Origin of the sequence: Shewanella sp. SP2S2-6 (assembly GCF_031931965.1) — a bacterium.
Taxonomy (GTDB): domain Bacteria; phylum Pseudomonadota; class Gammaproteobacteria; order Enterobacterales; family Shewanellaceae; genus Shewanella; species Shewanella baltica.
This window is the reverse complement of sequence record NZ_JAUOEQ010000005.1, coordinates 57,672-231,278: the sequence shown is the minus strand read 5'-3', so window position 1 is coordinate 231,278 and position 173,607 is coordinate 57,672. Positions and strand designations below refer to the sequence as shown.

Below are 173,607 nucleotides of genomic sequence, written 5' to 3'. Positions count from 1 at the left end.
CAGCAATCGCGGCAATCGTGTCGTTAAACTCGCTGTAACACATGTGAGTGTGGATTTGAGTCTCATCAGTCACGCCAGCAGCGCTGAGTTTAAAGGCATTCACCGCCCAATCTAAATAGGTTTGCCACTCACTTTGCTTCAATGGCAAACCTTCACGAAAGGCGGGCTCATCGATTTGAATAATGCCAATCCCCGCATTTTGTAAATCGACCACTTCATCACGAATCGCCAGCGCCAGTTGTGTCGCAATCGCATCGCGGCTGATATCTTCACGGGCGAATGACCAATGCAGAATTGTCACAGGCCCCGTCAACATGCCTTTTACGGGCTTGTCGGTAAGACTCTGGGCAAACTCAGCCCACTCGACTGTCATAGCTTTTGGACGACTCACATCGCCGTAAATCAAGGGTGGCTTAACACAACGTGAGCCATAACTTTGTACCCAGCCATTTTTACTAAAACCAACGCCAGCTAACTGCTCGCCAAAGTATTCCACCATGTCGTTACGTTCGGCTTCACCGTGCACGAGTACGTCGATACCCAGTTTTAGTTGGCGTTCGATAGTATCGCGGGTCACTTGCTGTAACTGCTCAGTATACTGAGCATCACTTATCTCGCCCTTACGCCAGCGGCTGCGTAATCCTCGAATAGCGGGTGTTTGCGGGAACGAACCTATGGTCGTAGTGGGTAACAGGGGTAAACGGTATTTTTGCTGCTGCACGCTTTGGCGTACGCTGAAATCACTGACACGCTCGTAATCCGCAGTGGTTAATGCCGCAACACGCTCAATCACTTGCTTATCCGCAGCCTGTGCTTTGGCTTGACGACGAGCGATACAAAAAGCACTGATTTTTTGTGCTTCATCCGAATTAGGCGCCAACAATAATTGGCGAATTTTGCTCAATTCCAACAGTTTCTGCTTAGCAAAGGCTAACTGTTTACGCAGCACAGGTAATAGTTTGACTTCAACATCTAAATCGACTGGGCTGTGCAGCAATGAACATGATGTGCCAATCCACAGACGATCGCCTAAATCACGCGCCACTGCGCCAATACGCTCGGCAATCAAATCGATTTCTGCCGCCCACACGTTACGGCCATTAACCACGCCCACCGACAAAATTTGCTCACTGCGCAACGCATTTGCAAACACAACCAGTTGTTCTGGCGCCGTAACTAAATCCAAGTGCAAACCAGCAACAGGCAAGGCAGATACGAGGGCTTGATGATGCGCAATACCGCCATAATAACTCGCTAAGAGAACCTTAACGTTAGCAGTGCTTAATGCTTGATAAGTCTTAGTCATCGCCGCTTGCCAATGCAGGTCTAATTCTAATGCCAGCACAGGCTCATCTAACTGTACCCATTCCACACCTTGGGCGGCGAAACGCGCCAGAATATCAGCATAAGCCGTTAATAAATTCGGTAATAAACTTAACTTATCGAACTCTTGGCCGACGGTTTTAGCAAGGTATAAGTAACTGACTGGACCGAGTAGAACAGGTTTGGCTTTATAGCCTAGCGCTTGCGCTTCGCTGACTTCATCAAAAAACTGCTCGTAAGCAATCGAAAACTCTTGGTTTTGCGTCAGCTCTGGCACCAAATAATGATAATTAGTATTGAAATACTTGGTCATTTCAGAGGCTGGCGCATCTTGGCCTGTCGGCGCTCTGCCGCGGGCAACACGGAATAAGGTATCGAGATCGATAGCGCCTTCGCCGCGGTGGCGATCAGGGATGGCATTCAAGGTCGCACTCAGGGTTAATACTTGATCGTAAAAGGCAAAATCCCCCACGGGTACTTGCTCGATGCCCGCTGCGGTTTGCCACTGCCAATGGGTACGGCGCAGTTCACTCGCTACTTCACATAATTCGGCTTGAGTACTCTCACCACGCCAGTATTTTTCTAAAGCAAATTTCAATTCACGTCGACGCCCGATACGGGGAAACCCAAGACTATTTAATTGCATACCCTATCTTCCTTTATTTGAGATAAGCCAAATTCGGCACTTGCACCCACCAGATTGTGTTCTCTTGGCACTTTTCAGTATTTCCGCCTTGATAAATAACAATGGGCGTCTGGACGTCTAGAAGTTTATTGTGTTAGTCTCTATTCCAGCAACCGAATTGATTTCAAGCACAACATGAGCGAATTTCACCTGGAGTGAACATGATCGAACTAAGACATCTGCGAACCTTAATGGCCCTGAAGGAAAGTGGCAGTTTGGCGGGCGCAGCCAAAAAACGTTTTGTCACTCAATCCGCCCTCTCCCACCAAATAAAGGAGTTGGAGCAAAGGATTAACTCGCCTATTTTTGTGCGTAAAAGTAAGCCGCTGTCATTCACCCAAGAAGGTGCGCGTCTGCTTCATCTCGCGGAAGAAATTTTGCCTAAGGTGCTAGAAACCGAGACAGATCTTAAGAATGGCCTTGAAACCGAAACCAATCAGTTACGTGTCGGCATTGAGTGTCACAGCTGTTTTCGCTGGTTAATGCCTGTGATGGAGCAATTTAGACAAGAACATCCCCAAGCCGAGTTAGACTTGTCGAGCCGTCACTTGTTTGACTCGCTCAATGCCCTAGAAATGGGCGAACTGGATATAGTGCTGACCTCAGATCCTGTGCCTGGGCATTCACTTGCTTATCAGCATTTGTTTGATTTTGAAGTAAAGTTAGTGGTTGCTAAAGATCATCCGCTAGCGAAAGAGCCCTATGTCAGCCCTAAGCAATTAGCGCGTTTACCGATAATTAGCTATCCCGTACCGCTGACGCGTTTAGACATTTATCGCCACTTTTTAGAACCTGCGGGCATAGAAGCGGGTGAGCAAAAAACCTGTGATTTGACCATGATGTTATTGCAACGTATCGCCTGCAAAGATGGTATCGCTGCCCTGCCGAACTGGTCGATAAATGAAGGTCACGGCTTAAGCCTTACTACGGTAAAGCTAGGACAAGAAGGCTTAAAACGGCCTCTATTTGGCGCCTATCGCCGCCATAGTGGTAACTCAACATTGATCCAAAATTGGTTACAACTGGTGGCGAGTGAAGGTTTATCTCGCCAGCAGAAGACTAATTAATGCGGGTGAAATCTAATAAAGAAGCCTGCGAATGCAGGCTTTTTTTATTGAATTAAATAGTTATTTTATTCGTTCAAACCGTTATTTGTCGCATCTAAATATTACAGCGGATTCATCAATAGACCACGCATAGACAATACGCGGCGCAGGATTAAACCAGGGGAATTCGAATTACGGGTCTGACGCAAATTATGGGCAATCATAAACTCTTGACGCAAATCCTGATCGAGATCTAACGCTTCGAATGATTCTATCGTCAATGTCTGCTGTTGATTATCAATCAATGACTTAATCACGCTTAAAGGGAATGATTGTTCGGCATTAGCATTTAAATACGCAAAGGCCGTGAGCGCGATAATTTGGCCGAACACACTGAACAGGGCCAAGGTTTGCACTTCATCAGCATCAACCTCGACGCCTTCCATATCCGCTAAACTGTCCACCGCATCCGTTGCAATATCTTCAGTCAACTTCCAATAACCTTGGACCAACTTTTTATAGGGCTGTGGCAGCTCATCGAGACGCTCTTGCAGATAAAACGTAAAGGCATAGCGATAGATATTCACTTGACCTAAGCGGACTAAAGCTTCTTTCAAGGAGCGAGTCTTAGGGTTAATCACCCCTGATGCCTGTGCGGAATTGCTGCGCATTAGCATGTGCGCCGCCAATGCGGGGTCACTCGAGATGATGTCGATCACGTTACGAATGTCGCCTTCAGCAAGGATCGCTTTTTTGAGTGGAATTAAAATCCCTCGGCGGCCAATCACTTGCTCTTCATTCGCTATAATAGCTCTAACTTGAGTAAAAACCTGTTGCTCAAGATCAGTCATAAGACACTTTGCACCTGTTTATTAACAATAAGATGATTCGGTTACTCTTCACATCATACCCAAAATTTAAAGAATTTCAGTACTAAGTCGCACAATAGCCTAACGAAAAGAATAAAAAATGACTACCTTATATGTAACATCAAATGGTGAAGCAAATAAGGTGCTGGAGGTGGAGATATAATCCCATGTTTTAAAACAATTTTAACATTTCCATTCTTCAAGTCGTCACGAGCCTGTCCGTCTAATAATTTATCTCTATTTCTACAACGAGGGTAAGCGACACCCATTCGCATTTCATTGCAATATGCCTCTCACTTACAATGACCAATTCAACATCAGTGTTGAAGCATAGCATTCCCGCTACATAGTCGACTTTTAGCTCATTACTACTCATCACTCTAGTGCCACAGTTTTCAGCAACAATTGTTCTGTAATGAGCATCATTTAGTATCATGGTCATGAGAATCTTGCCAATATAAGATGACTCAATCAAAGGATACAATTGAGCCTCAAACTGATATCAAAGTGGAAATGTCTTTATTTGGAATTGGCAAACAAACAATCCATTTGAAAAGAAAAATCAACTTAAGTATCATGGCCCAAACGTAGAGTTTTTTGCTCAAAGCACTGAAATAGTAAGCTGTTTTGACTGTTTCAGATAAAATATCGGAGAGAAACGTGAGATACAGTAAATTTACCATTGCTTTGTTGTGCTTGTGTGCAAGTAACTCGTACGCCTTAGAGTTGATAACTGCAACTGAAAACCAATCAGTAAACCAAATCGAACAAAAGTTTGATATTGATAACTTGTTAATATCTATTAATGACCGCTTATCTAATCATAAGAAAAGTGAATATGATTATGAATCACTATTAACAAACATCAAAAACGAGAAAGAGCATTATAACAAGGCAATATTGGCATTACCCAATGCCATTTTAACAGAAAGTGACCCGAGTAATTACTTCAAAGAAATCGAAACCTTAGTAAAGAACATTGATTCACTTGAAAAGAAATCGGTCGAAGACGAAGTTAAAAACAAAGAAAACTATCAAGATATATTAAAACAGTACGAAATTGTTAATAGTCAACGAACTCAAAGAAGCGCACAACTTTTTGCATTAAAAAAAGAAATAGTTAATCGTATTGTTGCTGAGTTATCCAGTGCTGATAGTGTTAAGTCAATTGACCTAGAAAGCTCTATGACTTGTTCTAAATTTCAATCTATAAATGATTGTTTAAAAGATACCGAAAAGTATACAGTTAAAAATACGATTAATTCAAATCCATTCCTTAGCGATAAAAGTGTACTACTATCATACAAGGTTATTGATGCTAGTATGAATATGAATGGAGAACTGCATTATAGAGTTAACATGACGTTTAAGCCGTCATATAACAACAAAATAGAATCATTACTCAATGAAAAACTGGGCCTTAAGTCCACAGTGATTACCCTAACGAGCAACGTTGATGCAGACTGGTATGTCGATGGTGCAAAGGTTGGTACAGGTAAGAAAATTTATCCCGAAGTTACCTTAGGTAAGCATGGTATTGTCGCATCATACAAAACCATGAAAAAATCAACCATTGAAACAGTAGAAACCAATGCTATTTTTAACTATAAATTTGGCAAGATAGAAGACAAACCCGCTACTGACAATGAAGAGATTAAAAGTATAGCGAATAAGTCAGCTGCAGAGGAGACCAAGTCTAAACAGACTAAGCCTAAATTAACTATGTATGCAAAAAAAGAAGACAATACATCGAAAGAAGTTAATAATAAAAATGAGATGTCTGCCGATAATAATGATAAAAATAGCTATGAATATTATCTTGGTATTAAACCGCTAAATAAAGAAGAACAAGATAAACAATTTAAGAATAGATAATAGCAAAAGCAGCCTTTATATTCATTTAAAGGCTGCAAAATAGCTTATATAATCAGATATTAAAAACGATAACCAAGGGTTAAACGAATATCACGGCCTCGACCAGAGTAATAACTATCACCCCAAAGGCCACCGTAATAACCTGCGCTAACATAGTCTTTATCGAATAGGTTATCGATACGCAGACTGGCAAGCCAAGCATCACGATTGTAGTTCAAGGCTAAATTACCAAGCACGTAACTAGATAACTTATCGCCTTCGTTACCGTTATCGCCTTCGATAAAGCGGTTACCAGTATAAATTGCTTCGGCAAATACTTGGAAATGCTCAGCAAAATCCATGCTGACATAACCGCGTCCTGTGTGTTTTGCCACCCAAGACAGCTCCTTGCCATCATTGTTACCGTCAGTAAATTCAGCATCGATATAGTTATACTCTAGCCCGAGCTGCAGCGCTTTAGTCACCTGCCAATCCCAATCGGCACTGGCGCCATAACGACGAGAAGCGTCGGCATTGACGTTAGCGCCTTGGAAATCTCCATTTGGAGGTGTCTCCGCGCTAGGATCAAACACGATTTCATCTTCCAAATCGAGACGGTATAGGCTCACTCGTAGAGTTTGGCTCGCAAGAGTCCAATCCCAACCCGCTTCGTAGGAGCGGCCCGTCTGCGGCTTTAAGCCAAACACATCTTTAGGGGTATAAGCTTGCTCATCCACTTTGGCAAAACGGAAGTTTTCATCGCCACGCAGATAGAATCTGTGCTCCGTACTAGGACGGTAGTTTAGGCCAAACTCAAATGCTGTCGCATCTTCATCTAAATCGATACCATTAGGATAAACTTTGCGATCGACTAACTCGTCGGTCACCCGCGCATATCGCCCACCCACAACATAACTTAGGGTATGGCTTAATGGAACAGTGGCTTGTAAGTAAGCACTTTGTGTTTGCTGCACATTACTGCGCGCCATAGTGTCAAAATCAGCCTTACCACGGCTGATGTCTAAACCTGTGACTAGGTTTAGCTCACCTTGACGGGTACTGTAGTTCGCTAACGCTTTAGGACTAAACATCAACAGTGAGCGCGTGTTATGGCTGTTCGCCCCCCAATTAAAAGAAGACACTAAGGTATCGCTATAATCTAAATCCGCTGCTAAAGCCCAATTTTGATTAAGCTGATGCTGATAACCCGTGCGCGCCGCAGTGGTCATCTCGTGAGAATATTGCTTATCGTTCCCAGAGTCACGTGGGTTGTCTTTAAATTGATCTTTTGTAAGCGAGCCAGGATTTTCACGGTCATCATCGTAATAGCTGGTTTCAACGAAGAACGAGTCTGTGGCCGTTTTATATTGAATGCGGCCAAGAATAGAGCCGGTTTCGTTAGCATTATGTTTGCGATAGTTGTCACCTTGGTTATAGCTACCAGTGAAAAAGTAACGCCAATCTTTGTTGATCGCGCCAGAGACATCACCACGACCTTCATAGGTATCAAAGCTGCCGCCGGATAACTGCACGCTGCCGCCAGTATTTTCAGGAGATTTAGTGACAATATTAATCACCCCGCCCACGGCTTGGTCACCATAAAGCACACCCGCACTACCCGATAAAATTTCGATGCGCTCGACTTGATTAAGCGGAATGGCATTAAGACTAGGGGCAGCGATATCGATATTATTGAGGCGACGACCATCAAGTAAAATCAGCGTGTTATTCACAGCAGTGCTGGCGCTAAAGCCACGCATCGCAAAACTAGTACCGATGTTATTATCTGAAATTTGAATACCACTTTGACCGCGTAAAACTTCAGTCACACTAGTGGCACCGCTCATTTCAATCGCCGCAGCGTCAATCACATTCACATTCGCGGCAATATTTAACGGGGTATTGTCAGAGCGGCCGATCACGACAAGATGCTCGTCGACTTTCGCTGTGCTGCTAGCGTCAGCCGCCATAACGGGCGCGATAACGGAAAAACTGCAAAGGCTACCGATCAGCAGCGCGATTTTTGTTGGATTTGTTCCCATTTTACCTTTAACTCCTGCAAGGAAAACGGGGCATTAGCGCCACGATACTGTTCATTCAGTAAAAGATACTGACAGTGACTATCGCATTTTGAGATCTGCCCACCGAAATCTCAAAAACACCTTTAGGGCCGGTCTCCGGACTTAGGCTATGTTAATCCGTAAAAATAGAATTAACGCTAGACTGACCTTTAACATTCTGACTATCGGGTTCTGTCTTGAACACACCAATCAAACGCGGTCTTCTCTCACCTTTTACCGTTGCGGGGGCAGTGCCAGAATTTCACTGGCTTCCCGATTATCTCGCGGCTTTCGCACGCAAGCACCTCAGAAGGTTGACTAAAAATTTGATTCATAGGGCACAGCCATCAATAAAACAGCGATACTCCCTTAAGGCTCAGCACATTATAGAGCCTGAGCGCGCGCATTATAGACGTCTATACGGATGAAAGTCCATCAAACTCAAGCGAGCGTCTACAGCCTACTTCAAGGAGAATGGGACTAAAGTGGAGATAAAATCTTGGCTATTATCTGCCTGCAGTGGTGGTTTATCGGCAGAAAAAACGGCACCTCGCATCGACTTATGCAGTAGATACAAATCTTTATTGCCACTAACAACCGTATAGTAGCCAATTTCCCCTTGAGGAATCGAAGCATAGGCTTTGGGATTCACTTGCGTGGCATTGTGGATATTGGGCATGGCTGTACAGCCTAAAATAGCCTTAAATCCCTCGTGTCCATCAACTTCAGTCTCGCCGAGCTTCTGGTACACCACTTCGCCGTCACAGGTCGATTTATAGGTCTGGGCCATCGCATCTAAAAAACGCTCAGGGCTAATACTCTCGGCCATATCCTTAAAGCCCTGCACGCAAAATAGTGCACTCCACTGGGTTAATGCTTCCTGCTCTGGCACAAACTCTGCCATAAACATGCCTGCTTGCTCCTCATGATAAGCCTGCTTCCAGCCCGCAGGCAGATTGAACCCTAATTGCTGACCAAATACGGGCAATACATGGGTATGAGCAACGCCGCTTTCGCTCCGGGGCATATCTAATGTGGCTTGAACAGGCTCTGAGCCAATTAAGCTGCAGAGTAACAACACACTGGCACCTTGAAATAATCCAATAGGTGAACACAATGCTAATTTCATACTTATCATCCTTGTATCGCACTTATAACTAATACTAATTAATACGACATCATGAAATTGAACAGAAAACACCCAGCATTCTAGCGAAGAACCCAGATTGAAAACAGTCAAAAGCTTAGATTAACTGCCACTTTGAAAGAAATAATCACTGTCACGGCTTGAATAACAGAGAAATACTCCGTTTATCTGCGCCGTGATGGTAAAAAAGGTTAGTGCTATTCGCTAAACAACCACATTTTGACTTCAGGTTTAGGCCTTTCCTGACTCAGAATCGCCTGCCGTTGCTCTGGCGTTTCGCATTGGATAACAGGGGTAAAATCCAGCGGCTTAATCACCAACGAATCGGCAGGCGGTAGCGGAGATTTGGCGAACATCTCGTTATTCATCGACCAAGAGACCCATTCCCCCTTTTCACTGATCCCGACATAACCCTCACCCGCTCTCGCTAACCAAGTTAATCGCGGGATGCGTTCTATGAGCTTCTCGACATTTTCTAGGTTAGCCCTATAGCCTACTGGCACGACTTTGCCGTCAGGACGGGTGAATACAAATGATGCTGAACCTATGGTGATTTTGCTTCCCTCCTGCCAATACCGATTGAGAATGTCTTGGGCATAGTGAAAACCATATAGATAGGCGTAGTCACTATCATCGACAAGGATTTGCGGTACGGCATTGTCACGCAGCAACAAAAATCCCGTGCCAACACTGACAATACTGTTCACGCCTTTAATATCCGTTTGTTTGAGCCAATCGATACCACAGTTCGTTTCATTGCCCCAAAAGTGCGCCTCACCCGTTGGACTTAAGATTGCAAAAGCACAGCTATTTGACGTAATACTCGCGACATCCAGTAGCGCACTGCGAATAGAATAAACATCACTACTCTGCCCCCAAGTTACGACGCTGCCATCCTTTTTTAGAGCTGCATAAGTTCCTTGGGTATATTCAACACTCACAACATCCATTAACTGTGGCAGCAGCTTTTTCATATTGGTTGACCGTTCAACTTGCCCCCAAATCACAGTGCTTCCGTCTTTTTTAAGAGCAGTAAAACTTCGTCCTTCAGCAAAAATATCCACGACATCAAACAGTTTATCCTGCACATGTTGGCTATTGCCGCCTTCGGGCCCATAACCCCAAGTGTGCACTTTTCCACTAGCATCGAGTGCGGCTACCGCCTCACGATTAGCATAGAGTTTAGTGATGTTTGTCATTCGACTTTGCAGGGCTTTGTCGAGGCTCAGTTTCCCTGCACGTCCCCAGTACACCACAGTGCCATCTTCACGTAGTGCGGCAAAACCTTCCTTTATAGGCACGACTTGTTTGACGTGTTTAAGCTCCGCAGCAACTTCACGACTATCGCCTCCACTAAAACTATTACCCCAAGTGACCACATCACCATTGGGGGTGATAGCAGCCACTGCCATATCATTTGTTACAACGGTATTTACTGCGGGTAAATCACAGGGAATATGACGATACTGCGGACTCGGTTTTTCCTTAAATTGGATGAGTTTACCGTTATCAAACTGCAGCAATGACTCGTTATTACTTTCCACTATGGCCATAGGTTGAGGCTCGCTACAGCCAGAGATCTGCATGGCAACCATGCCCGCGAGTAAAGCCTTAGGCCAAGTGATTCGATGAGTGAGCATTACTTATTTCCTTGTATTTGCTTGGAGATGTCATTCAATGTTGTGCAGCAGACAGAGCGAAGATGAAATAACCTAACATCGCCTAATGTCAAAAATGGGCAGAATTCTAGCAGCTTGTTGATAAAAAGACGAAAATGCTCACAGTTTACTCTGCAAGTGCCCTCCACAGGCTAGCGCCTAACTTATGGCATGCTATTCTAAGCATCCAGTACCGCTGTTTAAAGGAGTAACAGTATGACTCGTCACATCATTCTTGATTGCGATCCCGGCCATGACGATGCTATCGCGCTGATCTTAGCCTTAGCTCACCCAGACCTCGTTCCCCTTGCCGTCACGACTAGCGCTGGCAATCAAACCCCAGATAAAACCCTCAACAACGCCCTGCGGATCTTAACCCTGTTAAACCGAGGTGATATCCCAGTCGCAGGCGGTGCCACTAAACCGCTAACACGTGAACTGATTATCGCCGACAATGTTCACGGCGAGACTGGCCTCGATGGCCCAGCATTACCCGAACCGAGCTTCAGTCCACAAGCCATAACAGCCGTTGAACTGATGGCGCAGCAAATCCGCCAAAGCACTCAGCCAGTGACTTTAGTGCCTACTGGGCCGCTGACTAACATCGCCCTTTTACTGGCGAGTCACAGCGAGCTACACCCTAAAATCGAGCGTATTGTGCTAATGGGCGGCGCAGCCGGTGTCGGCAATTGGACGCCTGCCGCCGAGTTTAATATTTTTGTCGATCCCGAAGCCGCCGATATTGTCTTTAAGTCAGGCATTCCCATCACTATGTGCGGGCTCGATGTGACTCATCAAGCGCAAATCATGGATGCAGACATAGAACGGATTCGCGCCATCCCAAATCCAATTGCTCAGTGCGTCGCCGAGTTATTGGATTTCTTTATGATTTACCACAGAGATCCTAAATGGGGCTTTATTGGTGCACCTCTGCACGACCCCTGCACTATCGCTTGGTTGCTCAAACCTGAACTGTTTGAAGCACAAGATTGTTGGGTCGGGATTGAAACCCAAAGCGAGCTGACCTTAGGCATGACAGTGGTTGATCGCTATCAACTCACTGGCAAACCCGCCAATGCGACTGTGCTGTTTGGGCTCGACAGACTCGGTTTTGTCGATTTACTGGTAGACAGTTTACGTGTCTATGATCCAACTTATCTCAATCGCAGATGAAAATAACAGTGAGTTTTCTATGAGCCAGATACTCGTTATCGGCAGTGCGAATGCCGACCATGTGATGAAATTTGAGTACCTGCCCGCAGCAGGGCAAACCTTGATGAGCCGAGACTATCGACTCGAACAGGGAGGTAAAGGAGCCAACCAAGCCGTCGCCTGCGCGCGTTTAGCTAAATCAGGCACCCGCACTGACTTTATCTGCCACCTCGGCCAAGACAGTATCGGCGATGATATGCGTCAAAGCTGGATCAAAGATGGCATCAGTACAGAAGGTATTAGCCAGATAGCGGAGCAGAGTACAGGCACAGCGATGATTTTTATCGGTGACAACGGTGAAAACACCATAGGTGTTGCTGCGGGAGCCAACGCCACTCTTTCACCCGATGACTTAGAAAATCACTATGCTCTGTTTTCCCGTGCTCAATTCCTTTTAATTCAACTAGAAACGCCTGCTGCCACAGTGGCAAAGGCATTACAAATGGCAAAAACCTTTGGCGTGACTACGGTATTAAATCCCGCCCCAGCGACCGCCCTTGGGCACGATGTACTCAAATGGGTCGATGTTATTACGCCTAATGAGACAGAAGCAGAAGCCTTAACAGGGGTTGAAATAAATCATCTCGATGATGCCCAAATGGCTGCGCAGCTCCTCCACCAGCAAGGTGTAGGGATTGTGGTGATCACTTTAGGCAGTCGCGGCGCATATATCAGCAGCCCAGGTTTTACTGGGCTAGTACCCGCGCTTGAAGTGCAAGCCATAGACACAGTCGCCGCAGGAGATACTTTCAACGGCGCCTTAGTCGTTGGCTTGAGCGAAGGCATGTCGATTGCCGCCGCCGTGGGATTTGCCAATGCGGCCAGTGCCATTACTGTGACTCGCCAAGGCGCACAGCGTGCTATCCCCTATCGACAGGAGCTTTCGTACTAAAAAAAGTAAGCGACTTTGAGTTAGACGCCCTGAGTCATACTTTCTAAATTATCATTTATAAATCAAAGCTATAAATCAAAGCCATTAATGATAATCCGCGAGTATTTAGTTGGTTCCAGCTAAGTACTCGCTCGTCTATGTGTACCGCTAGCGATTTTGCCGTTACAGAATTTTGCAGTCACTGAGAATGCAGCACTCAAACGAAAGTTGCATATACATAATTTACACGCTGATTTCATTCCCATTTAATGAAGATTGCTTATTCTGGTAGGCGCATGTCCGAGTCAAAAGGACTCGGCTACCCTTGTTCAACTAAGGAAGTACCAGATGAAAGCAAAAAGCACAGCTTTACGTAACGTGACCAGCACTAGCCTAATCGGCCTAGGATTATTATTCGCTAGCCAAGCGAGTGCCAACGAATGTGAACTGAAAATTGCCGCCACTGATGCAATGCAATTTGACACTAAAGAGCTGTCAGTACCTGCAAGCTGTAAAGAAGTGACCTTAACCTTAACCCACACAGGCACTTTGCCAAAAGCAGCTATGGGCCATAACTGGGTATTAACTAAGGCAGCCGATATGTCAGCCGTCGCAACTGAAGGTATGAGTGCCGGTCCTGATGCAGCCTATGTCAAAGCCGGTGATACGCGCGTTATCGCACACACAGATTTAGTGGGCGGTGGCGAATCAACGTCTATCACCTTTAGCACTGCAGGCATGAGCGCTACTGAAGCTTACCAATTCTTCTGCAGCTTCCCTGGTCACTGGGCGATTATGCAAGGTAGTTTCAAGCTAAAAGCTTAAGGTGAATGGCTTAGCCTAACGTTAAGTGATAAAAACAAAAAAGCGGATCTTAGGATCCGCTTTTACATTCCAGCTATTGCATTTAGCCGCAATAATTCATCAGGGTCTTGATTGGATGACTAATGGCGCAAAGCTCGTCATCGCATTACCGTTAGCCCCGTTCAAGTTAGGATATTCAACCCCTTCCTGTAAGGTGTAATACACGTCGACAAAGTCATCGTCATTGGTGAACCAAGCATCCGGCATCACACTTAAAATACCATTGGTGATTTGCGGGATCAACGCATAACCCTGAGCTTCAGGATCGGGGATCGACTTTAAGATCTGCTCTGCCGCTTCCAACAACTTAGAGGCCAACACTTTATAGTTAGTGCCATCGTCATGCTCCATTAGGATCATGTCCGCAGCCGCCCAACGATAACGCTCCCAATGGATGATGATTTGATTTGGATAATAGGTCGTATCCGCATAATCTAAATAGGGCATTTCGACGATATCGAGCACAGGTTCTTCACGGCTCGGGTCAATCCCTGTCACTATGCCGTAAATCTCGGCACGACCAGAAATCCACGGCTCATGATCATCCTTCAAGGATATTTGTTTGATCACTGTGGTTGAAATAGGCTTGTCTGCCACCGCCTGTGTTTGCGCACGGCTCAGTAGCGCGCCCTCTTTTTTCGCCGATTGTGCTTCGGCAAATGTCGCCCGCATCACCTCTAAGCCAGCCACAAAGGCTTTTTTACTATCGATACCGACCACAAACACCGGCTGCTGCGGTAGGTTATACACGTCTAATTGATGAACTTGCCCATGAATATCAAAGGCTTCAATATAATCCCACTGACTCTCGTCACCATCGGGCTCATAGGCAAATAAAGGTGACTCACCTTGCTGCCATGGGGTTAACATGGTTTCATCTGCTAGACGCACTTGCACCAGAGAATCTGCTTTGGCACTTAAGCCCTTCACTCGGCGAATCGACGCATCGGCTTTGGTGATCACATTATCATTGAGCCTATGCTGAGACAGAATGTCATCGGCATTTACTGCCAACTGATACTGATTTATTTCAGTCTGTAAGATAGGCGCAAGCTGCGCATATTGATGGCTCAAATCTAACGCCAATGCCCGCTTAGTATTGGTTAACTGAGCTTGTGCATCCAAACTCGAATCCTTTAGCGAAGCCTGTAGCAAGCGTAACGCCTCTCCATCTAAGGCTTGGCCATAACTCATGGTTGCCGAAGCCGACAAACACAGCAATAAACTGGATTGAAGTAGTTTCATAGGAGTTCCCTTACCTTAATAAAATTAAACGTGTGTTCGAATTCTCTACATATGAGCACAGACCCGAATCCAAGTAAACCAAACGATAATAATTATCGTTATTTATTAATGGTATAGAATACGCAATAGCGCTGAAACTCTCTAAAAACAAGACTATAGCGATAACGGCTCTCAATTGACCAAAACGTGCGGAGTGAACAGGAAAAAATGAGTTGATAAGCTCAAAGAGGTTGAGCGACAAAAACACAAAAGGCGGTTCCTAAGATCCGCCTTTTGTTATTCATAGCCAGAGTGACGTTTCAGAACACGTCATGCGCGCCCTAACAGTCACACTAGCTTGATAAGACAAGTTTAAACGAATGAGTGTTACTCTTCGTCGAAATCATCTTCATCAAGATCTTCGGCATCGGTTGCCGCTTCAGCCGCTAATGCTGCCGCTAATTTTGCTTTAGCTTGTTTCTCTGAACGACGTTTGTTGCGCTCAGTTAACGTACCTAAAAACACTTGTAATTCAGTTAAGCCCCAAGCTTGCGCTTCGGCTTCGGTCGCAAAACCATCATGGCTTTTAGACACAACCGTTTTAGTTGATGTCATGCGACGAGTGATTTCAGTTTTCCAACCTTTGTCGCCCTGTGTCACGCGAAAATCGTATTTTTTGCCCTTGCTCATTCTGCTCTATTTCCTAAATGATGCTTGTCACGTTTGTCTTATCAAGCGAACCAAACGCTCATCATAAAACAAAAGGAGCGCAGTGTACTTGATTTCGGCCCAGAAAGATCGCCCAGATGAAAATATTCATGCCAGTTTCATCGACTCGCCCAGTGGAGTCAATTCTCAAGTCTAAAACAACACTGCGCATATATCCCGCTCATCCTCTGTCTATGGCTGTTCATCGCAAGCTAGCATGCTTTAGATAATCGTCGTGCAAACGGTATATATTCTTGTTTATGTCATAAAAATAGGCTTTTTCAGTCACATTAACACTTTAGAGTTTCTGATTAATATTAATAATTTACATCATTACTCATAGGTAAATCTGATGAAACTACGCCCTATTTCGTCGCTCTCACTCGGCCTGTTAATTGCCACCAGCGCTTTATTAGCTGGTTGCAATAGTGACGATAACAACACAGAAGTCACGCCACCCGCTAGCAAACCTGTTCCAGCTCAAGTGGGAGAAAGACCTTTATTTCTCGTGCGTCAAATGCAAGACAGCGCACTTAAAACCCGCTTAGAGCAATGCACCACTGACAATTTTTATCGCAGCGAGTTTTCCATCGGTCACCGTGGCGCTGCGATGCAATTTCCTGAGCATACAAAGGAATCCTACCAAGCGGCTATCGATTCGGGCGCGGGGATCGTCGAGTGTGATGTCACTTTTACCGCTGATAAAGCCTTAGTTTGCCGCCACTCACAGTGCGATCTTGCCAGCACGACCAACATTTTAGCCGTGCCTGAACTGGCTAATAAATGCTCGACCCCATTCACTCCTGCTGATGCCGCCAATGGCGTCAGCGCATCGGCGACCTGTTGCACTAGCGATATCACCCTCGCCGAATTTAAAACCCTCAAGGGTAAAATGGAAGGCAGCAATCCCAAAGCGACCACTGCGGCCGAATTCATCAATGGCACCCCAAGCTGGCGCACCGATCTCTACGCTGGCAATGGCACCTTGATGACCCATGCTGAAAGTATTGAAATGTTTAAAAAAGCCGGCGTGAAAATGACGCCAGAGCTCAAAGCCGCCAGCGTATCTATGCCTTTCGATGGTTTTACTCAGCAGGATTACGCGCAAAAAATGTTAGATGAATATACGGCGGCCGGCGTCGATGCTTCGCAAGTATTCCCTCAATCATTTATCTTAGATGACATCAAATATTGGGTTGCCAATGCACCTGAGTTTGCGAAACAAGCCGTATTTCTCGATGACAGATACGATTATAACAGCGCTTTCGATCCGCAAAACTCTGCCACTTGGTCACCATCAATGGCAGATTTGAAGACCCAAGGCGTCGAAATTATCGCACCGCCACTCTGGGTTTTAGTCGCCTTAGATGCGGACAAAAAGATCATCCCTTCGGAATACGCTAAGGCCGCCAAAGGCGCTGGGCTTAAGATCATCACTTGGTCGCTGGAACGTTCTGGTTTATTAAAAAATGGCGGCGGCTTTTATTATCAAAGCATTACCGAAGCCATAGATAATGAAGGCGATACCTTTGAATTACTCGATGTGTTAGCTAAAGATGTCGGTGTGATTGGGGTATTCTCCGACTGGCCCGCCACTGTGACTTACTATGCTAACTGTATGGATTTATAAGTCATCGATATAGAAAACAAAAAATGCGTTAACGATTAATCGTTAACGCATTTTTTTATTGCGAAAATAGTCTATATCTCGCCGCGAGCTATTTAAACAGGTGCTGGATATTCTTTAAATCGCCCTTACCTTCGGCAATTTCTTCCGGCGTTAAACCTGTGACTTCATGCGGGAACACTAACCAGTCTTCAGAGGCATGGATGTAATAGTCAGGCTTTAAAGGCACTGCGGTATTTTTTGGCTTGTAGTAAGGGCAAGCGATACGGATATCAGTTGGCATATTCAGGCGCATCAGTTGGCTGAGTTTTTCTTTTAATGCATGGATACTACGGCCAGAGTCAAACACGTCATCCACAATCAATAAACCATCGCTCGCGTTCGCATTTTCAACGATGTAATGCAGGCCATGAACTTTGATTTCTTTGCTTTGTTTGTCGGTGCCAATCCCATAATAGGAAGAAGTACGCACGGCAATGTGATCGGTTTCAACTTGTTTAAAGTCGAAAAATTCCTGTACCGCGATCCCGATTGGAGCGCCGCCACGCCAAATACCCACGATAAACTGCGGACGAAAGCCACTCTCATACACTTGCGAAGCTAATAAAAATGAATCTTCCAGCAATTGCTGCGCGGTAACAAAATACTTTTCTGACATGACACAGTCCCCATCACATTGATTTTATTCTTAGGTCGTTAAAGCTTATGACCCCTGTAAGGTCTGTTCGGCGGGTAAAGGTTCCCAAAACACTAAAACAGCTTTGCCTTAGCAAGTGTAGGCAGCCGCCGAATTTTGGGAGCGAATTTTATACCAAAAAAATGCGATGTGCTGCAGTAATAGTAAGAACTTGCGTGACAACAGACATTTATTTTGTCTTTTAAAGCCAAAAGCAACAAAAAGGCCACCCTAAGGTGGCCTAAAAACAGCAAATAAATACCTGCGTTAAACGATAGGGATAATCACATGCTCGCCCACTTTTGCCTTGGCGCTATAACCACGTGCCGTTGCCGCTTGGAAATCCTTCGACAGAATGGTATCCACATAATGCCAGTCGCTGCGCACCTCATCAGCAGTGAAAGTGAGCGTCATAAAGCCGCGATCTCTTAAGTTAGCGTACTTAAGATCTGGCACTAACTCGACGATCGCCGCCTCAGTCGCAGGGATCTGCTCAGCTGGCAGATTCAAATAATACTCAAGACCTGGTGAAGACACTGAGCTGGTCGCAAACTCCACCCCAACGGTATCGCCATTCACATCTTTAAGCTCGTTAGCCCAGGCATTATGGGTATCACCCGCGATCACGACTAGATTGAGGTTTTTCGATTTAGCCGTACCTAAAATCACCTCACGCTCGTAGGCGTAACCGTCCCAGGCATCTAAGTTGTATGGAATGGCAGGTAATTGCAGCAGTGCGATAACTTCTGGGGTTAATAAGGCTTGATTAGCCTGAAGATATTGCAACTCTTGGGCGGTCAGCGTGGGATCATTTGCCGCAGCACGCGCCGCTAACTTAGCTAACGCGCCTAACATAGCATATTGGGGAATGCTCATCTGCTGAGTCGCAATCGCCGCCGGCAATGACATCTTGCCCATCAAAATCTGTTGCCCTAACACCTGCCACTTGCCCGTTGCTTGCAGTAAAGTGCCCTGCAGCCATAACAATTGCGTCAGACCCAGCATAGTGCGAGTGGTCGAAGTCACATCGGCAAGGAAAGGCTCGCCCGCAAACGAACCCGTTGTCGGATCCATATAGTCGGCATAATCGAGCTGTTTATCACGGGCCAATACACGGGTATCGAGCATGTGCAGATCGACGAGATTGCCGTAACTGAAGCTGCGGTAAATCTCTTCATGGTTCCCTTCGCGCCATGGACGAATAGGCAACCATTCGAAATAAGCTTGCAGTGCCGCTTCTTTGCGGACGGCAAAATCGCCTTCGCCTTCGTTATGATTCTCGGCGCCATCACGCCAAGTATCGTTGGCTACTTCGTGGTCATCCCAAACTGTGATAAAAGGCACTTTCGCGTGTAACTTTTGCAGACTCGCATCGGTATGATACTGGCCATAACGGGTGCGATAATCGCCCAATGTCAGCAACTCAGTGGCCGGTAAGACTTCACGGCCAAGCTCTACAGCATGCTCACTGGCATAACCGCCACGGGCATATTCATAGATGTAATCGCCTAAATGCACCACGGCATCTAAGTCATCCTGCGCCGCCGCTAATTCATATACGTTAAAATATCCGGCTGGAAAGTTCGCACAGGACATCACCGCCAGTTTGACAGAACTCACATCGCCCTCAGGCAGCGTGCGGGTTTTACCCACGGCTGAGGTTTTGTCACCAGTCATAAAGCGGTAAAAGTAGTTTTGGCCAGCACGTAAGCCGCGGGCATCAATCTTAACCGTGTAGTCACGGCTCGCATTAGTGACCATCTCACCCGTGGTCACTAATTGACTAAAGGCCGCATCGCTTGCCACTTGCCAGCTCACTTTTACATCGCCCTCAGACTCAGGCGTGACACGGGTCCAAAGGATCACAGCATCAATCGCAGGATCGCCACTGGCAATCCCATGTAAAAATTGTGCAGGTACAGAATTATCATCATTACTATCACTACAGCCCATCAAGCCGTAAGAGATCACAGCAACGCCAACACCTTTGGCCGACATAGCCAAAAAGTCACGACGAGTTACGGTACGATTCATTATTATTATTCCTTGTTAGATAAGGCTTCACTGGTATGAGGTCTAATGAGACCCCGATTGTGAGATATCACTGTTACACATTTGTGACATCTTTGTCAGCCTTTTATGATTTCTATCAATTCAAACACTTATACTGAATGGCGTACTTTATTTATGCAGGACTGGCGCAGCGAACAAGGAAGCTGCTAACATCGGTGCAGGCTAACGCAGCGTGTTAAATGCACGCCTAAGAATGGCAAAAAAGGAATTTAACAATGAAAGTCAGCGATATTATGAGTGATCAAGTCATCTGCATCAGCGATGGCGCAAGTTTGAAAGATGCCCACCATCTGATGCAAACCCGTGGCGTACGCCACTTACCTGTGATTTCTGAAATTGATGGCACCCTCGTTGGCGTACTCACCCATAAAAAGATGATCGCCAGCGTGATGACTATGTTGAACAAGTACGGCCAAGGCGCGCTCGAGCGCAAAGAACGATACACGCCGATCACAACCGTGATGGACCAAGACTTTCAGCATCTTACTGCAGACGAGCCCTTAACTGTGGTGGTGGAATATTTTATCGAAAACAAACTCGGCTGCTTGCCCGTTGTCGATGTTGATAAAAAGGTACTCGGTATCGTCACGTCATCGGACTTTATCAAGCTGTGTCGTACCCTGCTGCAAGAGCAAGCGTAACGTTTTACGCTCCTTTTCTTCTATGTCAGCCTTTTACTACGTAAAGGCTGACGCTGTCTTTTTTATAAACTGTGTTTTCTATAAAAAGAAAGGATTCCCTTGGCTAAATTACTCTCACAAGAACAATTTATTCGCGCCTATGAATGCGCAGAATTTGGCTGTTTTGCCAATCAACAACAACTCGCCAAATTACTCGCCGATCCCGATTACGACTTTTTACATCAAGACAGTACCTACTTTGGCAAAGCGGCGACACAAATCACCTGTATCAGTGACTTACAAAGTATGGAGGAATTGCATTTTGTCGCGGGGAACTTGAATTGGGACGATCATGACCCAAACATGGTCAGGGCGATTATCGAACATCCACTCTGCGATGCAGGTACCGCCTTATTACTTTACTGGTACGGGCAAGGCTTTTATTACTCCACGCCGGAAACGCTCGACACACCTTTTGGACAGCTATTCAAAACCATAACCGATAGATTTGTTACGCGCGGCTATGCAAGTTATAAAATCCATTTTGACCCGATTAAAGAATGTTTTATGCCCTCATTAGAAGACGTTCTTACTAGAGGATGCCAAATTCCAGGGGCTATTTTTGCCCCCTACAGCACCATGGAAATCGAAACCGATGAAGGGCACCCAAGGTATCTACAATTTAAAAATGAACTACTGAAATCGGGCAAATGGGGCAACCAATAAGCGTTGACCTTTTGATATCAGAACAGTTTAAGCTGAGGTTACTGGCGGAATACGCGTAAAACGCTGCCAGCGACCCGAGCGCCAACGGTGTACCATAATCAATCCACGCACCCACTCATCTGCCGCAACGGCAAGCCAAGCGGCGAGTACGCCATAGCCTAAGTGAAGGCCAAAGAACCAAGCCAATAATACCCCTATGCCCCACATGCTAAAGAGGCCAACCCGCACGGGGAACGCCACATCACCCGCGCCCTTGAGCGCCGAAATAATCACCAGATTAAACACCCGCCCCGTTTCAAGCGCGATAGAACCTGCCAGTAATAACGCCGTCAGTTGGATGACTTCCTCGTTCTCACTAAGCCAGCCAACGATAGTGAATCGCTGCCAGTAGAATACTAAGACGATACCAAGGGAAACCATAAAGCCCACTAGACAGTAACGCTGCACCCGAGTGGTGATTTCATCGAACCATTGTTTGCCGACATAGTATCCGGTCTGAATTTGCGTCGCCTGACCGAGCGCCACCGCAAAACAATAAATAAACCGGCTGATGTTTAGGCCATAGGTATAAGCCGTGAGCGATAACGTCCCCATCTGACTGATAAAATAGATGATGGTCATCTGCGCCACATTGTAAGACAACATCTCACCGGCATTGAGTAGGCCGATACGCATCACGCTCCAATAGGTGCTGCGCGGTAATAATTTAAGCCGTTGCAGTGGCAGCGGGATCTTTTTATAGCGGATCACCATCAGCATGATCGCAGCGCCGATGATCTGGCTGGTGACGGTGGAAATTGCCACCCCTGTTACCCCATAAACAGGCAAGTCAAAGGGAGAATACAGGGCAATATAGTTACCGATGACGTTCATCAAGCCTGTGCTTGAAGTAACTAACATGGCCGAGCGGGTAAAGCCGTAACTCCTTAGAATCGCGGCAAAAGCGATGTTCATGACCAAGCCTATACTCAAGCTGCCGCAAATCACTAAGTAGTCATATCCAAAGCCTGCCACATCGTGTTCAAGCACAAACAGGCCAATAATCCCCTTGGCGCCGAAGAACATAGAGGCGCCCATGATCAAGGCGAGTCCTAAGCTCAATGCGACACTTGCCACCCCGATATCAACCGCCTGTTGCGACTGGCCTGCGCCATTATTCTGGCTAATCAAAATGCTCGCACCTGTGCTCACCATCATGGACATAACCATCATGAAGAACATCAGCTGAGTCGTGAGTCCCACTGCCGCTACCGCGTTATCGGAATAATGGCTGAGCATAAAAATGTCGCTAATCCCAAGCAGTGATTGCAGCAAGGTCTCGATAAAAATCGGCCAAGTGAGGGCGACTATGCTCATGCGTTGTTGCAATGTTTTGGGTGCTTTAGCCACGGAGAGTTCCTGCAAATAGAGTACGGATAACGATGTGAGCGCTGGCTCAATGTGTCGCTCAAACGGCATCTTGGCAACCTATATTTTAGCCAAGATACTGAAAGCAACTTTCACAAATAGACAACCTAGTGCTAACTAACACACAATCAGGCGGAAATTTAAGCGTATCAAGCCTAATGGTCAATTAAGTTGGTAATTTTCTTACAAGTCGCCATACAACTCAATCTGTAATATTGAAAATATGCCGACTGCAACCGTATTCATTAATGAGTTGATGGCAGAGCTAAAAACAGGACTCATCACTGCGGCTACCATTTCAATTAAACTGCCGATAAACTCAGCCCATTGCAGAACTGCTAAGCACACTGAAAAATGAGGGAAGATTAAATGAGCCAACTCTATTTAGAAGATGGAATTAAACAATTGGTTAGCGAGTTTATCGCGGCGGGTTGCCCATCGGTGCGAGAGCAAACCATTGAGCAACGTAGGCAAGGTTATATCGCCAGCACGGTACTCGCAGGTGAAGCGGAAGACGTGTTCGAGGTGCGCGCAGTTTCCATCGATGGCGCAGACTTGACCCTGTTCAAACCTTCGGCGGCAAACGATTTACCCGTTGTCATTTACTACCATGGCGGCTGTTTTGTCAGTGGCGGCGTTGAAACCCACAATCAACAACTGCGTAAACTCGCTAATGATGCTGGCGCACTGGTGATTGCCGTTAGCTATCGTCTCGCCCCTGAACATGTTTACCCCGCCGCCCACGATGATGCCTGCCATGCAGCAGAAGTCATCTATCAACATTGCCACCAATGGGGCGGTGATAACACCAAGATCACCCTAATGGGCGACAGCGCCGGCGGCCATTTAGCCCTAGTCACTTGCCTGCGTTTAAAAGCCAAAGGGCAATGGTTGCCACAAAAACAAGTACTTATCTATCCTATGCTCGATGCCACCGCGAAGAGCCAAAGCTATAGCGACAATGGCGAGAAATACATCATCACCCGCGACACCTTGCTAACAGGTTTCGATCTGTATTTAGATTGGCACCCCAGAACCGATGCCGAAGCCAGTCCACTACGCCGTGATGACTTAGCAGGCTTACCCGAAACCCATATCATCACCGCCGAATTCGATCCACTCGTCGATGAAGGTGAACAGCTATTTAGGAATCTATTAGAGGCTGGCGTCAATGCCCACTGCCGCCGCTATCTTGGCGTCATCCATGGTTTCTTCCAACTCTCGGGCGTGAGCCGTTCCGCTCGGGATGCCATGGTGCAGGTGACCAATATAGTGAAGACAGCCTAACGTCATACTTGATGATTAATTCATAAAAAAGGCTTTCTATCTAGATAGAAAGCCTTTTTTAACCGTTTGATATTTAAATTTAAACGGTTTTCTTTCGATACGCCAAGAACAACAAGACTATACCTACGGCTAAAAACGGTAAGCTCAGAAGTTGTCCCGCACTTAGCACTGATTCAGAGTAAGCCGCTTGGCTGACTTTAATCGATTCAATCGCAATTCGCGCACTAAATACCGACACCAGAAACAGGCCGAAAATCGCGCCATGCCGTTGTTTAATCTGCGTAAATTGATACAGAGCATAAAGCGCAATAAAAATAGCCAAATAGGCAAAAGCCTCATAAAGCTGCGCCGGATGCCTTGGCAACATATCAACACGGGCAAATATAATGCCCCAAGGTTTTGTCGTTGGATCGCCTAAAATCTCTGAGTTGGCAAAGTTCGCCATACGCACAAAAAAGCCAAAAATGGCGGTGGCGATCGCGAGTCTATCCAACAAAAACAGGAATGGCAGCTTCACTTTGCGTTGGTAATAATACAGCGCCAGAATCGCCCCTAAACCCCCACCGTGGCTGGCGAGTCCACCTTCCCAAATCGCCAAAATCTTAAGCGGATGGGCAAAGTAATAAGCCGGATCGTAAAAAATACAATGGGCTAAACGCGCGCCCACTATGATGCCAACCACACAATAAATCAGTAGATTATCAAGGGACTCGACATCGAGGTTTTCCTTGATATAAATCCGCTTCATCACCTGAAAACCGGCAGTGATAGCAACAGCAAACAAGACTCCATACCAATGTATTTTTAGTCCCATAAACGAGATTAATACAGGATCGAGCTCCCACACTAAGTGTTCCAAATTCAATTACTCCTAACACTTGGTACATAGAGGTACGCCAAAAAGCCTGTTTTACGTGGTTAAACGCCAATAGACAAGCCTTGTCGCGGGGATATCTTACTATTGAGCCAAATTTAACGACACTGAATAGCGCCGAATTAGCAGAATGATGCAATTTCGACCGAATCGAACTCTCACTCATTAATGGGTTAATTCACGCACTAATGGACGCGCTTTTTTACACCACTAGCGGCTCAGACGTTTGATGATTTCGCTGTGCTGTGGATAGTGGGCTAGTAACGTTTTTTGGCTAAATAGCTTGAAATCATCGAAGGTAAAACCGGGGGACACCATGCAGCCCACGAGCGAAAAACCGGGTTGATTCATGGCTGAACCAAAGATACAGCCCTTAGGCACCAAAAATTGTGGTCGCTCGCCCGCCGCTAAATCGAGTCCCAATTGCGCCGTGGTTAACACGCCATCAGGGGCAATCATATAAATGGTGAGCGATTGTCCTGCATGGAAGTACCACATTTCATCGGCGGTTAGACGGTGAAAGTGGGAAACTTCCCCCGTGCGCAGTAAAAAATAGATGCTGCTCCATAATGCCCGAGTCTGATCAAACGGCGTTTCAGAACGATGGGATGAGCGGTAATAGCCGCCTTCAACATGCTGTTCTAGTGCTAAATGTTCAATAAAATCATCGGCTGTATGCATTATAAATCCCTGGATAAAATTAAAACCGCAATTCAGGTTCTAGAGTCTACTCGAAAAACATCTGCTCACTAAGCATTGCGGTTTAGCTTTTTGAACATAAGCACACACGCCAAAGTTCAAAATATCACTATTAACTCGTTACAATAGGCAAAGAGAGAGTTATGGCTTGTGGCATCAATCGCGCTGGAGACTTGGCAAAATCGTGACGACAAATAAATTGTACGGCGTGTCGTTATGGTTTGTTGTTCGCACCAAAAGCGGCTAGATTATTATGAGTTAGCGGGATTCATTGGCGGCTAAAGCTCCAAAGAGCGGCTCGTAATGATGACTTGGACACGCAGACATAAAGTTAAGTGATTTTCCACAGGGATCTTAATTGATGATCAATATTGAACAGATGGCGTTAATCCTCGATGCACTGCCAGATCCTGCCTTAATATTGTCAAAAAGTGGTCGGTACGTGGCTGTATTCGGCGGTAAAGATGGGCGTTATTACCACGATGGCAGTGGCTTAGTCGGCTTGTACCTTACCGATGTATTAAACCCCAATAAAACAAATTACTTCTTAGGCATTATTGAGCAAGCTTTGGCTAGCCGAACATTACTGATTGAGGAATATGAACTTAGCAATAAAGATGTCAAAGGCTTGCCCGATGCGGGCCCAGATAAACCCATTTGGTTTGAGGGGCGAATTCAGGCGTTAGATTTTCTCGTCAATGATGAACCTGTGGTGCTCTGGGTCGCCAGTAATATTTCAAAGCGGCATGAGCTTGAACTACAACTGCGTCAGCTCAGCGACACCGATCAGCTCACAGGGTTATATAATCGCCGCCGATTAGAACGTGACTTAATCGTTCAATTCGACACTTTTCAGCGCCACCGTACGCCCACCTCAATCTTGATCCTCGATTTAGACCACTTAAAGTCCATCAATGATCAGCTAGGTCACTATGCTGGCGATCAAATTATCATCGCAGTTGCCGAAACCTGTCGTACACAATTTAGAAAAACTGACAGTGCGTATCGTTTTGGTGGTGATGAATTTGTGATTGCCCTGCCCGGTGTCGAGCATTCGCAAGCGGTTGAATTTGCAGAATACCTCTGCGATTGCTTTTACACTGAACTGCAAAAATATGCGGTTAAAGACTTATTTGCCACAGTAAGTATCGGGGTCGCCAGCATAGAAGCATTGGATACTTCCTATGAAGACACGCTTAAGCGGGCCGATGCCGCCTTGTATCAAGCTAAACGTAACGGTAAAAATCGAGTTATATCAAATACCGCCTGAGCTGGGTTGAACATTTCAAACCACACATAGCAATAACAAGCGCCCTTAATAAGTGATAGCCACAAGTGCTCATAAGCAGCACGCATCAAAAGGCAGCCAACAAAAAAGCGAACCCTAAGGTTCGCTTTTAAACACATTAAGCTAATGCTAAATAACAGAATTAATTCGCGTCTTTCGCAGCTTTACGGGCTTGATGCAGTTTTTTATAGCTTTCAATCAATCTTAAATGCGGCTCAATACCTTCGAGCTGCATGCTGGTTTTAGTTAAACCATAAAAACGCACTTTACCTGTGACTGAGCCAACGACGTTGTCCATCACTTCTTTACCGAACATACGGTTGAAGTTATGGATAAAATCATCAAGTTCTAACTCGTCATCTAAAGTCACTTCCAATACAGCATTCATGGCTTGGTAGAACAGGCCGCGTTTAACGGTATTGTCGTTAAACTGCAGGAACTCACCGACCAACTCAATCGCGTCTTCGTGTGCACCGAGCGCCAAATAAATCAGGATCTTAAGCTCGATAATGGTGAGTTGACCCCAGACGGTATTTTCATCGAATACAATACCGATTAAGGTGCGGATATCCGTGTAGTTATCGAGTTGGCTTTCTTCTAAACGATTAACCAAATTAACCAGCTGTTTAGTGCTTAACGAATGCAGATTTAGAATATCTTCACGGTATGCCAGCGCCTTGTTGGTATTATCCCAAATCAAGTCATCAACTGGATAAATTTCCGAGTAATCTGGAACTAAAATACGGCACGCCGATGCACCTAAATCGATAAATTCAGCGATGTACACCTCTTTACCTAACGCTTCTAAGATACCAAACAGACCGCTGGCCTCTTCTTCACTGGTGCCAGAGAAATCCCATTCGCAGAATTCATAATCAAATTTACTGCTAAAGAAGCGCCATGAAATTACCCCTGTTGAATCAATAAAGTGCTCAACAAAGTTTTCTGGCTCACTGACCGCCATGCTATTAAAAGTCGGTTTTGGCACGTCGTTTAAGCCTTCGAAACTGCGACCTTGCAACAGCTCAGTTAAGCTGCGCTCTAATGCCACTTCAAAGCTTGGGTGCGCGCCAAATGAGGCAAACACGCCGCCGGTTTTCGGGTTCATTAAGGTCACGCACATCACAGGGAATTGACCGCCGAGTGAAGCGTCTTTGACCACAACCGGGAAACCTTGCTCTTCTAAGCCGTTAATGCCCGCGAGGATACTTGGATATTTTTCAAGTACCTGCATTGGCACATCTGGTAGAACAATTTCTTGCTCAATGATTTGGCGTTTAACGGCACGCTCAAAAATCTCTGACAAACACTGCACATGCGCTTCTTGCAGGTTATTGCCCGCGCTCATGCCATTACTTAAAAACAGGTTTTCAATCAGGTTCGATGGGAAATAAACCGTTTCACCGTCAGATTTACGGGTGTAAGGTATCGCACAAATGCCGCGCTTAATATTGCCCGAGTTAGTATCAATCAAGTGCGAACCGCACAGCTCGTCGTCTGGGTTGTAAATATCTAAACAATAGTCATCCAGAATACCCGCTGGCAACGCATCGTCTTCCTCTAACGCAAACCACTTTTCATTGGGATAATGTACAAATTCGCTATTAGCGATTTCAGTACCAAAGAATTGATCATTATAGAAAAAGTTGTTATTCAAACGCTCAATAAACTCGCCGAGCGCTGAACACAGCGCACTTTCTTTGGTCGCGCCTTTACCATTGGTAAAACACATTGGCGAAGCGGCGTCACGAATATGCAGTGACCACACGTTCGGCACGATATTGCGCCATGATGAGATCTCAATCTTCATTCCAAGATCGGCAAGCATTCCCGTCATATTGGCAATGGTCTGCTCCAGCGGCAGATCTTTACCCAGAATAAAGGTGCTCGATGCGCCATTAGGCTGGCCCATCAGCATGGCATTGGCGTCTGCATCTAGGTTTTCAACGGTTTCAATCTTAAATTCTGGCCCCGTTTGCACCACTTTTTTAACGGTACAACGGTCAATTGAACGCAAAATACCTTCGCGATCTTTATCGGAAATATCTTCTGGCAATTCAACCTGAATTTGGAAAATCTGGTTGTAACGATCTTCAGGATCGACAATATTGTTCTGCGACAGTCTGATGTTATCCGTTGGAATATCGCGGGCTTTGCAATACACCTTCACGAAATAGGCCGCACACAGGGCTGACGACGCTAAGAAATAATCAAACGGACTAGGAGCAGAACCATCACCTTTGTAGCGGATCGGCTGATCGGCGGTAACGGTAAAATCATCAAACTTGGCTTCAAGTCTAAGATTGTCGAGAAAATTAACTTTGATTTCCATTGAATATGATTTCCACTAAATATACGAGTCTGTAGCAGCCCATTGACCAAGTCGCGTCATTGGTAATGAGTCATTAAGGGGGAATTATCGGTGTTTTTAGCCCATTAGTCTTGGGTTAATTATGTTAAAAACCACAATCGGGGCATTTGCGGCTTAGCTTAGTGGGTTGAATAGCAGGTTTGACTTTGAACTGAGGTTGAATAACAGGAAGACCAAGTAAGCCAATTGATCGCAGAGTAAAACCAAGTACAAGAATAAATTATTGATGTTTTTCAGTCTCTCGCTTAACCAACAGAAAGGTTAAATACATCTTAGTCGGTAATGACAACGCCATGCCAAAGGCGACACACATAGCGCTGATAATAATCCCCTGCACGCCCATTGCTTCAACAGTGTCATTAAAGTTATGCAGATAAATACCCAGCGCAATAAGACAAATACCCACACTAATGCAAATTTTCAGCGTTAAAATCAGCTTTTCATTCGTCACTGTTCCACCCTTCCCCTTTGCCGCTATGTCGCTTTGCTACTGGTCCGCTGCAAGTTTAGATACCTGCTCAAGGTTTGCAAAATTCTAGCCGCCATTTGCATCAAGTTTAACTAATATAGTGAACGCATTTCCCCCAGAGAGCCTTGATTAAGATCAACGAAAGTAGCCCAATTTAAGGTGCACCCACCCCATGAGGCATAAGAAAAAAGCGTGCTTTTTGTCATTTACATTGTATTTTTGTTAACTTAAGCACTTAAGAATATGGGAAATTAGCTATACTGCCCTGCAATAAAAAGGATGTTCATCATGGAGTCGTCAAGCATGTCTAATTTCAGTTTACGTAATAAATTACTACTGTTATCGCTATTCCCGTTAATCCTGACCCTGTGCATTCTCATGACAGTTTCTTACTATGTCGAACAAAGCGCCCTTGCAGATGAAGTCACGACCTTTAGAACTAAGCTTATCGGTGAACGTAAAACCCAAATAAAAGAAGCCACCGAAATTGCGGCCGGCATAGTGCAATATCAGTTGTCTTTAAAAGAAAATGGCAATGTGAACCAAGCGCTCCGTGATATCCGTTTTGGCAGTTCTGGTTACTTCTTTATTTACGACTCCCAAGGCAAAAACCTGTTCCATGCCGTCATGCCCAACCTCGAAGGGCAAAATAAAATTGATATGACAGATCCCCGCGGCACAAAAATCATTGTTGGTTTACTCGATGCTGCTAAAAGGGGCGACGGTAACTTCTCCTTCTATTTCCAAAAACCCAATACCAATGAGCAAATTGAAAAAATCGGTTACTCAATGATGATCCCTGGCACTGACTGGATGCTAGGCACGGGCGCTTATATTGATGATATCGATGCTGTCGTTGAGGATTATCGTGCAACTGTCACTGAGCAGATGATCGAAAAATCCTATGCCATTCTGTTAATTGCGCTGTTACTCGCCGCGATTACTGCCGCTGTTATTCTGATCACCGCCCAACGTATGGTCGCGCCAATTAAAAATATGGCAGACAATTTAAACGACATAGCCAAAGGCGAAGGCGATTTAACCAAACGTCTTATTGTGAAAGGTGAAGATGAAATTGCACAACTAGGCCAATCCTTTAACCTGTTTGTCGATAAACTCCAAACCATCATAGGCGATGTGGCAAACGCGACGGCTAAAGTTAAAACCGCAGCCAACGCGATTCACGATCAAACCAAAGTGATGTCGAGCCAACTCATCAACCATAACAATGAAACCGATCAAGTAGTTACTGCTATTACTGAAATGTCAGCTACCGCCAGCGAAGTGGCGCAAAATACCACGCAAGTGGCAGAAGCGACTCACGCTGCCACTGGCGATGTAGCCAATGCTCAGCGCTGCGTCGATGCGTCTTTAGAAGAAATTTCGGCACTCATGGCGCAAATCAATAATGCGGCGGGCAGCATTCAATCCTTGAGCGAACAATCTAAAAAAATCAACAATGTGCTGTCAGTGATTGGCGGTATTGCTGAGCAAACTAACCTATTGGCATTAAATGCCGCCATCGAAGCTGCCCGCGCCGGAGAACAGGGCCGAGGCTTTGCCGTGGTGGCCGATGAAGTGCGTAACTTAGCGAGCCGAACGCAATCAAGCACGCTAGAAATCAATGAAATGCTGTCAGAACTGCACAAGCTTGTGGCGCTAGCGGTGAAAACGATGGAAGAAAGTCAGCAAAGCTGCGTGCGCTCGGTAGACTCTTCCCGTGCAATTTCTGAAAGCCTTGGTTCAGTGACATCGGCGGTCACGGCAATTAACGACATGAGCACCCAAATTGCGACAGCGGCCACGGAACAAAGCTCTGTGACCGAAGAAATTAACCGCAACGTGTTCGCCATCCAAGAGATTGTGAATGAGTTACTCCATTCCAGCGAAGATGCTGCCAGAGTCAGCCAAACCGTATCACAAGAAGGCATTAACTTAGGTAAACTCGTCGGCCAGTTTAAGATTTAAAATATTTTCAATGGGTTGCAAGCTAAATAAGACATAGTAACCCATTGGTTTGCTGAAAATGTAAGATAAAGTCTCTGCCTTGCTGAGGCCGGATGGCAGTGGAATTGAAGGATTGTGGATTAGAAGTTGAAGGCGCTGCTTTTAATTTAAAAAAGTAAAACTTAAATCCCGTTACCTACGTATATAACCCAAATACTAAACTCAGTAGAAGTGACCATGTTTTCAATATTTAAGAAAAATCCCTTAAAAAAGTTAACTCAGCAATACAATGCCAAGCTTGAACAAGCGATGCTTGCACAGAGAAAAGGCGATATTCGATCCTACTCAATGCTGACCGCTGAAGCCGAGCAAATCGAAAATCAAATAAAAGTGTTAGAAAAAGCAACCCAGCAATAGAGGCGCATAGTGAGAACGCGAAGCAAGCAAACTACCAAGAGTCGGCTTGAAAACGTGCCAATCTGGCCTCTGTGATAGTGCATTGCGTCAGTTGCATCAACTCACCTAAAGTGATCGCGGGATTGTCTGTGATAAGCCGAATCAACTTAGCGTCTAAGGGCTCTAGCTTGTCCGTATGTTGCAGCAAGGCTGACTCCAACTTTTTGATAAGATAGCCAAACTGGCCATCTTTAGCGATTAACTGCTGCGCCAGCAATGGCTCACTTTGTAAATGCGCACTGCAGGATTGGATCTTAATCGCCGCGCCAACTATGCACCAATTCCTTGAACGCCTCACACGCTTAAGCTCACAATCATATAGGGTTGCAATCGCTTGAGCTTGTTTAACCGCCTCCCGCCCAATTCGATGAATCAGCGAGGGCAGCGAGATACTAATGTCGTCGTTCATAACGCTTGGTTCATCGCCGCTCTATTATGCCTGCATGGATAAAGGGAAAAGCCTGCTCGACTTTAGATTCAAATACAAAATTCAATGCGCGGCAGTGTACTCTGCCTCACTTTATTCTAAAAGCTCCGCCCTCTGCCGGATAAGATTTGATGCGATGACGCTTTGACTCATTAACCCACATATTTTGAGTGAGTTTCGCACCAAGTTTGTAGCTTATTTTGTAAATCGCGCAGCTTCTTTGGGTAATGGCTCTGCTTGGCATAAACCATATACAACTCATGTGGATAGCATTGCCATTGGGGAACGAGCAAAGTGAGTTTATGCTGAGCGATATCCTCCTCTACCAAATAATAAGGCAGGCTAGCGATACCTGTACCACTCAAAGTAAGCAAATGTGTAGTGGCATAGTTTGAACTACACAGTGCCGGCTCAAAAGTGAGCGTGAGACTGTCCCCCGCGAGCGGTTCAAACACCCACTGAGTTTCGCCCGAAGACAATAGACGATAATGGCGTAAATCATCAGGGTGACGAACTTCTGCGGCTGCGGGATGCGCGGGCGCAACCACTAAAACATGGCGAATTCTGCCAAGATATCTGGCGACCAGATTATCGCTGTGCGCAATGCTTGTTCTTAAGGCGAGATCAAACTTGCCGAACTCAACATCTTGAATATTCTGCTCAAAACACAGTTCGAGTTTCACTTGAGGATACGCAGCAATAAACTGGAGCAGCATAGGACTCAGCAATTTTTTGCCCAGTTCCGTTGGAGCGGTGAATTTTAAAGTGCCGCAGGAGTCCTGCGTTAAATCCTGCACTAAACGTCCAGCTTCATTGGCCAGCCTCTCGATTTCGCAGGCTTTACCAAATAACGCTTGCCCTGCTTCGGTCATTGATACTCGCCGAGTGGTTCGGTGGAGTAATTGACAACCCATTTCATCTTCAAGGGATTTAACATGGCGCGACACTAAGCCTTTAGAAGCGCCGAGTTGTTCAGACGCAGCGCTAAAACTGTGCATTTTGGCAACCAGCATAAATGACTGCAGATGGGTGAGATTCATCAATTAAATCCATTAACGAAACAATGTGGTGATTATATGCGCTTTTTCTATGTAATTAACCAGACTATCCTCAATTCGTATTCAATTTAGGAGCATGTCATGAAAATAGTCGTTGTGGGTGCATCAGGCACAATCGGACAAGCCATAGTCCGCTTATTTCATTCAACTCAGCATGAAGTGATTCAGGTAGGGCGAACAACGGGGGATGTCCTGATAGACATTCGGGATGAACATTCACTTAAACAAGGGCTAGAAAAAATCGGTAAAGTCGATGCAATGATTTCGGCCATGGGTGACGTCGTGTTTAAACCCTTCAACGCTATGACTCAAGCAGACTGGTATACAGGGCTCCAAAGTAAGTTATTGGGGCAGATACAGTTAGTGCAAATAGGTAGCCAATACCTCAACGCTGGGGGGAGTTTTACACTGACCAGTGGCATTATTGCCGATGTCCCAGTAAAAGATGGCATCAGTGCAGCCACAATCAATGGCGCACTTGAGCATTTTGTTACCGCCGTCGCGGGAGAATTACCTGCGCAGCAGCGAATAAACATTGTCAGCCCAACGGTATTAAGCGAGTCGTTAGCGAGCTATCAGGACTATTTCCCCGGTTTTAGTGCAATCAATGCCGACACATTAGCCAAGGTTTATTTGCGCTCAGTCATGGGCAGAGAAAACGGCCGAGTGCTGAAAGCCTTTTCCTGCTGCGGTGCAGTCTTGCCCTAACAGCAGTGTCCTAACTGCAATGCCCTAACAGCTGTGCCCTAACAGGACAACCTAACCTTGTAACGCAAGGCGCGTAATCAGTCACAGTTAAAGTCTTGAGCGTTGCGCTGGGATTGCCTACAATAGCGCACGCTTTTTCACTATAGACAACGACAGATCACGACCATGACCGACACAACATCATTACCTGCTTTACCGGATCGCCTTTCCGTTAACCCACGCAGCCCACACCATGTGGCAGAAATTTTCGAGCACGATATCGGTATTAAGCTCAACGGCAAAGAGCGTTTTGATGTCGAAGAATATTGCATCAGTGAAGGTTGGGTAAAAGTACCAAGCAAATCCTTAGACCGTCGCGGCCAACCACTTTTACTCACAGTAAAAGGCACAGTAGAAGCGTTTTATCGTTAAGCTTTAGCGCAAAGAGCAGGATCATAAAATGAGTAAAGGCTAGCCGTGGGAACCCTAGCTAGCCTTAAATAGCAAACACCATTCCCCTTATATTATTGTTTTCGAACTAGTTTATCCGCAAGATAGTCAGCTAATTCAGCAAGAGGGATGTGAGTCATAACACCATCTTTGCGGCACTTAACTGACACACACTTCTCGGCTTCTTCCTTATCCCCAACCGTTAAGATGTAAGGCACTTTTTGCTTGTGAAAGCGTTTCATTTTGCGGGCAACTGAGTTTTGACTGATATCAACCAACACTCGCATGTCTCGTGCTAAACATAGTGCGGCTAACTGACGGACAAATTGGCTGTTTGACTCATTCACTGAAGCGATAGCAACAGGCACGGGATGCAACCAATCCGGCAGGTTACCCTGTGAGACTTCCAAGAGAATCCCCAGCCAACGCTCGATAGAGCCATACATAGCTTGGTGCATAATCACTGGCCGTTCGAATTCACCTTGCTCGTTTGTGTACTGAACATCGAATCTTTCAGGCAAATTAAAATCAAACTGGATAGTGCCACACTGCCAGCGTCTTCCCATAGAATCTGTCAGTGACAGTTCAATTTTGGGGCCATAGAAAGCCCCTTCACCAGCTTGATACTCAGCATCAAAGCCCTCACTATGGCAGGCTGAATCCAATAGCTTTTGTGCTCGGCACCATTGCTCATCGCTGCCTAATGCCTTCTCAGGTTTAGTCGATATTTTTACGTCTAAATTATGGTAGCCGTAATCACCATAAACCTGCTTTGCACGTTGGAGAAAACCACGTATCTCCTCCTCTGCCTGAGACCAACAGCAAAAAACATGGGCATCATCCTGAGTGAACTGGCGTGCGCGCAGGCAACCATTTAACGAGCCAGAGGATTCATTACGGTGCACCAAGCCAAACTCAAATAGTCGCAGAGGCAAATCTCTATGGCTATGTACTCCGCGCTTAAACAGCAAAATATGGGCAGGACAAGACATGGGTTTTAACACATATTCATCGATGTTTTCCTTTCCGCCACCGAAAAACATGTTGTCTACAAACATGTCCATATGCCCAGATGTTTGCCATAACTCCTTCTTCATAAAAACAGGCGTGTTCACTTCCTCAAAACCATTTCGGCGATACACGCGCCTCATGTGCTCTTGAATATCTCGGAATAACGCCCAGCCATTCGGGTGCCAAAAAATCATACCCGGCGCCTGTGGTTCAGAGTGAAATAGGTCAAGTTGTTCTGCAATTTCGCGATGTGTTTTCATCATTCTCTCCTGAGTAAAATCTGAGTAAAACCTGAGCGAAATACAAAACAAAGGTACAAAAAAACCCTCTGGCGATTTCGCTCAGAGGGTTTTTTTAAAGACGCAAAAAACTACCCCCCGAGAATTCTCGTGGTGGTAGTGGTGGTGTTAATTGCGCTTACGTATATTTTTTTCATGCGCCAGTAATAACAAATCATCCCTATCGCAGCAAGCATTTTGTTTATAAAAAAATAAATGACAGACAAAATAAAGACAAAATAAAGACAAAATAAATGGCCATCCATAATGAATTATTGGACCGTCGCGGCCAACCTCTTTTGCTCACAGTAAAAGGCACAGTTGAAGCCTTTTATCGTTAAGCTTTAGCGCAAAGAGCGGGATCATAACAACGGCCAATTAATATTGGCCGTTTTTGTTTGCCTATTCTACTTCTGCGGCTAAACCATAGGCCTGGTAAATCTGTTTTACACGGCCCGATGCAGCCATATCAAGCAGCGCCCGATTAAGTTCATCGAAAATAGCAGCATGGGTAGAGTTACGGGACATACCAAAATAATGTTCGATCCGATTCGACTGACGGTAATCGGCATAGCTAAAACGATCGTAACCGAGCTGCTTGAAGGCATTCTCAATGGCGGCACGATCGAGCACCACCATAGTGTCAAAACGCCCCATGATAAACATGCGAGCCATGTTTTCATCATCGGTAGACTCAATTTTACGTAGCGCGGGATCTGTATTAAAACGCTCAAAATAAACTGTGCCCCGTTTAACCCCTACAGTAACCTGATACAAATCCTCATAGGACTTAATCCGTCCTTCCTCGCCGGCTTTTACGAGAAACAAAATATCACGAGTTTGCGTGGCGATAGGACCAAGAAACCGTACAAATGCCTCTCGTTCATCGTCTCGTATGGTGCGCGGCACAATATCGACCGTTCCGACCCGCAACTCATGAATGCTGCGTGCAAAAGGACGCGCGCTCCATTCGACGCGATAACCGACCTTAGCCGCCGCTTCCTCAAGAATATCCTTTAATGGACTCGTCATAGTATTAGTCTGCTCATCAAGCACCATCTCAGGAGGACGATGCCGAAAATCGGCACGCAGCACTTTAGAAAAAGGAGCCGATTGCAGCTCAGCGGCGACAATGATGTCCGCGAAAAAACCACAACCAAGCACACACAAAATTGCGTAAACAGAAGGCAACGAAACAAGGATACTTTTAAAATACATAGAGATGCCCGCGAATTTATATGTTGCATTTAGCATAACTCAAAAAATCGAAAACTAAAGTGCATAAAACATAGGCCCAGCCTGTAATTGTGATAAAGCGCATTGATTAAACTGCACAGAGCGGGTTAAAGTGTGACCACAAAGTAAAAAGTGTGACCACTTAAGGAAAATGCAGGGCAAACTCGAACTCAATCATCGAGCACGCCATTTAGGGAAGAAGAAGCAAATCAGCAATGTGCGCCCAAACTCTAAGCAGACAAGTCTGCCACCACTTTCCAAAATAATAAGTACATTTTATTAGCGGGTTATGTCATCGGGTTAACTATTGACTCGCATTACTTCAGGGACGTAAATGACCGATTTCAGCAGCATTCTTTTATCCTACGGGATACTTCTGTCTGGCCTTCTTGTCACAGTGGGTGTGATGTATGTATTGCTCAAACATCGCGATGCAACCGTCAAGCTGCCCGTTGATCGTGAGCAACTGACCCGTATCCCCGCCTATGGCTTACAAGAGCAAATCCATGATCTGCAATTAGATTTAATCGGCTGCATGATGATGGGACTATTGATTGTTTGCCTTCCATTTGCCGCCAGCAGCATCCAAGCGGATATCACAGTCGGAAAATTCCCTTGGTTGTTCGCCTTAACAGGTTTAATAGGAGTAATTTACTTCGGTATTAAAACCTGGAAACTCTTTTCAAAGCTCACCAAATTACGCCTAGGTCATACAGCAGAAATTGCCACAGCCAATGAGCTTATCGGCTTACAAGCATTGGGTTATCAAGTGTTTCACGATGTCCAAGCCGACGGCTTTAACATCGACCACCTCGTAATCGGCAAAAATGGCGTATTCGCAATTGAAACCAAAGGCCGCCATAAGCGCAATAAAGACCTACGCCAAACCAATGGCAATGGCGGAGGCTCTAGCAAAAAAGGCTATGAAGTATTTTACAAAGACGGGCGCTTAAATTTCCCCTCGTGGACAGAAACCAAACCCATAGAACAAGCCGAGCGTCAGGCCAAGTGGGTCAGCCAATGGTTAACCAAGGCAACAGGGGCACCAGTATCATCAACCCCAGTCCTAGTATTCCCCGGCTGGTATGTCACCAGTCAGTCAAAACCGCCGCTGCCGATCCTCAACCACAAACAATTAGTCGGCACGATCCCAAAACTGAAAACCCAAGATCTTACCCAACAACAAGTCGACTCCATCATCTACCAAGTCGCCCAAAGATGCCTAAGTAAAAGCGAGGCGGGAAAATGAGAAAGCCAAAAGGTCATTTTTCATCAACCCTAAACTATGTGTTAAATATTTCCCGAAATCCTACAGGAGGCACTAATGCAAATCGATGGACACCACACTTTAACTTATATAGTTGCTCGCTACGCAGGTATTGCTCATGATCTAGCTGAGAAAGTCGCTTATTCTGCGCAATATGTTGATGAGGCAACAAATGATGAACCAATCCACTTTGATAATGGTGCAATGTATGATCGCATAGTATCCGCCCACAAAATGCTGGATTATAGAAACACTCAAGAACTTGCAAATCACCTAGTTTGGATACCATTCCATTTTCTACCTGGCAACCAAGGGAATCCTTCAGATGTGACACCTGAGGGCCGGTTTATATATCGATTAATCTGCAAACCCGATAGCCCTGTAGCAAGAGATATGCTGAGAATGGTAGCGACACATTGGAACAAGCCATATGCAGCACAACTGATGGGAGTAGCAATGCACGTTTATGCGGACACTTTTGCCCACCAAGGTTTTGCAGGAGTTATCCACGACTATAACAAAGTGAATAACCTAAAATCTCCTATTAGTTCGTTATTACAACGAATCAAAGATGATTTGTTAAGTGATGGAATTTCAGCCTCTTCTCCTCTTGGACATGGTGCAGCACTATCTTTTCCAGATCGACCTTATGCTTCTTGGACATACTCAAATGGCGATGGGGAAACGGTAGAAAGAGACAATACTAAAATATTCCTACAAGCTGCTAACGCGATGTGTAAAGCACTACAGTGTTGGAAAAGTAACGACCTAAATATGAATATCGAAAACCAACCAGGATTGTCACTTGAACAGCTTGAAAATATAGAAAAAGCCCTTTCAGCAATTGACAATGAAGATGGCGAGATTCGCCATCAAGAATGGATTAAATGTTTACGAGAAGGAAAGTTTGGATTTGCACCAGTTGACTTACCTTTTGATAAAAACGGGAAGAATAGCTGGAAAGAACTGGCAAGGGGACCAGGTTTCATGCAGGGTGATAAATTGGTATATCAATACTCTGAATCATTCCTTAATTCAGATTGGAAGCTCTTTCACGACGCCCTAAAAACATATCGCTTAGAAGTCATCAGAGATGTGCTACCAAAATATGGCATCTGTATCGCTTAGTGCAAAATCTCACAGAAAATCAGAAGGTTTAAAATATGGATACATGGTTTGATATTTTAAAAGTTTCAAAATTACGAATTGATATATTAGTTTCACTTGCTGTAATTTGCTTAGCTGGCTGTACCTCGAACGAATCAATTACCATGATCAGCGAATATGCCAAGCAATCAACTCAGGTTCAAGAAGCTCTGATGGGTGTATATGAATCTGCCGATGAAGCGCGAATAAATGCTGAGCTGGCAAAAGCTACAAGGGATGGAATAACAGAAACAGGGTTAAACATCTCTACAATTGAAAATACAGGTCAAGAAGCTCTACTTCAAAATTTACAGATTTTTTCTCAGAGTATTTACCTGCTAGCGACGGAAGATCGAAATGAGGAGTTGGACAAATACTCGGAAAAATTAAACTCATCGTTGATTTCTTTATCAAAAATACCTCAATCCAATAATATTGATTCCAAAGATATTGAATTACTATCAACAAGTGCGAATGCTCTCGCTCGAGCTTACACAGAGAAAATACGGTATGACTTACTCAAGAAAGTTATAATTGATTCAGAAACTATTATTCAAATTTCATTCAAATCATTAAGGGATGAGTTAGGGTCTTGGAAAGAAGCAACTAAAGTTTCATTGGAAAAAGAGTTAAGGATCCGCTTGTATCTACTAAATAATCCTAACCGTTGTGATGAAAGTGAAGATAAGCGATGTGTTACCTTCTATCATTCTTTAGAAGAAAGGATAAATGCCTACAAAAAAGCCTATGAAATCAAAGCTAAATTAAATGGCCTAAATGCAAAATTTTTAAAGCTCGAATCTGCATTGAATGCTATTCAAACTTTAAACCAATCCATAGTCATATCTTTAAAAAGCGATGACGATCTAACTAAAGATGCGTTCAAGAAAGCTCTCAAATCAACTAAGACCCAGATCGATGATATCAAAGAATTTCGCGATAGAATTAAGGATTAATAAATGGACAACAACCACGATACCGCATACTTAGAGTTGAAAAGCATGTACGAGGAGCTTCAAAGCTATCTCAGTTCAGTTATAGTCGATCCAGAGGAAGAAGTGCTATTATTGAAATGTGAACAACTGGGGGATAAAATCTATGCCTATCATGCTGCAATAATTAAACAAAACTCACACCTTCATGCTATTGGTCAAGAAAGTATCAAAAAACTTATTAATCAAGCAAAAGATGCAAGAGAATCTTTAAAAAATGCTGAAAATAAAGTCAAATGTTTTGCTCAAGTTGCTAATGCAATTGACAAAATATTTGAATTATTGGGTAAGTTTTTATAAGCTATTTTACTGTCACTCAATTATTTGAGTTTAAAGTAAAAGTCAATATAGAATAGCTTATCACGCAACAGTTGCACCAGACACAGCATTTTTGCAGCAGTGTCCTACTAAAACATGGATGTTTTAGTAGAGCCTACAAGGATAGGCTTCATAGCATGTCACAGGTGTAACATTGTAAAATATCTGCAAAATATACTGTAGTTATATGTGGTAAAAACCTGATTTTACCACATATATTTATACATAAATTTCATAAAACTTTTAAAGAAATTTATATTTAACTCAATACTTATACTCTCTTGCAAATATATACAACAATCACCTTAACAAAACCAATCTAAAAATCACTCCACATAAGTCTTGAAAATTATTTAACCTACAGAAGATCAAACAATAGAAAAAGCCATAAAATTTTGAAATTTTATGAAGGATTAGAACGATAATCAAAACTCCACAATATCTTTTCATCAGGATTAATAAGCATATCCAACTCTGTCAATCTTTCACTTACACGCTTTAAAATACGATATGTCCTGAAGTCTCTACCTACTATCGCTGCGACCATCACAAAAATTACCATGATAAATAGACCTGTAGTGGACTCTGCCCCTCCACCTATAACAAAGTAAGGAAAACCAATCAACATGCCTGCTATCATTAAAAAAATTGCTGCAATGAACGAATAAGTGAATAGCAATTTATCTATCCAGTTAACATCAACCAAAATCTTCGTATTTTCAGGTTTAAGGAAAGGCGATACTCTTTTAAGTTCAAAATTACTTGCAACTCCCAGAATATAAATATCCATTAAAACTTTGGCTTTCTCTGGAGCCACTCTAATACCTGATGCTAATCTAAAAACTTCATATTCTCTTAATGAGTTTAAATACTTACTAATCGTAGAATCAACTTCAACATGCTCCTTTAGAGAATTTAGTCTTTTAAAATATCTTTTAATGAGCACATCTTCATAAAAATCAATTAGACCTCTCACTATCTTGATTGCGACACCTATCAGTGCAGCAGTTAAGAAAATACCAAAAGTAATTGCATTTTCTTTCGCGATCTCAGGGATTACAATATCCATATATCCTCTAAACATTTAATATTGACACTTGATAAATACCATAAATCCAATCACAAAAACAGATACATTACATTTATCATTCAACTGATAAAAACTGGACAGGCATAACTCTTCACTCAATGGTTACACCAAATACAGCATTGTTGCACCAGTGACCTTCTAAAACATGGATGTTTCAGTATAGCCTTCAGAGCGATTTTATTTAAACATAAGCACGGCGTGTCACTGGTGTAACTTATATAAAAGAATGCAAAAGCCTGCGGCAGGCAATTGGGAAGTACAGTTGCCAGAAGCTACAAAATAGGCCATTCGCACGACTAAACTCGTCAGAGATAATACACATAAAACATAAATGCGGACTTTTACTTGCTTTAAAATTGAGCAAAAATAATCTTCGTCTAATAATAATATATTTAGAATATCCGACATATTTGTCGATCTATTGAGATCTGGCGAATTAAAACTCAAACCCACCCAATAAGCCATTTTCTTTGTTTTAAATCAAATAGCTACATTTAAACTGACGATAGAATCCCGTACCGTTTATTATGGAGTCTTTTGTTTTGTATCGAATTAGGATCTTAGTTGTTGGGATTGCTCTCGCACTTGCTGTTTCAGGATGTACTACCAGTCGCAACTTTTATACTGGCGAGGAGGACCTTGCTTACAACGAAGAATTCAGTATCTTCAATACGATTATGCTCCCGGTAGTTGTATTAGGAGTAGTTGCAATCGCTTATGATGCATCGCAAGGTGGTTCAAACTACTCTGTCGCTTCTCAAAGCAGGTCAAATTACTCGGACGTTTCATGCAAGGGGTATTATTGCGACTATGATACTGCGTGGGATTTTCTCCCTGGCAGTGGAGAGTATCGCTGCAGAGACACAAGGAATGGGCAATTCGTTCAAAGCAATTTTTGTTCTAACCAAGCACAACAAGACAATTGGTATTAATTCGCTTCTTCTAAATAGCTCAGTAAGCGAAAAACAGGGCAGATATAACTCTTCACTCAATGGTTACACCAAATACAGCATTGTTGCACCAGTGACCTTCTAAAACATGGATGTTTTAGTAGAGCTTACAGGGATGTATTTACAGCGAGTCACTGGTGTAACAGTGCGAGAGCCTGCGGCAAGCAATTAGCAGCACAGTGCTATCAGCAACTTAAAAGTTAATTAGCACCTTATGACAATTCGCAACAAGATTTTAGGTAATAAAAAAGCGACCGAAAGGTCGCTTTTTAACGTTCATAATTGCGTCGTAGCCGAAGCTAACTCTTAGCAAGGGCTTGCTGTCGCAAGCCCAAACCAGCAATTACTCGTAGTCTGATAATGGTGCACACGAACACATTAGGTTACGGTCGCCGTAAACGTCATCAATACGATTCACAGTTGGCCAGAACTTGTTAGTACGTACTGCTGCACTTGGGAACACGGCCACTTCGCGGCTGTATGGACGCGTATCAAACTCTGGGTCCATGATATCAGCCATAGTGTGCGGTGCGTTGTGCAGCGGGTTGTTGTCCACTGGCCATTCACCTGATTCCACTTTGGCGATTTCAGCGCGGATTGACACCATAGCGTCGATGAAACGATCGAGTTCCACCTTAGACTCAGATTCCGTCGGCTCAATCATCAGGGTTCCCGCAACAGGGAAGCTCATGGTTGGTGCGTGGAAACCGTAGTCATTCAAACGCTTAGCGATATCCATTTCGGTCACGCCAGAGGCTTCTTTCAGTGGGCGTAGGTCGATAATACATTCGTGCGCCACGCGATCGTTACGGCCACGGAACAATACTGGGTAGTGTTCAGACAGCTTCTTCATCACGTAGTTAGCGTTTAACAGTGCAGTTTGGGTCGACTTTTTCAGGCCTTGAGAACCTAACAGCTTAATGTACATCCAGCTGATGGGCAGAATACCAGCGCTACCGTAAGGTGCAGCAGATACTGCACCGTTGTGATCACTTTCACGGCCCGGTTTAACCACAACGTGACCAGCAACAAATGGAGCTAAGTGCGATTTCACGCCGATTGGGCCCATACCTGGGCCACCGCCGCCGTGTGGAATAGCGAAGGTTTTATGCAAGTTAAGGTGTGATACGTCGGCACCAATAAAGCCAGGAGACGTTAAGCCAACCTGCGCGTTCATGTTGGCGCCGTCTAAGTACACTTGACCGCCGTGCTGATGCACTATGTCGCAGATTTCGCGGATAGATTCTTCATACACACCGTGGGTCGATGGGTAAGTGATCATGATGCAAGACAGGTTTTCAGCCACTTCGGCGGCTTTGGTCTTTAGATCTTCTAAATCGACGTTACCTTGCTTGTCACACGCCGTCACCACCACTTGCATACCGGCTAATTGCGCCGATGCAGGGTTAGTACCGTGGGCAGATTGCGGGATCAAACAGATGTTTCTGTGCGCATCGCCACGTGACTCATGGTATTTCTTGATGGCTAACAAGCCTGCGTATTCACCTTGAGCGCCTGAGTTAGGTTGGATACACACGGCGTCGTAGCCTGTGATGTTCACTAACCAAGTCGACAACTCTTCAATCAACTGGGTGTAGCCTTTAGCTTGGTCCAGTGGGCTGAATGGGTGCATGTTGGCAAATTCTGGCCAGCTCACAGGGAGCATTTCAACCGCTGCGTTTAACTTCATGGTGCATGAGCCCAGTGAAATCATCGAGTAGTTAAGTGCTAAGTCTTTGCTTTCGAGACGTTTGATATAACGCATCATCTCGGTTTCGCTTTGATAGCGATTGAACGTCGGGTGGCTTAAAATCGCATCTTGGCGCACGAGTGCAGCAGGAATCGATTGGCTACCTTGGCTCACGATTTGCGCGTCTAACGCGGCAACATCTAAACCATGGCCAGCACCTAAGATCACATCAAACAAGGCGTCGATATCTGTGCGCAATGTGGTTTCATCTAAACTCACGCCCACAGTGCCGTCGGTATCGAAACGTAGGTTCATTTCAGCAGCCAGTGCGCGTGCATTAACGGCAGCAACATCTAAGCCTTTGATGCTGATGGTATCAAACCAAGTGCTGTTGACTAAGCTCACGCCCTTCGCTTGTAAACCTGCCGCTAAAATATCGGCAAAACGGTTAATGCGTGACGCGATGGTTTTCAGGCCATCTGGGCCGTGGAATACGGCGTAGAAAGACGCCATGTTCGCTAATAAAATTTGTGCAGTACAAATGTTTGAGTTGGCTTTTTCGCGGCGGATATGTTGTTCGCGAGTTTGCATCGCCATACGCAGTGCGCGGTTACCACGGGCGTCTTTTGACACGCCAATGATACGGCCAGGCATAGAACGTTTGTGTTCGTCACGGGCAACGAAGAAAGCCGCGTGTGGACCACCAAAGCCCATTGGCACGCCAAAACGCTGTGCACTACCAAATACCACATCGGCGCCCATAGAGCCCGGTGATTTCAGTAATACCAAAGACATAATGTCGGCGGCGACAGTCACAATCACATTCTTCGCACGCAGAGTTGCGAATAATTCGGTGAAGTCAGTGATTTGACCGAAACGGTTAGTATATTGGAACAAAGCACCAAACAGCTCGTAGTTAACGGCTTCGCTTGCAGGGCCAACCACCACTTCAAAACCAAAACACTCAGCGCGAGTTTTTACTACGTCTAAGGTTTGCGGGAACACATCATCGGCAACGAAGAAGATATTGGCTTTTTTCGCTTTAGAAACACGCTTTGCCAGCGCCATCGCTTCGGCAGCAGCGGTTGCTTCATCTAGTAAAGAAGCAGAAGCCAAATCTAAACCCGTTAAGTCCATCGACACTTGTTGGAAGTTTAGAATGGCTTCTAAACGGCCTTGGGCGATTTCTGGCTGATATGGCGTGTAAGCCGTGTACCAACCTGGGTTTTCAAATACGTTACGCAGGATCACGTTTGGCACTTGAGTGCCGTAGTAACCCATACCTATGTAGCTCTTAAATACTTGGTTTTGGTCCGCTAAACCACGAATGTAGGCAATGCCTTCGGCTTCGCCGCAGGAATCACCAATGCTCAGGTCTTGGCTTAAACGGATCGACTCAGGCACGATTTGCGCGGTCAGATCTTCCAGTGACTCAGCACCAACAAAATTCAGCATCGCTTGCTGTTGGTTACTATCTGGGCCGATATGACGACGTAAGAATAAATCGTGCTGTTCTAACTGAGTAAGGGTTTGCTTGGTCATGATAAACCTTGTTCCAGATTTGCCGAAATTCAGAACTGTAGGGTACTGATTAACGGGCTGTTGTTATGTCAATCTTGCGCTAAAACAAACGAAGCCCCTCAGGGCTTCGTTAGCGTCGACGATTAATCTTCGTCGATTACAGCTTGGTAGCCTTCGGCATCCAGCAGGGCGTCGACTTCTGATTCGTCAGAAGGCATTACGCGGAAGAACCAGCCTTCGCCGTAAGCGCTGCTGTTAACGAGTTCTGGAGAATCTTCCAGCGCTTCGTTCACGGCAATCACTTCGCCAGAAATTGGGGCATAAATGTCAGACGCCGCTTTTACTGATTCAGCTACAGCACAGTCTTCACCAGCTGTTACAGTGTCGCCAACTTCTGGAAGTTCAACGAAAACCATGTCACCTAACAGCTCTTGGGCGTGCTCAGTGATACCTACTGTGTAGCTGCCGTCTTCTTCCTTGCGGATCCATTCGTGTGAAGAGGCGTATTTCAGTTCTGTCGGAATATTGCTCATTGTTCTTGTTCCTTGTTCCGTTTTTTTAAAATGCTTGTTTACCGTTGCGCACAAAGTTTGGCGCCACTACTCTAACAGCCACACGTTTTTTACGCATTTCGACTTCCGCAGTATCCCCAATCGAGCTAGGAACACGTGCCATCGCAATAGAATAGCCCAATGTTGGCGAGAAAGTACCGCTGGTAATCACGCCTTGTTGCTCTACACCGACTGCGTCAGTGAAAAATACTGGCATATCATGGCGTAACACGCCCTTTTCTTCCATCACTAGACCAACAAGTTTGCTGGTTCCGGCATCGCGCAGGGCTTCTAGGGCTTTACGGCCGATGAAGTCACGATCGCTCGGTTCCCATGCTATGGTCCAGCCCATGTTGGCGGCCAATGGGTTGATGGTTTCGTCCATGTCTAAGCCGTAGAGATTCATACCGGCTTCGAGACGCAGAGTGTCACGGGCACCGAGACCACAAGGTTTAACCCCTTGCTCTAACAATGCTTGCCACATGGCTTGGGCTTCATCTTCTGGGACGATAATTTCGTAGCCCGCTTCGCCTGTGTAACCCGTTGTCGCAATAAACAGAGAACCGGCTTGCTTGCCGAAGAAAGGTTTCATGCCTTCGATGGCGGCGTTTTGCTCGACACTGAGCACGGCAGCGGCTTTCGCTTTAGCGTTAGGACCTTGAACGGCGATCATCGCCAGTTCTGGACGCTCAGTCACAGTGACATCAAAACCTTGGGATTGCTTGGCGATCCAAGCGAGATCTTTTTCGCGGGTCGCTGAGTTCACTACCACGCGGTAGTTAGTGTCAGTGAGGTAGTAAGTGATGAGGTCGTCGATGACGCCAGCATTTTCGTCTAACATGCCGCCGTATAAGGCTTTACCTGGAACTTTAAGCTTAGCCACATCGTTTGCCAGCAACTTACGCAGAAATGCACAAGCGTCGTTACCTATCACATCAACCACAGTCATGTGGGAAACGTCGAACATACCCGCGTCTTGACGCACGGCATTGTGTTCTTCGATTTGTGAACCATAGTTGAGAGGCATGTCCCAACCGTGGAAGTCGACCATCTTAGCGTTTGATTCTAAGTGCTTGTTAAACAGAATAGTTTTGTTAGCCATTGTTATCCCTTTTTTGCGGCCTTTTTCAGGTCTCTGCCTAGTGTAGGGTGTAGATACTAGGGTCTAAAATGCGGCGAAATTATACCTTGCGTCACAAATTTGTATACAGGAGATTTTTCTAATCCGAAGTCAGTGTCATTAGATTTTCTCATCTTTAACATGTAATTTTTTTACATGCGAAGACCAGATTTGCGCAGCTTGCAGTCAATATGCTGATATTAGCGGCAATTCTGATCACATTAGCGCAACCGAGGCTAACGACATAACTTAGGCAGCGCCGACTTATTGCCCATGGCCTGTTGTATGAACACTGTTTTCAGCCCAGCGACATTATCAACCAGATTTAAGCCCAGATCGCGGATCGCTTTTTTCAGCGGATTCGTCCCTTCGAATAAGCGTTTAAAGCCTTCCATCGCCGCAATCATCTCCATTGCATCGGCTTTACGCCAACGCTCTAGGGCGCGCAGCTCGGCATAATCACCGATATCCTTACCCGCTTGCTGTAATTCACTGATGACTTCGATGATGCTGGCCGCATCTAAAAAGCCGAGGTTAACCCCTTGGCCCGCCAGTGGATGGATAGTGTGGGCGGCGTCGCCTGCCAACACTAAACGGTGGCGGGCAAAATGGCGGGCGTAGCGCATCCGTAATGGGAAGGCTTGGCGCTCGCTTTCCAGCTGGCAAATCCCTAAACGACCATCGAACGCCGCGGTTAAGTTGCGCTCAAATTGCACTTTATCCATTGCCAATAATTCATTGGCGCGCTCAGGCGGCACCGACCAAACGATGGAGCAGAGATTGTCTTCATACAAAGGTAAAAATGCTAACGGGCCGTCCTTTAAAAACACTTGGCGGGCGGTGGCAAGGTGCGGCATTTCGGTGCGGATCGTCGCGACGATTGCGTGGTGGCCGTAATCCCAAAAGGTCAGCGGGATCTTACATTGCTCACGCACCCAAGAATTAGCGCCATCGGCAGCGATTACCAAGGCAGCACTCACGTTGTCGCCATTGGCGAGGGTCAGCCAAGCTTCGCGCTCGCCAAAGGCAATGCGTTCTAAGCGTTGGTTTTCAATATGAGTGATATTGTCAAACTCAGCGACGCGTTTGGCCAGCGCAAAGCTAATGGCATCGTTTTCGATAATCGCGCCGAGACTGGTTTCGCTGATGCTGTTGGCGTCAAAGGCAATTTTGCCGAAACCGTCTTTATCCCACACCGCCATTTTTTGATAAGGCGTGGCGCGGGAAGTGTCTAAATAAGTCCATGCACCTAAGTTTTCTAACAAGCGCTGACTCGCCTTATTGATGGCGCTCACCCGTAAACGCGGCTCGCCGACAACGGCATCCGTGTGGCCCGCATCGATAACGACGATATTAAGATTGGCCTGCGCCAATCCAATCGCGGTGGCGAGTCCCACCATGCCGCCACCCACAATGGCGATGTCATAGGCTTGTGAACTTAACATGGGTACATCCTTTTCGCGTTGCGATACCAGTAATGAAAAGCGAGTTATTTCCAGCCCATCGCCTTTTGAGCAACGGGGGTTTTAAGTGGCGGAAACCAAGATAATAAGCGCAAGCCTAAGTTACGACCCAGCGCCATCGGCCAGTATTGGTTTGAAAAGCCACGGACTAAAAATTCGATATTGCGGATAGTGCTGTTTCTGTCGTGCTCACGGGCATTGAGATAAGCATGGGTCACGGCGGCGGAGCCAATATCATCACCCTGATCTAGCGCCGTTTTGAGCACCTCAAGTAAGCTCACTACATCCCGCAGGCCTAAATTAAAGCCTTGCCCCGCAATAGGATGCAGTGTCTGCGCGGCATTGCCGATAAATACACATCTGTGATGGATTGGCCTTGGCATATAGGACAAATTAAGCGGATACGCATGGCGCGCGCTGACATCGATAAACGTGCCTGCTCGATAACCAAAGGCCTGTTGCAGCGCCGCTAAAAATTCCGCTTTAGGCGCGGTTTGCATCTGTTTAGCCCGTGCATCATCGAGCGCCCACACCAGTGATAAGCGAGGTTGACCTTGGCTATCGCCCATAGGCAATAACGCTAAGGGACCCGTTTGGGTAAAACGCTCATAGGCCCAATGTTGATGCGGCTTGTCGGTTTGAATATTGGCAATAATCGCGGTTTGCTCGAAGGCCACTTGGGTCACGGGCAAAGCAAAACTGCTGCGCACTTTGGATTGCAGTCCATCGGCGGCGACCACGAGTTTTGCTTGAAGGCGATCGCCCGTGTCGAGCACTAAGGTGTGGCCTTCTATGGCGGGTTCCACTTGGGCAAGCTTGGCGGGGCAATAGAGTTTTACCTCGCTCTTGTTCAACTCGTTAAACAGCACTTGGCCAACTCGTTCAAGCTCAACCACTTGGCCTAGGGCATCTAAATGAAACTGCGCCGCATTGAGTTCTGTCATGCCAAAGTGGCCGCGATCCGACACATGGATATTTTCAATCGCAGTGCCCAAATGGGCGAGCTTTGGCCAGAGACCTAGACGGGATAATTCGAAAATAGAACCATGAGCGATAGCGATGGAGCGAGCATCGAATCCGGGATGTTGTTTATCGGGAAGGTGCGCCTCGATTAAGGCGATAGAAAGCGGCCTAGCTGCGGATAAAGAAAGACGCGCGAGAGCCAACGCGAGAGTCGCCCCCGCCATCGCACCGCCTACAATCGCGATGTCGACGTGTTGAACTGAAGTATCCATGTGATTTGTGGCCGTCATGGGGATCTCATTCAAGCTTTGGCATGGCACTGAGGCATGTAAACATAAAAGATGTAAACATCAGTGCTATGCACTCAAAAACACCAGTGCTATAGATTCAAAGGCAGGTTTGCCCGCCTTTGATATCAAATGAAGCCACTACTGCGTTAACTTATTAAGCATTAAACCTAAGCGCTAAACTTAAGCGCTAAACAATCGCGGTAAATTAATGCACCACCGCTGTATCGTCAGTCTCGCCAAGCGGGATCTCAGGACCAAACTCCGAGTAACACATAATGGCGGCGATGCGCACAAACTCGAGTAGTTCAGTGTAAGCAGCTTCAGATTCTTCATCGTCGGCGACATCAAATTCCACTTGAGCAATTTCCGCCAAGTCTTTGATCACTTCACGCACTTCTGCCGAGGCTTGATTCAGTTTCGGCTGAATAATCGCCATGCCAGTCAAAAAGCTTTGGGTCCAAAGGGACAAGGCTTCAACACGTTGGCTGAGCGGCTCTTCTTCTTCAGGCAATAGCGGCATGAAACCAAATTCAAAATCCACTAAACGCGCGACAGAATCATTAAACAAATCACACACTAATTGGTGCAACTGCGCAGGTAAAGGTTGACCATCGTTCATCAGGTCGAATAGAGGCTTGATCCAAGTGTCGCCAGTTTGTTCTACACCACCGCAGATTAAACCGACTAAAGCACCGTGAACTTCTACCGGATGTTGGCCGATTTCAGCCGCATCTAAGGCGAGTTTTAAGCTGTCGATACGTAACGAAGGAGGGGTTGCCATATCAGATCCCAATAAGATTTTTCCAGCAGCAATGCTAGCAGAGATAAAGACTTGAACCAATACTGAATCCCAATAATGGCGAAATCGGCCACACCCTGATAAAAAATTATCCAACTGCTCACACAAACAGCAAACAAAGCCGTCAAAGACCAATCCAATTGCGGCTTACCTTGCACTTTTAATATCAGCCCTATATAGTCCGCCCTAAGAGGCTAACGAAAGGATCACCCGCGACATGAGTAACAGTGCTGTTGAAATTACCCTACTTGGGCGCACCTACTCTATCGCTTGCCCGAAAGGTCAAGAGGATGCCTTACGTACGGTAGCATTGGGAGTTGAACAACAACTCACAGCGTTAAAAACCCGAACCAATAGCCTAAGCCGCGAAGAAATTGCCATTATGGCGGCGCTGAATATTGGACACGAGTTGTTCCAAGAAAAGCAAAAAAATAAGCATTACATGCAACAGATGGACGACAGGATCAGCTTGCTGCAGTCGACCCTCGAAAATGCCTTAGTTGAGCGTTCAACTAAATAGATTTAAACTGTGCGCCTTGGTGATTTAACACCATTTGAGTTAAACCGACTGACGCACAGTGAATGGCTAAACTGGCTTATCAACATAAACCAATGTTTTAGCGATTCAATACCGTTTTGCTCCCTGGGATGCATGCCAACTGGTAATGTCCCTGTGCCGATAATTTTTATCTCAGGGTGAATGCTTTACTGACATTGTGCATGCTCGGCTTGTACCGAGAAGCCTTAGGAGGTAATCATTTACCCGCCTTGAACCTACGGTTCAAGGGCTACACCGGTAGCGGCATTCTGGGGAGCATCTTAATTTATGTCTATATCCTCCAAACTTTCTCATTTGAACACCCAAAGCGACACGGCGCACCTTGCCGTAGAGGTTGCTGCTGTTGGTGAAATGACTGATGTCGCCAGCCATGCGGCAAATATCGCCATTCATACGCAAGAAAGCCGCAATCAGTTACGCAAAAGCATTCGCACCGCCCGCAAATCCCTTTCAAAAACCGAGCAAACCCAAGCAAGCTTAAGTGCCTGCCAACGAATGCTCGATGCATTGCAGGCCCAAAATGCGCAACATGTGGCGCTTTATCTCACCCACGATGGCGAACTCGCCACGCCGCCGCTGATCGCTGCGCTGTGGCAATTGGGTATTCACACCTATCTGCCAAGGTTGCATCCCTTCAATGCTGGGCAACTGTTATTCCTGCATTACAGTGCTGACACACCTATGCAAGCGAATCAATTCGGTATCTTAGAACCTAAGTTAGATGTGCGTGCCATTATCCCAGTAACTGAGCTAGATGTGGTTATCACGCCCTTGGTGGCGTTTGATTTAATGGGGAATCGCATGGGCATGGGCGGCGGTTATTACGATAGGACGCTGGCAAACTGGCAGCTTAAAGGTAAACCTTTGCCTATGGGTTACGCCCACGACTGCCAGCAAGTGGTGAGTTTACCCTGCGAGCATTGGGATGTGCCTTTGCCATTCATCATCACCCCAAGTCGCGTACTGACGTTTTAAGCCATTAGCTGTTGCTCGAAAAATCAAATAACTATTTTAACTGGCGACCGCCGTCGACATTATGGCAACGACCTGTGACGTAGCGGCTATTAAGCAGGTAGTCCACGAGTTCGATAATCTCCTCATTTCCCGCCTCTTTCGGCAACAGCGCTTTGGCTAAGGTTTTTTGCTGATAGGCAGCGTCATCACCCACATTAAATAGGATCATCGCCGGCGCAATCGAATTCACTTTCACCTCGGGCGCAAATTTGGCGGCAAAGGATAACGTCAAATTGTGCAGCGCGGCTTTACTGGCGGCGTAAGCTATGTGCTTCTGACTGCCCTTCTCTGCCACGTAGTCGGTAATATGAATCACATCACTGCCGCCGATTTCATCGCCAGCAGCGGCACGTAGCTGCGCCTCTAAGGCCAAGTTCAACTGATAGGGCACGCTCACATGCACTTGCATCATCCGCTGCAGCACTTGGCTCGGTGCAAAAGTGGTACTCTTTAAAGGCTCATTCTTTGTAAGAACAGGATCAGGCAGCCAGTCCGAAGCATTGTGAATAATGGCGCGAATTTGCGGCAATTTAGCTAACTCATCAATTAAGGATTGCACTTGGGCATCGTCATAAAAATCGCAGGGATACAGAGTCGCACCTAAAGCGTTCAGCTCATCAATGCTATCGTAATGGCTGCGATAAGTACCAATCACCTGCTGACCTTGGGCTAGAAAATGTTTGGCTAAGGCGTAACCTATGCGTTTACCCACGCCTGTGATTATGATGGGAGATGTCATACCTATCCTTTTGATTCGTCATTGCTCAGGCTTTACCTTGTTCACTTAAAGGTAAGCTGATGAATAACCAAGATGTTACTGTACTCATTTGAATTTAACCTAACAAAAAGCCAAATGAGGCGCGGATTCAATTTAAAATCAGCGTTGATTTAAAATCAGCTGCGATCTAAAACCCTTTATTCTGCGTATAGGCTAGAAGAAAACCAAGCTTAAGTGCGCAAGCCAAGAGCTTAGAGTAAGTATTGTGATCAAGTCATCAGAGGTGGACCCGATGGAACTGCGGATTTTTTATGATGGTAACTGTCCATTATGTAGCGCCGAAATGCGTCAACTGAAAGCACGCGATCCCAACAACTTGATTGCGCTTGAGGATTTAAATGCACCCGACTTTAGTGAACGTTTCAGCCATATCGATAAAGACTACGCCAATACTATTCTTCACGGTGAAACCGCAACGGGCGAAGTGTTACTCGGGTTAGATGTCACCTGTAAAGCGTGGGCACTGACAGGCACACGTGCTTGGATCCAACTGTTACGCCTGCCCGTGATAAAAACTGTCGCCGATTGGACTTACCTGCGCTTTGCTAAACACAGATACCGCATCTCCTATTTACTGACGGGCAAAGCCCGCTGCGACGATAACTGCCAAATTCCCACCAAACGCCGCTGAATGAGCTTTAGAAAGTGTAAAACGCAGGCATAAAAAAACGGAGCTCAATGGCTCCGTTTTTAATTCGTCATAATCTAAAAAGATTATCCGAAAGATTATTTAACGAAATCAACGCCTAGTTTGATATCGCCTTTCAGCGTATCTAACATAGAATCACGAGCGTTAGCTTCGAATGCACTCACTTCACCGTAAGGCAGTACTTTTTCAATACCGTTTTTGCCTAACAGCACAGGTTGTGCGAAGAACTCTGCGTGCTCGCTGCCGCCGTCAACATAGGCGCATTCAACGATGTTAGCTTCGCCTTGCAGACCACGAACCAAAGACAGACCGAAACGGCAAGCAGCTTGACCCATAGACAGAGTCGCGCTACCGCCACCGGCTTTAGCTTCAACCACTTCTGTACCCGCGTTTTGGATGCGAGTAGTCAGACTTGCCACTTCTTCATCAGTGAAAGTCGCGCCTTCAACTTGAGACAGTAATGGCAGAATGGTCACGCCGCTGTGGCCGCCGATCACATTGACTTTAACGTCAGCAACGTTCAGGCCTTTTAATTCGGCGATGAAGGTTTCAGAACGGATCACGTCTAATGTCGTGATACCGAACAGACGGTTCTTATCGTAAACACCCGCTTTCTTCATCACTTCTGCAGCGATAGCGACAGTAGTGTTGACTGGGTTAGTGATAATGCCAACCAAAGCCGTAGGGCAAGTTGCCGCTACTTTTTCGATCAGGTTGCGAACGATACCAGCATTGATATTGAACAGATCTGAACGATCCATACCAGGCTTACGCGCAACACCAGCAGAAATTAGAACAACGTCAGCACCCACTAGGGCAGGCGTTGGATCTTCACCAGCAAAACCTTTGATTTCAACAGCAGTCGGGATGTGGCTCAAGTCAACCGCAACACCCGGAGTAACCGGTGCGATATCATATAGAGACAAATGTGAACCCGCAGGCAGTTGAGTTTTTAACAGTAGGGCAAGAGCCTGGCCGATACCACCAGCAGCACCAAGTACAGCAACTTTCATAGTTATCTCCGTTATTTCTCGGATATGTGTGACATGGATCTAATTTACGTTGGCGTCACATTACTGGAATGTCACAACAATTTCAATTATCCCTTAGTCGTGGGACAAAAGAATTCCGGAATAAGTTAGAAGCAATGTAGAACAATTACTCAAATTGGTATTTTTACGCCCCCAGCAAACGCTTAACCACAGGGGGTTAGTGAATTTTTATTCAACCAATCTGGTTATTTGTTGACAATTTTTCTAAAAATATTCAAAATGGGCCTGTTTTTTTGAATAACGAATAATAATATTATGCAAACGACCAAGAATCAGGATGACCTTGTTAGAATTTTTAAGTCGATTTTAAAAGAAGAGCGCTTTGGCTCTCAAAGTGAAATCGTCACCGCCTTGCAAGCTGAAGGCTTTGGTAATATTAACCAATCAAAAGTATCACGCATGCTCAGCAAGTTCGGCGCAGTGCGGACTCGCAACGCTAAGCAAGAGATGGTGTATTGCTTACCGGCCGAATTAGGCGTACCCACCGCGGGTAGCCCGCTGAAGAATTTGGTACTCGACGTCGATCATAACCAAGCAATGATTGTCGTGCGAACTAGCCCAGGTGCTGCGCAGCTGATTGCCCGTTTATTGGATTCTATCGGTAAACCAGAAGGCATTTTGGGCACAATTGCCGGTGATGACACTATCTTTATTTGTCCATCGAGCATCCAAGATATCGCCGATACCTTAGAAACCATCAAATCTTTATTCAATTACGCAGAATAAAAAAACAGGTCAGCTTGCTGACCTGTTCTATTTCATCCGTACGCATTTCTGTCCAATCTTGCGCTGATTATTTGGCCATTGTCCCGATTACGTTACACATTTAAGCCAATCTCTCGCGCACTGATGTTTATACGCTAAGGTCAGTAAGCCACACTGATGCGCTGATTTGCGTGAGTGCCCTGTTCGGCCTCATCTAACATGGCTTTAGCGTAATCCGTAACAGAAATGCGGCTGCGACCATTGGCATCGGTAAAGAAGCTGTCGCCACCAAGACGATATGGACCTTCACTCTCGCCAGGATAAATCTCAGCGGCTGGGCTCACAAAGGTCCAATTGATTGCAGTTTTCGCCGCACGGAATACCTGCAAAGCTTCACCCTGAGCTAACGCCTCATCTTTATATGCAGCGGGGAAATCGGGGCTAGAAACCAGAGTCACGCCCGGTGCCACTTCTAAGCTCCCTGCACCACCAACCCACAATAAACGTGGCACCTTAGCATTAGGCAGCACATTCAGTAAATGCTGAACTGTACTCGCCACTAGGCCATGATTTTGTTGTGCGCGGCCACCAACAGAGGCAATGACAACATCTACGCCAGCAAAGGTTTGCGCAACTAATGGCTGCTCTAAATCCACAGCATGCACAGCCACATCAGTAGCGGATAACTTACTCGGATCACGCACTAGCGCTGTTACTTGGTGCCCACGGCTCAATGCTTCTTTTAAAATTGCACCACCAATCCAACCTGTTGCACCTAAAATTGCGATTTTCATTTCGTTAACTCTCTCTGATGATTTACATTGAAGCCAGTTTACTTGCAGTGTTTCCCGTGATAAACATCAATAAATGAGCATGATTGTTTCAGTTTGAGGTACTAATGTGGATAAAATTGCCGCAATACGCAGTTTCGTCGAAGTGGCAAACTGTGGCAGCTTTACCAAAGCTGCCGAGCATTTAGACCTCAGCCGCCTACAGGTGTCCCGCCATATTCAAGAAGTAGAGCAGTGGTTGAGTTTACGCTTACTACACCGTACCACCCGCAGCGTCAGCCTGACCTTGCAAGGCGAAGAAGCGCTGCAATTTTGCCAGCGGATCTTAAGTGAAGTAGCCGCCATGGAAAGCCGTGCCCACAGCCATAACAGTGAACTGGTGGGCAGTATTCGTATCGCCACACCGATTGGCCTTGGACAGCACAGTCTGTTTGATGTCGTCGACCGCTTTATTAAAATTCACCCTAAGGTCAGCATTCAGCTGGTGATGTCAGACAGTTTTGCCCAATTGGTGGATGAGCGAGTCGATGTGGCGCTGCGCTACACCGAGCAGCCCGATGAGAATTTGATTGCCCGCCGTTTAATGACCATAGATGCCGTGATCTGCGCTGCGCCGAGTTACCTTGATAGCAACACACCACTTGTCGAGCCCATAGATCTACTGGCTCACAACTGCCTGATACACTCGGCGCAACAAAATTGGCCTTTCCTGAAAGAGCTGCAAGCCGAGCATGTAAAAGTCACCGGCAATCTTAAAGCTAACGACATGGGCGTATTGGTCAGTGCGGCGCTGCGAGGACATGGCATAGTGCGCTTGCCCTGCGACTTAGCTAATCAATACCTTGCCAGCGGCCAGCTCAAAGAAGTGTTACCCGACTTTACGACGCCAGGTCAAACCCTGTGGGCTGTGTACTTGTCCCGCAGTTATCAGCAAAATCTGGTGCGCGCCTTTATCGATTTCACTGCCCAGCAATGGCAACTCGATATCAAAAAATGGCTCCCTGCGCATTAGCATAAAAAACGCACTTAGCCGTTAGCGTAAGTGCGTTTAATTGATGCTGAATCTGCGCAGATATCGAAAGCTTATTCGTCGAATTGCAGCATAAAATCCAATGCGGGGGCAAAGAAGGATGAGCCTGTCATCGCCTTAGTAAAATGCATCAAATGATCATGGTTACCTTCGCCATCACCAAACATCATGCTATGCAGCATCTTTTCAAAATGCTCCGGCGTACGGCAGTTAGAGATAAACATCAATCCCTGCTCCTTCAGCGAACCATAAGGCATGCTCTGGCGCAGGATTTCCATCGACTGACCGTTCTCATCTTTAAGATTCACCCGCTTGATATGGCTAGTCAGTGGCTTATCTTCTGACTCATACTCGATATTATCTTGCTTAGTTCGGCCGATAATATCTTCTTGTTTTTTAACCGGTAATCTATGCCATTTACTCAGGTTATGGGCATACTTTTGCACGTGAATATAGCTGCCGCCCCTAAACTCAGGATCTTCATCGCCAACCAGAGCGACTTCCTGACGGTGACGCCCCTTAGGGTTTTCGGTGCCATCGACAAAGCCGGTTAAATCGCGGCTATCCATAAATCGAAAGCCACGTTCTTCATCGACTAGTTCCACTAAGTCTTCAAACATTTGGCTGATTTCATTAGCGACTAAATGCAGAATATCGTAACGATCGCAGCGGATATGCACGAACAAATCATATTCAATGGCCGGTGCTTCACGGCTGCCGACTTGCATCGCAGGGAAAGGCTTAAGCATTTCAGGACGCGCATTAGGATAGAGGCTATCCCAATAGTTAGCGCCAATCCCTACAAAACCATTGAATGCACTGTCAGAATACTGATCTGTCAGCTCATAAATATACTGCGCAACGTTGGCAAGACAGGGACGTAATTGTGACTCTACATTGTCATTGGCATTAAACATCAAATAGACACTGTGTAAGTTCCCCTCTGCACACACACCCAACTGTTCACGCGGCATATTTTGTATATCCATTTGGTTATCACCCTTTTTCTAAATTCATTTTCGGCAATATTATCCGCAACTTTACCTGAAAATGACATTAACTAACGCACAGTTTGTTCTGGTTTATCATGATAATGCTCATTACGCTGCGTTATCGCGCCCAAGATCTCTAAATATAAAAATTGACGAGACTGTAAAAGTCTCGTCAATCAGTTTAATCGAATAAATGAAGCAGAGCTTACTCTGCCTCAAGCTTACCTTAGCGTGGCGCTGAAGTTAATAACCCGCGGCATGACCATCTTTACGACTCTCAGAAGCCGCACGATACACGCCCGTTTCAGCATTAAATCCAATAGCTTGATAGCCGCCAAAATCGCCAAGGCCGTCACGCAGCACATGACCTTTCTTGATAAGCTCGCGGCGTGTTTCCACAGGGAAGCCCGATTCCAGACTGACATAGCCGCCATCATTCATCACTTCGCCGGTGGGCTCGGTTGAACCCATATGCAAAATTCTGGGGGCATCGCCCGCTTCTTGCAAGTTCATTTTAAAATCAATCAGGTTTATTACAATCTGCGCGTGCATTTGTGGTTGAGTCGCGCCGCCCATCACCCCAAAGCTAAGCCAAGGTTTACCGTCTTTGGTCACAAAAGCGGGAATGATAGTATGGAATGGACGCTTGCCCGGTGCGTAGGTATTAAAACGCCCCTCAGTTAAATCAAACATTTGCCCACGGTCTTGCAGCACAAAACCGAGATCCGGCGGCGTCATTCCTGAACCCATACCACGGTAGTTACTTTGAATGAGTGACACCATGTTGCCGTCTTTGTCGGCGGTGGTCAGGTACACAGTATCGCCATGTTGCAACGCTGGATTACCCGCATCAACACTCTTGGCCGCTTTATTGGGATCGATTAACTTAGCGCGATCATAATTGTATTGTTTCGAAATCAACTCGTTAACCGGCACTTTATTAAAGGCCATGTCGGCATAGAACTTAGCTCTGTCGGCAAAGGCGAGTTTTTTCGCTTCGACAAATAAATGCACATATTCGGGGCTATTAAAGCCCATAGCAGCCACATTAAAGGGTTCCATAGTTTTTAGGATTTGCAGCGCTGCAATACCTTGACCATTGGGCGGCAGTTCCCATACATCGTAACCACGGTAGTTCACCGAAACGGGATCTATCCATTCGCTAGTATGGCTCGCTAAGTCATCATAACTTAAATAACCACCTTGAGATTTCATGTACTTATCGATACTTTTGGCGATATCGCCTTTATAGAAAGCATCGCGGCCGCCCTTGGCAATCTTCTCATAGGTATAAGCAAGCGCTGGGTTTTTAAAGATTTCGCCCACCGCTGGCATCTTGCCATTGGGCATATAGGTTTCTTTAAAACCGGGGAATTTAGCGAGTTTTTTACCACTCCCCTCAAGGTAATAGGCGATGAGTTCGGACACAGGGAAACCATCACGGGCGTAATGGATTGCGGGCGCAAGATTATCTGCCATCGCTAATTTGCCGAACTTATTATGCAGTTCATACCAGCCATCCACAGCGCCGGGCACAGAAACAGGCAAGGGTCCAAGCGGCGGTAAATAGTCTAAGCCGAGGGATTTAAGCTTTTCTAAACTTAAGGATTTTGGACTGCGACCCGAAGCGTTAATGCCATAGAGGCGTTGATCTTTCGCGCTCCAGACGATGGCAAATAAGTCACCACCAACACCCGAACCCGTTGGTTCGACTAAGCCTAGCATGGCATTGGCGGCAATCGCCGCATCGACCGCACTGCCGCCCTGCTTGAGTATATCAATAGCGACTTGCGTGGCGAGTGGCTGACTGGTCGCCGCCATTCCATGGGTGGCATACACTTCTGAGCGCGTCGCAAAGGCTTTACCCGTGATCCTATCCATGGCCATCACTCCTGAAGACGATATTGCCGTCGCCACTGTCACTAAGGTACAAATTGATTTTATTGTTTTTATCATAATTCCTCCCACTCTGGAGAAATTAAGGTAACAAGGATGGTCGAAAATATCACCAACCAATACCGCATAGGCCCAAGTTAAACGTAAGCAAAAATGTCGTACTTTCGTTGGTGATAGCTTATCGCCGTGGCATAAATACCTGACCGCTTAGATTTGCTCTGCACAATATTAATATGCCTAAGATTCAAATAGCACCAGCGAGTGCGGCTCTGTCGTTACCCCGACTTTTTGGCCGATAGTGAGCTGCATCATTTGGCTTCGCACTTCGACATAATATGCATGGGAAGCGGCTTCAATTTTGACCCAGTAATGACAAAAAGCGCCTAAGAAACGCCGCTCTGTGATCGTGCCCACACCTTGCTCATCGGCGCTGAGCGTCAATTGCTGCGGGCGCAAGAATACCGTACCGCTGAACTCGCTCGGCAACCCTAATGGTGTGAGGCTGATTAAGTGGCCGATTGGAGTGGCAACCCTGTGTCCATCGAGCACTGCGGCGGGTAAGTAATTACCGCTACCTAAAAAGTCCGCCACATAACGGCTATTGGGCGCGGCGTATAAGGCTTCGGCGCTGCCATACTGCACTATAATGCCTTGATTAAAAATCGCCAAAGTATCAGCAAATACAAAGGCTTCATCCTTACTGTGGGTAACAAATACCGCGCTGACATTACGCTGTTTTAAAATACTGCGAATTTCCGCCATCATCTCATAGCGCACTTGGGCATCGATATTAGAAAAAGGCTCATCGAGCAGTAATAACTGCGGCTCATAGGCAAGTGCCCGCGCAATCGAGACGCGCTGCTGCTGACCGCCAGATAACTCATGGGGATAACGCTGAGCTAAGCCTTCGAGTTTGACTAAGGTTAGCATGTCATCCAACCGTGCCTGGCGCTCGGCGGCCGACAATTTAGCCACGCCAAAAAGGATATTCTCCGCCACAGTTAAATGGGGGAAAAGCGCATAGTCTTGGAAAATCATGCCGATTCCGCGCTGTTCGCTAGGCACAAACTGGCTATCGCCACTCACTACGCGGCCATTGATCTGGATTTCACCTTGGCTAATCGCCTGTAAGCCCGCAACCGCACGCAACAGTGTGGTCTTGCCGCAACCGCTGGGACCTAATAGCGCAAGGATTTCCCCTTGGCCGAGGGTCAAACTCAAACCCTTGAGTACTTGCTGGCCCTGATAATCACTATGAACTTGCATAAGCTTGAGCGTGTTTGTCATCAGCTGTGGTGCTCCAATGAACGGTTTAAATAAATCAGCGGTACTAAGCCCACCAGCACAATCACAATCGCGGCTAAGGCGCCGTGCTCAAGTTTTTCATCGGACACAAACTGGAAAACATAGGTTGCGAGGTTTTCAAAGCCGATAGGTCGCAGTAATAATGCCGCAGGCAGTTCCTTCATGCTTTCGATAAACACCAATAACGCGCCCGTAAACAATCCCTTACCAAGTAGAGGTAAATGCACTCTTTGCAGCAACTGCCGTGGGCCTTGGCCCATAGTCAGACTCACCATATCTAGCGATGGCGAGATGCGTTTATAGCTGCTTTCAACGCTGCCGATAGCAATTGCCACAAAACGTACGCAAAAGGCAAAAATCAACGCTACTACGCTGCCCGTCAGGATAAGTCCTGGGCCGTCTAAACCAAGCAGATCCGCCAGATCATTAATCGCAAAATCGAGCATAGTGAGCGGCACTAATACGCCGATAGCGAGCACAGTGCCGGGCAAGGCATAACCCGTCGAGGCTAAACGTGAGGGCAAGGCATCACTGGGTCTTGGGCTTATCCGGCGTACAAACATGAGCAGCAAAGCGATTAAGCAACAAATTAAGCTAGTGATCAGCGCAAGGCTGAGACTGTTAAGGCTTAACTGCCAAAAGCTCTCATCCCAGCTTTGTTCAAAATAACCAATGGCATAGGACAATAGAATCCCAAAGGGAAACAAAAAGGCTAATAGCAGCAGAGTGGCACAAAAGCTCAGTGCAACTGCGGTTTGCACTGTCGAGAGTCGATACAAATCACTGGCTTGGATGCGCGATTGCTTTTGGAATAACTGCTGTTTGCGGCGGGCGAAACGCTCAAATCCAATCAGGCTAAACACCACCAGCAAGATAATCGCCGACAACTTAGCAGCGGCGGTCAGATTGCCATAACCCAACCAAGTGTCGTATACGGCCGTGGTTAAGGTTGGCACGGCAAAATAGTTAACCGTCGCAAAATCGGCGGCGGTTTCCATCGCCACCAAAGCCACGCCAACCGCGAGTGCAGGCCTTGCCATAGGCAAAGAAAGCCGCCAAAAACTCTGCCAGGGTGAACAGCCCATAATGCGTGAAGCATGGGCCAAACTTAAGGATTGCTCCATAAACGCGGTACGCGCCAAGAGATAAATATAGGGAAATAACACCAGCGACAACATGCACGCCGCGCCGCCTAAGGTGCGAATATCGGGGAAGAAATAATCCTGCGGTGAACTCCAGCCAAATATCGATCTCAAGCTACGCTGCACTGGCCCCGCATAATCGAGCAAATCGGTGTAAACGTAGGCAACAATGTACCCCGGCATAGCGAGGGGCAATAATAGTGCCCATTGCAAATAACGCCTGCCGACAAATTCACAGCGAGCCATCAACCAAGCACAAGGTAACGCGAGTAATAACGCGCCCAAACTCACCCAAAAGATCAACAATAAACTGTTGATGATATAAGTCGGCAGAACCGTTGCCATCAGGTGGCCAAACACGGCTTCGTCAGGCTGCAAAGCCTGCAATATCAGCGCAATCAGTGGCAATACCAGTATGGTGGCGACCGCATAACCAGCAAGCGACCAGCTTCTGGCTAATCCTAAAATCATGTCAATCCTTAAAAAGTCACAGCACCAATCAATGGCGCTGATAACCTAATCTGCAATTTGTCACTCGCACTTAAAGCAAAATGCTAGAGATCAAACTGCACTTCATCTAATAACTTAACCGCCGCTTGGTGATATTCGGCCAGTTTGAAAATAGGCAATTGATCCGACTTAAACTCGCCCCATGAAGCCACTAAGGTTGAAGGTACCACATCGGCTTTCACTGGATATTCCATATTCACATCAGCATAAGCCTTTTGAGCCACATCGGCGGATAAGAATTCCATCAATTTAATCGCATTGGCTTTATTCGGTGCATGACGGGTTAATACCATACCAGACACGTTCACATGGGCACCGCGATCGGCTTGGTTCGGGAAGTTAATCGTCACCGCTTCAGCCCAGCTTTTTTGCTCTGGGTCTTGCATCATGTTGCCGTAATAATAGCTGTTGCCGATGGCGATATCACATAAGCCTTCTTTTACCGCTTTCACTTGGGCTCTATCGTTACCCTGTGGCTTGCGCGCTAAGTTACTCTTCACGCCTGCCAGCCAAGTTTTCGCCTCAGCTTCGCCGTGGTGGGCAATCATAGATGCCACTAACGCTATGTTGTATGGATGCTTACCGCTGCGGGTACAGATTTTGCCTTTGTATTTAGGATCGGCGAGTTCTTCATAGGTAATTTGCTGCGGCCCTAAACGATCTTTCGCCGTGTAGAGATTTCGCACTCGCATAGTCAGGGCATACCACTCGCCATCGGGGTCGCGATACTGAGCAGGAATATTGCTTTCGAGTTGGGTATTTTTAACCGGTGAAGTCAGATCTTTATCGACTAATTCAACCAGACGTGAGAAATCAGAGGTCAGCACCAGATCTGCTGGGGATAAACGACCTTCACGGGCGAGACGCTCGGCAATGCCGTCTTTTGCAAAAACCAAATTCACACCTATGCCGGTTTCTTCGGTGAAACGCGTCAGGATAGGCTCCACCAAGAAGGCTTGGCGATAAGAATAAACTGTTAATTTATCATCAGCATTCGCCGAATGCCCAACCGACATTAACCCAACGACTGCTGCGCAAGTTACCCATTTCATTACCGATTTCTCCCCAAAGTGATGACGTGTTCAGCGAGTGTGAACATGGCTGCATTAATGATAATGCTTATCAGTTGCGCAAGAGTAATAGATAGATAAGTGGAGGGCAATAGTCTATTTAAATTTTTGTTTTTAATGAGTTTAAACTCAAAACTGGTGATTATCTCAAATCAAACTAAACTGAACCTTAATTTGCTTAAAATGCTTTTAGGAGGCGTTATGTTAACTGTTTTGCTGCTAGGCGTAGTCGCAGTGGCGCTATTTGGCTTATTTAAACTCAACACTGGCCACAAGCGGCATAAACACTATGCGAAAGCTGTCAATCAACACGCCGACGGGACTAAGCCGCATGCATCACAAGCCCATCATTTTCACAGCGTAAGCATAGTGAATGACGGCAGTTGCTGTAAACAGGTTGAAACATTCTCTGGAAAACGTTTTTTATCGAAGGATGCACCGGAAATCCCGATGGAAGAATGCACTATGACCCACTGCCAATGCCGCTATCAACACCATGAAGATAGACGCCAAATAGGGAATGATCGCAGAGTCGAATACGGGGTCACGCGGGATTTATTCGGCGCTTTTGGAGAACAAAACCGCCGTGACAGACCAAAGGGAAGACGCGCAACCGACGGCTGAGCATCTTCATCCAGTTACTGGGGACGTGTTTGAATAAATGCGGGTAGATCACGCATCTCACTAAACCAAAGTGCCGTCGCAGGGGCAACCTTGCGCCAATCTAACTCTGGATGTCTAAAGTCCACATAATCAAGCAAGCAAATCAAGGCTAATTGCGGTGCCTGAATCGTGGCTTGGGTGATCACGGTTTGCAGCTCAACCTGCATAAGTCCACGCAGCAATGCTTGTTCAAAACGGGCCGTCCAAAAAGCCGATCTCACACCTTCATCTTCACGCATCTGCTCTTGGCGCAATTTTACCGCGCTATCGATTAAGCCTTTTATCAAGGAATACTGACACTCCAACACCCAGTTATTACTTGAGATGCCAAACATCTTACGATCGCCAAGCTCAGCATCTAGGTAACGCATAATCACTTCGCTATCGAATAGTGCCACGCCATCGTTAGTGATAAGACAAGGGATCTGTCCTAACGGGTTAGCATCGAGTAATTCAGCGCTGTTTTCAAAGGGATTGACTAGCAGCTCTTCGATATTGTTAATCCCTAAATACTGGATTAAGGCTCTAACACAACGGGCATAGGGTGAAGCTTGAGAACTTAACAACTTCATCAAAAAATTTCCTTTTATTTGCACTAAACGCTAAGGCTATTAAGGGGTGAGAACAGTTTGCTCTCACCGCCTATAAAATGGGATCACCAATATTTCTCTACGGTAATTTGTCCGGGAGCACGACGTAAATTCTTCACTAATCCCTTATCGAGTAAGGCGCTTTGCGCGCCATTGATCATTCCGGGATTGCCACAAATCATAACTTGGGAATCAGCAGCGCTTAAAGTTACTCCTGCCTTTTTTTCAATCTCACCCGAGACCAGGCCCTCGGGTATACGACACTGCAACGCATCGGCAAAGGGTTCACGGGTCACACTCAAGACTAATGTAAACTGTGCTGGGTATGTGCGCTCTAACTCACGCAGCTTATCAAGATACGCCAAATCCTGCGCCTCGCGCACGCCATACACAAGTACGACTTTTTCGAAACGCTCCCAAGGCTCATGGGTATCGAGCATAGACAAAAATGGTCCTACTGCAGTACCTGTAGCCAAAAACCATAAGTGCTTGCCTTGGAGTTCACCCTTAGGAATTTCCGCTAAGGTCATAAAACCAGTCGCGGTTGAGGTAATTTCAATTTCATCGCCTATGCCAAGGTTTTGCAATTGCGGCGATAACAGGCCGTCCTCTACCGCGACTGCGAGCACTTCGGCATAGGGTTTGTCGGGAGAATTGACTAAGGAGTATGCTCTGGCAACACGCTTATCATCTTGCATTTGACTTAACTTGATAAACTGGCCAGGAATAAATGGGGCTAACTCGGCGGCGATGCGCAATGAAAATAACTTATCGCTCCAATCAATACGTTCTATAACTTGTCCCCTAGTCCACATAGCTTACCCTCAAGCGAAACGTTAAATAGGCTTCCAGCATAGACTTTTTTCCGCATAACAAAAACCCCTTATGTAAGGGGCTTATGATGATAGAACCGAAAACAATAAAGCATTAAGTGGCACTCGATTGTGTCTCATCTGTCTTCTTGTTAAAACTATCTCTAAAGGCCTGTAGTCCCTCTTGCACTAAACCATAGGTTTTATCGACACCATCGGCAATATCCCCCTGCAACACTTTAAGGCCAGACAGAATGTCTTTCGCTTCTTTAAAACCGTTGTCAATGGCACCACCAATAATCCCCATAAAACTATCGAGTTGCTCATCTAAGCTCATACCCGAATTTTGTTGCTGGTGAATGCTAAAGAATTGCGTCGCAAAACTCACGATACGATCGGCTGTAGCCTCTGGAGAAGTATCAACACCATTATCGTAAGCGGTTTGAATCGCGTTCTCGCCCATAGTGGGTGCTAACTCTTTATTAATTGACTCTATCGCAGCGCGATAAAGCAAAGCCATAGACTGATCGCCTGACTTGATATTCACATCTTGCTGTGCCGATAAAATCGCTTGATTCATCAGCTGCTTACTCGTTTGCTGCGCGGTTTGTTTCGAGGTCACTTCGGTGGTTTTCGCGTCCTTCGAATCACTCACTTCGGTACCCTTAGGCGCCGTATTTTCAGCATATTTTTTCTGCGGCAAAGGGGTACTTTGCACTTGAGAGGGTTTATTGATTTCCATGATGACTATCCATTCAATTCGGGTCGACTTTATTATCGACCAAAATTTAACCAGCTTTAGTAATTTTTAGAATTGAAGTACCATCGTGACCACAAGGTCATGATAAGGCCCGCATAAATTGAGTGGGTTTATTCTGTATAAAGTGCATAAAGCGCCATCCACCCGCATGCAGATCATTACTATCGTCGAGCTTAGAGATAAGCCAATAGAAAAGGATGTTACACCATGGCAGCAGGCCGCAATTTGAGTCATTTCCGCTTTCACGTGTTTACACAAATGCTTAAGTGCACTATTGAGCACTATACGAGCATCAATATCAAACGCCTTAGTTTGCTCACCGGTCTTATTATCTTAACTTGCCTCAGCCTCGCCCCGATTAGCCAAGCCCATGCTGAAAACAGGCTGATTATTTTAGTCAGACATGCCGAAAAAGCCGACACGCCAGCCAATGACCCACAGTTATCGCCCAAGGGGGAAATGCGCGCAACGTCACTGATCACCGCCTTGAACCGCACGCCATTGTCGCAACTCATCGCGACTCAATACCTGCGAACCCAGCAAACACTCGCGCCTATCGCCGAGGCTCGCCATTTGCCCGTGACGATAGTCGAGGCAGCCAAACCTATCGAAGAACATATTCAGCTGATTGTCGAACAAGTGCATGCGGTACGAGGTAATACGCTCATCGCTGGTCATTCAAACACAGTGCCATTAATCATCAAAGCCCTTGGTGGACCTGAGGTCCAAACAATCGGCGAAGAGGACTACAGCCAGCTGTTTTTGCTCTCTCTCAATGATGGCCAACCCGCGAGCTTGATCGCCACCCGTTACGGACAAGAATAAGGATAAATGACATGAGTGAACTCAATTGGTTTATGTGGGGACTCGATCTATTTTCAGGACTATTTTTGATCGTCATCGGCTTCGCAGTACTCGCCGTTATTTACATGTATATCGCAGATAAAATGCAGACTAAACAAGCAGTAAGGCATAACTATCCCGTGATTGGTCGTTTTCGATATCTGTTCGAAAAACAAGGTGAGTTTTTCAGGCAATACTTTTTCGCCCAAGACAGGGAAGAATTGCCCTTCAACCGTGCTGAACGCAGCTGGGTTTACCGCGCCGCTAAAAATGTTGATAGAACCATAGCCTTTGGTTCGACTCGCCCCTTGGATACTGCCGGTACTATCATGTTTATGAATACCGCCTTCCCGACCCAAGATGAAGATATTACTCCTATTCATCCGCTGACGATTGGCACTCACTGTCGTCAACCTTATACCACTCAAGCCATTTGCCATATTTCAGCCATGAGTTTTGGCGCCCTATCGCGCCCAGCTATCACCGCCCTTTCCCATGGCGCAGCGCAGGCGGGTTGCTGGCTTAATACGGGTGAAGGTGGCTTGAGTCCTTATCATCTCAAAGGCGGTTGCGATCTCGTCTTTCAAATTGGAACGGCCAAATACGGCGTTCGCAATGAACAAGGGCATTTAGATGATGAAAAACTGAAAGCGATAGCGATTCATCCAGAAGTCAAAATGTTCGAAATCAAAATGAGCCAAGGGGCAAAACCAGGCAAAGGTGGCATTTTACCCGGTATTAAAGTGAATGCTGAAATTGCCCATATTCGCGGCATTCCTGAGGGACACGACTCAATCAGCCCCAATGGCCATATCGAATTTAAGTCAGTGAACGACATTTTGGATATGGTCGAACGAGTACGTGAAGTTACAGGTAAACCTACTGGCATTAAAGCCGTACTCGGTGATGTACAATGGCTGGAAGATTTATGTGATGAAATTGAACGCCGCGGCGAAGACTCAGCCCCCGACTTTTTCACCTTAGACAGCGCCGATGGCGGCACGGGCGCAGCGCCGCAACCGTTAATGGATTATGTCGGATTACCGCTGAAAGAAAGCTTACCTATCCTAGTCAATATCTTGATCCAACGAGGCTTGCGTAAACGTATCAAAGTCATCGCCTCGGGCAAACTTATCGTCCCATCTAGAGTCGCTTGGGCTTTGGCATTAGGTGCTGACTTTATCGCATCGGCCCGTGGCAACATGTTCGCCCTCGGCTGTATTCAAGCCTTGCAATGTAATAAAGATACCTGTCCAACGGGTATCACTACGCACAATCCAAAACTTCAACAAGGGCTAAATCCTAGGGATAAATCGACGCGGGTCGCTAACTATAATCATAATTTACACCATGACTTAGGGCTAATCGCGCACTCTTGCGGTGTGACAGAGCCAAGACAACTTAAGCCTTCACATGTACGAATTGTGCTCGATAGCGGTTTATCTATCTCACTCGACAAATTCTATTCGCACATGGATAAATAGCCGCAAACCCTTGCGGTGATTAGCCAGTACAACTTTTGTCTATATGAGTTTTACATAAGGTATATTTGAATGCGTATCACAAAAGAGGTAAGATCCGTGAGGTGAGGCGTTATTCAAATACCTTACCCACAATTGAACTTAAGGAAACACTTTGAAATCTAGCTTCGTAAGCCAACTGCCCGCCAGTAAAACTGTAAGCACGAGCTGTAAGAGCTGTAATCGCCTGACTGAGATCGAAGGCGAGCTTGTGTGTTTTCGTGAAGGACAGATCATTCGACTCACCTTGATCGATGAGTCAGCGCCTAAATTGAATCTTTTATGCGAAGGTTGGAAAGCTGGCAAGCTAAACGGCGTAGCTTAATTCGGTAATATTTATCGAGAGTCGCATTTATCTAGAGTAGCTCTAGAGCAAATAACTCTTCCTTGAGCATCGAGAATAGAAGCTCACCTCTATCCTCCCACATTCTCATCTAACGCGTGCTTTCTAACGCATTTTCTAGCGTATGGTCTATGATCTCTAGCGCATGCTCATCATATAATCACTTGTCGGCACGTTCATATCGCGGATCACACCCGCAAGTACCATCTCTGGATTGACCTTAGCCAAAGTAAGGCACCGAGTCGTCACCAGTAGACCCGCATTCAATTCAGCATGAATACGTTGCAGCGAATCATAATCAACACCACGTTTTTTCAATGTCGCCATGATGGCATCCCAATCAGTGGCGACTTTTTCTTCTTTGCCTTCAATGTTAACTCTCAGTGCAATATTTTCCATGCCAGATCTCTTCCGATTGATGTGTTGGCATTTGAGTATAGAGAGCCAAAGCTGAATAAAGACTGAACTGTATTGCGCTATTAACTGCTCAGAGGAGTATGTTGTTGCTCATTTTGTATTCGCCATAATTTGGCATATAGACCATCTGCCAACAGTAAAGTTTGGTGATTGCCTTGCTCAACAATTTCACCTTGGCTCAAGACGACGATTTGGTCAGCATCGACAATAGTAGATAATCTATGAGCCACCACAAGGCTAGTGTGCCCTTTAGCAACTTCCCGCAGTGCCGACAAAATCGCTTGCTCGGAGCGACTATCGAGCGAGGATGTCGCCTCATCAAATACCAGCACGGGTGAGCCCTTCAAAATGGCCCTCGCTATTGCGACCCGCTGTTTTTCTCCACCAGAGAGTTTTAAGCCGCGCTCACCCACCTTTGTATCCCAACCAAGGGCAAGCGATGCAATAAATTGCTCTAAGTGCGCCAGTTTAATCGCGTTGCGCACCTCTTCATCCGTCGCGCCCGGGCGACCATAACGTATGTTCTCAACTAATGAATCGTTAAACAGCACTGTATCTTGCGGCACGATAGCTATGGCCCGTCGCAACGCATCTTGCGTAAGATGACGGATATCTTGTCCATCGATTTTAATCGCGCCTTGGTCCACATCGTAAAATCGAAACAGCAATTTAATCAGTGTCGATTTACCTGCGCCGCTATCGCCCACTACAGCAACCTTTTTACCGGCAGCGACCTTAAAACTCACGTCCCGCAGAATTTGCCGCTCGTCGTAGCTGAAATTCACATTTTCAAATACCAGCTCACCCTTAGTAGGCTGAAAATCGAGCGCTTGGGGTGAGTCGACTATCATGGGATGTTTATCGAGCAGGCTAAACATACGCTCAATATTGGCTAAGGCGCCGCGAATTTCGCGATACACGAAACCTAAAAAGTTAAGGGGTAAAAAGAGCTGCATCATAAACGCATTAATCAACACAAAATCACCTAAGGTCATATCGCCATAGGTGACTCGGTAAGCCGCCAGCGCCATCATAGCTGTCATCGCCAGAGCGATAATCACAGCTTGTCCGCCATTAAGCGCAAACAAAGATAAGCGGTTTTTACGTTTAGCGACTTCCCACTGTTCTAGCGCTTGATCGTAGCGCTGCGACTCATACTTCTCATTATTGAAATACTTAACGGTTTCGTAGTTCAGCAAACTATCAATCGCCCGCGTATTTGATAAAGAGTCAGCCTTGGCGGCATCACGTACGTACTCAGTGCGCCATTCAGTCGCAACCACAGAGAATATGATGTAGGCCAACACAGCAATAAAGGTGATTGCCGCAAACGCAATGCCGTAGTTATAGAAGAAAATGCCAATCACCATGACAATTTCGAGCAAGGTCGGCACTATGTTGAACACCATAAACCGCATGAGGAAACTCACGCCACTGGTGCCGCGCTCAATATCACGGGATAGACCGCCAGTTTTGCGCTCTAGATGAAAATCGAGATCAAGTCGGTGTAAATGGTCGAATACCGCTAAGCCTAAACGGCGGATCGCCCGCTCAGTCACCCGACCAAACAAGGTATCGCGGATCTCCCCCGTAATAGCCGTCAGTAAACGAATCGCACCATAGGCCAACACTAATCCCACGGGCACACTAAGGGCTTGCGCGGTTTTATCGGCATCTAAGGTGTCGACCAAATGCTTCAGAATAAAAGGCAAAGCCACGCTGGTCAGCTTAGCGATGATGAGGCATGACATCGCCAGCACAATACGGCCTTTGTATTCCAATAAGTAAGGCCAAAGCAGCTTCATGACGTGCCAGTTTAACTTATCGACTGGACCTTCAAAATATAACGTTGGGCGCATAGGAGATAACCTTGGATTAGTTATGCTAATTGTAACAGTACAAACCAGACATAAGCTAAACGAAACGAGCAAAGCTTGAATAAAATCAATCAGATTTTCCTGACAGACAAATAGACTTATTCACGACACAATCCGTTGCTATTCTGATCCTATTAAAAGCTAAAACGTCATACTTACGCATTACACTGGCATATTCACAAGAAATGAATTTATACTGATTTCTGTGCTGACATAAGTACCCATAGCTTGCGTTTGACTTGACCTCTGCGCCGTATAACAGAAGACAAGTTGGCTATGGGGGAAGGCTTGGCTCAACCTTACTGCTGTTGATTATTTTTGCAGTTTTGCCCAAAATGCCATGGAGGCGGTTATACAAATCGATAGAATTTGTTAACCTCTACGCGCTAGATTTTGCGATTCATACGCCCAAGCTCTAGCGAGAACATTAAGACAAACAAATTAAATAAGATCAAAGGAAGCTTTATGTTGGATTCCGCTAAAGTTCAATACCCGCCATTACCACTGATCCAAACTTGGGTGTGGATGATGATCGAATCAGGCAATCCAGAGATACAAGATAAAGGTAGAGACAACCTTATTGCCGCCTTTGGTAGCTTAGCCAAAGCAAATGAATACATTGTTGAAATAAGCAATAAATAGATAAAACAAAGGCGCCGGGATAGCGCCTTTGTTTTTACTTTACCCGCGAACGTTAACGACTAACTCAGGTATAGTTGCGGTTTATGTTCGCACGAGCAGACAATTAAACCTGACGGCGTTCGATAATACTCTGATTAAGAATGGCCAACAGGCGCTCGGTATCATCCCAACCGATACACGCATCGGTAATACTCTGGCCATAACACAACTCTTGACCTTCAATTAAATCCTGACGACCTTCCACTAAATGGCTTTCTACCATAACACCAAAAATAGCAGTATTGCCCGTCGCCACTTGGCCAGCCACATCCTCAGCCACCACTAACTGTCGTTGATACTGTTTACTACTATTGGCGTGGCTAAAGTCGATCATGATGTTGTCGGCAAGCTGAGCTTTTAATAACTGTTGGCTAATTTCAGCGACATGCGGCGCACTGTAATTAGGCTCGCGGCCGCCACGTAAAATAATGTGGCAATCAGGATTCCCTTTCGTCGAAACGATCGCCGAATGACCCAACTTAGTCACAGATAAAAAATGGTGCGGTGCATTGGCAGCACCTATCGCATCGATAGCGACTTTAATGGTGCCATCGGTCCCATTTTTAAAACCGACCGGACAAGAAAGACCCGAGGCTAACTCTCTGTGCACTTGTGATTCAGTAGTACGGGCACCAATGGCTCCCCAGCACATTAAATCTGCCATATATTGTGGGGTGATCATATCAAGAAACTCACCCGCGGTTGGCATGCCGCTGTCGTTCAAATCCACCAATAACTTACGCGCAGTGCGTAAACCATCGTTGAGTTTAAAGCTGTTATCCATGTAAGGATCGTTGATAAGCCCCTTCCAACCCACTGTGGTTCTTGGCTTTTCAAAATACACTCGCATCACGATTTCGAGTTGATCCTTATAACGCTCACGCAGCGCAACCAGACGTTGACCATATTCCAACGCCGCTTTGGGATCGTGGATAGAACAAGGCCCAATCACCACTAAGAGGCGATCATCAGATTTAGCCAGAATATTGTGGATACTATTTCGCGCATTAAACACAGTCGCAGAGGCTTTTTCGGAAGCAGGAAATCGTTCTAGAATCGCGATAGGAGGAAGTAACTCTTTTACTTCTTTAATGCGAACGTCATCATTTTGGTAATACATAATTTTACTGCTCCAACTCTGGTGTTTTAGGCTATTTCTATCGCTGCGATAAGGGATCTCAACTGCAATACTGAGTTCAATTTATCGAGTCTCAAGCGCCAATGCAACCAAGTTGTCTCCATTTCAAAAAATCAAATATAACTTATTGTTTTAATATATTTTAAAAAAATCAAAATTCAAATATGCCAGCTAACTCACAGCCTTAATGAACAAAATCGAATATGGCGGATAAAAAGCAAGCGGGGAATGATTGCGGCAAGTACGAGTGAGCTATCCATGCCTGTCAGCTAAGGTGTTAACGACTAAACGCTTGAGTGAGTGCAATTGATGCCAGCTCTCTATGCAAGAGAACTGGACGCTAAAGAGCTAGCCAATACTAATGGTGCAGCATGACTTGTAACTTGTTCTGATAACGATGACGCTCTGAATCATCGCGACTCAAAGCCAGCGCTTTTTCCATATTCAGTTTGGCACGCTTTTCGTCCCCCAGCGCCCAATAGGTTTTTGATAAACCGAAGAAGAATTCATGCCGATAATCGGCCTTAGCCAACGCCCTTTGATACCAAGCCAAAGCCTCATCGTATTGATGCTCCTCAAAGGCTTGCTGCGCCATATCATAGTAATAATAAGGATTACGTATCCTTGCTAATTCAAGCACTTTATTGATTTCAGCCCATTCATCAAGCCTGCCCTGATCCCCTAAAATCAAAGCTAAGTTATAAAGCGTGGTTAAATTTTTCGCCTCAAACTTAAGCGCATAGCGATACACTTGTTCGGCCCGTTTCTCATCCCCTTTATGCCGATAAATAATGGCGAGCGTATTGAGTGAGGGGACAAACTGGCCGACATTTAAACCCGCTTTGATGAGGGCATAGGCCCTATCTAAATCGCCATTCACTAAAGACTCTGCCGCCATGTTATTGTAAAACATGCTGATCAAGGTTTGCTTATTCACTCGGGTCTTACCATACCCTCGTAGGGCGCGCTCGGGCATGAAGTCCACTAAGATTGCTGCGGATGACACATAGACTGAATGTAAATTCTCGGGCGGAAGTAAGCGTAAGTTCACATGACCATTGATTAAATAGAAATCCCCTTGCTTGTCCCATACGGGTTCAATAGCGATATCTTGATACTCAGCGCCCACATTCAATATATCCGCCAACGCAGAAGTCATGACCACTAAGGACATGCAATTCCCTGCCCTTTGGGCGTAGGTTTCACGGGCAATTTGGGTCAGGTTATCTTGGTAGCGAAAATCAATTTTAGCACTATTGGTTTGGCTGGCATTGATATAACTGGCTAACCATTCGTTGGCTAACATGGCGTTATTATGGGAAAAAGTATATTTGTCATAGCTACGCTTTACATCTGTTACCACCTCAGGCGGCAGATAAAAAATATCCGCAACGGAAGGAATATCGGCAACAGGGGTAAACAGTGAATCGGCAAGTAGCGATTCAAGATCAGACGGATCAGGCTCGATGGTCGTCGAGCTACAGGCAAACAACTGACTGAGTGCAGTGCCCATGATGGCACTCAGGTATACGGCTCGGAATAGTTTCGACATATGTCCTCCCACACCATTAGCTCCTATTTGAGCTTATTACAAATGGCGAAAAAGACGACATAAAATGGTTACAAAAAATGACAATCGTATCGTTAAAAAATAACTGTAAGTGATTTAGCAAGTTAGCTACTGCGAAGGTCGATCAACCTCTATGTATAACTCGCGCTGCTGGTAATTGTATGGCCGATAGTTATGTTCCCCACAGGTGAAATAGCGATAGGGCTTCATCACAGTAATACAACCTAAGGGTAAAGCCTGCAGAATTTGGATCTGCTGCTGACGACGCAGCGACTCCTGCCACTCAAAATCCTTGAGCACTTGATCGCGCACAGCAAAGGCATCGACTGACTCACTCGAGCGGTTAACGATGACTTCTCCTGCTAAGGTAGATACTGATATCAAGCCAGAAATGACGATAAGACTGAGTCGCGTAAATTGACCGACAGCTGTGGCATTTAAACTCATAGTTCACTCCTTTATTCGTGCGATAAATGGTGTAGGTAAATAATGCTGCAAGGTAACAGTAATACTCGGCAACCGACTTATGCCTTCCCCCTTAAACTAATTGAGCTTCAACCATTGCGATGATCCATAAAAAAAGCAGAGCCTAAGCTCTGCTTTACTATCCCTCGTTCCACGCTAGGCATCAAGTTGAATCACCATTCATTCGCCAGTTTACTTAGCCAGCATTTTTAACCGTAACAAACTCTGGGTAGGCATCGATACCGCAATCAGACGCATCCATACCATTGTATTCTTCTTCCTCTGTCACACGGATCCCCATGGTTTTCTTAATCACATACCAGACCACAAAGGATGAACAGAATACCCAAGTAAAGATGAAGGCTGCACCGGTCAACTGCCCAGTAATAGTCGCATCAGCGTTGGATAATGGCACACACATTAACCCAAGAAAACCCGCCACGCCGTGTACTGAAATCGCGCCCACTGGATCATCGATCTTAATGCGATCTAAGCCTACAATAGAGAACACCACTAAACCACCAGCAACCACACCAATCACGCCCGCCATTAACAGTGAAGGTGATAGCGGATCTGCCGTAATCGCCACTAAGCCCGCTAGGATCCCGTTGAGGATCATAGTTAAATCCGCTTTACCCCAAATCATCTTACACACGATAAGCGCAGAGATAGCACCAAATGCAGCCGCAGTATTAGTATTTACGAACACTTTTGCCACTGAGCTCGCATTCGCCGCATCCGACACCATTAATTGCGAGCCACCGTTGAAGCCAAACCAGCCCATCCACAGAATAAACATACCTAAGGTTGCCATCGGCAAATTAGAGCCTGGGATAGGATTCACTTGACCGTTAGGGCCATATTTACCCTTACGTGCACCAAGCAATAATACCCCCGCAATCGCTGCAGTCGCACCAGTCATGTGCACAATACCGCTACCGGCAAAGTCCACAAAGCCCAGTTTTGCGATAAAACCTTGGCCCCAAGTCCAATACCCTTCCACTGGATAGATAACTGCAGTCATTACCACAGAGAAGAATAGGAAAGCCCATAACTTCATCCGTTCCGCCACAGCGCCAGAGACAATTGACATCGCCGTTGCCACAAACACCACTTGGAAGAAAAAGTCAGATTCTAATGCATGGCTCGCATCCGATGATTGAGAACCGATTAAGGTACCAATCGATGGTAGCCAGCCTCCTTCAGTGTTATCGACATACATAATGTTGTAGCCAACCAATAGGTACATCACACAGGCAATCGCGTACAAAACCACGTTCTTAGTTAAAATTTCAGTGGTGTTTTTAGAGCGAACTAAGCCCGCTTCTAACATGGCAAATCCCGCTGCCATCCACATTACCAAAGCACCTGAGATCAAAAAGTAAAAGGTATCGAGTGCAAAGCGTAGTTCAGTGACTGTGCCACCTAGTTTTGTTAATTCTTCCATTATCAGCCCCTTATAGCGCTTCTGTATCGAGTTCACCCGTACGGATACGGATAGCATGTTCTAAGTCGACGACGAAGATCTTACCGTCGCCAATTTTCCCCGTATGAGCCGCCGTGGTGATGGCCTCAATCAACATGTCGAGATTTTCAGCCTTAGTGGCAATTTCTAGTTTTACTTTTGGCAAAAAATCCACCTGATACTCGGCGCCACGATACAGCTCTGTGTGCCCTTTTTGACGGCCAAAACCTTTAACTTCGGTCACCGTCATGCCTTCAATACCTATTCCGGCGATAGCTTCACGGACATCATCCAACTTAAATGGCTTGATGATAGCGCTGACTAGTTTCATCCTGACCTCCAAAAAAACGCGATTGTTATTAATTTGTATCAAAGGTAATTCAATCATTAGGCCAACAATTTAACTTACTGATTATTTTAAACTTTAACTAAACAAGGTTATTTTTAAAGGTTAAAAATGCACCATGATCGAGCACAAACAAGTGCAACGCACTCTTTTAGTGAGCAGTTTAAGTGCAACAGCTATTCGACCTTAGGCCTATTGGTAACAAGGTTAAATTGGGGTCTACTGGGGAAGCGTAAATCGAGATGAAATCTGAGCATCACAGCACAAGCTCTTAGACAAAAGCGAAGATCATCACTAAGACAATCATCAAGCGCAGAAGGAAGGCCCGATGTTAAAACCCGAAGAATGTGTTCTCGTTATCGTCGATGTGCAGGGAAAACTTGCACAAATCATGGATAACAGTGACAAGCTGCACCAACAACTACAGACCTTAATCCAAGGTGCACAATTATTTGAAATACCTATACTATGGTTAGAACAGCTACCCGATAAGCTCGGAGCAACCAGTCCTGAGCTTCAAACCTTGCTAGAGAAAACCGGCTCCCCCATTGCCAAGCAACATTTTAGCGGCTGGCACTGTGAAGAGTTTGCGCAGGCACTCACTAAGACGGATCGCAAACACGTCATACTGGCGGGCATTGAGACCCATGTGTGTGTTTATCAAACCTGTTGTGACCTTATAGAACAGCAATATTTGGTGCATCTCGTCGCAGACGGCGTTTCGTCACGCAGTGCCGAGAATAAACAACTGGGTATTCAGATGATGACGACCAGAGGCGCCTTATTAACTAACGTGGAATCGCTATTATTTGAATTACAACATCAAGCCCAAGGCGAGCGCTTTAGGGCATTATTAAAACTGATAAAATAGCAATTCACTCCTTGGCTCTAATGAAGTAAACAGCCCTTGGTTCAGGCATGACGTTGACATTCAAAGCCCTCGCGGAGTCAGCGAGGGCTTTTGCTTACATGAGGGGTTAGCTCAGGTTAAAAACAAGTTGTTAAACACTATTTATAAGTGGCTTCGCGTTTTTTCGCTTCTTCATCCCACTTAGGTAACATGTCTTTCTTAAATGCTTCTTTCTCTGCATTCATTTTTTCCATGTCCATACCTAAAGCGGCTTGTGCCTTGGCTTTAGTAGAAATATCAGGGATCGCGATAGGATCTGTGATGCCTTTTTTCGCTAACAATTGCGCTAATTTAACCCGCGCATCTGCCGCTTTATCTACCGCTGTGCCTAGGATACGTAAGACTTCTTCAGGGGCATGCGCAGCAGCGCCGTGTGAAGCAATCGCATAGTCCCAACGCCATTGTGAATGACGGATATCGGTTAGAATAGGCTTCATTTCCGCTTCAGTTGCACCGGCTTTCCAAGCGGCTGCGGCTTCAAAGTGCGCTTTCACCAGTTGTGCTTCGGCGCGGCCTTTAAGCTCTTTTACTTTCGCTTTACGTTCGTTGGTCAAGCCGACTAAGAACTCTTTACTTTGGCTGTGGCACGTCGCGCAGGTTTCTTCAAAACGATCAAATGGGTTACCCACTTTATGATCTGTGTACTTACGACCCTTGTCGTTAGTCACTTTTGGCATGTGACAATCAACACAGCTCACATCGTTCTTACCATGAACACCGAGTTTCCAAGTTTCATAACCAGGGTGCTGCGCTTTTAACATAGGGGTTTTAGACAGCGCATGCGTCCAGTCGGAGAACTCAATACCGTCGTAATAGGTTTCCATTTGCTCAACGGTTGTGCCCATATCCCAAGGGAATTTAACGAAACCTTTTCTGCCTTCTTTTTTCTCGAAGTAGTATTCAACGTGGCACTGACCACAGACCATTGATTGCTTGTCTTTTTTAGACGCTTTGGCAAAGGGTGTGCCTAATGCTTCCATACCGCGTTCAGCAAAGGGACGGGATATACGCAGTTTTGGCGTGCCTTTTTCATGGCAGTCACCGCAGCCTATGGTGTTCACCACTTCTGGGCCGCCTTTTGCCCATTTGCCTTTGAAGTAACCATCTTCGCCTTGTTCTTCAATCAAACGCGGCACATCTGGGCTCTTACAGCTCCAACAAGCCATCGGCATTGGACCATCTTCCGCGTTGGTAGGTGCGCCAGTACGCAGAGTGTTACGCACATCCGTAATGGCATACATGTGGCCACGTGGTGCGTTGTAATCTTTCGCAAAACCATAACCTGCCCACAGCACGACTAAGCTCGGGTCCGAGGCTAACACATCGGTATTCTCAGTGCTTTTATCTGTGTCATGCCAGCTAGCGTATTGATTAGCAAATTTGTCTTTATAAACTTCGTTGCGAGGCTCAGTTTTATCACTCGCCATTGCGCCCGCCGCCATGAAGCTGGCGGCAACCAGTGCACTTAGTGCAAAGGACTTACCTGTCATCTTCTTCATCATCTCATCTCCGTGTTGCATTATTGTTGTAAATCACGACATCTCCATGGTCAAACTTAGTGACTTAATCCCGCTAAACATATACCTCTTAGGGGGTATCTAGGTCGAAGTTTGCGCTAGATCAAAATGTAAAGGTGTTGTTGTTCACACTTCTATACTTTTGTTAATGTATTACATTATTTTCTAATGTAAAAACCACTGCAAAGTGCCATAACAGCGGCCATTAAAATGAATAGCGGATTAATGAAACGAGGCAGTCTAACCTCAAAAATCTTAGGATTAATGTTAGTACTCATTCTGCTTTCTAGCAGTTTATCGACCTTTGCTATCATCAATTTGTCTTACAGCTTGGGCGACGCTAAGGCGATTAACGCCTCGGGTTCTTTGCGGATGCAAAGCTATCGATTGATGTTTTACGCCAACTCTGGCAGTGATGCTGCGCTCGATAAAATCATCGAATTCGAAAACACCCTCTATTCCGATACCTTAAAGCCTTCAGATAGTTGGTTTAGTCCACGTAAGATTGCCGATCAATATCAGCTCGTGATCGATAAATGGCTGGTGATGAAATACTACATAGAGCAAGAAAACTCCCGCGACTATGTGGCGTCACTCAAGGACTTTGTCGACACCATAGATTTACTGGTATTGGAGATGGAGCACCACGCCGCCTTTAAACTCAGGCTCCTCGCCGCCAGCCAAATATTAGGCTTGAGCGTCATGCTCATTATCGCCTTTGTGGCGGTGCGTTTTACTAAGAAGAAAGTGGTAATCCCACTGCAAAAGCTTATGGAATCGGCGAATACTATTTCTAAAGGCAATTTTGAAATCGAAATGCCCGAAACCGAATATATCGAACTTACAGCGCTCACCCATGCCCTGCAAAAAACCGCCAAGGAACTCGCTATGCTTTATGGCGATTTAGAGTCGCAGGTGGCAGAGAAAACCTTAGCACTCACTCGGGCCAACAATGAGCTGGCATTTTTATACGATAACCTACTGACATTAAACGCAAATAAGCTCGATTACAAAGCGCTCAAAGCGGCACTAAATCAGTTAAAAGGCTATGAGTCACTCGACTACCTTAGGCTCATTATCCAGTATCCAGAGCAAGAGCTTGAAGTGATTGAGGCCGATGGCGGCTGGCCAGATATGACTCAAGAGAGTACCCGTTTCCCACTGCAATTTGAGCAGGCTAATTTAGGCTATTTAGAGTTAATTGCCGACCAAACACCGAATATCGCGCTATTTAATAATTTCGCGATTATGTTGACCCGCTCAATTGTGATCCACAACGCCACTGAGCAAAGACAACAACTGGCGCTAATGGAGGAACGCGGCGTGATCGCACGGGAGCTACACGACTCCTTAGGGCAAGTGCTGTCCTTCCTCAAAATCCAAATTAGCTTATTACGCAAAAACTTAGATTGCAGTTGCCGCAGCCCGATCGTTGAGGCGCAATTAACCGAAATCAACGAAGGCGTGAGCACTGCCTATGTGCAGCTCAGGGAATTGCTGTCTACCTTTAGACTCACAATTAAAGAACCCGATCTAAAAAGTGCCCTAGAGGCTATGCTCGAGCAGCTCAGAGCCAAGACGAATATCAAGATCACCTTAGACTATAAACTTGCACCACAATGGTTAGAGGCAAAGCAGCATATTCACATACTGCAGATCACGCGAGAAGCGACTCTAAACGCCATCAAACACGCCGAGGCCAGCCTCATCAATATCCATTGCTATAAAGATGATAAAGGCATGGTCAATATCGATGTTTGTGATAACGGCATAGGTATTGGACACTTAAAAGAACGAGATCAACACTTTGGCATAGGGATTATGCATGAGCGAGCCAGCAAACTTTCAGGTAAAGTCGTATTTAGCAACAATGAAATAAGCCGATTTAACGCAGCGACGACCACCACGATTGAGCAAGGATGCAATAAACAAGACGATGCACTCAAGCCTAACCATTCATTCGACCTTGCGCAGCAAAGCAAAGGTTCAAGTGGCACTCGAGTAACACTTATTTTCCCCTCTCAACAGGAGCCTTCAAATGGGTAAACCTTATTCCGTACTTGTGGTCGATGACCATCCCCTGTTACGCAAAGGCATCTGCCAGCTCATTGCCTCAGATCCTGATTTCAGCCTTTTTGGTGAAGCTGGTGGCGGTTTAGACGCATTAACCGCCGTCGCCACCGATGAACCCGACATTATTTTGCTCGATCTGAATATGAAAGGCATGACAGGCCTAGATACCCTCAATGCCATGCGCCAAGAGGGCGTCACCTCGCGCATAGTGATACTCACAGTTTCCGATGCCAAACAGGATGTGATCCGCTTATTACGCGCAGGAGCCGACGGCTATTTGCTCAAAGATACTGAGCCCGATTTACTGCTCGAAAAACTCAAAAATGCCATGCTTGGCCACAGAGTTATCAGTGATGAAGTGGAGGAATACCTCTACGAGCTAAAAGATGCGACCGATGAGCAAGAATGGATTTCGAGCTTGACGCCAAGGGAGCTCCAAATTCTAGAGCAACTGGCGGAAGGCTTAAGTAATCGGATGATTTCAGAGCATTTACACATTAGTGAAGGCACAGTCAAAGTGCATGTGAAAAACCTACTGCGTAAAGCTAATGCCAAGTCGAGAACCGAAATGGCGGTACGCTACCTTAATCACTAATCCCTGAGTTTAGCGAGGTATAGCGCAAACAATAAAGGCAATCCCATGATTGCCTTTATGTTTTTAATCGAACTGGACTTAAATGGATGATTACAGACCTTTCTCGATAAATGTCTGCCAACTCAGTAACGCCTGCTCAAAATCCTCAAGGCCACAATAGGCTTCAGATTCAGCATCATAGAGTGACATCGCCTCTTCTAATTCATACTCTTGCTCGAAACCTAACGTATTCGCAAACACCCGCGCCTGCTCACGCTCTAACTCTAAGGTAAAATCATTACCAACGAGACGCCATGCACCGCGTTTATCGGTTTGAATGTCTTTAATCATGCCCAACACTTGCTGAATTTTGGCTAAGTCTGGCCCTAATTCTTCTGTAAACCACTGCCCCAGCACTTCATGATCCATGCTAAAGCTGGCCAGAAAAGTGCCGGTTAAACTGTTGCGCCGAAATTCGTATTCCATTTTATTGTCTCTTTGCTCTAAGCCTACTAATGCTAATTTTAACCTATCCTTGGCGAAGTTGCTCGCCCCACGCAGCACAGCCGATTTAACTCTATTGGCGTTGGCCTCTTATCCGTTAAGCACAAGTACTGACTTCATTTTCATGACAAAATCAGTTAGCTTGTTTATATGATTTTGAAAGAGATATGGAATGCGATATGCACGAAGGATTTATCTACAGCTTAGTGCTGAGTGGCGCCCAAGCGGGTTCTACCTTAAGCCTAGAGCAAATTGAAAAATGGAACCCGCAGGATGGCCTACTCTGGTTGCATCTTCGCTATCGCAATAAAAAGGCGCGCCACTGGATACTCAATAGCGGCCTGCCGAAGGTCGAGAGTGATGCCCTACTCGCCCAAGATACTCGCCCCCGCGCCGTTATCGCCGGCGAAGGCATATTGCTCGCGTTACGCGGCGTCAACCTCAACCCCAATTCGGCTCCCGAAGACATGGTGGCCGTGCGTATTTATGCCGATAAACAGCGGATCATATCCACCTGCGATCGCGAGTTACAGTCGGTCAAAGATGTCGCCGAGTTGATCCTTGAGGGCAATGGGCCTGCAACTACGGGTGACTTTATCGTCGCTGTCTGCGAGCGACTCACTAACCGTAAAGTCGAGTTCATCGATAAGTTAGAAGAACAACTCTCTGATTTAGAAGAGCTCGTTGTCTCTGGCAATGTAAAAGACTTACGCACCGATATCGCCGAACTGCGCCGCCAAACTGTCGCCATTCGCCGTTATTTAGCGCCCCAGCGTGAAGCCTTTTCAAAAATGATTTCCGAGCAAGTTAGTCTGTTTAACGATTCGGAGCGACTTAAACTCAGGGAAACAAACGATAAGCTTATCCGCACCATTGAAGATCTCGATGCCCTGCGCGACAGGGCAAATGTGACTCAGGAAGAATTACTCAGCCAACAATCGGAACAGCTCAATAAACGCTTATATTTCTTATCCTTAGTGTCGGCAATTTTCTTACCATTAGGCTTTTTAACCGGCTTACTCGGGGTCAATATTGGCGGCATACCGGGCGCCGACAACACTTGGGCCTTCGCCACCTTCTGCGGCATATTAATCTCACTCGTCGCCCTACAAATGGCGCTGTTTTATCGATTTAAGTGGTTATAGCTACCTTAAAAACAACAATGCCAATCGATTAGGATTGGCGTTGTTTTCTCTCAGTCCGATAAGCTAATTGTTATGAGCTAATGCTTATGCTCTAAGCGGGCGATTATGTCGTCGGCAACTCAAACACATGAGTCATGACTTTATAAAGCTCTGTCCCTTGGTGCACTGATGCCGAAGCAAAGTGCAAAATCGGCACGCAGTCCTGGGGCAAACTGACCGTTTTTAGCTCATCCGCCGTACCGTATAAATCCATACGCAGTAAATTGACTAAGGGCTGTCCCGCAGCCAGTGGTTCACCCACTGGCGCGCGGTACTCCACTAACCCTGAACTTGGCGCGTGATACTTTTTATAGTCCTTAAGGTAACAACCAAAGCGCTGCATTTTAGCGGGCGCAACGGTTTCAGCGATCACACCTCTGTGGCTTAAATACGCCAAAATCCCTTGGGCATCAACCAACGCATCCTCAAGACAGACGCGCTCTTGGCTCGCCAATTCTAAGGTTAACGCTGACACAGCAACGGCTAAATCTCGCCCCTGCGCTTTTGCAAAATCACTTAATTGCCACCAAGGACAAAACGCCGCCTCATCCATGGCACCACCAAAGGTGTTGGGGATAACAAGCGTATAAGGGATCGACAAAAACTGCGCAGCAGCTAAGTCATATTCAGGACAATACAAGTGCTTACAAGACTTAGGACCTGTGTGCAGATCGAGCACTATATCCGCGCTGTGGGCCATAATCTGCAGATTAACCGCGAGTCTATGGCCAGTAGTAATGCCCCACTCATGCCGCAACTTTTGCTGACAGGCTTCAACCAAAGTACTGCGATAAGCTTGGATCAGCTCGTTATCACTGAGCTTGGCATGTTCGCTATACCAAGTCGGCAAATCGATTGCATGATTCAAATACTCACGATTCCAATTCGCGCCTGTAATAGGGTCAAATCGGCCGAGGGTAAACTCACCACTTTTTTGGTTGATCCCGAGTGGATTCGCCAATGGCACTAAGGTGATTTCACCGCGGATGTCACAGAGTTCAAGCTGCTTCATCAACTGATAAATCACCGCATTACCTTGCACTTCAGCGCCGTGGACATTGGCCTGAATATACACTTTGGGGCCAGTCGCCTTATCGTCGCTCGGCTTAAAATGGTAAATAGGCAAGGTAAGCGCTTGCCCTGCGGCAAGCTCGCCAATTTGCAGAGACGATGTTGTCGGCAGCATATTAAGCGCCTTCGAACAGATTTTGATGCAGCGATTTCACCACTTGCGCCGCTTCCGATTCTGCCACTAACACACACAGATTATGTGGGCTGGCGCCTTGGCAAATCATCCGCACATTGTGTGGTTCTAACACTTCAAACACACGGCGACAAATACCCGGCGTGGTCGCAATGCGGTTACCGATAATCGCCACTAAGGCTAATCCATCTTCGACGCGCACCCGGCAATGCTGTGATAATTCTTGCAACAATGCCTCACTCAACAGACCTTGACCGCTAGAATCTGAACCGGTTTTATCGAGGGTTAGAGACACGTTCACTTCTGAGGTGGTAATTAAATCCACACTGATCTTATGTCGCGCCAATGTCGCAAAGGTTTCCGCTAAAAAGCCCTGCGCATGCAACATTTGCAAGCTGTGAAGATTTAACAGGGTTTGATCGCGGCGCAAAGCCACAGCGCGGAATACGGGCGCATCTTCCACTTGATGACGGATCCAAGTCCCGCCCTTTTCAGGCTCTTTACTTGAACCAACAAACACTTGAATTTGTTGACGAACAGCAGGAAGAATGGTCGCAGGATGCAATACCTTGGCACCAAAGGTCGCCATCTCGGCGGCTTCATTAAAGCTGATCTCGGCAATCGGAAAAGCATTGGGCGCAAGACGCGGATCGGTTGTATAAATCCCCGCTACATCGGTCCAAATCTCGACCGCTGAGGCGCGTAACGCTTCGGCTAACAGGGCTGCAGAATAATCACTACCACCGCGGCCTAATGTGGTCGTTTGACCTGCTTCATCGGCACCGATAAAGCCTTGTGTGACAATCACTTGTTCCGCTAACTGTGGCTGTAGATAATCACGAGCTAAAGTCGCAATCTGCTCAACTTGGGGTTCGGCGCGGCCAAAATGGCTGTCGGTACGTAATACTCGACGCACATCGAAGGCACTAGAGTTAACACCTTTCTCGCGGATCACCGCCGAAAACAACGCCGAAGAACATTGCTCACCGAGGGACAACAACTCATCCATGGTCGCTTTGCTGCGTTGTGATGCGAGCGCGTCACTCAATACTGACATGCGACTCAATAATTTATCTAATGCGGCGGCCACATCGTTAGGGCGACCGAGCTTATCTAAAATCGCATATTGAATTTGGGCAATTTGTTTTAATCGCTGTAATCGACCATCGTCGTTAATCGATTCTTGGGTCAATTCAACTAACAGATTGGTCACGCCACTCGATGCGCTGACCACGACTAAACGGCAATGAGGATTAGCTAACACTATGTCGGCACAGCGATTCATAGCGTTATAGTCGGCGACTGAGGTGCCACCAAATTTTGCGACAACGAGGGACATTAGCGCACCTCCGTGAAACACGTAGGGCAAGAAATAAACGCAGATTGAATAAAATATTGATTAACTAACATGATCACACTCCGAACTAACTTCGTTCGAAGAGCCTGGTGCTCAATGATAACGCACCCCAAAAGAAGGGAAACAGCAATCGTCACCAGAAGCTCTCCACCAATTACAGGTGACAATCGTCAGGATTCAGCCTGAGCGACCGACATAAACATGCAACAACCATATCTATGCCTCGGCGTTAATCTCCCTCATCAGTCATCGCTGGAGTTTGTGCTCCTCTGACCGACTACCTAGTTAACGCTCCTCTTCTGTTCCTTTCCTAGGGAAAGGGACGAAAAAAGTAGCAATAAACCCCTAATGAAGTCAATGCTAATTTCATAACAAATGAATAATTTAAATAAAATATTTTGAAAACAACTAAGTGCTTAAATCGGGCAACTCGTATACCAGCTGCACATAATCACTAAATTTGCCTAAACACACTTCATCATGTCCGGCCAAAGTGCATGGCACTAAGCTCACCTCCCCTTGTTCGACCACATAAATCGCGTATTGATTAAATTTCTTCCCCAATTGCAGCGCCATCGTTCTATCGATAAACACGGCCCAGCTTTTTTCCATGTGGGATAAATCCGGCGCCGCGCCCACTAAAGCACGATAGGGACTGCCGAGTAATTCAATTTCACGGAGAAGTTGGCGATCGAGTAAACGGTTTTGACTGGGAGAAAGCAGCTTTGAAGCGGGATTATGAGCGGTAATAACAGCAAAGGAAAAATCACAGGATAATGCTTGAGTCAGCAAAAATAACGGCGCTTGGTAACATTGCCACAAATCTTGAGTCGTATTGTCCATTGGTAGTCTAATCGAAAAATGAACCCAAGCTAGTGTAGCAGAGTGATTGTAAAATCCAAAGAGGCGTGAACTGGCTCACAGGAATGGCAAATACATTAGTTATACTAATCAATAGCTAAAGTAAATATCATGGTAAAAACCCCGACTCACCTAAAATTTGTTAACATTTCATTTGTTAACAAATGACTAAAACGAGTACAATGTACGTACTGGTGAGTTGAAACAGATTGAGCAAGATGCTTATCGTTCAATACAGTTTGTTACATATATCGCTTTAAGTAACGTGAACTGACCGGGCATCTGTTTAAAATGTGTTCTACATTTGATTTGTCTTTTAAACATTTAAAAAAAACAATAGTTAAGGAACTTATTCTAACTATTGCTTATCGAAGTTGGTACTGATTACGTTTTCTCGTATTACACTTAAACGTGCACTTAATCTACATCCAGATATAGATGTCACCGTAAAGATTTTCCTTTTGAGCACAAAGCAGTTCAAGGAAGTATCAACGCTTTTATGAATATAAGAGCCCGAAGTAAGTTGCTCTTATTGGTTAGTATAAACTGATTAAAATTTAGGTAAATAATATGCAAAATCCGCACATTCTGATCGTTGAAGATGAAGCCGTTACCCGTAACACGCTGAGAAGTATTTTCGAGGCAGAAGGGTATGTGGTAACTGAGGCCAATGATGGCGCAGAAATGCATAAGGCTATGCAGGAAAACAAAATTAACTTGGTCGTTATGGACATTAACTTGCCAGGCAAGAATGGCCTGTTGTTGGCACGTGAACTACGTGAAATCAACAACATCGGTCTGATCTTCCTGACAGGTCGTGACAACGAAGTCGACAAAATCCTTGGACTTGAAATTGGCGCGGACGATTATATTACCAAGCCGTTCAACCCACGTGAATTGACGATTCGTGCTCGTAACCTTCTGACTCGCGTCAACAGCGCTGGTGCCGAAGTCGAAGAAAAGAGCTCAGTAGAATACTATCGCTTCAACGATTGGAGCTTAGAGATCAACAGCCGTTCATTAGTGAGCCCACAGGGTGAATCCTACAAACTGCCACGTAGCGAATTCCGCGCTATGCTGCACTTTGTTGAAAACCCAGGCAAAATTTTGACTCGTGCCGATCTACTGATGAAAATGACTGGCCGTGAACTTAAGCCACACGATCGTACTGTAGACGTGACTATCCGTCGTATCCGCAAGCATTTCGAAAGCTTGCCAGATACGCCAGAAATCATCGCGACTATTCACGGTGAAGGCTATCGCTTTTGCGGTAACTTAGAAGGCTAATTGCCCGCTAAGCGACACCCGCATTAGCAACAGGATTGATTCGATAAGCATCGATTCACAAAAAAAACCAGATCCTAGGATCTGGTTTTTTTATGTCTGTTACTTAGCGCTTTTCAGCTGTCTATCGAGGAAATCCGCTAATGAGCGGTATAAGTGATTACGCACTTTCTCGCCGCGCATCGAATGTTTAGATCCCGGATAGTCGATCATCTGGAATAACTTGCCTTCATCCTGCAACGCCTTATACACCCGAGTGCTGTTTTCAAACAAGACGTTATCGTCGGCCATACCGTGATACATCAACAAACCTGCGTGATAGTTTTTCACGTAAGGGAACACGCTGCTGGCTTCATAACCCTTTTCATTTGCTTCAGGATGACCTAAGTAACGCTCAGTATAATGCGTGTCATACAAGCGCCAGTCGGTCACAGGTGCGCCCGAAATCGCGGCTTTAAAGTAATCCGGCGCCTTAAATAAACTCATCAAGGCCATATAACCACCGTAACTGTGGCCGTAAATCGCCACATTATCGGCATCGACAAAGGGCAGACTCCGTAAATAATCCACCCCCACTTTTTGATCATTCACTTCAGCTTCGCCCAAATGACGGTAAATCACCTGCTCAAACCGAGTGCCTCTGTGCGCACTGCCACGGTTATCCAACTGGAATACTACATAGCCTTGCTGCACCAGATACTGGGTAAAATAGTCCTGCTCACTCCAGCTATTGGTCACTAACTGTGCGTGCGGCCCACCGTAAACCCGCACAACGACAGGGTATTTCTTGCTGACATCAAACGGCACAGGTTTGAATAAACGAGTTTGCAGCACTTGGCCATCTTCGGCTTTCAGTTCACCGAATTCAGGGATTTGCCATAGTCCCGCATAGTCATATAAAGGATGACCTTGCTTGACCGCATTTTGCTCGACCCAAGCCAGTTGCTGGCCCTCGTCACCGTGTAAACTGATTTGCGGTGGCTGAGATAAGCTGTTGAAATAATCCAGATATACGCTCTGATTATCGGCGAAAACAGGATTGTGCATCCCCGCTTGCTTGCTCACGCGCTCAACCTTGCCGCCCGCTAAAGGCACGCGATAAAGCTGTTTTTCAATTGGCGTGTCTTTACGGCCGGTGAAATACACCCAGCCTGCGGTTTCATCTATGTATTCCAACTCATCGACAGCCCACTCGCCCTTAGTCAATTGCGTTTTGAGTTTGCCTTTTAAGTCAAAAAGATATAGATGATTAAAGCCGTCACGCTCAGACGCCCAAATAAAGGCAGACTGCTGTTTTAAGAAATGCAGATCGTTATTGAGGTTTACCCAAGCATCACTGCGTTCTTTCACTAAGGTTTTTGGCTTAGTCAGTGCATCTAACGCCACTAACTGCAAATCGAGCTGATGTTGATCGCGGCTCTGCCACTGGAACGACAAGTGTTTGCTATCGGGCAACCAATCGACACGCGGCAGGTAAATGTCTTTGCTCTTGTCTTTGCTATTCTCTTCGCGCAGGCTCACCCAATTGATGGACTTATCTTTTAGCGTGACCACACCTAATGCGATGTCGACGTTGTTTTTACCTGCGGCTGGGTAACGCTGCTCGGTAAGTTCAATGCCATCGGCATAGATCTCATTGCGCGTCACTTGCTCGACCGCAGATTCGTCGATACGGGTGAAGGCGATAGCCGATTCATCGGGCGCCCACCAGTAACCGGTCATGCGATCCATTTCTTCTTGAGCGACAAACTCAGCCATGGCATTTTTAATTGCCCCGCCGCCATCGGTCGTCATAGCTTGGAGTTTTTTCGTCGTCAGATCTAACACATACAAATTTTGATCCCGCACGAAAGACACAAAATGCCCCTTGGGCGATAAGCGTGCATCTGTGGCAAACCCTTCGCCAATCAGCAATTGGGTCACGCTATTATCGACGAGGGAAAAATAATACAGATTGCCAGAGGCCGGAATTAATAGCGCTTGGCTATCATCGGCCCAGAAGTACTCCATAATGCCTTCGCCATAAATACGTTGGCGCTCGCGGCGGGCTTTTTCTTCATCGGATAATTCATTTGTCGCGAGTTTATCGGCGTTTAATAGCAGGCTCGACTCACCAGTTTTAACATCCATCTGCCAGAGATCATAAAAACTTTGATTATCTTTACGGCCAGCAAGATAGGTAACCCGCAGCCCATCGGGTGACAATTTTAAGCCACGGGGACTGGTGCCCGCTAAGGCAGGTGAGGCATTCATTCGCTCAATCGTCAGTGGCAGTTTGCCACCTTCCATTGCCAAAGCTGGGGTGGTTGTTGAAATCATAGCAGTCGAAATCATGGCCATTTGGCTCGCTATCAGTAGGGGAACGGCGCGCACCTTAAGTGAGCACGCAGGGAACCAAGTTAACCTATTTTTAATCATTATTATTCCTTGGAAACATAATCGCCTAAGATGTCAGCGATTAAAAACAAGCCGACATTGTGCCAGAGGCAAACCCTAAATAGAAATAGCATGCAATATGCCGATACAAATTAGGCCCTTGCGCCAAGCTCAATCCAAATAATCCCTAAAAGCCTTAATATTCGCTAAAAGCATCAGCAACATCGCTGAAATTGTCGACTAACTGAGTTATCATTCGCGGCAAATAACGAAATTGACCTCATTGTTGAACCTCTAAAGGACATAACATGCAGACTCTGGCCCAGCACTTGACCTCACAGGCAGTGAACGACTCCCTCTCCCAGCTAATTTTAACCTTAGCCGACACCTCAAAAGCCATTAGCCATGCCGTTCGCCACGGTGCGCTTGCAGGCGTGTTAGGCGCGACTGAGCAAGAAAACGTCCAAGGTGAGACCCAGAAAAAACTGGATATCATCACCAACGACCTGCTCAAAGATGCATTAAAAGCTGACGGTACAGTGCGCGGTTTGGCATCGGAAGAAGAAGATCATGTGGTTGAAGTCAGCCCAAATGGCCAATATCTAGTGTGTTTCGACCCGCTCGATGGCTCATCTAACATTGATATCAACTCGTTAGTCGGCACCATTTTCTCCATATTACCAGCAACAAAGGGGCCCGCCCCTGCTGGCGAGTTAACTGAAACAAGCTTTTTGCAATCGGGCCGCAATCAGTTAGCCGCAGGTTATGTGCTCTACGGCCCATCAACCATGCTCGCCCTCACGACAGGCCAAGGCGTGCAACTCTTTACCCTACACCCAGAAACCAACGAATTTTTACTGACCAACGCGGCCATGAGCATTAGCCCAGATACCCAAGAGTTTGCCATTAACATGTCGAACCAACGTTTTTGGGAAGCGCCAATGCAGACCTATATTGCCGATTTACTGCTCGGTAAAATAGGCCCACGCGAAAAATCCTTTAACATGCGCTGGATTGCTGCCATGGTCGGCGATGTACACCGCGTGCTATCCCGTGGCGGTATTTTCACTTACCCAACCGACAATAAAGATCCGAAAAAGCCTTACAAACTGCGCTTGATGTACGAAGCCAACCCAATGGCTTTTTTAGTCGAACAAGCCGGCGGTAAAGCCTCAACGGGTTATGAAACCATTCTGGATATTCAACCAACGCAAATTCACCAACGTGTTGCGGTGATTTTAGGCAGCAGCAACGAAGTCGACGCTTGCCTAAGCTACCATGGATTAGATTACAGCGAAGAGCCAAATATAGAGTAAGCTCAATCGCTTAAGCTTTGATTTTTATGACAAAAGCCACTGACCACAGTGGCTTTTTTGCTGTCGCGTAATGCGACATTTGAGTTTTATACGGCTTTACCGCCGGAGTAATTGCGGCCTTACGGCCGAGGTGAATCAAAGTCGTGGTTCTTCAACCCACACCCGACCAAGGAGGACTGCTCGTCCTGTCCTCCTTGGATTCTCCAAGACGCCCCTAGCGAAGTTACATGCATTGAATACTGGCTTCGTGCTTATTCGAAAATAGCTAACGCTTCCGATGGTACATCCTGTACCCCGAAAGCTACGCAGACATCCTTTCAATAAAGAGTCTTCAACGCCCTTCAGCAACTTCGCAGGGGAAAGTGAACTTCTGTAACTTCTGTGTTGGATGTAACTCCCCAAAGATTTGTACTTTCCCATCTTTGAGCTACGTTAACGTTTAGCGATTTTTGTCTTTATCTTTCAATGGCAAAGTGGGTATTATGAGGCTGATTATTATCAAGTTATGAATGGACGCTGTTGATAAATGATTCTAAAAACCAAAACACTTCAAAATACCCAAACACCACAGGCTATCGCGGGTCAAAAACAAGAACAGGATGTTGCCTTCTATTTGCGTCGCGCCTTCAAAGATCATCCAGAAGTGTTGGTCATCAATGATTTTCGATTCACCTTTAACAACGAAACCGCGCAAATTGATCACCTAATTATTTATCCCTATGGTTTTGTTTTAATTGAGTCTAAAAGCATAAAAGGTCAAGTGGATGTAAACCAACATGGCGAATGGACTCGCAGTCACGGCAATAACTGGTTTGGTATGCCATCACCAATCAAGCAAGTTGAACTGCAACAATCGCTGCTTAAAGAAATGCTAAAACAGCATCGAAGTGAAATACTCGGTAAGTTACTCGGGATAAAACAACAAGGTTTCGGTATGCGCTGCTGGGATCATTTATGCGCGGTCTCAAGCGACGCGGTAATCAACAGAGAAACTATGCCTACGGCAGTTTCAGAGCAATTAGTTAAAACCGAATTTTTAGTCGAGAAGCTTGAAAAGATCATGAATCTTAAAAGCAAATTCTTCCGACTGATAAATATGAGTGATACCCGCCCAGATTTTAATCAAGAAGAACTTAATTCAATTGCTAAATTCTTAATCGATCGACATATAGACCCATATCAAGCAACAACTGAAATACCTCCCACTGAAACACGACAAGTCAAAGAGCCTGTTGCCTCCTTTGACGTTAACAAAGTGGCAGAAGCAAAGAACCAAGCAATAACGCAACCAACAACAAACAGCATTCTTTGCTGCAAACATTGCGGAGAATCAACAAACTACACTCCAATGTACGGTAAGTTTGGTTACTACATAAAATGCAATCAATGCACCAAAAACACGCCAATGAAACAAGCATGCCCACAGTGTCAAAGTACACAAACGAAAATAACTAAAGCTAAAGAGACCTACACATTACATTGTAATGATTGTGATAACCATTATAGGGTTATCTAAACGAAATCAATTAGGATACTCATAATTTTGTCTACTACAGCGAACATGAAGCCCTATAAAATTAAGTTGAGGTACTTTTTATTACCAGTACTACTGCATATGAGCGGTATTACGCTATTATTTTTCTTATCATCTATATTCTTTACAAAGTATCTATCCGAGTTAATTGGTCACAATCACTTTTATCAAACCTATCTAACTAGCATTGAATGGAATGGGATTATAAGCCTATTCTGCATTTCTGGATTTGTGTCATACCTCTCAACTCGATTAATAAAAAAGCCATTTTCATTTATTGAATTTAAAAAGCCAAGATATAAAGATTCAATGTGGTTATCACTTTTCTCACTGCAGTTACTTTTATTAATATCTGCTTTTTTATTAAGTTCATTTGGTTTATCAAGGTTATCAGAACTAGATAGTCCAACCGAATGGAAAGAAAAAGGAATGCCTGTATATTTCACTGTCAAAACGGCTGATTTATCAGGGCAAAAATCAGTACACATCCAATTAAGTCCATCACAAAGATACAGCAAGGCGATAGATGTCTTCTGCGTTATTAGCCTTGATAGCAGTGGCAATTTTTGGGCAGGTTTCAACTACCCATTTTCGGTTGAAAAAACAGAAAAATACCCAAGTGAAAAAATAGACAAGCTAATCAGTGATAGTGTTAATAAGTGTAAAAACACATCAAATAGTGATATCAAATACTTCAAAAAAAGTAGTTTCGCCTTTGAAAACAGCGGTTATTTAAATGCTTTAAAACGGATAGTTAGCAGCGATATGCTAGAGAATAATAACATCACTTTATTTGTAGCATCACAACATCTCGAATTTAATAGCTTCAAAACAGACCTATTAAAAGGTTTATTAATGATGTTCGCTACTATTATGACATTTTTGGCCTATGAGCTATGGCAAGCTAAAATACATTGGGAAACTTATTGGGCCATTAAGAAAATAGAATCTGGGCAGGCATAACTCTTTTGGGATTTAGAGCCAACACCGATATCACAGAAGTTCACCTTCCCCTGCGAAGTTGCTGAAGGGCGTTGGAATAAATTGCGTGAGTCCGGTCAGGGATGACCGGCTAGCTTTCGTAGGTATAGGGACGTTGCCTTCGGAAGCGATAGCAATTTATCCATAAGACCAAGGCTAGTGACCAATGCATGTAACTTCGCTAGGGGCGGCAAAGGAGATCCAAGAGGGAATTGCTGTTGATCCCCTCTTGGTCGGGTGTGGGGTGAAGCCCCACGACTTTGACCTATCTCGGCCGTAAGGCCGCAATAATTCACATACTCACAGCGATAACCTTGCCAATTCAAACGCCAAACAAACCAGCATTATTATCGGGTGTGGGGTGAAGCCCCACGACTTTAACCGACCTCGGCCGAAGGCCGCAATTACTCACAGTAAAAACCACTAACTCGCAACACAAAGATTTTGCTGAATCTTCCAACGACGTTCCATTAGTGGAATCGAAAACCCATAACATATCACCACAATCAAAGGTTGAAGCTGAAAACTCAACTCAGGCCACAACATAAAAGCAGCCGCGCAAGCCACAGTGCGCACAATCGCATGTACAATCGCCACCTTTTGCGCCGCTAAAACACCGTGGACTAACCACATTAAACCTGTTTGCACCGCAAGGGCGAAAGGCAATGCCAGATAATTTTCCATAAAGAATGGAATGCTGATTGCAAAGGTCAGGATACTCATGCCCACTGCGGCCAAAAATACGTTATCAAACCAATTACGCTCATGCTTTTTCTTGAACGACATGTTCTCACCGGTTAGCCGAGAAATGCCCATGGCTAAATAGACAATAGAACCAGTACCGATAAATACCGCCATCACCAACTGTGAAGGAGGTAATACAAAACTTAGTGCAAACAGCAAGATCCACACTATCATGCCAGATAAGGGCATAGCCAAAGCACGTTGTTGACGGTATTCGATTAACTGTTGATCCAATGATATGTGTTGCATGGTTAAGCCTCCTTGTTTAGATGGCTTAAGTATCTACGCTAACAATCCAGCACGGCAGTGTGTGTTGTCAGCAATAGACGATGACAAATGTCACCTCTTTCAGCAAAGTCCTAGAAAGTGTAAAAACGTGGTCCTCTGTTGCTGAATTTACTTTGGTATCAGCTTGAAAAAAGCGACAATCAAACATATCAAAGGCATAAGTAAGTTAATCCCTGTGGCGCAGCTAATACCCAAAATCGGGATTAGATGACTACAATGGTGACGCAAACACAATAACAGCATATAACTCACGCTTTACCCTAGGGCTATCGCGCGCCTAAAATGCGCTATGTTACTGTTTTAGTCATTGGCAACTCGATTTTTTACCGCATTTTTAGATTAAGGGTTAAATGGAATATGGAACAAATATTTGAAAAATTGATGTATGCATCTCGCTGGATTATGGCGCCGATTTACTTGGGATTAAGCCTAGTCCTAATCGGTTTAGGCATTAAATTCTTCCAAGAGATCTTCCATATTCTACCGATTATTTTTGAGATAACCGAAGTCGATCTGGTGCTGGTCACCCTGTCCTTAATTGATATCACTCTAGTCGGCGGCCTGATTGTGATGGTGATGTTTTCTGGCTATGAAAACTTCGTTTCACAGTTAGATGTGGGCGAAGACAGTGAGAAGCTAAGCTGGCTTGGCAAACTGGATTCTGGCTCACTGAAAAACAAAGTCGCCGCTTCTATCGTGGCGATTTCATCCATTCATCTACTAAAAATCTTTATGGATGTGAAGAATATCGATAACGACAAAATCATGTGGTATCTGTTAATCCACATCACCTTCGTGTTGTCAGCCTTTGCCATGGGCTATTTAGATAAAATGACCCGCGCTGGTAAGTAGTTGCTTCACGCTGAATAAGTTAAGCGTTAACGGTTTTAACACTGTGGAAAGTTTAAAAGTAAAACCTAGGCAAATATAAAGTTTATTCGCTTCTACTAAATTGCAATGCCACTCTTTTGAGTGGCATTTTTAATGACAAAACCCAAAAAATTAAAGCAATCCACTAACACTAGTTATTCCACACACATCAACTTAATTTCACCTTGTTGACTCATTAATCTGCACTCATTTAAATCTTAATGCAGCGATTTGTAATATCTATTTTTCAACTTGTTGCATTAAATATTTAGATATCAGTCATACGGTTTAAATCCATTAAAAATACTTACCCAAAGGCGTCAAAAAAATCTATAATCGCCACCTTTTTGACAAACTTGTCACTAATGCATCTATCCGTAAATAACCATCCCTGTAATCGCAAGGTAGTAAAGTGAAAACACAGTTACTGGCTCTCATGCTCGTCAGCCATATTGGCTACGCCCATGCCAAGGAAGATTTGGCCTCAACTCTAAACGCAGAAGGAATACCACTGAAGAGTCATAGCATCGATTTTATCGATAAAAATCTCAAATTAACCTTGGCCTGCTCCGTTGGCGATCTGCAACCTAGCATTAATGTCACTATGTCGGAGTCCTTTGCATTTAATGGTGATCCTAGCGTACTCATCATTACCAGTGGCGAACAGACTAAGCTGAAATTGCATGGTACTGGCTCACTGATGAATTTTAGTAGTGGGGGCGCTGCCAACCCAGATCTATGGGCAAGTTTAGGTGAACTGCAGGCTCAACAAATACACCTTGAAGCAGTATCTTTTCGCTCTAGCAAATACACTAGTGCAGACCTAGTTGCCGTAGGCTTTGCCGATGCAGTGGTCAGACTGAAACAAGATTGTGCCAAGTAGTCACCTCAATCAGCATTTAATCAAATCGTAAAAACAAAAAGCCACTGATGACAGTGGCTTTTGCATTTATAGCATATGACTTAACGTCCAGATTAGCTCTTCGCTAGTTCAACCTGATGCACTTTCTCGGTTTGGTCCACTATGGTCAATACCGCAGCATCACCTACCACGTTACAAGAGGTCAGCACCATATCGATAATGCGGTCTAATGCTGCAACTATGGCGAAGGCTTCTATCGGTAAACCCATTTGATGGATTAACACGCCTATCATCACCATGCCGCCGCCAGGCACACCGCCGGCACCGACAGAGAGCAGGAATATACTAAATAGCAGCGAAGGCAATTGATCAGAGGTGATAGGCATACCAAAGGCGTTAGCGACAAAGAAGATGGCAATAGTGATATAAATCGCTACACCGCCCATATTCATGGTCGCGCCGAGTGGCACACCAAAGCCTGCTACCGCGCGATTCACACCTAACTTTTCGGTTAAGGTGCGCATAGTCACAGGGATAGTCGCATTCGAGCTTGCGGTCGACAGTGAAAATAGTACTTGCTCTTGGGTCTTCTCGCGGAAAGTTTTGGCCGAAATTGGGGTAAATATGCCCACAGCCATTGGGTAAACCACAAAAATCCACAGCAGTAGCAGCGCGAGGATCAGCACCATGTACTCAACTACGCTCATAAACACGCCAGCATCTAAAGTCGCGCCGAGCTTGAACATCAAGGCAAACACACCGTAGGGCGCTAGGCTCATGACCACAGAAATCAGCTTCATCATGATTTTATTCGCGGTTTGAAAACCTTGCACTGCGCCAACTACATGCTCACCGAGTGACTTGATCACGCCGCCAAGCATTAAAGCCATAAAGATCACTTGCAGCATATTGCCCGACATAAAGGCCGCCACAGGGTTACGTGGGACTATGTCGATCACCAGTGCCATCAAACTTGGCAGCTCAGTCGCAGTAATCGCCACGCCGTCTGTGCTGCTCATATCGACGCCTTTACCAGGGTCGAGTAACAGCACGACTAATAATGCCGTCGCGATCGCGACAAAGGTATTGATGATGTAAAAACCGAAGGTCTTACCGCCTAAACGGCCAAAACTTTTGAGATCTTGCAGCTCACAGACACCACAAACAATACTCACAAACACTAATGGCACGACTAGCATCATGATCATATTGACGAACATAGTGCCAACGCCGCCGGCAAGCTCGACCAAATTGTCCGAGAAGAAGCCGATATCGTTTAAGAAGTACTGCACTATTGTGCCGAAAATAAGACCCGCAAACAGACCTATAAAGATCCGCGTCGAAAGTGATTTCATCATGCTTGTGGTTTCCCCAGAAATGTAGTTTTTTTGTTATTCATCTTCCATGATGAGCACAATTGCCAATCCATTTTTGGCTTAGGCAGGGGATAGTGAAACATGCTAGCCGTTAATTCAATGAATAAATTTCACTTTTTCATCTTAAATTAAGCTAACCGCATCACGGAAAATTAGTAATAAATTGATTTTAAATGACAAATAATAATTATGCTCAATCAATGAGCAGACTAAAGACTTATTTAAAACTGCATATTTAAACAGAATGAAAACCAATAAATCACAATGCAAACATATTAAAAACAATTAGAAAATCAACCTCAGTCTTAATGACTAAAATTCAACTTATAAAAGAATTTAAAACTAGATAATTACACTAACGCAGAGAGATGGCATGCGTGATAGCTAAATATATGGCACTAACACTAGTTCAAGCCCATGAGCTAGCAGGTGTTGCTGTTTGATGCTAATACTGTGTTGAGTTAACCAAAAAGCTAATTCTTGCCAACGCTTTAAATCGGCATGCTGAAGATATTTGGTCTGTTTCGCTTGCTTGTCGAAATCATAGGTTGAATTAATTTGCCCAATGCACAACAACTCGGCAGCAGCCGTCAGCGCAAGTTGCGGCACAAGGCAATGGGTCACCCCCATTAAGGTATGGGCGATTTGCAGCCCTGCGGGATCTAAGTCGGTAAAGGCGATAATCGGCAGCTCGCCTGCCATAGCTTGCAAAAAATGCCGCACACCAATCGGTGAATGATGACCGCTGCCACGGTAGATAATCATCACATGGGTTAAATCCTGTGGTAAACGCGCTTGATGGATAACATCAAACACATCCAAGTTTTCAACCACTAAGATGGCTGCGGCATCAAATTCACGACAGTGCTTTTGTGCTTCATCCAAAGGAATACGCAGCGAGGATAAAGCGGAGATTGCAACAGGTGGCGATTGAAAGCCCAGAAACTTGAGTAACACATACTCGGCTTCTGGGCGGATCTTAGCGAGCTTCTCATTATGACTTTTGGCGGACATCGCCATGCGATCGACATTGAAATCCAGATCCCTGAGATCAAGTCCCATTAGCGCCAACACGCCTTGCCTTAACAGATCAAAGTCTTTGGGTGCGAAGCACAAATATTTTTCAGACTCATCTAACTCGCCCACTTCTAACTCGCGGTAAATCGCGCGCCAGTTAGCCGTGAGCTTAACCTTGGGAGAACGCTTAATAAAAGCCTTCTCCAACAGCTGCAGTTGTCGCTGGCCTAGGCTAACCATAACTCAACATCGCGAATGATAAAGTTACCGCTATAAATGGGATGCGGCTCACCCAAAGGCTCAAGCTCAAAGTAAGCTTTATGTTCATCGGGTAGGCCTTCATAACCGCCAATGACTTGATAAATCCAGCTCTCGGCTTCCCAAGGCAATGCCTTATCCACCAGATATTCCAGCGCAGATTGGCGCAGGCCAGACTCAATCACATCGACGAAATACTCATCCACCGCTTGTTTGAGTGGATTATCTGGTACATCGAAGTCTTCACTTTGGGTGAGTGACACGGACGCATCTCGCTCACGCACCGCTTCAATCACGGGATGACGACTAATAGCTTTAATGTGCGCGACTATGCCCATCAACTCCAGTTCTTGGCTGGCGTTGTGCACGTCTACTGCAGCAGGCGCGAGCAAGATTTCGGCGCGATTGAATAGACTTGGGATTTCCTTGTGGGACACATGGTCCGCAGGACGATAATCCGGATGCAAGTCAGTGTAGAGTAACCAGCCCTTAAGCAAACGGGTACGGCCACGGATTTGCCTGAAGCGACCTAAGAGTTCGAGTAAACGCCCCTGCACAACGCTCAGTTCCTGGGCGCAGTCGCTCATGGTTTCTTGCAAAGTCGTCACTAAGAGTTTGCGCAGCTCTCGGATATCGCCGGCGATTTCGCCAAGCTCACTAAACTGGAACATCTCTAAGCCATTAAGCAATTCAGAGACTTGGCTTTGGGCTAATTCATTTTCACGTATCTTTGCGTTGATCGTACCGACATAACCGAACTCGTTGTTGATCCTGCCCCAGAGCACACGAATCGAATAACGCAGACTGTCGGCGAAGCTATAAACATGCTCGCTCAAATCCGACAAATAGGCTTCGGCAGCGCTGTAATCTGAGCTGTGACGCGCTTCTTTGTAATGGTCGGCCAAGGTTTTAATGGTTGCTAAAGCCGAACCGACATTAGAGTCGATTTGGCGATTGCGCTCGTCACTTAAGCCTTCTTCGAGCAAGGCTCGCACAGAACGCTTAAGCCGCAGCTCCTGATCTGGCTCTGGCCGCCATAAAATCCCTGCCTGTTTAAGCTTTTCGACCACGCTTGGATCGTGCGCATCCTCGTTAAGAGAGCCCGCTAAATAGGTGTCCATAATGATGTCAGCATGGCGACCTAACTGCTTGAGCAGTTTCACACCCGCCTGATGTAAGTTACTGCTCATCATGGCCTCCTTGGTCGCAGCTTTTACCTAGGTTTAACAGTGCCAACATTATATTAGATCCCGCTGGGTCGCCGTTTCTGCCTGCGCTTCTAGGCTTAAACCTTCGGTTTCATCGATAAAACGAATGACTTCATACAGGTAATCCAGCTTGCCCGTGGCGATATAGATTTGCTTCTCCGCATTGGGTCGTACTAAATAGCCGAGTTCGACTAAGCGTTTGAAGACTAATTTGATTTGCGCATCGCTGTTAGTGCTGGTTGAGCCAAATAAACGATATTGGCTGAGCTTGGCTAACTGCTCACGGAACGCCGGCGTGTCTTCGATACGGCTTTGCAGCTCGGTTAAACGCACGGGCGCACCTTCGCTCAGCGGCGCATCTTGGCCACTGGCTTCTTGCACTAATACCAACCATTCCACCAGCGGGATCAATGCCTGACAGATATCTTTAAACTGCGATGAAATCACTTTACGTTCGGCATCGCCTAACTGTAAGTAACCGCAGAAGAACACATCACCTTCGGCGGCAGACGCCACGGTACGGTTGATCTGGTTTAAGTAGGCTTCAACCCGCTCGCGGGTGCTGCTATTTTTAAGGGCGCGCCAGCCTTCTTCATTGGTGGTGCGGCAAATAAACTCGCCCTTGAGTAACAACTCAATCAAAGCGCCAGTGCCAACTAATACGGTTTGGGTTGCATCACTCATTAGATGGCCTCCTTCGACAAACGCTTATTCAACATGTCGGCAATTGGGTTCACCTTAGGCTTCACCACCTGCAACTTCTTGGTTTGTTTGTTGATAATGTAACGATTGGCGAACAAGTTCAGCACCTCAGACTCTGGGTTCGGGAAGGCGCCCAGCACACAAATATTGTTGTTTTCGCAGGCATCGAAAATCTTCTTCACGTTGGTATGGTGCAAAGTGCCCAGCTCATCAATTGGCCAGTGAATGGTCACATCGGCGCGGCCACGCAGCAAACGCGTGAATGCCAGCAGGAACTTACACAAAATCAGATACGCCATGCCGTGGCTTGAGGATTCGTTAAGCTGTCTGTCGGTGCGGATAATTAAGTCGCTGTTACCTTCTTTAAGGCGCAGCTCGATTTCCAGCAACTTAGAGATGCCCCCCGTTAACGCGGCGCGGCCGATAATGTCTAAGGCCCGGCGCATACTGTTGGTGTAATCCTCATCGGGCAAGCCATTAAAACCGTCGTTTTTCCAGTGTTGATATGCTTTGACGAACTGCTCAAGTTCGGGCCAGAACTCCAACTCGCTGATGCGCGAACGAATACGCACAGCCGATTCAGACACGCCTTCGAGGAATAACTCTTCGCCCACTTCGCGGGTAATGCGTGCACTTTGGGACGCGATGCGACGGTCGATATCGGCTAATACATCGTAGAACGCGGTTAAATCAACACCAAAACTTCGACCATTATCACGCAATCCTGTTATAGCTTGAGGCACTATCACGTTCAGCAATTGCCCAAGTTGTGGCACTAACTTGCGGTAATCCAGCAGACGAATACCTTTATCGTTGATAAAGCTCGATTCTTCGCGGGCATGCTCCCAAAACTCAGCTAAACTAGAACCCGATTTACTGGCGATTACTGAGTCGAAATGCTCCACATATTGCTTCACTGACCCCATCAGATAATCGCGTTTCAGCAGCAAGTCTTCACCTTGGCGCAGACGCTCGCCTAGGCTGCCTTGGGCTTCTTCGTTATTGGTCGGCAACTTAAGCTCGGCGAGTTTACGCATTACTGCACGTAACTTCGTTAAGTTTTCGGAGGCTTCAACCTGCGCAGCATCGGACGCTTTACGCTCGGTTTCGAGTTGTTGACGGCGAGTCTTAACATCTTGAGTTTTCGCCTTAAGCTGTTGATCGATTTCCGAGACCGCGCGCTTCACATCGGCAAGCTGAGTTTGCAGTTTAGGTTTGCGCATCAGCCAAGTATGTTGATACCAATCATCGAAACGCAGTACGTCACTACGACGCTGCTCAGCGCGGCTGATTTTGGTTTCTAACTCACGAATTTGTTGCTTGAGTTTGAGGATATTATCCTCATCCACACCGCGGGATTTAAGCTCGTTTTTGTACCACGTCTCGCAGGCTTTCTGCTCAATTTTGGCGCTTTCGCGGCGGCCTTCAATGGTCGCTTTAATTTGGCCGAGTTGATTGTCGAGCGCGCCGATCACTTCCTGCCAATAGGCTTGTTTTTCCATGCGCGCTTCGAGCGCTTGCTCTTTTTGCTCTTCGAGCCAGAGTTCGTGCTGATGTTTAAGCTGTTTCAGCTCGCCATCCAGCTGAGTCAGTCTTTGTCCCGCATGGGCTTTGCGCTCGCTCAATGCTTTGTTGATTTTATCTTGCTCACTGCGCTTTTCATCGAACAGACGACGCAGATCGTCACGGCTATTTTTGTAAGCCGTGCGGGCAAAGGTCAGTTCACGGCTAAGATTATCCAACTCGCCATTAATGGCCACCAGCTGAGATTCGGCCTCGGCCTGCATTTCTTGGGCGCTAGTGTGGGATTCTTCGGCTTTGCTTAACCGAATCCGCAGCTCTTGCTCGGAGGCGGCATATTCAGGCACATCGATCGCTTTAAGATCTAAATGTACGCCAAAGAAAGCTTCGCTCGACTCGCTAACTAAACTGGGATGTAAATCAGTGCGATGCAGTAGTTCAGGCGCGATCACTTTACCTAAACTTTGCTCCCAACCTTGGGCTTCCTTACGCAGAAACTCCAATAGGGTGTGGGATTGCGGGAACAGCATGTGGTGCAATTCATCGAGCGCAGTTTGACGCTCGTTCACCCTTAAGGTGGCGATACGCAAGGCTTCGTTGGCTTGGTCACGTTTGGCTCTGAGCTTGCGCTCATCGCTGCTTAAGCGCTCTACCTTGGCATTGCAGCTTTCTTGTTCTTCGTCGGCGCGGTGAATACGTTCGTCGAAAATCGCTAGGCTTAACTTTTCTTCTTCGGTGTAAGTCACGCCATCGACACGTAATTTAAGCTCGGCGGCAGTGAGTTTGAATTGGTATTCCTGCTCGCTAAAGCTAGCCTTGCCCGCATCCATTTGGTTACGCCATTGCAGCTCTAGGGCATCAATATCGGTGCGCGCCACTTCACGTTGTTTATCGCGGGCTTCGCGCTGCTTATCTTGATCGCTATGCAAACCTTCAAGCTCGCGGTTTAACTGCTCGCCAATCTTACTGCGACGGGCATTGTACGCCGCCTCAATATCTTGGTGCTTCTCGGTTTGCAGCTTATGGCGTTCACTTAGGTTTTCAACATCAGTGCGCCAGTTCGGCAGCATCTCGAGATCGGCCTTAGCTTGCTCTATGTTGGCATCTAAAAAGGCGCTGTGCTGATCTTCAATGGCATCGAGTTCATACTCGCACTTGGCCACATCACCTTTGGCGGCAGATAAATCGAGGTTGAGCTCATCGCGCTGCTCTTTCCATTCATCATCAAGCAATCTGAGCTTTAAATTCAGCTCTTTAGATAAGGTTTGCTGAATATCTTGGCGATCGGCTTCTAAGGTTTCATCGTTACGATAACCACGGGACAAGCTTGATAAGCGCAGTTCGGCGCTGAGCAGTTGGTTAAATTCTTGCTCGAGTTTTTCAAACTCAGGGCGAATGACTTCAAAGCCTTGGATAAGTTGGCTCTCACGGATCCATGCTTCAACGCGCTGCGGATTCAAACGTGAGCTGGGCGGATTAACCCCATCTTCCTCTAAAATGGCGGCGATCATGGATTTGACCGTCTCCATCTTGCCTTCTTTGGAGTGCACCGCTTTAGCGAGTTTTTCGATGTGGCGCAGGGAATGCTCGCCCTCACACAGGGCAAATTGGCGTGCATAACCGCGTAGTTCGCTGCGGTTGCTGCCCGTGCTTAATAGGGTGCGATCATTTTGAATAATGGCGCGATATTCACGGGTATTAAGCAAATTAGTGGTGGCGATACCGGCACGTTTTAAATCACGGCCTAATTCCGCCATGGTGTGGCACAGAATAGTGTCGCCATTTTGCGATTTAATATAATCGCTTAGCTCAAAACCTTTGGCGATAAAACGATAGTTAACGCCCTTACCATCACCCGCCGAGGCCAACACGGCTTGATACAGTAAGCCATCGGCCTTTTGATATTCGTAAATGATGTAGCTTGAATCGTGTGGCAAATACCAACGCTCGAAACTGTCGCGGGTCGAAGGCACCACGCGGCTTGGGTATTCACCATAAAAAACAGGGACTAGACGTTGTAATGTCGTTTTACCCGAGGCGTTAGTACCACAAATGTTGGTATGACCATTGAGGGCGAGTTCCACCACGCCCGGAAGGTGCGTATCAATCAGCACAATACGAATCAAGCTTGCCATTTCATTCCTTATGCAAACAGGAGAGTCTTATCTAAGTTGCAGAAGCTTCTACACAAATAAGAGAAAACAATCCAAGAGGGCCACTGACATTAAAATCGTCACTGTAAATAAACACTTTAAAAAAGTGACTAAAAAGTGATGTTAAAAATCGTGGCCTAAAAATAGTGCCCCTAAAATAAGGCAATCGCGGTGTATTGGCAATTAAGCGGCGCTGCACTAATGCCTTGGCTCACATCTCAGCCCATTGCTCAGCAAAAACATAACCCTATAGCTAGGCTCAAATCAAACGGTCAATGATACGACAACTTAACCAAAATAGGCGGCTAACAAAGCGGCAATTAGCGCGATAAAAGGTAAATTCCAGCGGATTTATTCGAGACGCAGGCGTTCGGCAATCCGACTGTAGATCAGCATCATTTCCGCCAGCGATCCCACTTGCATGCCTTTCATCAAATTTGCACGGTGGATCTCAACCGTGCGCATGGCAATACAGAGACTATCGGCGATCTCTTGGTTTTTCAGGCCTTGGGCAATCAGGTTGAGTATTTCCCGCTCTCTTGGCGTGAGCGCTTGATAAGTCTCAAGATACTGATTGTCTTGATGATGCGCCTTGGTATATTCCAACGCTTTGACGACCGCTTCGGCTAACTTAGCGCCATCGGCGGGCTTTTGGAAAAAATCCACCGCACCTAATTTAAGCGCATCTACCGCCATTGGCACATCGCCATGGCCAGTGAGATAAATCACCGCTAGCGGACTATTTTTTGCCACTAATTCAAGGTGCAACTGTGGGCCACTCAAACCCGGCATTCGCACATCGACCAGCGCACAACCCGGTAGTGTTAAGTCTACGGCGGTAAAAAAGGCTTCGGCACTATCAAAGTCGGTGATCTTAAGGCCATAACTTTCAAGCATAAAACGCAAAGAACGACGCACTGAGTCATCGTCATCGATTAAATACACAGGTAAGGCAAGACTCATTATTGTGCTCCATTGGGTTCAGGTTTACGCGGTATAGCCACCTGCGCTTGGCAACCGCCACCCATAGCACTTTCTAAGCTAAACGTACCACCATGGCTCTCGGCAATATCACGGCAAATCACTAAGCCTAAACCTAACCCCTCTGATTTAGTGGAATAAAATGCTTGCATCAGCAGACTGGTCTCTTCGGTTAACCCTGTGCCATTATCTGTGACTGTCAGCAAGAGCGTACATTCTTGATAGCGAAGATCGATATCGATCGTGGGTGTGTATGGCTTTTGCGTGATGCTCTGTTCGGTGCCACTGGATTCAAGCTCTAACCGCTGAACGCAGGCGTCAAAGGCATTTTTCAGCAAGTTAAGCAACAACTGCTGCATGCCAACTTCATCGAGGGACTGTAAATAGGGTTCACCATTCACATTGACGGCAAGGTTTATCTGATGTTGTTCAAACTCATAGGCGAGCAGCGGCACAGTATCATTGACCAGCTCATGCAAATACAAAGGTTGTTTCGATACAGGCCGTTTCTTCAACAGGTTGCGTAAGCGGCTGATAATGCTGTCGGCTCGCGTGACTTCCTGCTGGATCAGCGTCAATACCGATTGCAGTTCCTCAGGGCTAGTACCCCGCTGTAATCGCACTTCGGCGCCATGACAATAATGGCCAATCGCCGCCAAAGGTTGATTCAGTTCGTGGGAGAGACTCGCGCCAAGTTCGCCAGCAATCGCAATGCGCTGGGCATGTTCCAGTAGCGCGCGGTTTTCATTGAGCTGGCGCTGAGTGTTAATTAACTCCCGACCGCGACGACTAAAGCGATACTCCAACCAGAAATGGTACGCATTGAGCAGCACCAGAATCGCCAGCACAAACCAAGCCCATTGTTGATGTAACTTGACCCACTGCCACGCCCTTTGCCACCAAGGTGTTTGTAAGGGATGCATGTCGAGATCTTTGAGCAGTTGATCGATCGCCAGCTGACTCACTGCCGTGGTCCAACCCGCAGAATCGGAAGACTTAGCGGCGAGGTGATCTTCGGGCAGCGCCAACAGCGCTTGAGTCACGCTTTTAGCTAGAGATTGCGAGGCGCGATTGGTCTTCGCCATGGACCAGTTGGGATAGAGACGAGTCGAGACTTGGCAATGAAATCCCACCGGAGTTTGGTTATCCAGCACCCGATAATGGCCGATATTAATCAGCCCTTCCGTTTGCATCTGCTCAAGCTGACACACAGGCACCACAGCTGCATCCAGTCGATTGTCTTTCGCCGCATCATTACCACTTTTTTGATCCTCTAACTGATACAACAGATTATCTAGCGGGAACCCCAGCGGAATGATCTCACCCACAAAGCGAGGCAAATCTATGCCTTTTAGCTGCGCTTCGTACACTAAGGTCAAGTAACCACCAAAGGCATTTTTCGACACTATCCCGAGTCGACGTCCCTTGAGATCACTTAAGGTGTGATAGGGTGAATCGGCGCGCACCACCAGCGCCGAACCCACTTGCATTGCCGCACCATTATTTAACGGACTGCGCAGGGTCGCCAACCAAGTGAGGGAATATTGCCGCGCCAGCATCACGGATTGCCCAGGGTTGGTGATCACAAAATCGAACCCTTGGGTTTCAACGCCCTTAGCGAGCTCATCGAGGGTGAGAGGATGCAACCTAAAGTAAATGTTGGGAATTTGGGTTTCAAGCCAACCCATTAACGGCTGCCAGCGGTTGATGGTCGCCTTATAACCGCGGATGGCTAACACGCCCACATCGACCACTTGATAACCGGGCTCTTCGGTAGCGACTGGCGCAACAATCTCAGCGTCCATTACATCCGAAGGCGCACTTTGATTCTGCGGATCTACGGCAAACACGTTTGCCGAAGCGAACAAACACGCTAATAACGTGATGAACACCTTAGTCCTAAGTGCCATCCTGAAAATTATTCGAGGTGTCATCTTAGGCTCGATTGAACCTTGAATTGATAACGGCCACTTGAGTGACATCCCTGAGCTAAACACTGTTTTCATCATCCTAAATAACGTGAAGTGCAATCCTTTATCCCCAATCACTCAAATTCAACTCAACTTCAACTCAAGCTCAGATCGAGTTAAAAGCAGATCCAATTCAAATTGCAAGCAGGCCAAACTTAAGTTTAAAAGCCGTAAAAATAAAACCCTATCATTTTGAAGGCTATTCTAACGGATATTTGTTGCGCTAGATCAAATCCACACCCGATATGTGGAAAACCACTATAGTTATGCCGCCTCGCCTTTTACAGAATGCCTGTAAACCTCGCCATAAACCTTAACTCAAGGTCTATGAGCCAGTTTATTCGCCATCTGCAAGAGTGAAGGAAATCTGTATGGACAAGAGTAAACGTCAGTTTCTCGGCAAAATGGCCAGCGTCAGTGTTGGCGCCGCACTGATCCCTGTGGTGCAAGTGTATGCACAGGATGATAAGCGCAGCCCTCAAATGCACAGTGCCAGCGAAGGCCAAGCGGGTAAACGTTACGGCATGGTGATCGACCTACGCCGCTGTGTGGGCTGCCAAGCCTGTACCGTCGCTTGCACTATCGAGAATCAACCGCCCCTAGGGCAATTTCGCACCACAGTGCAGCAGTATGAAGTCTCGCAGCAGGAAGATACCACCCCGCCCGCCTTTTTGATGCTACCAAGACTTTGTAATCACTGCGAAAACCCGCCATGCATTCCCGTTTGTCCTACAGGCGCGACCTTCCAGCGCAAAGACGGCATAGTGGTCGTCAATAATGAATGGTGCGTTGGCTGTGGCTATTGCGTGCAAGCCTGCCCCTATGATGCCCGCTTTATCAACCACGACACTAATACCGCCGACAAATGTACCTTCTGCGCCCATAGGTTGGATGCGGGATTACTGCCCGCCTGCGTCGAAACCTGCGTTGGAGAAGCCCGTGTGATTGGCGATCTTAACGATCCCCACAGCCAAATAAGCCAACTGCTCGCCACCAATAAAACCGATATCAAGGTGCTCAAACCCACGGCCAATACTTCACCGCGCGTATTCTACATCGGCATGAGCAGCGCTTTTGAGCACAAGATTAGCGGCCAAGCCCCCGTAAGAACCTTACTTACCGATACTGGCGAGGAGATCCACCATGGCCATTAAAGAAATCTTTACCCCAGATATCGCCATTACTTGGCTACCTTGGGCGGTGCAATACTTTTTTATGATGGGTTTGGCCTATGCCAGTGTGTGGGTCGCGACAATACACTTGTTTAGTCACGCGAAACCCGATGACAGACTGCTGAAACTCTGCGCCTGTTTAATGCTGACCGCAGGCATAGTCGCGCCTATTGCCTTGCTCGCCGATTTACACCAACCGCTGCGGGCTTGGCATTTTTATGCGCAAGTGCGCCCCGATTCGTGGATGTGGTATGGCGCCTTTTTACTGCCGGTATTCTCGGGCACCAGCGCGCTATTTGCTTGGCTATTACTGCGTCAATATCTGCCTAAGCACACCGCGCATCAAGACTCAGATTGGCTGAATAAAATAGGCCAATTACTGAGATTCGGTGATTGGAACAGTGACAAATTCATCAAGCCGATCGCACTGATCACGGCACTGAGTGCCTGCAGTATCGCCCTCTACACTGGTATGGAAACCATGGCCATTAAGGCGCGGCCACTGTGGCATACCTATTGGCTACCACCTTTAATGGCGATGAGCGCCCTGCTCGCCGCCTGCGGCACTTTGGCGGTATTGAATCGATTATTAAAAGGCTACCAACAAAGTACCCAAGACAAGCTATTACTCTGGGTAAGGGCCAGCTTTGGTCTGTTCGCCCTGTGCATTATCGGCTGGGCATTATTCGATAAGGGCTCGGCCCCTGAAGCCGCGTTATTGCTTGAAACTAGTCCAAGTTGGCAACTGGCCGCGATTTGGGTGCTAGTCACACTCGCCGTGCTGGCACTGATGCTCGCCATTCGTCACTTACCCAATGTGGCTATGATCGTCGTCAGCCTCACGGCCATTCATCTCGCGTGGGGATTTCGCTGGATAGTGCTCATCCAAGCGCAAACCGATCCTAAATACGGCGCAGGGACTTACCTCTATCAACTGCCTTGGGGACCCGAAGGACTATTAGGCATAGCCGGCACCTTCGGTCTCTGGCTGGCATTAATGGCGCTGGTCTCCGAACTTATTCGCCACACGCCTGCGGCAAAGCTTGCTCGCTGAGCACCCAATTAGTTTACAGAATTAAGGAGTCCATCATGGATAAGAGTAAACGTCGTTTTATCAAAGGGGCCGCTGTCACGGGTGGTGTGGGATTATTTGCCGCGGGTTATAGTCATACGTTAGCGCAAATGGGCAAAGGTGTCGTCAATGGCACCTCAGGAAAACCGACCCAAGATCCGCTGCATGGCAATTCCTTAGCGCCTGAATACAAAGTCGATTTACAGTCAGGTCAGCTAATCAGCAATGACGATCAGCGCGTCGCCAATACTATGTGCTTAGGTTGCTGGACCAAATGCGGCGTGCGCGCTCGTATCGATCAAAAAACCGATAAGATCATCCGTATCAGCGGTAATCCTTATCATCCGTTGTCATCGCGGGAACATATCGATTTCGATACGCCAATCAAAACCGCATTTGTCGGACTAAGCGCCTTTCAAGAACAAGGTCTACAGGGGCGTTCCACCGCCTGCGCTCGTGGTAATGCCATGCTAGAACAATTGGATAGCCCGCATCGTGTTACCCAATGTCTTAAGCGCGTGGGTAAGCGCGGCAGTGGCCAATGGCAGAGCATTAGCTTTGAGCAGTTGCTGAATGAAGTCGTCGAAGGCGGTGATTTATTTGGTGAAGGCCAAGTTGAAGGCTTAAGGACGATTCGAGATATCGCCACGCCGCTCGATGCCAATAATCCGGAATACGGCCCTAAGGCCAACCAGTTACTGGTCTCGAACGCCTCCGATGAAGGCCGCGATGCCATTATCAAACGTTTTACCTTCAACAGCTTTGGCACGCGAAACTTTGCCAACCACGGTGCTTATTGCGGGTTTACCTACCGCGCTGGTGCAGGCGCTTTATTGGATGATTTGAAAAAATACGCCCACTTGAAGCCCGATTGGGACCATAGCCAATTTTTACTCTTTATCGGCACCTCGCCGCAGCAATCGGGCAATCCCTTTAAACGCCAAGCGAGACAACTGGCTAACGCGCGGGTGAATAACAGCAATTTCAGTTATGTGGTGGTGTCGCCCATGCTGCCCAATACTTCGAATCAACCTTGTGCGGGCAACAACACTTGGCTGCCGATCCGCCCCGCCACCGACTCGGCCCTCGCCATGGGCATGTTGCGCTGGATTATCGATAAACAGCGCTATGCCGCCGATTTTTTGAGTGCGCCCAATGTCGATGCTGCAAAAGCATCAGGTTACCGTGGCTTTAGTAATGCAGGCTTCTTGATAATCAGCGAGCCCACCCATCCAAGATATGGCCAATATCTCTTTGCCAGCGATCTTGGCTTACCTTTCGACGGCAAAGCCTACGGCGAGCAGGACTCGCAGTTGGTTGTCGATGCAACGAGTGGCGAGGTAGTTTTGGCTACCCAAAGCCAGAAAGCCAAGCTCGAAGTAGACCAAAGCGTCGACACACCTAAGGGAGTGATTGCGGTTAAATCTAGCTTCCAGCTGTTAAGTGAAGCGGCGCACAGCTTCGAAATGGCACACTATGCCAAGGAGTGCGATATCAGCGAGGCGCAGATTATTGCCCTCGCGGATAAATTTACCAGCCATGGCACTAAGGCCGCAGTAATCTCCCACGGCGGCACAATGAGCGCCAATGGTTTCTATAGCGCGTGGGCGATCATGATGCTCAACGCCATGATAGGTAACATCAATTTAAAGGGCGGTGCATTAGCCTCCGGCGGTTCCTTCCCCGCCTTTGGTAAAGGCCCAAGGTATAATCTGCAGGAGTTTGACGGCATGGTCGAACCTAAGGGCGTATTCCTATCGCGCTCTAAATTCCCCTACGAGAAAACCTCAGAGTATCGCCGTAAAGTCGAAGCCGGCGAATCGCCTTATCCCGCTAAAGAGCCTTGGTTTCCGATTTCATCGCCCTTATTGGGCGAACATTTAACCGCGGCGGTGCACGGTTATCCCTATCGACTCAAAGCATGGATTAACCACATGGGTAATCCGATTTATGGTCAAGCGGGTTTAGGGGAAGCTATTGGTGAACAACTGAAAGATCCTAAGGTGCTACCGCTGTTTATCAGCATCGACAGCTTTATTAACGAAACCTCGGCGCTGTCGGACTACATTGTTCCCGACACCTTAACGTACGAGTCTTGGGGCTGGACCTCAGTATGGCAAGGCACATTAACCAAAGTTGCCACAGGTCGTTGGCCGATTGTCGAGCCTAGGGTCGCGAAAATGGCCAGTGGTGACGTGGTGTGCATGGAGTCTTTCTTGAGCCAAGTGGCGATGAAGCTGCAATTACCAGGCTTTGGCGAAAATGCCGTTAAGGCCGCCGATGGCAGCCTACATCCGTTAACGCGCGCAGCGGATTACTCACTTTACGGCGCCGCCAACGTAGCCTATTTGGGTAAAGCCGTCGCCGATATCAACGCCGAGGACATGTATCTTAGCGGTGTAAGCCGCATTCAAAGTGAGCTCAACGCTAGACTCAAGCCAGATGAAGTCAAAAAAGTCAGTTACTTATTTGCTCGCGGCGGCCGTTTTGAAGAAATGCGCGGCGCACGCGATGACGCGGGGAATCCGAGTAAAGTCTGGCCTAAACCTATGATGCTGTGGAATCCCGACGTCGGAAGTCGTCGTAATAGCTTAACGGGGGAATTTATGAGTGGTTGTCCACGCTTATATCAACCCGCCTTGGCCGATGGTACGCCGCTCGATAAGGCGTTTGATAAATCACAGTGGCCTTTGCTGATCAGCAGTTACAAGTCCCATACCATGAGTTCTATGAGTATTGGCTCGGATCGTTTGCGCCAAGTGCACCCTAATAATCCGGTGCGACTGAACGAGAAAACCGCCGCTCGCCTTGGGATCAGCACGGGCGACACAGTAAAAATCAGCACGCCTAACGGCAGTGTAATCGCCTTAGTGGAATGTGTTGCCGGAGTGCACCCAGACTGCATCGCCATCGAACACGGTTATGGTCATAAGGAACTCGGTGCGCGGGACACTGTGATTGACGAAATTAACATCGCCGCCAATCCGCTGATCCGAGTCGGCATCAATATGAACGACTTGAATCTGTTCGATCCCAGTCGTCACGGCCGCTATCCGCTGGTAGACTGGGCAAGTGGCGCCTCGGCAAGACAAGGCCTACCCGCTAAGATTGAAAAACTAAGCTAACCGCCGAGCATAGATAACGCTTAAGAAGCTGCCCTTTGGCAGCTTTTTCTATGGCATTCATTCAACCTAGATTACTCGAATAGCATGCTAAAATTCGTTATCCACTCTGCCGCTACGTCTGGTCGGGCTAAAACCAAAGCCTAGTCGAGCTAAAACCAAAAAAAGTGATCTTCTTTTGCTCAATTTAGGTATATAGATCCCGATCACGTGTTTCATAGAAATAAACCACATATTAAAATCACAGCTATATTTATCTGTATATCCAGCTCGTTATATCGAGCTTTCAATAAAGACCAGCGGTTTTTGAGTCAGTTAAGCTCATCAGGAGTATCTCAGTGTTCAATTCTTCATTACGTAAAAGCCTAGAAGTGAGCGAAAACAAGCGCCAAGAAGCGGAGTCGGTCATCGACGCCATTAAGCAAAGTATTGCCACAGTAGAATTTACGCCTGATGGGAAGATTCTCGATGCGAATGCCTTGTTTTTAAAAGTAGTCGGTTATTCACTTAATGAAGTTGTTGGTCAACACCATAAGCTGTTTTGCTCAGCGACCTATGCTAATTCTCCTGCATACCAACAATTTTGGAGTAATTTAAAAGCCGGTCATCCACAGGAGGGACATTTCGCGCGAGTGAATAAAAATGGCCAAGAAATCTGGCTAAGAGCGACTTACTTTCCTGTAAAACAGGCGGGCAAAGTCGTGAAGATAATGAAAACGGCTTCTGAAATTACCCAATATAAGCAACAGCTTGACGATCAACCTGCCATCTTTGATGCCCTAAATCGCTCCCAAGCTATTATTGAATTTACCCCAGATGGCACTATCCTGAAGGCAAATGCCAACTTTTTAAAAACAATGGGATACAGCAAAGAACAGATCTTGGGTAAGCATCATAGAATTTTCTGTTTTGATGAATTTTATCGACAAAATCCACACTTTTGGGACGAGCTTAAGCAAGGTCGCTATAGCAAAGGGCTATTTGAGCGCAAAAATGCCTATGGGGACTCAATTTGGCTGGAGGCGGCTTACAATCCCATTATGGATGAGCATGGAAAGGTCGTTAAAGTTGTTAAGTTCGCCAGTGATATCAGCAAGCGGATCGAGCAAAGCCACGCTGTGCGTGAAGCCGCAAATATTGCACTCACCACATCGCAACGCACCGTTGAGCAAGCGGAACAAGGTGTTAAGTTGCTTAATGCGACCGTCAATACCTCCAATGCCATTGCTGAACAAACCCATAAAACGACTCAGGCGATTACTCAACTGAATGAGCAATCCCAAAGTATTCAAGCCATAGTCGCGACCATTAGCTCGATTGCCGATCAAACCAATTTGCTGGCATTAAATGCCGCGATTGAGGCCGCGCGTGCGGGTGAACAAGGCCGAGGTTTTGCGGTTGTCGCCGATGAAGTGAGGCAGCTCGCTTCCAGAACCAGTAAATCAACCAGTGAAATTGCCGCCGTCGTCACTAAAAATACCCAGCTCACCACAAGTGCAACGAGTATGATGAACGAAGTTGAAGGTATCGCACAGGAAGGGAAACAACAATTAGCCGAGGTCACTTTGGTGATGGGAGAAATACGCAACGGAGCAGAAAACGTTTCAAAAACAGTCTCTCAACTATCGATTGATTAACTGTAATATGTAAGCTAGTTCATCGCGCTATCAAGGATCACATGGCGCTTTATCTACCGATAAAACGCCATGTGATTGTTACGTCAATCAATAATCAGTTTTACTACCTTCATAGGTGGCGCACATTTGCTGCGCCAGCGCCTCGTCGTAAGGGCGTAAACCACTCATTACTAAGGTTTTGATACCTGTGCCGACTAAAGTATCGCCACTGTGTAATTCAAAGTGCAGTGTCACATCGCCACGTTTACCATCGATTTTTAAATCTTGGTCAACGAGTGATAAGGTCACTTGCACAAAATCGAGGGTGGTTAAATCAAACGACATGCTTTCGTAAATCACTAAAGGTCGGTCTGGGTTGATCATCACTTGATGTTGTTTCATCAAAGGGATCAGGATATCGATAAAATTATGCCCAGAGAAAGCAACATATTGACGAATAAAGGATTCTGTCTGCGCATCGCAACAACTTACATCGCCTTGACGGCTCACATTAAGATAGGTTTTTTCGCGGCCATCGCGAATTGAAAAACTCTCGCTCACTTGTTCCGGAAATTGCAGTTCGACACTCGCGCCCACCATACCCGCAAAGCTAAATTTCATGCTCTGACTCAGGCCATATTGAGTCAATACTATGGCAAACAGTAAATCTCCCGGCACGCAAAAGCGTTTTGCGCCCACATTGTGTATGGGATTAAAGTCCTGCGCAATTTTCTTCGCGAAGTCGCTGGCTTGTTGTGCTGAAACGGAAATGGCTTGATTTTGCTCGGAAAAATAAGGCGCTAGAAACATATAAACTCTATTTGTAATAACTCAATACAGGGATGGATAACAAAATTATCACGAGTCTACCTTAAATTAGGTATTTAACTCACCCGATGACTTGATCCCACGGAAGATGTACAAAGTAACACCATGCCCACATTTGTAAAGCCAAACAAATTACAAGGGTATTAACTTAGGTTAACAGGCTAGCGCCTTCCATTGGACAAGGAACAAATAGTTAGACTTGTTTAAATTCACGCTTCAATTGAAAACTATCGTCAGTGACCAGCTGTTCTAGCACTTCGACACGCTGACGCAGTGTAGCTAACTCGGCCCGCAAGGCTTGATTTTCGGCCTCTTGCTCACGGCTCGACACTCCTTGCTTGTCGCGGATTTTCATAATCGCCACCACATATCCGCCAACAATGGCGAGTATCGGGATAAGTAAAGCGAGGGCTCCGGTATTCATAGTCATTTCCTTTATCTATTGGCGTTATCGTTATCAGGCTAAAAACTCAGGCTTATTTCGACTCTAGACATTAATCAAAGTCAGAGTATGGGAATAAGTATGCGCAAAATAACCCTAATCCACCAGTGACAAAAGTCATGAGGTTTGGCTAAGGTGCATCATTCCTTATCGAAGCTATCCACAACAATGGCGCCCATAGAGGCTGGCATAGTGATGACGATGATCCGTTTTATCGAGGTCAGCGGATCTTCAAAAAAAGGCACTTTATCGAGGCACAGCAGGACGAGGAAAACCACCAGCGCGGTGAGCAAATACGCCACCACGATGCGGAAAATAAACACAGGGACTCGGGCACTAATATTTTGCTGGAACACACTGTGGTAAGTAAAAACGCCCAGAAATAACAGCGATAAACTAAAGAGCATGGCGAGATTGAGCACAGGCAAGGTTTCGCCGAGATGCCAGGCTTCCTCTGAAAACGCCACGGGCACCGCCAGCGCAAATGCCCCCACGCAAACTTGGCTCGCATCTTCGGTATTAAAACTAAAGGTCATGCTCATCGCTCCTTAATATTCCAATCCATTTGATTAGCCGAAAATGACGTGCGACTAAGACGCGCTACATAAGGGCTTAATCCTGCAGTATTAAGTGCGATACAGCACTTTAACCACATGCCAGCCAAATTTAGTTTTAACTATGTGCGGCACTAATAACTCGCCCGAAAATGCGACTTTATCAAACTGTGGCACCATTTGGCCTTTTTTAAACTCGCCTAAATCACCGCCTTTTTTGGCCGAAGGGCAAGAGGAAAAACGCTTGGCGAGTACCGCAAAATTAGCGCCATTATTCAGCTGCTTAACAATATCTTCAGCCTGCTCTTTGTGTTTCACTAAAATATGCACGGCGGCAGCGGTTTTAAACATGTTATTTCTCACTTTGGGTTAACGACCTAGGCTAAGGGAAGATGGCGTCACGCCTGTACTCTCGATAACGCCATTTCCATTCGCATAGGTTCTACTACTTAAGATTTTATATTCAACGTACAAGTACGTGATTGGCCGATTATCAAGCCTATTGGCCGAGTATTTTCTGCCACCATTGCAAAGGCTCGCCGCAATTATTCACAGGACGATAAGTCGCGGTTAATGCCGGAAGCGCATCAACATTGCTGCAATCAGACTCCTTCGCCACGCCGGTATCTCGGTCAAAAAAGCCCTTCACGACGCCATTCACTTGGATAGAACGCAAACTAATAGGTGGACGTTCCTTTAAGAAGGCAAGGTACACGGCCATGGCGCCACTGCTGCCATACAAGCTGGTTTTGCCGTTATCATCACGCCCCACCCAAATAGCAGCGACGTTACGCTCATCAAAGCCCGCAAACCAAGAGTCGCGGCTGTCGTTACTTGTGCCTGTTTTACCCGCCAGCCCAACGCCGGGGAAGGCATTGCCTAAGCGCGTCGCGGTGCCCGTATTGACCACTTGCTGCATAGCGTACTGGATCAAAAAGTCAGTATCGGGTGAGATGGCTTGCTCTTTAGGTAATCGCGTCACGGGCAATGGATTTTTATCAGCATCCAATACAGCCGTCACTGTGGTTAATTTACGGTAAACCCCGCTATCGGCTAAGGTTTGGTACACCTGCGCCACCATTAATGGCGAGCCATTGACGGCGCCAAGTAACATAGAAGGATACTCGTTTAACGGCTCCTGCCAGCCCGACTTAGCCAAAGTTGTCGCGACGGCATCCACGCCCACCGCAATCCCAAGATTTACTGTCGGGACGTTCATCGACTTTTTCAGCGCCGTTAACAAAGGCACTTGGCCGCTGAACTTCTTATCGAAGTTTTGCGGTGACCATGTCTTACCTTGCTCACTCTTTAAGGTAATAGGCTGATCTTTAAGGGGAGTCGCTAAGGTAAATTGGCTATTGGGTGCCAGTGCAGTGGCGTACACAAAGGGCTTAATTAACGAGCCAATCGGGCGACGAATTTCAACCGCGCGGTTAAAACCATCAAATCCAGGGGTTTTATCGCCGACCATTGCCGCGATACCGCCCGTGTATTTGTCGGTAACCACCATGCCTACCTGCAATGACTTGTTGCTCTTATCTAAGCTTTTAAGGGTTTGTGTCACCGCAATTTCGGCGGCTTCTTGAGCCATAGGATCGAGCGTGGTATAGATTTTTACCCCAGATTGCTTCAGTAACGCATCGCCATAACGCTCGTTCACTTCCTGTTTTACCAGGGCGAAGAAAGAAGGTAATTTCTGGTGTGCTGGCTTATTAAGATTACGGATCGCCAGAGGTGACTCTACCGCCGCCTTGTACTCGGCCGTGGTTAAATCGCCTGCATCCATGAGTAAACGCAGTACCAGATCGCGACGCTCTTGAATGCGCTCCGGATATCGCCATGGATTGTAGTAAGACGGTCCCTTAATCGCAGCCACTAAAAATGCCTGCTGGGCGATAGTCAACTCACTGATAGGACGGCCGAAATAGAAACGCGAGGCCAAACCCATACCATGAACGGCGCGGGATTTATCCTGTCCCATATACACTTCGTTAAGATAGGCTTCGAGGATTTCGTCCTTGCTGTAACGAAAATCGATAATCACTGCCATCAAGGCTTCGCGCACCTTACGCAGCAAAGAACGCTCACTGGATAGGAAAAAGTTTTTCGCTAACTGCTGGGTTAACGTCGAGCCACCTTGCACTGTGCGACCGGCGCTAATGTTCACAAACGCGGCGCGCGCAATCGCGAAGGGATTCACCCCATGATGTTCGTAAAAGCTACGGTCTTCCACCAGCAATAACGCCTGCACAATCGACTTAGGCATTTCTTCAGTCGGCACAAACAGCCTGTCTTCACCGTCGCCAGTAATAATGCGATCGAGCAACACAGGCTCAAGATGGAATACGGCAAGCTGGCGTTTGTCCGACACTCGGGAGACTGAACTGACGCCATTGCTGTCGAAGCTGATCATGACTCTTTGTTCGACTTGATCGCCTTCTGGATGTAAAAATGGTCGACGCCACAATTCGATACGGGTGCTCGATGCCGAAAACTCTCCCACTTGGCGTGGATTCGCGACTTTGCGATAGCCGAGCAACTTAAGCTCAGCCATCATTTGCGGATGACTGACCGCCGCGCCGGGATACAGCGCCATAGAGCGGCTAAACACCTGCGCGGGCAAGTGCCATTTTTGGCCTTCAAATTTTTGCGCAATAATTTGATCGAGATAAATGCTGTAGAACGTCACTACAGCTAGTCCGGCTAAGGCTAATTTCCAAGTGATTGACCACATTCGTCGAAATAAACCGCGGCCATTGTTGGCCCTACGGGAAGCGGGTGTTTTTTTTGTCGTCTTAGTCGTCATATCTACTTCATCATTCATGCATTTAAAGACATCAGCCACAGGCACAACAGTGAGCGAGGTGCGAATCAAGGCGTGTTTTCACGCGATTAAAAAACCAGTGTCACTGCTATGGCTGAGCTAAACCCAAGGTTTTCTTCTTGGTAAATTTTGTCGGTAGTGTATTCACAGGATCGTCCGGCCACAGATGCTTTGGATATCGGCCGCGCATTTCCTTTTTCACTTCCACATAAGGCCCCTGCCAGAAACTGGCTAAATCCGCCGTCAAAGCCAATGGACGCTGGGCGGGAGAAAGTAATTCCATCGTCACCTTTAGCTTGCCCTGCGCCAGCATAGGGCTTTGTGCCATGCCAAAGGTTTCTTGCAGACGCACCCGCAGCAGCGCACGCCCAGACTCATCATATACGATTGGCGCAGAGGTACCGGTGACTAACGGCCAAGAGGTTGGCAATAACTCGCCCAGTCGCTGTTTCTGCTGCCAGCTCAAACAGTTTGCCACAAAACCAAAGCAATCGAGCTTAACTAATTGCGGCAGATTATTCACATTTTCGAGGTAAGGCGCCAGCCAAGTTTCTAGGTTCGCTAATAACGCCCCATCATCGACCTTAGGCCAGTCGCTGCCCGCGTCGAACTCTGTCGCAAGTTTAAGCCTGTATTGAAACTGCTCTAAGTTATTGTTCCAATTTAGAATTTGCAATCCTTTCTGGCGAATACAACCCAGTAAGGCCGCGACAATTTGCTTGCGCTCAGGCTTAGCAATCGTCTCGGTTTTCACTAAAATTTGTCCGACCTTGTATTGGCGCTCGGCAATGACTCGGCCTTTGCCTTCATCCCAGCCACAGATCTCGTGGATTTCCAGCAAGTCTTTTAGCTCGCTATCGAACAAGCTCGGCTGAAACGGACTCGCCAAGTAAATCCGTCCGGCGTTTCGGCCTTCAGTTTCTTGGAAATCCGCCACCACCATCCAAGGCGTTTGCGACAAGGCATCTTCGGCCATCAGCACCACGCCAGTACCATTGGCTAATTGATAGCCCTCAACGCCGCGCGCTTTAGCGATACGGTCCGGATACGCCAGCGCCAGCAATAATCCCACATCACTGTGGTGAGCATGGGTCGCGACCTTCGCTAAGTCGGCAGTTAATCCGAGCTTTTTCTGCCACTGTTTCGCCTGCTGTCCCGCTTGCCCCTGACAGGCAAAGTGCAGGTAATTCATGATATCGGCGCCCTTTTTAGGCAAACCGCGCGCCTCTACAATCCCCGAAAGTAAACAGGCCAAACTGCCCAATTGCCCAGTTTGCTCATTAACATTGTTTGCGCCTAAACTTTTCGTACTTAAGCTTTTCGCGCCCAATAGCATATGGGCCAGCCTGGGGTGACACCCTAGCTCGTAGGCCGCTTTGCCGTGGGAAGTGAGTTTATTGTCACCATCGACCATGCCTAAGCGCTGCAGTAATTGCCACGCCAGCGCCTCATTCACACTTGGTGGCGGCGTTAACAACATCAAGTCGCTGAAGGATTTTGCGCCCCAGTAAGCACAATCGTGGGCCATAGCCACCAGATCCGCTTGGCTGATCTCGGGTTCATCGGCCCTGAGCATACGGCCATGTTCTTCTTGGCTCCACAAACGCACGCATACGCCCGCAGATAAACGTCCGGCGCGGCCACTGCGCTGAGTTGCCGAGGCTTGGCTAATACGTTTCAAACCTAAGCGGGTGACGCCGGTTTTAGGGTTAAAACTGGCCTGACGTTTATAGCCGCTGTCGATGACAAAACCTATACCTTCAATGGTTAAGCTCGATTCCGCCACGTTAGTCGCTAGCACGATTTTGCGCCTGCCATCTGTAGTTGCCGCAATCGCGCTATCTTGGTCAGCACCCGAAAGCTCACCATAAAGGGGGCAAATCAGAAAGGCATCTTGGGCTAAGCGCTCACGCAGAAACTGCTGCAGTCGTGAGATTTCGCCTTTTCCCGGTAAGAAGACGAGCACGGCGTTATTGCTAGCCGTTTTATTAACGTTGGCACTACTGGCCGAGACCAGATCGAGTACGCAGCGGCCAAGATGATCGATCCAATGCTGCTGCGTCGGCACAGGGCGATATTCAACCTCAACGGGAAAACTGCGGCCTTCACTGTGTAAGGTCACTGCCTCTGGCATAAGTTCGCCCAAGGCAAGGCCAGATAAGGTTGCCGACATGGCCAATATTTTTAAATCGTCCCGTAGTGAAGCTTGCACTTCGAGCGCTAAGGCGAGGCCTAAATCGGTAGTGAGGTGGCGTTCATGGATCTCATCGAAGATGATCATTCCAATCCCAGTTAATTCGGGATCTTGCTGGATCATCCGCGTGAGTATGCCTTCGGTGACAATCTCTAAGCGGGTATTGGCGCTGACTTTAGCTTCACCGCGCACACGATAGCCCACTTCTTGCCCCACCTTTTGCTGGCGACAATGGGCAATATAGTGCGCCACACTGCGCGCAGCGACACGCCGCGGTTCGAGCATTAAAATGCGTCCGCTGATTTCTGGCCAATCCAGCATAGCCAAAGGTAACGCGGTAGATTTACCCGCACCTGTCGGTGCCTCGAGGATCACTTGAGCGTGACGAGAAAAAGCCGCACGCAGCGGTGCTAACAAGCTATGAATAGGTAGAGAGTTCAAGAAAAAGACATCAGCGGCCAACACAGGCCGTCAGTGTACTAACAATCGACGGTGAGTACCATTTCACTGCAACATAATCCGGCTCGGTAGATAAGTGTACCAAACACTAGAGTTGTGGATAGGCCGCAAAGGTCTCACGTTTTTCGAGCCAAGGCTGACTGAGTCCAGACTGTAATTCAGCTAACCGTATCGGTTTATTGATGGCGTAACCTTGGGCATAGTCGACGCCAAGGGTTTGCAGTTTTCGGCCAATATCTTGGGATTCGACAAATTCGGCAACCACATCGAAGCCCATATCTTGGCCGAGTTGGCAAATCGATTTAACGATCGCCTGATCCGCACTGTCTTCGCAGATGTTCACCACAAACTGACCATCCACCTTCACAAAGTCCACATTAAGGCGCTTAAGGTAGGCGAAGCTAGAAAAGCCAGCCCCAAAGTCATCGAGGGCTAACTTACAATTAAGCGGGCGCAGTATATCGAGTAACTTTGTCGCTTGATCGAGCTGACTCACGGCCGCGGTTTCAGTGATCTCGATGCAAAGCTTGTCCACCAGCTCAGGTTCGGCCATCAAACGCATTTCTAGCCAGTTCATAAACTCAAAGTCACCCAAAGAAGTCGCCGACAAATTCACCGACACGAGATCCAATTGCTGCCAGATATCTAAATGGCAACCGCCCCACTTTAGCAAGTTATCGATCACCCACAAGTCGACCTTAGAAGCTAAGTTATATCGCTCGGCGGCGGGCAAGAAAATGGCTGGAGACACAATAGTGCCGTTGGCCTGCACCATACGCAGTAAGATCTCTAAATGCAGACCTGACTCCTCGCGGTTTAATGGCACTATGCTTTGAAAATAAAGCTCAAATTGGTTTAACGCCAGTGCGCCGACTATGTCCACCGACGCCATCATCTCAGTATAGAGACGGTTCATTTTAGGATCGCTCGCACTGTATAAATGCCAGCCATTACGGCCTTGATCCTTCGCCAAGCGACAAGCAGCATCGGCCTGACTCATGACGGTATAAATGTCGGCGGCTTTTTTATCGAGTTTAGCAATCCCCATGCTGACACTGACATTGTGGCTGCGACCTTCCCAAATAAATTCATGGTTCGCCAATTGGGTACAGATACGTTTTGCGATTTGTTTCGCCGAGTCCACATTGCAATAATGCATCAAGATACCAAACTCATCGCCACCTAAACGGGCGACGATATCGCCCTTACGCACGAGCTGTTTTAAGCGTAATGCCACTTGGCAAAGCAGCTTATCGCCCGCCTGATGGCCACTGATATTGTTGATGACTTGGAATTGGTCTAAATCGAGAAACGCCACACAAATAGGCATATCGTCGTGGGCGTGCAGCAGGTTTTCTAATAGGGCTTCGAAATGCAACCGATTAGGCAATCCAGTGAGCGCATCATAATTGGCATGGAACGACAGCTCATCGGCTAGGCGATACTTCTCGCTGACATCTTCGGCAATCATGACTAAGGTATCTTTATCGCCACTGATCTGGCTAAAACTGAGTTTCAACCAAGCCAACTGATGGATAGATTTTAACGGTAACTCACACCAAGCCTGACCAAGCACACCTTCACGTACCACATGCAAGGTATCAGTTAACATGGCATGTTCTTCCTCACGCACCATGTCGAATAAATCATAACCATGTTGGATTGGCAGCGTTTGCAGGGCGACTTTATTGAGCATAGTCAATTGATTATATTTATCTAACAAGGCGCAGGCTAAGGGTAACTGATTGAAGACTTCACAGTATTTATGCTCACTGGCGAGCATGCTCAGAGCGATACGCGTCAGTTCCATCGCCGAGCCAATCATCACAGCGGCGTGGTTGAATTCCTGAATAAACTCTTCGCTCCATTCGCAACACTCGGAGCAATTCACCGCGCCCAGCGCGATACGCGTTTCGCCAAATACCACAGGTGGCAATACCAATAGACTCTTCACGTCCCAGTCCCTTAATAGGGCTCGCTCGGCCTGCGCATCGGCAGGCAAGGTATTCACATCGGGCAGATTTAATAGTCGCGGGGTGCGGACAAGGGAGCGAAAAAATGGCATGCGTGCTAAGGGCCAGACTCGGGTTTGTTGGCCTTTGGCAAATTGGGGTTTTAGATACAAATTACGCGTGCGTAAACGATCCAGAGACTGGCTGCCGGTTAATACAAATACCCCGTCACAATGCAGCTGCAATGTAATGGTTTCAAGTGCTCGGTCAACATTTTGCTCTAAGGTTTCTAGCGGAGACTCACTAAAAATACTCACCAAGGCCTGTTGGAGTGGATTTGCTAAACCTACTAACATGAAAAGTGACTTCCTTACCTAAAAATCCATTTAAGGTATTATCGACGTATATTGAGTATAGGCCCACAGTGAATTAAACGTCTGCTTGAGTCGTAAATTAGCCGATAAATTCAACAATTAGATTAACGCTCAAAGACGCTAAACGTCAAAGTGTTCCCAGAGATAATCCGTGTTGAACGCCACAAAGGACGATAAACCGATGCAACAAAGGCTATTTCTCGGCTTCGCGCCTACCGCTGCACAAATGACAAGGCTGAGTGATTTACAGCAGCAACTGATTTGCCACCTCAATCCGGAGGCGAAAGCGGTTAGCGTCAGTAATATGCATTTAACGCTCTGCTTTTTAGGACAAGTGGACGACGGGCAACGCATCGCCCTCCTTGATGCAATTGACCGCTTAGCTAAGCCTAGATTCAACACTCAGCTTAACCAGCTCGACTTATGGCCCAATGCCCAAGTTTGTTGCTTGAAAGGCGATGACGTTGAGCCGCCGTTAGCGCAATTAGCTAAGCAGACGCAAGCAATCGCAGGCCGCCTGCAATTGCATAGCAGTGAACACCACTTTTGCCCGCACATCAGTTTATTTAGGAAGGCTAAAGAATGGACGCTAAATGAGTCGGCGTTATTGCAACTCAAGGACATGAATACGCTAACGTTAACGCCCGAATGTTTGCATTTATATCATTCAAAAAGCACAAGCACGGGTGTGGAATATCACATCCTACATTCTTGGACGCTCGATTAGCGTGGATCAAAAACAAAAAAGCCCGAGTATTAACTCAGGCTTTATTTTCAACTTATAAATCTATGCATCAATTAACACATGAATAAACCAATAGAGCTTAATTAAAGGGCTCCTATAACCAATGCCTTATTCGAGTAAACGTAAGGTTTCGCGATACGCACGCTTTTGCTCGTAAGTTTGTAAACGCTGCATAAATTCATCTGTCTTAGTCATTTCGGCGCTCATCTTTAACGCTTCAATTGCTTTTTGCTGCGTAGAAATTGCCGCACCAAAATCGCCGACTTCGGCATAAGCCGCAGCCAGATTATCTAAATTTGTCGGGTCGTTTTCATTCACTTTGAGCAACTTTAAGGATAACTCGACCGCTTTATAGCCATCGCGATACTCAGCTTCTGGGCAAGTCGCTAAAATCCACGCCACATTACCTAAGGCAACATCATCACCCACTTGGGAAAATTGCTCGACCGCTTTACCACAATTACGTTGCACACCATCGCCGCCAGAAGCATAAATAAAACCTAAACGGAATTGTGCCCAACGACTGCCCTGCTCACTCAAGGCTCGATACCAATGCTCGGCCACGGATAAGTCTCGCTTGATTAATTGGCCTTCAAAAGACAGGTCGGCTAAGGTTTGCTGGGCTTTTTCATGTTGCTGCTCGGCGGCAAGAGATATCCAGTGCAAACCAGAGGGCACTTCTTGCGCCACAAAACGGCCAGAAAGGTACATTAATCCCAGCAAAAATTGGGCATCGGCGTCGCCTTGCTCTGCCGTCACCTGTATATGCACAAACTTACTGGCTGCGAGCTCGGCAGCAGGCTGCGGGATAGAAAATGCGTGCGCCGCAGAGCTAAGCCCAATCGTTAAGCTTAAACCTGCACCTAAAACCCATAATCTGTATTTCACTTGCTTACCTCTCTTAAAAGCGACTGCCCACAAAGTTAGCCAGAATTAACCCAATAAGTCGAGCCTAAATACGCACAAACCTCAGGATAATGGGGGACGTTGAAGCAAATAAGCGCCGAATTTAAAAAGTGAAACATCTTATACTGTAATTTAGGGGCCTGTTTTATCCATAATCTATAATAAAACGGCTTAATTAGACTGGTAAGATGTGATTAACTCGACAGAGTTAAGTGAATCCAGCGAGTTTCACGCCGATTTAGTTGACTTAAATCACTAAAGTAGCAAAATAAGCTCTAATTTTAGATGGTTAATTGCATTTATTCACTTATTCTAAAGTAAGACTTCCATCAAGTTTTTGTTAGTTTAATTGACGTAAAATGCTTATTTAGAATACTCTTACTTTCGTTTTAATCAATCGAGGAACACCAACATGGCTCTGATTGGTAAGCCAAAACCTGATCCAACTTTGGAATGGTTTTTATCACACTGTCACATTCATAAGTACCCTGCAAAGAGCACTCTTATTCATGCTGGTGAAGATTCAGATACTCTTTATTACATAGTAAAAGGTTCTGTAGCGGTATTGATTAAAGATGAAGAAGGTAAGGAGATGATCCTTTCTTATCTGAATCAAGGTGACTTTATCGGTGAACTAGGTTTGTTTGAAGAGCAAGCCGAACGTACTGCATGGGTTCGTGCTAAGCAAGCTTGTGAAATCGCTGAGATTTCATATAAGAAATTCAGACAGTTAATTCAAGTTAACCCTGAAATTCTGATGAAGCTGTCTGCGCAAATGGCCTATCGCCTTCAAAGCACCAGCCAGAAAGTGGGTAATCTCGCATTCTTAGACGTGGCTGGCCGCATTGCCCAAACGCTGTTACATCTGGCGAAACAGCCTGATGCTATGACGCATCCTGATGGCATGCAGATTAAGATCACTCGTCAAGAGATAGGCCAAATCGTTGGCTGTTCACGGGAAACTGTGGGTCGTATCTTGAAGATGTTAGAAGAACAGAATTTGATCCAAGCTCATGGTAAGACCATCGTGGTATACGGTACCCGTTAAGTTAGTCTTCAGCTTGATTTAAGCCTGCCTTATTAAAGTGGCCTAGAATAAATTCTAGGCCATTTTTTATTGGAGAGCTCAAATGAAACGGCTGTTTTTAATCTGTTTTTTCAGCCTGTTCACGCTGGCGCATCCAATGCAATTGAATGCCGAACCTATTGAATTAGAACACTATCAAGCCAAGGCACTCGTCAACTCTGGGCAAATACTGTCCTTAAACGGTACACTCGCCGTAGTTAATCAGTTTTGCCAAGGTGAACTAATTGATGCTCATCTCTATCAAGAAGATCATAAATGGCGCTATGATTTGCAAATCAAAGTTCAGCGTGGCCAAATCGTCAATCTCAGTATTGATGCAACCAATGGCCAAGCCGATCACTCAATAGCATTACCGAGCGAATGTCGAAAACATGAAACTGTTACTCGTTGAAGATAACCCAATGCTAGTCACCGAGCTGGAGAAACAACTCAAACTCGCTGGCTATGTGACCGATATTACAGACAAAGCGCTTGAAGCCGATTATCTGATCAAAGAAACCCAATACGATTGCGTGATCTTAGATATCGGCTTGCCCGACGGCAACGGCCTCGAACTACTCGAAGGCTGGCGTAATCAAGGGATCAGCACTCCTGTCATCATGCTGACCGCACGCAGCCAATGGCATGAAAAAGTCGAAGGCTTTAATGCTGGCGCCGACGATTACTTAGGCAAGCCTTTCCACGCACAGGAATTACTGGCCCGTATTCAAGCCCTTATCCACCGTGCCCATGGCCGTTTAAATACTTCTAGCAAGCAATTGAGCTATGGCGGCGTGATTTTAGATGAAGCCGAGCAAACGGTAAAAGTGGCAGACCAATTGTTTGAGCTAACGGCGATGGAATTCAGACTGTTAAAAATCTTCCTGATGTCGCCTAAGAAGCTGTTATCTAAGACACAGCTCACCGATAAGCTGTATCAGTTTGACGATGAGAAAGAGAGTAATGTGGTCGAAGTTTATGTGACCCACTTACGTAAAAAATTAGGCAAAACCGCTATTGAAACCCGTCGCGGCCAAGGTTATATTTTCCACGGCATTATTGAATGATCTCGATCCGCACTAAGCTCAGTTTATGGTTAACGGGCTTACTGGTAATAGGCACAGTCATTGGGCTCATATTATTTGAGTCCATGCTGCGTCAGGCCTTCCATGACTCTATTATCAATCGCTTAGAAGAAGATCTCGAACATATTATGTTGGCAACCCATATCCACGATGGGGATATCAGCATAGATCAAAGCCAGCTTTCCAGTTTCTACAAGCCCGCCTATTCAGGCCGTTATTTCCAGCTTAACCTGCCCAATGAAGTCATTCGCTCGCGCTCCCTGTGGGATATGCAGTTAGATATCGAGCCACTCGCGCCAAATAAAACCCGTGTCTGGCAAGCTAAAGGGCCAAAAAATAACGATATGCAGCTGTTATCACTGGGATTAAATTCCAGTAGCGCCAATGTCAGTGCCACCTTAACCGTTGCCCAAGATTTGAGTATCGGCAGACGCGTGTTTAGCGAAGTCTATGGCACTAAGCTTGGGATCAATCTGGCGATGTTGGTTGCTATGATCGCGGGGATCTTCCTGATCCTGCGCCAATCCTTTAAGCCAGTTAAACATATTCAGCACGCGCTTTCGCGGCTAAGAGAAGGCGAAATTAACGCGCTGGAGCTGAATAACATTCCCCCCGAAGTGCAACCATTAGCGAAGACTTACAACGAGTTACTCGAGTACACAGCCAAGCAAATTGAGCGTAGCCGCAATAACTTAGGTAACTTAAGCCATGGGCTTAAAACCCCGCTGGCCGTGATGCAGCAACAGGTCGAAGCCCTTGGTCTTAAAGATCCTGAAACCGCCATTGCCTTGCAGCAACAGCTGGATTCTATCCACAAGATGGTCGAGCGCAAACTGGCGGCGGCAAGGATCACAGGCGATATGCTTCCTGCGGCGCAATTGGTGATCCCAAGGGATTTACACAGCCTAGCCAACACCTTAAACAAGGTTCACCGCAATAAAACCATCGAATGTGATTTCGAACTCGACCCTAATATTCTCAGGCTGCCGATCCACAGGGAAGATGGCATGGAGCTCCTAGGCAATCTGCTGGACAACGCCTTTAAATGGGCCCAGAGCCGAGTCAGCATTCAGTTATCACGCCAACAGGAGCGTCTCTGCCTTTGTATCGATGATGATGGTCCTGGGGTTGCCGATGATGAACTCGATAAGCTCACCCAAAGGGGCACTCGATTAGATGAGTCTGTCATGGGTCACGGCTTAGGCTTGTCGATAGTGAAGGAAATTGCCGAACAATATGAGATTGGGCTTAAGTTTAACCACAGCACTCGCTTAGGTGGACTGAGGATCGAACTGACCTTCAGTTAGTCTCGCTTAACATGCTCAGCGTTAAATGCTCTCTTTAAAATACTCATAAAAAAACGCCATCGAATTGATGGCGTTTTTTATGCTTAATGTCTGATGACGTTAGGCTTTATTCACGTTCGTACTTTCAAAAATCTTGTCGGCAGACGCAGCCACAAAGCCAGTATAAAGCTCACCATTGGCCATAGGATAACGCAGCGCAAACTCATAGAAACAACTTGGGATTTCCACTGTCGCATCGGTGAATTCAAGGCCAATCTTATCGGCCATAGTCGACGATTGCTCTAATAACACTTCTGGCGAACCTTTGATCTCGCCACCTGAACCATTAAGCACAAAGCCCGCTTGCTTCAGGGCATCATTCACTGACTCTAAAGTTTCAAAACCGTCGAGGTGATTGATAGACACAGTGAAATGGTTAGCGCGATAGCCAAAAGCCGCTACCCAAGCCGCATATTCGCTCTCAGTTAATAAATCCTGATAGGTTTTAGAATCTAAAGACCAATGGCGACCCGAGTAAATAAAGTTGTCCGCCGTTGTCGCCGCTACATCCACTTGGGCGATTAAGCCTTGAATGGTGTCTTGTAGCGCTGGGCTAAATTCTTCAACTAACAGTTCAGAGATAAACACTTTAGGCTGAGTCGAATCTGGGTGTTCAAAATGCTTAGCGATCAGTTTTTTCTGTTCAAACTTATAATCACCGCAAGCGACATAACCAAGTGAAGTGAAATGCTTAGCAAGCACATCCAAATTCACCTTAGCGATGTTGAAAGTACGCAGGGCGATATGATCGTTGATGATTGGCTTACCATGGCCCAGCAACTCGTGCACTTTTGCCGCAGATGGGGTCATTTGAATATAGTCTTGCCACAGGGCGGCAAATAACGCGTTGATGTCGGTATGCATAAAAACTCCTTTTATTGTGCTGCGGTTATTGCTGTTATTTTGCCGCGAACACTAAATGTAACGACCTAAATGCCACTGTTGCAGCGTCATACATACCCACAGTAGAAGCTCAAGTTACGTTACTGCTTGTTATTAAAAAGGAAGAACATTCGTCCTTCCTCCTCTTTACCACGTACTCTTTACCACATAAAAGACAAATCTTTACCCGCTTATAAGCTCAAACCTGGGCTTAATGTCGCAGGTAAGCTCACAGCATCGGCCTCGACCGAAGCGACGGGATAAGCACAGTAATCGGCGGCATAGAAAGCGCTCGCTCTGTGATTACCTGATGCACCTACGCCACCAAAAGGTGCCGCGCCCGATGCGCCAGTGATTTGTTTATTCCAGTTAACAATCCCAGCACGAATGCGCGCGAGGAAATAGTCATAATCTTCACGGCTATCGGCCAGTAAACCCGCTGACAAACCATAACGCGTTTGGTTAGCCAGTTTAATCGCTTGATCGAAATCGCTATAACGCACTAGCTGTAGCAGAGGTCCGAAGTATTCTTCATCCGGCAAGACATCGATAGCCGTCACATCGATAAGGCCAGGAGAGACTAAGCCCGTACCCGCTTCTAAATGGGTTAACTCGACTAACGATACGCCGCCTAAGTTCAGCAAATTCGTCTGCGCCGCAACCATACCTTTGGCGGCAGTTTCAGAAATCATTGAGCCCATAAAAGGTTGTGGCTGCGCGTTCCAAGGGCCAACTTTAATCTGTTTGACCGCAGCGGCTAACATGGCAATCAAGGCATCGCCCTGCTCGCCTTGATCTACATATAGACGGCGCGCACAAGTACAACGTTGGCCAGATGAGATATAAGCCGACTGCAAAATATCGTGCACGGCAGCTTTGATATCCTGCACACCTTTAATGATCAGTGGGTTATTGCCACCCATCTCAAGCGCTAAAATCTTGCCCGGATGACCGGCATATTGTTGATGTAAAAAATGCCCCGTGCGTGAGCTGCCGGTAAAGAACAGACCATCGAGCTGCGGGTGAGAAGCCAGTGCTTTACCCGTATCCACTTCACCTTGGACTAAGTTGAGCACGCCAGCAGGCAGACCCGCTTTATCCCATAGGCTAACCATCAGCTCAGCAACTTTAGGCGTCAATTCAGAAGGTTTAAAAATCACAGTATTCCCCGCCAGCAGCGCAGGCACTATGTGACCGTTCGGCAAATGACCGGGGAAGTTGTAAGGACCGAACACCGCCACAACACCGTGGGGTTTGTGACGGATAACCGCGCGTCCCGCTGGTGTATCGTTAGCTTCAGTGCCCGTACGTTTATTGTAAGCCGCGGCTGATAGTGCAATTTTGCCTATCATAGCGCCGACTTCGGTCGCCGTTTCCCACTGAGGTTTACCCGTTTCTTGGGCAATCGTTTCAGCCAGTTCCGCTTTGTTGGCTTCGAGTTGGCTGCGATACGCTTCGACTATGGCTAAACGCGCATCGAAACCTAACATAAACCAATCAAACTGTGCGGCGCGCGCGGCATCAACGGCGGCGTTAACTTGTTCTGCGGTGGCCGTTTTACCGGTCCAAATAGTTTGAGCATTGGCTGGGTTAATTGAGGCCACGTCATGACCTTTGCCTGCATGCCACTGACCTTGAATATAATGTGTCATTTGTTATTCCTACATTGCCAAAATACGAATTTGATCGCCTTTTGCGAGCAACAAACCCGCAGCCAGCTCAGGGCTGATAATGATGTGTTCGGATTTGTCGTCCACGGCCAGTGCGGCAGACGTCGCTCGATAATTGGCTAATTGAGTATTTGAGATAATAAATTGAGTGTCGGCTTCGACCATGTCACCAATATCAACGGTTAATAAACGGCTTTCACGCACGCCGCGAATGTCCGATAAACGACACTCAACCGTTGGACCACCATCAAAAATATCCACATAACCGCGGCATCTAAAACCTTCGGCCTGCAGCAGACTTAATGCGGGACGGGTATTGGTATGCACTTCACCAATCACTTTCTGTGCCTCTTCCGGCAACAGACAAACATAGACAGGGTTTCGTGGCATCATCTCGGCCATAAATGCCTTTTTGCCCAAACCAGAAAGATAATCCGCCTGAATAAAATCAATGCCTAAAAAGTGTTTTTGCAGCCAGCCATAGAAAGGTGAATGACCATCGGCATCGCTCACACCGCGCATTTCGGCAATTACAGTTTCACCAAAACGCTTTGCATGTTGCGCTAAAAACAGAAAGCGACTGCGGGATAACATGCGGCCATTGTTGCCCTTGCGATACGCTTCACGCAAAAACAGGGTGCACATCTCGGCGGCGCCAGTGTAATCATGGCAAAGGGTGAGGGTTTCGACCTCGTTACGCACGTCAATTTGTTCGGAATGATAGACTTCAGTACCGAGTCGATAATGGTAGAAAGCATCTTCCATTCCCACGGCTGCTTCGATAGCGCACGTCCCCACCACTTCACGGGTGTCGGTATCTTCCAGCACCATCAGATAACCTTCATCGAAGGGCGCATCGACGGTTTTGACGAATGAGGCTTCTGCTCGCGCAATTTTATGTCTGAGCAAATCGGCATTCACGGGTAATGACGTAAAACCATGACCAGACTCTTCGGCAATTTGATATAAGGCTTCAAAATCGCCAGCCTGAATAGGACGTATGATTAACATCTTAGTGTCTCCTCACTTTGGCTTGCCGTGCATCAAGGCACCTCTCTTCGAAAAGACAGGTAGTGATGCACGTAAGTATTCCCTGACAAAAAAGGAGTGCGAATAAATTCAGCACTCCTTTGGTCATTTAGGCGGCAGCTATGCTCGCCACAGCACGTTCAAAACGAGCTAGACCTTCAGCAATATCTGCCTCAGGGATCACCAGAGAAGGAGCAAAACGTACCACGTTAGCACCCGCCATCAGGCTCATTAAGCCTTCAGCGACAGAGGCTACCAAGAAGTCGCGTGAACGGCCTTGGTATTGTTCATTAAGAACTGCCCCTAACAGCAAACCTTTACCGCGTACTTCTGAAAATACATGATATTTTTCATTAATTTTGTTCAAACCATCGCGCAATAACTGCTCGCGATGTTTAACGCCGTCTAACACTTCAGGGGTGTTCACTACGTCTAACACAGCATTACCGATAGCGCAGGCTAATGGGTTACCGCCATAGGTAGAACCGTGAGTGCCCACTTTTAGATGTTCAGCAATCTCAGCCGTTGTCAGCATAGCTGCGATAGGGAAACCACCGCCGAGTGCTTTAGCTGTGGTTAAAATGTCAGGCACGATTTCAGTACCCATGTAAGCGTACAGTTCGCCAGTACGACCCACACCTGTTTGCACTTCATCAAAAATCACTAGCGCATTGTGCTTGTTAGCCAGTTCACGCACGGCTTTTAGGAATGCAGGATCGGCATCGATAATACCGCCCTCGCCCTGCAGCGGCTCAAGCATGATGGCACAGGTTCTGTCCGTTACTGCAGCTTCTAATGCAGCAACATCGTTAAATGGCAGGTGAGTAATGCTCTGTGGCTTAGGACCAAAACCATCGGAATAGGCAGCTTGTCCACCAACGCTAACGGTGAAGAAGGTACGGCCGTGGAAGGCTTTATCGAATGCTATGATTTCGTCTTTTTCAACGCCGTGTTTTTCTAAGGCGTAACGACGGGCAAGTTTCAATGCGGCTTCGTTGGCTTCGGCGCCAGAGTTGGCAAAATACACTTTGTCGGCAAACGTGCTGTTAACTAATTTAGTCGCTAATTCTAAGGCAGGCTCGTTCGTCATTACATTTGACAGATGCCATAATTTTTCGCCTTGTGTTTTAAGGGCATTCACAAGAGCAGGATGACAGTGACCTAAGCAATTTACCGCAATACCGCCAGCAAAATCGATAAACTCATTACCCTCTTGGTCCCAAACTCGGCTTCCTTCGCCACGAACAGGGATCACAGCAGCAGGCGCATAATTAGGCACCATCACTGCGTCAAACTGGGCACGGTCTAACTTCATATCAACGCTCATTCTTCTTCGTCCTTTGTGTTTGTTTAACGGCGCCTTGCACCGTCAGAGTCCCATAGGTATCTTTATCTAGAGTTAGTGATACTGGGATTGCTTGTGTCTATTAATAACCATTATTAGCGAAAATGTGATCAAAATACCAGTTTTTCACAAACATCAATCCTCGCACTTCCACCCAAAGTGCATAAAGATTGCAGTTTAAGAACTATACAAGCGGTTATGCCCGTGGCTTTCAGCATAATTAGTCAGAAAAAAAGTTATTTACCCCTCATTTTGCTAGCTATTCACTGAATGTGAATAACTACACCATTTTAACGAATCAAGTGTGAAAGCACAAAATGGCTAATTTTCGACCTCACTTCAAGGGCTTCAGGCAATAAATTGAACAAGGGAAACACATGGGGCATGTTAGGGTAAAAACAGCCCGTTATCTCGCCACCGCTGGCTTTGACTTGAGCGACTAGGCGCTCAGAATCCTGCAATAACAGCTCCCGCGTACCCGCAATCACTAAGATGGGCGGCAGATCTGCCAAGTCCCCCTGCAAGGGCGAAACTTTTGCTGACATGGGGTCGGCCCCCCCAAGATAAGCACCACGTAAACGCAGCAAAGCTTCGATGGTGAAGAAGGGATCGTCAGCTGCGAGTATCAGCTCAGTATCTCCTGTTAGTGCTAAATCCAACGCGGGCGATAACAAGATACAGGCCGTCGGTAATGGCAGGGCTAAACGCTTTAATTCCAGCAACAAACTCAGGGCTAAATTGCCGCCGGCAGAGTCGCCCATGAGGATCACATTCTCATCGCCCTTAAGCGCGATTAATCGCTTATAGGCTTCAAGCACATCATCAAATGGCGCAGGAAAAGGATGCTCAGGTGCGAGACGATAATCAGGAATATAGGCATCCAATTGACAACGTTGGCTAATATCCGCGATTAATCTTGCGTGGGCATGGGGCGTTTTAAAACAAAAACCTCCGCCTCGGATATAAAACAGATTGCCAAGGCGAGTTTGCTCATTGAGAAGCACATAGTGCAGCAAGCTAGAGTGTTGCAAAGGGATGGTGGCACTAACTAACTTATCCGGCCAAGGAAGCCAACGTTTATCGAGATCAAGCAACTTTTTACGCACTTGCGCTAGGGGGACTTTGGCCTTGCCGCGACTGATGGATGGCCTAGCGACATAAGATAAAATAGTATTCAGTACAGATGCTTGCCAGCTTGGCATATCACTTCCTCTACTTAAACGCCGCCATCCCGACGCTCAAGTCGCAGGTCGTGGACTACAGCAGATCTAACTTCCTATAATTCTGTGCTTTTAAGCGCAGCACTTCTTGCTCAGTTAACTCGTAATAATCGAACATTAAACGCTTTTCTTGGGGATCGATTTGACGCATCTCTTCGAGTAACACCACCTTAGCATAACAGTTTGCCCGCGCGACTAATGCCGCCTGCGGTGACAATTCTCGATAGCTTAAGGTCAGGTCTAACTCCTTCAATAACCCAGTCAAAGGGCTTGCTTCAAACTTAAGTAACTCTAATAGCTGCCAGTTAAGTTTATGACCATGGCTTAACACTTGTTCAAACACCGCTTTGGCCGGAAACTCAGTGGCAATCACAGCATCATACACTTCCTTGTCACGGCTGCTGCTGGCTTCCCTTATCCACGCTCCCCAGGTTTGATCGAATAAGCGGGCACTCAAACTCAGCACAACCGAGGTGCCTAATTGATTGAGTAAGGCACTACTGTAAACCAAGGCTGAGTCAGTATTATGAAGCTGAGCCAACGCATTGGCCGCGATACCACTGACTATGCTGTAGCGCCATAATTTACGGGTAGTCCACAGCAACTTAGCATTGGCGCTCGGCAGCCAATTGCGCAGGCAAAAGTAAGGGATAATCGTTCGCAGGTTTTCGATGCCGATGTAATTCATCACCAATTTGATATCAGTGACTCGCACATCTGAGCTCTGAGGCCGGCGAGCACGAAAAGACGGGCTGTTGACCATGTTGGTTAAGTCGCGGCACAACCAACTTAAGTTACTGATCAGCGGTCTTAATCGCGTCGCATCAAGATTTTTTGCCAGCAGTAATTCCAACAACAGAATTTGCGATTCATTGATCTCTGACTTAGCCAGAACCAGTTCGGGGGACGCGAGTTGATGCTCGATGGCATTATTGACCGTTTCATGCAGCTGGCTCGATACGGCTTCGAACACTTCTTTGGCTTTAATTTGTTTCATCAAACGCGCCAAAATCGCTTCGCGCTCAACATCTAACTTATTCGCATCGGCCTCTAATTCAAGGTCGAGATCATCCAAAAGAGTCGGGCTCGCTTTATGCTTTCCGAGGATCAATTGCTGATAGAGTCTGTGCTCTATCTCTATAATTTTGCCGGGTCTTACACCGCCCGCAACCGAAATCGCCACTATAAATCTTTCCTATATCGCTAATGCCCGAGTGACGTCAAAACAATCAAACTCTCAAAATCATTACAATTTCAGCACATACACTTAATCTTAGCAATAACGCAAAGTCGCAGAACACAAACATAGTGTTATATCGGATATTTCCTACTCAGTTGCCCAATAAAAAGGCCTCACATAGAGGCCTTGGCAGGAAATAGAGCGAAGTTATTTGAGTTCTTGTTCGAATAACTTATAGATGCGGCGGTATTCGTCTAACCAGCTAGAAGGCTGACGGAAACCATGGGGCTCGACAGGATAAATCGCCGTTTCAAAGGTCGGTTTTTCCAGTTCGATCAAATGCTGCACCATGCGCACGCTGTCTTGGAAGAAAACGTTGTCGTCCATAACGCCACTCATAATAAGCAGTGGTTTCGTTAATCCTTGGGCATGCTCAATCGGAGAGCTGCGCTCATAGGCGATAGGATCGACATCAGGCGTATTTAAGATGTTGGAGGTATAAGGCGCATTATAATGTGCCCAGTCAGCCACAGGACGCAGTGCGGCTCCTGCTTGGAACAAGTCAGGTGCAGTGAACAATGACATAAAGGTTAAGAATCCGCCGTAGGAACCACCATAAGTCCCGACACGCTCCGTATCAACATTCGTATTGGTTCCCATCCAGCTAACGCCATCCTTTAAGTCTTCCACTTCTGGATGACCCATATTGCGATAAATCGCGGTGCGCCAATCTCGGCCATAACCTTTAGAGCCACGGTAATCCATGTCCATCACCACATAGCCTTGCTGAGTCAGCAGGTTGTGAAACATAAACTCGCGGAAGTAACCGCTAAAGCCATAGTCAGCATTTTGCAGATAACCAGCGCCGTGGTTGAAAATCACCGCAGGGTATTTCTCAGCGCGGGATTTATCATAGCCTTGTGGCAAATAAACGCGGGCGTACACTTTGCCAGCACCATGGCTTGAAGGTACAGCGACCACTTCTGGTGCCTGCCATGGATAATTTTTAAAGGCATCGCTGATGTAAGACGTCAGCTGCTTTAACTCACCGCCAATGGATTGAACATAGAGCTCATTTGGCTGAGTGCGGCGTGAGGCATTAAGTAGTAGCTGAGTACCATCAGGACTTAGGCTGTAATCTAAGTTGCCATCCCACTGCGTTAATTGCTCATTTTTACCTGTGGCTAAGTTCACCCGGTGAACGTTATAAATGCCAGGGTGAGTTTGGTTAGCTTTGTAGTAGATATAATTCGCGTCCGGTGACAGCTGGATGTCGCTCACAACAAACTTGCCTTGGGTTAAGGCGCGCGGCTTTTCACCGAGTCCTTTCACATAGAGCTGCGAATAACCTGATTCTTCCGACAAATAGTACAGAGAATCCGTCCCCGGCAACCAACCGAATTGGTTGTAGTCGTAATTCACCCAAGCGTCATCATGCAAACGATGTTCGGTGGTGAATTTACCTTTAGCTAAATCGACACTGGCGATCCAGCGATCTTTGTTATCGGTGGCTTCTAGCATCAGGGCTAATTTATCTTCCGATTCATGCCACTGAATCGCGCTCTGGGTCCAGCCCCAATCCTGAATTAGCTGAATTTTGCGTGGCGCTTTAGTGCTTTGGTAAGTTTCGCCTTTCGCTTTAGCATTCTCAGCTTTCACTTTGGCGAGTACATCTTCATCAAAACCAGTAAGGCCCTCGATAGTGATATCGACTTGTTTATGCTGGTTTAAATCAAGCACTACAAAGCGTTGTCCTGGCGGCGTATCTTCAGCCACACGTGCACGCACGGGTACGGGATCAATATAACCATCGCTGCCTAAGTAGTTAGGCATGATGTCGTGTTCACTGCTGCCGGTGTAATTCTTGTCGGTCAGAGCAAGTAAAATATAGCGGCCATCCGGTGACAGGCTAAGCTCTGACACGACTTCGCTATCGCCTAAATACCAAGTGCTGGCGGCGAGCGTCGGGTCGCTTTTTTGCAATTCATCTTTGTACTGTGCTTTGGCTTTAGCATTCTCTTGCTGCAGCGCCACATACTTAATCAATCTGTGCTGTTGCTTAGCAATATAAGACGTTGGAGCTTTTACACCTTCTGGGGCTTTCGCCATTTTAATTTCAGCAAGCTGCTCGACTAAGCCTGAGTCTTGATGAATTTGGAAAACATTGTCGCCCTGCCAATAGGCGATATCGCCATTATTGAGATAACGCACGCCATCGATGGCACTGCGCTGGCGAGTCAGTTGGCTGATTTTACCTATACTTAATTGCTTAACAAAAATGTTGCCCTGATACAGATAAGCCTTGTGGGACTTAGTGCGATCAAACACACCAAACTGCTGATCTGCCGCGTGTAATTTATCAAGCGCTAGCTCGACGGCGCGACTGTCATTAATGCCTTGCTGATAATAGCTACGCAGAGGTGAAGCACTCGCTTGGCGGGCAAACAGCACACTTTGGCTATCGTCGCTCCAGTATGCCTCTTTGGCGAAAACGCCCATCCAATCGGGATTTGCCATAATTTGATTAAGCGTAAGCGCCTGTGAAACCTGTGGCGGTTGGGCTAAGGGAACTTGGAATGCTTGCGGGGATGATGCCGGAACAGCTGTTTCAGTCGATGTCGCAGCGCAACCTGCCAACACGGCAACCGCTAACGCACTTAAACCCAAATTTCGCATTACGCTTCTCATTTGTCCTTCCTTTTATTGTTATCGCAACGGCTAAATGACCCAGTCTAGTTTATCTGCTGGTTTTGCCTATTCGCGTAGTTTTGCCGCAGTTATAGCATAGTTAATCGCTAAACTTGCTTAAAAAAAGGATAAATCTTGTAACAGAAATTGATACTACGAATATAGTGCGGGGAGTTTTTAGAGCGAGGAGTTTTTAGGGCGAGGAAATTATACAGGCACAGTAGGTTGCGCTAAAAAATTGGCTAATAGTTCGAGACCTTGCTCGGTAAGAATCGATTCGGGATGAAATTGCACCCCATACAAGGGTAAATCTTGATGACTCATGGCCATGATTTCACAGCCGTGGATCGGATCATCAAACCAAGCATCGAGAACAAAACCTTCAGGCACAGCATCCACCAATAACGAGTGATAGCGTGTCACAGTTAAGGGCTGATTCAATCCCTCAAATAACCGCTGCCCAGTGTGCGCAATGGCGCTGACCTTGCCGTGCATCACCCGCTTAGCACGCACCACCTTGGCACCAAAAACCTGCGCCATCGCCTGATGCCCTAAACACACACCTAGGATCGGCATACGCGTGGCAAAATGTTCAATCGCCGCAAGGGAAATCCCCGCCTCATTGGGAGTACAAGGTCCTGGAGAAATCACCAAATGAGTAGGCGCAAGCGCCTCGATGTCGGCGATGCTAATTTCGTCATTACGTTTAACCACTATCTCTTGCCCTAGCTGCTGAAAATACTGCACTAAGTTAAAGGTAAAAGAGTCGTAATTATCGATCATTAGCAACATACAAGATCCATTGGCCTAAATGGGTAAGAGTAGAACGCATATCCGACGGATGAATGCGGGCGCAAATGCTACCACACCTTATCCTCAAGGTTTAGCCAATTACAGCGATAAAATACAGTGACAAAAAAGCCAGTCATTGGACTGGCTCAGTTTTAAAACAACTTGGGCATTTCACCACAGCGATTTAGCGGTCGTTATTTTACGACGGTTAAATGGCTGCGACGCTTAGGTGGTTCATCCGTCGGTTCAGGCGCTTTATCGTTTGTTTCAACAACAGATAAAGATGAATCGACTTCATCGTCAAGCAAATAAGCATCTTCGATATCGAAGACAGTGCCAGCCCCATTTTCACGGGCATAAATAGCGACAATTGACGCCATTGGCAACATCACCTGCTGGGGAACACCACCAAAACGCGCATTGAACTCCACACACTCATTGCTAATTTGCAAATTGCCCACTGCGCCAGCAGCGATATTCAACACTATTTGGCCATCCTTCACGTATTGCTGCGGTACTTGAGTACCTTCGATAAAGGCATCAACCACAACGTGAGGAGTCAATTGGTTATCCATCAACCAATCATAGTAAGCCCTTAGTAAATAAGGACGATTTGGAGTCAAAGGCTTCATTACATACCCATGCGCATTTCGCGTTCAGCTTCAGTCAAAGAAGCTTTAAACGATTCACGCTCAAAAATACGTGTCATGTACGCTTTGATATCTTTAGCTACACGGCTATCTAGCTCAATACCTAATACAGGTAAGCGCCATAACAATGGGCCAAGGTAGCAATCCGCTAGACCAAATTCTTCGCTCATGAAGTAAGGCACTTCACCGAAGATTGGCGCAATTGCAATCAGGCTTTCAGTCAACTCTTTACGAGCGGCTTCAACACGATCACCTTTACGGATACGATCCACTAGCGAATACCAGTCTGTATCTATGCGGTGCATCATCAAACGGCTTTGGCCGCGAGACACTGGATAAACTGGCATCAAAGGCGGATGAGGAAAACGCTCATCCAAATATTCCATGATAATGCGTGATTCGTATAATACGAGTTCACGGTCTACCAAAGTTGGCACTGAGTTATATGGATTTACTTCGAGCAAATCCTCAGGCATTTCGTTAGGGTCGACCTGTAAAACATCAACAGTAACCCCTTTCTCAGCTAACACGATACGTACTTGATGGCTATACAGATCATCAGCACCTGAAAACAGTGTCATGATAGAGCGTTTGTTGGCAGCAACAGCCATTGATACCCTCCAGAATCGAAATAAAACAAAAGTAAACGAGGGGCTAAGCCCCCCGTTTACACTATGCGGATATTACATTTTACCCGTTATTGGTGCCTAGTGTACATCTTTCCAATACTCTTTCTTCAAGAGGTAGGCCACAATAAAGAATATAAACAGGAATCCGAGTACCCACCAACCCATAGCTTGACGCTCTAGCTTAACAGGTTCAGCCGAATAGACTAAGAAACCCGTGATATCACGAACCGCTTGATCATATTCTTCCGCATTTAATTTACCGCCAGTCACCACAATAGTGCCATCTTCTTGTTTAACTGGTGTGCCTTGCAACTCTTCGAGTACATGTGGCATACCAACAGATGGGAACACTGTGTTATTCACACCAAATGGGCGACTAGGATCTTTATAGAAGCCTTTTAGATAGGAATAAACCCAATCTTCGCCACGAACGCGTGCAACTAATGTTAAATCAGGCGGTGTAGCACCAAACCATTTAGCAGCATCTTTATGCGGAATCGCGTTTTGCATAAGCTCACCAATTTTGGCATCGGTGAACATATACTTGTTACGCATGTCATCAATAGAGATACCGAGATCAGTAGCGACACGTTCATAACGCTGATACTGAGTGCTATGGCAACCAGAACAATAATGTTGGAACAGGTCCACACCACGCTCTAAAGAAGCTTTATCATGCAGGTCAACATTAGCGTCTTCTAAATGTATTTTATGCCCGCTTGCGGCCATAGCCAGCGTCGGCAACAAGGTGACTAATGCAATCAGTAATTTTTTCATTAGTGTGTCAACCTCGCTGGAACAGGTTTAGTTTTTTCATTCTTGCTGTATACCCACAGCGCCACAAAGAAACCAAAGTAAGTAAAAGTAAACACCTGTGCAACTATCGTCAGCGTCGGCGTAGCAGGAACTACACCTAAGTAACCTAACACTATGAAAGAAATTGCGAATTGAGCAATGTTCAACTTGTGCAGCGTGCTACGGTAGCGAACTGATTTAACTTTACAACGATCTAACCAAGGCAATACGAACAGTACAGCAATCGATAGCCCCATCATTATTACGCCTGCTAATTTATCAGGAATAGCACGTAAAATGGCGTAGAAAGGTGTGAAGTACCATACAGGTGCAATGTGTTCAGGTGTCTTCATCGGGTTAGCCGCTTCAAAGTTTGGCTTCTCAAGGAAGTAACCGCCGCCTTCAGGAATGAAGAACAACACATAACAAAACACAATCAGGAAGCCTGCAACGCCCATGATGTCTTTAACTGTGTAGTATGGGTGGAATGGAATACCATCAACTGGCCAGCCATTCTCGTCTTTGTTCTTCTTAATCTCGATACCGTCAGGGTTGTTTGAACCCACTTCGTGTAGCGCAATTAAGTGTAAGAACACGAGTACTACTAATACTAACGGCAGTGCAATCACGTGCAGTGCGAAGAATCGGTTCAATGTTGCACCAGAGATCACGTAATCGCCACGGATCCACAGGGTTAAATCGTCACCAATAACAGGAATAGCACCAAACAGAGAAATAATTACCTGCGCGCCCCAGTACGACATTTGTCCCCATGGCAGCAAGTAACCCATAAAGGCTTCAGCCATCAGCACGAGGAAAATCAGCATACCGAACAACCACAGTAGCTCTCTAGGCTTCTGATATGAACCGTAAATCAGACCACGGAACATATGTAAGTAGATCACAACGAAGAATGCAGACGCACCAGTCGAGTGCATATAACGCAGCAACCAACCGTATTCAACGTCACGCATTATGTATTCAACAGAAGCGAATGCGCCTTCTGCTGTTGGTACATAATTCATCGTCAACCAGATACCCGTCAGTAATTGGTTAACCAATACCAACATCGCTAGCGAACCGAAAAAGTACCAAAAGTTAAAGTTAGTTGGCGTCGCATACTGACCCACGTGACGGTTATAAGTCGCCGTCATAGGGATACGCGCATCAATCCAATTAATTAAATTCTTAACCATTACGCCACTCCTTTATCTACACCGATAATCACGGTGCCATCATCAACGTATTGATGTGGAGGAATAACTAGGTTCAATGGAGCAGGTACGCCTTGGAAGACGCGGCCAGCCATATCGAACTTAGAGCCATGACATGGACAGAAGAAACCAGAAGTGACACCTTCAACTTGCTCACCAAATGAATCTGGTAAATAAGTAGGTGAACATCCGAGGTGGGTACAAATACCGACAGCAATAAAATACTCTGGCTTAATTGAGCGCAAAGGATTTGTTGCATATTCAGGCTGCTGCATTTCAGCAGAAGCAGGATCTCTTAACTTATCATCATGTGTTGGCAGTTCATTGATCACAGCATCTGTGCGACGGACAACCCATACAGGTTTTCCACGCCACTCAACACGGATCAGCTGACCTGGCTCTACTTTACTGATATTTACTTCGACCGGTGCACCTGCAGCTTTCGCTTTGGCACTCGGATTCCATGACTTGATGAAAGGAACCGCTACAGCGACGGCACCAGCACCACCTACTACGGCGGTTGCGGCTGTCAGGAATCTGCGACGTCCGGTATCGACTGGCGCATTGCTCATCCACTTATCTCCCAGAGGGTGTTGGAATTTTTATATTTCAAAGACTTTCGGCCCTTAGTCATCACTAGGGTCAAAAATCGAAGTTTGAAGCGGGGCTCATTATAGCTAAAAATTAGAAGCAGATCATAGTGAAAACACGCAAGTAAGTTAGGGAGATTGCGTGTTTTTTGAAAAAAGTCGAAAAAAGCCCCAACTATTAAGCCGTTTTAATCAATTTGGAAGGTTTTTTGAGCATCTTGTCTGTGACATCGGCATAAAGCATGCATCGCTAATATAAATTAGCCTTAACTTTTCTATCTAAGTTAACAATCGCCAGATAAAAAAATAGGCCCTGGGTAACAGGGCCTATTAGATCAACACTTTTAACGTATTACTTCTTGGGTGAAGTGCTCTTCATATACTTGAAGAACTCGCTATCAGGCTCCAATACCATGATATCTGACTTGCCTGAGAAACTAGCACGATAGGCTTCTAAGCTACGAACAAAGCTAAAAAATTCAGCATCTTTGCTATAAGCATCAGAATATATCTTAGCCGCTAATGCATCACCTTCACCACGAATGGTTAAGGCTTTACGCTCAGCTTCAGCAATCTTCACTGTTACATTAGCATCGATCGTTGCACGGATAATTTCAGATTGCTCTTTACCTTGTGCTCTATGCTCTTTTGCCACAGCTTGACGCTCAGCACGCATACGTTGGTAAATACTGTTACTGACGTTAGCGGGTAAATTGATTTGCTTTACACGCACATCGACAACTTCAATACCTAAGTCTTTAGCGCTTTCTGAAGCATTTTCCAATGCATCATTCTGTAACTCATCACGCTTACCAGAGACAATCTCTTTGATTGTGCGGCGACCAAACTCAGTTCGTAAATCGTTGTTGATCTTACGTTGTAAAAGCGATTCAGCATTCGATTTAATACCACCATTTGTAGACAGGTAATATTTTTCGAAATCCAAAATACGCCACTTCACATAAGAATCGACCATAAGGTCTTTCTTCTCTGAAGTTACAAAACGATCCGCAGCACCATCAAGTGTTTGAATACGGGCATCGAGTAATTTTACTTTATCGATCACAGGTACTTTAACGTGTAAACCTGGACCATAGACGCGAGTGACTTGCTTGCCATCCACATTGTCTTTTAAAATTTCACCGAAACGCGCCACAATTGCGCGCTCGCCTTCATTCACCACCATTAAAGATGACAAACCAATACCTAAAAGTACGGCGATAAGAATAACGCTTAATCTACCCATGGATTACTCCCTCCCTTGGCGAGTACGATCATCGCGGGATGGACGTCCACTCAAAGGCTCATTCGCGCGAGTCGTTGATACAGATGAAGAATTGACATTTTGCTGTGGCTTAGCTTCCAGCTCAATTGTCGCAGGCTTCTGCTGAATTAACTTATCTAGCGGTAGGTACATTAAGTTGCCGTTGTTTTTGGCATCAATCAGCACTTTATTCGTATCAGTCATCACTTGCTGCATTGTATCGAGATACAAACGCTTGCGAGTCACTTCAGGCGCAGCTTGATACTCAGGTAATAACAGCTCAAATCGAGCCACTTTACCGCGAGCCTCTAAGACTTCACGCTCTTTATAAGCATTCGCTTGTTGTGCCATACGTTCAACTTCACCACGAGCTTTAGGTTCAATCTCACGGGCATAGGCTTCAGCTTCACGAATAAAACGTTGTTCATCTTCTTGGGCAGAAATCGCATCATCGAAGGCATCTTTCACTTCTTCAGGCGGACGTGCCGGCAAGAAGTTAACATCGACAATCGCCAGACCCAATTTATAGGGCTCAAGAATGCGCTCTAACTCTTTCCACGTATCGCGACGGATAGCATCACGGCCAGTAGTCAGAATATCATCCATCTTGTTATGTCCGATGACATAACGCAATGCACTGTCGGTCGCTTCACGCAAACTGGCGTTCGCATCGACGGCACTGAACAGATATGAGTAAGCATCTAAAATACGATACTGCACATCAAGCTCAACTTTCACGACGTTTTCATCGGATGTCAGCATGCTACCAGACGCAGGAATAGAGCGAACCGATTGAATGTCAACGGGATAAATTTGGTCAATGAAAGTCGCTTTCCAATGAAGACCTGGTCCTATTTCGCCATTATGTTGACCAAATCGCAGTGCCACACCACGCTCCGCTTCTTTAATTGTATAAAAACCCGAAAGTCCCCAAACAACCAAAGCAACAGCAAGAATGATGATTAGGCTAAACGAACTAAAAGATTGGCCTGAGCCATTTCCTTTGCCGCCAAAGCGCTTTGAAAGATTACGAAAAACCTCGTCAAGGTCCGGTGGTCCTTTGTCGTTACCACCTTTATTTCCCCAAGGATCATTACCCTTGTTACCGGGCTCGTTCCAAGCCATTTAGCACTCCATAAGTGGATGAAATAAATTAGATTATTAACAAACAGCCTCATCTATCGAATCTTCGTAGATGAAGGTTTCTAACTCACCCTGACTCTGTTTAGCTAATCGGCGCCAATCGGCGTCCGATAAACGAACAGACAAAATACAGTTCCCCAGATCGTCGTACTCTTTCTGCTGTATCGCATCCAGTCGATAAAACTGGCCAAGATAATGTCCAGCAGTTGCCGGAATTCTAAGTGTTAGCTCTTTAATCACCTCACCGATTAGCTCAGTGATGGCTTTCAACAGCAAATCAAATCCCAAACGCTTCTGTGCCGAAACCCAAACTCGAACGGGTTTGCCTATGTCGTTATATTCAATTCTTGGGGTTACATCCTCGAGTAAATCGATTTTGTTACACACCACGAGTTGCATGACTTCATCGGCTTCGATGTCTTTCAGTACAGATTGAACCTGATCAAAGTTATCCGCCATGTTTTCATCTGCACAATCAACGATATGCAGTAGTAACTCAGCTTGCCTTGTCTCTTGTAAGGTTGCCTTAAATGCAGCAACGAGATCATGGGGCAAATGACGAATAAACCCTACAGTATCCGCTAATATCACGGCACCATCGGGTAAATCTAACTTTCTTAGCGTGGGATCGAGTGTGGCAAACAACTGATCTGCAGCATAAACATCGGATGATGTTAGGGCATTAAACAGCGTTGATTTACCCGCGTTTGTGTAGCCGACTAATGACACTGTCGACAAATCACTGCGCTTACGTGCACGTCTACTCTGTTCACGTTGTTTATCAACTCGCTCTAAGCGTTTGTTGATATTTTTAATCCGTCCTCTGAGCAAACGTCTATCGGTTTCGAGCTGGGTTTCCCCTGGACCACGTAAACCAATACCACCTTTTTGCCTTTCAAGATGCGTCCAACCACGGATCAGGCGAGTCGACATATGGCGCAATTGCGCTAGCTCCACCTGCAACTTACCTTCGTGAGTTCGCGCTCTTTGAGCAAAAATATCGAGAATAAGTGTCGTACGGTCGAGTACTCGACATTGACACACTTGCTCAAGATTACGCTCTTGGGCTGGACTCAATGCATGATTAAAAATCACCACATTGGCTTCGGTCGCCGCCACTAATGCGGCTAACTCTTCAGCTTTACCAGAACCCACAAAAAATTTGCGATCCGGCGAACGTCGACTTCCAGTAATCACCCCGACTGATCGGGCTCCAGCTGATTCCACTAATAGCTGCAGCTCGACTAAATCTTCTCGGCGTTCCTCATCGGAAAAGTCGATATGGACAAGAACCGCAGTTTCTCCCGCCTCATAACGATCAAACAAGAAGTAAACTCCTTAGATATAGCTTATTCGCCACTAGGCGCATCATCTTGAGCACCATATCCGCCTTGGGCATTTTGGTGACCAGTGACGTTGAATGGGCGTGCTGGCACGACAGTAGAAATAGCGTGTTTATAAACCATTTGGCTCACTGTGTTTTTCAACAGAATGACAAATTGGTCAAACGACTCTACCTGTCCTTGGAGTTTAATGCCGTTCACCAAGTAAATTGATACAGGAACGCGCTCGCGACGCAATGCGTTCAAAAATGGGTCTTGTAAAGATTGCCCCTTAGCCATTTTATTATTTCCTTTTTAATTTATATAAAATAAATCGATATCAGTGATAGTTTTTTGTTTAGTTTTAGTATTATACAGCAAGGGCTAATAAGCTAGCGGCATTGACGCATAAGTGTAACTAAATTCCCCTCAGCACCACTTTCGAGCCAATTCAACTCTGGCCAACTGCGCAACCATGTTAATTGACGCTTAGCCAATTGCCTAGTAGCAGCAACCGCTTTTTCGACCATAGTATCATAGTCAAACTCACCATCGAGATATTGCCAGCACTGTCGATAACCCACACAACGCATTGAAGGCAAGTCTAAATGCAGGTCTCCACGGGCTTTCAGCTCTGTGACTTCCTCAAGAAAGCCCTGCTTGAGCATAATCGCAAAACGTTGCGCAATTAAGTCATGTAACACTTTGCGCTCACGCGGTGCAATAGCAAACTGCACTACGTCATAGGGCAAGGGAGCAGACTTGGTCTGAGTCAGCTCAGTCATGCTCTTGCCGCTTATTCTATAGACTTCCAGCGCTCTTGAAAGTCTTTGTGGATCATTAGGATGAATTCTTTCTGCCGACACGGGATCTATCTCCCTTAATTGGTCATGCAGTGCTTCCCATCCCTTTTCATCCGCCTCAGCTTGGATCTCGGCTCTAATGGCCTCGTCCGCACTCGGCAAAGGTGACAATCCTTCAAGTAATGCTTTGAAATACATCATGGTTCCGCCAACTAATACTGGCGTTTTACCCATGCTGACAATCTGTTCTATCTCGGCTATCGCATCGGCTCTAAAGTCGGCTGCCGAATAACTTTCACTAGGATCGCGAATGTCGATCAATCTGTGTGGCCCACGGGCCAGCTCGTCGACGGAAGGCTTGGCGCTGCCAATGTCCATACCGCGATAAATTAATGCTGAATCGACCGAAATGATTTCACAGTTATGCTTTTCGGCCAATTCTAATGCTAAAGCAGTTTTGCCCGAGGCCGTTGGCCCCATCAAAAATATCACTTTAGGCTGTAATTCTTTATTCACTTGCTTGCTCTTCTAGCCACGATTGCCAAGGTAATAATATTGCTTTGTTGGCAATAAGCTGTTTTTTCTCTTCAGCTAACTGCGAAAATGCTGCCCAGATTTCTGGTGCCGAAACGAATCCCGTTAAACTGTGTTTTGCCAACCAAAATGCCAATGCGCTTGGCGCAGGTGTTTCAAAACGCAGCGATTGTAACCACTCAGGTATCACTTTTGCTAACTGGCTCTCTCTGATATATGGGGGCACTTTTTTAATAATCAACTGCTGGTAACGAATTGTTAGTTCTAAACCTAACTGGCGGATCAGCGTGTCATGTTCATCGAGCACAGCCTGCCAATCTGCATCGGCCGCGACAGACACTGGCATCAGTAAAGGCTGGCCAATTAATCCGGTCGCTAGCTTAGCCTCAATCTCTTGGCTGCGCGTCGCCAATGCTACTGATTTTATTGGCAATAGACTCAGTTTATCCGCCGTCGCCATTACCCAATATTGGCCATCTAAAATAGCAGGCATAGGCAGAGATGGCTGATAATCTTGATCTTTTACACTGTAAGAAGGTGTTTGCAATAAAGCACCATAACTTGCAATTGCCGCTTTTGACGGTAATTCAGTACGTTGCCGAGATTCACTTGCAGAATAACTGCTGCGACTACTGTCCCTTGGCGTGGCCATGCTGCCAAAGGCATTCGTTTGAGTGCCAAAACTGGTGCCTTCTCGTCCTGCGCCGGCAGATTTTACTTGAACGGCAGAGGCAACTAACGGTTGAGCAGACTCAAGTGTATCAGCTGGCACATTAACTTGAGCTGAATCAGCACCAAGTACAAAAGGGGCTGAGATTTCAGTGGCGCTTGTCGGGGCATCCACAAACACATCTTCAACTTCATCCAAGGAACTAGAGTGAACGACGTTGAGTTCCCCTGCTTCTTCCAGCGCCGATTGCAATGCTTGCAAAATATAATCATGCACATAGCGACTCTGATGGAATCGTACCTCATGTTTAGCAGGATGCACGTTTACATCCACTTGATGGGGATCGATATCCAACATCAACACATAGCCGGGTTGCTCCAGTTCTGCTTTTTGGGCAAAGGCTTGGCGCACAGCATGATTGACTAAGCGGTCACGGATAAGCCGTCCGTTGACATAAAAATAATGGGTATCAGTAATCACCGGCGACCAAGGTGACTGTAAATAACCACTGAGGCGCAAATCATCGTGTTGACATTCAATCTTAAGCGCTTGCTCAGCAAATGGGCGACCACTTACTTGCGTCAAACGTTGTAAATACTGGGCTTCATTCATGGCGGGACGATAATTGCGTACCGTCTTGCCGTTATGCGTCAGTGTGAAATGGATATCGCCGCGCACTAAGGCGATGCGCTTTAACCATTCATCGATATGGGTAAATTCGGTTTTATCGCTCTTTAAAAAGCGTCTGCGAGCCGGCGTATTAAAGAATAAATCCACCACTTCAATCGTCGAACCAACAGGATGCGCGGCGGGCATGACTTTAACCGCCATGTCGGCACCTTCGGCATGGGCTTGCCATGCTTCGGTTTGATCTGCAGTTCGCGACGTCAACGTTAAGCGTGAGACTGAGCTGATACTGGCTAACGCTTCACCACGGAAACCAAAACTGAGGATAGCTTCAAGATCGTCTAAGGTGTGCAACTTTGAAGTCGCATGGCGCGATAAGGCCAATGCGAGTTCATCTTTGGGTATGCCAGAGCCGTTATCGCGAATTTTAATCAGCTTGCTGCCGCCTTTATCGATTTCAATATCGACTCGGCTCGCTCCTGCGTCGAGGCTATTCTCGACCAATTCTTTGACTACGGAAGCGGGTCTCTCAACCACTTCCCCCGCCGCAATTTGGTTGGCTAATTGCGGTGGCAGGATCTGAATGCCCATCATGCTTTCCTATTTAACTCTGGGGTATGACTAACGTTTGTCCTAACTGCACCACATCGGACTTCATCCCATTCGCTTGTTTGATGCTAGACATAGGCACACGGTAACGCTGCGCAATGGCTGATAAAGACTCACCACGACTGACTTTATGTTTGACATTCGATGCCGTTGAACTTCCCACATAAGCAGTTGGCGTTCTCTCTTTTGTCGATTTAGCACTGCTAGAACTTGCGCCGCCACGCTGGGCAAGCAAGGTGTCCGCGGGCGGATTATTGTGATAGTAACGACTCACTCCTTTGTAAATAGCATCGGCAATGCTTTCTTGATGACGACTGCTCGACAACAAACGCTCTTCTTTAGGATTCGAAATAAAGCCCGTTTCCACTAAAATTGAAGGAATATCCGGCGACTTCAGCACGGCTAGACTCGCCGATTCTGGGCGACTCTTATGCAATTCAGTCACGCTGCCTAAATCCTTAAGAATATCGCCCGCAACTGAATGACCAATGGCCATCGAACTGTTCATCGACATATCGAGCAGCGTCATGGCTAAATACTGTTCATTATCCGTATTTTGGATAATCTCACCCGCGCCGCCCAGCAACTCAGAATGTTTTTCTTTTTGCTCTAACCAACGGCCAATTTCACTGTTAGCACGACGCATAGATAATACCCACACAGAGGCCCCGCGCGGATTGGGTGATGTAAAAGCATCGGCATGGATAGAAATGAGCAGATCGGCCTTACTGTTGCGGGCCAACTCAGAGCGCTTATTCAGATTCACAAAATAATCGCCGGTACGGATCATCACAGCGCGCATGCCGGGCGTGTCATTGATTTTACTCGAAACACGTCTGGCGATTTCCAGGGCCACCTTTTTTTCATAAACGCCAGAAGGGCCAATGGAGCCGGGGTCGTCACCGCCATGACCCGCATCGATAGCAATCACGATGTCGCGGGATGACTTTGCCGCTTGAGTAACCGTTTTAACGGGTGTAGATGAGACGACTGCGGTGGCGGTTGTTAAGGTTTTATCTTCTAAATCAACCACGAGACGATTGCCATAGGGCGCAGTCACAGGTAACGAGAACAAGCTCGCATTCAGTGGCTTCACCAAATCGATTACTAAGCGTAAATCGCCCTTAGTCGGCGACTTACTGACTCGCACGCCCTTGACTAACTTACTATTGTTTTCAAGATTTTTAAGCGCAACTTTAGTGGCGGACTTTTTTAAATCCACCACTAAGCGATTAGGGCCATCTAAAGAGAAATAGGTGTAATCTGGCGCTTCACTTAAATCAAACACGATTCGAGTCGACTCAGGCGCAGCCCAAATACGTACGCTTTCTAACTGATTAGCCGCATGGGCCGCCACAGATAAAAAAGAACATAAAGAAAGAATAATAATTTGAAAATAAGGGTTATTTTTTATCATTTTAGTTTTTATTTTATCGCTTTTAATAACTTTTCACCTGGCTCTGACAAGGCCTCTATGCGTATTTCACGCCCACTATTTTGATAACTTAAATGCATATGGACATCGGCATCGGGCAATAAACCCTCTCCCTTATCTGGCCATTCAACAATGCACAGACTCTTATCCGTGAAATAATCGCGGATCCCCATAAACTCCAGTTCTTCTGGATCGTTTAAACGATACAAATCAAAATGATAAACTTCGACACCCTCTAGCTCATATGGTTCAACTAAAGTGTAAGTCGGGCTTTTAACTGCCCCTTTATGGCCCAAACCTTGAATTAAGCCGCGACTCAGCGTCGTTTTACCGGCGCCTAAATCACCCGTAAGATACAGAGTCAAAGGCGCTTGGACATGGCGAGCTAATTTTTGCCCTACCGCAATAGTGTCGTCTTCGTTGTCTAAGAAAAAAGTTAACTCTGTCATATCCGCTTATATCACTGCTGTTATTAATGGAGAAGCGACTCAACCCTAAAAAGGCACAGGGCACAGAACAAAGTCCAGCCCCGCTTGAGTCTCACATACCGCCTAGAGTAAATCACTATTCACTAATTGGCGAATAAAAGGCATTAAATCGCTCGCTAACATGCCACGTTCTCCCTGTATTGCCGCAAGATCGGCAGCGCAACCATGTACAACAACACCCAGCACAGTCGCCTGCATGTTATCCATTCCTTGAGCCATGAGCGCGCCTATAATACCAGATAACACATCGCCACACCCACCACTGGCAAGCCCAGGATTACCGACAGGTGCAACAACCATTTGTTTGCCATCAAAAATGACCGTTCCCGCGCCTTTTAGCAGTACAACACCGCTGTACTTTTGCTGTATCGCCCTTACAGCCGCAAACCTATCCTGCTCAATTTCTGCCACAGAGCAGCCGAGTAAACGCGCAGCCTCACCCGGATGCGGTGTTAGCACCCAATTGGTTTGCCGGCGCGGTTCATTGCTCAATAGATTTAAGGCATCGGCATCCAAAACACAGGGTTTATCGCTTAAGCCCACGGCTTTAAACAAGTTATAGCCCCAGTCATGCTTACCTAAACCAGGGCCAAGTACGATAACCTGCGCCCAACCAAGGCGCAGATACACTTCCATATCGACTAAGTCACAACCCCAGAACATCAATTCCGGACGAGAGACATTTACCGTCAACTGATGCTCTGGTCGACTGATGACAGTGACTAATCCTGCACCGGCACGCAGACATGCCTCACTGGCCAGTCGCACGGCGCCAGCCATGCCCATATCACCGCCGATAACAGTGACCTTACCCGACTGGCCTTTATGGCTATCGCGCGCTCTGGCGGCAAAGTAATCTTTAAGCGTCTCTTTTCCGACTCTTTGTGCACTCGCTTCAGCGAAGAAAGGTGTTAATCCTAAAGCGGCAAATTCAAGTTCGCCGCTGTAATGCCGCGCCTTACCCGTTAACAAACCTTGCTTCCAGCCACCAAAACACAAGGTGACATCCGCCATCACAGCAACACCCGCCACAGCGCCGGTATCGGCAATCACTCCAGACGGTAAATCAAGGCTCAATACCCAAGCTGCATTGTCATTGATGGCGCAAATATACTCAGCCATATCGTCGCGCACCGCATCTCGCACACCTGTGCCGAGTAAACCATCGACGATGATTTTGGCCGCAAGAATGGGCGCAACGGCTTTCGGCAGTAACTCTCCACCGTCTTTAAGATAATGGGCCAATGCTTGCTGACACTCAGGCGTGCCTGCCGCTGACGTCATCATCACTGAAACGGCAATACCGCTGGCACGGGCTAAACGGGCGCACACTAAGGCATCGGCACCATTGTTACCGCTGCCAGCGAGGATAAATACAGAAGAGGCATTGGGGTTATGTTTTGTTAAACATTCAAAAGCCGCCGCGCCAGCACGCTCGACCAATTCATAGAGGCTAGAGGCTCCCTGCGACACAGCACTCAGTTCAGCTTGGCGAACTTGTGCTTGGGTAAATAAGGCCTTGGGGAATTGCGATAGATCTTGTGCCATGAAGGATCTCCTTAGACGCCAACGACTTCATTCCACAATGAGTTACCTCACCATAGGAGTCTTGGCAGCATTGAGCAAGGCCGATAATAAAATCAGCCAATAGATCAAGAAAGTAGCAAGAATCGGATTGGGAAATCATGACGTAAATCAGTTCAGGCGCAGATACCCGTCCAAATGGAGCAAAGTAGCGCAAAAGTCGTCGATACACAGATGACACAAAGACAAAAGCCAGCACTAGGCTGGCTTTGGGAATTGAGAAGCGATGACGGTTTAGATATCGTCCATCCGAATCGTGCTGTGGACCAAACGTTGTTGCTGAGTTTTCTCCACTCGGATCAAGTTGGCTAACGCATTACGCGCATCTTCGGCAGTGGTTGAGTTAACTGTTTTTTCTAACAAACCAATCAGACGATTTTCTAAGTCTAAGTGCAAGTTGAGCACATCGTCTTCATTCATGTTCGCGGGCAACATAGTATCTTGGCAACGCTTGGTAAAGTCTTCAAAGGTGAAGTCTTTGTACCAAGTATCAAGAATACGATGTGGTGCTTCTTCTATATAATCGCGCAGTTTCTCTGCCATGGTTTTTTGATGTGACTCAAAATAATCCAGCATCATTTTCACACGAGCCGAGTCAGCTTGATTGTTGAGTCGGCCATAGAGTTGCGCCATATCTAAGCGGCAATTTGCCACATACTCAAGTAGATCACGTAATTGTTGAATACGCATATAATGCACTCCACTGTCAGGCCAACTACTTGGCGCTATTAATTTTGTCTAGCTTCATTATGTGAGTAAAAGCGTTACGAATATTTGAACAAGGTCATAATTTAACTTTCGCGAAGCTATCTAATTTAGGAAAACTTGAAGAAACACGCTACAGATCACGCATCTAAATCCTATCACACTGTTTTGTATAAGAGAGAAAAGCCAAAAGAGATCTCAAAACACTTAGTCTAAAAGGTTGGAGTAAGTCTTTGGTTGTGCATGATGAATCAAAGATAGAGGGTTTGCAGTGGATAGTAGTTAATCAAGAAAGGAATAGATGAGCTATACCTTGAAAAAGAAAGGTATCGCCATATCAGAATCACAACTGAGCTAATGTCAATTGAGTCATGTGATAGTGGAATATTTAGGAAATTGGAGCGACATGATTTTGCTCAAGAGCGGTTCGAACCGATGACCTATACCTTGACTAATTTAACAATCACAAAGGTATCGCCATATCAAAAATCACAACTGAGCTAATGTCAATTGAGTAATGTGATAGTGGAATATTTAGAAAATTGGAGCGACATGATTTTGATCAAGAGCGGTTCGAACCGATGACCTATACCTTGACTAATTTAACAATCACAAAGGTATCGCCATATCAAAACCACAACTGAGCTAATGTCAATTGAGTAATGTGATAGTGGAATATTTAGGAAATTGGAGCGACATATCGGGTTCGAACCGATGACCTATACCTTGGCAAGGTATCGCTCTACCAACTGAGCTAATGTCGCATAATCTGTATTAATGATTTGGTAAATCACTAAGTTTTAATTTGGAGCGACATATCGGGTTCGAACCGATGACCTATACCTTGGCAAGGTATCGCTCTACCAACTGAGCTAATGTCGCATAATCTGTATTAATGATTTGGCAAATCACTAAATTTTAATTTGGAGCGACATATCGGGTTCGAACCGATGACCTATACCTTGGCAAGGTATCGCTCTACCAACTGAGCTAATGTCGCCTTTTGTATCGCTGCTACATTTGCCTTCAACATTAACAAAGGTATCGTCTATCAACCTTTATCAACTGACCTAATGTCGCCTTCAATCTAAATGACCGCACATCTCTGTTCGCATCAAAAAGTTGAGGCCGCATTATATGAAAAATTCATGCGGCTGCAACCCCTTCTTGCATATTTATCTACTGATCGGTCAAATTTTAAATACTTTGCTGCGATAATACTGCAATTCAGCGATCGACTCTTGGATATCCTGCAGTGCTTGGTGAGTGTTTTGCTTCTTAAAGCCCGCCATAGTTTCTGGGCTCCAACGCTTCACTAGCTCTTTAATCGTACTGACATCCACATTGCGATAGTGGAAATAATCTTCCAGCTCGCGCATATAACGATTTAAGAAGCGTCTATCTTGGCCAATACTGTTACCACACATTGGAGAAGCGCCCTTAGGAACATACTGTTCTAAGAAGGCAATCGTCTTAGCCACGGCTTGCGCTTCGGTTTCTTGGCTAGCACGAACGCGGTCAATCAACCCTGACTCACCATGGTGTTTTTGATTCCAATCATCCATAGCGGCCAGCACGTCATCCGATTGATGAATCGCGATAACTGGACCTTGACCGATAATATTGAGTTCTTGATCTGTCACTAAAGTGGCAATTTCAATGATCCTGTCGACGTCGGGCTCTAACCCTGTCATTTCCAAATCGATCCAAATGAGATTATTTACATCTGCCGTCATAAATCAGCCTTATCATGTCAGTTAGCCTAAATTCAGGCTTTTTTATTCAAGAGCGTGTATCATACTGCTTTTTTCCGACACAAAAAATCACCTAATTGACGAAGACGAATCAGTGAGTAAAAAGAAACCCCTAAGCCAAGGTCAATTACGCCGTATGCGTGCTAATCACGAGAAGCGACTCAATCGTGACAGTGGCGAAAAAAATACGCCAGAGTTACAGGATAGTTCACTGGGGCAAGAACAGCCCGGTACTGTGATTTCTCGTTTTGGCCAACATGCCGACATAGAAACCGAAAGCGGCCAAGTTGTGCGCTGTAATATTCGCCGTGCCGTCACCAGTTTAGTCACTGGCGATAAAGTGATCGTACGCTTAGCCATTGAGAGCCAAGCCAATAGCGGCATCGCAGGTATTGTTGAAGCCGTTCACCCACGTCGCTCATCACTTACACGCCCAGATTTATACGATGGCGTGAAAATCATCGCCTCGAATATCGACCAAATTTTGATTGTGTCCTCGGTATTACCCAGCTTTACCACCCAGATCATCGATCGTTATTTAGTGGCTGCCGAAGATACCGATATTCCGCCTATCATCATTTTGAATAAAATTGACCTGCTCAACCCCGATGAAGCGCAGGCAATCGATGAAGCGCTGCAGCGCTATAAAGATATTGGCTATCCAGTTTATAAAGTCAGCAGCAAGTTAGGTGATGGTATCGATACCATCAAAGACATACTCAAAGATAAAGTCAGCGTATTTGCCGGCCAATCTGGTGTGGGTAAGTCATCGATCATCAATGCCCTATTACCCGATGCCGAACTGGTGATTGGTGATGTTTCCGATAACTCAGGTTTAGGTCAACACACCACCACCACAGCCAAACTGTTGCACTTGCCTAGTGGCGGCGATTTAATCGACTCCCCAGGCGTGCGCGAATTCGCCCTATGGCATCTTCCCGCACAGCGTGTCGGCTGGTGCTTTGTTGAATTTCGTGAGTATCTTGGCGCGTGTAAATTCCGCGATTGTAAACACGGTGACGATCCCGGCTGTGCACTGCAAGAAGCTCTGAGCCAAGGTAAAATCAGCGCAGATCGCTTTAATAATTACCATAAAATTATCGCCAGCTTAGATGAACAACGTCATGCCCGCCATTTCCGTGCGGCCACTGACGAATAGCGACTTATTGATAAATAACAACAGTCTCAGCAAAGATTGAGCAGTAAGAAAAGGAATTAAAATTGGATAAAGTCAAAATTGCGCTGCAGTACATGCTGCCGAAACACTTATTATCTCGTTTAGTGGGTAAACTCGCCGCCGCCGAAGCGGGCGCGTTAACCACGGCCGCTATCAAGTGGTTTATCAAGCAATATAAAATTGATATGAGCGAAGCGGCGCAGAGTGAGCCTGAAGCCTATAAAAGCTTTAATGCCTTTTTTACCCGCGCCCTTAAACCCGGTATTCGTCCGTTAGATATGGACGCCGATATCATGGTGCATCCCGTCGATGGCGCAGTAAGCCAATTAGGCCCGATTAAAAACGGCCGCATCTTCCAAGCTAAGGGTCACCACTATTCATCCTTAACCCTGCTTGGCGATCAAGCTGAAGATGCTAAACGCTTCGAAGGTGGTGATTTTGCGACTATCTATCTGGCGCCTAAAGACTATCACCGTATCCATATGCCGATTAAAGGCACGTTATCAAAAATGACTTACGTACCTGGCGAACTGTTTTCGGTTAATCCGTTAACGGCCAAAAACGTACCCGGTCTCTTTGCCCGCAACGAACGTGTGGTGGCGATTTTCGAAACCGAATTAGGTCCATTGGCCATGGTATTGGTTGGCGCAACGATTGTTGCCAGTATCGAAACCGTCTGGGCAGGTACAGTCACGCCGCCGACAGGTAAGCAAGTCTTCACTTGGGAATATCCAACCCAAGGTCCAGATGCCATTACCTTAGACAAAGGTGAGGAAATGGGTCGCTTCAAGTTAGGCAGTACTGTAGTGATGTTGTTTGCTAAAGATGCTATCGCGACCTTTGCTGAAGGTGTCGAAGCCGAAGCTGTTACGCGTATGGGACAAGCCTTCGCTAACCTGAAAGATGTTAAGCAAGCGGATTAACCCTTCTTGAGTTCTGCTAAACCTTCGGGATTAATTGAATTACATTTGGCTGTGCTGCTATTTGGCGGCACAGCTTTGTTTTCTAAATTAATCCCACTCAGCGCGCTGGACATCACCTTCCTACGCTGTATCGTCGCAGCCACTGTGTTAGGTTTGCTGGTCAAACTCAGCCGTAAACGGCTAACGCTGGCCAGCAAACAAGATTATCTGGTCGCCATCGGGCTTGGGGTTATCGTAAGCCTGCATTGGGTCACGTATTTTGCCGCCATGCAGCTCTCGTCGGTCGCCATTGGCATGATTGCGTTTTTCACCTATCCGGTGATGACAGTGATTGCCGAGCCGTTGCTGACAGGCAGTAAAATAAAATTACTCGATATGATCAGCGGCGTGTTAGTGCTGATAGGGGTGATATTACTCATCCCTGAGGCCAATTTAGGTAACGACACTACGCTGGGCATTGCCATCGGCATAGTGTCCGCCATCTTGTTCACCGCCCGTAACTTATTGCACAAACGCTACTTTTCCCAGTACAGCGGCCCACATGCCATGTTCTACCAAACCTTGGTCGCCGTCGTGTTCCTAATGCCGTGGCACCAAACGGAATTGAACAGCATCTCACTCGAAGTGTGGGGATTGATTATTTTACTCGGCGTCGTCTTTACCGCCGCGCCCCATGCGCTATTCACTTCCGCACTGAGGCAACTCAGCGCCAAAACGGTTGGGCTAGTCTCTTGCTTACAGCCCTTCTATGGCGCCATGTTAGCGCTGATTATTTTGGGTGAAGAGCTCAATCTCAACACCATAATCGGCGGCACTATCATAGTCGCGACCGCCATCTTCGAAACCCATCAATCGCACCAGTCACAGCGGCGAAAAAAGAACGCCTGAAACATACCAATCTCAACGCAATTTGGCTAATATGGAGCGTCTTTCGCCCCTAAATGTCTTTAGCCCATATGCCACGTATTTTATTGTTCGTTATTGCTTTTTTCTCATTTTCCGTCCTAGCCAATTCGCCTTTGCAGTTGGACAAACGTCTTGGCATGAACAAGCAAGATCAGCAACAAAATCTCAGCATTGATGAACAAATTAACGACCTAAAAATTAACATAGAGAAACTCGCCGCCAGTGCGACCAGTTTCCAACAAGCGCAGATCGATTTTGAACAACACAAGAAGCGCACCAACCAAGCACTGAAAGAAGCCTACAAACCTCTCTCACTGGAAAAAGGCACAGACCTCAGCCAGCAAGCTTCGATGGCCTATATTCGTTTGTCTGAGCTTAAAGAAAGCGAATCGACCCTTGGCCGACAAGTAAACGATTTATTACAGCGCCACAACGACTTACCCACAGTGATCGCCAGCGCAAGGCAGAGTGTCGCCCAAAACAAAAAGGCTGAACTCGCCCCACTTGATACCCCAACGGGTGAGTTACAACAAACTCAACGACTCTTCTTTGAACAAAGCCTTGCGACCAATGAGGCTGAACTCGCCAGCAGCCAAAAACGCATTGAACTGACGCAATTACAATTACAGCTAGTACGACAACAACTCGTGCAGCAAGAAGCCTTGATTGAAACCATCAACAAGGCGATCAATAAACAACGTCAGCAACAAACCGATGCCACTTTAGCCAAAAACTTAGTCAACACGGGCAAAGTCGTCGATCCTATTACCCGCAACATTGCCGACACTAACCAGATTTATGGCCAGAAACTGCAAACCTTAACCTTGCAGATCAACAATGTGGTCGAGCAACAAGAGCAGTCGGAAACCCAATATCAATCCCAAGCCAAACAGTTGGCAAATATTCAAGAACAGATCACTTGGGTCAAAATGAACTCCGCCTTTGGTGAGCGCTTTTTGCAGATGTTGCAATCGCTGCCTAAGCCGCCAAACCACGAAAAGCTGCAAACCCTGATCGCCGATGCGCGCTTAGACAGATACCATTTAGAGCAGCAACAAGCCCTCAATGATCAAGAGTTAGAACAGCCCGGCTTATACAATGAGCAGCAGATTAAGCTACTGCACTCGCAGCAAAGTTTGATCTCTCAACTGATGCAAAGCTATGACCAATACTTGAGTGAATTAGGCAAGTTGAAGGTCAACTATCAACAACTGAGTCAGCAACATCTCACCCTTAAAAACACCCTAAACGAGCATTTATTCTGGGTGCCTAATGCTGCCAGTATCAGTAAGTTATGGTTAACCGACCTTGAACGCAGCGCGGTTTGGCTAGTGCAGCAAGCGCAGTGGGATGAGCTGGGTAAAGCGTGGGAAGAGCAAAACGATTATTGGTCTTGGTGGATCATATTGCTAGTACTGTGTTTAGTCGTACAGGACTTAATCACGCCTAAATTCAATCGCTTGCTTAATCATTACACCACTTATGTGGGCAATGTGACCCAAGATAAATTTATTTATACCCTCAAGGCACTCGCATGTAGTGTCAGTTATGCCTTAATAAAACCTTTCCCTGTGATCATGGCGGGATTGATTTTTTATCAATCCGATCGCAACTTTGTGCAAGCTGTGGGCATGGGCATACTGGCGATTGGTTTAGTCTACCTCTTGTATCGCTTCATCTTCATTCTGACGCTCGACAAAGGCGTACTCGTGGGCCATTTCAAACGCCCCTCGAAACTCATCCAAGCCGGACAATCAAGGCTTAGACACTTTGTGCTGGTCGCCAGTCCATTATTGGGCTTGATGGGCTTTACCGAAGTGCTCGACACCTCACTGGTGCGCAACAGCATAGGCCGTGGTGCCTTTATTGTTTTCTGTATCGTTTTATTCTTGTTATACAAAGACATCTTAATTCTTAGCCGTAAAAACTCGGATGCCAAGAAAGACGGTAAAAACAAAAAACTCATTCAGAAGATCCTCTGGACATTGTTGATATCTGTGCCTCTTTTAAGTGCAGGCTTAGCCTTTAGGGGTTACTACTTCACCGCTTTCCAAATGCTGTTACAACTGCAATTGTCGATCGTACTTGGTCTGGGTTTCTTGCTGTTATACCAACTGATCAAACGCTGGATGTTGATTGAACGTCGTCGTATCGCCTTCGATCGCGCTAAGGCAAAACGTGCCGAACGCTTAGCACAAAGGGAAAAAGGTGAAACCCATCATCTCTCCGCCGATGGACTCGATACCTACGAAGAACCCGTGGTCGATCTGGAAACCATTTCGAGCCAATCCCTCGGCCTAGTGCGTTCGCTGTTGTTATTGGCCTTTTTAGCCAGCTTGATTGGTCTGTGGACTCAAACCCATACGGCGCTGTTTTCCTTCCTCGACGGCATTACGCTGTGGACGACCAATACCAGCGTTAATGGCCTAGAACAACAATTGCCCATTACCATGAAGTCCTTGATGTTTGGCCTGATAGTAGTCGGTTTCTCGCTGATGATTGCTACCAATCTCCCCGGCTTACTTGAGTTGATGATCCTACAAAGACTCGATCTCTCCCCCGGCACAGGGTTTGCGATCACAACCGTCAGTCGTTATCTAGTGGTTTTCCTCGGACTATTAATCGGCTTCTCTAATCTCGGGATGGAATGGTCTAAGTTGCAATGGCTGATTGCCGCACTGTCGCTCGGTTTAGGTTTTGGTTTACAAGAGATTTTCGCCAACTTTATTTCGGGTCTGATCATTTTGTTTGAAAAGCCAGTGCGGATTGGCGACACAGTGACGATTCGCGATTTAACGGGAACCGTGAGTAAAATTCAAATTCGGGCGACAACGATTATCGATTGGGATAGAAAAGAAATCATCATCCCGAACAAGGCCTTTATCACAGAGCAGCTGATCAACTGGTCTTTGTCAGATCCTATTACGCGGGTCATTGTTTATGTGTCGGTGGCGCGGGATTCTGATCCCGCCAAAGTCGAAGCGACCCTGTACCAAGCGGTGCAAGAATGTGAAGATGCACTTGCCAGCCCAGAACCTGAAGTCTGGTTTGCAGGCTTTGGTAAACACACCCAAGATTATGAAGTGCGCGCCTATGCGAAAGATATGTCGGCACGTTGGCCACTGCGCCATGATTTACATAAACGAGTGACTAAAAAACTCAAAGAAAACAATCTCGAACTCGCCTATCCGCAGATGGAAATCCATATTAAGAATGGTCAAAGTCGAGAGCAACAAGGCATTATTAGAAGCTAATAGGATCGCAGAACATGCTTATTTTTGCTCACCGCGGCGCCAGCGGTTATCAGGCCGAAAATACCTTAGCCGCCATGGCTAAGGCGTTAGAATTAGGGGCTCAGGCCGTCGAGCTCGATGTGCATAATGTCGAAGGTGAGTTAGTCGTGTTCCACGACCGAAGGCTTGATAATAAAAGCTCGGGCTCTGGCGTGATCCATTTAGTAAGTAAGGATTATCTGGCGAGCATCAATGTGAAAGGCGAGCCCATACCGACGTTATGGCAAGTACTTGAGCTGATTGCGGGGCGCTGCATAGTCAATATTGAATTAAAAGGTATTAATACCGTCACGCCGTTAATCGATTTATATCCAAAGGCCTTAAGTCAGCTTGGGTTTACCCAGGAGCAGTTACTGATATCTTCTTTTAATCACCCGTATCTGCGCGAACTTAAACAAGCTTTGCCCAAGGCTTTAGTCGCGCCGCTGCTGGCCAGTATTCCACTTGATAATGCTGCTGTGGTCGGAGAGCTAAATGCTTACTCGCTGCACTTAGATCTCAGCTTTATCAGCCAAGCCTTAGTGGATGACGCCCACAACAGAGGCGCTAAGGTTTATGTTTATACGGTCGATCATAGCGACGATATTCATGCACTTAAGCAGATGGGCGTCGATGGCGTGTTCAGCAATTATCCCGACCGTGCCATGCAAGCCTTAGATCAAGTGGCCACGGCCGATTACTGTGGTTACTTTGAATAACGACAGCCTTGATATCGATATTAAGCTTGGCTATTTCGCTGAGCCCAATAGCCGATAAAAATAAACATGGCCACAATTAACAGAAACATCCAATGGGATGGCATAGCCACTATGTGTCTTGCCACCCAAGGCGTGGCTTTCACGATCAATAGGCCATAGCCAAAGGCATTCACAATAATAAAAACAAATGTTCGCAGCACAAAAGAATGCCCCAACAAATGACGCCTTAGGATACGATTGACATCCGCTGAAAAAACCAAAATAAGACACACCACCATAGCGGTAGCAATATCAAAAGCCCAAGGGCGAAGCATGTTCCCCAATTGGGCAATAAGGGCGATTAACTGATCCATAATGACTCAACCTAAAAAGATGCGACGCAATCCCTCGAAGTGACCGCGACAGCACATTGAAAAATAACAATAACTAAGCATAAAGGGAGACGCCATGGGGCACAAGTTACTCTTGCTAACGAAGGCAAATCAGCAGTACCGCGACTTGATTGAGGCGCAGAAACTCCCTGATTTAGAGATACTCGATGATAATCCAGCGGGCATAATTGAAGCGGATATTTGGTTAGCCGAACCTAAACTCGCCGCGCCCTTATTACCCCATGCTAAAAATCTGCAATGGTTACAATCAAGCTTTGCAGGCATAGATGCTCTGATTAGCCCAAGGGGCAGAAAAGACTATCAACTTACCAATATTAAAGGCATTTTCGGCCCGCTGATGAGTGAGTTTTTGTTCGGTTATTTACTCGCGCATATCCGTGGTCATGGTTTTTATCGCCAGCAGCAACAGCATAAACAGTGGCAAGTTCAACCACCCATACGTCACACAAGTTTACAGGGAATGCGATTACTCATACTCGGTACTGGCTCAATTGCCCAGCATCTCGCGAAGACGGCAAAGCACTTTGGCATGCATGTCACAGGTATTAATAGTAGCGGTAATACCGTTGAAGGTTTTGATGCCATTGAAGCGATGGCCAATTTAGCCCAGACGTTAACGCAAGCCGATGTGGTGGTGAATTTACTGCCCAGCACTCCGGCAACCCAAAGCCTGCTTAACGCTGATACCTTAGGCAAGCTAAAAGATGATGCTGTGCTGTTTAACGTCGGCCGCGGTGATGCACTCGATCTCGATGCGCTTAATGTCCAGCTTATCGCTAAACCTACTCAACAAGCGATTCTCGATGTTTTTGCTCAAGAACCTTTGCCCAATAGCCATCCCATTTGGGAGCGGGAAAATGCCATTATCACACCACATATTTCAGCGCCAAGCCATCCCGCACAAATCGTCGAGATTTTTAGCCAAAACTATCGCCGCTACATTAGCGGTGAGCCACTGCAGAATCGAATCGACTTTAGTAAGGGCTACTGAGTTAGCGCTCAGGAATTAATTCAGAGAGCAGAAATTAAGTTAGAAAAATGAAATTGAGTCAGGGAGCAGAAAAAGCAAAGGCAATAGTCAGACTATTGCCTTTTTATCTTAAGTTTTAGGTGATTACACCCTAAAGCTGCGCTTTAAGAATTGATCGACCAATACCGAGTGAGAATCCATCTCGCGAGTCACTTCATCGTTCAAGCCGACCATTTCACTGCCGAGTTGATGGCTAGAATGGGTAAATTGCGACACATTCACCACGCTGCGATTCATCTCATTTGCCACACTCGATTGCTCTTCAACCGCGCTGGCAATATGGTGCGTCATATCGGTAATGGTCGAAATGGCCTCACGGATTGTGCGTAAGGCTGCGCCCGCAAGATCCGCTGTTGAAATACAGTCGGCAGCGGCAACCACTCCTTGCTGCATGCTGACCACAGCTTTGTTGGTCTCCTGCTGCAACAGGTTAATCATGCTTTGGATTTCCTTAGTAGCATCGTGGGTACGTTGCGCCAAGGCCCTAACCTCGTCAGCAACAACGGCAAAGCCACGCCCTTGCTCACCCGCGCGAGCCGCTTCAATCGCGGCATTTAATGCCAGTAGATTCGTCTGACCCGCAATACTCTGAATCACATCGAGTACTGTGCCAATATCTTTACTGTGGGCTTCTAACTCAGTAATCACCTTTGATGTTTGTTGCAGCTGCTCCGCCATAGCTTGAATCGAGCTAATGGTGCTCGACACCGTTTTATCGCCATTGATGGTTTCAGCGGATGCCATTTGCGAGGCACTGGCTGCATCAGCACAATTGGAGGACATATCGCCTAATGTGGCGGTCATTTCCTGCATCGCCGTAGCGACTTGTTCTATTTCAGACAGTTGAGCCTGACTGGTACTCTGGATTTGTTTGCCCTTGGCGGCAGAAATTTTGGCCTGTTCTGACACGTTATTACAGGAATCCGATGCACGCCCCAGAATCGACTTAAGCTCTGAATTTTGCATTTGCAGCGCTAAATCAATCGCGCCAAGATCATCAGAGTTTCCACTGTAAATATGTGCCATCAAAGGGTTATCGTAGATATGCTTTGCCTTAGCCACGATAGCATAATAACGACTCAGCACCAGATTACCGCCCACCAGCAATACCAGAATGCTAATCGCTAGAGCTATAAAGCCCATTAAGCCAATTTGCAAAGCAAGGTAAAGCATCGGCAGCATGGCAAGTAATGCTAATAACAGCAATTTGGTGGGCATGCTCACTGTACGTTTTAACGCGCTGACGCTGCCATTTTTGTTCAATTCTGCATAAGCCGTTTCTGCACGCTTAACCTGCTCGCGGGTGGGTTTAGTGCGTACAGATTGAAACTCGACGACTTTGCCATTAACTGAAATGGGTGAGACATAGGCATCAACCCAATAGTGATCGCCATTGGCGCAGCGATTTTTCACTATTCCTTTCCAAGGCTCGCCTTTTTTGATGCAGCGCCACAGATCCTCAAACGCTTGCGGAGGCATATCAGGATGACGCACCATGTTATGGGGCTTACCCAACATAGCATCGAGTTCATAACCGGCAACGGTACAAAAGGATGGGTTGGCGTAGGTGATATGACTTTGAGTGTCCGTGGTCGACAATAAAATCCAATCCGCTGGATAATCATATTCTCGCTGTGTAACTGGTAGATTTGTTCTCATGAAACCTTATGGATCTTTGATTAGTTCTTTGATTATTCATCCCTGAGCTATCCATCCGTGAGGCATCATCACCCTGACTCTGTATTCCTGAACTTACTTCTAAAATTGCCAAGCAATTTAATGCTAAAACACATCTAGCATAGACGATAAAAACGTGCGCCATGTAACAAAAACGTTAATGTATGAAAATCACTCAAAAATCATGATTGCATTTGATAAGCGTTTTCATTTAGAATTGGCGCAATTCCTTTGGAGACTAATATATGTACGTTTGTCTTTGCCATGCGATCACCGATACGCAAATTAAAAATGCCGTAAGCCAGGGCGATAGCTCGCTTGCTGACGTGAAAAAGCGCTTAGGTGTTGCCGATCAATGTGGCAAGTGTGCAAGAATGGCGGTACAGATCATCCAGAATCAATTAGAGCGTGAGCCTAATTATTACGAAGTCGCGTAAATTGAATCGCGAATAGGGTGGTAAAGGGAACTCGCTAACGAACACACTTCCGACAAGCTAAAACCACGCTGACTCAAGCAAACTCAATCCAAAAAAGTCCCGCGACAACAAAGCTTTCTATTCGTCACTTCGTCTTAAATAATCTTGCCAGTTTAGAATTTAGATATGATGTTTTAATGACAAGTCCCCACTGAACTCTAATACTACTGAGCATTCAATGGGGTTACAGATCCACTTTCGAGTCAATCCTACTTACGTTTCAACAAATAGGCGGCTTCATTAAGCCAAGGCACGGCTTTTTTAATAAAGCGGGGATTGTCGGCCAACACATCTTGGGAGGCTAAGACTTCAATGTCAAAGTCATCACTCAGATGCTGTTCAACCCAGGTTGGGGATACGGCGAAAGGTGGGCCAATTAACGCTTCTTGCGGATAATCTAAGGTCACTAATAAACCGACACAGCCACTAGGTAATAAGCTCGCTAACTGCTTGGCATATTGGGCACGCATGCTCTCTGGCCATGCGATCAACGCGGCGCGATCATAAAATGCTGTCACTTCTTGAGTGATAGCCTTAGGTAAAGTGAAAATATCACCTTGATACAAACCGATCTGCTCAGTGTGATAATGCTGATGTTCACCCACGGTCGTTTGCGTCATCTCGAGTTGGTTATCGCTGAAAAATTGCTGCACCGCCAATTCATTCAACTCACAACCTATGACCTGATGCCCTTGTTCGGCCAAGAAACACATGTCTAGCGACTTGCCGCATAAGGGCACAAAAACCTGTGTATCTGCGGGTAATCCAAGCTTCTGCCAATACTTAACGAGGAAAGGATTGATGTCTTGCTGATGAAAACCTATTTGCTGCTGGTGCCACTTTTCATGCCAAAAACCGGGTTCCATGGGTTTATCTCTATTCGCTAAAGTTGTCCTTACTCTAATGACATTTTAAAGCAGATGCAAAGCAGCCTGCCATTCGACAAGTTCAGTAATGTAAAGACTCACTTACTGATCTAACGTGGCTTGCACTTTACGCAGCCAAACACAGTTATCACACTGACATTGACGGCGTGATAAATGGTGCGGGCTTAACGATGAGTCGATAAAGTCCACGGCGATCAACAACTGCTGTTTTAACTCGGCAATCGATTTTTCGTTCACGGCCACCAGCTCGTCATTCTGGTTCATCCAGATACATTCCATGCCCTGATGACACGTTAAACATTGCTCGTCGCTATCATTAAAAAATACCGCATGCGGGCAATGGGTCACTTCCATTGACTGTAAAATACGCTTGCGTGGATATTCCAATAACTCGATCAACAAGGCTTTATATTGGGTGGGCATACGCCCTCCTTAGCTGTACTTTATCTGTAGGTTAATTAACAAAAACTGATCCCATCTCATGTCCCAAAGATTACCTATAGTCGCGAGGATTTAACTTGATATAAGTCAAAGTCAGTGACGAAATGATCGGTTAGGTAAGCCGCGCCTGACGCTGAAAGCCCATGCCGCTCAAGATCCTAAAATAAAGCCAGCCGCCATTTGATTATCGCCCCCGCTTACTGGTTAAATGAACAAAACAAGGAGCACAATTTGCAAACACCTCAGCTGCAGCATTTTTATATTTCTGAAGAGCAATCCATTTACTTGCTCAAAGCCAATGATGCCCGTAAACACAAGGCGTGGATACGCCTTTGTAAACAGCAGCTGAGCAAGTTAGGTTATACCGGTATTGAATTGGTCGGCAAAGGCGCCTACGGTTTCGTGTTTGCGGGTATCAATCAAGCGGGCGATGCCCATGTGTTTAAGTTCTCGCGGATTAATCTGCCGCAACATATTCAAGATAGGCTCGAAGAAGAAGCCTTTATGCTGTCCTTACTCAAGCATCCCAATGTGCCGGGCGCGATCAAATTTGAGCGAGTCGGCAAGCAAGGCATACTCGTGATGGAGCGGGCAAAAGGCGAAGATCTCGACCAACTTTGCCGCCGCATGGGCGCCCTGCCCACAGCTATGGTCATGAGCATCGCCCGCCAACTCGCCGATATCTTGTATTACCTGCGCACGGGCAAGCCCTTAGTGCACGGCGATATCAAACCTTCTAATCTGGTTTACGACATTGAGCAGCAACACTTATCGTTGATCGATTGGGGATCGGCGGTATTTGCCCAGCGGGATGAATATAACAAGCCGGTCGAAGACAATGTGATGGCGTTAATGTCGAGCGATCAACAACATACCAACGCCCGCATGGGCGATGTGTACTTTATCGGCGAAGAGCAACTCAATGGGGCACTCTCCAGCCCGCGCTTCGATGAGCAAGGCGTTGCCGCGACTCTGTATGCCCTCGCCTCAGGGCAAGCAAGCCGCTTCGGTGCACAAGTTATCTCGCCCACCAGCATTGGCTTACCAATGGAATTAGCCCGCACCTTAGAGGGCATGCTCAGCACAGATCCTAAACAGCGCAATATTGCCGGTGATTACTTTTTAAAAAGTATGCGCCACAGCCACAGACTGCATTTACCTGAACTGCCCAAGGCTGAGTTACAGGGTGAAATTCCTGTGTGGGTGCAATCCCGCGATAAAGATGTTGAAACCGTCAGCTACAGTTCGCGTAAGTCCTTTTTGAAGGAACATAACGCCCAAGATCCTATCGCTAAGATGGATGATATTCAGCTCGAAAAATATTACCGCAACTTCCTCGCGGGCATGGGTGACACCGAAAAAGGTTTTATCGCCGCCGTGGGTCGATTAGCGCAATATCCGATCGTGGGTGGTCTCGCGATCCACTGGCAAGAAACCGGCGTGTTTATCGACTCCAATCTTGCGATTTACGATGCAAAACAAAAAAGTGCCTTAATTATTGCGGTCAACAATATGGTGGATCTGGCGCGGGGAATTAAACGTATTGGAGTATTTAAGGCCTGTTTCTTTAACGCCAAAGACACACTGCATATCGAGCGCACAGATATCAGCGAGCCGTTTGTCGCCAGCGCCGATCTGCAATTGCCCTTTGAAGTTGGTGATGTGCCCACCTTAGAAGATAAGTCGCGATTACACTCTTACTTTGAAGACGGTAAAGATCCCGACGAAAACCTCGAATTGCCCGTGGAGATCATGGAAGAATTAGCCCGCATCAACCAAATTCACCACACAGGCTGCATCATTTTTGAGGCGCTGCCGAATCACCTAAAGATCCACAGTTACTTGAAGCTGCTCAACCCCCGTAAGCAGGCGGCATTTCGCGCCAGTCTCGATCGCATCTTGCATCATGTCGGCAAAATCCAAGGCCACGGCGTGTCGGGCTTTATGAAACTGCCCTACAAAAACACTCGCCGCTTTACCCATCTAGAGCGTAAAGCCGATCACTTTTATCCGAAAAATCCAAAAGAAATAGGCGCCTAATGGCGCCTATATTCATCAGATTAAATCGGTGATCCCGGCGGTAAGCTTAACGGCTTAGGGATCAGCTTAACCTTAGCATCGGTTAAGCCCGCAGCCAGACCCTGTTGCAACCAAGTATAATGGGCCGCAAGACTTGCATTCGCTCGATTCGACTTCGCTTTCAATTGCTTAATCACAAACTGAGCGCGATCGTTGATCGCAGCCCTCACCTCTGGTGAGGTTTGAGGATTGTGCAGCGTTGCCAGCACTTCATCAATCACCACAGCGTTCACTCGCATCCACACGCCTTCGACCAGCCCAAGCTTGTCCTCTTGATACAAGGTCGCCGCGAA

At 46.4% G+C, this 173,607-nt stretch carries 150 protein-coding genes, 3 tRNA genes, 1 other RNA gene, 1 pseudogene and 2 riboswitches (1 of these 157 cut by a window edge); of the genes and pseudogenes, 58 read left to right on the top strand and 97 right to left on the bottom strand.

From position 1 onward, the window contains the following. Positions 1-1,969, bottom strand: a 1,969-nt coding sequence (metE, locus tag Q4Q57_RS06535) for a 5-methyltetrahydropteroyltriglutamate--homocysteine S-methyltransferase (RefSeq protein WP_311890208.1), incomplete at its 3' end; no start/stop codon positions are given. Between the two features lie 200 nt (positions 1,970-2,169). Between metE and Q4Q57_RS06530 the strand changes: the two genes are divergently transcribed. Next, positions 2,170-3,075: a LysR substrate-binding domain-containing protein gene (locus Q4Q57_RS06530; RefSeq protein ID WP_311890207.1), complete on the top strand. Its 906-nt coding sequence runs from the start codon at positions 2,170-2,172 to the stop codon at positions 3,073-3,075. A 101-nt stretch (positions 3,076-3,176) separates the two neighbouring features. Here Q4Q57_RS06530 and Q4Q57_RS06525 read toward each other — a convergent pair whose 3' ends face one another. Continuing rightward, positions 3,177-3,905, bottom strand: coding sequence for an HDOD domain-containing protein (locus Q4Q57_RS06525; RefSeq protein WP_063883536.1), 729 nt, complete (start codon positions 3,903-3,905; stop codon positions 3,177-3,179). Positions 3,906-4,583: 678 nt separating this feature from the next. Between Q4Q57_RS06525 and Q4Q57_RS06520 the strand changes: the two genes are divergently transcribed. Next, complete coding sequence (locus Q4Q57_RS06520; RefSeq protein ID WP_311890206.1) at positions 4,584-5,798, top strand: hypothetical protein; 1,215 nt, start codon at positions 4,584-4,586, stop codon at positions 5,796-5,798. 59 nt (positions 5,799-5,857) lie between these two features. Here Q4Q57_RS06520 and Q4Q57_RS06515 read toward each other — a convergent pair whose 3' ends face one another. The 3 genes from Q4Q57_RS06515 to Q4Q57_RS06505 form a co-directional block, all read right to left on the bottom strand. After that, positions 5,858-7,819: a TonB-dependent receptor gene (locus Q4Q57_RS06515; RefSeq protein ID WP_311890205.1), complete on the bottom strand. Its 1,962-nt coding sequence runs from the start codon at positions 7,817-7,819 to the stop codon at positions 5,858-5,860. Between the two features lie 108 nt (positions 7,820-7,927). Next, positions 7,928-8,161: riboswitch (cobalamin riboswitch) on the bottom strand. A gap of 136 nt (positions 8,162-8,297) precedes the next feature. Next, entirely contained in the window at positions 8,298-8,966 is a 669-nt protein-coding gene (locus tag Q4Q57_RS06510; RefSeq protein ID WP_311890204.1) for a hypothetical protein, read from the bottom strand. Between the two features lie 215 nt (positions 8,967-9,181). Beyond that, entirely contained in the window at positions 9,182-10,624 is a 1,443-nt protein-coding gene (locus Q4Q57_RS06505; protein WP_311890203.1) for a hypothetical protein, read from the bottom strand. Between the two features lie 234 nt (positions 10,625-10,858). Between Q4Q57_RS06505 and rihA the strand changes: the two genes are divergently transcribed. The 3 genes from rihA (at position 10,859) to azu (ending at position 13,550) form a co-directional block, all read left to right on the top strand. Next, entirely contained in the window at positions 10,859-11,815 is a 957-nt protein-coding gene (gene rihA, locus Q4Q57_RS06500) for a pyrimidine-specific ribonucleoside hydrolase RihA (RefSeq protein ID WP_226058184.1), read from the top strand. Between the two features lie 19 nt (positions 11,816-11,834). Further along, a complete protein-coding gene (gene rbsK / locus Q4Q57_RS06495; protein ID WP_311890202.1) occupies positions 11,835-12,746 on the top strand; it encodes a ribokinase in 912 nt (303 codons plus the stop codon). Positions 12,747-13,073: 327 nt separating this feature from the next. After that, positions 13,074-13,550, top strand: coding sequence for an azurin (azu, locus tag Q4Q57_RS06490; protein WP_311890201.1), 477 nt, complete (start codon positions 13,074-13,076; stop codon positions 13,548-13,550). A 99-nt stretch (positions 13,551-13,649) separates the two neighbouring features. Here the strand turns inward: azu and Q4Q57_RS06485 are convergent, their stop codons facing one another. Both Q4Q57_RS06485 and Q4Q57_RS06480 read right to left on the bottom strand, forming a co-directional pair. After that, complete coding sequence (locus Q4Q57_RS06485) at positions 13,650-14,834, bottom strand: DUF3103 domain-containing protein (protein WP_311890200.1); 1,185 nt, start codon at positions 14,832-14,834, stop codon at positions 13,650-13,652. Positions 14,835-15,200: 366 nt separating this feature from the next. After that, positions 15,201-15,503, bottom strand: a complete 303-nt coding sequence (locus tag Q4Q57_RS06480; protein WP_006080221.1) for a DUF3622 domain-containing protein — start codon at positions 15,501-15,503, stop codon at positions 15,201-15,203. Positions 15,504-15,873: 370 nt separating this feature from the next. Between Q4Q57_RS06480 and Q4Q57_RS06475 the strand changes: the two genes are divergently transcribed. Then, positions 15,874-17,151 (top strand): glycerophosphodiester phosphodiesterase family protein, encoded by a 1,278-nt coding sequence (locus Q4Q57_RS06475; RefSeq protein WP_311890199.1) that lies wholly within the window; start codon positions 15,874-15,876, stop codon positions 17,149-17,151. Between the two features lie 88 nt (positions 17,152-17,239). On the opposite strand, the gene Q4Q57_RS06470 is transcribed toward Q4Q57_RS06475, so the two are convergent. Beyond that, positions 17,240-17,806: a phosphoribosyltransferase gene (locus tag Q4Q57_RS06470; RefSeq protein ID WP_028759331.1), complete on the bottom strand. Its 567-nt coding sequence runs from the start codon at positions 17,804-17,806 to the stop codon at positions 17,240-17,242. A gap of 285 nt (positions 17,807-18,091) precedes the next feature. Beyond that, positions 18,092-19,858, bottom strand: a complete 1,767-nt coding sequence (locus Q4Q57_RS06465) for an alkaline phosphatase D family protein (protein WP_311890198.1) — start codon at positions 19,856-19,858, stop codon at positions 18,092-18,094. Positions 19,859-20,112: 254 nt separating this feature from the next. Here Q4Q57_RS06465 and Q4Q57_RS06460 point away from each other — a divergent pair, with 254 nt between their 5' ends. Both Q4Q57_RS06460 and Q4Q57_RS06455 read left to right on the top strand, forming a co-directional pair. Beyond that, the gene (locus Q4Q57_RS06460) at positions 20,113-20,538 is read left to right on the top strand and encodes a CBS domain-containing protein (RefSeq protein WP_311890197.1); all 426 of its coding nucleotides are present in this window, start codon (positions 20,113-20,115) and stop codon (positions 20,536-20,538) included. A 99-nt stretch (positions 20,539-20,637) separates the two neighbouring features. Next, the gene (locus Q4Q57_RS06455) at positions 20,638-21,243 is read left to right on the top strand and encodes a DUF4274 domain-containing protein (protein WP_263256291.1); all 606 of its coding nucleotides are present in this window, start codon (positions 20,638-20,640) and stop codon (positions 21,241-21,243) included. 27 nt (positions 21,244-21,270) lie between these two features. Here Q4Q57_RS06455 and Q4Q57_RS06450 read toward each other — a convergent pair whose 3' ends face one another. Beyond that, entirely contained in the window at positions 21,271-22,632 is a 1,362-nt protein-coding gene (locus Q4Q57_RS06450; RefSeq protein WP_311890210.1) for an MATE family efflux transporter, read from the bottom strand. A gap of 387 nt (positions 22,633-23,019) precedes the next feature. Between Q4Q57_RS06450 and Q4Q57_RS06445 the strand changes: the two genes are divergently transcribed. Continuing rightward, positions 23,020-23,937, top strand: a complete 918-nt coding sequence (locus Q4Q57_RS06445) for an alpha/beta hydrolase (protein ID WP_311890196.1) — start codon at positions 23,020-23,022, stop codon at positions 23,935-23,937. Between the two features lie 79 nt (positions 23,938-24,016). On the opposite strand, the gene lgt is transcribed toward Q4Q57_RS06445, so the two are convergent. Both lgt and Q4Q57_RS06435 read right to left on the bottom strand, forming a co-directional pair. Beyond that, positions 24,017-24,796 (bottom strand): prolipoprotein diacylglyceryl transferase, encoded by a 780-nt coding sequence (gene lgt / locus Q4Q57_RS06440; RefSeq protein ID WP_261273484.1) that lies wholly within the window; start codon positions 24,794-24,796, stop codon positions 24,017-24,019. Between the two features lie 225 nt (positions 24,797-25,021). Beyond that, entirely contained in the window at positions 25,022-25,492 is a 471-nt protein-coding gene (locus Q4Q57_RS06435) for a cupin domain-containing protein (protein WP_311890195.1), read from the bottom strand. Positions 25,493-25,871: 379 nt separating this feature from the next. Between Q4Q57_RS06435 and Q4Q57_RS06430 the strand changes: the two genes are divergently transcribed. Continuing rightward, the gene (locus Q4Q57_RS06430) at positions 25,872-26,780 is read left to right on the top strand and encodes a GGDEF domain-containing protein (protein WP_261273486.1); all 909 of its coding nucleotides are present in this window, start codon (positions 25,872-25,874) and stop codon (positions 26,778-26,780) included. Between the two features lie 160 nt (positions 26,781-26,940). Here Q4Q57_RS06430 and Q4Q57_RS06425 read toward each other — a convergent pair whose 3' ends face one another. Further along, positions 26,941-29,130 (bottom strand): OsmC domain/YcaO domain-containing protein, encoded by a 2,190-nt coding sequence (locus Q4Q57_RS06425; RefSeq protein ID WP_311890194.1) that lies wholly within the window; start codon positions 29,128-29,130, stop codon positions 26,941-26,943. Between the two features lie 259 nt (positions 29,131-29,389). Further along, positions 29,390-29,620: a hypothetical protein gene (locus Q4Q57_RS06420; RefSeq protein WP_311890193.1), complete on the bottom strand. Its 231-nt coding sequence runs from the start codon at positions 29,618-29,620 to the stop codon at positions 29,390-29,392. A gap of 321 nt (positions 29,621-29,941) precedes the next feature. On the opposite strand from Q4Q57_RS06420, the gene Q4Q57_RS06415 reads away from it, so the two are divergent. Both Q4Q57_RS06415 and Q4Q57_RS06410 read left to right on the top strand, forming a co-directional pair. Further along, positions 29,942-31,606, top strand: coding sequence for a methyl-accepting chemotaxis protein (locus Q4Q57_RS06415; protein ID WP_311890192.1), 1,665 nt, complete (start codon positions 29,942-29,944; stop codon positions 31,604-31,606). Positions 31,607-31,822: 216 nt separating this feature from the next. Next, a complete protein-coding gene (locus Q4Q57_RS06410) occupies positions 31,823-32,002 on the top strand; it encodes a DUF6435 family protein (RefSeq protein ID WP_311890191.1) in 180 nt (59 codons plus the stop codon). A 31-nt stretch (positions 32,003-32,033) separates the two neighbouring features. Here the strand turns inward: Q4Q57_RS06410 and Q4Q57_RS06405 are convergent, their stop codons facing one another. Further along, positions 32,034-32,450: a ribosome recycling factor family protein gene (locus Q4Q57_RS06405; protein WP_006084126.1), complete on the bottom strand. Its 417-nt coding sequence runs from the start codon at positions 32,448-32,450 to the stop codon at positions 32,034-32,036. 170 nt (positions 32,451-32,620) lie between these two features. Continuing rightward, entirely contained in the window at positions 32,621-33,508 is an 888-nt protein-coding gene (locus Q4Q57_RS06400; protein ID WP_311890190.1) for a LysR family transcriptional regulator, read from the bottom strand. A 99-nt stretch (positions 33,509-33,607) separates the two neighbouring features. Here Q4Q57_RS06400 and Q4Q57_RS06395 point away from each other — a divergent pair, with 99 nt between their 5' ends. Beyond that, the gene (locus tag Q4Q57_RS06395) at positions 33,608-34,234 is read left to right on the top strand and encodes a short chain dehydrogenase (RefSeq protein ID WP_311890189.1); all 627 of its coding nucleotides are present in this window, start codon (positions 33,608-33,610) and stop codon (positions 34,232-34,234) included. A gap of 165 nt (positions 34,235-34,399) precedes the next feature. Further along, positions 34,400-34,645: a DUF3297 family protein gene (locus Q4Q57_RS06390; protein ID WP_006080205.1), complete on the top strand. Its 246-nt coding sequence runs from the start codon at positions 34,400-34,402 to the stop codon at positions 34,643-34,645. A 92-nt stretch (positions 34,646-34,737) separates the two neighbouring features. On the opposite strand, the gene thrS is transcribed toward Q4Q57_RS06390, so the two are convergent. Beyond that, the gene (gene thrS / locus Q4Q57_RS06385; protein WP_311890188.1) at positions 34,738-35,985 is read right to left on the bottom strand and encodes a threonine--tRNA ligase; all 1,248 of its coding nucleotides are present in this window, start codon (positions 35,983-35,985) and stop codon (positions 34,738-34,740) included. A gap of 239 nt (positions 35,986-36,224) precedes the next feature. Between thrS and Q4Q57_RS06380 the strand changes: the two are divergent. After that, positions 36,225-36,293: pseudogene (locus tag Q4Q57_RS06380) on the top strand (DUF3297 domain-containing protein); the annotation flags it as partial. A 61-nt stretch (positions 36,294-36,354) separates the two neighbouring features. On the opposite strand, the gene Q4Q57_RS06375 reads toward Q4Q57_RS06380, so the two are convergent. Next, positions 36,355-37,170, bottom strand: coding sequence for an ABC transporter substrate-binding protein (locus Q4Q57_RS06375; RefSeq protein ID WP_311890187.1), 816 nt, complete (start codon positions 37,168-37,170; stop codon positions 36,355-36,357). A gap of 352 nt (positions 37,171-37,522) precedes the next feature. On the opposite strand from Q4Q57_RS06375, the gene Q4Q57_RS06370 reads away from it, so the two are divergent. The 4 genes from Q4Q57_RS06370 (at position 37,523) to Q4Q57_RS06355 (ending at position 40,893) form a co-directional block, all read left to right on the top strand. Further along, positions 37,523-38,437, top strand: coding sequence for a nuclease-related domain-containing protein (locus Q4Q57_RS06370; protein WP_311890186.1), 915 nt, complete (start codon positions 37,523-37,525; stop codon positions 38,435-38,437). A gap of 75 nt (positions 38,438-38,512) precedes the next feature. Continuing rightward, positions 38,513-39,583 carry a DUF6765 family protein gene (locus Q4Q57_RS06365; RefSeq protein ID WP_311890185.1) on the top strand — a complete coding sequence of 357 codons (1,071 nt, stop codon included), beginning with the start codon at positions 38,513-38,515 and terminating at the stop codon, positions 39,581-39,583. Positions 39,584-39,618: 35 nt separating this feature from the next. Beyond that, complete coding sequence (locus Q4Q57_RS06360) at positions 39,619-40,557, top strand: hypothetical protein (RefSeq protein WP_311890184.1); 939 nt, start codon at positions 39,619-39,621, stop codon at positions 40,555-40,557. A gap of 3 nt (positions 40,558-40,560) precedes the next feature. Further along, positions 40,561-40,893, top strand: coding sequence for a hypothetical protein (locus Q4Q57_RS06355; RefSeq protein ID WP_311890183.1), 333 nt, complete (start codon positions 40,561-40,563; stop codon positions 40,891-40,893). Between the two features lie 421 nt (positions 40,894-41,314). Here Q4Q57_RS06355 and Q4Q57_RS06350 read toward each other — a convergent pair whose 3' ends face one another. Next, positions 41,315-41,980 carry a hypothetical protein gene (locus Q4Q57_RS06350; protein WP_311890182.1) on the bottom strand — a complete coding sequence of 222 codons (666 nt, stop codon included), beginning with the start codon at positions 41,978-41,980 and terminating at the stop codon, positions 41,315-41,317. Between the two features lie 738 nt (positions 41,981-42,718). Between Q4Q57_RS06350 and Q4Q57_RS06345 the strand changes: the two genes are divergently transcribed. Next, positions 42,719-43,036, top strand: a complete 318-nt coding sequence (locus Q4Q57_RS06345; RefSeq protein WP_311890181.1) for a hypothetical protein — start codon at positions 42,719-42,721, stop codon at positions 43,034-43,036. Positions 43,037-43,294: 258 nt separating this feature from the next. Here the strand turns inward: Q4Q57_RS06345 and gcvP are convergent, their stop codons facing one another. From gcvP to Q4Q57_RS06315, 6 genes are all read right to left on the bottom strand, one after another. After that, on the bottom strand, positions 43,295-46,183 hold the full coding sequence (gene gcvP / locus Q4Q57_RS06340; RefSeq protein WP_311890180.1) for an aminomethyl-transferring glycine dehydrogenase: 2,889 nt from the start codon (positions 46,181-46,183) through the stop codon (positions 43,295-43,297). Between the two features lie 122 nt (positions 46,184-46,305). Continuing rightward, positions 46,306-46,695, bottom strand: a complete 390-nt coding sequence (gcvH, locus tag Q4Q57_RS06335) for a glycine cleavage system protein GcvH (protein WP_006080188.1) — start codon at positions 46,693-46,695, stop codon at positions 46,306-46,308. A 25-nt stretch (positions 46,696-46,720) separates the two neighbouring features. After that, entirely contained in the window at positions 46,721-47,815 is a 1,095-nt protein-coding gene (gene gcvT, locus Q4Q57_RS06330) for a glycine cleavage system aminomethyltransferase GcvT (protein ID WP_311890179.1), read from the bottom strand. A 254-nt stretch (positions 47,816-48,069) separates the two neighbouring features. Beyond that, complete coding sequence (locus Q4Q57_RS06325) at positions 48,070-49,278, bottom strand: FAD-dependent monooxygenase (RefSeq protein ID WP_311890178.1); 1,209 nt, start codon at positions 49,276-49,278, stop codon at positions 48,070-48,072. 44 nt (positions 49,279-49,322) lie between these two features. Continuing rightward, the gene (gene ubiH / locus Q4Q57_RS06320) at positions 49,323-50,549 is read right to left on the bottom strand and encodes a 2-octaprenyl-6-methoxyphenyl hydroxylase (RefSeq protein WP_311890177.1); all 1,227 of its coding nucleotides are present in this window, start codon (positions 50,547-50,549) and stop codon (positions 49,323-49,325) included. Between the two features lie 205 nt (positions 50,550-50,754). Continuing rightward, positions 50,755-51,330, bottom strand: coding sequence for a UPF0149 family protein (locus Q4Q57_RS06315; RefSeq protein ID WP_012090203.1), 576 nt, complete (start codon positions 51,328-51,330; stop codon positions 50,755-50,757). 235 nt (positions 51,331-51,565) lie between these two features. Here Q4Q57_RS06315 and Q4Q57_RS06310 point away from each other — a divergent pair, with 235 nt between their 5' ends. The 3 genes from Q4Q57_RS06310 to Q4Q57_RS06300 all read left to right on the top strand — a co-directional run bounded on the left by Q4Q57_RS06310 (position 51,566) and on the right by Q4Q57_RS06300 (position 52,882). Beyond that, the gene (locus tag Q4Q57_RS06310; protein WP_006080182.1) at positions 51,566-51,868 is read left to right on the top strand and encodes a cell division protein ZapA; all 303 of its coding nucleotides are present in this window, start codon (positions 51,566-51,568) and stop codon (positions 51,866-51,868) included. A 117-nt stretch (positions 51,869-51,985) separates the two neighbouring features. After that, a non-coding RNA gene (ssrS, locus tag Q4Q57_RS06305) (6S RNA) lies at positions 51,986-52,166 on the top strand. Positions 52,167-52,174: 8 nt separating this feature from the next. Then, positions 52,175-52,882, top strand: coding sequence for a 5-formyltetrahydrofolate cyclo-ligase (locus tag Q4Q57_RS06300; RefSeq protein ID WP_311890176.1), 708 nt, complete (start codon positions 52,175-52,177; stop codon positions 52,880-52,882). A gap of 31 nt (positions 52,883-52,913) precedes the next feature. Here the strand turns inward: Q4Q57_RS06300 and folM are convergent, their stop codons facing one another. Continuing rightward, positions 52,914-53,660: a dihydromonapterin reductase gene (gene folM, locus Q4Q57_RS06295; RefSeq protein ID WP_311890175.1), complete on the bottom strand. Its 747-nt coding sequence runs from the start codon at positions 53,658-53,660 to the stop codon at positions 52,914-52,916. Between the two features lie 271 nt (positions 53,661-53,931). On the opposite strand from folM, the gene Q4Q57_RS06290 reads away from it, so the two are divergent. Continuing rightward, positions 53,932-54,330 carry a DUF393 domain-containing protein gene (locus Q4Q57_RS06290; RefSeq protein ID WP_311890174.1) on the top strand — a complete coding sequence of 133 codons (399 nt, stop codon included), beginning with the start codon at positions 53,932-53,934 and terminating at the stop codon, positions 54,328-54,330. Between the two features lie 95 nt (positions 54,331-54,425). Here Q4Q57_RS06290 and mdh read toward each other — a convergent pair whose 3' ends face one another. Beyond that, positions 54,426-55,361, bottom strand: coding sequence for a malate dehydrogenase (gene mdh / locus Q4Q57_RS06285; protein ID WP_006080176.1), 936 nt, complete (start codon positions 55,359-55,361; stop codon positions 54,426-54,428). A 294-nt stretch (positions 55,362-55,655) separates the two neighbouring features. On the opposite strand from mdh, the gene argR reads away from it, so the two are divergent. Beyond that, complete coding sequence (argR, locus tag Q4Q57_RS06280) at positions 55,656-56,126, top strand: transcriptional regulator ArgR (protein ID WP_006080175.1); 471 nt, start codon at positions 55,656-55,658, stop codon at positions 56,124-56,126. A gap of 140 nt (positions 56,127-56,266) precedes the next feature. On the opposite strand, the gene Q4Q57_RS06275 is transcribed toward argR, so the two are convergent. Continuing rightward, complete coding sequence (locus Q4Q57_RS06275; protein ID WP_311890173.1) at positions 56,267-56,899, bottom strand: NAD(P)-dependent oxidoreductase; 633 nt, start codon at positions 56,897-56,899, stop codon at positions 56,267-56,269. 106 nt (positions 56,900-57,005) lie between these two features. Here Q4Q57_RS06275 and Q4Q57_RS06270 point away from each other — a divergent pair, with 106 nt between their 5' ends. Continuing rightward, positions 57,006-57,908, top strand: a complete 903-nt coding sequence (locus Q4Q57_RS06270) for a LysR family transcriptional regulator (protein ID WP_006080171.1) — start codon at positions 57,006-57,008, stop codon at positions 57,906-57,908. A gap of 71 nt (positions 57,909-57,979) precedes the next feature. On the opposite strand, the gene Q4Q57_RS06265 is transcribed toward Q4Q57_RS06270, so the two are convergent. From Q4Q57_RS06265 to Q4Q57_RS06245, 5 genes are all read right to left on the bottom strand, one after another. Further along, on the bottom strand, positions 57,980-58,915 hold the full coding sequence (locus tag Q4Q57_RS06265; protein ID WP_071939933.1) for a Dyp-type peroxidase: 936 nt from the start codon (positions 58,913-58,915) through the stop codon (positions 57,980-57,982). Positions 58,916-59,161: 246 nt separating this feature from the next. Next, positions 59,162-60,874: a gamma-glutamyltransferase gene (gene ggt / locus Q4Q57_RS06260; RefSeq protein WP_311890172.1), complete on the bottom strand. Its 1,713-nt coding sequence runs from the start codon at positions 60,872-60,874 to the stop codon at positions 59,162-59,164. 177 nt (positions 60,875-61,051) lie between these two features. Then, positions 61,052-62,101: an ABC transporter ATP-binding protein gene (locus tag Q4Q57_RS06255; RefSeq protein WP_311890171.1), complete on the bottom strand. Its 1,050-nt coding sequence runs from the start codon at positions 62,099-62,101 to the stop codon at positions 61,052-61,054. After that, the gene (locus Q4Q57_RS06250) at positions 62,101-63,732 is read right to left on the bottom strand and encodes an iron ABC transporter permease (RefSeq protein WP_311890170.1); all 1,632 of its coding nucleotides are present in this window, start codon (positions 63,730-63,732) and stop codon (positions 62,101-62,103) included. Before Q4Q57_RS06250 ends, Q4Q57_RS06255 begins: the two co-directional genes overlap by 1 nt. Positions 63,733-63,815: 83 nt before the next feature. After that, complete coding sequence (locus Q4Q57_RS06245) at positions 63,816-64,823, bottom strand: Fe(3+) ABC transporter substrate-binding protein (protein WP_311890169.1); 1,008 nt, start codon at positions 64,821-64,823, stop codon at positions 63,816-63,818. 219 nt (positions 64,824-65,042) lie between these two features. Between Q4Q57_RS06245 and Q4Q57_RS06240 the strand changes: the two genes are divergently transcribed. After that, a complete protein-coding gene (locus Q4Q57_RS06240; protein ID WP_014620586.1) occupies positions 65,043-65,465 on the top strand; it encodes a hypothetical protein in 423 nt (140 codons plus the stop codon). Between the two features lie 14 nt (positions 65,466-65,479). Here Q4Q57_RS06240 and Q4Q57_RS06235 read toward each other — a convergent pair whose 3' ends face one another. The 3 genes from Q4Q57_RS06235 to Q4Q57_RS06225 form a co-directional block, all read right to left on the bottom strand. After that, a complete protein-coding gene (locus Q4Q57_RS06235; protein ID WP_311890168.1) occupies positions 65,480-66,076 on the bottom strand; it encodes a glutathione S-transferase N-terminal domain-containing protein in 597 nt (198 codons plus the stop codon). Between the two features lie 83 nt (positions 66,077-66,159). Next, entirely contained in the window at positions 66,160-66,909 is a 750-nt protein-coding gene (locus Q4Q57_RS06230) for a ferredoxin--NADP reductase (protein ID WP_220591139.1), read from the bottom strand. A gap of 112 nt (positions 66,910-67,021) precedes the next feature. Next, positions 67,022-67,648, bottom strand: a complete 627-nt coding sequence (locus Q4Q57_RS06225) for a DUF5610 domain-containing protein (protein ID WP_311890167.1) — start codon at positions 67,646-67,648, stop codon at positions 67,022-67,024. 225 nt (positions 67,649-67,873) lie between these two features. Here Q4Q57_RS06225 and Q4Q57_RS06220 point away from each other — a divergent pair, with 225 nt between their 5' ends. From Q4Q57_RS06220 to Q4Q57_RS06210, 3 genes are all read left to right on the top strand, one after another. Then, positions 67,874-68,491, top strand: a complete 618-nt coding sequence (locus Q4Q57_RS06220) for a histidine phosphatase family protein (RefSeq protein ID WP_311890166.1) — start codon at positions 67,874-67,876, stop codon at positions 68,489-68,491. A gap of 11 nt (positions 68,492-68,502) precedes the next feature. Next, positions 68,503-69,993, top strand: coding sequence for an FMN-binding glutamate synthase family protein (locus tag Q4Q57_RS06215; RefSeq protein ID WP_311890165.1), 1,491 nt, complete (start codon positions 68,503-68,505; stop codon positions 69,991-69,993). A 151-nt stretch (positions 69,994-70,144) separates the two neighbouring features. After that, the gene (locus tag Q4Q57_RS06210; RefSeq protein WP_006084154.1) at positions 70,145-70,354 is read left to right on the top strand and encodes a hypothetical protein; all 210 of its coding nucleotides are present in this window, start codon (positions 70,145-70,147) and stop codon (positions 70,352-70,354) included. A gap of 156 nt (positions 70,355-70,510) precedes the next feature. On the opposite strand, the gene Q4Q57_RS06205 is transcribed toward Q4Q57_RS06210, so the two are convergent. Together Q4Q57_RS06205 and Q4Q57_RS06200 are read right to left on the bottom strand one after the other, a co-directional pair. Next, positions 70,511-70,771 carry a hypothetical protein gene (locus Q4Q57_RS06205; RefSeq protein WP_006080152.1) on the bottom strand — a complete coding sequence of 87 codons (261 nt, stop codon included), beginning with the start codon at positions 70,769-70,771 and terminating at the stop codon, positions 70,511-70,513. An 80-nt stretch (positions 70,772-70,851) separates the two neighbouring features. Continuing rightward, positions 70,852-72,648 (bottom strand): ABC transporter ATP-binding protein/permease, encoded by a 1,797-nt coding sequence (locus Q4Q57_RS06200; RefSeq protein ID WP_311890164.1) that lies wholly within the window; start codon positions 72,646-72,648, stop codon positions 70,852-70,854. 483 nt (positions 72,649-73,131) lie between these two features. Here Q4Q57_RS06200 and Q4Q57_RS06195 point away from each other — a divergent pair, with 483 nt between their 5' ends. Further along, positions 73,132-73,308, top strand: coding sequence for a hypothetical protein (locus Q4Q57_RS06195; protein ID WP_006080150.1), 177 nt, complete (start codon positions 73,132-73,134; stop codon positions 73,306-73,308). A gap of 103 nt (positions 73,309-73,411) precedes the next feature. Here Q4Q57_RS06195 and aroG read toward each other — a convergent pair whose 3' ends face one another. The 5 genes from aroG to Q4Q57_RS06170 all read right to left on the bottom strand — a co-directional run bounded on the left by aroG (position 73,412) and on the right by Q4Q57_RS06170 (position 78,316). After that, positions 73,412-74,467 carry a 3-deoxy-7-phosphoheptulonate synthase AroG gene (aroG, locus tag Q4Q57_RS06190; RefSeq protein ID WP_311890163.1) on the bottom strand — a complete coding sequence of 352 codons (1,056 nt, stop codon included), beginning with the start codon at positions 74,465-74,467 and terminating at the stop codon, positions 73,412-73,414. A 376-nt stretch (positions 74,468-74,843) separates the two neighbouring features. Next, entirely contained in the window at positions 74,844-76,037 is a 1,194-nt protein-coding gene (locus Q4Q57_RS06185; RefSeq protein WP_311890162.1) for a hypothetical protein, read from the bottom strand. A 126-nt stretch (positions 76,038-76,163) separates the two neighbouring features. Then, complete coding sequence (locus tag Q4Q57_RS06180) at positions 76,164-76,502, bottom strand: hypothetical protein (protein ID WP_311890161.1); 339 nt, start codon at positions 76,500-76,502, stop codon at positions 76,164-76,166. A gap of 214 nt (positions 76,503-76,716) precedes the next feature. Next, positions 76,717-77,967 (bottom strand): ammonium transporter, encoded by a 1,251-nt coding sequence (locus Q4Q57_RS06175; protein WP_311890160.1) that lies wholly within the window; start codon positions 77,965-77,967, stop codon positions 76,717-76,719. Between the two features lie 10 nt (positions 77,968-77,977). After that, positions 77,978-78,316 (bottom strand): P-II family nitrogen regulator, encoded by a 339-nt coding sequence (locus Q4Q57_RS06170; RefSeq protein ID WP_028761800.1) that lies wholly within the window; start codon positions 78,314-78,316, stop codon positions 77,978-77,980. Positions 78,317-78,659: 343 nt separating this feature from the next. Here Q4Q57_RS06170 and Q4Q57_RS06165 point away from each other — a divergent pair, with 343 nt between their 5' ends. Next, complete coding sequence (locus tag Q4Q57_RS06165) at positions 78,660-79,202, top strand: hydrolase (RefSeq protein WP_259589490.1); 543 nt, start codon at positions 78,660-78,662, stop codon at positions 79,200-79,202. Between the two features lie 137 nt (positions 79,203-79,339). Here Q4Q57_RS06165 and nrfA read toward each other — a convergent pair whose 3' ends face one another. Next, complete coding sequence (gene nrfA / locus Q4Q57_RS06160; RefSeq protein ID WP_012588582.1) at positions 79,340-80,743, bottom strand: ammonia-forming nitrite reductase cytochrome c552 subunit; 1,404 nt, start codon at positions 80,741-80,743, stop codon at positions 79,340-79,342. 225 nt (positions 80,744-80,968) lie between these two features. Between nrfA and narQ the strand changes: the two genes are divergently transcribed. Next, positions 80,969-82,804, top strand: a complete 1,836-nt coding sequence (narQ, locus tag Q4Q57_RS06155) for a nitrate/nitrite two-component system sensor histidine kinase NarQ (protein WP_311890159.1) — start codon at positions 80,969-80,971, stop codon at positions 82,802-82,804. Continuing rightward, entirely contained in the window at positions 82,797-83,426 is a 630-nt protein-coding gene (locus Q4Q57_RS06150; protein WP_012588584.1) for a response regulator, read from the top strand. The genes narQ and Q4Q57_RS06150 overlap by 8 nt, the downstream gene beginning before the upstream one ends. Before the next feature lie 90 nt (positions 83,427-83,516). Here Q4Q57_RS06150 and Q4Q57_RS06145 read toward each other — a convergent pair whose 3' ends face one another. Next, positions 83,517-83,891: a YacL family protein gene (locus Q4Q57_RS06145; protein ID WP_259520574.1), complete on the bottom strand. Its 375-nt coding sequence runs from the start codon at positions 83,889-83,891 to the stop codon at positions 83,517-83,519. Between the two features lie 197 nt (positions 83,892-84,088). On the opposite strand from Q4Q57_RS06145, the gene Q4Q57_RS06140 reads away from it, so the two are divergent. Then, positions 84,089-85,054 carry a zinc transporter ZntB gene (locus tag Q4Q57_RS06140; protein ID WP_115333867.1) on the top strand — a complete coding sequence of 322 codons (966 nt, stop codon included), beginning with the start codon at positions 84,089-84,091 and terminating at the stop codon, positions 85,052-85,054. Between the two features lie 103 nt (positions 85,055-85,157). On the opposite strand, the gene Q4Q57_RS06135 is transcribed toward Q4Q57_RS06140, so the two are convergent. The 3 genes from Q4Q57_RS06135 to Q4Q57_RS06125 all read right to left on the bottom strand — a co-directional run bounded on the left by Q4Q57_RS06135 (position 85,158) and on the right by Q4Q57_RS06125 (position 88,497). Then, positions 85,158-86,279 carry a M14 family metallopeptidase gene (locus Q4Q57_RS06135; RefSeq protein ID WP_311890158.1) on the bottom strand — a complete coding sequence of 374 codons (1,122 nt, stop codon included), beginning with the start codon at positions 86,277-86,279 and terminating at the stop codon, positions 85,158-85,160. A gap of 1 nt (position 86,280) precedes the next feature. Beyond that, entirely contained in the window at positions 86,281-87,636 is a 1,356-nt protein-coding gene (gene lysC / locus Q4Q57_RS06130; protein ID WP_311890157.1) for a lysine-sensitive aspartokinase 3, read from the bottom strand. Between the two features lie 150 nt (positions 87,637-87,786). Next, positions 87,787-87,961: riboswitch (Lysine riboswitch) on the bottom strand. A gap of 101 nt (positions 87,962-88,062) precedes the next feature. Next, the gene (locus Q4Q57_RS06125) at positions 88,063-88,497 is read right to left on the bottom strand and encodes a DUF3293 domain-containing protein (RefSeq protein WP_006080129.1); all 435 of its coding nucleotides are present in this window, start codon (positions 88,495-88,497) and stop codon (positions 88,063-88,065) included. Between the two features lie 588 nt (positions 88,498-89,085). On the opposite strand from Q4Q57_RS06125, the gene arcA reads away from it, so the two are divergent. Further along, positions 89,086-89,802 carry a two-component system response regulator ArcA gene (gene arcA / locus Q4Q57_RS06120; protein WP_006080127.1) on the top strand — a complete coding sequence of 239 codons (717 nt, stop codon included), beginning with the start codon at positions 89,086-89,088 and terminating at the stop codon, positions 89,800-89,802. Positions 89,803-89,901: 99 nt separating this feature from the next. Here the strand turns inward: arcA and Q4Q57_RS06115 are convergent, their stop codons facing one another. Continuing rightward, on the bottom strand, positions 89,902-92,217 hold the full coding sequence (locus tag Q4Q57_RS06115; protein ID WP_311890156.1) for a S9 family peptidase: 2,316 nt from the start codon (positions 92,215-92,217) through the stop codon (positions 89,902-89,904). 266 nt (positions 92,218-92,483) lie between these two features. On the opposite strand from Q4Q57_RS06115, the gene Q4Q57_RS06110 reads away from it, so the two are divergent. The 3 genes from Q4Q57_RS06110 to Q4Q57_RS06100 all read left to right on the top strand — a co-directional run bounded on the left by Q4Q57_RS06110 (position 92,484) and on the right by Q4Q57_RS06100 (position 95,988). Next, positions 92,484-93,491 carry a class 1 fructose-bisphosphatase gene (locus Q4Q57_RS06110; protein WP_311890155.1) on the top strand — a complete coding sequence of 336 codons (1,008 nt, stop codon included), beginning with the start codon at positions 92,484-92,486 and terminating at the stop codon, positions 93,489-93,491. 526 nt (positions 93,492-94,017) lie between these two features. Then, positions 94,018-95,007, top strand: a complete 990-nt coding sequence (locus tag Q4Q57_RS06105; protein WP_311890154.1) for an NERD domain-containing protein — start codon at positions 94,018-94,020, stop codon at positions 95,005-95,007. A 27-nt stretch (positions 95,008-95,034) separates the two neighbouring features. Beyond that, positions 95,035-95,988 (top strand): hypothetical protein, encoded by a 954-nt coding sequence (locus Q4Q57_RS06100; RefSeq protein ID WP_311890153.1) that lies wholly within the window; start codon positions 95,035-95,037, stop codon positions 95,986-95,988. 441 nt (positions 95,989-96,429) lie between these two features. Here Q4Q57_RS06100 and Q4Q57_RS06095 read toward each other — a convergent pair whose 3' ends face one another. Further along, complete coding sequence (locus tag Q4Q57_RS06095; RefSeq protein WP_311890152.1) at positions 96,430-96,999, bottom strand: DUF7010 family protein; 570 nt, start codon at positions 96,997-96,999, stop codon at positions 96,430-96,432. Between the two features lie 396 nt (positions 97,000-97,395). Between Q4Q57_RS06095 and Q4Q57_RS06090 the strand changes: the two genes are divergently transcribed. Continuing rightward, entirely contained in the window at positions 97,396-97,890 is a 495-nt protein-coding gene (locus tag Q4Q57_RS06090) for a TIGR00645 family protein (RefSeq protein ID WP_006084177.1), read from the top strand. A 430-nt stretch (positions 97,891-98,320) separates the two neighbouring features. Continuing rightward, entirely contained in the window at positions 98,321-98,791 is a 471-nt protein-coding gene (locus Q4Q57_RS06085; protein ID WP_268649795.1) for a hypothetical protein, read from the top strand. 92 nt (positions 98,792-98,883) lie between these two features. On the opposite strand, the gene Q4Q57_RS06080 is transcribed toward Q4Q57_RS06085, so the two are convergent. The 7 genes from Q4Q57_RS06080 to Q4Q57_RS06050 all read right to left on the bottom strand — a co-directional run bounded on the left by Q4Q57_RS06080 (position 98,884) and on the right by Q4Q57_RS06050 (position 109,920). Further along, on the bottom strand, positions 98,884-100,128 hold the full coding sequence (locus Q4Q57_RS06080) for a dicarboxylate/amino acid:cation symporter (protein WP_071939955.1): 1,245 nt from the start codon (positions 100,126-100,128) through the stop codon (positions 98,884-98,886). A 402-nt stretch (positions 100,129-100,530) separates the two neighbouring features. Then, on the bottom strand, positions 100,531-101,403 hold the full coding sequence (locus Q4Q57_RS06075) for a Wadjet anti-phage system protein JetD domain-containing protein (protein ID WP_311890151.1): 873 nt from the start codon (positions 101,401-101,403) through the stop codon (positions 100,531-100,533). After that, positions 101,391-102,611 carry a hypothetical protein gene (locus Q4Q57_RS06070; protein ID WP_006084181.1) on the bottom strand — a complete coding sequence of 407 codons (1,221 nt, stop codon included), beginning with the start codon at positions 102,609-102,611 and terminating at the stop codon, positions 101,391-101,393. Before Q4Q57_RS06070 ends, Q4Q57_RS06075 begins: the two co-directional genes overlap by 13 nt. 48 nt (positions 102,612-102,659) lie before the next feature. After that, the gene (locus Q4Q57_RS06065) at positions 102,660-103,313 is read right to left on the bottom strand and encodes a hypothetical protein (protein ID WP_011790751.1); all 654 of its coding nucleotides are present in this window, start codon (positions 103,311-103,313) and stop codon (positions 102,660-102,662) included. Further along, a complete protein-coding gene (locus Q4Q57_RS06060) occupies positions 103,313-106,987 on the bottom strand; it encodes an ATP-binding protein (RefSeq protein WP_311890150.1) in 3,675 nt (1,224 codons plus the stop codon). The genes Q4Q57_RS06065 and Q4Q57_RS06060 overlap by 1 nt, the downstream gene beginning before the upstream one ends. 369 nt (positions 106,988-107,356) lie before the next feature. Further along, positions 107,357-107,968 carry a response regulator gene (locus Q4Q57_RS06055; protein WP_311890149.1) on the bottom strand — a complete coding sequence of 204 codons (612 nt, stop codon included), beginning with the start codon at positions 107,966-107,968 and terminating at the stop codon, positions 107,357-107,359. Continuing rightward, a complete protein-coding gene (locus Q4Q57_RS06050) occupies positions 107,968-109,920 on the bottom strand; it encodes a PhnD/SsuA/transferrin family substrate-binding protein (RefSeq protein WP_311890148.1) in 1,953 nt (650 codons plus the stop codon). The genes Q4Q57_RS06055 and Q4Q57_RS06050 overlap by 1 nt, the downstream gene beginning before the upstream one ends. A gap of 407 nt (positions 109,921-110,327) precedes the next feature. On the opposite strand from Q4Q57_RS06050, the gene dsrO reads away from it, so the two are divergent. The 4 genes from dsrO (at position 110,328) to Q4Q57_RS06030 (ending at position 116,959) form a co-directional block, all read left to right on the top strand. Continuing rightward, positions 110,328-111,110: a sulfate reduction electron transfer complex DsrMKJOP subunit DsrO gene (gene dsrO / locus Q4Q57_RS06045; protein ID WP_311890147.1), complete on the top strand. Its 783-nt coding sequence runs from the start codon at positions 110,328-110,330 to the stop codon at positions 111,108-111,110. Continuing rightward, a complete protein-coding gene (gene nrfD / locus Q4Q57_RS06040) occupies positions 111,100-112,182 on the top strand; it encodes an NrfD/PsrC family molybdoenzyme membrane anchor subunit (RefSeq protein ID WP_311890146.1) in 1,083 nt (360 codons plus the stop codon). The genes dsrO and nrfD overlap by 11 nt, the downstream gene beginning before the upstream one ends. 35 nt (positions 112,183-112,217) lie before the next feature. Continuing rightward, on the top strand, positions 112,218-115,325 hold the full coding sequence (locus Q4Q57_RS06035; protein ID WP_311890145.1) for a tetrathionate reductase subunit A: 3,108 nt from the start codon (positions 112,218-112,220) through the stop codon (positions 115,323-115,325). Positions 115,326-115,660: 335 nt separating this feature from the next. Continuing rightward, positions 115,661-116,959 carry a PAS domain-containing methyl-accepting chemotaxis protein gene (locus tag Q4Q57_RS06030; protein ID WP_311890144.1) on the top strand — a complete coding sequence of 433 codons (1,299 nt, stop codon included), beginning with the start codon at positions 115,661-115,663 and terminating at the stop codon, positions 116,957-116,959. 87 nt (positions 116,960-117,046) lie between these two features. On the opposite strand, the gene Q4Q57_RS06025 is transcribed toward Q4Q57_RS06030, so the two are convergent. The 7 genes from Q4Q57_RS06025 to Q4Q57_RS05995 form a co-directional block, all read right to left on the bottom strand. After that, positions 117,047-117,748: a DUF3581 domain-containing protein gene (locus tag Q4Q57_RS06025; RefSeq protein WP_006084189.1), complete on the bottom strand. Its 702-nt coding sequence runs from the start codon at positions 117,746-117,748 to the stop codon at positions 117,047-117,049. A gap of 211 nt (positions 117,749-117,959) precedes the next feature. After that, positions 117,960-118,190, bottom strand: coding sequence for a hypothetical protein (locus Q4Q57_RS06020; RefSeq protein WP_006080092.1), 231 nt, complete (start codon positions 118,188-118,190; stop codon positions 117,960-117,962). 158 nt (positions 118,191-118,348) lie between these two features. Next, on the bottom strand, positions 118,349-118,744 hold the full coding sequence (locus tag Q4Q57_RS06015) for a DUF2391 family protein (RefSeq protein WP_006080091.1): 396 nt from the start codon (positions 118,742-118,744) through the stop codon (positions 118,349-118,351). A 90-nt stretch (positions 118,745-118,834) separates the two neighbouring features. After that, complete coding sequence (locus tag Q4Q57_RS06010) at positions 118,835-119,113, bottom strand: peptidylprolyl isomerase (protein WP_006084190.1); 279 nt, start codon at positions 119,111-119,113, stop codon at positions 118,835-118,837. Between the two features lie 148 nt (positions 119,114-119,261). After that, complete coding sequence (mrcB, locus tag Q4Q57_RS06005; protein WP_311890143.1) at positions 119,262-121,586, bottom strand: penicillin-binding protein 1B; 2,325 nt, start codon at positions 121,584-121,586, stop codon at positions 119,262-119,264. Positions 121,587-121,674: 88 nt separating this feature from the next. Then, entirely contained in the window at positions 121,675-124,245 is a 2,571-nt protein-coding gene (gene hrpB, locus Q4Q57_RS06000; RefSeq protein ID WP_311890142.1) for an ATP-dependent helicase HrpB, read from the bottom strand. Positions 124,246-124,327: 82 nt separating this feature from the next. Beyond that, positions 124,328-126,547 carry an EAL domain-containing protein gene (locus tag Q4Q57_RS05995; RefSeq protein ID WP_311890141.1) on the bottom strand — a complete coding sequence of 740 codons (2,220 nt, stop codon included), beginning with the start codon at positions 126,545-126,547 and terminating at the stop codon, positions 124,328-124,330. A 199-nt stretch (positions 126,548-126,746) separates the two neighbouring features. Between Q4Q57_RS05995 and thpR the strand changes: the two genes are divergently transcribed. After that, positions 126,747-127,292 (top strand): RNA 2',3'-cyclic phosphodiesterase, encoded by a 546-nt coding sequence (gene thpR / locus Q4Q57_RS05990; protein ID WP_311890140.1) that lies wholly within the window; start codon positions 126,747-126,749, stop codon positions 127,290-127,292. Between the two features lie 126 nt (positions 127,293-127,418). Here thpR and Q4Q57_RS05985 read toward each other — a convergent pair whose 3' ends face one another. Then, positions 127,419-128,198, bottom strand: coding sequence for a sel1 repeat family protein (locus Q4Q57_RS05985; protein ID WP_311890139.1), 780 nt, complete (start codon positions 128,196-128,198; stop codon positions 127,419-127,421). A gap of 430 nt (positions 128,199-128,628) precedes the next feature. Here Q4Q57_RS05985 and crp point away from each other — a divergent pair, with 430 nt between their 5' ends. The 4 genes from crp to Q4Q57_RS05965 all read left to right on the top strand — a co-directional run bounded on the left by crp (position 128,629) and on the right by Q4Q57_RS05965 (position 131,674). Further along, positions 128,629-129,264 carry a cAMP-activated global transcriptional regulator CRP gene (gene crp, locus Q4Q57_RS05980; RefSeq protein ID WP_006080082.1) on the top strand — a complete coding sequence of 212 codons (636 nt, stop codon included), beginning with the start codon at positions 128,629-128,631 and terminating at the stop codon, positions 129,262-129,264. An 82-nt stretch (positions 129,265-129,346) separates the two neighbouring features. Continuing rightward, positions 129,347-129,694 (top strand): PepSY domain-containing protein, encoded by a 348-nt coding sequence (locus Q4Q57_RS05975; RefSeq protein WP_006080081.1) that lies wholly within the window; start codon positions 129,347-129,349, stop codon positions 129,692-129,694. Then, entirely contained in the window at positions 129,675-130,349 is a 675-nt protein-coding gene (locus tag Q4Q57_RS05970) for a response regulator transcription factor (RefSeq protein ID WP_006080080.1), read from the top strand. Before Q4Q57_RS05975 ends, Q4Q57_RS05970 begins: the two co-directional genes overlap by 20 nt. Further along, the gene (locus tag Q4Q57_RS05965) at positions 130,346-131,674 is read left to right on the top strand and encodes an ATP-binding protein (protein WP_311890138.1); all 1,329 of its coding nucleotides are present in this window, start codon (positions 130,346-130,348) and stop codon (positions 131,672-131,674) included. The genes Q4Q57_RS05970 and Q4Q57_RS05965 overlap by 4 nt, the downstream gene beginning before the upstream one ends. Positions 131,675-131,773: 99 nt before the next feature. Here Q4Q57_RS05965 and Q4Q57_RS05960 read toward each other — a convergent pair whose 3' ends face one another. The 27 genes from Q4Q57_RS05960 to orn form a co-directional block, all read right to left on the bottom strand. Then, entirely contained in the window at positions 131,774-132,577 is an 804-nt protein-coding gene (locus tag Q4Q57_RS05960; protein ID WP_311890137.1) for a DUF1338 domain-containing protein, read from the bottom strand. A 209-nt stretch (positions 132,578-132,786) separates the two neighbouring features. Beyond that, positions 132,787-134,247 carry a succinylglutamate-semialdehyde dehydrogenase gene (astD, locus tag Q4Q57_RS05955; RefSeq protein ID WP_311890136.1) on the bottom strand — a complete coding sequence of 487 codons (1,461 nt, stop codon included), beginning with the start codon at positions 134,245-134,247 and terminating at the stop codon, positions 132,787-132,789. A gap of 9 nt (positions 134,248-134,256) precedes the next feature. Then, on the bottom strand, positions 134,257-135,276 hold the full coding sequence (gene astA / locus Q4Q57_RS05950; protein ID WP_012197665.1) for an arginine N-succinyltransferase: 1,020 nt from the start codon (positions 135,274-135,276) through the stop codon (positions 134,257-134,259). A gap of 127 nt (positions 135,277-135,403) precedes the next feature. Further along, entirely contained in the window at positions 135,404-136,621 is a 1,218-nt protein-coding gene (locus Q4Q57_RS05945; protein ID WP_006080073.1) for an aspartate aminotransferase family protein, read from the bottom strand. Between the two features lie 308 nt (positions 136,622-136,929). Beyond that, complete coding sequence (locus tag Q4Q57_RS05940) at positions 136,930-137,841, bottom strand: alpha/beta hydrolase (RefSeq protein ID WP_311890135.1); 912 nt, start codon at positions 137,839-137,841, stop codon at positions 136,930-136,932. A gap of 55 nt (positions 137,842-137,896) precedes the next feature. Then, complete coding sequence (locus Q4Q57_RS05935; protein WP_006080071.1) at positions 137,897-139,042, bottom strand: HDOD domain-containing protein; 1,146 nt, start codon at positions 139,040-139,042, stop codon at positions 137,897-137,899. Between the two features lie 204 nt (positions 139,043-139,246). Next, complete coding sequence (locus tag Q4Q57_RS05930; RefSeq protein WP_311890134.1) at positions 139,247-141,727, bottom strand: prolyl oligopeptidase family serine peptidase; 2,481 nt, start codon at positions 141,725-141,727, stop codon at positions 139,247-139,249. A 207-nt stretch (positions 141,728-141,934) separates the two neighbouring features. Then, positions 141,935-142,519, bottom strand: coding sequence for an aminodeoxychorismate/anthranilate synthase component II (locus tag Q4Q57_RS05925; protein WP_311890133.1), 585 nt, complete (start codon positions 142,517-142,519; stop codon positions 141,935-141,937). A 194-nt stretch (positions 142,520-142,713) separates the two neighbouring features. Continuing rightward, complete coding sequence (locus Q4Q57_RS05920) at positions 142,714-143,151, bottom strand: ClpXP protease specificity-enhancing factor (RefSeq protein WP_106651680.1); 438 nt, start codon at positions 143,149-143,151, stop codon at positions 142,714-142,716. Continuing rightward, positions 143,151-143,780: a stringent starvation protein SspA gene (gene sspA / locus Q4Q57_RS05915; protein ID WP_006080065.1), complete on the bottom strand. Its 630-nt coding sequence runs from the start codon at positions 143,778-143,780 to the stop codon at positions 143,151-143,153. Before sspA ends, Q4Q57_RS05920 begins: the two co-directional genes overlap by 1 nt. 96 nt (positions 143,781-143,876) lie before the next feature. Then, on the bottom strand, positions 143,877-144,575 hold the full coding sequence (locus tag Q4Q57_RS05910) for a cytochrome c1 (protein WP_063881808.1): 699 nt from the start codon (positions 144,573-144,575) through the stop codon (positions 143,877-143,879). Continuing rightward, complete coding sequence (locus Q4Q57_RS05905; RefSeq protein WP_006080061.1) at positions 144,575-145,789, bottom strand: cytochrome b; 1,215 nt, start codon at positions 145,787-145,789, stop codon at positions 144,575-144,577. Before Q4Q57_RS05905 ends, Q4Q57_RS05910 begins: the two co-directional genes overlap by 1 nt. Beyond that, positions 145,789-146,379 (bottom strand): ubiquinol-cytochrome c reductase iron-sulfur subunit, encoded by a 591-nt coding sequence (petA, locus tag Q4Q57_RS05900; protein WP_106651681.1) that lies wholly within the window; start codon positions 146,377-146,379, stop codon positions 145,789-145,791. Before petA ends, Q4Q57_RS05905 begins: the two co-directional genes overlap by 1 nt. A 370-nt stretch (positions 146,380-146,749) precedes the next feature. Then, on the bottom strand, positions 146,750-147,643 hold the full coding sequence (gene hflC, locus Q4Q57_RS05895) for a protease modulator HflC (protein WP_311890132.1): 894 nt from the start codon (positions 147,641-147,643) through the stop codon (positions 146,750-146,752). A 3-nt stretch (positions 147,644-147,646) separates the two neighbouring features. Further along, complete coding sequence (gene hflK / locus Q4Q57_RS05890; protein WP_106651683.1) at positions 147,647-148,786, bottom strand: FtsH protease activity modulator HflK; 1,140 nt, start codon at positions 148,784-148,786, stop codon at positions 147,647-147,649. Positions 148,787-148,822: 36 nt separating this feature from the next. Beyond that, entirely contained in the window at positions 148,823-150,130 is a 1,308-nt protein-coding gene (gene hflX, locus Q4Q57_RS05885) for a ribosome rescue GTPase HflX (protein WP_106651684.1), read from the bottom strand. A 23-nt stretch (positions 150,131-150,153) separates the two neighbouring features. Next, positions 150,154-150,426 (bottom strand): RNA chaperone Hfq, encoded by a 273-nt coding sequence (gene hfq / locus Q4Q57_RS05880; protein WP_006084207.1) that lies wholly within the window; start codon positions 150,424-150,426, stop codon positions 150,154-150,156. A gap of 92 nt (positions 150,427-150,518) precedes the next feature. Beyond that, positions 150,519-151,445 (bottom strand): tRNA (adenosine(37)-N6)-dimethylallyltransferase MiaA, encoded by a 927-nt coding sequence (gene miaA / locus Q4Q57_RS05875; RefSeq protein ID WP_259529802.1) that lies wholly within the window; start codon positions 151,443-151,445, stop codon positions 150,519-150,521. Then, the gene (gene mutL / locus Q4Q57_RS05870; RefSeq protein WP_371824878.1) at positions 151,438-153,351 is read right to left on the bottom strand and encodes a DNA mismatch repair endonuclease MutL; all 1,914 of its coding nucleotides are present in this window, start codon (positions 153,349-153,351) and stop codon (positions 151,438-151,440) included. The genes miaA and mutL overlap by 8 nt, the downstream gene beginning before the upstream one ends. Positions 153,352-153,364: 13 nt before the next feature. Beyond that, on the bottom strand, positions 153,365-154,786 hold the full coding sequence (locus Q4Q57_RS05865; protein WP_311890130.1) for an N-acetylmuramoyl-L-alanine amidase: 1,422 nt from the start codon (positions 154,784-154,786) through the stop codon (positions 153,365-153,367). 8 nt (positions 154,787-154,794) lie between these two features. Next, positions 154,795-155,253 carry a tRNA (adenosine(37)-N6)-threonylcarbamoyltransferase complex ATPase subunit type 1 TsaE gene (gene tsaE, locus Q4Q57_RS05860; RefSeq protein ID WP_006084210.1) on the bottom strand — a complete coding sequence of 153 codons (459 nt, stop codon included), beginning with the start codon at positions 155,251-155,253 and terminating at the stop codon, positions 154,795-154,797. A gap of 102 nt (positions 155,254-155,355) precedes the next feature. Then, positions 155,356-156,840: an NAD(P)H-hydrate dehydratase gene (locus tag Q4Q57_RS05855; RefSeq protein ID WP_311890129.1), complete on the bottom strand. Its 1,485-nt coding sequence runs from the start codon at positions 156,838-156,840 to the stop codon at positions 155,356-155,358. A 270-nt stretch (positions 156,841-157,110) separates the two neighbouring features. Beyond that, positions 157,111-157,566 (bottom strand): hypothetical protein, encoded by a 456-nt coding sequence (locus Q4Q57_RS05850; protein ID WP_006080046.1) that lies wholly within the window; start codon positions 157,564-157,566, stop codon positions 157,111-157,113. 703 nt (positions 157,567-158,269) lie between these two features. Then, positions 158,270-158,345: transfer RNA gene (locus Q4Q57_RS05845), tRNA-Gly, on the bottom strand. Positions 158,346-158,387: 42 nt separating this feature from the next. Further along, a tRNA-Gly gene (locus Q4Q57_RS05840) sits at positions 158,388-158,463 on the bottom strand. A 42-nt stretch (positions 158,464-158,505) separates the two neighbouring features. Beyond that, positions 158,506-158,581, bottom strand: a tRNA-Gly gene (locus Q4Q57_RS05835). A gap of 190 nt (positions 158,582-158,771) precedes the next feature. Beyond that, entirely contained in the window at positions 158,772-159,317 is a 546-nt protein-coding gene (gene orn, locus Q4Q57_RS05830) for an oligoribonuclease (protein ID WP_006080044.1), read from the bottom strand. Positions 159,318-159,429: 112 nt separating this feature from the next. Here orn and rsgA point away from each other — a divergent pair, with 112 nt between their 5' ends. From rsgA to Q4Q57_RS05805, 5 genes are all read left to right on the top strand, one after another. Then, positions 159,430-160,494: a small ribosomal subunit biogenesis GTPase RsgA gene (gene rsgA / locus Q4Q57_RS05825; protein WP_311890128.1), complete on the top strand. Its 1,065-nt coding sequence runs from the start codon at positions 159,430-159,432 to the stop codon at positions 160,492-160,494. Between the two features lie 62 nt (positions 160,495-160,556). Then, a complete protein-coding gene (asd, locus tag Q4Q57_RS05820) occupies positions 160,557-161,435 on the top strand; it encodes an archaetidylserine decarboxylase (RefSeq protein WP_006080041.1) in 879 nt (292 codons plus the stop codon). 6 nt (positions 161,436-161,441) lie between these two features. Next, the gene (locus Q4Q57_RS05815) at positions 161,442-162,323 is read left to right on the top strand and encodes a DMT family transporter (protein ID WP_311890127.1); all 882 of its coding nucleotides are present in this window, start codon (positions 161,442-161,444) and stop codon (positions 162,321-162,323) included. Between the two features lie 68 nt (positions 162,324-162,391). After that, on the top strand, positions 162,392-165,595 hold the full coding sequence (locus Q4Q57_RS05810; RefSeq protein WP_037392785.1) for a mechanosensitive ion channel domain-containing protein: 3,204 nt from the start codon (positions 162,392-162,394) through the stop codon (positions 165,593-165,595). Between the two features lie 14 nt (positions 165,596-165,609). Next, positions 165,610-166,332: a glycerophosphodiester phosphodiesterase gene (locus tag Q4Q57_RS05805; protein WP_006084215.1), complete on the top strand. Its 723-nt coding sequence runs from the start codon at positions 165,610-165,612 to the stop codon at positions 166,330-166,332. Between the two features lie 20 nt (positions 166,333-166,352). Here the strand turns inward: Q4Q57_RS05805 and Q4Q57_RS05800 are convergent, their stop codons facing one another. After that, complete coding sequence (locus Q4Q57_RS05800; RefSeq protein ID WP_311890126.1) at positions 166,353-166,685, bottom strand: DUF3392 domain-containing protein; 333 nt, start codon at positions 166,683-166,685, stop codon at positions 166,353-166,355. 94 nt (positions 166,686-166,779) lie between these two features. Here Q4Q57_RS05800 and Q4Q57_RS05795 point away from each other — a divergent pair, with 94 nt between their 5' ends. Beyond that, positions 166,780-167,715, top strand: coding sequence for a D-2-hydroxyacid dehydrogenase (locus Q4Q57_RS05795; protein ID WP_311890125.1), 936 nt, complete (start codon positions 166,780-166,782; stop codon positions 167,713-167,715). 123 nt (positions 167,716-167,838) lie between these two features. Here the strand turns inward: Q4Q57_RS05795 and Q4Q57_RS05790 are convergent, their stop codons facing one another. After that, a complete protein-coding gene (locus tag Q4Q57_RS05790) occupies positions 167,839-169,413 on the bottom strand; it encodes a methyl-accepting chemotaxis protein (RefSeq protein ID WP_311890124.1) in 1,575 nt (524 codons plus the stop codon). Between the two features lie 263 nt (positions 169,414-169,676). Here Q4Q57_RS05790 and Q4Q57_RS05785 point away from each other — a divergent pair, with 263 nt between their 5' ends. Further along, complete coding sequence (locus Q4Q57_RS05785) at positions 169,677-169,868, top strand: bacterioferritin-associated ferredoxin (protein ID WP_006080031.1); 192 nt, start codon at positions 169,677-169,679, stop codon at positions 169,866-169,868. Between the two features lie 248 nt (positions 169,869-170,116). On the opposite strand, the gene Q4Q57_RS05780 is transcribed toward Q4Q57_RS05785, so the two are convergent. Beyond that, entirely contained in the window at positions 170,117-170,773 is a 657-nt protein-coding gene (locus tag Q4Q57_RS05780; RefSeq protein ID WP_311890123.1) for a thiopurine S-methyltransferase, read from the bottom strand. Between the two features lie 102 nt (positions 170,774-170,875). Further along, positions 170,876-171,217 carry a hypothetical protein gene (locus Q4Q57_RS05775; protein ID WP_106651699.1) on the bottom strand — a complete coding sequence of 114 codons (342 nt, stop codon included), beginning with the start codon at positions 171,215-171,217 and terminating at the stop codon, positions 170,876-170,878. A gap of 249 nt (positions 171,218-171,466) precedes the next feature. Here Q4Q57_RS05775 and Q4Q57_RS05770 point away from each other — a divergent pair, with 249 nt between their 5' ends. After that, positions 171,467-173,275 (top strand): protein kinase domain-containing protein, encoded by a 1,809-nt coding sequence (locus Q4Q57_RS05770; protein ID WP_311890122.1) that lies wholly within the window; start codon positions 171,467-171,469, stop codon positions 173,273-173,275. 20 nt (positions 173,276-173,295) lie between these two features. On the opposite strand, the gene Q4Q57_RS05765 is transcribed toward Q4Q57_RS05770, so the two are convergent. Next, a protein-coding gene (locus Q4Q57_RS05765) for a zinc-dependent metalloprotease (protein ID WP_311890121.1) crosses the window boundary here: on the bottom strand, positions 173,296-173,607 show its end. It continues 2,097 nt past the right edge of the window; the window shows 312 of its 2,409 coding nt (coding positions 2,098-2,409); its start codon lies beyond the right edge, outside the window; the stop codon is at positions 173,296-173,298.

Bases quoted from the DNA above. Each gene is read 5' to 3' on its own strand.
- Q4Q57_RS05780 (WP_311890123.1), bottom strand. From the start codon at position 170,773: ATGGAACCCGGTTTTTGGCATGAAAAGTGGCACCAGCAGCAAATAGGT.
- Q4Q57_RS06025 (WP_006084189.1), bottom strand. From the start codon at position 117,748: ATGTTTCTAGCGCCTTATTTTTCCGAGCAAAATCAAGCCATTTCCGTT.
- Q4Q57_RS06300 (WP_311890176.1), top strand. From the start codon at position 52,175: ATGTCTATATCCTCCAAACTTTCTCATTTGAACACCCAAAGCGACACG.
- Q4Q57_RS06355 (WP_311890183.1), top strand. From the start codon at position 40,561: ATGGACAACAACCACGATACCGCATACTTAGAGTTGAAAAGCATGTAC.
- Q4Q57_RS06375 (WP_311890187.1), bottom strand. From the start codon at position 37,170: ATGTATTTTAAAAGTATCCTTGTTTCGTTGCCTTCTGTTTACGCAATT.
- Q4Q57_RS06090 (WP_006084177.1), top strand. From the start codon at position 97,396: ATGGAACAAATATTTGAAAAATTGATGTATGCATCTCGCTGGATTATG.
- Q4Q57_RS06115 (WP_311890156.1), bottom strand. From the start codon at position 92,217: ATGATTAAAAATAGGTTAACTTGGTTCCCTGCGTGCTCACTTAAGGTG.
- Q4Q57_RS05965 (WP_311890138.1), top strand. From the start codon at position 130,346: ATGATCTCGATCCGCACTAAGCTCAGTTTATGGTTAACGGGCTTACTG.
- thpR (WP_311890140.1), top strand. From the start codon at position 126,747: ATGCAACAAAGGCTATTTCTCGGCTTCGCGCCTACCGCTGCACAAATG.
- azu (WP_311890201.1), top strand. From the start codon at position 13,074: ATGAAAGCAAAAAGCACAGCTTTACGTAACGTGACCAGCACTAGCCTA.
- Q4Q57_RS05850 (WP_006080046.1), bottom strand. From the start codon at position 157,566: ATGCGTATTCAACAATTACGTGATCTACTTGAGTATGTGGCAAATTGC.
- Q4Q57_RS06480 (WP_006080221.1), bottom strand. From the start codon at position 15,503: ATGAGCAAGGGCAAAAAATACGATTTTCGCGTGACACAGGGCGACAAA.
- Q4Q57_RS06275 (WP_311890173.1), bottom strand. From the start codon at position 56,899: ATGAAAATCGCAATTTTAGGTGCAACAGGTTGGATTGGTGGTGCAATT.
- crp (WP_006080082.1), top strand. From the start codon at position 128,629: ATGGCTCTGATTGGTAAGCCAAAACCTGATCCAACTTTGGAATGGTTT.
- Q4Q57_RS06200 (WP_311890164.1), bottom strand. From the start codon at position 72,648: ATGCGCCCAACGTTATATTTTGAAGGTCCAGTCGATAAGTTAAACTGG.
- rbsK (WP_311890202.1), top strand. From the start codon at position 11,835: ATGAGCCAGATACTCGTTATCGGCAGTGCGAATGCCGACCATGTGATG.
- hfq (WP_006084207.1), bottom strand. From the start codon at position 150,426: ATGGCTAAGGGGCAATCTTTACAAGACCCATTTTTGAACGCATTGCGT.
- rihA (WP_226058184.1), top strand. From the start codon at position 10,859: ATGACTCGTCACATCATTCTTGATTGCGATCCCGGCCATGACGATGCT.
- Q4Q57_RS06015 (WP_006080091.1), bottom strand. From the start codon at position 118,744: ATGACCTTTAGTTTTAATACCGAAGATGCGAGCCAAGTTTGCGTGGGG.
- Q4Q57_RS05865 (WP_311890130.1), bottom strand. From the start codon at position 154,786: ATGATAAAAAATAACCCTTATTTTCAAATTATTATTCTTTCTTTATGT.
- tsaE (WP_006084210.1), bottom strand. From the start codon at position 155,253: ATGACAGAGTTAACTTTTTTCTTAGACAACGAAGACGACACTATTGCG.
- ggt (WP_311890172.1), bottom strand. From the start codon at position 60,874: ATGATAAAAACAATAAAATCAATTTGTACCTTAGTGACAGTGGCGACG.
- Q4Q57_RS05790 (WP_311890124.1), bottom strand. From the start codon at position 169,413: ATGAGAACAAATCTACCAGTTACACAGCGAGAATATGATTATCCAGCG.
- astD (WP_311890136.1), bottom strand. From the start codon at position 134,247: ATGACACATTATATTCAAGGTCAGTGGCATGCAGGCAAAGGTCATGAC.
- Q4Q57_RS05805 (WP_006084215.1), top strand. From the start codon at position 165,610: ATGCTTATTTTTGCTCACCGCGGCGCCAGCGGTTATCAGGCCGAAAAT.
- Q4Q57_RS06105 (WP_311890154.1), top strand. From the start codon at position 94,018: ATGATTCTAAAAACCAAAACACTTCAAAATACCCAAACACCACAGGCT.
- Q4Q57_RS06240 (WP_014620586.1), top strand. From the start codon at position 65,043: ATGTTAACTGTTTTGCTGCTAGGCGTAGTCGCAGTGGCGCTATTTGGC.
- Q4Q57_RS06215 (WP_311890165.1), top strand. From the start codon at position 68,503: ATGAGTGAACTCAATTGGTTTATGTGGGGACTCGATCTATTTTCAGGA.
- Q4Q57_RS05960 (WP_311890137.1), bottom strand. From the start codon at position 132,577: ATGCATACCGACATCAACGCGTTATTTGCCGCCCTGTGGCAAGACTAT.
- ubiH (WP_311890177.1), bottom strand. From the start codon at position 50,549: ATGACGGCCACAAATCACATGGATACTTCAGTTCAACACGTCGACATC.
- Q4Q57_RS06245 (WP_311890169.1), bottom strand. From the start codon at position 64,823: ATGAAATGGGTAACTTGCGCAGCAGTCGTTGGGTTAATGTCGGTTGGG.
- Q4Q57_RS06510 (WP_311890204.1), bottom strand. From the start codon at position 8,966: ATGAAATTAGCATTGTGTTCACCTATTGGATTATTTCAAGGTGCCAGT.
- Q4Q57_RS05775 (WP_106651699.1), bottom strand. From the start codon at position 171,217: ATGCCCACCCAATATAAAGCCTTGTTGATCGAGTTATTGGAATATCCA.
- Q4Q57_RS06390 (WP_006080205.1), top strand. From the start codon at position 34,400: ATGACCGACACAACATCATTACCTGCTTTACCGGATCGCCTTTCCGTT.
- Q4Q57_RS06175 (WP_311890160.1), bottom strand. From the start codon at position 77,967: ATGGAAGAATTAACAAAACTAGGTGGCACAGTCACTGAACTACGCTTT.
- Q4Q57_RS06360 (WP_311890184.1), top strand. From the start codon at position 39,619: ATGGATACATGGTTTGATATTTTAAAAGTTTCAAAATTACGAATTGAT.
- Q4Q57_RS05940 (WP_311890135.1), bottom strand. From the start codon at position 137,841: ATGCCAAGCTGGCAAGCATCTGTACTGAATACTATTTTATCTTATGTC.
- orn (WP_006080044.1), bottom strand. From the start codon at position 159,317: ATGACGGCAGATGTAAATAATCTCATTTGGATCGATTTGGAAATGACA.
- astA (WP_012197665.1), bottom strand. From the start codon at position 135,276: ATGTTAATCATACGTCCTATTCAGGCTGGCGATTTTGAAGCCTTATAT.
- Q4Q57_RS06055 (WP_311890149.1), bottom strand. From the start codon at position 107,968: ATGAGTCTTGCCTTACCTGTGTATTTAATCGATGACGATGACTCAGTG.
- lysC (WP_311890157.1), bottom strand. From the start codon at position 87,636: ATGTCCCTCGTTGTCGCAAAATTTGGTGGCACCTCAGTCGCCGACTAT.
- Q4Q57_RS06325 (WP_311890178.1), bottom strand. From the start codon at position 49,278: ATGTTAAGTTCACAAGCCTATGACATCGCCATTGTGGGTGGCGGCATG.
- Q4Q57_RS06460 (WP_311890197.1), top strand. From the start codon at position 20,113: ATGAAAGTCAGCGATATTATGAGTGATCAAGTCATCTGCATCAGCGAT.
- Q4Q57_RS06125 (WP_006080129.1), bottom strand. From the start codon at position 88,497: ATGGACAATACGACTCAAGATTTGTGGCAATGTTACCAAGCGCCGTTA.
- Q4Q57_RS06290 (WP_311890174.1), top strand. From the start codon at position 53,932: ATGGAACTGCGGATTTTTTATGATGGTAACTGTCCATTATGTAGCGCC.
- folM (WP_311890175.1), bottom strand. From the start codon at position 53,660: ATGACATCTCCCATCATAATCACAGGCGTGGGTAAACGCATAGGTTAC.
- Q4Q57_RS06255 (WP_311890171.1), bottom strand. From the start codon at position 62,101: ATGACAAACACGCTCAAGCTTATGCAAGTTCATAGTGATTATCAGGGC.
- nrfD (WP_311890146.1), top strand. From the start codon at position 111,100: ATGGCCATTAAAGAAATCTTTACCCCAGATATCGCCATTACTTGGCTA.
- Q4Q57_RS06035 (WP_311890145.1), top strand. From the start codon at position 112,218: ATGGATAAGAGTAAACGTCGTTTTATCAAAGGGGCCGCTGTCACGGGT.
- Q4Q57_RS06445 (WP_311890196.1), top strand. From the start codon at position 23,020: ATGAGCCAACTCTATTTAGAAGATGGAATTAAACAATTGGTTAGCGAG.
- Q4Q57_RS05910 (WP_063881808.1), bottom strand. From the start codon at position 144,575: ATGAAAAAATTACTGATTGCATTAGTCACCTTGTTGCCGACGCTGGCT.
- sspA (WP_006080065.1), bottom strand. From the start codon at position 143,780: ATGGCTGTTGCTGCCAACAAACGCTCTATCATGACACTGTTTTCAGGT.
- Q4Q57_RS06410 (WP_311890191.1), top strand. From the start codon at position 31,823: ATGTTTTCAATATTTAAGAAAAATCCCTTAAAAAAGTTAACTCAGCAA.
- Q4Q57_RS06205 (WP_006080152.1), bottom strand. From the start codon at position 70,771: ATGGAAAATATTGCACTGAGAGTTAACATTGAAGGCAAAGAAGAAAAA.
- aroG (WP_311890163.1), bottom strand. From the start codon at position 74,467: ATGTATTACCAAAATGATGACGTTCGCATTAAAGAAGTAAAAGAGTTA.
- Q4Q57_RS06530 (WP_311890207.1), top strand. From the start codon at position 2,170: ATGATCGAACTAAGACATCTGCGAACCTTAATGGCCCTGAAGGAAAGT.
- Q4Q57_RS06470 (WP_028759331.1), bottom strand. From the start codon at position 17,806: ATGTCAGAAAAGTATTTTGTTACCGCGCAGCAATTGCTGGAAGATTCA.
- Q4Q57_RS05855 (WP_311890129.1), bottom strand. From the start codon at position 156,840: ATGGCACAAGATCTATCGCAATTCCCCAAGGCCTTATTTACCCAAGCA.
- gcvP (WP_311890180.1), bottom strand. From the start codon at position 46,183: ATGACCAAGCAAACCCTTACTCAGTTAGAACAGCACGATTTATTCTTA.
- Q4Q57_RS06370 (WP_311890186.1), top strand. From the start codon at position 37,523: ATGACCGATTTCAGCAGCATTCTTTTATCCTACGGGATACTTCTGTCT.
- Q4Q57_RS06010 (WP_006084190.1), bottom strand. From the start codon at position 119,113: ATGTTTAAAACCGCTGCCGCCGTGCATATTTTAGTGAAACACAAAGAG.
- Q4Q57_RS06315 (WP_012090203.1), bottom strand. From the start codon at position 51,330: ATGGCAACCCCTCCTTCGTTACGTATCGACAGCTTAAAACTCGCCTTA.
- dsrO (WP_311890147.1), top strand. From the start codon at position 110,328: ATGGACAAGAGTAAACGTCAGTTTCTCGGCAAAATGGCCAGCGTCAGT.
- Q4Q57_RS06225 (WP_311890167.1), bottom strand. From the start codon at position 67,648: ATGGAAATCAATAAACCCTCTCAAGTGCAAAGTACCCCTTTGCCGCAG.
- Q4Q57_RS06095 (WP_311890152.1), bottom strand. From the start codon at position 96,999: ATGCAACACATATCATTGGATCAACAGTTAATCGAATACCGTCAACAA.
- Q4Q57_RS05800 (WP_311890126.1), bottom strand. From the start codon at position 166,685: ATGGATCAGTTAATCGCCCTTATTGCCCAATTGGGGAACATGCTTCGC.
- Q4Q57_RS06310 (WP_006080182.1), top strand. From the start codon at position 51,566: ATGAGTAACAGTGCTGTTGAAATTACCCTACTTGGGCGCACCTACTCT.
- Q4Q57_RS06165 (WP_259589490.1), top strand. From the start codon at position 78,660: ATGTTAAAACCCGAAGAATGTGTTCTCGTTATCGTCGATGTGCAGGGA.
- Q4Q57_RS06505 (WP_311890203.1), bottom strand. From the start codon at position 10,624: ATGCTCACTCATCGAATCACTTGGCCTAAGGCTTTACTCGCGGGCATG.
- Q4Q57_RS06170 (WP_028761800.1), bottom strand. From the start codon at position 78,316: ATGAAACTAGTCAGCGCTATCATCAAGCCATTTAAGTTGGATGATGTC.
- Q4Q57_RS06485 (WP_311890200.1), bottom strand. From the start codon at position 14,834: ATGAAACTACTTCAATCCAGTTTATTGCTGTGTTTGTCGGCTTCGGCA.
- Q4Q57_RS06345 (WP_311890181.1), top strand. From the start codon at position 42,719: ATGATGCATCGCAAGGTGGTTCAAACTACTCTGTCGCTTCTCAAAGCA.
- Q4Q57_RS06435 (WP_311890195.1), bottom strand. From the start codon at position 25,492: ATGCATACAGCCGATGATTTTATTGAACATTTAGCACTAGAACAGCAT.
- Q4Q57_RS06135 (WP_311890158.1), bottom strand. From the start codon at position 86,279: ATGCTGCCGACAACATCGTCTCTGCAAATTGGCGAGCTTGCCGCAGGG.
- Q4Q57_RS06515 (WP_311890205.1), bottom strand. From the start codon at position 7,819: ATGGGAACAAATCCAACAAAAATCGCGCTGCTGATCGGTAGCCTTTGC.
- Q4Q57_RS06195 (WP_006080150.1), top strand. From the start codon at position 73,132: ATGTTGGATTCCGCTAAAGTTCAATACCCGCCATTACCACTGATCCAA.
- arcA (WP_006080127.1), top strand. From the start codon at position 89,086: ATGCAAAATCCGCACATTCTGATCGTTGAAGATGAAGCCGTTACCCGT.
- Q4Q57_RS05905 (WP_006080061.1), bottom strand. From the start codon at position 145,789: ATGGTTAAGAATTTAATTAATTGGATTGATGCGCGTATCCCTATGACG.
- Q4Q57_RS05945 (WP_006080073.1), bottom strand. From the start codon at position 136,621: ATGAGCGTTGATATGAAGTTAGACCGTGCCCAGTTTGACGCAGTGATG.
- Q4Q57_RS06465 (WP_311890198.1), bottom strand. From the start codon at position 19,858: ATGAATCGTACCGTAACTCGTCGTGACTTTTTGGCTATGTCGGCCAAA.
- Q4Q57_RS05795 (WP_311890125.1), top strand. From the start codon at position 166,780: ATGGGGCACAAGTTACTCTTGCTAACGAAGGCAAATCAGCAGTACCGC.
- Q4Q57_RS05810 (WP_037392785.1), top strand. From the start codon at position 162,392: ATGCCACGTATTTTATTGTTCGTTATTGCTTTTTTCTCATTTTCCGTC.
- Q4Q57_RS05920 (WP_106651680.1), bottom strand. From the start codon at position 143,151: ATGAAGCCTTTGACTCCAAATCGTCCTTATTTACTAAGGGCTTACTAT.
- Q4Q57_RS06140 (WP_115333867.1), top strand. From the start codon at position 84,089: ATGCACGAAGGATTTATCTACAGCTTAGTGCTGAGTGGCGCCCAAGCG.
- Q4Q57_RS06110 (WP_311890155.1), top strand. From the start codon at position 92,484: ATGCAGACTCTGGCCCAGCACTTGACCTCACAGGCAGTGAACGACTCC.
- Q4Q57_RS06365 (WP_311890185.1), top strand. From the start codon at position 38,513: ATGCAAATCGATGGACACCACACTTTAACTTATATAGTTGCTCGCTAC.
- Q4Q57_RS06185 (WP_311890162.1), bottom strand. From the start codon at position 76,037: ATGTCGAAACTATTCCGAGCCGTATACCTGAGTGCCATCATGGGCACT.
- Q4Q57_RS06050 (WP_311890148.1), bottom strand. From the start codon at position 109,920: ATGACACCTCGAATAATTTTCAGGATGGCACTTAGGACTAAGGTGTTC.
- Q4Q57_RS05930 (WP_311890134.1), bottom strand. From the start codon at position 141,727: ATGAGAAGCGTAATGCGAAATTTGGGTTTAAGTGCGTTAGCGGTTGCC.
- Q4Q57_RS05970 (WP_006080080.1), top strand. From the start codon at position 129,675: ATGAAACTGTTACTCGTTGAAGATAACCCAATGCTAGTCACCGAGCTG.
- Q4Q57_RS06415 (WP_311890192.1), top strand. From the start codon at position 29,942: ATGTCTAATTTCAGTTTACGTAATAAATTACTACTGTTATCGCTATTC.
- Q4Q57_RS05975 (WP_006080081.1), top strand. From the start codon at position 129,347: ATGAAACGGCTGTTTTTAATCTGTTTTTTCAGCCTGTTCACGCTGGCG.
- mutL (WP_371824878.1), bottom strand. From the start codon at position 153,351: ATGGGCATTCAGATCCTGCCACCGCAATTAGCCAACCAAATTGCGGCG.
- Q4Q57_RS06430 (WP_261273486.1), top strand. From the start codon at position 25,872: ATGATCAATATTGAACAGATGGCGTTAATCCTCGATGCACTGCCAGAT.
- gcvT (WP_311890179.1), bottom strand. From the start codon at position 47,815: ATGGCTAACAAAACTATTCTGTTTAACAAGCACTTAGAATCAAACGCT.
- Q4Q57_RS05785 (WP_006080031.1), top strand. From the start codon at position 169,677: ATGTACGTTTGTCTTTGCCATGCGATCACCGATACGCAAATTAAAAAT.
- Q4Q57_RS06425 (WP_311890194.1), bottom strand. From the start codon at position 29,130: ATGGAAATCAAAGTTAATTTTCTCGACAATCTTAGACTTGAAGCCAAG.
- Q4Q57_RS06230 (WP_220591139.1), bottom strand. From the start codon at position 66,909: ATGTGGACTAGGGGACAAGTTATAGAACGTATTGATTGGAGCGATAAG.
- Q4Q57_RS06075 (WP_311890151.1), bottom strand. From the start codon at position 101,403: ATGGTTAGCCTAGGCCAGCGACAACTGCAGCTGTTGGAGAAGGCTTTT.
- Q4Q57_RS06150 (WP_012588584.1), top strand. From the start codon at position 82,797: ATGGGTAAACCTTATTCCGTACTTGTGGTCGATGACCATCCCCTGTTA.
- Q4Q57_RS06235 (WP_311890168.1), bottom strand. From the start codon at position 66,076: ATGAAGTTGTTAAGTTCTCAAGCTTCACCCTATGCCCGTTGTGTTAGA.
- mdh (WP_006080176.1), bottom strand. From the start codon at position 55,361: ATGAAAGTTGCTGTACTTGGTGCTGCTGGTGGTATCGGCCAGGCTCTT.
- Q4Q57_RS06250 (WP_311890170.1), bottom strand. From the start codon at position 63,732: ATGATTTTAGGATTAGCCAGAAGCTGGTCGCTTGCTGGTTATGCGGTC.
- petA (WP_106651681.1), bottom strand. From the start codon at position 146,379: ATGAGCAATGCGCCAGTCGATACCGGACGTCGCAGATTCCTGACAGCC.
- Q4Q57_RS06400 (WP_311890190.1), bottom strand. From the start codon at position 33,508: ATGAATCTCACCCATCTGCAGTCATTTATGCTGGTTGCCAAAATGCAC.
- Q4Q57_RS06395 (WP_311890189.1), top strand. From the start codon at position 33,608: ATGAAAATAGTCGTTGTGGGTGCATCAGGCACAATCGGACAAGCCATA.
- hflK (WP_106651683.1), bottom strand. From the start codon at position 148,786: ATGGCTTGGAACGAGCCCGGTAACAAGGGTAATGATCCTTGGGGAAAT.
- Q4Q57_RS05995 (WP_311890141.1), bottom strand. From the start codon at position 126,547: ATGTTAGTAGGTTTAGCAAATCCACTCCAACAGGCCTTGGTGAGTATT.
- mrcB (WP_311890143.1), bottom strand. From the start codon at position 121,586: ATGAATGATGAAGTAGATATGACGACTAAGACGACAAAAAAAACACCC.
- Q4Q57_RS06065 (WP_011790751.1), bottom strand. From the start codon at position 103,313: ATGAGTGATGCAACCCAAACCGTATTAGTTGGCACTGGCGCTTTGATT.
- Q4Q57_RS06265 (WP_071939933.1), bottom strand. From the start codon at position 58,915: ATGGATATACAAAATATGCCGCGTGAACAGTTGGGTGTGTGTGCAGAG.
- Q4Q57_RS06020 (WP_006080092.1), bottom strand. From the start codon at position 118,190: ATGAATACCGGAGCCCTCGCTTTACTTATCCCGATACTCGCCATTGTT.
- Q4Q57_RS06060 (WP_311890150.1), bottom strand. From the start codon at position 106,987: ATGGCAAGCTTGATTCGTATTGTGCTGATTGATACGCACCTTCCGGGC.
- Q4Q57_RS06145 (WP_259520574.1), bottom strand. From the start codon at position 83,891: ATGGAATACGAATTTCGGCGCAACAGTTTAACCGGCACTTTTCTGGCC.
- Q4Q57_RS06080 (WP_071939955.1), bottom strand. From the start codon at position 100,128: ATGATGAAATCACTTTCGACGCGGATCTTTATAGGTCTGTTTGCGGGT.
- Q4Q57_RS06405 (WP_006084126.1), bottom strand. From the start codon at position 32,450: ATGAACGACGACATTAGTATCTCGCTGCCCTCGCTGATTCATCGAATT.
- Q4Q57_RS06220 (WP_311890166.1), top strand. From the start codon at position 67,874: ATGGCAGCAGGCCGCAATTTGAGTCATTTCCGCTTTCACGTGTTTACA.
- argR (WP_006080175.1), top strand. From the start codon at position 55,656: ATGCAAACGACCAAGAATCAGGATGACCTTGTTAGAATTTTTAAGTCG.
- Q4Q57_RS05925 (WP_311890133.1), bottom strand. From the start codon at position 142,519: ATGTTGCTAATGATCGATAATTACGACTCTTTTACCTTTAACTTAGTG.
- gcvH (WP_006080188.1), bottom strand. From the start codon at position 46,695: ATGAGCAATATTCCGACAGAACTGAAATACGCCTCTTCACACGAATGG.
- nrfA (WP_012588582.1), bottom strand. From the start codon at position 80,743: ATGATGAAGAAGATGACAGGTAAGTCCTTTGCACTAAGTGCACTGGTT.
- Q4Q57_RS06180 (WP_311890161.1), bottom strand. From the start codon at position 76,502: ATGAGTTTAAATGCCACAGCTGTCGGTCAATTTACGCGACTCAGTCTT.
- hflC (WP_311890132.1), bottom strand. From the start codon at position 147,643: ATGGGTAGATTAAGCGTTATTCTTATCGCCGTACTTTTAGGTATTGGT.
- Q4Q57_RS06525 (WP_063883536.1), bottom strand. From the start codon at position 3,905: ATGACTGATCTTGAGCAACAGGTTTTTACTCAAGTTAGAGCTATTATA.
- narQ (WP_311890159.1), top strand. From the start codon at position 80,969: ATGAATAGCGGATTAATGAAACGAGGCAGTCTAACCTCAAAAATCTTA.
- Q4Q57_RS06070 (WP_006084181.1), bottom strand. From the start codon at position 102,611: ATGAGCAGTAACTTACATCAGGCGGGTGTGAAACTGCTCAAGCAGTTA.
- Q4Q57_RS06475 (WP_311890199.1), top strand. From the start codon at position 15,874: ATGAAACTACGCCCTATTTCGTCGCTCTCACTCGGCCTGTTAATTGCC.
- Q4Q57_RS06350 (WP_311890182.1), bottom strand. From the start codon at position 41,980: ATGGATATTGTAATCCCTGAGATCGCGAAAGAAAATGCAATTACTTTT.